General features: G+C 71.5%; 203 protein-coding genes, 3 tRNA genes and 7 pseudogenes (2 of these 213 only partly in view). 75 read left to right on the top strand and 138 right to left on the bottom strand.

Annotated elements, in window-relative coordinates; all coding sequences use genetic code 11:
- On the bottom strand, positions 1-583 hold the start of the coding sequence (gene dacB, locus S1361_RS22030) for a D-alanyl-D-alanine carboxypeptidase/D-alanyl-D-alanine endopeptidase (protein ID WP_208033524.1). It extends 974 nt beyond the left edge of the window; 583 of the gene's 1,557 nt are visible here — the first part of the coding sequence; the start codon lies at positions 581-583; its stop codon lies off the left edge, out of view.
- Between the two features lie 124 nt (positions 584-707).
- Here dacB and S1361_RS22025 point away from each other — a divergent pair, with 124 nt between their 5' ends.
- Positions 708-1,199: an inorganic diphosphatase gene (locus S1361_RS22025; protein WP_208036714.1), complete on the top strand. Its 492-nt coding sequence runs from the start codon at positions 708-710 to the stop codon at positions 1,197-1,199.
- A gap of 114 nt (positions 1,200-1,313) precedes the next feature.
- The gene (locus tag S1361_RS22020; RefSeq protein WP_208033523.1) at positions 1,314-2,966 is read left to right on the top strand and encodes a threonine/serine exporter family protein; all 1,653 of its coding nucleotides are present in this window, start codon (positions 1,314-1,316) and stop codon (positions 2,964-2,966) included.
- A gap of 26 nt (positions 2,967-2,992) precedes the next feature.
- Here the strand turns inward: S1361_RS22020 and S1361_RS22015 are convergent, their stop codons facing one another.
- Positions 2,993-4,012 carry a DedA family protein gene (locus tag S1361_RS22015; RefSeq protein ID WP_208033522.1) on the bottom strand — a complete coding sequence of 340 codons (1,020 nt, stop codon included), beginning with the start codon at positions 4,010-4,012 and terminating at the stop codon, positions 2,993-2,995.
- A gap of 149 nt (positions 4,013-4,161) precedes the next feature.
- On the bottom strand, positions 4,162-4,926 hold the full coding sequence (locus S1361_RS22010; protein WP_208033521.1) for a MerR family transcriptional regulator: 765 nt from the start codon (positions 4,924-4,926) through the stop codon (positions 4,162-4,164).
- A 112-nt stretch (positions 4,927-5,038) separates the two neighbouring features.
- On the opposite strand from S1361_RS22010, the gene S1361_RS22005 reads away from it, so the two are divergent.
- Together S1361_RS22005 and gad are read left to right on the top strand one after the other, a co-directional pair.
- A complete protein-coding gene (locus tag S1361_RS22005; protein ID WP_208033520.1) occupies positions 5,039-6,322 on the top strand; it encodes an ion channel protein in 1,284 nt (427 codons plus the stop codon).
- 25 nt (positions 6,323-6,347) lie between these two features.
- A complete protein-coding gene (gene gad / locus S1361_RS22000) occupies positions 6,348-7,754 on the top strand; it encodes a glutamate decarboxylase (protein WP_208033519.1) in 1,407 nt (468 codons plus the stop codon).
- Here gad and S1361_RS21995 read toward each other — a convergent pair.
- The 4 genes from S1361_RS21995 to S1361_RS21980 form a co-directional block, all read right to left on the bottom strand.
- Positions 7,748-8,353, bottom strand: coding sequence for a PadR family transcriptional regulator (locus S1361_RS21995; protein WP_208033518.1), 606 nt, complete (start codon positions 8,351-8,353; stop codon positions 7,748-7,750). The genes gad and S1361_RS21995 overlap by 7 nt on opposite strands.
- A gap of 80 nt (positions 8,354-8,433) precedes the next feature.
- Positions 8,434-8,985 (bottom strand): DinB family protein, encoded by a 552-nt coding sequence (locus S1361_RS21990; RefSeq protein ID WP_208033517.1) that lies wholly within the window; start codon positions 8,983-8,985, stop codon positions 8,434-8,436.
- A 133-nt stretch (positions 8,986-9,118) separates the two neighbouring features.
- Positions 9,119-10,579 (bottom strand): aldehyde dehydrogenase family protein, encoded by a 1,461-nt coding sequence (locus tag S1361_RS21985; protein WP_208033516.1) that lies wholly within the window; start codon positions 10,577-10,579, stop codon positions 9,119-9,121.
- Positions 10,580-10,666: 87 nt separating this feature from the next.
- The gene (locus S1361_RS21980) at positions 10,667-11,491 is read right to left on the bottom strand and encodes a helix-turn-helix domain-containing protein (RefSeq protein WP_208036713.1); all 825 of its coding nucleotides are present in this window, start codon (positions 11,489-11,491) and stop codon (positions 10,667-10,669) included.
- Between the two features lie 344 nt (positions 11,492-11,835).
- Between S1361_RS21980 and S1361_RS21975 the strand changes: the two genes are divergently transcribed.
- A complete protein-coding gene (locus S1361_RS21975; protein WP_243769258.1) occupies positions 11,836-12,333 on the top strand; it encodes an ATP-binding protein in 498 nt (165 codons plus the stop codon).
- A gap of 111 nt (positions 12,334-12,444) precedes the next feature.
- Here the strand turns inward: S1361_RS21975 and S1361_RS21970 are convergent, their stop codons facing one another.
- The 8 genes from S1361_RS21970 to rpmG form a co-directional block, all read right to left on the bottom strand.
- On the bottom strand, positions 12,445-12,714 hold the full coding sequence (locus S1361_RS21970; protein WP_208033515.1) for a DUF397 domain-containing protein: 270 nt from the start codon (positions 12,712-12,714) through the stop codon (positions 12,445-12,447).
- 146 nt (positions 12,715-12,860) lie between these two features.
- A complete protein-coding gene (locus S1361_RS21965; RefSeq protein WP_208033514.1) occupies positions 12,861-13,337 on the bottom strand; it encodes an SRPBCC family protein in 477 nt (158 codons plus the stop codon).
- On the bottom strand, positions 13,334-13,681 hold the full coding sequence (locus S1361_RS21960) for an ArsR/SmtB family transcription factor (protein WP_208033513.1): 348 nt from the start codon (positions 13,679-13,681) through the stop codon (positions 13,334-13,336). The genes S1361_RS21965 and S1361_RS21960 overlap by 4 nt, the downstream gene beginning before the upstream one ends.
- Before the next feature lie 7 nt (positions 13,682-13,688).
- On the bottom strand, positions 13,689-14,063 hold the full coding sequence (locus S1361_RS21955; RefSeq protein WP_208033512.1) for a VOC family protein: 375 nt from the start codon (positions 14,061-14,063) through the stop codon (positions 13,689-13,691).
- Between the two features lie 71 nt (positions 14,064-14,134).
- Complete coding sequence (gene rpsR / locus S1361_RS21950; RefSeq protein ID WP_208033511.1) at positions 14,135-14,368, bottom strand: 30S ribosomal protein S18; 234 nt, start codon at positions 14,366-14,368, stop codon at positions 14,135-14,137.
- The gene (locus S1361_RS21945; RefSeq protein ID WP_208033510.1) at positions 14,368-15,522 is read right to left on the bottom strand and encodes a CobW family GTP-binding protein; all 1,155 of its coding nucleotides are present in this window, start codon (positions 15,520-15,522) and stop codon (positions 14,368-14,370) included. The genes rpsR and S1361_RS21945 overlap by 1 nt, the downstream gene beginning before the upstream one ends.
- Entirely contained in the window at positions 15,519-15,782 is a 264-nt protein-coding gene (locus S1361_RS21940) for a type B 50S ribosomal protein L31 (protein ID WP_208033509.1), read from the bottom strand. Before S1361_RS21940 ends, S1361_RS21945 begins: the two co-directional genes overlap by 4 nt.
- Before the next feature lie 7 nt (positions 15,783-15,789).
- Complete coding sequence (gene rpmG / locus S1361_RS21935) at positions 15,790-15,954, bottom strand: 50S ribosomal protein L33 (RefSeq protein ID WP_030342652.1); 165 nt, start codon at positions 15,952-15,954, stop codon at positions 15,790-15,792.
- 61 nt (positions 15,955-16,015) lie between these two features.
- Between rpmG and rpmB the strand changes: the two genes are divergently transcribed.
- The 4 genes from rpmB (at position 16,016) to S1361_RS21915 (ending at position 18,122) form a co-directional block, all read left to right on the top strand.
- Positions 16,016-16,252, top strand: coding sequence for a 50S ribosomal protein L28 (gene rpmB / locus S1361_RS21930; protein ID WP_208033508.1), 237 nt, complete (start codon positions 16,016-16,018; stop codon positions 16,250-16,252).
- A complete protein-coding gene (rpsN, locus tag S1361_RS21925) occupies positions 16,252-16,557 on the top strand; it encodes a 30S ribosomal protein S14 (RefSeq protein WP_208033507.1) in 306 nt (101 codons plus the stop codon). Before rpmB ends, rpsN begins: the two co-directional genes overlap by 1 nt.
- Before the next feature lie 68 nt (positions 16,558-16,625).
- Entirely contained in the window at positions 16,626-17,117 is a 492-nt protein-coding gene (locus tag S1361_RS21920) for a hypothetical protein (RefSeq protein WP_243769257.1), read from the top strand.
- Positions 17,118-17,606: 489 nt separating this feature from the next.
- A complete protein-coding gene (locus S1361_RS21915; protein ID WP_208033506.1) occupies positions 17,607-18,122 on the top strand; it encodes a DUF4232 domain-containing protein in 516 nt (171 codons plus the stop codon).
- 4 nt (positions 18,123-18,126) lie between these two features.
- On the opposite strand, the gene S1361_RS21910 is transcribed toward S1361_RS21915, so the two are convergent.
- Positions 18,127-19,236 carry a DUF2786 domain-containing protein gene (locus tag S1361_RS21910; protein ID WP_208033505.1) on the bottom strand — a complete coding sequence of 370 codons (1,110 nt, stop codon included), beginning with the start codon at positions 19,234-19,236 and terminating at the stop codon, positions 18,127-18,129.
- Between the two features lie 136 nt (positions 19,237-19,372).
- On the opposite strand from S1361_RS21910, the gene S1361_RS21905 reads away from it, so the two are divergent.
- Entirely contained in the window at positions 19,373-20,119 is a 747-nt protein-coding gene (locus S1361_RS21905) for a Clp protease N-terminal domain-containing protein (protein WP_208033504.1), read from the top strand.
- A 48-nt stretch (positions 20,120-20,167) separates the two neighbouring features.
- Positions 20,168-21,856 carry a bifunctional 3'-5' exonuclease/DNA polymerase gene (locus tag S1361_RS21900; protein ID WP_208033503.1) on the top strand — a complete coding sequence of 563 codons (1,689 nt, stop codon included), beginning with the start codon at positions 20,168-20,170 and terminating at the stop codon, positions 21,854-21,856.
- A gap of 10 nt (positions 21,857-21,866) precedes the next feature.
- Here the strand turns inward: S1361_RS21900 and S1361_RS21895 are convergent, their stop codons facing one another.
- The 22 genes from S1361_RS21895 to bldG form a co-directional block, all read right to left on the bottom strand.
- Positions 21,867-25,334 (bottom strand): AfsR/SARP family transcriptional regulator, encoded by a 3,468-nt coding sequence (locus S1361_RS21895; protein WP_243769256.1) that lies wholly within the window; start codon positions 25,332-25,334, stop codon positions 21,867-21,869.
- Positions 25,335-25,852: 518 nt separating this feature from the next.
- Positions 25,853-26,746: a glycosyltransferase family 2 protein gene (locus S1361_RS21890; RefSeq protein WP_208033502.1), complete on the bottom strand. Its 894-nt coding sequence runs from the start codon at positions 26,744-26,746 to the stop codon at positions 25,853-25,855.
- 2,046 nt (positions 26,747-28,792) lie between these two features.
- Positions 28,793-29,590 carry a CRISPR system precrRNA processing endoribonuclease RAMP protein Cas6 gene (gene cas6 / locus S1361_RS21885; RefSeq protein ID WP_208033501.1) on the bottom strand — a complete coding sequence of 266 codons (798 nt, stop codon included), beginning with the start codon at positions 29,588-29,590 and terminating at the stop codon, positions 28,793-28,795.
- Between the two features lies 1 nt (position 29,591).
- Entirely contained in the window at positions 29,592-30,830 is a 1,239-nt protein-coding gene (gene cmr1 / locus S1361_RS21880) for a type III-B CRISPR module RAMP protein Cmr1 (RefSeq protein ID WP_208033500.1), read from the bottom strand.
- A gap of 2 nt (positions 30,831-30,832) precedes the next feature.
- Complete coding sequence (locus tag S1361_RS21875; protein WP_208033499.1) at positions 30,833-32,320, bottom strand: hypothetical protein; 1,488 nt, start codon at positions 32,318-32,320, stop codon at positions 30,833-30,835.
- A complete protein-coding gene (locus S1361_RS21870; RefSeq protein WP_208033498.1) occupies positions 32,317-33,267 on the bottom strand; it encodes a hypothetical protein in 951 nt (316 codons plus the stop codon). The genes S1361_RS21875 and S1361_RS21870 overlap by 4 nt, the downstream gene beginning before the upstream one ends.
- A gap of 7 nt (positions 33,268-33,274) precedes the next feature.
- Complete coding sequence (gene cmr6, locus S1361_RS39900; protein ID WP_208033497.1) at positions 33,275-34,246, bottom strand: type III-B CRISPR module RAMP protein Cmr6; 972 nt, start codon at positions 34,244-34,246, stop codon at positions 33,275-33,277.
- Positions 34,243-34,707: a type III-B CRISPR module-associated protein Cmr5 gene (cmr5, locus tag S1361_RS21860; RefSeq protein ID WP_208033496.1), complete on the bottom strand. Its 465-nt coding sequence runs from the start codon at positions 34,705-34,707 to the stop codon at positions 34,243-34,245. Before cmr5 ends, cmr6 begins: the two co-directional genes overlap by 4 nt.
- The gene (gene cmr4 / locus S1361_RS21855) at positions 34,704-35,657 is read right to left on the bottom strand and encodes a type III-B CRISPR module RAMP protein Cmr4 (RefSeq protein WP_208033495.1); all 954 of its coding nucleotides are present in this window, start codon (positions 35,655-35,657) and stop codon (positions 34,704-34,706) included. Before cmr4 ends, cmr5 begins: the two co-directional genes overlap by 4 nt.
- On the bottom strand, positions 35,654-36,739 hold the full coding sequence (locus S1361_RS21850) for a type III-B CRISPR module-associated Cmr3 family protein (RefSeq protein WP_208033494.1): 1,086 nt from the start codon (positions 36,737-36,739) through the stop codon (positions 35,654-35,656). The genes cmr4 and S1361_RS21850 overlap by 4 nt, the downstream gene beginning before the upstream one ends.
- Positions 36,736-38,601: a Cas10/Cmr2 second palm domain-containing protein gene (locus tag S1361_RS21845; protein WP_208033493.1), complete on the bottom strand. Its 1,866-nt coding sequence runs from the start codon at positions 38,599-38,601 to the stop codon at positions 36,736-36,738. Before S1361_RS21845 ends, S1361_RS21850 begins: the two co-directional genes overlap by 4 nt.
- Before the next feature lie 446 nt (positions 38,602-39,047).
- Positions 39,048-39,124, bottom strand: a tRNA-Thr gene (locus S1361_RS21840).
- A 106-nt stretch (positions 39,125-39,230) separates the two neighbouring features.
- Positions 39,231-40,832 (bottom strand): alpha/beta hydrolase, encoded by a 1,602-nt coding sequence (locus S1361_RS21835; RefSeq protein WP_208033492.1) that lies wholly within the window; start codon positions 40,830-40,832, stop codon positions 39,231-39,233.
- A gap of 152 nt (positions 40,833-40,984) precedes the next feature.
- On the bottom strand, positions 40,985-42,190 hold the full coding sequence (locus S1361_RS21830) for a DNA polymerase III subunit delta' (protein ID WP_208033491.1): 1,206 nt from the start codon (positions 42,188-42,190) through the stop codon (positions 40,985-40,987).
- Between the two features lie 480 nt (positions 42,191-42,670).
- A complete protein-coding gene (gene tmk, locus S1361_RS21825; protein WP_208033490.1) occupies positions 42,671-45,988 on the bottom strand; it encodes a dTMP kinase in 3,318 nt (1,105 codons plus the stop codon).
- Between the two features lie 435 nt (positions 45,989-46,423).
- A complete protein-coding gene (topA, locus tag S1361_RS21820) occupies positions 46,424-49,255 on the bottom strand; it encodes a type I DNA topoisomerase (RefSeq protein ID WP_208033489.1) in 2,832 nt (943 codons plus the stop codon).
- A 257-nt stretch (positions 49,256-49,512) separates the two neighbouring features.
- Positions 49,513-49,710 (bottom strand): hypothetical protein, encoded by a 198-nt coding sequence (locus tag S1361_RS21815; protein ID WP_208033488.1) that lies wholly within the window; start codon positions 49,708-49,710, stop codon positions 49,513-49,515.
- Between the two features lie 338 nt (positions 49,711-50,048).
- On the bottom strand, positions 50,049-51,569 hold the full coding sequence (locus tag S1361_RS21810; protein ID WP_208033487.1) for a N5-glutamine methyltransferase family protein: 1,521 nt from the start codon (positions 51,567-51,569) through the stop codon (positions 50,049-50,051).
- 57 nt (positions 51,570-51,626) lie between these two features.
- Positions 51,627-52,238, bottom strand: a complete 612-nt coding sequence (locus S1361_RS21805; RefSeq protein ID WP_243769255.1) for a small secreted protein — start codon at positions 52,236-52,238, stop codon at positions 51,627-51,629.
- Positions 52,239-52,451: 213 nt separating this feature from the next.
- On the bottom strand, positions 52,452-54,857 hold the full coding sequence (locus tag S1361_RS21800) for a sodium-translocating pyrophosphatase (RefSeq protein ID WP_208033485.1): 2,406 nt from the start codon (positions 54,855-54,857) through the stop codon (positions 52,452-52,454).
- A 297-nt stretch (positions 54,858-55,154) separates the two neighbouring features.
- On the bottom strand, positions 55,155-55,589 hold the full coding sequence (locus S1361_RS21795) for an ATP-binding protein (protein WP_208033484.1): 435 nt from the start codon (positions 55,587-55,589) through the stop codon (positions 55,155-55,157).
- A gap of 210 nt (positions 55,590-55,799) precedes the next feature.
- The gene (bldG, locus tag S1361_RS21790) at positions 55,800-56,141 is read right to left on the bottom strand and encodes an anti-sigma factor antagonist BldG (RefSeq protein ID WP_208033483.1); all 342 of its coding nucleotides are present in this window, start codon (positions 56,139-56,141) and stop codon (positions 55,800-55,802) included.
- A gap of 82 nt (positions 56,142-56,223) precedes the next feature.
- On the opposite strand from bldG, the gene S1361_RS21785 reads away from it, so the two are divergent.
- A complete protein-coding gene (locus S1361_RS21785) occupies positions 56,224-58,746 on the top strand; it encodes a DEAD/DEAH box helicase (protein WP_208033482.1) in 2,523 nt (840 codons plus the stop codon).
- 71 nt (positions 58,747-58,817) lie between these two features.
- Here the strand turns inward: S1361_RS21785 and S1361_RS21780 are convergent, their stop codons facing one another.
- From S1361_RS21780 to ssd, 7 genes are all read right to left on the bottom strand, one after another.
- Positions 58,818-59,237 (bottom strand): Rv3654c family TadE-like protein, encoded by a 420-nt coding sequence (locus tag S1361_RS21780; RefSeq protein ID WP_243769541.1) that lies wholly within the window; start codon positions 59,235-59,237, stop codon positions 58,818-58,820.
- A 173-nt stretch (positions 59,238-59,410) separates the two neighbouring features.
- Positions 59,411-59,761, bottom strand: coding sequence for a TadE family type IV pilus minor pilin (locus S1361_RS21775; protein WP_208033480.1), 351 nt, complete (start codon positions 59,759-59,761; stop codon positions 59,411-59,413).
- A gap of 22 nt (positions 59,762-59,783) precedes the next feature.
- Entirely contained in the window at positions 59,784-59,984 is a 201-nt protein-coding gene (locus S1361_RS21770) for a DUF4244 domain-containing protein (RefSeq protein WP_208033479.1), read from the bottom strand.
- 81 nt (positions 59,985-60,065) lie between these two features.
- Positions 60,066-60,845 (bottom strand): type II secretion system F family protein, encoded by a 780-nt coding sequence (locus tag S1361_RS21765; RefSeq protein WP_208033478.1) that lies wholly within the window; start codon positions 60,843-60,845, stop codon positions 60,066-60,068.
- Between the two features lie 310 nt (positions 60,846-61,155).
- Entirely contained in the window at positions 61,156-62,019 is an 864-nt protein-coding gene (locus S1361_RS21760) for a type II secretion system F family protein (protein WP_208033477.1), read from the bottom strand.
- A 148-nt stretch (positions 62,020-62,167) separates the two neighbouring features.
- Complete coding sequence (locus S1361_RS21755) at positions 62,168-63,358, bottom strand: TadA family conjugal transfer-associated ATPase (RefSeq protein ID WP_208033476.1); 1,191 nt, start codon at positions 63,356-63,358, stop codon at positions 62,168-62,170.
- Positions 63,355-64,461 (bottom strand): septum site-determining protein Ssd, encoded by a 1,107-nt coding sequence (gene ssd / locus S1361_RS21750; RefSeq protein WP_208033475.1) that lies wholly within the window; start codon positions 64,459-64,461, stop codon positions 63,355-63,357. Before ssd ends, S1361_RS21755 begins: the two co-directional genes overlap by 4 nt.
- A 592-nt stretch (positions 64,462-65,053) precedes the next feature.
- Here ssd and S1361_RS21745 point away from each other — a divergent pair.
- Positions 65,054-65,884, top strand: a complete 831-nt coding sequence (locus tag S1361_RS21745; RefSeq protein WP_208033474.1) for an HAD family hydrolase — start codon at positions 65,054-65,056, stop codon at positions 65,882-65,884.
- A gap of 338 nt (positions 65,885-66,222) precedes the next feature.
- Here S1361_RS21745 and S1361_RS21740 read toward each other — a convergent pair whose 3' ends face one another.
- Positions 66,223-67,047, bottom strand: a complete 825-nt coding sequence (locus tag S1361_RS21740) for a Fic family protein (RefSeq protein WP_208033473.1) — start codon at positions 67,045-67,047, stop codon at positions 66,223-66,225.
- Positions 67,048-67,148: 101 nt separating this feature from the next.
- Between S1361_RS21740 and S1361_RS21735 the strand changes: the two genes are divergently transcribed.
- Positions 67,149-68,129 carry an ATP-binding protein gene (locus S1361_RS21735; protein WP_208033472.1) on the top strand — a complete coding sequence of 327 codons (981 nt, stop codon included), beginning with the start codon at positions 67,149-67,151 and terminating at the stop codon, positions 68,127-68,129.
- Positions 68,130-68,132: 3 nt separating this feature from the next.
- Here S1361_RS21735 and S1361_RS21730 read toward each other — a convergent pair whose 3' ends face one another.
- The gene (locus S1361_RS21730; RefSeq protein WP_208033471.1) at positions 68,133-69,398 is read right to left on the bottom strand and encodes a polysaccharide deacetylase family protein; all 1,266 of its coding nucleotides are present in this window, start codon (positions 69,396-69,398) and stop codon (positions 68,133-68,135) included.
- 338 nt (positions 69,399-69,736) lie between these two features.
- On the opposite strand from S1361_RS21730, the gene S1361_RS21725 reads away from it, so the two are divergent.
- From S1361_RS21725 to S1361_RS39325, 6 genes are all read left to right on the top strand, one after another.
- Positions 69,737-72,094, top strand: a complete 2,358-nt coding sequence (locus S1361_RS21725; protein WP_208033470.1) for a bifunctional SulP family inorganic anion transporter/carbonic anhydrase — start codon at positions 69,737-69,739, stop codon at positions 72,092-72,094.
- Between the two features lie 91 nt (positions 72,095-72,185).
- The gene (gene acs / locus S1361_RS21720) at positions 72,186-74,141 is read left to right on the top strand and encodes an acetate--CoA ligase (RefSeq protein ID WP_208033469.1); all 1,956 of its coding nucleotides are present in this window, start codon (positions 72,186-72,188) and stop codon (positions 74,139-74,141) included.
- A gap of 189 nt (positions 74,142-74,330) precedes the next feature.
- Positions 74,331-75,767 carry a Na+/H+ antiporter NhaA gene (gene nhaA, locus S1361_RS21715; protein WP_208033468.1) on the top strand — a complete coding sequence of 479 codons (1,437 nt, stop codon included), beginning with the start codon at positions 74,331-74,333 and terminating at the stop codon, positions 75,765-75,767.
- A 67-nt stretch (positions 75,768-75,834) separates the two neighbouring features.
- A complete protein-coding gene (locus tag S1361_RS21710) occupies positions 75,835-76,326 on the top strand; it encodes a phage holin family protein (protein ID WP_208033467.1) in 492 nt (163 codons plus the stop codon).
- On the top strand, positions 76,323-77,246 hold the full coding sequence (locus S1361_RS21705; RefSeq protein WP_208033466.1) for an alpha/beta fold hydrolase: 924 nt from the start codon (positions 76,323-76,325) through the stop codon (positions 77,244-77,246). The genes S1361_RS21710 and S1361_RS21705 overlap by 4 nt, the downstream gene beginning before the upstream one ends.
- A gap of 138 nt (positions 77,247-77,384) precedes the next feature.
- A complete protein-coding gene (locus S1361_RS39325) occupies positions 77,385-77,564 on the top strand; it encodes a hypothetical protein (RefSeq protein ID WP_243769254.1) in 180 nt (59 codons plus the stop codon).
- A gap of 15 nt (positions 77,565-77,579) precedes the next feature.
- Here the strand turns inward: S1361_RS39325 and S1361_RS21700 are convergent, their stop codons facing one another.
- The 3 genes from S1361_RS21700 to nth are packed head-to-tail and all read right to left on the bottom strand — an operon-like array spanning position 77,580 to position 80,461.
- Complete coding sequence (locus S1361_RS21700; RefSeq protein ID WP_208033465.1) at positions 77,580-78,779, bottom strand: MarP family serine protease; 1,200 nt, start codon at positions 78,777-78,779, stop codon at positions 77,580-77,582.
- Between the two features lie 13 nt (positions 78,780-78,792).
- Complete coding sequence (locus S1361_RS21695; protein ID WP_208033464.1) at positions 78,793-79,488, bottom strand: NUDIX hydrolase; 696 nt, start codon at positions 79,486-79,488, stop codon at positions 78,793-78,795.
- Between the two features lie 55 nt (positions 79,489-79,543).
- Positions 79,544-80,461, bottom strand: coding sequence for an endonuclease III (gene nth, locus S1361_RS21690; RefSeq protein ID WP_208033463.1), 918 nt, complete (start codon positions 80,459-80,461; stop codon positions 79,544-79,546).
- Positions 80,462-80,735: 274 nt separating this feature from the next.
- Here nth and S1361_RS21685 point away from each other — a divergent pair, with 274 nt between their 5' ends.
- Both S1361_RS21685 and S1361_RS21680 read left to right on the top strand, forming a co-directional pair.
- Positions 80,736-81,410 (top strand): Crp/Fnr family transcriptional regulator, encoded by a 675-nt coding sequence (locus S1361_RS21685; protein ID WP_014674022.1) that lies wholly within the window; start codon positions 80,736-80,738, stop codon positions 81,408-81,410.
- A 114-nt stretch (positions 81,411-81,524) separates the two neighbouring features.
- Complete coding sequence (locus S1361_RS21680) at positions 81,525-82,346, top strand: nucleotidyltransferase domain-containing protein (protein ID WP_208033462.1); 822 nt, start codon at positions 81,525-81,527, stop codon at positions 82,344-82,346.
- A 76-nt stretch (positions 82,347-82,422) separates the two neighbouring features.
- Here the strand turns inward: S1361_RS21680 and S1361_RS21675 are convergent, their stop codons facing one another.
- From S1361_RS21675 to sp36, 4 genes are read right to left on the bottom strand one after another with little or no spacing between them, the layout of a single operon-like run.
- A complete protein-coding gene (locus S1361_RS21675; protein ID WP_208033461.1) occupies positions 82,423-83,253 on the bottom strand; it encodes an MBL fold metallo-hydrolase in 831 nt (276 codons plus the stop codon).
- Positions 83,250-84,143, bottom strand: a complete 894-nt coding sequence (locus S1361_RS21670; protein WP_208033460.1) for an NUDIX hydrolase — start codon at positions 84,141-84,143, stop codon at positions 83,250-83,252. Before S1361_RS21670 ends, S1361_RS21675 begins: the two co-directional genes overlap by 4 nt.
- 57 nt (positions 84,144-84,200) lie before the next feature.
- Positions 84,201-84,665, bottom strand: a complete 465-nt coding sequence (locus S1361_RS21665) for a RidA family protein (RefSeq protein WP_208033459.1) — start codon at positions 84,663-84,665, stop codon at positions 84,201-84,203.
- A complete protein-coding gene (sp36, locus tag S1361_RS21660) occupies positions 84,662-84,832 on the bottom strand; it encodes a Sp36 family protein (protein ID WP_189982103.1) in 171 nt (56 codons plus the stop codon). Before sp36 ends, S1361_RS21665 begins: the two co-directional genes overlap by 4 nt.
- A 107-nt stretch (positions 84,833-84,939) precedes the next feature.
- Between sp36 and bagA the strand changes: the two genes are divergently transcribed.
- Together bagA and bagB are read left to right on the top strand one after the other, a co-directional pair.
- Positions 84,940-85,917 carry an ATPase BagA gene (gene bagA / locus S1361_RS21655; protein WP_208033458.1) on the top strand — a complete coding sequence of 326 codons (978 nt, stop codon included), beginning with the start codon at positions 84,940-84,942 and terminating at the stop codon, positions 85,915-85,917.
- The gene (gene bagB / locus S1361_RS21650) at positions 85,914-87,248 is read left to right on the top strand and encodes an ATPase BagB (RefSeq protein WP_208033457.1); all 1,335 of its coding nucleotides are present in this window, start codon (positions 85,914-85,916) and stop codon (positions 87,246-87,248) included. Before bagA ends, bagB begins: the two co-directional genes overlap by 4 nt.
- 242 nt (positions 87,249-87,490) lie before the next feature.
- On the opposite strand, the gene wblA is transcribed toward bagB, so the two are convergent.
- A complete protein-coding gene (gene wblA, locus S1361_RS21645) occupies positions 87,491-87,829 on the bottom strand; it encodes a transcriptional regulator WblA (protein ID WP_201841212.1) in 339 nt (112 codons plus the stop codon).
- Positions 87,830-88,319: 490 nt separating this feature from the next.
- Between wblA and S1361_RS21640 the strand changes: the two genes are divergently transcribed.
- Positions 88,320-90,662: a transglycosylase domain-containing protein gene (locus S1361_RS21640; protein ID WP_208033456.1), complete on the top strand. Its 2,343-nt coding sequence runs from the start codon at positions 88,320-88,322 to the stop codon at positions 90,660-90,662.
- 293 nt (positions 90,663-90,955) lie between these two features.
- On the opposite strand, the gene S1361_RS21635 is transcribed toward S1361_RS21640, so the two are convergent.
- A complete protein-coding gene (locus S1361_RS21635) occupies positions 90,956-91,423 on the bottom strand; it encodes a GatB/YqeY domain-containing protein (protein WP_208033455.1) in 468 nt (155 codons plus the stop codon).
- Positions 91,424-91,517: 94 nt separating this feature from the next.
- Between S1361_RS21635 and S1361_RS21630 the strand changes: the two genes are divergently transcribed.
- The 3 genes from S1361_RS21630 (at position 91,518) to S1361_RS21620 (ending at position 93,670) form a co-directional block, all read left to right on the top strand.
- Positions 91,518-92,444: a metallophosphoesterase gene (locus tag S1361_RS21630; protein WP_208033454.1), complete on the top strand. Its 927-nt coding sequence runs from the start codon at positions 91,518-91,520 to the stop codon at positions 92,442-92,444.
- 326 nt (positions 92,445-92,770) lie between these two features.
- Positions 92,771-93,529, top strand: a complete 759-nt coding sequence (locus S1361_RS21625; protein ID WP_208033453.1) for a Pr6Pr family membrane protein — start codon at positions 92,771-92,773, stop codon at positions 93,527-93,529.
- 67 nt (positions 93,530-93,596) lie between these two features.
- Positions 93,597-93,670: transfer RNA gene (locus S1361_RS21620), tRNA-Pro, on the top strand.
- 97 nt (positions 93,671-93,767) lie between these two features.
- Here S1361_RS21620 and S1361_RS21615 read toward each other — a convergent pair.
- A pseudogene (locus S1361_RS21615) lies at positions 93,768-94,319 on the bottom strand (tyrosine-type recombinase/integrase); the annotation flags it as partial.
- 91 nt (positions 94,320-94,410) lie between these two features.
- Between S1361_RS21615 and S1361_RS21610 the strand changes: the two are divergent.
- Together S1361_RS21610 and S1361_RS21605 are read left to right on the top strand one after the other, a co-directional pair.
- Complete coding sequence (locus tag S1361_RS21610) at positions 94,411-94,944, top strand: SigE family RNA polymerase sigma factor (protein WP_208033452.1); 534 nt, start codon at positions 94,411-94,413, stop codon at positions 94,942-94,944.
- A 9-nt stretch (positions 94,945-94,953) separates the two neighbouring features.
- Positions 94,954-95,817 (top strand): hypothetical protein, encoded by an 864-nt coding sequence (locus S1361_RS21605; RefSeq protein ID WP_208033451.1) that lies wholly within the window; start codon positions 94,954-94,956, stop codon positions 95,815-95,817.
- 276 nt (positions 95,818-96,093) lie between these two features.
- Here the strand turns inward: S1361_RS21605 and S1361_RS21600 are convergent, their stop codons facing one another.
- The 3 genes from S1361_RS21600 to S1361_RS21590 all read right to left on the bottom strand — a co-directional run bounded on the left by S1361_RS21600 (position 96,094) and on the right by S1361_RS21590 (position 97,250).
- A complete protein-coding gene (locus tag S1361_RS21600) occupies positions 96,094-96,531 on the bottom strand; it encodes a hypothetical protein (protein WP_208033450.1) in 438 nt (145 codons plus the stop codon).
- A gap of 77 nt (positions 96,532-96,608) precedes the next feature.
- On the bottom strand, positions 96,609-96,821 hold the full coding sequence (locus S1361_RS21595) for a hypothetical protein (RefSeq protein ID WP_208033449.1): 213 nt from the start codon (positions 96,819-96,821) through the stop codon (positions 96,609-96,611).
- Between the two features lie 129 nt (positions 96,822-96,950).
- Positions 96,951-97,250 carry a hypothetical protein gene (locus S1361_RS21590; RefSeq protein ID WP_243769252.1) on the bottom strand — a complete coding sequence of 100 codons (300 nt, stop codon included), beginning with the start codon at positions 97,248-97,250 and terminating at the stop codon, positions 96,951-96,953.
- Positions 97,251-97,903: 653 nt separating this feature from the next.
- On the opposite strand from S1361_RS21590, the gene S1361_RS21585 reads away from it, so the two are divergent.
- The 3 genes from S1361_RS21585 (at position 97,904) to S1361_RS21575 (ending at position 100,844) form a co-directional block, all read left to right on the top strand.
- Entirely contained in the window at positions 97,904-99,259 is a 1,356-nt protein-coding gene (locus S1361_RS21585) for a phosphatase PAP2 family protein (RefSeq protein WP_208036709.1), read from the top strand.
- 135 nt (positions 99,260-99,394) lie between these two features.
- Positions 99,395-100,072, top strand: coding sequence for a hypothetical protein (locus S1361_RS21580; protein ID WP_208033448.1), 678 nt, complete (start codon positions 99,395-99,397; stop codon positions 100,070-100,072).
- A 55-nt stretch (positions 100,073-100,127) separates the two neighbouring features.
- Entirely contained in the window at positions 100,128-100,844 is a 717-nt protein-coding gene (locus S1361_RS21575) for a DUF1775 domain-containing protein (protein ID WP_208033447.1), read from the top strand.
- Positions 100,845-100,934: 90 nt separating this feature from the next.
- On the opposite strand, the gene S1361_RS21570 is transcribed toward S1361_RS21575, so the two are convergent.
- A complete protein-coding gene (locus tag S1361_RS21570) occupies positions 100,935-101,870 on the bottom strand; it encodes a nitroreductase/quinone reductase family protein (RefSeq protein WP_208033446.1) in 936 nt (311 codons plus the stop codon).
- 302 nt (positions 101,871-102,172) lie between these two features.
- Here S1361_RS21570 and S1361_RS39320 point away from each other — a divergent pair.
- Positions 102,173-102,440: pseudogene (locus tag S1361_RS39320) on the top strand (hypothetical protein); the annotation flags it as partial.
- Between the two features lie 53 nt (positions 102,441-102,493).
- Here S1361_RS39320 and S1361_RS21565 read toward each other — a convergent pair.
- Positions 102,494-102,898 (bottom strand): hypothetical protein, encoded by a 405-nt coding sequence (locus tag S1361_RS21565; RefSeq protein ID WP_208033445.1) that lies wholly within the window; start codon positions 102,896-102,898, stop codon positions 102,494-102,496.
- 96 nt (positions 102,899-102,994) lie between these two features.
- Here S1361_RS21565 and S1361_RS21560 point away from each other — a divergent pair, with 96 nt between their 5' ends.
- A complete protein-coding gene (locus S1361_RS21560; protein ID WP_208033444.1) occupies positions 102,995-105,067 on the top strand; it encodes an NAD(+) synthase in 2,073 nt (690 codons plus the stop codon).
- A gap of 14 nt (positions 105,068-105,081) precedes the next feature.
- Here the strand turns inward: S1361_RS21560 and S1361_RS21555 are convergent, their stop codons facing one another.
- Positions 105,082-105,795, bottom strand: a complete 714-nt coding sequence (locus tag S1361_RS21555; protein ID WP_208033443.1) for a TIGR03943 family putative permease subunit — start codon at positions 105,793-105,795, stop codon at positions 105,082-105,084.
- Entirely contained in the window at positions 105,792-106,802 is a 1,011-nt protein-coding gene (locus S1361_RS21550; protein WP_208033442.1) for a permease, read from the bottom strand. The genes S1361_RS21555 and S1361_RS21550 overlap by 4 nt, the downstream gene beginning before the upstream one ends.
- A 159-nt stretch (positions 106,803-106,961) precedes the next feature.
- On the opposite strand from S1361_RS21550, the gene S1361_RS21545 reads away from it, so the two are divergent.
- Positions 106,962-108,785: an NAD-binding protein gene (locus S1361_RS21545; RefSeq protein WP_208036708.1), complete on the top strand. Its 1,824-nt coding sequence runs from the start codon at positions 106,962-106,964 to the stop codon at positions 108,783-108,785.
- A gap of 2 nt (positions 108,786-108,787) precedes the next feature.
- Here S1361_RS21545 and S1361_RS21540 read toward each other — a convergent pair whose 3' ends face one another.
- Positions 108,788-110,593, bottom strand: a complete 1,806-nt coding sequence (locus S1361_RS21540; protein ID WP_208033441.1) for a S9 family peptidase — start codon at positions 110,591-110,593, stop codon at positions 108,788-108,790.
- A gap of 167 nt (positions 110,594-110,760) precedes the next feature.
- Between S1361_RS21540 and S1361_RS21535 the strand changes: the two genes are divergently transcribed.
- Both S1361_RS21535 and S1361_RS21530 read left to right on the top strand, forming a co-directional pair.
- A complete protein-coding gene (locus tag S1361_RS21535) occupies positions 110,761-111,543 on the top strand; it encodes a class I SAM-dependent methyltransferase (protein ID WP_208036707.1) in 783 nt (260 codons plus the stop codon).
- Positions 111,544-111,601: 58 nt separating this feature from the next.
- Entirely contained in the window at positions 111,602-112,387 is a 786-nt protein-coding gene (locus S1361_RS21530) for an SURF1 family protein (protein ID WP_208033440.1), read from the top strand.
- A gap of 222 nt (positions 112,388-112,609) precedes the next feature.
- Here S1361_RS21530 and S1361_RS21525 read toward each other — a convergent pair whose 3' ends face one another.
- From S1361_RS21525 to S1361_RS21495, 7 genes are all read right to left on the bottom strand, one after another.
- Positions 112,610-113,686 carry a hypothetical protein gene (locus S1361_RS21525; RefSeq protein ID WP_208033439.1) on the bottom strand — a complete coding sequence of 359 codons (1,077 nt, stop codon included), beginning with the start codon at positions 113,684-113,686 and terminating at the stop codon, positions 112,610-112,612.
- Positions 113,687-113,829: 143 nt separating this feature from the next.
- Positions 113,830-114,510 carry a SigE family RNA polymerase sigma factor gene (locus tag S1361_RS21520; RefSeq protein ID WP_208033438.1) on the bottom strand — a complete coding sequence of 227 codons (681 nt, stop codon included), beginning with the start codon at positions 114,508-114,510 and terminating at the stop codon, positions 113,830-113,832.
- Between the two features lie 311 nt (positions 114,511-114,821).
- Positions 114,822-115,895 carry an aspartate-semialdehyde dehydrogenase gene (locus S1361_RS21515; RefSeq protein ID WP_208033437.1) on the bottom strand — a complete coding sequence of 358 codons (1,074 nt, stop codon included), beginning with the start codon at positions 115,893-115,895 and terminating at the stop codon, positions 114,822-114,824.
- Positions 115,892-117,163 carry an aspartate kinase gene (locus tag S1361_RS21510; RefSeq protein ID WP_208033436.1) on the bottom strand — a complete coding sequence of 424 codons (1,272 nt, stop codon included), beginning with the start codon at positions 117,161-117,163 and terminating at the stop codon, positions 115,892-115,894. Before S1361_RS21510 ends, S1361_RS21515 begins: the two co-directional genes overlap by 4 nt.
- 171 nt (positions 117,164-117,334) lie before the next feature.
- Positions 117,335-117,997: a DUF5063 domain-containing protein gene (locus S1361_RS21505; RefSeq protein ID WP_208033435.1), complete on the bottom strand. Its 663-nt coding sequence runs from the start codon at positions 117,995-117,997 to the stop codon at positions 117,335-117,337.
- Positions 117,990-118,589 carry a recombination mediator RecR gene (gene recR, locus S1361_RS21500; RefSeq protein ID WP_030981981.1) on the bottom strand — a complete coding sequence of 200 codons (600 nt, stop codon included), beginning with the start codon at positions 118,587-118,589 and terminating at the stop codon, positions 117,990-117,992. The genes S1361_RS21505 and recR overlap by 8 nt, the downstream gene beginning before the upstream one ends.
- Before the next feature lie 73 nt (positions 118,590-118,662).
- Positions 118,663-119,007 (bottom strand): YbaB/EbfC family nucleoid-associated protein, encoded by a 345-nt coding sequence (locus tag S1361_RS21495; protein WP_208033434.1) that lies wholly within the window; start codon positions 119,005-119,007, stop codon positions 118,663-118,665.
- 250 nt (positions 119,008-119,257) lie between these two features.
- Between S1361_RS21495 and S1361_RS21490 the strand changes: the two genes are divergently transcribed.
- Positions 119,258-120,007 carry an SLATT domain-containing protein gene (locus S1361_RS21490; protein WP_208033433.1) on the top strand — a complete coding sequence of 250 codons (750 nt, stop codon included), beginning with the start codon at positions 119,258-119,260 and terminating at the stop codon, positions 120,005-120,007.
- 60 nt (positions 120,008-120,067) lie between these two features.
- On the opposite strand, the gene S1361_RS21485 is transcribed toward S1361_RS21490, so the two are convergent.
- Positions 120,068-121,969 (bottom strand): serine/threonine-protein kinase, encoded by a 1,902-nt coding sequence (locus tag S1361_RS21485; protein ID WP_208033432.1) that lies wholly within the window; start codon positions 121,967-121,969, stop codon positions 120,068-120,070.
- A 244-nt stretch (positions 121,970-122,213) separates the two neighbouring features.
- Between S1361_RS21485 and S1361_RS21480 the strand changes: the two genes are divergently transcribed.
- From S1361_RS21480 to S1361_RS21465, 4 genes are all read left to right on the top strand, one after another.
- Positions 122,214-123,569 carry an aspartate aminotransferase family protein gene (locus tag S1361_RS21480; protein ID WP_208033431.1) on the top strand — a complete coding sequence of 452 codons (1,356 nt, stop codon included), beginning with the start codon at positions 122,214-122,216 and terminating at the stop codon, positions 123,567-123,569.
- Positions 123,570-123,696: 127 nt separating this feature from the next.
- Positions 123,697-124,389, top strand: a complete 693-nt coding sequence (locus S1361_RS21475; protein ID WP_208033430.1) for a GntR family transcriptional regulator — start codon at positions 123,697-123,699, stop codon at positions 124,387-124,389.
- 121 nt (positions 124,390-124,510) lie between these two features.
- Entirely contained in the window at positions 124,511-125,161 is a 651-nt protein-coding gene (locus S1361_RS21470; protein ID WP_208033429.1) for a phospholipase D-like domain-containing protein, read from the top strand.
- 134 nt (positions 125,162-125,295) lie between these two features.
- The gene (locus tag S1361_RS21465; RefSeq protein WP_208033428.1) at positions 125,296-125,529 is read left to right on the top strand and encodes a hypothetical protein; all 234 of its coding nucleotides are present in this window, start codon (positions 125,296-125,298) and stop codon (positions 125,527-125,529) included.
- 239 nt (positions 125,530-125,768) lie between these two features.
- Here the strand turns inward: S1361_RS21465 and S1361_RS21460 are convergent, their stop codons facing one another.
- A complete protein-coding gene (locus S1361_RS21460; protein WP_208033427.1) occupies positions 125,769-127,052 on the bottom strand; it encodes an adenylosuccinate synthase in 1,284 nt (427 codons plus the stop codon).
- A gap of 197 nt (positions 127,053-127,249) precedes the next feature.
- On the opposite strand from S1361_RS21460, the gene S1361_RS21455 reads away from it, so the two are divergent.
- Together S1361_RS21455 and S1361_RS21450 are read left to right on the top strand one after the other, a co-directional pair.
- Positions 127,250-128,110, top strand: a complete 861-nt coding sequence (locus S1361_RS21455; protein WP_208033426.1) for a diacylglycerol kinase family protein — start codon at positions 127,250-127,252, stop codon at positions 128,108-128,110.
- A 118-nt stretch (positions 128,111-128,228) separates the two neighbouring features.
- Positions 128,229-129,740, top strand: a complete 1,512-nt coding sequence (locus S1361_RS21450; RefSeq protein WP_208033425.1) for an APC family permease — start codon at positions 128,229-128,231, stop codon at positions 129,738-129,740.
- Between the two features lie 104 nt (positions 129,741-129,844).
- Here the strand turns inward: S1361_RS21450 and S1361_RS21445 are convergent, their stop codons facing one another.
- The 21 genes from S1361_RS21445 to S1361_RS21345 form a co-directional block, all read right to left on the bottom strand.
- The gene (locus S1361_RS21445) at positions 129,845-131,065 is read right to left on the bottom strand and encodes a cytochrome P450 (RefSeq protein ID WP_208033424.1); all 1,221 of its coding nucleotides are present in this window, start codon (positions 131,063-131,065) and stop codon (positions 129,845-129,847) included.
- Between the two features lie 69 nt (positions 131,066-131,134).
- Positions 131,135-131,602, bottom strand: a complete 468-nt coding sequence (locus tag S1361_RS21440; protein ID WP_208033423.1) for a hypothetical protein — start codon at positions 131,600-131,602, stop codon at positions 131,135-131,137.
- 3 nt (positions 131,603-131,605) lie between these two features.
- Positions 131,606-132,082 carry a hypothetical protein gene (locus S1361_RS21435; protein ID WP_208033422.1) on the bottom strand — a complete coding sequence of 159 codons (477 nt, stop codon included), beginning with the start codon at positions 132,080-132,082 and terminating at the stop codon, positions 131,606-131,608.
- Positions 132,083-132,119: 37 nt separating this feature from the next.
- On the bottom strand, positions 132,120-136,817 hold the full coding sequence (locus S1361_RS21430; RefSeq protein ID WP_208033421.1) for an RHS repeat-associated core domain-containing protein: 4,698 nt from the start codon (positions 136,815-136,817) through the stop codon (positions 132,120-132,122).
- 111 nt (positions 136,818-136,928) lie between these two features.
- A complete protein-coding gene (locus tag S1361_RS21425; RefSeq protein ID WP_208033420.1) occupies positions 136,929-137,594 on the bottom strand; it encodes a response regulator in 666 nt (221 codons plus the stop codon).
- On the bottom strand, positions 137,591-138,961 hold the full coding sequence (locus S1361_RS21420) for a sensor histidine kinase (protein WP_208033419.1): 1,371 nt from the start codon (positions 138,959-138,961) through the stop codon (positions 137,591-137,593). Before S1361_RS21420 ends, S1361_RS21425 begins: the two co-directional genes overlap by 4 nt.
- 95 nt (positions 138,962-139,056) lie before the next feature.
- Entirely contained in the window at positions 139,057-139,743 is a 687-nt protein-coding gene (locus S1361_RS21415) for a response regulator (protein ID WP_208033418.1), read from the bottom strand.
- Positions 139,740-141,146 carry a sensor histidine kinase gene (locus S1361_RS21410; RefSeq protein ID WP_208033417.1) on the bottom strand — a complete coding sequence of 469 codons (1,407 nt, stop codon included), beginning with the start codon at positions 141,144-141,146 and terminating at the stop codon, positions 139,740-139,742. The genes S1361_RS21415 and S1361_RS21410 overlap by 4 nt, the downstream gene beginning before the upstream one ends.
- Entirely contained in the window at positions 141,139-142,365 is a 1,227-nt protein-coding gene (locus S1361_RS21405) for an acyltransferase family protein (RefSeq protein ID WP_243769250.1), read from the bottom strand. The genes S1361_RS21410 and S1361_RS21405 overlap by 8 nt, the downstream gene beginning before the upstream one ends.
- Complete coding sequence (locus S1361_RS39315) at positions 142,358-143,347, bottom strand: alpha/beta hydrolase (RefSeq protein ID WP_243769540.1); 990 nt, start codon at positions 143,345-143,347, stop codon at positions 142,358-142,360. The genes S1361_RS21405 and S1361_RS39315 overlap by 8 nt, the downstream gene beginning before the upstream one ends.
- Positions 143,348-144,107: 760 nt before the next feature.
- Complete coding sequence (locus S1361_RS21395; RefSeq protein ID WP_208033415.1) at positions 144,108-145,019, bottom strand: alpha/beta hydrolase; 912 nt, start codon at positions 145,017-145,019, stop codon at positions 144,108-144,110.
- Between the two features lie 187 nt (positions 145,020-145,206).
- Positions 145,207-146,418, bottom strand: a complete 1,212-nt coding sequence (gene kynU, locus S1361_RS21390; protein WP_208033414.1) for a kynureninase — start codon at positions 146,416-146,418, stop codon at positions 145,207-145,209.
- Positions 146,411-147,259, bottom strand: a complete 849-nt coding sequence (locus S1361_RS21385; protein ID WP_208033413.1) for a tryptophan 2,3-dioxygenase family protein — start codon at positions 147,257-147,259, stop codon at positions 146,411-146,413. Before S1361_RS21385 ends, kynU begins: the two co-directional genes overlap by 8 nt.
- Positions 147,260-147,410: 151 nt before the next feature.
- On the bottom strand, positions 147,411-147,824 hold the full coding sequence (locus S1361_RS21380) for a DUF3151 domain-containing protein (protein ID WP_208033412.1): 414 nt from the start codon (positions 147,822-147,824) through the stop codon (positions 147,411-147,413).
- A 153-nt stretch (positions 147,825-147,977) separates the two neighbouring features.
- Positions 147,978-149,444, bottom strand: coding sequence for an MFS transporter (locus tag S1361_RS21375; RefSeq protein WP_208033411.1), 1,467 nt, complete (start codon positions 149,442-149,444; stop codon positions 147,978-147,980).
- A 62-nt stretch (positions 149,445-149,506) separates the two neighbouring features.
- Positions 149,507-150,529 carry a class II fructose-bisphosphate aldolase gene (gene fbaA, locus S1361_RS21370; RefSeq protein ID WP_208033410.1) on the bottom strand — a complete coding sequence of 341 codons (1,023 nt, stop codon included), beginning with the start codon at positions 150,527-150,529 and terminating at the stop codon, positions 149,507-149,509.
- 143 nt (positions 150,530-150,672) lie between these two features.
- Positions 150,673-151,221, bottom strand: coding sequence for an orotate phosphoribosyltransferase (pyrE, locus tag S1361_RS21365; protein ID WP_208033409.1), 549 nt, complete (start codon positions 151,219-151,221; stop codon positions 150,673-150,675).
- A gap of 10 nt (positions 151,222-151,231) precedes the next feature.
- Entirely contained in the window at positions 151,232-152,020 is a 789-nt protein-coding gene (locus tag S1361_RS21360) for an aldose epimerase family protein (protein ID WP_208033408.1), read from the bottom strand.
- A gap of 46 nt (positions 152,021-152,066) precedes the next feature.
- Entirely contained in the window at positions 152,067-152,888 is an 822-nt protein-coding gene (locus S1361_RS21355; RefSeq protein WP_208033407.1) for an SRPBCC family protein, read from the bottom strand.
- Between the two features lie 196 nt (positions 152,889-153,084).
- On the bottom strand, positions 153,085-154,716 hold the full coding sequence (locus S1361_RS21350; protein ID WP_208033406.1) for a polyamine aminopropyltransferase: 1,632 nt from the start codon (positions 154,714-154,716) through the stop codon (positions 153,085-153,087).
- 471 nt (positions 154,717-155,187) lie between these two features.
- On the bottom strand, positions 155,188-155,712 hold the full coding sequence (locus S1361_RS21345) for a DUF2617 family protein (RefSeq protein ID WP_208033405.1): 525 nt from the start codon (positions 155,710-155,712) through the stop codon (positions 155,188-155,190).
- Positions 155,713-156,645: 933 nt separating this feature from the next.
- Here S1361_RS21345 and S1361_RS21340 point away from each other — a divergent pair.
- Positions 156,646-157,830 (top strand): pyridoxal phosphate-dependent aminotransferase, encoded by a 1,185-nt coding sequence (locus tag S1361_RS21340; protein WP_208033404.1) that lies wholly within the window; start codon positions 156,646-156,648, stop codon positions 157,828-157,830.
- A gap of 54 nt (positions 157,831-157,884) precedes the next feature.
- On the opposite strand, the gene S1361_RS21335 is transcribed toward S1361_RS21340, so the two are convergent.
- Positions 157,885-158,415, bottom strand: a complete 531-nt coding sequence (locus tag S1361_RS21335; RefSeq protein WP_208033403.1) for a YbjN domain-containing protein — start codon at positions 158,413-158,415, stop codon at positions 157,885-157,887.
- Between the two features lie 181 nt (positions 158,416-158,596).
- Here S1361_RS21335 and S1361_RS21330 point away from each other — a divergent pair, with 181 nt between their 5' ends.
- Complete coding sequence (locus S1361_RS21330; protein WP_243769249.1) at positions 158,597-158,995, top strand: hypothetical protein; 399 nt, start codon at positions 158,597-158,599, stop codon at positions 158,993-158,995.
- 3 nt (positions 158,996-158,998) lie between these two features.
- Here the strand turns inward: S1361_RS21330 and clpB are convergent, their stop codons facing one another.
- Positions 158,999-161,596 (bottom strand): ATP-dependent chaperone ClpB, encoded by a 2,598-nt coding sequence (gene clpB / locus S1361_RS21325; protein ID WP_208033401.1) that lies wholly within the window; start codon positions 161,594-161,596, stop codon positions 158,999-159,001.
- A gap of 113 nt (positions 161,597-161,709) precedes the next feature.
- Between clpB and S1361_RS21320 the strand changes: the two genes are divergently transcribed.
- Positions 161,710-162,123 (top strand): pyridoxamine 5'-phosphate oxidase family protein, encoded by a 414-nt coding sequence (locus S1361_RS21320; RefSeq protein WP_208033400.1) that lies wholly within the window; start codon positions 161,710-161,712, stop codon positions 162,121-162,123.
- A 145-nt stretch (positions 162,124-162,268) separates the two neighbouring features.
- Here S1361_RS21320 and S1361_RS21315 read toward each other — a convergent pair whose 3' ends face one another.
- Both S1361_RS21315 and S1361_RS21310 read right to left on the bottom strand, forming a co-directional pair.
- Positions 162,269-162,604 (bottom strand): Rieske (2Fe-2S) protein, encoded by a 336-nt coding sequence (locus S1361_RS21315; RefSeq protein ID WP_208033399.1) that lies wholly within the window; start codon positions 162,602-162,604, stop codon positions 162,269-162,271.
- A gap of 1 nt (position 162,605) precedes the next feature.
- The gene (locus S1361_RS21310) at positions 162,606-162,818 is read right to left on the bottom strand and encodes a hypothetical protein (protein WP_208033398.1); all 213 of its coding nucleotides are present in this window, start codon (positions 162,816-162,818) and stop codon (positions 162,606-162,608) included.
- A gap of 86 nt (positions 162,819-162,904) precedes the next feature.
- Here S1361_RS21310 and S1361_RS21305 point away from each other — a divergent pair, with 86 nt between their 5' ends.
- Positions 162,905-163,918 (top strand): helix-turn-helix domain-containing protein, encoded by a 1,014-nt coding sequence (locus tag S1361_RS21305; RefSeq protein WP_208033397.1) that lies wholly within the window; start codon positions 162,905-162,907, stop codon positions 163,916-163,918.
- Between the two features lie 72 nt (positions 163,919-163,990).
- Here S1361_RS21305 and S1361_RS21300 read toward each other — a convergent pair whose 3' ends face one another.
- A complete protein-coding gene (locus tag S1361_RS21300) occupies positions 163,991-165,031 on the bottom strand; it encodes a helix-turn-helix transcriptional regulator (protein ID WP_243769248.1) in 1,041 nt (346 codons plus the stop codon).
- A gap of 263 nt (positions 165,032-165,294) precedes the next feature.
- Complete coding sequence (locus S1361_RS21295) at positions 165,295-166,401, bottom strand: sugar ABC transporter substrate-binding protein (RefSeq protein ID WP_208033395.1); 1,107 nt, start codon at positions 166,399-166,401, stop codon at positions 165,295-165,297.
- A gap of 294 nt (positions 166,402-166,695) precedes the next feature.
- Between S1361_RS21295 and S1361_RS21290 the strand changes: the two genes are divergently transcribed.
- Positions 166,696-168,135, top strand: coding sequence for a PA14 domain-containing protein (locus S1361_RS21290; RefSeq protein WP_208033394.1), 1,440 nt, complete (start codon positions 166,696-166,698; stop codon positions 168,133-168,135).
- A 58-nt stretch (positions 168,136-168,193) separates the two neighbouring features.
- Here the strand turns inward: S1361_RS21290 and S1361_RS21285 are convergent, their stop codons facing one another.
- The 5 genes from S1361_RS21285 to S1361_RS21265 all read right to left on the bottom strand — a co-directional run bounded on the left by S1361_RS21285 (position 168,194) and on the right by S1361_RS21265 (position 173,484).
- Positions 168,194-168,643, bottom strand: coding sequence for a heat shock protein transcriptional repressor HspR (locus tag S1361_RS21285; RefSeq protein ID WP_208033393.1), 450 nt, complete (start codon positions 168,641-168,643; stop codon positions 168,194-168,196).
- A 5-nt stretch (positions 168,644-168,648) separates the two neighbouring features.
- Entirely contained in the window at positions 168,649-169,821 is a 1,173-nt protein-coding gene (gene dnaJ, locus S1361_RS21280) for a molecular chaperone DnaJ (RefSeq protein ID WP_208033392.1), read from the bottom strand.
- Positions 169,822-169,857: 36 nt separating this feature from the next.
- Entirely contained in the window at positions 169,858-170,520 is a 663-nt protein-coding gene (gene grpE, locus S1361_RS21275) for a nucleotide exchange factor GrpE (protein ID WP_208033391.1), read from the bottom strand.
- A complete protein-coding gene (dnaK, locus tag S1361_RS21270) occupies positions 170,520-172,370 on the bottom strand; it encodes a molecular chaperone DnaK (protein WP_208033390.1) in 1,851 nt (616 codons plus the stop codon). The genes grpE and dnaK overlap by 1 nt, the downstream gene beginning before the upstream one ends.
- Before the next feature lie 94 nt (positions 172,371-172,464).
- Positions 172,465-173,484, bottom strand: a complete 1,020-nt coding sequence (locus tag S1361_RS21265) for an MraY family glycosyltransferase (protein ID WP_208033389.1) — start codon at positions 173,482-173,484, stop codon at positions 172,465-172,467.
- Between the two features lie 213 nt (positions 173,485-173,697).
- Here S1361_RS21265 and S1361_RS21260 point away from each other — a divergent pair, with 213 nt between their 5' ends.
- Together S1361_RS21260 and S1361_RS21255 are read left to right on the top strand one after the other, a co-directional pair.
- Positions 173,698-175,980 carry a (Fe-S)-binding protein gene (locus S1361_RS21260; protein WP_208033388.1) on the top strand — a complete coding sequence of 761 codons (2,283 nt, stop codon included), beginning with the start codon at positions 173,698-173,700 and terminating at the stop codon, positions 175,978-175,980.
- A gap of 187 nt (positions 175,981-176,167) precedes the next feature.
- On the top strand, positions 176,168-177,661 hold the full coding sequence (locus tag S1361_RS21255; protein WP_208033387.1) for an alpha/beta hydrolase: 1,494 nt from the start codon (positions 176,168-176,170) through the stop codon (positions 177,659-177,661).
- Between the two features lie 130 nt (positions 177,662-177,791).
- Here S1361_RS21255 and S1361_RS21250 read toward each other — a convergent pair whose 3' ends face one another.
- On the bottom strand, positions 177,792-178,118 hold the full coding sequence (locus tag S1361_RS21250) for an antibiotic biosynthesis monooxygenase family protein (protein ID WP_208033386.1): 327 nt from the start codon (positions 178,116-178,118) through the stop codon (positions 177,792-177,794).
- A gap of 187 nt (positions 178,119-178,305) precedes the next feature.
- On the opposite strand from S1361_RS21250, the gene S1361_RS21245 reads away from it, so the two are divergent.
- Positions 178,306-179,787 (top strand): FG-GAP and VCBS repeat-containing protein, encoded by a 1,482-nt coding sequence (locus S1361_RS21245; protein ID WP_208033385.1) that lies wholly within the window; start codon positions 178,306-178,308, stop codon positions 179,785-179,787.
- 52 nt (positions 179,788-179,839) lie between these two features.
- Positions 179,840-180,886, top strand: coding sequence for a Yip1 family protein (locus tag S1361_RS21240; RefSeq protein ID WP_208033384.1), 1,047 nt, complete (start codon positions 179,840-179,842; stop codon positions 180,884-180,886).
- 205 nt (positions 180,887-181,091) lie between these two features.
- Here S1361_RS21240 and S1361_RS21235 read toward each other — a convergent pair whose 3' ends face one another.
- From S1361_RS21235 to S1361_RS21215, 6 genes are all read right to left on the bottom strand, one after another.
- The gene (locus tag S1361_RS21235) at positions 181,092-181,568 is read right to left on the bottom strand and encodes a hypothetical protein (RefSeq protein WP_208033383.1); all 477 of its coding nucleotides are present in this window, start codon (positions 181,566-181,568) and stop codon (positions 181,092-181,094) included.
- Positions 181,569-181,635: 67 nt separating this feature from the next.
- Positions 181,636-182,082 carry a hypothetical protein gene (locus tag S1361_RS21230; RefSeq protein ID WP_208033382.1) on the bottom strand — a complete coding sequence of 149 codons (447 nt, stop codon included), beginning with the start codon at positions 182,080-182,082 and terminating at the stop codon, positions 181,636-181,638.
- A gap of 505 nt (positions 182,083-182,587) precedes the next feature.
- Entirely contained in the window at positions 182,588-182,719 is a 132-nt protein-coding gene (locus S1361_RS39895; RefSeq protein ID WP_279577622.1) for a hypothetical protein, read from the bottom strand.
- A 220-nt stretch (positions 182,720-182,939) separates the two neighbouring features.
- Positions 182,940-183,455, bottom strand: coding sequence for a phosphoribosyltransferase (locus S1361_RS21225; RefSeq protein ID WP_208033381.1), 516 nt, complete (start codon positions 183,453-183,455; stop codon positions 182,940-182,942).
- A gap of 13 nt (positions 183,456-183,468) precedes the next feature.
- Positions 183,469-184,044 carry a dCTP deaminase gene (gene dcd / locus S1361_RS21220; protein WP_208033380.1) on the bottom strand — a complete coding sequence of 192 codons (576 nt, stop codon included), beginning with the start codon at positions 184,042-184,044 and terminating at the stop codon, positions 183,469-183,471.
- A gap of 99 nt (positions 184,045-184,143) precedes the next feature.
- Positions 184,144-184,302: a hypothetical protein gene (locus tag S1361_RS21215; RefSeq protein WP_202515129.1), complete on the bottom strand. Its 159-nt coding sequence runs from the start codon at positions 184,300-184,302 to the stop codon at positions 184,144-184,146.
- A gap of 271 nt (positions 184,303-184,573) precedes the next feature.
- Here S1361_RS21215 and S1361_RS21210 point away from each other — a divergent pair.
- Positions 184,574-184,644, top strand: a tRNA-Gly gene (locus S1361_RS21210).
- Between the two features lie 109 nt (positions 184,645-184,753).
- Here S1361_RS21210 and S1361_RS21205 read toward each other — a convergent pair.
- Positions 184,754-185,598, bottom strand: a pseudogene (locus S1361_RS21205) (IS5 family transposase).
- Positions 185,599-185,701: 103 nt separating this feature from the next.
- Here S1361_RS21205 and S1361_RS21195 point away from each other — a divergent pair.
- A complete protein-coding gene (locus tag S1361_RS21195; protein WP_341829342.1) occupies positions 185,702-188,122 on the top strand; it encodes a pentapeptide repeat-containing protein in 2,421 nt (806 codons plus the stop codon).
- 108 nt (positions 188,123-188,230) lie between these two features.
- On the opposite strand, the pseudogene S1361_RS21190 reads toward S1361_RS21195, so the two are convergent.
- Both S1361_RS21190 and S1361_RS21185 read right to left on the bottom strand, forming a co-directional pair.
- A pseudogene (locus S1361_RS21190) lies at positions 188,231-188,626 on the bottom strand (tyrosine-type recombinase/integrase); the annotation flags it as partial.
- 59 nt (positions 188,627-188,685) lie between these two features.
- A complete protein-coding gene (locus S1361_RS21185; RefSeq protein WP_208033379.1) occupies positions 188,686-189,972 on the bottom strand; it encodes an AlbA family DNA-binding domain-containing protein in 1,287 nt (428 codons plus the stop codon).
- Between the two features lie 697 nt (positions 189,973-190,669).
- Here S1361_RS21185 and S1361_RS21180 point away from each other — a divergent pair.
- Positions 190,670-191,494 (top strand): hypothetical protein, encoded by an 825-nt coding sequence (locus S1361_RS21180; protein WP_208033378.1) that lies wholly within the window; start codon positions 190,670-190,672, stop codon positions 191,492-191,494.
- Positions 191,495-192,680: 1,186 nt separating this feature from the next.
- Here S1361_RS21180 and S1361_RS21175 read toward each other — a convergent pair.
- From S1361_RS21175 to S1361_RS21165, 3 genes are all read right to left on the bottom strand, one after another.
- Positions 192,681-193,967, bottom strand: a complete 1,287-nt coding sequence (locus tag S1361_RS21175) for an N-6 DNA methylase (RefSeq protein ID WP_208033377.1) — start codon at positions 193,965-193,967, stop codon at positions 192,681-192,683.
- A 568-nt stretch (positions 193,968-194,535) separates the two neighbouring features.
- Positions 194,536-194,946 carry a PIN domain-containing protein gene (locus S1361_RS21170; protein WP_208033376.1) on the bottom strand — a complete coding sequence of 137 codons (411 nt, stop codon included), beginning with the start codon at positions 194,944-194,946 and terminating at the stop codon, positions 194,536-194,538.
- Positions 194,943-195,164: a type II toxin-antitoxin system VapB family antitoxin gene (locus S1361_RS21165; RefSeq protein WP_180989643.1), complete on the bottom strand. Its 222-nt coding sequence runs from the start codon at positions 195,162-195,164 to the stop codon at positions 194,943-194,945. The genes S1361_RS21170 and S1361_RS21165 overlap by 4 nt, the downstream gene beginning before the upstream one ends.
- 1,011 nt (positions 195,165-196,175) lie before the next feature.
- Between S1361_RS21165 and S1361_RS21160 the strand changes: the two are divergent.
- A pseudogene (locus tag S1361_RS21160) lies at positions 196,176-196,866 on the top strand (PP2C family protein-serine/threonine phosphatase); the annotation flags it as partial.
- 30 nt (positions 196,867-196,896) lie between these two features.
- On the opposite strand, the gene S1361_RS21155 reads toward S1361_RS21160, so the two are convergent.
- Positions 196,897-197,379, bottom strand: a complete 483-nt coding sequence (locus S1361_RS21155; RefSeq protein ID WP_243769247.1) for a DUF5994 family protein — start codon at positions 197,377-197,379, stop codon at positions 196,897-196,899.
- Between the two features lie 546 nt (positions 197,380-197,925).
- Here S1361_RS21155 and S1361_RS21150 point away from each other — a divergent pair.
- From S1361_RS21150 to S1361_RS21135, 5 genes are all read left to right on the top strand, one after another.
- Positions 197,926-198,129: a cold-shock protein gene (locus S1361_RS21150; RefSeq protein WP_048585022.1), complete on the top strand. Its 204-nt coding sequence runs from the start codon at positions 197,926-197,928 to the stop codon at positions 198,127-198,129.
- Positions 198,130-198,309: 180 nt separating this feature from the next.
- Positions 198,310-199,800, top strand: a complete 1,491-nt coding sequence (locus tag S1361_RS21145; protein WP_208033374.1) for a DEAD/DEAH box helicase — start codon at positions 198,310-198,312, stop codon at positions 199,798-199,800.
- A 104-nt stretch (positions 199,801-199,904) separates the two neighbouring features.
- Complete coding sequence (locus tag S1361_RS39310) at positions 199,905-200,252, top strand: CBS domain-containing protein (RefSeq protein ID WP_425086977.1); 348 nt, start codon at positions 199,905-199,907, stop codon at positions 200,250-200,252.
- Positions 200,253-200,313: 61 nt separating this feature from the next.
- A complete protein-coding gene (locus S1361_RS21140) occupies positions 200,314-200,634 on the top strand; it encodes an SCO5918 family protein (protein WP_208033373.1) in 321 nt (106 codons plus the stop codon).
- An 861-nt stretch (positions 200,635-201,495) separates the two neighbouring features.
- On the top strand, positions 201,496-201,840 hold the full coding sequence (locus S1361_RS21135; protein WP_208033372.1) for a helix-turn-helix domain-containing protein: 345 nt from the start codon (positions 201,496-201,498) through the stop codon (positions 201,838-201,840).
- A gap of 643 nt (positions 201,841-202,483) precedes the next feature.
- Here S1361_RS21135 and S1361_RS40355 read toward each other — a convergent pair.
- From S1361_RS40355 to S1361_RS21110, 6 genes and pseudogenes are all read right to left on the bottom strand, one after another.
- Positions 202,484-202,654: pseudogene (locus S1361_RS40355) on the bottom strand (excisionase family DNA-binding protein).
- A gap of 74 nt (positions 202,655-202,728) precedes the next feature.
- A complete protein-coding gene (locus S1361_RS21130; RefSeq protein WP_208033371.1) occupies positions 202,729-203,904 on the bottom strand; it encodes a zinc-dependent alcohol dehydrogenase in 1,176 nt (391 codons plus the stop codon).
- Complete coding sequence (locus tag S1361_RS21125) at positions 203,901-204,839, bottom strand: SRPBCC family protein (RefSeq protein ID WP_208033370.1); 939 nt, start codon at positions 204,837-204,839, stop codon at positions 203,901-203,903. The genes S1361_RS21130 and S1361_RS21125 overlap by 4 nt, the downstream gene beginning before the upstream one ends.
- A 291-nt stretch (positions 204,840-205,130) precedes the next feature.
- Complete coding sequence (locus S1361_RS21120; RefSeq protein ID WP_208033369.1) at positions 205,131-206,306, bottom strand: glutathione-independent formaldehyde dehydrogenase; 1,176 nt, start codon at positions 206,304-206,306, stop codon at positions 205,131-205,133.
- A gap of 309 nt (positions 206,307-206,615) precedes the next feature.
- Positions 206,616-207,734: a hypothetical protein gene (locus S1361_RS21115; protein ID WP_208033368.1), complete on the bottom strand. Its 1,119-nt coding sequence runs from the start codon at positions 207,732-207,734 to the stop codon at positions 206,616-206,618.
- Between the two features lie 367 nt (positions 207,735-208,101).
- On the bottom strand, positions 208,102-208,980 hold the full coding sequence (locus S1361_RS21110; protein ID WP_208033367.1) for a hypothetical protein: 879 nt from the start codon (positions 208,978-208,980) through the stop codon (positions 208,102-208,104).
- A gap of 92 nt (positions 208,981-209,072) precedes the next feature.
- On the opposite strand from S1361_RS21110, the gene S1361_RS21105 reads away from it, so the two are divergent.
- On the top strand, positions 209,073-209,384 hold the full coding sequence (locus S1361_RS21105; protein WP_208033366.1) for a hypothetical protein: 312 nt from the start codon (positions 209,073-209,075) through the stop codon (positions 209,382-209,384).
- 136 nt (positions 209,385-209,520) lie between these two features.
- Positions 209,521-212,643 carry an FG-GAP repeat domain-containing protein gene (locus S1361_RS21100; protein WP_208033365.1) on the top strand — a complete coding sequence of 1,041 codons (3,123 nt, stop codon included), beginning with the start codon at positions 209,521-209,523 and terminating at the stop codon, positions 212,641-212,643.
- A gap of 105 nt (positions 212,644-212,748) precedes the next feature.
- Here the strand turns inward: S1361_RS21100 and S1361_RS21095 are convergent, their stop codons facing one another.
- Both S1361_RS21095 and S1361_RS21090 read right to left on the bottom strand, forming a co-directional pair.
- Positions 212,749-214,995: a transglycosylase domain-containing protein gene (locus S1361_RS21095; RefSeq protein ID WP_208033364.1), complete on the bottom strand. Its 2,247-nt coding sequence runs from the start codon at positions 214,993-214,995 to the stop codon at positions 212,749-212,751.
- 796 nt (positions 214,996-215,791) lie between these two features.
- Positions 215,792-216,271, bottom strand: coding sequence for a DUF1877 family protein (locus tag S1361_RS21090; RefSeq protein ID WP_208033363.1), 480 nt, complete (start codon positions 216,269-216,271; stop codon positions 215,792-215,794).
- A gap of 358 nt (positions 216,272-216,629) precedes the next feature.
- Between S1361_RS21090 and S1361_RS21085 the strand changes: the two genes are divergently transcribed.
- Together S1361_RS21085 and S1361_RS21080 are read left to right on the top strand one after the other, a co-directional pair.
- On the top strand, positions 216,630-217,262 hold the full coding sequence (locus S1361_RS21085; RefSeq protein WP_208033362.1) for an RNA polymerase sigma factor: 633 nt from the start codon (positions 216,630-216,632) through the stop codon (positions 217,260-217,262).
- A gap of 88 nt (positions 217,263-217,350) precedes the next feature.
- Complete coding sequence (locus tag S1361_RS21080) at positions 217,351-218,190, top strand: hypothetical protein (protein WP_208033361.1); 840 nt, start codon at positions 217,351-217,353, stop codon at positions 218,188-218,190.
- Between the two features lie 104 nt (positions 218,191-218,294).
- On the opposite strand, the gene S1361_RS21075 is transcribed toward S1361_RS21080, so the two are convergent.
- The 4 genes and pseudogenes from S1361_RS21075 to S1361_RS40350 form a co-directional block, all read right to left on the bottom strand.
- The gene (locus S1361_RS21075) at positions 218,295-218,720 is read right to left on the bottom strand and encodes a PRC-barrel domain-containing protein (RefSeq protein WP_208033360.1); all 426 of its coding nucleotides are present in this window, start codon (positions 218,718-218,720) and stop codon (positions 218,295-218,297) included.
- A 35-nt stretch (positions 218,721-218,755) separates the two neighbouring features.
- Positions 218,756-219,322, bottom strand: coding sequence for a PRC-barrel domain-containing protein (locus S1361_RS21070; RefSeq protein WP_208033359.1), 567 nt, complete (start codon positions 219,320-219,322; stop codon positions 218,756-218,758).
- Positions 219,319-219,465, bottom strand: a complete 147-nt coding sequence (locus S1361_RS21065; RefSeq protein ID WP_208036979.1) for a hypothetical protein — start codon at positions 219,463-219,465, stop codon at positions 219,319-219,321. Before S1361_RS21065 ends, S1361_RS21070 begins: the two co-directional genes overlap by 4 nt.
- Before the next feature lie 158 nt (positions 219,466-219,623).
- Positions 219,624-219,779 (bottom strand): annotated as a pseudogene (locus S1361_RS40350) (SSI family serine proteinase inhibitor); the annotation flags it as partial.
- Between the two features lie 152 nt (positions 219,780-219,931).
- Here S1361_RS40350 and S1361_RS21055 point away from each other — a divergent pair.
- On the top strand, positions 219,932-220,540 hold the full coding sequence (locus tag S1361_RS21055; RefSeq protein WP_208033358.1) for an SUKH-4 family immunity protein: 609 nt from the start codon (positions 219,932-219,934) through the stop codon (positions 220,538-220,540).
- Between the two features lie 98 nt (positions 220,541-220,638).
- Here the strand turns inward: S1361_RS21055 and S1361_RS21050 are convergent, their stop codons facing one another.
- Entirely contained in the window at positions 220,639-221,013 is a 375-nt protein-coding gene (locus S1361_RS21050) for a hypothetical protein (RefSeq protein ID WP_208033357.1), read from the bottom strand.
- Positions 221,014-221,387: 374 nt separating this feature from the next.
- Here S1361_RS21050 and S1361_RS21045 point away from each other — a divergent pair, with 374 nt between their 5' ends.
- Positions 221,388-221,705: a hypothetical protein gene (locus S1361_RS21045; protein ID WP_208033356.1), complete on the top strand. Its 318-nt coding sequence runs from the start codon at positions 221,388-221,390 to the stop codon at positions 221,703-221,705.
- Between the two features lie 74 nt (positions 221,706-221,779).
- On the opposite strand, the gene S1361_RS21040 is transcribed toward S1361_RS21045, so the two are convergent.
- The 3 genes from S1361_RS21040 to S1361_RS21030 form a co-directional block, all read right to left on the bottom strand.
- On the bottom strand, positions 221,780-223,069 hold the full coding sequence (locus S1361_RS21040) for a hypothetical protein (protein ID WP_208033355.1): 1,290 nt from the start codon (positions 223,067-223,069) through the stop codon (positions 221,780-221,782).
- Positions 223,070-223,135: 66 nt separating this feature from the next.
- The gene (locus tag S1361_RS21035) at positions 223,136-223,633 is read right to left on the bottom strand and encodes a SigE family RNA polymerase sigma factor (RefSeq protein WP_208033354.1); all 498 of its coding nucleotides are present in this window, start codon (positions 223,631-223,633) and stop codon (positions 223,136-223,138) included.
- Positions 223,634-223,791: 158 nt separating this feature from the next.
- Positions 223,792-224,667 (bottom strand): hypothetical protein, encoded by an 876-nt coding sequence (locus tag S1361_RS21030; protein WP_208036703.1) that lies wholly within the window; start codon positions 224,665-224,667, stop codon positions 223,792-223,794.
- A gap of 226 nt (positions 224,668-224,893) precedes the next feature.
- On the opposite strand from S1361_RS21030, the gene S1361_RS21025 reads away from it, so the two are divergent.
- From S1361_RS21025 to S1361_RS21000, 6 genes are all read left to right on the top strand, one after another.
- The gene (locus S1361_RS21025; protein WP_208033353.1) at positions 224,894-225,547 is read left to right on the top strand and encodes a MerR family transcriptional regulator; all 654 of its coding nucleotides are present in this window, start codon (positions 224,894-224,896) and stop codon (positions 225,545-225,547) included.
- Between the two features lie 147 nt (positions 225,548-225,694).
- Positions 225,695-226,033, top strand: a complete 339-nt coding sequence (locus S1361_RS21020; protein WP_208033352.1) for a helix-turn-helix domain-containing protein — start codon at positions 225,695-225,697, stop codon at positions 226,031-226,033.
- Positions 226,034-226,264: 231 nt separating this feature from the next.
- Positions 226,265-226,468 carry a cold-shock protein gene (locus S1361_RS21015; protein ID WP_007383480.1) on the top strand — a complete coding sequence of 68 codons (204 nt, stop codon included), beginning with the start codon at positions 226,265-226,267 and terminating at the stop codon, positions 226,466-226,468.
- Between the two features lie 248 nt (positions 226,469-226,716).
- A complete protein-coding gene (locus tag S1361_RS21010; RefSeq protein ID WP_208033351.1) occupies positions 226,717-228,294 on the top strand; it encodes a DEAD/DEAH box helicase in 1,578 nt (525 codons plus the stop codon).
- An 80-nt stretch (positions 228,295-228,374) separates the two neighbouring features.
- Positions 228,375-228,782 (top strand): CBS domain-containing protein, encoded by a 408-nt coding sequence (locus S1361_RS21005; RefSeq protein WP_425086966.1) that lies wholly within the window; start codon positions 228,375-228,377, stop codon positions 228,780-228,782.
- Between the two features lie 31 nt (positions 228,783-228,813).
- Entirely contained in the window at positions 228,814-229,101 is a 288-nt protein-coding gene (locus S1361_RS21000) for an SCO5918 family protein (RefSeq protein WP_208033350.1), read from the top strand.
- Between the two features lie 53 nt (positions 229,102-229,154).
- Here the strand turns inward: S1361_RS21000 and S1361_RS20995 are convergent, their stop codons facing one another.
- Both S1361_RS20995 and S1361_RS20985 read right to left on the bottom strand, forming a co-directional pair.
- Positions 229,155-229,364, bottom strand: a complete 210-nt coding sequence (locus tag S1361_RS20995) for a hypothetical protein (RefSeq protein WP_208033349.1) — start codon at positions 229,362-229,364, stop codon at positions 229,155-229,157.
- A gap of 833 nt (positions 229,365-230,197) precedes the next feature.
- Positions 230,198-230,686: the final stretch of an MMPL family transporter gene (locus S1361_RS20985; RefSeq protein ID WP_208033348.1), read on the bottom strand. It continues 1,785 nt past the right edge of the window; 489 of the gene's 2,274 nt are visible here — the last part of the coding sequence; its start codon lies off the right edge, out of view; the stop codon is at positions 230,198-230,200.

The raw sequence follows: 230,686 nt of genomic DNA, 5'->3' as shown, positions 1-230,686 counted from the left end.
ACAGGGCGGCGACGGCGGTGGCGATTTTGGTGGTGGAGGCGGGGATGAGGGCCCTGCCGGCGTCGGCGCCGTACAGCCGGGCGCCGGTCGTGACGTCGACGACGGCCGCCGAACGCGGGCCGCCGAGCGCGGGAGCGTCCAGGAGCGGCCCCAGGACGCCGGAGAGGGCCTCGGGGTCCGGAGCGGCCTTCTTGGTGCCGACGGCGCTCGTGGTGCCGCCCAGGCCCGCCAGGACGGGCGCGGCGCTCGGCGCGGGCCGGGGCGCCCCGGCGTCCGTACCGGAGCGGCCGTGATCTGCGCCACCTGACCGCTCCAGGGCGGCGGCCCGGTCCCGCTCGGCCGTACGCTGACCACTGGCGTCCCAGGGACCGGCGACGGTCACCACGCCGGCGGCCAGCGCCAGGCCGGCGGTGGCGGCGCCCGCGGTGTACTGCCAGGTCCGGCCGGTCCGCGGACGGGGAAGACGGGGGAGGTGCCCAGGCCTGACGCGCACGGCGGCCCTCGCCAGCCCCGCGAGGCGCGGCCCGGCGGCCGTCACGGCGCTCGCCAGACGCGGTCGTACGGCGTTCGCGATCCGCTCCATCTGCGGTCTCGCGGCTCGCCAAGGCCTCAGCTCTGGCACGACCACCAGCCCCTTTCGCGATCACACACCTGCGTGAGGGACACTTAACCACCAGAACTATGTGCTGATCATGGAGGAGCCACCGGTGGAGTTCGACGTCACGATCGAGATCCCGAAGGGTTCGCGGAACAAGTACGAGGTGGACCACGAGACCGGTCGGATCCGCCTGGACCGTCGTCTCTTCACCTCGACCGCCTACCCGACCGACTACGGCTTCGTCGAGAACACCCTCGGCGAGGACGGCGACCCGCTGGACGCGCTGGTCATCCTGGACGAGCCGACCTTCCCGGGCTGCCTCATCCGCTGCCGCGCGATCGGCATGTTCCGGATGACCGACGAGGCCGGCGGCGACGACAAGCTGCTGTGTGTCCCGGCGACCGACCCGCGCGTGGAGCACCTGCGCGACATCCACCACGTGTCGGAGTTCGACCGCCTGGAGATCCAGCACTTCTTCGAGGTCTACAAGGACCTGGAGCCCGGCAAGTCCGTCGAGGGCGCCGACTGGGTCGGTCGCACCGAGGCCGAGGCCGAGATCGAGCGGTCCTACAAGCGTTTCAAGGACCAGGGCGGCCACTGACCGGCCGGTTTGCCTTCCGCGGGCCGCGGCACCCTGCGTGGGGTGGCGCGGCCCGTTTGCGTACCCATGCGCATACTGAGGCCTACGGAAGGTGTCGTTCAGGGAGCGGTGCAGGTGACGGAGGCGGAGGACCGGAAGCCCCGGTCCGACGAGGCGCGGTACGACCCGGAGATCACGTCCGAGTTCGCCATCCCCCGGGGTCTCGACGTTCCCAAGGGTGAGGACTCGGAGACGACGTCCGAGTTCGCCGTACCGGAGGGGCTGCTGACGCCGCAGCCGCCGAGTGCCGAGCCGGAGGGGTCGGCGTTCAGTCCGCCGAGCACCTACAGCGCGGAGCACGCCCCGGCCGCGTTCACGCCGGCCACCGGGGTGCCGCTGGTCAGCCTGGTCAAGGACGCGCCCTGGCAGGACCGGATGCGCACCATGCTGCGCATGCCGGTGGCCGAGCGGCCGGCGCCGGAGCCGGTGCAGCGGGTGGAGGAGGGCGGCCCGGCCGTCCCGCGCGTGCTGGACCTGACCCTGCGTATCGGAGAGCTGCTGCTGGCCGGCGGCGAGGGCGCGGAGGACGTGGAGGCCGCGATGTTCGCGGTGTGCCGGTCCTACGGCCTGGACCGGTGCGAGCCGAACGTCACCTTCACGCTGCTGTCGATCTCGCACCAGCCGTCCCTGGTGGAGGACCCGGTCACAGCGTCCCGGACGGTACGGCGGCGGGGCACGGACTACACGCGTCTGGCGGCCGTCTTCCGGCTGGTGGACGATCTGACCGACCCGGAGACCCATGTCTCGCTGGAGGAGGCCTACCGGCGGCTGGCGGAGATCCGCCGGAACCGGCACCCGTACCCCGGCTGGGCACTGACCCTGGCGAGCGGGCTGCTGGCCGGTGCGGCCTCCGTGCTGGTCGGCGGTGACGTCATCGTGTTCGTGGCGGCCGCGGTGGGCGCGATGCTCGGCGACCGGCTGGCGTGGCTGTGCGCGGGGCGCGGGCTGCCGGAGTTCTACCAGTTCACGGTGGCCGCGATGCCGCCCGCGGCGATCGGGGTGGCGCTGGCGCTGGCGCACGTGGACGTGAACGGCTCGGCGGTGATCACCGGTGGACTGTTCGCGCTGCTGCCCGGGCGGGCGCTGGTGGCGGGCGTGCAGGACGGCCTGACCGGCTTCTACATCACCGCCTCCGCCCGGCTGCTGGAGGTCATGTACTTCTTCGTCGGGATCGTCGTCGGCGTGCTGGTCGTCCTGTACTTCGGCGTGAAGATCGGCGGCAAGCTCAATCCGGACGCGGCGCCGACCATCTCCGAGCGGCCGCTGATCCAGATCGCGGCCTCGATGCTGCTCTCGCTGACCTTCGCGATCCTGCTCCAGCAGGAACGGTCCACCGTGCTCTGGGTGACCCTCAACGGGGGTGTCGCCTGGTCGGTGTACGGCGCGATGCACTACGTGGGCGACATCTCGCCGGTGGCCTCCACGGCCGTGGCGGCCGGCCTGGTGGGGCTGTTCGGGCAACTGCTGTCCCGGTACCGGTTCGCCTCCGCGCTGCCGTACACGACGGCGGCGATCGGGCCGCTGCTGCCCGGTTCCGCGACGTATTTCGGACTGCTGTCCATGGCCCAGAACGACGTGGACAAGGGGCTGGTGTCGCTGGCCAAGGCCGCGTCGCTGGCCATGGCCATCGCCATCGGGGTCCACCTCGGGTCGGAGATCTCCCGGTTGTTCCTGCGGGTCGGCTCCGCCGGGAAGCGGCGGGCCGCCAAGCGGACCAGGGGCTTCTAGGCGCCCCGGGCTCCCCCGGGCCCGCGCTACTGCCGGCGGTGGTCGTACGGGTACTGGTGGGGGTCGTACTGGTTCTGGCCGTACTGACCGGGGTCGGGCTGATCCTGGCCGGGCTGGCCCTGGCCGTACTGGCCCTGGCCGTACTGGTCCTGGCCGGGCTGGTTCGGGTCGTACTGCTGCTGCGGATACTGCTGCTGGGGGTACTGCTGCTGCGGGTACTGCTGCTGGTCGTAGTACTGGCCGTAGCCCTGCTGCTGGTTCCAGTCCTGCTGCTGCGGCTGCTGGTACGGGGGCTGCTCCGGCTCGATGCGGCGCAGGCGGGTCGTGGCGTCGTCCATGACCGGGGGCTGCTGGTACCGGGACTGCGGGTACTGCTGCTGGTGGGCGGGCTGCGGCTCGGGCTGGGGGCGGGTCTGCTCGGCCTTCTTGTTCTTGCCGCGGGCGCGGAGGAACTCGAAACCGATCGGGATCACGGAGACGAGGACGATCAGGATGAGCATCGCCTCGATGTTGTTCTTGACGACGGGGACGTTGCCGAGCCAGGAGCCGAGCAGGGTGACGCCCGCGCCCCACAGGACGCCACCGATGACGTTGAAGATCAGGAACGAGCGGTACTTCATGCCGCTGACGCCCGCGATGATCGGCGTGAAGGTGCGCACGATGGGCACGAAGCGGGCCAGGACCAGGGACTTCGGGCCGTACTTCTCGAAGAACTCGTGCGCCTTGGTGACGTTCTCCTGCTTGAACAGGCGGGAGTCCGGGCGGTTGAACAGGGACGGTCCGACCTTCTTGCCGAACATGTAGCCCGCCTGGTCGCCGAGGACCGCGGCGAGGCAGATCAGCGCGATGGCGGCCCACAGCGGGAAGTCGAGGTCCCCGGACGTGATCAGCAGGCCGCACGTGAACAGCAGCGAGTCACCCGGCAGGAAGAAGCCGATGAGCAGGCCGGACTCGGCGAAGACGATGAGCAGCAGGCCCCAGATGCTGTAGGTGTCGAGCAGATAGTTGGGATCCAGCCAGCTCGGGCCGAGGGCGAGTGTCATCACGGGTCCGGGCTCCTGAGGGGGTGAGGCGGCTTGGCCGGCACGGCATCCATGTACGGCCGCACAAAGCTATCAACGTGAGGTGACCGCCCCGGGTTCCACCGGTGATGCCGGGAGTGGTTCCGGCCCGGGCGCGAACCCGGGCCGGAACATCAGGATGCGGTGTGCCGGGCCGCGTTCGCGACGATGGCGTCCCGCAGGTATCCGGCCAGACCGGTCCGGATGGCCTCGTACGTGGCGGTGAAACGCGCGTCGGCGACGTACATCTCACCGAGGCACGCGTGCATCTCGTGCCCGCAGTCGTAGTACGCGCCCGTGATCCACAGGCGGTGCTCCTCGGCGACGTCCATGGCCGCCTCCGAGTCCGCGGGGACGCCCTCGGCGAGCAGGTCCGCCATCCGGCGGTGGATCGCGTCCATCTCCTCGTTGATCCGCTTCCAGTCCTCCTTGGTGTACGAGGCGGTCCGCCGCTGCGACTGGCGGTAGGCCTCGGTGTCGCCCCAGCGCTCCTGCACCTCGTCCGCGTACTGGTCGGGGTCGAAGTCGCCGAAGACCTCGAACTTCTCCTCCGGCGAGAGGTTGATGCCCATCGTGCGTGCCTCCATGGCGTGCTCCACGGCCGCGGCCATCTTCTGCAGCGTCTCGATCCGGGCGGTCAGCAGCCGGTGCTGGCGGCGCAGGTGCGTGCGCGGGTCCGCGTCCGGGTCGTCGAGCAGGGCCGCGACCTCGTCGAGCGGGAAGCCGAGCGCGCGGTAGAACAGGATCTGCTGGAGCCGGTCGAGGTCGGCGTCGCCGTAGCGCCGGTGTCCGGCGTACGTCCGCTCGCCGGGCACGAGCAGGCCGATCTCGTCGTAGTGGTGCAGGGTGCGCACCGTCACGCCGGCGAACCCCGCGACCTGTCCCACGGAGTAGCTCACTTTCCGCTCCTTGTCGTCGGTACGCCTCCACGCTGAGGCCTCACGCCACGTGAGGTGCAAGTCGGATCCGCTTCGGGATGTTGCATGCGTTTTGTCCGCTTATGGTGAGCCCGTGGCCCAGGAGACGACGCAGGCGCCCCCGAGCGCTCGGACCGCCCCCGCGCGGGCTCTGCTGCCGTTCATCCTGCCCGCCGTCGTCGTGGGCGTGGCCGCGAGCCTGCTCTTCGTCGGGGTGAGCACGGCGGCGGAGCAGCTCCAGCGAGTGCTGTGGGGGCCGCTGCCGGACGCGCTGGGCGTGGGCCGCTGGTCCGTGCTGTGGATGTTCGTCATGCTCACGGCCACCGGGATCGCCGTAGGACTGGTGGTCTGGAAGGTGCCCGGTCACGCCGGTCCCGACCCCGCCACCCTCGGGCTGAACGCCCCCGTCCTGCCGCCCGCCGTGCTGCCGAGCCTGCTGCTGGCCACCGGGCTCATGCTGGCCGGCGGTCCCAGCCTCGGCCCGGAGAACCCGATCATCGCCGCGAACGTGAGCCTCGCCGCCTGGCTCGGCGGACGCCTCATGCCCAGGACGCCGGGCACCCTGTGGCCCGTGCTGGCGGAGTCCGCGACGATCGGCGCGCTGTTCGGCACGCCGGTGGCGGCGGCGCTGGTCATCTCCGAGGCGCTGGCGGGGCAGCCCCTGCGGGGCCGGCTGTGGGACAACCTGTTCGCCCCGCTGACCGCCGGCGCGTGCGGGGCCATGACGACCACCCTGGTGTCCCACCCCACCTTCGACCTGGGTCTGCCGCCCATGGGCCATCCGCGCGGCACGGACCTGCTGGCCGCGCTGGTGATCGCCTCGGTGGCCGCGGTGCTCGGCATGTGCGCCGTCTACGCCTTCCCGTACGTCCACGCGGCCTTCCGGCGGCTGCGGCACCCGATGCTGATGCTCCCGGCCGGCGGGGTCCTGCTGGGCGGCCTCGCGGCCCTGGGCGGACATCTGACGCTGTTCAAGGGGCTGTCCGAGCTCGGGCAGCTGGCCCGTGACCCGGAGGGCTGGTCGGCGGGCGAGTTCGCCACCATGACGGTGGTGAAGCTGGCCGCGCTGCTCGTCGCCGCGTCCTGCGGATTCCGGGGCGGCCGGATCTTCCCCGCGGTCTTCGTCGGCACCGCCCTCGGCCTCACCGCCCACGCGCTCGTGCCGGCCGTGCACCCCTCGCTGGGCGTGGCCACGGGCGTCCTCGGCGTCCTCCTGGCGATCACCCGGCAGGGCTGGGTGAGCCTGTTCACCGCCGCCGTCCTGGTCGCCTCGCCCGCCATCCTCGCCCTCCTGTGCATCGCCTCGCTGCCGGCCTGGCTGCTGGTGACCGGCCGTCCGCAGATGCAGCTGCACGAGGACGGCACCCCGGTCCGCTGACACTCATCCCCCTGGAGGCGCCCCCATGGCCCTGCACAAAGGTTCCGAGCGGCACGACGTGCGGACGGTGTCGGTCAACCCGTTCTACGGGGAGGCCAACCCGGTCGGCGGCATGACCGAGGCACCGCCCACCCACCGGCTGCCGGACGCCCCGCTGCCCCCGTCCACGGCGTACCAGCTGGTCCACGACGAACTGATGCTGGACGGCAACGCCCGGCTGAACCTGGCCACATTCGTCACCACCTGGATGGAGCCGCAGGCCGGGGTGCTGATGACGGAGTGCCGGGACAAGAACATGATCGACAAGGACGAGTACCCGCGCACGGCCGAGCTGGAACGGCGCTGTGTGGCGATGCTCGCCGACCTGTGGAACGCGCCGGACCCGGCGGCCGCGGTGGGCTGTTCGACGACCGGGTCCAGCGAGGCGTGCATGCTCGCCGGGATGGCCCTGAAGCGGCGCTGGGCGAAGCGGAACGCCGACCGGTATCCGTCCGAGCGGCCCAATCTGGTGATGGGGATCAACGTCCAGGTCTGCTGGGAGAAGTTCTGCAACTTCTGGGAGGTGGACGCCCGGCTGGTCCCCATGGAGGGCGAGCGCTTCCACCTGGACCCGCAGGCCGCCGTCGAGCTCTGCGACGAGAACACCATCGGGGTCGTCGGCATCCTCGGCTCCACCTTCGACGGCTCCTACGAGCCGATCGCCGACCTGTGCGCGGCCCTGGACGCCCTCCAGGAGCGCACCGGGCTCGACATCCCGGTGCACGTGGACGGCGCGTCCGGCGGGATGGTGGCGCCCTTCCTGGACGAGGACCTGGTGTGGGACTTCCGGCTGCCGCGCGTGGCGTCGATCAACTGCTCCGGGCACAAGTACGGCCTCGTGTACCCGGGCGTCGGCTGGGCGCTGTGGCGGGACCGGGAGGCGCTGCCCGACGAGCTGGTGTTCCGGGTGAACTACCTGGGCGGCGAGATGCCGACCTTCGCGCTGAACTTCTCCCGGCCCGGCGCCCAGGTGGTCGCGCAGTACTACACGTTCCTGCGGCTGGGCCGGGAGGGCTTCCGCGCGGTGCAGCAGTCGACGCGGGACGTGGCGCGCTCGCTCGCCGACCGGATCGCCGCGCTCGGCGACTTCCGGCTGCTCACGCGCGGCGACGAGCTGCCTGTGTTCGCGCTGACCACGGCCGACGACATCACGTCGTACGACGTCTTCGACGTCTCCCGGCGGCTGCGCGAGGGCGGCTGGCTGGTGCCCGCCTACACCTTCCCGGCCCACCGGGAGGACCTGTCCGTGCTGCGGATCGTCTGCCGCAACGGCTTCTCGCACGACCTGGCCGACCTGTTCGTCGACGACCTGACCCGCCTGCTGCCGGAGCTACGGCGCCAGCCGCACCCGCTGACCCGGGACAAGGGCGCGGCCACCGGGTTCCATCACTGACTCCCCGCGTCCTCGGCGAGCAGGCCGGCGAACGGTTCGCCCTCGCCGGCGAAGGTGTAGGCGCCCTGCTCGATGCGGGCGACGAGGCCCCGGGTCCACTCGGCCTCGGAGTCGGCCGTGTGGATCCACATGTTCATGATCTCGCCGATGTGACCGAGCTGTCCGGGGCCGCCCTCGGGGATGTAGTGCTCGGTGACCGAGGACCGCCACTCCTCGATCCGCCGCATGCGTTCCTTCAGCAGCGCCACCGTCTCGGCCCTCGGCAGGTCCACCATGAAGCCGAGGGCGGCCGTCTTCACGTCGCCGCGCTGGTCGTAGGTGACCAGCGCCTCACGCAGCAGGGCGAAGTACTCCTCGGTGCCCTTGCCGGTGAGCTCGTACTCGACCCGCGGCGGCCCGCCCGCCGTGGACGGCGCGATCTCGTGCGCGTGCAGCAGCCCCTGCTTGGCCATCTGCTTCAGGGCGTGGTAGATCGAGCCCGGCTTGGCGTTGGACCACTCGTGCGCGCCCCAGTACTCCAGGTCGCCCCGGACCTGATAGCCGTGGGCCCGCCCGTGCTGGCGGACCGCGCCCAGCACGAGGAGTCGGATCGCTGACATGGGGTCCAGGTTAGGACCCCGCGATCAGCCCGCGATCACCCGCGCACGCCGGCCCCGCCCCGGCCCGGCCTCGGACCTGGCTACTGCCCCCAGGAGGTGCCCTGCTCCAGGGCCACCAGCTCGAACGCCGTCTTCCCGTCCAGCGACTCGCGGATGATGTCGGCGTGGCCGGCGTGCCGGGCCGTCTCGCGGATCAGGTGCAGGCACAGCCAGCGCAGCGAGACGCGGCCCTCCGGCGGGAACCAGGGGTCGGGCGGCAGCGGGAAGGTGTCGTCCAGGCTGGGCGCGGAGCGGATGAACTTCTCCGTCTCGGCGGCCACCTGCTCCCAGTACGCCAGCTGCGAGGCGACCGTCTCGTCGCCGACCAGCTGGAAGGTCTCGTGCCAGTTCGTCTCGTCGCGCCGCACTGCCGGCGGCTCCTGCTTCGCGCGGGCGATCCAGCTCTGCTCGACCTCGGCGACGTGCTTGAGCAGGCCGCCCAGGGACAGCTCGCTGGCGCTGGGCCGGGTACGGGCCTGCTCCTCGGTCAGTCCGAGCAGCGCCCGGCGGATCCCGCCGCGCTGCTCCTCGACGAACGCGAGCAGCGCCCCGCGCTCGTCGCCCTTCGCCTCCGCCGGAACGTGCGTGACCATGGCGTACCGCCTTTCGTGGGGCCGTTCGCCGGGGAGGTTTCCCCCGACACCGAAGACGCTACGGGGCATTGAGGACAGATCCTGTCCTCAATGCCCGGCCGCGTCGAAAAGGAGCGGGAAAGGCAGCGCGCGGTCAGAAGGGGAACCCGCTGCGGCCGTGCTGCACCGAGATCCACTTCACGGTCGTGAACGCCTCCAGCGTGGTCTCACCGTTGAGGCGGCCCAGGCCCGAGTGCTTCTCGCCGCCGAAGGGCACGATCGGCTCGTCGTGGACCGTGCCGTCGTTCACGTGGAACATGCCGGTCTCGATCCGCTTGGCGAAGGCCACGCCCCGCTCGACGTCGCCCGTGTGCACGGCGCCGCTCAGGCCGTACGGGGTGTCGTTGACGATCCGCACCGCCTCCTCCTCCCCGTCGAACGGGACGAGGAAGACGACCGGGCCGAAGACCTCCTGCTGGAGCAGCGCGGAGTCCGCGGGGACGCCGGTGAGCACGGTCGGCTCGACCAGGTTGTTGGTGGTGCTGCCGCGCACCAGGGCGGTGGCGCCCTCGGCGAGCGCCTGCTCCACGGTGCCCGAGACGGCGTTGGCCTGCGCGGAGTTGATCACCGGGCCGATCACGGTCTCCGGGTCGCGCGGGTCACCGACCTTGAGGGTCCTGACCTTGGCGACGAACTTCTCGGTGAACTCCTCGGCGACGGAGGCGTCCACGAGGACCCGGTTGGCGGCCATGCAGACCTGGCCCTGGTGCACGAACCGGCTGAAGACGGCAGCGTCCACCGCGTAGTCGACGTCGGCGTCGTCCAGCACCACCAGCGCGCTGTTGCCGCCCAGTTCCAGCACCGAGCGCTTGAAGTGCCTGGCGCAGACGGTGGCGACGTGCCGGCCGATCTTGTCGGAGCCGGTGAAGGAGATGACCTTGGGGACCGGGTGCTCCAGGAACGCGTCGCCGATCTCGGCGATGTCGGTGACGACGACGTTGAGCAGGCCGCCGGGCAGCCCGGCCTCCTCGAAGATCTTCGCGAGCAGGGTGCCGCCGGCGATCGGGGTGTTCTGGTGCGGCTTGAGCACCACCGCGTTGCCGAGCGCGAGGGCCGGCGCGACCGACTTCAGCGACAGCAGGAAGGGGAAGTTGAACGGGCTGATCACGCCGACGACGCCGACCGGGACCCGGTAGACGCGGTTCTCCTTGCCCTCGGTCGGGGAGGGCAGGATCCTGCCCTCGGGGCGCAGCGCGAGGTGGATCGACTCGCGCAGGAACTCCTTGGCGAGGTGCAGTTCGAAGCCGGCCTTCACGCGCGTGCCGCCGAGTTCGGCGATGATCAGCTCGGCTATCTCCTGCTCGCGGTCTTCTATCAGCCTCAGGGCCCGCTCGAACACCGCGCGCCGGGTGTAGGGGTTGGTCTCGGCCCACTTCTTCTGGGCGCGGGCGGCTGCCTGGTAGGCCTGGTCCACCTCGTCGACCGTGGCCACGGTGATCGACGCGAGCTTCTCGTCGTCGTAGGGGTTGAAGTCGATGACGTCCCAGGAACCGGTGCCCGGGCGCCACTCACCGTCGATGTACTGCTGGGCCAGGTCGGTGAAGTAGGACGACATGTGATCCCTCAATCGCTAGCGGACACCAGATCCGTGCATGCCTGAGCGGACGTCATCCTACTTGCAAGTAAAGGGAGTTGGGGCGGGTCAGGACAGTTGCAGCAGGCCGCGCAGCAGGTCCCGGCTTTCGTCGGGCCCGGGGCTGTCCTGCTGGAGTTCCTTCAGGGCCTGCTCGTACTGGGCGACGTCCTCGCGTTTGTCCAGGTAGAGGGCGCTGGTCAGCTGTTCGAGGTAGACCACGTCGGACAGGTCGGACTCGGGGAAGCTGAGGATGGTGAAGGCGCCGCTCTCGCCGGCGTGCCCGCCGAAGCTGAACGGCATCACCTGCAGGCGCACGTTGGGCCGCTCGGAGATGTCGATCAGGTGCTGGAGCTGGCCGCGCATCACCTCGCGGTCGCCGTAGGGGCGGCGCAGGGCGGCCTCGTCCAGGACGATGTGGAACTCGGGGGCGTTCTCGGCGAGCAGGTACTTCTGCCGCTCCAGGCGCAGGGCGACCCGGCGTTCGACGTCGGCGGTGCTCGCCCCCTTCATACCGCGCCGGACCACCGCGCGGGCGTACTCCTCGGTCTGCAGCAGGCCGTGCACGAACTGCACCTCGTAGGCGCGGATCAGCGCGGCGGCTCCCTCCAGGCCCACGTAGGTGGGGAACCAGCTGGGCAGGACGTCGGTGTAACTGTGCCACCAGCCCGCCACGTTGGCCTCCCGGGCGAGGGAGAGCAGCGACTCGCGCTCCGCCTCGTCGGTGATGCCGTAGAGGGTGAGCAGGTCTTCCACGTCTCTCGTCTTGAAGCTCACCCGGCCCAGCTCCATCCGGCTGATCTTCGACTCGGAGGCGCGGATCGAGTATCCCGCCTTCTCGCGCGTGATCCCCCGTGCTTCACGCAGTCGCCTGAGTTGCGAACCGAGCAGCATTCGCCGCACCACCGATCCGGGCTCTCCCGCGCTCACGTTCGTCAGCCTCCCCAACCGTCCTCAGGGGCCGAAGTCTGCCACTAAAACACTCCGAGCAGTACTCGCCCGGTTACGGAAACGGAAAGAGGTCGGCCGTTTCTGCCGGGGCTCGACCGGGAAGAGGTCCGGACCTCTGGCGGGACGCCCGGGAAGATGGCAGAAAAAATGACCAAGAAGTGGTACGGGCAGTGTCATTTCGGTCGCGTGCACGTGCATCTGCCCTTGCATCTGCTCTGCGCATCCGAAACCATGGTGGCGCGCCACCGCTGCATCGCAACGACCGCGAATTCCCGGGAGTGCCTCGCATGGGGACGAATGGATCGACCATGCTCAAGCCGTTACGGCAGGGCCTTCCGCCGCTGGATCCCGCGGCCGTGTCCGATGCCGCCTCCTGCGGCCTGCCCGCCCGTTACGAGGCGGTGCGCGAAGCCCGGCGCTTCACCCGCGACACCCTGGACCGGTGGGACGTCGGGGACCGTTTCGACGACATCTGTCTCGTCGTCTCCGAACTCGTCACCAACGCCCTCCGCCACGCGGTGCCGGCCGCTCCGTGCCGGGGCGACGCGCACCGTCCGCCCGTGCGGCTGCACCTGATGCGGTGGAGCGAGCGGCTGGTGTGCGGGGTGCGCGACCCCAGCCACGAGACCCCGGTCCCGCGCGACTCGGACGACTTCTCCGCCGAATCGGGCCGCGGGTTGTTCCTGGTCGAGTCCTTCGCCGACAGCTGGGGCTGGCACCCGCTCGCCGGCACGGCCGAGGGCAAGATCGTCTGGGCGATGTTCCGGCTGCCTACGGCGGGCTGATCCGTTCCACACGCGGTGGACGCGCTGTTTCTACGCGCGTCCACCCTCCATGTGCCTATGCGTTTACGCCGACATCGTTGCCACGGAGGCCACGCGGACTGATCGCCCGCGTCAGCTCGCCACGAGATGGTCGAACTCGCCGTCCTTGATACCGAGGAGCATGGCCTCGATCTCGGCGCGCGTGTAGACGAGCGCCGGCCCGTCCGGGAAGCGCGAGTTGCGCACGGCGACCTCGCCACCCGGCAACCGCGCGAACTCCACACAGGAACCCTGCGAGTTGCTGTGTCTGCTCTTCTGCCAGGCCACTCCGTTCAGCTGCGTGGCAGCCATGCCGTTGTACACGTCGTACCCCCCGTACACGCCGTCGACGTCGCGGTCCACAGGTCGCTCCCCGGTGGTGCACTGGCTGGTGAGGCCATAGATGCTGTGGTCAACTGACCCGGATCATAACTTGGTTCACGTGCGGATGCAGGAGCAAATGCACGTGCACGAGGAGTGGCCCTGCGGTTACAGCCTTGACGTGCGCTTTACCGAAGCTGTTCCAGCGTGCGCCCAAGAGCAGGCAGGACATGTCCCGTCCAGCCCCCACCCATGATCTTCCGGGCCATCAGCTGAGCCGGGTCGTCCGGGTCGAACCCCTCGTGCACTAGGAAGAGACGCGTACCGCGCCCCTCATGTTCCAGGGTCCAGGTGACGGTCCAGTCGGCGGGGTTGGCCGGATCGGCATCCGCCCAGCGGAGGGACAGCATCCGCTCGGTGTCGTAGGCCAGCACCTCGACCTCTACGACGCCCGAGAAGCGGGTGCCCGGACGCGGGACGGAGGTCATCCGGTACCGGTGGCCGACGCTGAGCCGGAAGTCCCCGGCACCGGGCATCTGCCAGCGGGCGAGCAGCTCGGGGTCGGTCAGGGCGCGCCAGACCTTGGCGGGTGGGTGCGGGAAGAACTGGTCGACGCGGATCGTGGTGAGGTCGTCGGCGTCGTCGGGTTCGGGTACCGGGCTCATGACGGCTCATCGTCGGGCATCTGGTCGAGCAGGTCGCCGAGGCCCTTCAGCCGCTCGCGCCAGAACCGCTCGTACGGATGGAGCCAGTCCTGCACCTCGGCGAGCGGGGCCGCCTCCAGGCGGTAGATGCGCTGCCGGCCGGAGCGGTGCTCGGAGACCAGGCCGGCCTCCCGGAGCACCTTGAGGTGTTCCGAGAGGCTCGGGCGGCGCATGTCGAAGTGGTCGGCCAGGGCCTGTACGGGCTGCGGTCCGCGCTCACGCAGCAGCCGCAGCACCTCGCGGCGGGTGGCGTTGGCCAACGCAGCGAAGACGCGGTCCTCGGCGGCGGTACCCGTACCGTTCATGGCGCCGTCAGAAGCCTTCCTTCTCGGTCAGCAGCATCAGACCGTTGCCGTCGGGGTCCGCGAAGGAGGCCATCCGCCCCCAGGGCAGTTCCTCCGGGCCCTGCACGGGGGTGCCGGCCGCGGTGAGCCGGGCGCAGTCCGCGTCGACATCAGTCGTGACCAACATGATCCCGCGCGCGGAGCCCGCCTCGAAACCGCCCATCCCCGGCCCGGAGAGCGTGAAGACGGTCTGCGCCCCCCTGGGCGCCACCTGCAGCCAGCGCCCCTGGGGCATCTCCCGGTCGGCGGTGACCTCGAAACCGAGGACGTCGCGGTAGAAGCGCAGGGCTCGGTCCTGGTCGGCGACGGGAAGCGTGACGAAGGAGGCGTGCGTGATGTTCATGGACAGCACATTAGGTAGGCATTTCCCTACCAGTCAAGCGTAGGGGAATGCCTACCCATCCGACCGCCGGCTCAGCGACCGCCGTACGGCAGCAACGCCATCTCCCGCGCGTTCTTCACGGCCCGCGCCAGCAACCGCTGCTGCCGGGCGGTGACCCCGGTGACCCGGCGGCTGCGGATCCTGCCGCGGTCCGAGAGGAACCTGCGCAGCAGGTCGGTGTCCTTGTAGTCGAGGCAGGTCACGCCCGCCCGGTCCAGGGGGTTGGGGCGCTTGCGGGGGGAACCGCGGTCGCTCTTGCGGGGCATTAGACCTCCAGCAGGGTGTCGAAGGCGGGCGGGAGCTTCCGCCAGGAGTCCCGCCCGGCGGCGTACTCGGCGTCGGTGAGCAGGCAGGACTCCAGCAGGTGCGCGAGCCCGTCGCGGTCGAGGCCGGGCGAGGTGAAGACCAGGTGGTTGCAGCAGTCGCCGTGCCGGGGATGCCAGTCCAGCGCGGCCGCGGCCCGGCGCACCGGCGGGACCATCTCCCAGGCCGCCTCCGGCAGCGCGGCCAGCCAGGGCCCCGCGCTCTCCACGCACAGCGCCCCGCCGGCCGCGTCCCAGTGCAGCAGCACATCGGGCTTGTCGGCGAGCCAGAACCGGCCCCGGCTGCGCGCCGCGGCGCAGGTCAGATCCTCCAGCGCCGCGTACAGCCGCTCCGGGTGGAAGGGCCGGCGGCGGTGCCAGACGAGGGTCGAGACGCCGTGACCGTCGGCCTCCTGAGGCAGCAGCGCGCAGGCCGGGTGCTGCGCGGCCGCCGCGGCCTCCACGTCGAACCCGGCGAGGGCGGCCCGGGCGAGCGGCCCCGGGGCGTGCGCGCCCGCCGGGCCCCCGTGGCCGATCGGGACCCGGCGGGCCGTCGGATGGAGCTGCGCGAGCAGCTCGCGGTCCTCGTCGTCGGCCTCCGGGGAGTCGGCGACGGCGAGCACGGGCGCGTACTCCAGCTGCCGGGCGAAGGTGTCGGCGACCGTGCGCCGGTCGGTCGCCGCCGCGGCGAGCCCGGCCTCGGCGAGATCGTCACCGTTGCCGAGGTACGGCAGCACCAGCGCCGGATCGACCGCGGTGATCACCGAGGTGACGGTCAGTCCGCCGGCCGCGATCACCTCGGCCATCGCCTTGGGCTCCACCGAGTCCCACAGTTCGACGACCGCCAGCCGGGTCGTGCCGGCATCGGCGAGCCGTCGCAGCTCGGGCACCAGGTCCTCGCGCAGCGCGCAGCACGCGCAGTCGTCGACCAGCGGCGTCTCCCCCGTCGACACGACACCGTGGCGGTCGCGGACCGTCCGCACGACCGTGCCGGCGGCGGCCGCCGCGAGGTCGTGGTGGAGTACGACGCTCCCGGGCACCTCGGCGAGCAGCCGGTCGACGGCCGCCGTGCGGGCGGCGGTGTGCAGCCCGGCCACGACGGCCACCGACAGGCTCACGCCCCGCCCCGCTTCCCGTACCGGCGCTCGAAGCGCTCCACGCGCCCGGCGGTGTCCAGCACGCGTGCGGTGCCGGTGTGGAAGGGGTGGCTGACGTCGGAGATCTCGACGTCCACGACCGGGTAGGTGTTGCCGTCCTCCCAGTCGATCGCCCTGCCGCCCAGCCTGTCGACGAGTGTCGAGCGGGTGAGGAAGGCGTGGTTCGCGGCGCGGTCGCGGAAGACGACCGGCCCGTAGGCGGGATGGATTGCCTTGCGCACGGCGGGGTCAGCGCTCCTCTCGGAAGTCGACGTGCCGGCCGGCGGCCGGGTCGTACTTGCGCAGCGTCATGCGGTCCGGGTCGTTGCGACGGTTCTTCCGGGTCACGTAGGTGTAGCCGGTTCCGGCGGTGGACCGGAGCTTCACGACGGGGCGGAGTTCGTTGCGTGCCATGCTGCTACCTTACTGAAAATGAAATCCATTAGCATCACCGTCTGAGGAGAGCTACGTCACCGTGTCCGCGCACTGCATGCTGACCGGGGCCCGGCCGGGCTTCGGCAACCGCATCTCGCACTCCCACCGGCGCACCTCCCGCCGCTTCGACCCCAACCTCCAGACCAAGCGCTACTGGCTGCCCGGCGAGGGCCGGTACGTCCGGCTGCGGCTGAGCGCGCGGGCCGTCAGGACGGTGGACGCGATCGGCGTCGAGGCGGCCGTCGCCCGCATCCGCGCCCGGGGAGTGCGGGTCTGATGGCGAAGAAGAGCAAGATCGCGAAGAACGAGCGGCGCAAGGAGACCGTCGCCCGGTACGCCGAGCGCCGCGCCGAGCTGAAGGAGATCGTCCGCCGGACCGACACCCCCGAGGCCGGACGGCTCGCCGCCCAGCGGGAACTGCGCAGGCAGCCCCGGGACGCCAGTGCCACGCGCGTCCGCAACCGCGACCAGGCCGACGGCCGTCCACGCGGCTATCTGCGCGCCTTCGGCCTGTCCCGGATCGGCCTGCGCGAACAGGCACATCGGGGATACCTGCCCGGGGTGCGCAAGTCCTCCTGGTAACTGCTGGTAGCTTGCGCTGCGGGCCGTCCGGCGAGGGCGGCCGGCCGCTACCGCGGAGGGAGCTTCCGGTGACTACTGCGAGTGCGAGGGTGCGGGGCGTGGCCCTGGCCGCGGGACTGGTGGGCGCGCTGGCGCTGACGGCGTGCAGCGGATCCGGCGGTTCCGGGGACAATGCCAGTTCGCCGGCCTCGGCCTCGTCGGGCGCGTCCGCGCGTACGGCCTCGCCGGGTGGGACCGGGGCTTCCGCCAGGCTCCAGGGCAGCTGGATCACCACCGCCGACGGCAAGATCGTGGCGCTCGTGGTCACCGGGAAGCAGGCCGGGGTCTTCGCGACCGGCGGGACCGTGTGCAGCGGGACCGCAGGGGCCGAGGACGGCATGCAGATGATCCACCTGACCTGCCCCGGCGGCGGCAAGGAGCGAACCACCGGCATGGTCGACTCCGTCGACGACACGACGCTGAAGGTGACCTGGTCGGGCAAGACCGGCCAGGAGACGTACACCAAGGCCGAGGGCGGCAAGCTGCCGTCGGGGCTGCCGACGGTGCCCGTGAAGCAGTGAAGGGCCGCCCGGGGAGCAGTGAAGACGCCCGGGGAAGGTGGTGACTGCGGCCGGGGAGCGGTGAAGGCTCCCGGGGCAGACAGCGTGAGCAGCCGCGAGCGGTGAAGGCTCCCGGGGCAGACAGCGTGAGCAGCCGCGAGCGGTGAAGGCTCCCGGGGCAGACAACGTGGGCAGCCGCGAGCGGTGAAGGCTCCCGGGGCAGACAACGTGGGCAGCCGCGAGCGGTGAAGGCTCCCGGGGCAGACAACGTGGGCAGCCGCGAGCGGTGAAGGCTCCCGGGGCAGACAGCGTGAGCAGCCGCGAGCGGCGAAGGCGCCGGGGCGACGGCGTGGGCCGGGAGCGGTGAAGGCGCCTGGCGGGGCCGCGACGGCGCGCGTCAAGCGGTGCGAGCACCCCGAAGCGGTGAATCGGGACGGGGCGCGTGATCGTGTTCCGGGCGCAGGCGCCATGATGCGGGGAGACCGTCCCTACCTCGATGGGAATCTGCTCATGCGCGCCATTCCGCTCACCGTCACCGCCCTCGCCGCCGCTCTGCTGCTGACCGCCTGCAACGACAGCGGCGGGGACAAGAACGGCAAGAGCGGCTCCGCCTGCGACACCGGCGGTGTCTCCGTGCAGATCGGCCCGGCGAGCGTGGCCCCGGCCGCCGGCGACACCGGCGAGGTCCCGGTGAGCATCACCAACCAGAGCGCGCCCTGCACCCTGGACCACTTCCCGGCCGTCGTGCTGGCCGCCGACGGTCACAAGGCCACCGTGCCGGCGCTCAAGGGCGCGAAGGCGCAGAAGCTGAAGCTGGCCAAGGGCGACTCCGCGTCCTTCTCCATCAGCTACGTACGCGGCAAGGACGGCGCCGGGAACGCCCTGGCGGCGAAGAGCGTGACGATCACCCTGCCCGGCTCGGACGCCGGCCGCAGCTTCCCCTGGAAGTACGGCCCGGTCGCCGCCAAGGCCGACGGGAGCGGGCCGGACGCCTCCGTGAGCGCTTTCCAGCAGGTCGGCGACTGAACCCTCACTCCAGCCGCGGGCGGGCTTCGACCTGTGCCCGGTCCGCCGCGCGGGCGCCCTCGGTCCAGCCCACCGCGTCGCTCACCCCGCGCAGCCGGGTCGTGGTGGTCTCCGGGAACATCCGCTCCAGCCGGCCGGTGACGGCAGTCTCGCGCGTGGCCAGCACCGGCAGCAGGTCCCGGGTCACCTGGCTCTCGGCGGCGGCCGCGAGCCGGTCGCCCACGCGGTGCGCGTAGGCCGCGAGGAACGACTGCCGAAAGGTCTTGGTCCGCTTGCGTCCGCCGGCCCGCTGGGCCGCCTCGGCCTTGGTCATCGCGTGCGTGGCCTGCACCAGCAGCGAGGTGTAGAGCATGTCGACCGCCTCCAGGTCGGCCTCGAAGCCGACGACGGTGGAGAAGCCGAGCGGTTCGTTCCACACCGCGCGGCAGTGGTTCGCCGTGGCCACCGCGTCCAGCAGGACCGCCTTGGCCTGTTCGTACGGCGGCTCGACCCCGATCCGGCAGGCGCCGGGCGCGTCCGGCGCGGGGGCCTCGGCGGCGAGCAGCGCCTCGTCGACGCTGTGCCGGGCCATCAGTTCCTGCGCCTTGGCGGTGAGCGCCTCGGCCTCCTCCGGGTAGCCGGTGGCCTCGGCCTTGGCGAGCAGCGCGCGGATGCGGCCGAGCATGCGGGAGGCGGCCGGGCCGTGGGCGCGGCGGGGCTCCTCCTCCAGGGGCTCCAGGGCGGGCAGCCGCAGCAGCAGGCGGTACAGCTCCAGGACGGCCGTGGCGTGCGAGAAGCGGTCGGCGGTGCGCTCGGGGCCGGCGGGCAGCGCCGCCAGCTGGCCGGCCCAGCGGCGCCCGCGCGGGCGGTCCCGCCCGGCCTGCGCGCGGATCAGTGCGGCGGCCAGGCGGACGTGCGCCTCGTCCAGCTCCCGCCGCACCAGCCGTACGACGTCGGCGGGCTGCCAGCCGCGCTGCCAGGCCGTCGCCACGAAGTCCTCGCCGCGCCGCGCGAGTTCGGCGTCGGCGGCCGGGTCGGCGGCGAGCAGGGAGGCGCCCGTGTCGAGGCCGGTGTCGGTGTCGTCGTAGAGGGCGGCCCGGAAGGCCCGCTCGACGGTGCTGGCGGTACTGGTCACGCCGTCGATCGTGCCACGGCGGACCGACAGCGGGCGGCGGCCGTCCACAGGCTGTGGACAGTGAACCGGGGGCGCAGCGAGCGAGACCGTCAACCATCGGTTGACAGCACCAGGGAGGCAACCTACGGTTGACACCATGGCGACCAACCCGAATCTCACGGCATCCGTACGCCTCGACGACCTCATCGAGGCGATCAAGAACGCCCACGACGAACCCCTTGAGCAGCTCCAGGACGCGGTGATCGCCGCCGATCACCTCGGTGACGTGGCCGACCACCTGATCGGGCACTTCGTCGACCAGGCCCGCCGCTCCGGCGCGTCCTGGACCGACATCGGGCGGAGCATGGGCGTGACCCGGCAGGCGGCGCAGAAGCGGTTCGTGCCCAAGGAGTCCGCCGACCTCGACCCCGGCCAGGGCTTCAGCCGCTACACCCCACGCGCGCGGAACGTGGTCATGGCCGCGCACAACGAGGCGCTGGCCGCCCGCAACGCCGAGGGCCGCCCCGAGCACCTGGTCCTCGGCCTGCTGGCCGAGCCGGACGGCCTGGCCGCGAAGGCGATCACCGCGCAGGGCGTCCTCCTGGACTCCGTACGCCAGGCCGCGACCGCCGCGCTGCCGCCCGCCGCGGACGACGTGCCCGACCTCGTCCCCTACGGCCCCCAGGCCAAGAAGGTCCTGGAACTGACCTTCCGCGAGGCCCTCCGGCTCGGCCACCCCTACATCGGCACCGAGCACCTGCTGCTCGCCCTGCTGGAGCACGAGAACGGCCAGGGTGTGCTGAGCGGCCTCGGCCTCACCAAACCGGCCGTCGAGGAGTACGTCGGCAGGATGCTGGCGCTGCTGCTGGACAAGAGGTCCGAAGCAGCCGACGAGCAGGGGTAGAACCGCAGGTCACGGGGATTGTCAGACCCCCCTGCCAGACTCACGGTCATGACCGACCGGTGGGCTCTCGCACCGGCCGAGGACTCGGGCGTGGACGTCGCCCCCCTCGGCCCGGACGGGCTGCCCGCCGGACCGGTGCGGCGGGAGAGCGATCTCGCCGAAGCGGTGCGGAGCCGCCCGGAGGTGACGCGCTGGGTGTGGCGGTCGACCCCCGAGGTCTACCCGCGACTGCTCGCCACGGGGGTGCGAGTGGAGCGGTGCTACGACATCGAGGACGCCGAAACACTCCTGCTGGGCCACGAGGGACGGTACGGCGAGCCACGCTCGGCCGCCGCCGCCCTGGCCCGCCTCCGCGGCGGCCCCGTACCGCCCGACCCGCCGCAGCGCGCTGCCGAACCGGGCGCCCAGTCCCCGCTGTTCGAGCCCGCCGGCACCCGGCTGCCCCTGCCCGACCTGCTCGCCGTCTACGCCGAGCAGCTGCGGCGGCACGAGAAGACCGCGCACCCCGACCGGATGCGGCTGCTGACCGCCGCCGAGTCGGCCGGGATGCTGGTGGCCGCCGAGATGAACCACGCGGGCCTGCCCTGGAGCGCCGAGGTCCACCGCGAGCTGCTGCACGGCCTGCTCGGCGAGCGGTACGCGGGCGGCGGCGAACCGCGCCGCCTCGCCGAGCTGGCCGACCAGGTGTCCGCGGCCTTCGGCCGCCGGGTGCGGCCCGATCTGCCCGCCGACGTGATCAAGGCCTTCGCACAGGCCGGGATCAAGGTGAAGTCCACCCGCCGCTGGGAGATCCGGTCCGTCGACCACCCGGCCGTCGAACCGCTGCTGGAGTACAAGAAGCTGTACCGCATCTGGGTGGCGCACGGCTGGTCCTGGCTGCAGGACTGGGTGCGCGACGGCCGGTTCCGCCCGGAGTTCCTCGCCGGCGGCACGGTCAGCGGGCGCTGGGTGACCAACGGCGGGGGTGCCCTGCAGATCCCCAAGGTGATCCGGCGGGCCGTGGTCGCCGACCCCGGCTGGCGGCTGGTGGTGGCGGACGCCGACCAGCTGGAGCCGCGCGTGCTCGCCGCCATCTCCCGCGACCCCGGCCTGATGGAGGTGGCCGGCCGCGACGGCGACCTCTACCAGTCCGTCTCCGACCGGGCCTTCGCCGGCGACCGGAACCAGGCCAAGCTCGCGGTGCTCGGCGCGGTGTACGGCCAGACCTCCGGCGACGGCCTGAAGAACCTCGCCGCGCTGCGCCGCCGCTTCCCGAAGGCCGTCGCCTACGTCGACGAGGCGGCCCGCGCGGGCGAGGAGGGCCGGCTGGTGCGCACCTGGCTGGGCCGCACCTGCCCGCCCGCCGCCGGGGCGGGCGAGGACGCGTCCGAGGAGGCGGGCATCCCGGCCGGCGACGAGGAACAGGACGGCCGGAGCGGCTGGTCCCCCGGACACGCCTCCGCCGACTCCCGTGCGCGGGGCCGCTTCACGCGCAACTTCGTCGTGCAGGGCAGCGCCGCCGACTGGGCCCTGCTGCTGCTCGCCGCGCTGCGCCGGACGCTGCGGGACATGGCGGCCGAGCTGGTCTTCTTCCAGCACGACGAGGTGATCGTGCACTGTCCCGCCGAGGAGGCCGAGGACGTCGTCCGGGCCATCCGCGAGTCCGCCGCCCTCGCCGGCCGGCTGACCTTCGGCGACACACCGGTGCGGTTCCCGTTCACGACGGCGGTGGTGGAGTGCTATGCCGACGCCAAGTAGGCCGCTGCCGTCAGTCGGCCGGACCGTCGTCCAGCAGTTCCCGCAGCTCCGCCAGGACCGCCTGCTCGTCCGTGCCGTCCAGCGCCGCGCGGGCCGCCCGCCAGGCGTCGTACGCCTCCGCCCGCCGCCCCTGCTCGCGCAGCAGCAGCCCGTGCTGGTGCAGGGCCAGCCCGCCCATGTAGCGGTCGGCGCGGGCGTCGGCCCGGTCCAGCAGCTCGGCGCACTCGCCGGCCGCCCGGCCGGTCTCCCCCAGCTGCCGCAGCGCGCGGACCAGGCCGAGCCGGGTCTGGGACTCGCCGTGCCAGTCGCCGTGGCCGCCGAGGATGCGCAGGCTCTCCTCGAAGTGCCGGGCGGCGGCGGCCGGTTCGCCGAGGGCGAGATGGGCGTAGCCCATGTTGCAGTGCGCCGAGTGCTGCACGATGACCGCGCCGATCGCGTCCCCGATCGCCAGCGAGCGCCGGTGCTGCTCGATGGCGGCGCGCGGGTCGGTGTGCTCGTAGAGGTTGCCGAGGTGGCTGCGGGTGACCGCCTCCCCGTAGGGGTCGTTCAGCAGCCGGGAGTAGGCGAGGCTCTGCCGCAGCGCCTCCCCCGACTCCTCGAACCGGCCGAGCCCTTCCAGCAGCAGCCCCCGGTTGTTCAGGCAGCGCCGGATCCGGGAGGCGGTGCCCAGCCGCTCCCAGATCTCCAGGGACTGGTCGGTGAGGGCCAGGGCGCGGTTGTGCCGGCCGGTCAGGAAGTGCAGGCCCGCCAGGTCACCGAGGGCGTACGCCTCGGCCGCCGCGTCCCCGAGCCGCCGCGCCGCACCCAGCGCGGCCCGGCCCAGCACCTCCATCTCGGCGACCCGGCCACTGCGCTGCACATAGGGGAAGAGCAGCCGTACGAGCGCGGAGAGGTGGGCGGCGGTGCGCGGATCGTCGGTGTCCGCGTTCCGTGCCACCAGCGCGACGACGTTCTCCAGCTCCACCTCGCCCCAGGCGAAGGCCTCCTCGGCCGACTCGAAGGGCGCCAGGCCGGCCACATCCGCGGCGTGCCCGGCCGGCTGCGCGGAGGTCGGCCGCCGCCGGTCGTCCTGATCGAGCCCCGGCTCCACGACCGCCGTCAGCACCCGCTCGGCCATGGCGGCGTACCAGCGGAGGGCGTTCAGGTCAGGGGTGTGCGAAGGGCCGCCGGGACCGGCGGACTCCCGGGAGGCGCCGCCGTCGTCCGGGCGTCCCGCGAAGCCCTCGGCCGGTGCCTGCTGTGGGCGGTCGGCGTCCGCCAGCTCGCGGGCGAAGTCGCGGACCAGGCCGTGGGGTGTGTAGCGGCCGTACGCCGTCTCCTCCAGGAGGGCGACGTCCACCAGGCGGTCCAGCGCGGCCTCGGCGCGGCGCTCGTCGGTACCGGTGAGGCGGGCGATCAGCGGCGCGCCGTAGGTCGGCAGGTCGAGTGCGCCGATGTGGCGCAGGGCGAGGGCCGCGTCCCGGTCGGCCTCCCGCTCGGCGGCGGCGAGCGCGTCGTGGGCGACGGCCAGGGAACGGCGGACGCTCAGGTCGTCGTACTCCAGGTGCCGCAACCGCCCGCCGGTCTCGGCGAGTTGCCCGGCCAGCACGTCCGGGGTGAGGGCGCTGCGCGCGGCGAGCCGGGCCGCGACCACGCGCAGGGCCAGCGGCAGCCGCCCGGTCAGCTCGACCAGCGCGTGGCCGGCGTCCAGCCCCTGGCGCCCGCTCACCGCGCGTAGCAGGGCCGCGCTGTCCTCGCCGGTCAGCGGGGTGAGCGGGAAACGCCGGGCACCGTCGAGCGCGGTGAGCGGCGAGCGGCTGGTGACGATCACCGCGCAGCCGGGCCCGGCCGGCAGCAGGGGCCGCACCTGGGCCGCGTTCGCCGCGTCGTCCAGGACCAGCAGGATGCGGGCGGGCGCGAGCAGTGAGCGGAGCAACGCGGCGGCGGCGTCGGGCTGTTCGGGGATGTTCCGGGGCTCGGCGCCGAGGTCGCGCAGCAGCGCGGCGAGCGCCTGCGCGGCGGTGAGCGGGGCCATGCCGGGGGTGGCGCCGTGCAGGTTGACGTAGAGCTGCCCGTCAGTGAAACGCTCCCTCAGCTCATGGGCGACGTACAGGGCCAGCGCGCTCTTGCCGACGCCGGCCATACCGCTGATCACCGCGACGGCAGGGGCCGGGGCGGGCGGCTCGGTCAGCGCCCGGCGCAGCTCCCGGCGCACGTCGGCTCGGCCCGTGAAGTGGGCCGGAGGAGCCGGCAGCTGGGCCGGGCGGGGGGTGTGCCGCGCGGCCGGTCCGGCACCGTCCCGTGCGGACGCGGACGCGGGCGTCGCGGGAGAAGCGGAGGGCGCGGGCGGCGTGCAGGCGGCCGGGTTCTCCGGGGAGGCGGCCGCCTCGGCGGTGGTGGCGTCGGCGGGCAACGCTCCGTCGCGGCGCGGCTGTCCGCCCTGGCCGGCCGGCCGCGGATCGCCGTACTCCTCGCCCCGCCGTCCCTCGCCGCTGCCCCGCAGCACCTCGACATGCGCCTCGCGGACCGCCGGGCCGGGTTCGATGCCGAGTTCCTCCACCAGGCGGGCGCGCAGATCCCGGTGGACGGCGAGCGCCTCGGCCTGACGGCCGGTGCGGTGCAGGGCGAGCATCAGCTGACGGTGGTACGCCTCGCGCAGCGGATGCTCGGCGACCAGCGCGGCCAGCTCCGGCACCAGCGCGGCCAAACGGGCTCCACCGAGGGCGAGTTCGGCGTCGTAGCGCCACTCCAGCAGGAGCCGGCGGGCCTCCTCCAGGCGCTGCACCAGCGCGTAGCCGCCGATGTCGACGGGGAGTCCGCTGAGCGGGGTGCCCCGCCAGAGCGCGAGCGCGCAGGCGCAGGCCCGTACGACGTCCGGCCAGTCCCGCCGGGCGTGTGCGGACCGCGCCTCGGCCACCCGGGCGTCGAAGACGTGCACGTCCAGCTCGCCGTGGTCGACCCGCAGCACGTAGCCCGGCGGTACGGCCCTGAGCCGTTCGGGGTCGTCCAGGAGCCGCCGCAGCCGGGTGACGTGGTTGTGCAGGGAGGCCTGCGCGGAGACGGGCGGCGCTCCGCCCCACAGGGCGTCCTTCAGCGCCTCGACCGACACGACCCGGCCGGACTCCAGCAGCAGAGTGGCGAGCAGGGCGCGGACCTTGGGGCTGCCGATGGCCCGGACACCGTTGCCGGGGTGGTCGTCGCCGCGGGCCGGGGCGGCCGGCGCGGGGGCACCGGCACCGGCCTTCCCGGTCGGGCTGCCGGCAGCGGCTCCGCCGGGGGTGGGGGTTCCGGGAGGGGGGTCGTCGGAGGTTCCGGAGGAAGGGTCGCCGGAGGTTCCGGAGGCGGGATCACCGGAGGTTCCGGAGGAAGGGTCGCCGGAGGTTCCGGAGGAAGGGTCGCCGGGGGTTCCCGCAGAGGGGTCGTACGAAATCCCGCACGACGGTCGGTCGTAGAGAACCGGCGGTCCCAGCAGTCCGAAGCGCAGCTCGCACCGCCGCATCACGCCGCTCCACTGCCTTCCCGCGCGGTCGGGGCCGACCGCACTCCGGGGCGGGCGTGTGCCCGCCGTTGCCTGGCGGAATTCCGCCCTGTCCACAACGGTTTCCCGCCACCTTCCGCTTGCCGGCCGACCGCCGGTCCGGAACCGGAATCCGCCGGACCGCCGGGCTTTTGGGGCTGCTGCCGGACGAGTTCCGGCCAACCGCTCCGCGACCCGCCGACGAACCGTTGGCCACATGTTAGCGATCCGTTGGCGAATCCTGATGTGATCATTCCATCGGATCCGGCCCGACGGCGCGCGCGTAGGACGCGTAACTCGGGGGAGTGTCGCCGCAGGTTGGGTCCGGGGACGACAAGGGCCCCGGCCGTCGGAGGTGAACGACCGGGGTCCCGTCCCGTTTTTCCCGTAACGGCGTTCCGCCGCTGCCCTTTCCCCGTGCCCCTTCGGCGGTCCCTTCCCCCGGCCTGCGCCGGCGGACCGGCGCCACCGGTTCAGATGAGCGGGTCGGCGCCACCGGCTCAGATGACGGGCGGACGCCCCAGCCGGGTCAGTCGCCAGACCGTCCGCCAGCGCATCGGCCGCCGCTCACCGGCCGGCTCCCGCAGCCCCTCCGCGAACCCGCCGAACCACGCCCTGAGCCCTGGCAGGGAGCGGGTGCGGGCGAGGGTCAGGAGCGTCCACAGCCCCAGGTGCACCGGGACGAGCGGCAGCGGCAGCCGGCGCCGGACGAGCCAGACGCGGTTACGGGCGTTGACCCGGTAGTAGATCGCATGCCGGGCCGGTGAGGTCTTGGGGTGCTGGAGGAGCAGTTCGGGGGCGTACAGGATCTTCCAGCCGGCGTCGGCGGCCCGCCAGGCGAGGTCGGTCTCCTCGTGCGCGAAGAAGAACTCGGCGGGCCAGTCCCCGGTCTCGGCGAGCATCGCCATGCGCAGGGCGTGTCCGCCGCCGAGGAACCCGGTGACGTAACCGCCGCGCATCGGGTCCGACCTGCCCACCCGGGGCACGTGCCGCTGCTGGGTCTCGCCGTGCTCGTCGGCGATGCGGAAGCCGACGATGCCGAGGCGGGGATCGGCGGCGTACAGGTCCCGTATCCGGCGCAGTACGTCGGCGTCGACGAGCAGCCCGTCGTCGTCCAGTTCCACGACGACGTCGACGTCCCCGAACTCCCGCAGCCGGGCGAGCGCGACGTTCCGGCCGCCCGGGCAGCCGAGGTTCTCCTCTACGTCGATGGTCGTGACCTCACCGGGCAGCGAGAGCCGGCGGGCGAACTCGGGCAGCCGGCAGCCGTTGCCGACGATCACGATGCGGGCGGGGGCGAGGTCCTGCTTGGCCACGGACTCCAGCAGGGCGTCGACCTCGGCGGGCCGGTTGCCCATCGTCACCACGGCGACGGCGATCCTCGGCTCCACCACGTCCCTCACCCCATCCGGCCGACGACGGCACCGCGCTCCGGCCGCGCGCTGCCCGCCGTTCACCAAGATGTTGCCTCAGGGGCGGGGGTTCACCCGGCACGGATTCACTTTGCCGCCTCTTTGATCCGGTTTTGTCGCCCCGTTTCCCTCCGGGGGCACCGCGGCAGGTTCCCTCCGCAACACGCGGCACCGGCGGACCAGTTCACCTGAGCGGCAGCCGGCCGTTCGGCCGAGGCGCGTCACCCCTCCTGCCCCTCGCGCGATGCGAAGGGGCCGCCCGCACCCGCCCCGGGAAGACGTCGGGCGCAGAACGAGTCCCGTCGTCGCGGCTCGTCTCCGAGACCACGGACCGAGGGGCACGAGGACCGAGCCCCTCCGGCCGACGGCACCCGGAAGATCGCACCCGTCGCAGGGCGCGATGCGCCGGGCGGGGGGCCACTTCCCGACCGCGCCCGCGAACCGACGATCGAGACCCGAGCGGAGACCACGGGCAGCAACGCGGCCCGCGATCCAGTTCAAAGTCGCGCTCGACGGCGGCAGACGGGCTGTGTACACAAGACCGTCAGGGTCCTCGCCGGGAGGGTCCCGTCAGGACGATTGTGCAGCCAGCCGCGGTCTGCGAGCTTCATCAACTTGGCTATTCAGCTCCAGCTTCCCGCGCACCGCCAGCTCAAGTCCCAGCTCCTCGCCCACCACCCTGACCCGCACCGGGCCATCGGCTGCCCGCACGATCGAGAGGGTCCTGTGGGCTTCGCGTCAGCGGAGATGGGGGTCCTCGGAGACCGGCCGACCACGCTCGACGTGGTTTCGATGCCCTGCCGGCTTCGCTCAGCGGATATTCGTGGCGAAGGAGCTGTTTCGGCTGGCTCTGGAGCTTTTCGGTTTCTATGCCCTGCGGGCACGTCAGCGGAAATTTCGCGTGTCCGTAGGTTCGCACTGTGGATCGCGATGGGTTTCTATGCCCTGCGGGCTTCACGTCAGCGGAAATAGTGGACCTGCGTGTTCGGCGTCGTGGTAAGTGGCCCGTTTCCATGCCCTGCGGGCTTCACGTCAGGGGAAATGCTTCCCGCTGTGTGGGGGTGCCGACCTGCATCGATCGTGCCCGATGCGCGAGGAGGGAGACGCCGGATCTCCTGAACTGTGAGGTATGCCACCCTGTGGCGGTGTCGTAGCTTCTGAGCTGTGGGAACGGGTCACGCGGGAATCGCCCTGGGAGGGGCTCCTGACCTGAAGGCGGTTATGGGGTGCCGGCCGCAGGGCGAAGGTCGCGTCACCGTCGCCATCCGTCACACGATCCAGAAGTCGGCGCGCTCCTCAAGGCGACGGTTGCCGAGGATGACGAGCTCGTTGAGAGCGGTGGCGGGCAGGAGGCAGAGGTCGGCCGTGGGGCGTCTCCCTTCGGTCAAAGCGATCGACGATCGGGCGCGGAGGCGTCCGCGTCGAGCATGCCCTGCGGGCTTCACGTCAGCGGAAATGATGCTGTCTGCAGGAAGACCGTGGCGCTGGGCGCACCGGTTTCTATGCCCTACAGGCTTCACGTACCGGAAATGCCAAGGACTCGCGGATCTCCCAGGTCTTCGACCGCGTCCGCGTTTCTATTCCCTACGGGCTTCGCATATTCGGAAATGGACCCGTCGCTTCGGGACCAGATCGACACGATGTGCTTTTCTATGCCCTACGGGCTTCGCGTGCGCGGAGATCTGGGACTACAGGTACTGCTGGCTGCGAGACGCCTTGTTGTTTCCATGCCCTACGGACTTCGCGTACGCGGAAATGCAGGTGGACGCCAACTCGGCGTACCGGCTGGAGAACCCGCTTCTATGCCCTACGAGCTTCACGTACCCGAAAATGCTCCCTGCCATGCGGGGGTGATGACCTGCGTCGATCGTGCCCGATGCACGCGGAGCGCGAAGCCGGCTCACGCAAACTGTGACGTACGCCACTTTGCAGTGCAATCGTTGCGGAAATGGCTCGCGCGACAATCGCATCGGGAGGGCCTGTCGGCGCTGGGCCGGTTACGGGCCGCTGGGCGTGGGCTGTCACGAGTCATTCGTGGGCCCCTTCGGTCCTGGAGCCCGTTCCGCGGATGCCTGCTGTCGCTTGCGGTGCGCCGTCGGTCCTCCGCCGGCCCGGCAGCCTGGTTGTCGTCGCTCCGAAGCCGTGGGTCGTGCTCGCGCCGGTGCCGGCGTACGGAGCGAAGCGGACGAGGGCCGCGAACAGGCGTTGGGTCTGCGGCGAGGCGTCGCGGGCCAGGCGGAGGGTGATGGCGCCGGTGAATCCTGGTCGGGGGTAGGCGTAGCCGGAGTCGCGTCGGGCGGTGGTGATGGTCACCTCCTGGATGCGTAGGGCGCGTTGGAGGTCGTGCCAGGTGTCGTCGGGGATGCGGAGGGGGGAGTCGTCGCCGACTGCCGAGTTCCAGCTGCGGCGGTGGCTGCCCAGGATGAGGGCGGGGTCGGGAGTGAGGTCGGGTTCGCCGCTGCGCGTGAAGTAGGTGGGAGAGTGGAAGGTCAGAGTGGCGCGGGTTGTGGGGGGTGCTGCGGCGAGGGTGGCGTAGGGCTCGGTGCGCTGGTGGGTTCGGGTCACGTGGCAGCGGGTGTTGCCAAGGCGCAGGACGCGGGATTCCACCGCGGTGGCGGGTATGTCGCCGGTGCCGTACCACGAGGTTCGCAGGTGCAGCGTGGTCGGCGCGTGGGCAGTGGGCTGCTGGACGGTGAAGGTCTTGACCGGTGAGGTGTGGTCGGAGCCGGGGCCTTCGAAGAGAGCGCAGGCCAGTCCGTGGAGTTGGCGGGTGTCCGGCTTCCACGCCCGGACCGTGCGCAGGCTCAGGGTGAGGGCGACGGGCACCTCAACGCTCCCGGTTGGCGGGGGTGAAGGTGCCTCCGGTGCGCATGGTCTCGAGCCAGGTCGAGGCGCGGTCGCGGAGGTCCTGGTCGGTGACGGTCAGGGTGCGCCGGCCCAGGCGGACGCTCAGCTCCTTGTCCTCTTGCGGGAGGAAGGCGCCGAGGAAGGCGAAGGAGAACAGTCGCATTCTGGGGCCGGTGCCGACGGGGCGGAACCACACGGGTGAGGCCCGGCGAAGGGACTCCGTGCCCTTGCGCACCTCGACGGTGTCCTTGTTCCGCGTGGCGGGGTCGTAGAAGGTGATGGGCAGTCCGAGGGCGCCGAGCGGGAAGTGGTCGCTGGTGCCCCGGATCGTTTGCCGGTACTCAGGTGTGTGAGGGCGGCCGCCGTCTTCGGGGTGTTCGCCGGCCCGGAAGTGCCGCCATTCCCGGCCCGCGTTGAGCAGGAGGGCCGGCCAAGTGGTCTGGGTGGGGTGCAGGGCCACGGCGGTGTGCCCGCCGAGGACCGGGTAGGTGGGGCGGGCGCCGTTCCAGGGGGCGGTTCGGGTGGTGACGTCGTCCGGTGCCGCCTCCAGGGCGGCGAGCCAGGCATGGTGTCGGGCGAGGGCGCCGTGGTCGGCGGTGAGCCGGTCGAGGTTCTCGTAGTAGGCCGGGCCGGGGGTGGTGAGGTCGTCCGGTGTCCAGTCGCCGGGCAGGGAGCCTGCGGTGACGCCGGTGATGCGTAGTCCGCCGAAGCCGCGGCGGGCGCGGGCGCCGAGGCCGCCGTAGGTGCACAGCAGCCACAGGGAGGCGAGGGCGAGGGAGGCGGCGGCCTCGGAGGTGCCGGGGGTGAAGCGGAGGTCCAGGTGGAATTCGGTGTCGGCGCGGACGAAGTCCCGGGTCAGGCCCTCGTGGGGGCGCTGCCGGGCGTCCTTGACCCTGGTGTAGAGGCCCTGTCCGAGGAGGTACTGGATGTGCTCGCCACCGGGCATGTTGAGGAACTTCGCCTCGGCGCGGTCGGCTGGTCCGGGTGGGTCGGGGATGCGCAGGACGACGGGGGACTGGCGGTCGGTGGAGCCGAAGACCTCGCGTTCGAGGGCGGCGAGCAGGCGCAGGTCGTCCCCTGCCGCGGTTCCGGCGAGTGCCCGGAACCAGTAGCGCATGGCGCCGCGCAGGGAAGGCACGCGGATGGTGGCGCCGTGCTGGTCGTGTTCGCCGTTGAACACCGGGGTGGTCGTCCGCAGGGCGAGGGTGATCCAGGGCACGGTCAGCCTCCGTCGTTCCAGGTGAGATGGGCCAGAGGTGCGGTGATGGGGCGGTCGTCCCACAGGATCTGCGAGAACACGCCGACGGCGAGGGACCAGGCGGTGGCCAGGGCGAGGACCTGCCAGGCCAGGCCGGTGGTGTGCCAGAGCCGAGGGAGGGGGATGCGCCCGGGGCCAGCGGGGACGGACTCCGTGTAGGTGGCGGCGACGACCACCAGGACGACCAGGGAGAGCAGGAAGGCGTGGGCGGCGCCCACGAGAAGGACGCCCGAGGCCCGGGCGAGCGCCCGCAGACCGTCAACGCCGTGGTTGCGCACCTCGATGACGAGGTATCCGTACGCACCCAGTACGAGGGCGATGGCGGCGAGGCCCCAGCGGGGATGCGGGTCGGACCACCAGTTCATCGGCAGGGCCAGCAGTGCGAAGAGACCGAAGGCGGAGGCGGCCGGGAAACGCAGCAGCCATTGGGCGGCCCACAGGGGGCCGCGTCGGACAGCACCGGTGACCAGGACGAAGTACGTGAGGGACGCGAGTATCGCTGCCGTGTGGAACCAGTAGGCGGCTGCGAAGCCGCCGACGACCGCGGCGCCCACGGCGGCCGTCGCCAGTGCGAGCACGGCGGTGCGCCAGTGGTCGTGTCCGGTGGCGGGAGCCAGACGTGCGGTGTGCAGGAGCCGGAAGCGGGGCAGGAGGTGGCGCTGGAGGATGTGGGCGAGCACGGCGTCGTCGCGCACGGTCGGTACCGCGGGCTTGTCCAGTGTGTGGTGGGTGCTGGAGAAGCGGCTGCCGTGTGACGGGGTGTCGGCGACGGTGTGGACCAGTTCCGCGTCGAGTTCCTCGGACCGGACTCCGGCGAGCAGTGGGCTGCTCTGGTAGGTGTTCAGGGTGGCCAGCCAGTCCCTGCGGGCCTCTTCGGCCCGCAGCGCGAGGAGCGGCCAGGTCCGGTGGCCGAAAGTGTTGCCGCAGGGGTCGGCGGACTCGGCGGGGCGCAGGCGGCCGGCTGCCCAGACAGGGTCTTCGCGATGCCGGAGGGGTTCGCTCAGGACGAGGAAGCGCAGGCGCAGTGCGAGGGGGCGCAGCAGGTAGGCGTCCGAGCCGGTGTCGTCGCGCAGGCGTCGGTGGGCCGCTTCGGTGAGCCAGCACATCCAGGACCAGACACGGTCGGGCCGCGGGTGGTGGCCGACGGATCTCATGGCGGCGGCGACGGTGACCAGGACGTGGTCGGGGCTCGACAGCAGGGTGATCAGCTGGTCGCGGCGCATGGCGACCTGGTCCAAGGCCGCGTCGACAGCGTCCGGACGAGCGTGCGTCCTGCCCTCCAGCGGCAGGAGCGGTCTGAGCAGCGGCACGATGGCGGCCGCGTCGAAGGCGTCGGTGTCGCGCCGCGTCCAGTCGTCGGGGCGGGTGAGGCGGGCGGAGGGGAGCACTCCACCGGTCAACCGGTCCCGGAAGGCATGCAGTTCGGCGGGCAGCTGGGCGAGGGTGCTCATAGCCCCAGCGGTTCCTCGGGGCGTCCGATGAGGGCGAGGAGTCCGGCGCCGAAGGCGGTGAGTTCGTAGTCGCCGCTGTCGGTGAGGTCGTAGGCGTAGCCCTCGAGGACGTCGTTCCCTGGGCTGCACGGGGTCTTCCCGGTCTCTCGGAACGGGTGAAGGACCTCATGGAGGACTTCGATCCTCATGCGGCGCAGTGGCAGCCGGATGGGTTTTCCCAAGGTGTCGCGGTGCAGCATGAACGCCTGCACGGTGCCCGTCCTCCGCAGGGACCGCAAGCCTTCGGCGAGGCCGATCAGATAGGGGACGGCCGCCTTGTAACCGCCGGAGAGGTGGAAGAGGAAGTCCTCGTCGCCTGAATCGGCGACCTTCGTGACCAGCGTGCGGCCGAGAGTGCCCAGCCCCTCCATGGCGCGGGTGAAGTCCCCTTCCGTGTGCGCGTCGAGGCCCGGCACGCGGACGACAAGGGCGCGCCCGCGCGGAGCACTGGGGAGTTCGGCGGGGCTGGGCAGGTACTCGACGCGGTCGAGGTCTCCCTCGGTGAGGGCGAGGGCGTTCCACAGCGCGGCGGTGAGGCCGTCGACGGTGTCCGTCGCGAGCAGGACGGCCACGTCGTTGGATGTGCTGCCGGCTGCCAGATGGCGGCGGCCTCCCGGGACGCGGGTGAGGGTGTCCAGTTCGGCGCTGATGCCGCTGGGCCACAGTCCGGGCTTGACCGCTTGGGTGAGCTGCGCGAGATACCGGTGCTGGTCGGTGCCGGGGCTGAGGCAGGCGCCGAGTTCCACGGCCGCGGCCTGGTTGTCGGAGCCGACCGTGTCCGACAGGACGCGGGCGGGGGACTCGTCGCGGATGGCGTCGGCGAGGTCGGGGTCGAGGCCGCTGATCCCGCTGGGTGCGCTCAGCGCGTCGACGAGATTGGAGCCGACGGAGACGAGGTGCAGGGTCATGGCCGGTTCAGTCCTTCGCGCAGGGAGCGGGATCGCGGCGCCAGTCGGGATCGGGTTCGATGTGCAGGTAGCCGTAGCCGGCCGAGGTCTTCGCCCCGGCGCCCAGCTCGTCGGCCGCGTTCGCCAGCCAGGCCGCCGCGTCGTGGACGGCCTTGGCGTCGCGGCCCGCGAGGTCGATGGTGAACGTGGCGTCCCGCACGGTCAGAAAGGTGACGGGGACGGGGTTGTGGTGTTCCGCGGGGGGCTCGGCCCGCACGGTCTCGCCGGTGCGGTTCGTCTCCGCCGTCCTGTAGTACGGCTGGACGTGGGGCGTGAGGACATCGCGCTCCACGGGCGCCACGCCGATCGGCAGTGCGTCGAGGAACAGCACGCCTCCGCGGGACGCCCGGGCTCGGCTGCCGTCCTCGGCACCTCGGGCGTCTTCGGAGGCGGAATCGGCGGGTGGTGTGCGGTCCTGCGTGCCCGTGGGGCGCGGTGTTCCGAAGACGTGGCCGATGGCGGCGGTGTCGGAGACGTACTGGGCGGCCCAGGCCGCCGTCATCCCCTTCAGCCCGCTGGCGAAAAGCACCGGCCAGCCGTACGTGCCGTGCAGGGCGATGCCGATCTCGTGGGCGTTGTCCTTGGCGCCCACGCCGGCCGCCAGGCGCCACTGCACACGAGCGTGCAACCGGACGACCGTGTGGCCGGCGTCCGCGAGGGCGCGCAGGCTGCGGGTGCGGCGGGCGAGGGCGCGGGCGATGAGCCTGGCGTCCTGGCCGAGGTTGGACTGGTCGGCCCAGTGCAGCAGGCGCCGGATCGCCCGGTCGTCGCTCTGGCAGCGGTCCTCGGTCCAGGTGGTGAAGGCCGTACGGCGGAGGACGACCAGCGGGTTGGCGCCCTGTTTGCCCTTGCCGCCGCCGTGCGTGCGCAGACCGCCACCGTCGTTCAGGGAGACGGCCTGCCCGAGGGGGCCGACGGGGATGCTCGCGGGGTCGCTCACGCGGTTCCCTCCCCGGTCGGTGAGACGGCGTCGGCCGTCGCGTCCGAGTCGGGCGTCGTGTCCGTATCGGCGGTGTCTTCGCGGAAGCGGGCCTCGGCGAGGCGGCTGAGCCATCCGGCCAGCGAGGAGATCTCCGCCGACGCGCGGGCGTACGCGGCCCGGTCCGCGGTCGCGAGCGCGTCGAGGAGATCGCGGTCGGTCGCCCAGTGGGTTCGCCGGTCGATGAGGGCGTGCTTGCCGATGTGCCGGCGGATCCCTTCGGCGACCTTCGCGTACGCGGGCCCTTCTCTGCTCCCGTGCTTCTTGGACAGGACGAACGCGTACGTGGCGGCGAGTCCCGCGGTGTGCAGCATCACCGGCAGCTGCTTGTAGCGGGTGCGCAGCGTCCTGTCGACGGTCTCGGGGAGCATGTCCATGGCAGCCAGGGCCATCGCCTGGTCCACCCTTCTGACCGGGCTCATGCCGTGCCCTCCCCCTCTTGCCGGTCGGCGCCGACGAGGCGGCACCACACCAGTCCCTTGCCGATCGTCTCGTCGCCTCCGACCTGGATCTGCCGCCCGTGCAGAAGGTCTCGCAACTCGTCGGCGTAGAGGTCGGACAGGTCGGACCCGCGCAGCGTGAGGGAGGCGGCGAGCAGCGTCTCGGCCGGAAGGTACTCGCTGTAGAACGGGCCCTGCTCCACGGTCTTGCCGCTGTTCAGCTGCACCCGCGCCACCAGCTCGGTGCAGTCACGGTTCAGGTCGGGCATCACACCGTCGTCGACGACCAGAAGGTCCTTGCGCAGCTTGTCGGCGAACGGCTTGAACTCCTCAGTGGCGCCGATCGCGTCCTCGGCGATCCGCCGCGCCCACGCGGCGACGTGCGGGTCGGGCTTCTGTGCGAGCGGCACGACGAGCGGCCCGAGGACCTCGTCGCGGCTGTCGCCGCACCACCTCTCGTCAGCGGCCAGGGCCACGCCGGTCTGCGTGCGCTCCGGCGGGACCAGCCGCGGGCGTACCCCCTCGGGCAGAGCCAGGTGCTTGCGGGCCAGACGGCTCAGGGCGATGTCCGAGGTGACCCAGGCGAAGGTTTCCTGGAGCGTGGGGACGGGCAACGCGACGAGCTGGGCGTCGCCGACGGAGAGCAGCCCTGCCGTCGACGTCCCCTGGTCCCGGCCGCTGTTGCCGTCGCCGCGCCCGAAAGAGGGGGGATCGGAGCCGAACACCGCCTCCACGACCTCGTGGTCCCAGCTGCCGTCACGTGCGGCCTGGCGCAGCGCGCCCTTCAGGCTCTGGCCCCACACCACGGGGTAACCGGTACCCGCCTCACGCTGAATGGGCAGGTCGATCACACCGGACGCGTCGGCCGCGCCCGCGTGCAGCGGGGATTCCGCGTACAGGTACAGCAGCCACTCGTGCTGGGCACGGCTCACGTCCACACTCCCGTCAACACCACTCCGAAGCCTGCCGTGCGCAGCCGGTCCGCCGGTTCCCGCCCGTACGCCGTGCCGTGCACACGCGGTCGGCCCGCGTCGCCAAGCGCCCAGGCGCTCGCCGCGGCGGCGTCCGCGAACTTCAGGCAGTACACCGATCCGGCGGGCACCGCCCAGCGCAGCATCCTGTCGGTCGGGCGCGCGCCACCCCGGCCCGGTTTGGCGGTGGCGACCGGTTCGGCGTCGGGCACGGCGGCTGCCACCAGCTTCGCCCCGTCGGGCAGCGGAGGCCGCCAGCCGTCGTGCCACAGCGCCGGCGTGGCCACATACAGCGCGATCCGTCCGTCAGGGAACGTGTGCGGGCCTGTGCGCTGCGGCGGTTGTGGCCATCGCACGGACCCGGCCACCTCGACCCAGGCGAGCCGCCCGCGGCCGCCGAACGGCACACTCTGCCGTGGCTCGACATCCCAGCCGTCGCTCACGACACACTCCGCGAGGAACCCCCACCCGTCCGCCATGCGCAGGTGCGCCGCCTGGTAGAGGAAGCCGGGGCGCGCCGTGTGCTCGTCCGTGCGGGCCAGACCGACGTGCGGCTCGCTCTGCACGGGAGTCTCCCGCAGACACTCGACGTCGCCGGCGCGCGCCACCGGGGCCACGAGCTCTCCCGCCAGGTAACGCCGCAACTCCTCACCGGGCAGCCACCCGCCCCAGCTCTGCCCCGTCCCGGCCTTACCCGCGGCGTCCAGCCAGCACGGCACCGCGTCCCCCAGGTCGGTGGCGGAGCCTTCCGGGGCCTTGCCCGGCCTCAGCCGCGCCACCTCGCCGGAGTCCGGGACGGCCACGATGTCCGCCGGCACGGGGAAGTACGGCGTCCATCGGCCCCCGCGCGAGCGGCGGGCCAGCACCGGTCCGCGCACCTCGTCAGGCTCCCCGCCGAGGGCGGCACCGACCGCGCCTGCCAGCGTGCTCGGGTTCGGCCACACCGCCCGGGCCGCGTTGTCCGCGCCCGCGTCGAACGCCCGTCCGTCACGGATGAACAGCGAGTCGCGGGGCGTGAACGCCAGCCACACCGAACGGGTCACGGCATGCCTCCCGCGCACTCCTGCCGCAGGAAAGCGGCGACCTTCACCGGCTGGGCGAGCCTCGGGCGCCGCCGCTCCGACCCCGGACGGCCCGCCGCGCCGCCGCCCGACTCCGCCACGGCCAGACGCACCAAGGCGTCCGCCTGTGCCGGCGTACCGCCGTGGCGGACCACCAAACGCCGTATCTCCGCTGAGAAGAGGTCCCTCGGCAGACTGACCAGCTCCGCCTCGTCACGCAGGCAGTCCTGTACGAGCCGCAGCGACAGCCCCCTGCTGGTGCCGCCGTCACCCGACGACACGGACGATCCACCGGACAGGAACTCTGTGAAGTCCTTGACCGGCCCGCCAACCCCCGCCGTACGCGCCCAAGCCTGGACGGACTGCTCGCGCACCCCCGAACGGCGCAGATATCCCACAGCGAGCCCGTTCTTCCCCTCGACGTCCTCCTTCGCCGCCTCCAGCAGATGCTGGGCCTCCCTCACCGCCCGCTGCAGTGGCGAGCGGTGGTGGAAGAACAGGACGGCCGTACTCGCCGTGGGCAGCGTGTCCGGCCGTACGGCGCTGCGGCATGCCGCGGCAGCGGCCAGGGCGTGCGCGGCGGGGAAGAAGGCCAGAAGGTCGTCACCACCGGCATAGACCGGAACTCCGAAGAACTCCTCGCCCCCCAGCTTTTCACATGTGTCCCGGGCGAGAGTGGAAAGCTGTGCGGAGACCTCCCGATGCCATCCCTCCGTCACCAAGAACCGCTGTCGGCTCCCCGCGACCTCTCCGCCGAGGAACCGCCCCATTCCGTCCAGGTCCTGCGCGACGATCGCGAGATGGGACCCTGGAGGTGCCACACCCTGATCCGCCATCGCCCTGTGCAGCGCCCGCACCGCACGCGCGCCCTCAGCGACGACCTTTGCCCGCTCCCCGGCGTCCACCACCGGGAACTCCCTGGCCAGGACATCCTCCTGCCAGGAGTCGGGATAGACCCAGCGGCCCGCCGAACCGGCCAGCCACCTCTCGACAGCAGTCGCTCCGGAACCGGCCTCCAAAGCGGGCAGGGGCTGCTCCCGGCTCTTGTCCAGGACCCGTGCAGCCCCGTACAGCGCGGACACGGCGCCGCACACCGCGGGGTCGTCCACAGCGGCCAGCACCAGGTAGCGGAAGGGCGCCGAGGCGATCGCGCTGGTCGACGGAAACCCCCTCGGCACCGCACCGGGACCGGTCCCCTCCCCCGCACCGCCGATATACCGGTAACGGCGCTTCACCCAGTTCGCGGCGGCCAGCCGGTCCTGCTCGTGTGCCGGCACGCCGGAGGGCCGGCCGGGTTCGGCGGACCAGCGGGGGCTGAGCGAGCACAGCTCCACGTCGGCCTGTTCCAGAGTCCCGAAGGACCGTAGACGCTTACGGGCCATCAGCAACCGCTGCGCAGCCGCCCACTGCTCCCCGTAACCCCCGGCCGTGGCCGGAACGCTGACCCACTGGACACTCGGCATGCCCGGTGTCGCGACTGGCCGTCCCATCACCTTGCGCACCAACTCGTCCCACGCTCGCCGCACGGCATCGGCGGCAGCCGCGGCCACGCTGCTGCCCGACCCTCGGGGCGCGAGCGCGACGATACGGTTGGGCACCACCGCAACACCGAGCCCCCCGGACTGCCCGTCAGTGCCGGCGAGGTGGTCCGCCGCACCGGCCACCGAGTCCGCCGCACCGACGGCCTGCCGCAGGGCTGATGGGAACACCAGGCGCGCGCCGAGCCGTACGCACTCCCGCGCCGCGCGGACGGACAGCCGCTCGACGATCGCACTGCCCGCGCTCAGATCGGACGTGGTCCGCGACTCGCTGATGAACGCCTGAACGCCTGAAACGGCGATCACGACCAGGTCATCGCGTAAGGAGCCGGTGCTTCCCGGCTCGCCCCCCGCTGTGCCCATTCCCCCGTGCGCCTTCCTGTGCCCGCCCCCGCCATCCCGCGCGCGCCGCACAGCCGACGCCTGCACCATGACGTAGGTCCATCACATGGTGACCATTAGTAGCATCTTGTGTGGGATGCGTCGCAGCGGTTCGCGAGAAACCCCATCCCTCCAAGCGACTGTGCGCAGTCCGATTCCGCTCGGAGGGGGGCGGTTGTTCCCCGTCGGCTCGATGAGGAGGCGATCGAGGCGGGGACGATGCAGGTAGGGCCGCGCGTACAAGGACTGCGGCCCACCAGGGCGCCATGCGTAAGACCTTCCCGGCCCCACCCTGGACCCGTTCAGCCCTCGTACGGGCCTCACAGAGAATGCGAGAAAGCCAGGTCAGACAGTGCCCGACCTGGCTTTCATGGAGCCGCTTTCGGGATTCGAACCCGAGACCTACGCATTACGAGTGCGTTGCTCTGGCCATCTGAGCTAAAGCGGCGCGCTGCCCGCACCATGGTGCGATCGGCAACGTCGGTAAGTCTACACAGTTTCCGGGGGTGCTTCGTACCCGCCCCGGAGGGGTGGTTCCGGGGCGGGTGGGAGGGTTACGAGCAGCGCTTCCCGGCCGGTGGCGGGGTGCCGCGGAGGAGGTAGGTGTCGATCGCCGTGTCGATGCAGGTGCTGCCGCGGCCGTACGCCGTGTGACCGTCGCCGTCGTAGGTCAGGAGGCGGGCCGAGGAGAGCTGGGCGGCCAGGGACCGGGCCCAGCGGTACGGCGTCGCCGGGTCACGGACCGTACCGACCACCACGATCGGGGCCGCCCCCTTCGCCTCGATGCGGTGCGGCTCGCCCGTCGCCCGCACCGGCCAGTACGTGCAGTTCAGCGTGGCCCAGGCCAGGCCGGGCCCGAAGACCGGGGAGGCCTTCTCGAACGCGGGCAGCGCCTTCTGGACGTCCTCGGGGCCGCTGAAGGCCGGCGGCAGGTCCAGGCAGTTCACGGCGGCGTTGGCCATCATCAGGTTGCTGTAGCCGCCGTCGGCGTCCCGCTCGTAGTAGCTGTCGGAGAGGGACAGCAGGCCTGCGCCGTCCTTCTTCTTCATCGCCGAGGTCAGCGCCTCGCGCAGCTGCTCCCAGGACCCCTCGTCGTACATGGACGCGATCACTCCGGTGGTGGCCAGCGCCTCCCCCAGCCTGCGGCCGTCCGCCGGGATCGGGTGGGCGTCCAGCTTGCGGAAGAACGCGTGCAGGCGGTCGCCGGCCTGCGCGGGTGTCGTGCCCCTGCCGCCGAGCGGGCAGTCGGAGTGCCGGACGCAGTCCTTCACGAAGGCCCGGAACGCCGTCTCGAAGCCGGCCGCCTGGTCCAGGTTCAGCCTGCGGGCGTCCAGGGACGGGTCCATCGCCCCGTCCAGCACCATCCGGCCGACCCTCGCGGGGAACAGTCCGGCGTACGTCGCCCCGAGGAACGTGCCGTACGACGCCCCGACGTAGTTCAGCCTCCGGTCGCCGAGCACCGCCCGCAGGATGTCCATGTCGCGTGCGGCCTCGACGGTGGAGACGTGCCGCAGCAGCCGCGCCGAGCGCGCCCCGCAGCTCTCCGCGAACTTCCGGTCGGCCGCGACGAGGGCGTTGCGTTCCTTCGCGTCGTCGGGGGTCGTGTCCGTCTGCGTGTACGCGTCCATCTGCCGGCCGTCGAGGCATTCGACGGGCTCGCTGCGGGCGACGCCCCGCGGGTCCACCGCCACCATGTCGTAGCGGGCCCGGACCTGTGCCGGGTAGGCGACACCGGCGTACTGCTGGAGGTACCCGATCGCCGAACCGCCCGGGCCGCCCGGGTTGACCAGCAGGGAGCCGAGCGGCTTGCCCTTGCCGGTGGCCTTCTTGCGGGCGACGGCGAGCCGGACGTCACCCGCGTCGGGCCGGTCGTAGTCCAGCGGGGCCCGCATCGTCGCGCACTGGAACCCGGGGACGCCGCAGTCGCGCCACCGCAGCCGCTGGGTGTAGTACGGCGCCAGCCCCGACGGCGTCGAACGCGGCAGTTCGGCGAGCGCCGCCTCCACCCGCCCGCCCGCCGACGTGGTCGAGTTCCCGGACGAGCAGGCGGACACGAGCAGGGCGGCGGCCGCGAGGAAGCCGGCCGTCAGGCGGATCGCCGACCGGGGGCGGGTGCGCCGGTGCCGACGGGAGCGGGGGGATGGCCTGGTACGCATCGGACGAGCGTAACCGTGAGCGACGAGGTGAGCGCGGTGCGTGGGACGTGGTGGCTCGTACGAGGGACAGAGCCGGGTCGGCGCGTACGCGGCGCGGGCCCGGGGTCGCCCCTACGAGTGACATCCCCACGAGTGACATGGTGCGCAGCGCCTCACCCCGCTCGCAACGCCATCGTCATCGCCTCCACTGCCAGCAGCGGAGCCACATTGCGGTCCAGGGCCTCGCGGCACGCGGCGATCGCCTCGATGCGGCGGAGCGTGGACTCCGGGGTGCCGGCACGGGCCAGCCGCTCCAGGGCGTCCCCGGCGTCGGCGTTGGCGATCGCCACGCGGGTGCCGAGCTGCAGGGCGAGGACGTCGCGGTAGAAGGCCGTGAGGTCGCCGAGCGCGACGTCCAGGCTGTCGCGCTGCGTACGCGTTCTACGGCGCTTCTGCATGTCCTCCAGGTCCTTCATCACCCCCGCCGTGCCGCGCGGCAGCCGGCCGCCCTGGGCCGCGCCGAGCGCCGCCTTCAGCTCTTCGGTCTCCTTGCCGTCCATCTCCTCGGCGAGCTGCTTGGCGTCCTCGGCAGCCGCGTCCACCAGCTCCTGGGCGGCTCTGAGGCAGGCACCCACCTCGTCCAGCCGCAGCGGCAGTTTCAGCACGGCGGCACGGCGCTCGCGGGCCGCCGGGTCGGTGGCCAGGCGCCGGGCTCGGTCGACATGGCCCTGGGTGGCGCGGCCGGCCGAGGCGGCCACCTCCGGCTCGATGCCGTCACGCCGGACGAGCATGTCGGCGACCGCCTCGACGGACGGGGTGCGCAGGTTCAGGTGGCGGCAGCGGGAGCGGATGGTCGGCAGGACGTCCTCGACGGACGGGGCGCACAGCAGCCAGACCGTGCGGGGGGCGGGCTCCTCGACGGCCTTGAGGACGGCGTTGGCCGACTTCTCGTTCAGCCGCTCGGCGTCCTCGACCAGGATGATCTGCCAGCGGCCGTTCGCCGGGGAGGTGAACGACTTGCGGACCGTGTCCCGCATGTCCTTGACCAGGATCTCGGCGCCGACCGCGGCGACCGTCGTGACGTCCGCGTGGGTGCCGAGCAGCGCGGTGTGGCAGCCGTCGCAGAAGCCGCAGCCGGGGGAGCCGCCGAGGGCGCGGTCGGGGCTCACGCACTGCAGGGCGGCGGCGAACGCCCGCGCCGCCTGGTTCCGGCCCGCGCCGGGCGGTCCCGTGAACAGCCAGGCATGCGTCATCTTCGACGCCTCGGGCAGCGGTTCGTCCGCTGCGGCGGCCGTGACGAGGGCGTCGGCGTCCCGCGCGGCCGCGTCGAGCACCGCGCTCACCTTCTCCTGCCCGACGAGGTCGTCCCACACGGTCATGGGTCACGCCGCCCTTCCGTCACATTCCGCGTTCCGGAGTCCATTGTGCGGGTGGGCACTGACAACGGGGGCGGGCGGAGGGGGTGGGGTGGTGGCCGGTGGCCGAAGTGGCAGGGCGGTGGTGGAAGTGGTGGGGCTGGTGGTGGACATACGTCTGCCCGGTGGCGCAGGGACGTCTGTCTGGCTGGGGAGGACGTCCGGCCCGTGCGGGACTGTGCCTGGCACGGCGCCCCCTGTTCCAGGCGCCTGCCACCGGACGGCACCGACGGGCCCGGCCGGTCGCGGGGGCGCTGCGGGCCGCAGCGTGGGTGTCCGGGACCGTCGCCGGGGGCCGGGGCTGGTCGGCGCCCGGCCCCGGCCAGGGGCTGGTCGGCGCCCGGCCGGCGGCGGGAGGCTACGGCTGGCGCCCGCGCCGAGTGGCACCGTCCCGCCGATGTCCCGGACGCTCGCCGCCGCCCGCGTCCGAAGGACTCGTGCCGGTCAGCTACGGCGGCCGCGGCCCTTGCGGTCCTGCTCGTCGCCGGCGCCCTGGTCGCCGTACTCCCCCTCGTCGTAGGAACCCAGCAGCTCGTCGGCCAGCGTCGGCAGGTCGTCCAGCGGGGTCTCCTCCGCCCAGTCGGAGCGCGGTCGGCCGCGGGGCGTGCCGTCGGCGTCGATCTGGGGCATCTCGCGCGTGCGCGGCTCCGAGCCGTCGGGGCTCACGGCCGACCGCTCGTCCCGGAAGAAACCGGGCGGCACCCGGTCCGCCGGGGCGTCGCTCCGTACGGGCGGCAGCACCGCGGTCTCGTCCGCCGCGCCCGGAGCCACCGACGGCAGCTCGGCCGTCTGGTCGGCGGACACCGGCGGCAGCACGGCCGTCTCGTCCGCCGCGCCCGACGGCACCCGCGGGAGCACCGTGGTCTCGTCGGCCGGTCCGGTGGCCGCCGGCGGCTGCGGCAGTTCGGTGGTCACCTCGGAGTCGGGTCGGGCACCCCGGGCGTCACCGGCGGCGCGCTCCTCGCGCACCGGACGCAGCACCGTCGTCTCGTCGTCCGTGCGCCGCGTGTCCGTCGCACGCGCGGCCGCTTCCGGCGACACCACCGGCGTGGGGACCGTCGCCGCGTCCGGGACCACGGTGGGTGCCTTGGGCAGGGGCGCGCTGGGCTTGCGGGCCGCCGCGTCGGCGGCCGCCGCGGCCTCGGCGGCCTGCCTGCGGGCCTCCTCGGCACGCAGCAGCGCCTCCTCGGCCTTGCGCTGCGCCTCCAGGCGCCGGGCCTCCTCCTCGGCACGCAGCCGAGCCTGCCGGGCCTCTTCTTCGGCGCGCAGCCGGGCCTCCTCCTCGGCCTGCTTGCGACGCCGCTCCTCCTCGGCCCTGCGGCGGGCCTCCTCCTCGGCGCGTGCCTTCTCCTCGGCGAGCAGCCGCTGCCGCTCCTCCTCCGCGCGGCGGCGCGCCTCCTCGGCCCGCTGCCGGGCCTCCTCCGCCTGCCGTTCGGCCTCGCGCCGCTGCGCCTCCTCCAGCTCGCGGCGCTTGCGCTCCTCCTCCTCGGCGCGCAAGCGGGCGAGCTGCTCCTGGCGCTCGCGCTCCAGGCGCTCCTCCTCGGCCTTGCGGGCGGCCTCTTCCTCGGCCTTGCGGCGGGCTTCCTCCTCGGCCTTTCTGCGGGCTTCCTCCTGGGCCTTGATCTCGGCCTCGGACAGCGGCAGCACGGCGTCCAGGCGGTGCCGGATCACGGTGGTGACGGCCTCGGGCTCCTGTCCGGCGTCCACGACCAGGTAGCGGCCGGGGTCGGAGGCGGCCAGCGTCAGGAAACCGGCCCGCACGCGCGCGTGGAACTCCGCCGGCTCCGACTCCAGCCGGTCCGGCGCCTCGGTGAACCGCTCGCGGGCAGCCTCCGGGGAGACGTCCAGCAGGACGGTGAGGTGCGGGACGAGCCCGTTGGTGGCCCAGCGGTTGATGCGGGCGATCTCGGTCGGGGACAGGTCGCGGCCGGCGCCCTGGTAGGCGACGGACGAGTCGATGTAGCGGTCCGAGATGACCACCGCGCCGCGCTCCAGGGCGGGCCGTACGACCGTGTCGACGTGCTCGGCGCGGTCGGCGGCGTACAGCAGTGCCTCCGCGCGGTGGGACAGGCCCGCCGACGACACGTCCAGCAGGATCGAGCGCAGCCGCTTGCCCACCGGGGTGGCGCCGGGCTCCCGGGTGAGCACGACCTCGTGGCCCTTGGCGCGGATCCACTCGGCGAGGGCCTCGGCCTGGGTGGACTTGCCGGCGCCGTCGCCGCCCTCCAGGGCGATGAAGAAGCCGTTCCCCGCCGGTGCCGTGACCGGGTCGTCGCCGCCGAGCAGGGCGTCCTTGAGGTCCTGGCGCAGCGGCACGCCGGACCGGTCGTCGACCTTGGCGAGCACCAGCGCGGCCACCGGCAGCAGCAGCGCACCGACCAGCATCAGCGTGAAGGCGGCACCGCCGTGCGCGAAGACGAACTTGCCGTTCTCCAGCCGGTGCGGCCCGATCAGCGCTGCGACCAGCGGCGCGATCAAGGCACCGAGCGCTATGAAGACGCGGACCACGGCGTGCAGGTGCTCGGTGATGCGCGCCCGGCGGTGGTCCTCGGTCTCCTGGTCGAGCAGGGTGTGCCCGGTGTGGGCCGCCACGCCCGCGGCGACGCCTGCCAGCGTGACGATCAGCAGGACGGTGGTGACGTCCGGGACCAGCCCGGCGGCCAGCAGCGCGATGCCGGTGACGGCGATCGCCAGGGCCAGCAGGCGGCGGCGGGAGAGCGACGGCAGCAGCGCGGGGGCGGTACGGACACCGAGGGCGACACCGCCGGTCAGGCCCAGCACCAGCAGGCCGTAGAGCACCGGGCCGCCGCCGAGGTCCTTGGCGTGCAGCACGCACACCGCGACGGCCGCCGCGATCGCGCCGGCGACGCCGGCACAGGCCGGGACGAGCAGCGGGATGGCGCCCGTACGGCCCTTGTCGACGCCGGTGCCGGTGCGCGGGCGGCGCAGGCCCTCCAGCGGGGACCGCGCGCGCGGGGTGCGCGTGTCGGGCAGCTGCAGGTAGGTCAGCACGGAGAGCGAGGCGGCGAACAGGCCTGCCGCCACATACGACCCGAGGGCCGCGTGGTGCTGGTCGAACCAGGCCACGCCGGTGCCGAGCAGGTTGTTCAGCAGGGCGGCGACGACCAGGGCGGCGGCGGCCAGAGGGATCGCCAGGAAGGTCGTACGCAGCGACAGGCGGCGCAGCGCGTCCATGTGGTCCGGCAGCGGCCGTACCGTCGCGCCCTCGGGGGGTGGGCCCGGCAGCAGGGCGGGGGCGGCGCTCTCCCGGCACACGGTCCACAGCCGCTCGGCTACGCCGGTGACGAAGGCGGTGACGAGCAGGACCGCGAGCGCGTTGTCCGGGGTCCAGTCGATCCACAGCGGGGCGACGATCAGCAGGGCGGCGCGCAGGCCGTCGGCGCCGACCATGGTCCAGCGGCGGTCGAGCGGGCCCTCCTGGGCGGTGAGCGAGGTCAGCGGGCCGAGGAGGACGGCGCCGAAGAGGAGCGCGGCGAGGATGCGGGCCGCGAAGACCGTCGCCACTGCGAACGCCGCGCCTCGGTAGCCACCGCCGAAGGCTCCCTCCGCTATGGCCGCCTGGAGGACGACCAGGACGAAGAGGGAGAGGGCGTCGCCGACTCCGCTCACCAGCTGCGCGCTCCACAGGCGCCTCAACTGCGGTCGGCGCAGCAGGGAACGGACGGCGCGTTCGCGGGAGTCCGCGACCAGGGCGTCGTCCGGTGCTGTGGTGTGGGCCGTTGGCTGCTCGGCTCGCGTCATGCGTTCAGCCTATCCGCAGCCACTGACACCACACCTCGCGTGTCCGCACGAGTGCGCCCCGGCACCGGGACGGCTCCGGGACGTCCGCTTCGCGAACCCGACCGGAAAGCGGCCGACGGCCCGAAGCCGCCGCCCCGACGAGAAACCCGACAGCCCATCGGACCGGCCACCACACCGGTGAGGCGTTCGCCGGCCCACCGAGAAAAGCGCCGAACAGGCGGGCAGGCCACCAGACAGGCGACGCGTTCGCCGGCCCAGCGAGAACTCCGCCGGCCTGGAGCCGACCCGGCGGACAGACCACCGTCCCGGCCGACGAGCCCCGAGCGAGCGGGCCGGCCACCACCCCGGCGAGGCAGTCACCGGCCCAGCGGACCCGGCCACCCCGCCACGAGGCGTTCGCCGGTCCGGCGAGGGAGCCGTCGGACCGGCGCGGGGTCAGTCCTCCGTGCCCGAAGCCGTCGCCTTGGAAGCCGTCGCCTTCTTCACGGCGGTCTTCTTGGCGGTCGTCTTCTTCGCGGCAGCCGTCGTCTTCTTGGCAGCCGTCTTCTTCGCGGCGGTCTTCTTCGCCGGCGCGGTCTTCTTGGCCGCCGCCTTCTTCGCGGTCTTCTTGGCGGGAGCCTTCGCCCGCTTCTCCGCGAGCAGCTCGAAGCCACGCTCCGGAGTGATCGTTTCGACGCTGTCGCCGGAGCGGAGGGTCGCGTTCGTCTCGCCGTCGGTGACGTACGGGCCGAAGCGGCCGTCCTTGACCACGACCGGCTTGCCGGAGACCGGGTCATCGCCCAGCTCCTTCAGCGGCGGCTTGGCGGCGGCCCGGCCACGCTGCTTCGGCTGGGCGTAGATCGCCTGCGCCTCCTCCAGCGTGATCGTGAAGATCTGGTCCTCGGACTGCAGCGAGCGCGAGTCCGTGCCCTTCTTCAGGTAGGGGCCGTAGCGGCCGTTCTGCGCGGTGATCTCCTGACCGTCGGCGTCGGTGCCGACGACGCGCGGCAGCGACATCAGCTTCAGCGCGTCCTCGAGCGTCACCGTGTCGAGTGACATGGACTTGAAGAGCGAGGCCGTCCGCGGCTTGACCGCGTTCTTGCCCGTCTTCGGGGTGCCCTCGGGGAGGATCTCCGTGACGTACGGGCCGTAGCGGCCGTCCTTGGCGACGATCGTGTGGCCGGTGGCCGGGTCGGTGCCCAGCTCGAAGTCGCCGCTGGGCTTGGCCAGCAGTTCCTCGGCCAGCTCGACGGTCAGCTCGTCCGGCGCCAGATCGGCCGGGATGTCGGCGCGCTGGTGCTGCTCGGTGTCCTTCTCGCCGCGCTCGATGTACGGGCCGTAGCGGCCGACGCGGAGCACGATGTCGTTGCCCACCGGGAACGACGACACCTCGCGCGCGTCGATCGCGCCCAGGTCGGTCACCAGCTCCTTGAGGCCGCCGAGGTGGTCCCCGTCGCCGTTGCCGGCTTCGGCCGCGCCGCCCGTGGCGGTGCCCTCGCCGAAGTAGAAGCGCTTCAGCCACGGCACTGCCTTGGCCTCACCGGCCGCGATGCGGTCGAGGTCGTCCTCCATCCTGGCCGTGAAGTCGTAGTCCACGAGCCGCCCGAAGTGCTTCTCGAGCAGGTTCACCACGGCGAAGGACAGGAAGGACGGGACGAGTGCCGTGCCCTTCTTGAAGACGTAGCCGCGGTCGAGGATGGTGCCGATGATCGACGCGTACGTCGACGGGCGGCCGATCTCGCGCTCTTCCAGCTCCTTGACCAGGCTGGCCTCGGTGTAGCGGGCCGGGGGCTTGGTGGCGTGGCCGTCGACCGTGATCTCCTCGGCGGACAGCGCGTCCCCCTCGGAGACCTGCGGCAGCCGGCGCTCGCGGTCGTCCAGCTCGGCGTTCGGGTCGTCGGCACCCTCGACGTAGGCCTTCAGGAAGCCGTGGAAGGTGATCGTCTTGCCGGAGGCGCTGAACTCGACGTCGCGGCCGTCGGCGGCCGTACCGCCGATCTTCACCGTGACGCTGTTGCCGGTCGCGTCCTTCATCTGGGAGGCGACGGTCCGCTTCCAGATCAGCTCGTACAGCTTGAACTGGTCGCCGGTCAGGCCGGTCTCCGCGGGCGTGCGGAAACGATCACCCGAGGGACGGATCGCCTCGTGGGCCTCCTGCGCGTTCTTGACCTTGGCGGCGTAGACGCGCGGGGTGGCCGGGAGGTACTCGGCGCCGTACAGCTGCGTGACCTGGGCGCGGGCCGCGGTCACCGCGGTGTCGCTCAGGGTCGTGGAGTCCGTACGCATGTACGTGATGTAGCCGTTCTCGTACAGCTTCTGGGCGATCTGCATGGTCGCCTTCGCGCCGAAGCCGAGCTTGCGGCTGGCCTCCTGCTGCAGCGTCGTCGTACGGAACGGGGCGTACGGCGAGCGGCGGTACGGCTTGGACTCGACGGACCGCACGGAGAAGCGGGTGTTCTCCAGGGCGGCGGCGAGGGCGCGGGCGGTCGCCTCGTCGAGGTGGAGGGTGTTCGCGCTCTTGAGTTGTCCCACCGAGTCGAAGTCGCGGCCCTGCGCGACCCGCCTGCCGTCGACGGTCTGGAGCCGGGCGACCAGCGACGACGGGTCCGACGAATCTCCCGCGCGGCCGGTCGCGAAGGTGCCCGTCAGGTCCCAGTACTCGGCAGAACGAAACGCGATGCGCTCGCGTTCCCGCTCGACGACGAGTCGCGTGGCGACCGACTGGACACGGCCGGCCGACAGCCGGGGCATGACCTTCTTCCACAGGACCGGCGAGACCTCGTAGCCGTAGAGGCGGTCGAGGATGCGGCGGGTCTCCTGGGCGTCGACCAGCTTCTGGTTGAGCTGGCGCGGGTTGGCGACGGCCTCGCGGATGGCGTCCTTGGTGATCTCGTGGAACACCATGCGCTTGACCGGGATCTTCGGCTTCAGGACCTCCTGGAGGTGCCAGGCGATCGCCTCGCCCTCCCGGTCCTCATCGGTGGCGAGGAAGAGCTCGTCGGAGTCCTTCAGCAGGTCCTTGAGCTTCTTGACCTGCGCCTTCTTGTCCGCGTTGATGACATAGATCGGCTGGAAGTCATGGTCGACGTCCACACCGAGGCGACGCACCTCGCCGGTGTACTTCTCCGGCACCTCCGCGGCGCCGTTGGGAAGGTCGCGGATGTGCCCGACGCTCGCCTCGACGATGTAGCCGGGGCCGAGGTAGCCCTTGATCGTCTTCGCCTTGGCAGGCGACTCGACGATGACGAGTCGGCGACCGCCCTGTGCGGTCTCGCTGGTCGGGGACAACTTCGCTCTTCTCTCCGGTCGACGCTGGGGCCTCCCCAGGCCTTGCTCCCGGGGTCGCGGCGTACTGCTGGCTCGTGTGACGCTGCGGAGTGTGACGCTACATCCCGCCCCCGTGTCAAACGGGAAAAGCCCACAACGGCCACTCGAACGGTAACCCGACTACCGCCATTCCTGCCGCCCGGACTGCCCGGTCACCCCCGCTTCCCTGTCCGGAGCGTGATGCTCCCCTTACCCGGTGAACACGGCGCGCGCCCGCCTCAGAGCCGGGTCAGGCAGTACACGGCGAGGGCCAGCGCGGCCGTGCCGGCCACGCTCGCGACGGTGGCCGATGCGACGCGGTTCACACCGGCGGCCACCGGCTCCCGGCGCCGCAGACGAGTGCCGGTCCAGGCCAGCAGACCGGCCCCGAACAGGGCGAACACCACTCCCGCGAAGATCGCTGGACCGCTCTCCATCGTCCGCCCGCCCCCTGTCCGCCGTAGGCTCCGCCCAGCGCGGCGAGGGTGGCACGCGCAGGCGACCGGCAGGCGACATCGGGGTGAACGGAAGACCCCCATCAATTCGAACACAGGTCCGAGCAGAGATGTGCGGGATCCCGCACCCATATTTTTCCGGCCGTTTTCCGGAGGCGGGTCCGGTTCGACCGCGGTGGGCATGATCCAGGGACGCATGCCCCCGGCATACGACGATGCTCACGTCCCGATCAGAAGATGATCGGACCGGCTCTACGACGGCAGGGGCACCCGGGGCTACGGCAGCTGCGCGGCCCCGCCCACGGCACCCCCGCCCGCCTTCAGCGCACCGGCTCCAGGAAGCCCTGCTCCACCAGCAGCCGGATCTGCGCGGGCGTGCGGTCGCGGAGCAGCACCGGGTCCTCGCCGACGAGCTGCGCGATGGCGTCCAGGATCCGGCCCGCGCTCAGCGTGCCGTCGCACACCCCCGCGAACCCGGCACCGACCGTGTCCACCTTCGTCGCCCGGCGCATCCCACGGTGCTGGCGCAGCACCACGTGCTCCGGGTCCTCGGCGCCGGGCAGCCCGACCTGCTCCTGGACCACCTCGGCGACGAGCTTGAAGTGGCTGTCCAGCAGCGCCGCGTCGTCGTGCGACCGGAGGTAGTCGAGCCGGTCGAAGTGCGCCCGGATCGTCTCCCCGAGCGGCTGTTCGACCGGGTGCGGCCACTCCTCCACGGTGACGACGGGTTCGGCGGACCCGGTCCTGCGCAGGGTGATCCAGCCGAAGCCGACCGCCCTCACCTTGCGTGCCTCGAACTCGTCGAGCCAGGCGTCGTACCGCGCCTGGTACTCCGCCGGGTCCCCACGGTGGTCACCGGCGTCCCTCAGCCACAGCTCGGCGTACTGCGTGACGTCCTGTACCTCGCGCTGCACGATCCAGGCATCGCACCCGCGCGGCACCCACGACCTGAGTCTGTCCTGCCAGTCCTCCCCTGCCACGTGCTGCCAGTTCGCGAGGAACTGCGCGAACCCGCCCTCGTTCAGCCGTTCCCCCGCCTCCTGAACGAGCGAGCGGCACAGATCGTCCCCGCCCATGCCACCGTCCCGGTACGTCAGCCGGGCACGCGGGGAGATCACGAAGGGCGGGTTGGAGACGATCAGGTCGAACGTCTCGTCGCGGCGGACCGGCTCGAACAGCGACCCCTCGCGCAGGTCGGCGGCGGGCGCGCCGGACAGCGCCAGGGTGAGCGCCGTGATGTGCAGCGCGCGCGGGTTGAGGTCGGTCGCCGTCACGCGCGTGGCGTGCTGCGCGGCGTGCAGGGCCTGGATGCCGGAGCCGGTGCCGAGGTCCAGGGCGGAGGTGACGGGCGTGCGGACGGTGATGCCGGCGAGGGTCGTGGAGGCGCCGCCGACGCCCAGGACGACCCGCTCGTCGCGCCGGCCGATGCCGCCGGCCCCGCCGACCGCGCAGCCGAGGTCGGAGACGATGAACCAGTCCTCGCCGCCGGGACCGCCGTAGGGCCGTACGTCCACCGTCGCGGCCACCTCGTCGCCGCCCACGCGCGTGAGCCAGCCGGTCTCCAGCGCCTCCTCCACCGGCAGAACGGCCGCCACGCGCGCGCGGGGCACCGGCTGCTGGAGCAGGAACAGCCGTACGAGCGTCTCCAGCGGCGTGTCGCCACGGGTCGCCCGGAGCGCGGGCACGGTCTCGCTGCGGGCCAGCGCCGCGTACGCGGCGGGGCCGAGCAGGTCGAGCAGCCCGTCAGCGGTGAAGGAGGCGGCCAGCAGCGCCTCCCTCAGACGCGCGGCGCTGTCGGGCCGGTCGGGAGCGGGCAGGGGAGCGAGTCCGGAGTCAGTCACGCCCCCATTGTGGCCCGCGACGGCTGCCCGGGGCCGACTACGCGCGGCGCCCCGACGTCAGCCCGCGGTGGCCGGCGCCGTCGGGGATCCGGAGGAGGAAGCGGCGACCTTGCAGCTGGGCTGCTTGGCCATCGCCTTCTTGACGTCCTCCTGTTCGAGCCGCTTCAGCGCCTGGGTGCCGCTGTCGCTCTGCTTGCCGATCTCCTTCGACTGGCTGGCGACGTCCTTGAGGCCTCGGGCGAACTTGCCCTGGTCCTTGGTGTCGAGCCCGTCGACCTTCTTCTTCAGCTCGGCGTACGACGAGGAGAGGCCGGCGAGGTTCTTGGCGGCGTCCCGCTGCAGCTTGGCGCCGCCGTCGACGCCGGGGGGCGCTCCGGCGGTGTCGAGGGCGTCGGCGAGCGCCTTGTAACCGTCGGCCATGTCCTGGAAGGCCTCCGCGTACGTCTTCTGGGCGCTCTTGGGCGGGAGGTTGCTGTCCGTGGCGATGGCCGCTATCGCGGCGTTGGCCGACCTGATCTTGGCGTTCGGCGCGGGCACCGCGTCGCACACCGTCTTGGCCCAGGACACCAGCTTGGGATCGGGCCCCTTCTCACCGCTGTCGCTGCACCCCGACACCGCCACTACCAGTACCGCACCGCCGGACAGCGCGGCCGCGAGCTTCTTGTTCACCGGATTGGTCCCTTCCATGGCTCTCGGCCCCCGGAATCTACACGGCGAACCCACCCCCTCCCCCTGCCGGAGGACTCGTAAGTCAGCTTTTGTGACCTTTCGCACCTCGGGAGAGAAGGCTCACGACGGGGACGATCACACACGGAAAGCGGGCGGCCGGCGCGTCACCACGCGCCGGCCGCCCGCCCCGTGACCAGGACTTGGCGACCGCTCCTACGAAACCACCGCGGCGTCCGGCGAGTTGGCGACCCGCTGGGCGCCGTCGTCGTCACCGACGGAGATACCGCGCCGCTTCGAGACGTACACGGCCACGACGATCACCAGCAGCGCGAGGACCGCGATCCCGATCCGCACGCCGAGGTTCTTGTCGTCGCCGTAGGAGAACTTGATCACCGCCGGCGCGATGAGGAGCGAGACCAGGTTCATGACCTTCAGCAGCGGGTTGATCGCGGGGCCGGCGGTGTCCTTGAAGGGATCCCCGACCGTGTCCCCGATCACCGTGGCCGCGTGTGCCTCGCTGCCCTTGCCGCCGTGGTGGCCGTCCTCCACCAGCTTCTTGGCGTTGTCCCAGGCACCGCCGGAGTTGGCGAGGAACACCGCCATCAGCGTGCCCGCGCCGATCGCGCCGGCGAGGTAGGAGCCGAGCGCGCCGACGCCGAGCGTGAACCCGATGAAGATCGGCGCCATGACGGCGAGCAGACCCGGCGTGGCCAGCTCCCGCAGGGCGTCCTTGGTACAGATGTCGACGACGCGCCCGTACTCGGGTTTCTCGGTGTAGTCCATGATCCCCGGGTGCTCGCGGAACTGCCGCCGCACCTCGAAGACCACCGAACCCGCCGAGCGCGACACCGCGTTGATGGCCAGTCCGGAGAAGAGGAAGACGACCGCGGCGCCGGCGATCAGGCCGACGAGGTTGTTGGGCTGCGAGATGTCCAGCGACAGGCTGAGCGGCGAGCCCGGCCCGGTCAGCTTCGCGCCGACGTCCTGCACGTTGGTGGTGATCGCGTCGCGGTACGACCCGAACAGCGCCGACGCGGCGAGGACGGCGGTGGCGATGGCGATGCCCTTGGTGATGGCCTTGGTGGTGTTGCCGACCGCGTCCAGGTTGGTGAGCACCTGGGCGCCCGCACCCTCGACGTCGCCGGACATCTCGGCGATGCCCTGGGCGTTGTCGGAGACCGGCCCGAAGGTGTCCATGGCGACGATCACGCCGACCGTGGTGAGCAGGCCGGTGCCGGCCAGCGCCACCGCGAACAGCGCCAGCATGATCGACGTGCCGCCGAGCAGGAACGCGCCGTACACGCCGAGCCCGATGAGCAGCGCGGTGTAGACGGCCGACTCCAGGCCCACCGAGATGCCGGAGAGCACGACGGTGGCGGGTCCGGTGAGGGAGGTCTTGCCGATGTCCCGCACCGGGCGGCGGTTGGTCTCGGTGAAGTAGCCGGTCAGCTGCTGGATGACGGCGGCGAGCAGGATACCGATGGCCACCGCGACCAGCGCGAGGATGCGCGGATCGCCGTCCTTGCCCTTGATCGCCGCGTCGGTGACGCCGTTGAGGTCGGCGTACTTCGACGGCAGGTAGACGAAGACCGCGATCGCCACCAGCGCGAGGGAGATCACCGCGGAGACGAAGAAGCCGCGGTTGATCGCGGTCATGCCGCTGCGGTCGGCGCGGCGCGGGGCGACCGCGAAGATGCCGATCATCGCGGTGAGCACGCCGATCGCGGGCACCAGCAGCGGGAAGGCCAGCCCGGAGTCGCCGAAGGCGGCCTTGCCGAGGATCAACGCGGCCACCAGGGTCACGGCGTACGACTCGAAGAGGTCCGCCGCCATGCCCGCGCAGTCGCCGACGTTGTCGCCCACGTTGTCGGCGATGGTCGCGGCATTGCGCGGATCGTCCTCCGGAATGCCCTGTTCGACCTTGCCGACCAGGTCGGCGCCGACGTCGGCGGCCTTGGTGAAGATGCCGCCGCCCACCCGCATGAACATCGCGATCAGGGCGGCGCCGAGGCCGAAGCCCTCCAGCACCTTCGGAGCGTCGGCGGCGTACACCAGCACCACACAGGAGGCGCCCAGCAGGCCGAGCCCCACTGTGAACATGCCGACGACGCCGCCCGTGCGAAATGCGATCTTCATCGCGGTGTGCGAGACGGTGGTGAGATCCTTTTCGGGTTCGCCTTCCGCCGGGGTTGCTTCCCGGGCCGCCGCGGCGACCCGCACATTGCTGCGCACGGCGAGCCACATGCCGATATAGCCGGTGGCCGCCGAGAACGCCGCTCCGATCAGGAAGAACACCGAGCGACCGGCCCGCTGATTCCAGTCGTCCGCGGGCAGCAGCATGAGCAGGAAGAAGACGACGACGGCGAAAACGCCGAGCGTGCGCAACTGCCGGGCGAGATACGCCTTGGCACCTTCCTGGACCGCCTCGGCGATCCGTTTCATGCTGTCGGTGCCCTCGCCGGCCGCCAGCACTTGGCGGACCAGGATCCCCGCGACCACCAGCGCGGCCACGGCGACCGCCGCGATGACGGCCACGATGATCCGGTTGTCGTCGGTCAGGACCGCGGCTGCGAGGGAAGAGGGGTGACCCAACTGACGTGGGGTAGAAAGCCCCGCCATTCGTCCTCCTTGACGCTTGGGCTGAGCTCAAGATGTGGACGGATTGTAGGTACCACCGGGTGATCTAAACAGGGGACGGTAAACGGAATTGGCCTGCATGCTGCTACAGCGAACCCGAAAGAAGTAATGCCCCTGAGCCATTGACGACCAGTTGGACACTTGATCAAATTATCGGGATTTTTGATCGTGAATTCCTTCACGAATTCCGGGGGACCCGAAAAACCAGACAGGGGCCCTGCTCAGCAGGGCCCCTGGGGGATTGCTCGGTGGTACGGCCGGCGCGGTCGGCCGGCCCGGTCAGGCGAGCGCGACGGCCGGCGGTGTGGTCGGCCAGGTCATGCGGATCAGACCGCCGTTCTGTCCGGTGCTGACCTCCACGTCGTCGACGAGGCCGCTGATGACCGCGAGGCCCATCTCGTCCTCCTCGACCTCCGCGTCGCCGTCCTGGCCGGCGCCCGGCGTGTCACCGCCCGGAGCGGCATGCGGAGCCTCGTCGCCGACCTCGATGGAGAACTGTTTCTCCTCTTCGATCAGCGCCACCTTCACGGGTGCCGTGACTCCGCTGTTCCGGTGCAGTCCGACGGCGCGGGAGCAGGCCTCGCCCACGGCGAGCCGCACCTCGTCCAGGGCGGCCTCGTCCACTCCGGCCCTGCGCGCCACCGCTGCCGCCACCAGCCGGGCGGTCCGGACGTGCTCGGGCAGCGCGCTGAATCGGAGTTCGACGGTGGCCATGCATCCCCCTCACGACTACGGGCGTGCGGTCGGGGGCGGGGCGCCGGGCGCCCGCGCCCCTGGTGTACTTCTGTACCCGGCCCGCCGCCTGCGCATCCTCTGCGTCGGTCCGGGACGCGACCGGCCGGGACCGGCCGACGTCCGGGCCCCTGGGAGCCAGACGCCGGCAAGCGGTCCGGATCGGTCGGTGACCGATCAGTCGATGACCGATCAGTCGGTGGCCGCCACCGCTTCCTCGACCGAGGTGTGGATCAGGAACACCTTGGTGAGGCCGGTGATCCGGAAGATCTTGAGAATGCGCTCCTGGTTGCAGACCAGGCGCAGCGAGCCCTCATGGGCGCGAACCCGCTTCAGGCCGCCGACCAGCACGCCGAGCCCGGTGGAGTCGAGGAAGTCCACGCCCTCCATGTCGACGACGAGGTGGAAATTCCCGTCGTTCACCAGCTCGACCAGCTGCTCGCGCAGCTTGGGCGCGGTATATACGTCGATTTCGCCACCGACCTCGACGACCGTACGATCGCCGACGGTACGGGTCGACAGGGACAGGTCCACGGATCCTCCAGCACCTTGCTATCGAGCGGTTCGCCCCTCGGGCACCTCGCCTTGCGGCCCCCGGGACGCTACGCCAGCCGCGATGGCATTCAATCACTTACCGGCAGGCGTGCACGACGCCTTGACTCCATTGTCCGTCACGCCAGTGACACACTCGGTGCCGATGGCCAAGAATCACCGATCCGATCGATCCCAGTCCCAGGCGGCCTCCCGCCCGTCTCCGGGCACGGTCCTGGACCGGCTCGCCTCCGGGCCGAGCCGGGCTGCGCGCATCACTCATACGGAGCACTTGCCCCCGCGCGCGGGCCGCCATGCCGTCTGGCCTGAGCGGATTCGGTCCGAGGTGATCGCGGCCGTCCAGGCGTGCGGCATCGAGCACCCGTGGGCGCACCAGGCGCTGGCCGCGGAGCACGCCCTGGACGGCGACTCGGTGGTCGTCGCCACCGGCACCGCCTCCGGCAAGTCCCTCGCCTACCTCGTGCCCGTACTGTCCACCCTTCTGGGCGGCGCCGAGGCTCCGAACGGCCGCGGCGCCACGGCCCTCTACCTGTCCCCCACCAAGGCGCTAGCGGCGGACCAGTGCCGGTCGGTGAAGGAACTTTCACAACCTCTCGGCACATCGGTGCGCCCGGCCGTCTACGACGGCGACACACCGTTCGAGGAACGGGAGTGGATCCGCCAGTACGCCAACTACGTCCTGACCAACCCGGACATGCTGCACCGTGGGATACTCCCCTCCCACCCGCGCTGGTCCTCCTTCCTGAAGGCGCTCAGGTACGTCGTCATCGACGAGTGCCACACCTACCGGGGCGTCTTCGGCTCGCACGTCGCCCAGGTGCTGCGCCGGCTGCGCCGCCTGTGCGCCCGCTACGGCTCCTTCCCCGTGTTCCTGCTGGCCTCGGCGACCGCCGCCGAGCCCGCCGTCGCCGCCCGGCGGCTGACCGGCCTGCCCGTCGTGGAGGTCGCCGACGACGCCTCCCCGCGCGGGGAACTGGTCTTCGCCCTCTGGGAGCCCCCGCTGACCGAACTGCAGGGCGAACGTGGTGCACCCGTACGGCGTACCGCCACCGCCGAGACGGCCGATCTGCTGACCGACCTGACCGTGCAGGGGGTGCGCTCGGTCGCCTTCGTACGCTCCCGGCGCGGCGCCGAGCTGATCTCGGTAATCGCCCAGGAGCGGCTCGCCGAGGTCGACCGCTCCCTGGTCCGGCGTGTCGCGGCCTACCGCGGCGGCTACCTCCCCGAGGAGCGCCGCGCCCTGGAACGTGCCCTGCACTCCGGCGAGCTCCTCGGCCTCGCCGCCACGACGGCCCTGGAGCTGGGCGTGGACGTCTCGGGCCTGGACGCGGTGGTGATCGCCGGTTACCCGGGTACACGAGCCTCCCTGTGGCAGCAGGCGGGCCGCGCGGGCCGCTCCGGCCAGGGCGCCCTCGCGGTCCTCGTCGCCCGCGACGACCCGCTGGACACCTTCCTGGTCCACCACCCCGAGGCCCTGTTCGACCGACCGGTGGAATCGACGGTCCTGGACCCCGACAACCCCTACGTCGTCGCCCCGCACCTGTGCGCCGCCGCCGCGGAGCTGCCGCTGACCGAGGAGGACCTGGACCTCTTCGGGCCCGCCTGCGCGGACGTGCTGCCGCAGCTGGAGGCCGCGAAGCTGCTCCGCCGCCGGACCAAGGCCTGGCACTGGACCCGGCGGGAGCGGGCCGCCGACCTCACCGACATCCGCGGCGCCGGCGGCCGGCCTGTGCAGGTCGTCGAGTCCGGCACGGGCCGCCTGCTGGGCACGGTCGACGCGGGCGCCGCGCACTCCACGGTCCACGAGGGTGCCGTCCACCTGCACCAGGGCCGCACCTACCTGGTGCGTTCCCTGGACCTTGAGGACTCCGTCGCCCTGGTCGAGCAGGCCGACCCGCCGTACTCCACGGTCGCCCGCGACACCACGTCCATCTCCATCCTGGAGACGGACACCGAGATCCCGTGGGGCGCCGGCCGCCTCTGCTTCGGCTCGGTGGAGGTCACCAACCAGGTGGTCTCCTACCTCCGCAGACGCCTGATCACCGGCGAAGTGCTGGGTGAGACGAAACTCGACCTCCCTCCTCGTACGCTGCGCACGCGCGCGGTGTGGTGGACGGTCACCGAGGACCAGCTGGACGAGGCCCGGATCACCCCGGAGATCCTCGGCGGCTCCCTGCACGCCGCCGAGCACGCCTCCATCGGCATGCTGCCCCTCTTCGCGACCTGCGACCGCTGGGACATCGGCGGCGTCTCCGTCCCGCTGCATCCCGACACGCTGCTGCCCACGGTGTTCGTCTACGACGGCCACCCCGGCGGCGCGGGCTTCGCCGAGCGCGCCTTCCACACCGCCCGCGCCTGGCTCACCGCCACCCGAGAGGCCATCGCCTCCTGCGAGTGCGAGGCCGGCTGCCCCTCCTGCATCCAGTCCCCCAAGTGCGGCAACGGCAACGACCCCCTGCACAAGAGGGGCGCGGTACGCCTGCTCACGGCGTTGCTGCGGGACGCGCCGGAGGAGAAGCCGACGGGGGACAGGGAGGGGGTCAGGGGCTGGGAGCAGACGGCCGGGGGCCGGCCTGAGCGAGCCTGACCGCCGGCCGCTGACCGGTCACGGCCGGGGCTGACTGGTGACGGCTGACGGTTGACGGCTCCGAGCTGGAGCTAGCGGCTGGCTGCTCGCGGCTCGCGGCGTTCGGGCTGCTCGACGCCTCCCGGCACCGAGGGGGCAGGCGCGCGCGGAACGGCGGGCGGCGCGGGTCGGGGCCCGTCCGGTGCGCCGAGCGGTACGGGACCCGGCGGTCCCGCTCTCGCCCTGACCTCCGCCGTGAACGGCCCTCGCCCCGCGGCCGCCGTCACGTCCGAGGTGTCCCCCACGATCGCGCACCGCACCAACCGCACCCCCTGGGCCGCCGCCAGCCGCTCGGCCCGGGTGCAGGCCGCCGCGCCGCCCTCGGCCCAGTGGTCCGCCGCCGCGAGCGCGGCCAGGTCGGCACCGCCGGCCGCCCGGTGCCGTACGACGACGGCCTGCCCGAGCGCGAGCACGGCACCGAACACCACGCAGAGCACGGCGATCGCTCCCAGGCTCCAGACGGTGGCGGACCCCCGGTCCGGGTCCTGTCCCCGCCCCGGACCCCCAGGCCCCCTGTCCGGCGCCTCACCGCCGCCCTGCCGGTCGTTCCACCGCCGGCGCAGGCATCCGCCCCACCGTCCGCCGTCGGCGGAGCCCTGCCGCCGGCCCACGTCACGCCCACGCATCACGGCCCCGCCTCCGCAGACCCCGGAGGCGCCCCCACCGTGTCCTCGGCGAGCGCCACGGCCTCCTCCCGTACCTCGAACGGCAGCCCGCTCAGCACCGGCGGCTTGGCCACCACCGTCACACGGACCCGGTCGCCCTCGCGGGCCACGGTCACCCGTGCTCCCCGCGGCGCCGCTTCCCGGGTCACCGTCACCACCGTGCCGGCCGGGTCCTGACGGGCGGCGGCCCGGGCCCCCGCGCGGGCCGCGTCCACGCACTCGATCTGCGCCGCCACCATGAGCAGTCCCCAGACCAGCGCCATCGTGAACGCCACCAGCACGGACAGCACCACGGCCGCCTCCGCGGTCACGAACCCCCGGTCACCGCCTCCCTCACATCCGCGCACTGAGCGCCTTCTTCACGATGTCCTGCAGCTCCGCCTGGACCTGGCCGCTGCTGACGACCTTGTAGAGCACCAACGCGAACGCGACGGCCGCGATGATGCCCATGGCGTACTCGGACGTCACCATTCCGGCGTCCTGGCGGCACGCCCCGCGCAACCGAACCGCCGCTTTCCTGATCTTCCTGAACATTTCAACCCCCGTGAGGTTCTGATCCGTTGCCGTCTTCCGGCGCTTGTCCGATGTCCGCCTGCTGGTCTCCTCTCGTCCCCCTCACCCCCCTCCCGTCACGCTGCCCGCCAGGCCGATCACGACCGGCAGGACCCCGACCGCGATGAACGCGGGCAGGAAGCACAGGCCGACCGGCGCGGAGATCAGTACGGCCGCCCGGCGAGCCCGGGCCGTCGCCGTGCGGGCCCACTCCGCGCGCGCGTCCGACGCGAGACGGGCGACCGGGCCGGCCGCGGGCAGCCCGGACTCGTCGGCCCGCTCCAGCAGCCGCGCCAGCAACCCCGCGCCGGGCAGCGCCGCCAAGCTCCGCCAGGCGGTCGCCGGTTCACCGCCGAGCCGGACCTCCGCCGCGCCGCGTGCCAGCGCCTGGCCGACGGGGCCGCCGAGGGCCTCGCCCACCGCCTGGGCGGCCACCACCGGACCGGCACCGGCCGCGATGCACGCGGCCAGCAGGTCGGCCGCGAGCGGAAGCTGGCGCGCCGCCCCCGCCGCGTCGATCACTTCCTGTGCAGGGGCGGAGGTCTGCCGCCCCCACCACCGCCAAAGCACCGCACCGACACCCAGTCCCAGAACGCTCCCCGTGACCCCGCCGACCAGCACCCACACACCACACGCCGCACCGGTCGCCGACAGCCACCGCCGTACCGCGCCGGGGATCACCAACGATGATCCGGCCGTAGGCGCTTCGACCCCCAGCAGCTCGGCCACCCGGCGCCGCGCCCGGCGCCGCCGCCGTGCCGACCACAGCCGCCGGGCAGCCCAGCCGAGGGCGAGCACCACGGCCGCGGTCATCCCCAGCCTGTGGACGACTTCCGCGCTCATACCGCCCGCCCCTTCCCCGCCATCCGGACAACCGGACCGCGCACCGCATTGCCCGCCAGCTGACTCCCGCTGCCGTCACCCGCCGCCTCGCGCACCGCCGGCCTCATACCGCCCATCCCTCTCTTCGCCGTTCGGACGACCACGCCACTCGACGCCTCCCGCACCACCGTGCTCACTCCACCGTCCGCCACCTCACGAGCCACCGGCCTCACGCGGCCTCCGCAGCCGGCGCGAACCGCCGCACACACCCCACGCCCTGGCCCCTGACGCACCGCCGGCCCCACAGCCCAGCGCCTCGAACGCCACCCGCTCACACCGCCTCCGCCCGCCGCACGATCCGCACCGCCCACCACATCCCGGCCACCTCGAACACCGCCCCGGCCGTCAGGCAGCCCAGGCCGGCACCGCTGTGCAGCAGGACCCGCAGCGGGTCCGCGCCCATGGCCGTACCGAGGAGCAGGCCGAGGGCGGGCAGCGCGGCGAGCAGTACCGCGGTGGCCCGGGGGCCCGACAACTGGGCGTGCAGGTCGGCGCGTTGGTCGCGCTCGGCCCGCAGGGCCCCGTCCAGCCGGTCCAGGCCGGCGGCGAGCCCGGCGCCCTGGTCCACGGCCACCCGCCAGCACGCGGCGAGTCCGAGCAGGCCCTCGGCGCCCGGCTGCCGCGCCGCCGTGGCCAGCGCGCCGGGCACGTCTCCGCCGAACCGCGCCGCCGCCACCACGGCGGCCTGTGCGTCACCGAGTCCGCCGGAGTCCCGCGCGGCCCGCAGCAGCGCCTCCCCCGGCTGCCGGCCCGCCCGCACCTCGCCGGCGAGCGCCCCGCACAGGGCGATCACCGCGTCGGCCCGCCGCTCCCGCGTGCGCCGGGCCCGCCGGGCCAGCCGCATCCGACGGAGCACCGGCACCCCGGCCGCCCCCGCGACGACCGGAATCACCGAGGCACCCAGCAGGGCGATCACGATCCCGGCGACGAGCGCCCACCACTCGGCGCCCCACCGGCCGCACCGGCGCCGCACTTCCGCGACCGCCTGCTCCCAGGCGGGCGGCCCGGTCGCCACCACCCCGCCGCCGGCCAGCAGCAGCCGTGCCCGCCGCATCCCGTAGTGCCGCCCGCCCAGCAGCCAGACCAACGCGCCGAAGCAGACCAACGCGGCCCCCATGGACGTCTCACCGATCATTCCGGTCACCACTCCTCCACTCCCGAACCTCATCCGCCGTCCCGAAAGGACCACCGGCCACTCCCGAACCCCATCCGCCGTCCCGAAGACCACCGACCACCCCGGAACCCCGTCCGCCATCCCGAAGACCACCGACCACCCCCGAACCTCACGCGCTCCCGAACTCCGCCGAGACCCCCAGCAGTTGCCGCAGCCGCTCCCACCCCCGCTCCCGCGCGAACGCCCGCTCGTCCCAGCGCAGCGCCGGTACCGTCCGCACCAGTCCGGTGCCGTCCCGCTCCAGCACGTGCACCTCGGCGATCCGGCGCCTCCCGGACCGGTCCCGTACGAGATGCACCACCACCGAGAGGGCGGCCGCCAACTGGCTGTGGAGGGCGGCCCGGTCCAGCCCGGCGGCCGTGGCCAGAGCCTCCAGCCGGACCGGCACATCCGCGGCCGCGTTGGCATGAACCGTGCAGCAGCCCCCCTCGTGGCCGGTGTTGAGGGCCGCGAGCAGATGGACGACCTCCGGTCCGCGCACCTCGCCGACGACCAGCCGGTCCGGCCGCATCCGCAGTGCCTGCCGCACCAGGTCCTCCAGGCTGACCAGACCGGCGCCCTCCTGGTTGGCGGGCCGGGTCTCCAGCCGGACGACGTGGGGGTGGTCCGGCCTCAGCTCGGCCGAGTCCTCGGCGAGCACGATCCGCTCACCCGGTCCGACGAGCCCGAGCAGGGCGCTCAGCAAGGTCGTCTTGCCGCATCCGGTGCCGCCGCTGACCAGGAAGGACAGCCGCGCCTCGATCAGCGCGCGCAGGATGAGGTCGCCGCCGGGCGGCACCGTGCCGGCCGCGACGAGTTCCTCGACGGTGAAGGCCCGGGGCCGCACCACCCGCAGGGCCAGGCAGGTGCAGCTGACGGCCACCGGGGGCAGCACCGCGTGCAGCCGGGTGCCGTCGGGCAGCCGGGCGTCGGCCCAGGGCCGGGCGTCGTCCAGCCGGCGTCCGGCCACGGCGGCCAGCCGCTGGGCGAGACGTCGTACGGCCGCGGCGTCCGGGAAGGTCACCGCCGTCAGCTCAAGGCCGCCGCCACGGTCCACCCACACCCGGTCGGGGGCGGAGACCAGGACGTCGGTGACGTCGGGGTCGGCGAGCAGCGGCTCCAGGGGACCGGTGCCGACGAGTTCGGAGCGCAGGTGTTCGGCCGCGCCGAGCACCTCCGCGTCGCCGAGCACACGACCCTGTTCGCGCAGCGCCTGGGCCACGCGCGCGGGGGTGGGTTCGGCGCCGCTCGCGGCGAGCCAGCGGCGGACGCCGTCGAGCAGGGCCGCGCCGTCGGTCCGGTCGAGTCCCGGCAGGGTCATCGGGCGCCTCCCGCCTCGACCAGCGCGCGCTCCCAGAAGTGCGCGCAGAAGCGGGCCAGCGGGCCGCGGCCGGTCGCGGCCGGCGGTTTCGGGCCGCCCTGCGGGCGCAGCAGCGAGGGTTCGACGGGCACCTCACCGGCCAGCGGCAGGGCGAGCAGCCGGGCCACCTCGTGGTCGTCCAGGCCCGGTGCGTAGGGCCCGCGGACCGCCACGCGCAGGTCGCGCACGACCATGCCCACGGCGGAGGCGACGCGGCCGGCCGCCGCGACCGCCCGCAGTTCGGCCGGGACGACGAGCAGGGCGAGGTCGAGCTGGGCGAGGACCTCGGCGACCCCGTCGTCGAGACGGCGGGGCAGGTCGACCACGACCGTGCCGCCGCGCCGACGGGCGGCTGCCAGCACCGCGCGGACCGCGGGCGGCGGAACGGCGACGCAGTCGCCGCGGTCCCAGCTGAGCACGCGCAGGGAGTGCAGTTCGGGCAGCGACTCCTCCAGGGCACCGCCGCCGACCCGGCCGCGGGAGGCGGCGAAGGCGGGCCAGCGCAGTCCTTCGGCGCTCTCGCCGCCGAGGAGTACGTCGAGTCCGCCGCCGAGCGGATCGGCGTCCACCAGGAGTGTGCGCAGTCCCTCGCGCGCGGAGGTGACGGCGAGCGCGCACGCGAGCGTGGACGCGCCGGCCCCGCCGCGGCCGCCGATCACCCCGACGGTGAGGGCCGGACGGCCGATGCCCTCGGCGACGTCGGCGATACGGTCGACCAGCCAGGGCTCGCCGTCGGGAAGCATCAGGACATGGTCGGCACCGATCTGGACGGCTCGTTTCCACACCCCCGAGTCGTCCTGGTCGTGGCCCACCAGCACCACACCGGGCCGGCGCACGGCCCCCCGCACCCGGCGCGCGGCGTCGTCGCCGACCAGCACGAGGGGCGCGGCCGCCCAGCGGTCGCCGGATTCCGCTACGCCGTGGTGGACCTCGGGTGTGGCGCCCGCCGCCGCGCACAGGCGCAGCAGATCGTCCAGGAGAGCGGCGTCCTCGGTGACGATGAGCGGGCGTCCGGGCCTGCCCGCGGGGCCGGGCGGCGGGTCGTGCGTGACGGTTCCGGTCATGGGTGTTCCCCCTTCGCTGCGTGGGCCACATGGCCTCTGCGACCACGCGATTCCCAAAGGTGTGAAGAACCGGCAGGCGGCCTCCATATGAACGGCCGACAGAAACCGGCCATACGCGCTCCGGCAATCGGAACCGGCCATGAACTCGCCGCGGCCGGAGTGCGCTGGAATCACGGTGCAGCGACCCGCGAAATGATGTGGATCTTGGTCAAAAACTGTGGACAAGCCAGGGCCTGTGAATATCTCCGTCACCCATACCAGTGACCCCTGTACTGATCCGTGTGCGACTTCCAGAGTGCAGTCTTTTGATTACGGACGGTAATCAATCATGGGCATGACGAAGGCGCGGGCGCAGGGGCGCAGTGCCGGCCGTGCAGCCGCGGGAAGAAAGGAGGGGAGCGTGAAAACGCGTCCGGACATGCGACGACCCCCGCCGGGGGGGAGAGCGGGGGTCGTCCCCACGGCCGACTCGGGGGGGGAGGAGTCGGACCGGGTTAGCACGGTCGCGAACGATCCGTGACTTCCATGGTGTACCCGAGAGCCCTCTCAGGCAAACCCACGCGCCCCACCTTACGCCGAATGGTGGGCGCCTATGCTCAGGGACGTGGAAAACCACTCCTTGCCCCGCGCAGCGGCCTTCTTTGACCTGGACAAGACGGTCATTGCGAAGTCGAGCACGCTCACCTTCAGCAAGTCCTTCTACCAAGGCGGGCTGATCAACCGCAGGGCCGCGCTGCGTACCGCATATGCCCAGTTCGTCTTCCTCGCCGGCGGCCTGGACCACGACCAGATGGAGCGCATGCGCGAGTACCTCTCCGCACTGTGCCGCGGCTGGAACGTCCAGCAGGTGCGGGAGATCGTCGCCGAGACCCTGCACGATCTGATCGACCCGATCATCTACGACGAGGCCGCCTCCCTCATCGAGGAGCACCACGCGGCCGGCCGGGACGTGGTGATCGTGTCCACCTCGGGCGCCGAGGTGGTGGAACCGATCGGCGAGCTGCTGGGCGCCGACCGCGTGGTCGCCACCCGCATGGTCGTCGGCGAGGACGGCTGCTTCACCGGGGAGGTGGAGTACTACGCCTACGGCCCGACCAAGGCCGAGGCCGTCAGGGAGCTGGCCGCCTCCGAGGGCTACGACCTCGACCGCTGCTACGCGTACAGCGACTCGGCGACCGACCTGCCGATGCTCCGGACGGTCGGACACCCGCACGCCGTGAACCCCGACCGCGCGCTGCGCCGCGAGGCACTGGCGCGCGGATGGCCGGTTCTGGAGTTCCGCCACCCGGTCCCGCTCAAGAAGCGGCTGCCCGGGTTCTCCGTCCCGCCCCGCCCGGCACTGGTGGCGGCGGCGGCCATAGGCGCGGCGGCGGCGACCGCCGGCCTCGTCTGGTACGCCAACCGACGCCGCGGCACCACGTGAACGGGCGCCCGTTCCGTCCTGTTTGAACCCGAAAGTAAAGAAGTGCAGGCCCGGGTTCCGCTTCCCGCCGTCCCGCGGTACAAAGAAGGTAGGCCCGCGAGACCAAAGGACATCCGAGAGGATCCCCTACTACTACGCACTTGGCCCCACGGACCCCGCATGAACACCGGGCACCCACGCGACGTCGACCCGTCGATTACGGGCCAGCCGCACCAGGTACGGGCAAAGACCCCGACCTGATGGGCGACATATCGAGGACGCTTGGTAACCCGGTGCGCATGCCAGCGGCGGTACGAGAACTCGTACCGCCGCAACCCTTGTCCGGGCCCCCGGCTTCCTCAGGCCGCGCCGCGCTGCAGCGCCTCGCACACCGCGGTCGACTCGCGCACACCCAGCTCGACCGCCCGGCCGCAGTGGGCGATCCAGGCCGCCATACCCTCGGGGGTGCCGGAGGCGTAGCCGTCCAGAGCGGCCAGGTAGGAAGCGCGGCCCAGTTCGGCGTGGCCGACCTCGGCCGGGCAGACAGCCTTCGGATCCAGGCCGCTGCCGATCAGCACGATCCGCTCGGCCGCGCGCGCGACCAGGCCGTTGTGGGACGTGAAGGGGCGCAGTGCGAGCAGTTCGCCGTGGACCACGGCGGCCGTCACCAGCGCGGGCGCGGAGGTGCCGGCGATGATCAGGTCCGCCAGCCCCTCCAGGCGGCCCGCGACCTCCTCGGCGTCCGGCAGCGGCAGTTCGACCAGCGGCTCGTCCACCGACTCACCGGCCTGGCGCGGCCTGCCGACCTGGTCGTCCCCGCTCGCCGCGGCCACCAGGTGCAGCCGGGCCAGCACCCGCAGGGGCGACTGGCGCCAGATGGACAGCAGCTGCCCCGCCTCCGCGGTGAGCCGCAGGGCCGCGCCCATGACGCGGGCCTCGGGATCGACGCCGAAGTCGGTGCGCCGGCGCACCTCTTCCAGGGCCCAGTCCGCACCGGAGAGCGCCGCCGAGCCGCGGGCACCCCGCAGGGCCGCCTCGGAAGTGATCTCGTTGCTGCGGCGCCGCATGACCCGGTGCCCGTAGACCCGGTCCACGGCCTTGCGCACGGACTCCACGGACTCGGCCACACCGGGCAGCGAGCCCAGGGCCGCGAGCGGGTCGGCGGTCGCGCCTGTCGTACTCATGAGTACGACACTACGCACCCCACCGGCCGACCCCACGAAGGAGTGGTCTTCTTCACTTTCACCTGACACGTACAGCTATCGTCCGGCTACTCTTCGTGAACATGAAAATTGCTTTCGTCGGGAAGGGCGGCAGCGGCAAGACCACGCTCTCCTCCCTCTTCATCCGCCATCTCGCCGCCGCGGGCGCCCCCGTGGTCGCCATCGACGCGGACATCAACCAGCACCTCGGCCCCGCGCTCGGCCTCGGCGAGCAGGAGGCGGCCGCGCTGCCCGCCATGGGCGAACAGCTGCCGTTGATCAAGAGCTACCTGCGCGGCAACAACCCGCGCATCGCCTCAGCCGCCACGATGATCAAGACGACCCCGCCCGGCCAGGGCTCACGCCTGGTCCGGGTGCGCGAGCCCAACCCGGTCTACGACGCCTGTGCGCGCCCGGTGGAACTCGACGGCGGCGCCGTCCGTTTGATGGTCACGGGCTCCTTCACGGACGCCGACCTGGGGGTCGCCTGCTACCACTCCAAGACGGGAGCGGTGGAGCTGTTCCTGAACCACCTCGTCGACGGCCCCGACGAGTACGTCGTCGTCGACATGACGGCAGGTTCGGACTCCTTCGCCTCCGGTATGTTCACCCGCTTCGACATGACGTTCCTCGTCGCCGAACCGACTCGGAAGGGGGTCTCCGTCTACCGCCAGTACAGGGAGTACGCCCGCGACTTCGACGTCGCCCTGAAGGTCGTCGGCAACAAGATCCAGGAGCCGGACGACATCGACTTCCTGCGCGCCGAGGTCGGTGACGACCTGCTGGCGACCGTGGGGCGCTCGGACTGGGTTCGCGCCATGGAGAAGGGCCGGCCGCCCCGGTTCGACCTCCTGGAGGAGGCCAACGCCCGCGCCCTGGAGACGCTCCGAAGCGCCGTCGACGCCACCTACGAGCGGCGGGACTGGGAGCGCTACACCCGCCAGATGGTGCACTTCCATCTGAAGAACGCCGAATCCTGGGGCAACGAGCGCACCGGGGCCGACCTGGCGGCGCAGGTCGACCCCCACTTCGTGCTCGGCGAGAGCCTGGCGACGCCGGTCTGACGTCTACGTCCGGTCCGCCGGCGCCCCGGGTACACCCCTGGGTGCCGGGGCCGGGCGGCCGGACAGGAAGGACGCCCAGCCCTGCCGGGGCGACTCGCCGACCTCCAGGGTGCGCAGCTTCGCCAGGGTCTGCGGGTCCTGGGCGTCCAGCCAGTCGACCAGCTGGCGGAAGGAGACGCAGCGCACCTCGGGCTTGGTGCACACCTCCTTCACCACGTCCTCGACGGCGCGCATGTAGGTGCCGCCGTTCCAGGACTCGAAGTGGTTGCCGATGATCAGAGGCGCACGGTTGCCGTCGTAGGCGCGGTAGAAGCCCTTGAGGAGGCCGTCGCGCATCTGGTCGCCCCAGTAGTCGAACTTGTCGGGGTCGCCCTGGGTCTCGGTGCCGGACTGGTTGACCATGAAGTTGTAGTCCATGGTCAGCTGCTCGTAGGTGTGGCCCGGGAAGGGCACCAGCTGCATGGACAGGTCCCACAGGCCCTGCTTCTTCTTGGGCCACACCTGGTCGTTCACTCCGCTGGAGTCGTAGCGGAAGCCCAGCTGGCGGGCGGCCTTCATGAAGTTCTTCTGCCCTTCCAGGCAGGGGGTGCGGGCGCCGATCAGCTCCTTGTCGTAGTCGAAGGGGAGCGGGGCCGCCTGCTTCATGCCGGTGTTGGTCCTCCAGGACTTCACGAACTTCTTGGCCTGGGCGATCTCGCTCTTCCACTCGTCCACCGACCAGGTGCCGACCCCGCCGTCGGGCCCGCAGAAGTGGCCGTTGAAGTGGGTGCCGATCTCGTTGCCCTCCAGCCAGGCCAGTCGTACCTGCTCCAGGGTGTCGGCGATGCCCTGCTCGTCGTTGAAACCGATGTCGGAGCTGCCCGGCGCATGCTGGGGCGGCTTGTACAGCTCCCGCTTCTCCTTGGGCAGCATGTACACACCGCTCAGGAAGTAGGTCATCGTCGCGTTGTTCTCCTTGGAGACCTCGCGGAAGTGCGAGAACAGTTTCTGGCTGTCCTCGCCCGCGCCGTCCCACGAGAACACGACGAACTGCGGGGGCTTCTGACCGGGACTCAGGCGCTCGGCCCGGGGCAGATGCGGCTGGGATCCGGTGTACGCGGTGGATCCGTCGCCGATCGGCCGCAGGACGCTGCCCGGTGCCGGTGCCCCCTGCTCCGGACCGGGCGCCCCTTCCTTCGTGCCGCTGGAGTCGGTCGCGCAACCGGCGAACGACGCCGCACAGGCCGCGGCGACCATGGCGCCGACGGCGATCCTCTGGGTGGCGGCCATCTTCCGCCCACCTTCTTCCTTCTCTCAGGCACACGCTGACGAGGGCCGTTTTCTGGGGATGTGCCGGGGTTTCACCGACAGCGCCGCCAAGGTCGCACGGGACCGAGAAGGAATTAGTACGACAAGCCGATCATCTGCTCACTTCACCCAAGCGAGGGATCATCTGCCCCATTTGCACCGGAAAGCTATGCTCTGGCTTTACGTGGCATTACGGTTCTTTTACCGAACGTTGGTCCATCCCGCCGCTGCACGCCGTGACCCACGGCCGCGACCGAGCCCGCCCATCGCCGCGGGTCCCACCCAGTCCGCGACCGCGCCGCCCCGGAGGAGACGGGAACATGTCAGCCTGCGCACCCCCTCACGCCCAGCACCCCCGCCCACCCCACAGTCCCGCACCCGCACCCCGCCGCTTTCCCGTGGCGGGCGCCGACCTGTCCGCGGCCGTCGCGGTCTTCCTCATCGCCCTGCCGCTCTCCCTCGGCATCGCGCTGGCCACCGGCGCCCCGCTCCAGGCCGGCCTCGTGGCCGCCGCGGTCGGCGGGATCGTCGCCGGCCGGCTGGGCGGCTGCCCCCTGCAGGTCAGCGGACCCGCCGCCGGACTCACCGTGGTCACCGCCGACTTGATCCACCGTTACGGCTGGCGGACGACCTGCGGCATCACCGTCCTCGCCGGCGTGGCCCAACTGGGCCTCGGCTGCCTGCGGGTGGCGCGCGGCGCGCTCGCGGTCAGCCCGGCCGTGGTGCACGGCATGCTCGCCGGTATCGGCATCACCATCGCCGTCGCCCAGCTGCACATCGTCCTCGGCGGCAGCCCGGACAGCTCCGTCCTCGCCAACCTGCGGGAGCTGCCCGCCCAGTTGGCGCGGCTGGACCCGGCCGCCGTGTCGATGAGCGCGCTGACCCTGGCCCTGCTGACGGCCTGGCCGCGCCTGCCCGGCCGGACGGGCCGGCTGCTGCGCCGGGTGCCGGCCCCCCTCGTCGCCGTCACCGGGGCCGCCGCGACCGCCGCCCTCGCCGGCCTGGCGCTGCCCCGGGTCGAGCTGCCGTCCTGGCACAGTCACGCCCTGGCCGGACTGCCCGAGGGCCCGGTGCTCGGCCTCGCGGCCGCCGTGCTCACCACCACCCTGGTGTGCAGCGTGCAGTCGCTGCTCGGTGCCGTGGCCGTGGACAAGCTGGTCGCCGCCCGGCCGGGCCCACAGCCCCACGTCGGCCGCTCCGACCTGGACCGCGAGCTGCTCGGCCAAGGCGCCGCAAACATCGTCTCCGGGTCCCTCGGCGGACTGCCGATCGCGGGCGTGGCCGTGCGCAGTACCGCGAATGTGAAATCCGGTGCGGTGAGCCGGAACTCCACGATGCTGCACGGCGTTCTCGTAGTAGTCGCCGCGCTGCTGATGGTCCCGGTCCTGGAGGAGATCCCGCTCGCCTCCCTCGCCGCCCTGGTGATGGCCGTCGGCATCCAGATGGTGTCCCTGCACCACATCCGCACGGTGACGCGCCACCGCGAAGTGCCGGTCTACGCCGCGACCACACTCGGCGTGGTGGCCCTCGGCGTCCTGCAGGGCGTGCTCCTCGGGGTCGCCGTGGCGGTCGCCCTCGCCCTGCACCGCCTCGCCCACACCCGTATCACCCACGAAGAGAAGGAAGGAGTCCATCACGTACAGGTCCGAGGTCAGCTGACCTTCCTCGCGGTGCCCCGGCTCAGCAGAGCTCTGCATCTCGTACCCCAGGGCGCCCACGCCGTCGTGGAGTTGGACGGTTCGTTCATGGACCACGCGGCGTACGAGTCACTGCAGGACTGGCGCAGTGCCCACACCGCCCGGGGAGGCACGGCCGACCTGGCGGGCCGGCGCGGCGGAATCCGGACCGCCGAGCGGGCCCCGGCCGCCGAGTGCCGGTGCCGCCCCTGGACGCCCTGGCGCAACCACCAGTCCTGCTTCGCCGAGGCCCCCGCCGCCCCGGCGGGCCAGGAGGCCGGCCGGGAACTGGCCCGTGGCATCAGCTCGTTCCAGCGGAACACCGCCCCGCTGGTACGGGAGGAGCTGGCGCGGCTGGCCCGGGAGGGCCAGCGGCCGTCACAGCTCTTCCTCACCTGCGCCGACTCCCGCCTCGTCACGTCGATGATCACCGCCAGTGGTCCCGGCGATCTGTTCGTCGTCCGCAACGTCGGCAACCTGGTGCCGCCGCCGGGCGAGGAGCACGGCGACGACTCGGTGGCCGCCGCCATCGAGTACGCGGTGGAGGTGCTCGGGGTGCGCTCCATCACGGTGTGCGGGCACTCGGGGTGCGGAGCGATGCAGGCACTGCTGGCCGGCGGGGCCGGCCCGGGGGACACCCCACTGCGGCGGTGGCTGCGGCACGGGCTGCCGAGCCTGGCGCGGACGGCCGGCGACCACCGCGACCGGCCCCGGCTGGCCGGGCGGGCCCCCGCGGACGCGGTGGAGCTGCTGTGCCTGACCAACGTGGTCCAGCAGTTGGCGCATCTGCGGGCGCACGCGTCGGTCGCCCGTGCGCTGGCCAAGGGGGAACTGGAACTGCACGGCATGTATTTCCATGTGGGCGAGGCACAGGCGTACCTGCTCGCGCGAACGGAAGGAGGAACGGAGGGAGGAACAGTGTTCGAGGACGTCGCGGAAGGCGTCGGCAAAGGTGAGGGGGCAGGCGGACGGGTGTGGGCCACCACCCCCGGACAGGTCTAAACCAATTTTCCGCCGACCCTTGTCATCCGCCCCCCGCGTCTGATGAGCTGTGGCCTGGGACACAACGGACACCCTTCGAAAGGGAGATGTCGTGAGCAACGAGAGCCTGGCCAACCTGCTCAAGGAAGAACGCAGGTTCGCGCCGCCCGCCGACCTGGCAGAGCACGCCAACGTCACCGCGGAGGCGTATGAACAGGCCAAGGCTGACAGGCTCGGCTTCTGGGCCGAGCAGGCCCGCCGGCTGACCTGGGCCAAGGAACCGACCGAGACGCTGGACTGGTCGAACCCGCCGTTCGCGAAGTGGTTCAAGGACGGCGAGCTGAACGTCGCGTACAACTGCGTGGACCGGCATGTGGAGGCCGGGCACGGGGACCGCGTCGCCATCCACTTCGAGGGCGAGCCAGGCGACAGCCGCGCGATCACCTACGCGGAGCTGAAGGACGAGGTCTCCAGGGCCGCCAACGCCCTGCTGGAGCTGGGCGTACGCAAGGGCGACCGGGTCGCCATCTACATGCCGATGATCCCGGAGACCGCGATCGCGATGCTGGCCTCGGCCCGGATCGGCGCGGCCCACTCGGTCGTCTTCGGCGGCTTCTCGGCGGACGCGCTCGCGACCCGGATCCAGGACGCGGACGCCAAGGTCGTCATCACGGCCGACGGCGGCTACCGGCGCGGCAAGCCCTCCGCGCTCAAGCCGGCCGTGGACGAGGCGATCGCCAAGGTCGACAACGTCGAGCACGTGCTGGTGGTGCGCCGTACCGGCCAGGAGGTCGCCTGGGACGGCGAGCGGGACGTGTGGTGGCACGAGCTGGTGGGCCGGCAGTCCGCCGAGCACACCCCGGAGGCGTTCGAGGCGGAGCACCCGCTGTTCATCCTCTACACCTCGGGTACGACGGGGAAGCCGAAGGGCATCCTGCACACCTCGGGCGGCTACCTCACCCAGGCGGCCTACACCCACTGGGCGGTCTTCGACCTCAAGCCGGAGACGGACGTGTACTGGTGCACGGCCGACGTCGGCTGGGTGACCGGCCACTCGTACATCGTGTACGGCCCGCTGGCCAACGGCGCGACCCAGGTGATGTACGAGGGCACGCCGGACACCCCGCACCAGGGCCGGTTCTGGGAGATCGTGCAGAAGTACAAGGTCACGATCCTCTACACCGCGCCGACCGCGATCCGGACGTTCATGAAGTGGGGCGACGACATCCCCGCCAAGTTCGACCTGTCCTCCCTGCGCGTCCTGGGCTCGGTGGGCGAGCCCATCAACCCCGAGGCGTGGATCTGGTACCGCAAGCACATCGGCGCCGACCGGACGCCGGTCGTGGACACCTGGTGGCAGACCGAGACCGGCGCCATGATGATCTCGCCGCTGCCCGGCGTGACCGAGGCCAAGCCTGGCTCCGCGCAGCGTCCGCTGCCCGGCATCAGCGCCACGGTCGTCGACGACGAGGCGAACGAGGTGCCGAACGGCGGCGGTGGCTATCTGGTGCTGACCGAGCCGTGGCCGTCGATGCTGCGCACCATCTGGGGCGACGACCAGCGGTTCATCGACACCTACTGGTCCCGCTTCGAGGGCAGGTACTTCGCCGGGGACGGGGCGAAGAAGGACGACGACGGCGACATCTGGCTGCTGGGCCGGGTGGACGACGTGATGCTCGTCTCCGGGCACAACATCTCCACCACCGAGGTGGAGTCGGCCCTCGTCTCGCACCCGTCGGTCGCCGAGGCCGCCGTCGTGGGTGCCGCGGACGAGACCACCGGCCAGGCCATCGTCGCGTTCGTGATCCTGCGCGGGACGGCTTCGGAGACCGAGGCGCTCGTCGGCGAGCTGCGCGACCACGTCGGCGCCACGCTCGGCCCGATCGCCAAGCCCAAGCGGATCCTGCCGGTGGCGGAGCTGCCGAAGACCCGCTCCGGCAAGATCATGCGCCGGCTGCTGCGGGACGTCGCCGAGAACCGCCAGCTCGGTGACGTGACCACGCTGACGGACTCCACGGTCATGGATCTCATCCAGACCAAGCTGCCCGCGGCACCCAGCGAGGACTGAGCGGCACCCCGGGGGGCACCCGGCCGGCGAACGTGCCGGGTGCCTCCCGGGCGACTACGGTGAAGATCACCGGCCCCGGCGCAGCGGCACTTTAGGTAAACTAAACAAAGTGCCGCACGACGCGGCACGCCAGGTGCGCCGGGAAGTCTGGTCGGCATGTGAGTCACGCCTGCCCCCGGAGGTCTCCCCGTGTCCGCCCCCAGCACCAGCCCCCGCAAGGTCCTCGGCCGGCTGTCCCTGCCCGAGCGGACCTTCGTCGCGGACGCGCTGCGCACCGAGACCGTCGGCGGTGTCCTGCTCCTCCTCGCCGCAGTGGCCGCGCTGCTCTGGGCGAACATCCCCGGCCTCCACCACAGCTACGAGACGGTCAGCCAGTTCCACCTCGGCCCCGGCACCCTCGGCCTGAACCTCTCGATCACCCACTGGGCCGCCGACGGCCTGCTCGCCGTGTTCTTCTTCGTCGCCGGCATCGAGCTGAAACGCGAGCTGGTCGCCGGGGACCTGCGCGACGCCAAGGCGGCCGTGCTGCCCGTGGTGGCCGCGCTGTGCGGGATGGCCGTACCCGCGCTCGTCTACACGGTCAGCACCCTCGCCGGGGGCGGCTCCACGCAGGGCTGGGCCGTGCCCACCGCAACCGACATCGCCTTCGCGCTCGCCGTCCTCGCGGTCATCGGCACCTCCCTGCCCAGCGCCCTGCGCGCCTTCCTGCTCACCCTGGCGGTCGTCGACGACCTCTTCGCGATCCTGATCATCGCGGTGTTCTTCACCGACCGGCTGAACTTCGCCGCGCTCGGCGGGGCCGCCGCAGGCCTCGTGGTCTTCTGGCTGCTGCTGCGCAAGGGCGTACGCGGCTGGTACGTGTACGTGCCGCTCGGGGTCGTCGTCTGGGCGCTGATGTACAACAGCGGCGTACACGCCACCATCGCCGGTGTGGCGATGGGCCTGATGCTGCGCTGCACCACCCGGGAAGGTGAGGAGCACTCGCCGGGCGAGCACATCGAACACCTGGTGCGGCCCCTGTCGGCCGGGCTCGCCGTACCGCTGTTCGCGCTGTTCAGCGCCGGTGTGCCGATATCCGGCGGGGCGCTCGCGGACGTGTTCACCAAGCCCGAGACGCTCGGCGTCGTCCTCGGCCTGGTCGTGGGCAAGACCGTCGGCATCTTCGGCGGCACCTGGCTGACCGCCCGCTTCACCCGGGCGGAGCTGAGCGAGGACCTGGAATGGGCCGACCTGTTCGCGGTGGCCTCCCTCGCCGGGATCGGGTTCACCGTCTCGCTGCTCATCGGCGAGCTGGCCTTCGAGGGCGACGCCGTACTGACCGACGAGGTGAAGGCGGCCGTCCTGGCCGGCTCGCTGATCGCGGCCGCCTGCGCCACCGTGCTGCTGAAGCTGCGCAACGCCAAGTACCGCAGACTGTGCGAGGACGAGGAACGCGACGAGGACGACGACGGCATCCCGGACGTGTACGAGCAGGACGACCCGGCGTACCACCTGCGCATGGCCGAGATCCACGAGCGCAAGGCCGCCGAACACCGGCGTCTGGCCGCCGAGCGGGCGGCCGAGGCGCGCCACGGTCTTGCGGAAGTGCCGGGCGGGGCAGGCGATGAGGACGACCGTCCGGCATGATCTGACGAGACGGTACAAATCAAGACGGTACGCAAGACGGTACGAGAGACCTCAGAGGGAGAACGCGATGAGCGCACCCGACGGCAGCCCGGTCGGCGCCGAACGCAGCATCGGCCAGCTGTTCGCCTCGGCGACGACCGAATTGTCGGCGCTGGTGCACGACGAGATCGCGCTGGCCAAGGCCCAGCTCAAGCAGGACGTGAAGCGCGGCGCGGCGAGCGGCGGGGCGTTCTCCGTCGCCGGCGCGGTGCTGCTGTTCTCCCTGCCGATGCTCAACTTCGCCCTGGCGTACGGAATTCGGACCTGGAGCGGCTGGAACCTGGCCGTCTGCTTCCTGCTGTCCTTCGCGGCCAACGTGCTCGTCGCCGGACTCCTGGCGCTGGTCGGCGTGGTGTTCGCCAAGAAGGCCAAGAAGAGCCAGGGCCCGCAGAAGGTGGCCGCCTCGATGAAGCAGACCGCGGGCGTGCTGCAGAACGCCAAGCCGCACCCGCGGCGCCCGGAGCTGCCCGAGGAGCCGGCTCCCGCGGCCATCGAGGCTGTGGCACGCTCGTCGTCATGACGGAACCCGCCGCCCCCTCGGCCGTACGGATCGAAGGTCCCTGGAGTCACAGGGACGTCGCCGCGAACGGCGCGCGTTTCCACATCGCCGAACTCGGCGACGGCCCCCTGGTGCTGCTCCTGCACGGCTTCCCGCAGTTCTGGTGGACGTGGCGGCACCAGCTGACCGCGCTCGCCGACGCGGGCTACCGGGCGGTGGCGATGGACCTGCGGGGCGTCGGCGGCAGCGACCGCACACCCCGCGGGTACGACCCCGCCAACCTCGCGCTGGACGTCACCGGCGTCATCCGCTCGCTCGGCGAGCCGGACGCCGCGCTCGTCGGCCACGACCTCGGTGGCTATCTGGCGTGGACGGCGGCGGCCATGCGGCCCAAGCTGGTCCGGCGCCTGGCCGTGGTGTCCATGCCCCATCCGCGGCGCTGGCGCGCGGCGATGCTGCGTGACGCCCGGCAGACGGCCGCCAGCTCCTACATCTGGGGGTTCCAGCGGCCGTGGCTCCCCGAGCGCCAACTGACCGCCGACGACGGCGCGCTGGCGGGCCGGCTGATCCGGGACTGGTCCGGGCCGCGGCTGCCGGAGGACGCGGCCGTGGAGACGTACCGGCGGGCGATGTGCATCCCCTCCACCGCGCACTGCGCGATCGAGCCGTACCGCTGGCTGGTGCGCTCCCTGGCCCGCCCGGACGGCGTGCAGTTCTACCGCCGGATGAAGCGGCCCGTGCGGGTGCCGACGCTGCACCTGCACGGCTCGCTGGACCCGGTGACCCGCACGCGCAGCGCGGCCGGTTCGGGCGAGTACGTCGAAGCGCCGTACCGCTGGCGGCTGTTCGACGGCCTGGGCCACTTCCCGCACGAGGAGGACCCGGTGGCGTTCTCCACCGAGCTGATCAACTGGCTGAAGGACCCCGAGCCCGACCGGTGACGGTCCGGTGACGATCCGGTGCGCGGAGTATCCGGTTCCTGAACACTTGTTCCCCGAACGGCCACATGCCCGCCGCATAGGCCAATTGGGGGGCGCGCGGGCGGTTATCGACCTTGGGGCGGGGGCACACGTCGGGGTATGGGCTGGACGCACGACTACAGTGACGCACCCCGCAACCGCCGCTCGGCCACGGGCCTGAGCACGCCTCAGCGAGGCACCCCGCAACTCGCGGTAGCGGACCCGAGGGTGGGGATCCCGCGCATTCTGCGCCGCCGGGCCCGCTGGGTCTCGGTGCGCCTGCGTCACCCGCGGGGCTGAACGCCGCCGCGTCGCCTACAGGGCGCAGCTGTCCGTACCCACCTGCTCGTTCGCCGTACGGCCCCGCTCCACGTCGGGCTGGATCTCGTCCGCCGTCAGGGCGTAGCCGGTGTCCTCGTCGTCGAGGGACTTGGCGAACACCACGCCGTACACCTTGCCGTCCGGGGTGAGCAGGGGCCCGCCGGAGTTGCCCTGGCGGACGGTGGCGTACAGCGAGTAGACGTCGCGGCGGACTGTGCCGCGGTGGTAGATGTCCGGGCCGTTGGCCGTGATGCGCCCGCGCACGCGCGCGGCGCGCACGTCGTACGAGCCGTTCTCGGGGAAGCCCGCGACGATCGCGCCGTCGCCGCCGGCCGCGTCCTGGCCGGTGAACCGCAGCGCGGTGGCCTTCAGGTCGGGTACGTCGAGTACGGCGATGTCGCGCTTCCAGTCGTACAGCACGACCTTCGCGTCGTACTTGCGGCCTTCTCCGCCGATCTGCACCCGCGGGGCGTCGACGCCGCCGACGACGTGCGCGTTGGTCATGACCCGGCGGTCGGCGAAGACGAAGCCGGTGCCCTCCAGGACCTTGCCGCAGCTCTGGGCGGTGCCGGTGACCTTGACGATGGAGCGCTGGGCGCGGAAGGCCACCGAGCTGTTGGCGAGGGCCGGGTCGGGCGGCTGTACGTCCTTGATCGGCTCGTTGGAGAACGGGCTGAAGACCTGCGGGAAGCCGTTCTGCGCGAGGACGGCGGAGAAGTCCGCGAACCAGGTGTCGGCCTGCGCGGGCAGCGCCCGGGAGACGCCGAGGAGCACCTTGGAGCCGCGGACCTCCTTGCCGAGCGTGGGCAGCGTCGTACCGGCCAGGGCGGAGCCGATCAGCCAGGCGACCAGGAGCATCGCGACGACGTTGACCAGCGCGCCCCCGGTGGCGTCCAGGGCGCGGGCCGGGGACCAGGTGATGTACCGGCGCAGTTTGTTGCCGAGGTGGGTGGTCAGGGCCTGGCCGATGGAGGCGCAGACGATGACCACGACGACGGCCACGACGGCGGCGGTGGTGCCGACCTCCGCCTGACCGGTCACGGCGTCCCAGATGACGGGCAGCGTGTACACGGCGACGAGACCGCCGCCCAGGAACCCGATCACCGACAGGATGCCGACGACGAAGCCCTGGCGGTACCCCACCACCGCGAACCACACGGCCGCGAGCAGCAACAGGATGTCCAGCACGTTCACGTACGACACCCTGTCATGCGTGCCAGTCGAGCGGGACCTGCTTCCCGCGGTCCCAGGGCCGCTCCCAGCCCGCGTAGTGCAACAGGCGGTCGATCACTCCGGCCGTGAAGCCCCACACCAGGGCCGATTCGACCAGGAATGCCGGGCCGCTGTGGCCTCTGGGGTGGACGGCGGTGGCGCGGTTGGCGGGATCCGTGAGATCCGCCACGGGCACGGTGAAGACCCGCGCCGTCTCGTTCGGGTCGACGACGCCGACCGGGCTGGGCTTGCGCCACCAGCCGAGCACGGGCGTGACGACGAAGCCGCTGACCGGGATGTACAGCCTGGGCAGCACGCCGAAGAGCTGCACGCCGGACGGGTCGAGCCCGGTCTCCTCCTCCGCCTCGCGCAACGCGGCCCGCAGCGGCCCCTCGCCCTGCGGATCGCCGTCCTCCGGGTCCAGCGCGCCGCCCGGGAAGGACGGCTGGCCGGCGTGCGAGCGCAGCGAGCCCGCGCGCTCCATGAGCAGCAGCTCCGGGCCGCGCTCGCCCTCGCCGAACAGGATCAGCACGGCCGACTGCCGTCCCGAGCCGTTCTCCGGCGGCAGGAAGCGGCTCAGCTGCAGCGGCTGGACCGTCTCGGCGGCGCGCACGACGGGCTCCAGCCAGTCCGGCAGCCCTTCTCTGCTGAACGTCACCGGACCGCCCTGTGTGTCGCTTGCCCTCGTCATCGCCACCCCCGTCGCTCTGCCCTGTCCAACGCCCGAGGTCCTCGAGATCGTTCCGTCACGCGGCGCCCAGCGGCGGCGCCGGTTTGCCGCCCGCGTCGAGGTAGGCCTGCGGGGGCTTGAGCCGCTGTCCGGGGAAGCCGCCCTTCTCGTACTTCAGGAGCTTCCTGGCCTTCTCCGGGTCGGTCTCGCCCTCGCCGTAGGCCGGGCAGAGCGGGGCGATGGGGCAGGCGCCGCAGGCGGGTTTGCGGGCGTGGCAGATGCGGCGGCCGTGCCAGATCACGTGGTGCGACAGGTCGGTCCAGTCGCTCTTCGGGAAGAGCGCGCCGACGGCGGCCTCGATCTTGTCGGGGTCGGTCTCGTCGGTCCACTGCCAGCGCCGGACCAGCCGCTGGAAGTGGGTGTCCACGGTGATCCCGGGCCGGCCGAAGGCGTTGCCGAGGACGACGAAGGCGGTCTTGCGGCCGACGCCGGGCAGCGTGACCAGCGCCTCCAGCTTTCCGGGCACCTCGCCGCCGAAGTTCTCGACGAGTGCCTTGGAGAGGCCTATGACCGACCTGGTCTTGGCCCGGAAGAAGCCGCAGGGGCGCAGGATCTCCTCGACCTCCTCCGGGTTGGCGGCGGCGAGGTCCTCGGGAGTGGGGTACCTGGCGAAGAGCGCCGGGGTGGTCTGGTTGACGCGCAGGTCGGTGGTCTGGGCCGACAGCACGGTGGCGACCAGGAGCTGGAAGGGGTTCTCGAAGTCCAGTTCGGGGTGGGCGTACGGGTAGACCTCGGCCAGCTCGCGGTTGACGCGGCGGGCGCGGCGGACCAGCGCGGTGGGGGACTCGCCGGCCGGCGGCCTGACGGCGATCTTCTTGACGGGCGCGGCCTTCCCGGCGGACTTCTCGACGGCCGCGGCCTTCTTCACGACGACAGGTGCCTTTTTGGCTGATTTGCCTTTTTTATTACTTCCCCCGGGGCTCTGTTCGCCCACAGCGGAATCGCGACGTGCAACCACCCGCCCAGCCCCCTTGTCCCGTGCTCTCACCGGCGATTTGGACACCCGGCCAGCCTAAAGCCCGGCGCCGACATCCGCCCCGGACCCCGCGTAGCGGCCCCCGATCGGACCCCTGACGCTTACCCCGGGACACCTGTGCGGCATCCTTGTGACAGATCACACTGTTTGGACCGTCCGGCAAAATGGGGAACACGGTCCCCTGGCACGCGGGGAGCAAGATCCCCTGAGCAGGTCGACAAGGAGAGAACTCGTGGACGACGTTCTGCGGCGCAACCCGCTCTTCGCGGCTCTCGACGACGAGCAGGCCGCGGAGCTTCGCGCCTCCATGAGTGAGGTGACCCTCGCACGCGGCGACTCCCTGTTCCACGAGGGAGACCCCGGAGACCGGCTGTACGTCGTCACCGAGGGCAAGGTCAAGCTGCACCGCACCTCCCCCGACGGCCGCGAGAACATGCTCGCCGTCGTCGGCCCCGGCGAGCTGATCGGTGAGCTGTCGCTGTTCGACCCGGGCCCCCGTACGGCCACCGCGACCGCGCTGACCGAGGTCAAGCTGCTCGGTCTCGGCCACGGTGACCTCCAGCCCTGGCTGAACGCCCGTCCCGAGGTGGCCGGCGCCCTGCTGCGCGCCGTCGCCCGCCGCCTGCGCAAGACCAACGACGCCATGTCCGACCTGGTCTTCTCCGACGTCCCCGGCCGCGTGGCACGCGCCCTGCTGGACCTCTCCCGCCGCTTCGGCGTGCAGTCCGAGGAGGGCATCCACGTCGTCCACGACCTCACCCAGGAGGAGCTGGCCCAGCTGGTCGGCGCCTCCCGCGAGACCGTGAACAAGGCGCTGGCGGACTTCGCCCAGCGCGGCTGGCTCCGCCTGGAGGCGCGGGCCGTGATCCTGCTGGACGTGGAGCGGCTCGCCAAGCGCTCGCGCTGACGCCGCCGCCCGCCGTGCGCCCCGGGAGCCGGCTGCGGCTGCCCTGACCGGCGCCGGGCCCGCCCGCGCCGAAAACCGGCTGCCCAGGCCCGCTGCGGACGGCAGAGTGGGCCCATGACCGTGCTCCCCGCCCCCAGAGGCGTCGACGCCCAGGGCCGGCTGGCCCGCGAAGGCTCCCTCGCGCGCGTGCCGCCCGCCTTCCGCCCGGTCGTGGCCGCCGTCCGCGACCGGCTGCCGGCCGTCTTCGGCACGCGCCTGCACAGCGCCTACCTCTACGGGTCGGTCCCGCGCGGCACCGCGCGCGTGGGGCGCAGCGACCTGGACCTGCTGGTCGCCCTGCACGGGGAACCGGCCGACGCCGACCGGGCCGCCGCACGCGCCCTCGGCCAGGCACTCGACCAGGAGTTCCGGCAGATCGACGGCGTCGGCACCCTGCTCTACGGCCGGGAGCGGCTGCTGAGCGACCTGGAGCGGTACGACCTCGGCTGGTTCGTCGCCTGCCTGTGCACCCCGCTGCTCGGTGACGACCTGGCCGAGCACCTGCCCCGCTACCGCCCCGACTCCCTGCTGGCCCGCGAGACCAACGGCGACCTCGGGCGGTGGCTGCCCCACTGGCGGGAGCGGATCGCGGGGGCGGAGGACACCGAGGAGGCCCGCCGGCCGCTCGTCCGGTTCATGTCCCGCCACCTCGTCCGCACGGGGTTCACCCTCGTCATGCCCCGCTGGCAGGGCTGGACCAGCGACCTGCGGGAGATGGCCGAGGTGTTCGGCGCCTACTACCCCCAGCGGGCCGCCGAGCTGCGCAGGGCGGCCGAGTACGGCTACGAGCCCGTCGGCGACCCGGAGGTGCTGCGCTCGTACGTCGACGAACTGGGCCCCTGGCTCGCCGCCGAGTACGCGCGCGTGCACGGCGTCAAGGCGCCCCGGCCGGACTAGGGGCCGCCGCTCGGAACACGCCGGGCCCGCGGGGTCCTGCAGCGCGCCCCGATCCGCCCGGTCCAGAGGTGAGGCGCTAGATCAGCCCGTGCTCGCTCAGGTAGTCCATCTGCGCGCGGACCGACAGCTCCGCCGCCGGCCACAGCGAGCGGTCCACGTCGGCGTACACATGGGCGACGACCTGGGCCGCCGTGCGGTAGCCGTCCTCGACCGCGGTCTCCACCTGGGCGAGCCGGTGGGCGCGGTGGGCGAGGTAGAACTCGACGGCACCCTGCGCGTCCTCCAGGACCGGCCCGTGGCCCGGCAGGACGGTGTGCACGCCGTCGTCCACCGTCAGCGACCTCAGCCGCCGCAGCGAGTCCAGATAGTCGCCGAGCCGGCCGTCAGGGTGCGCCACGACCGTCGTACCGCGCCCCAGGATCGTGTCGCCGGTCAGCACCGCCCGGTCGGCCGGGAGATGGAACGACAGCGAGTCCGCGGTGTGCCCGGGGGTCGGTACGACCCTCAGCTCCAGGCCGCCGACGGTGATCACGTCCCCGGCGGCCAGGCCCTCGTCGCCGAGCCGCAGCGCCGGGTCGAGGGCACGCACGCGCGTGGCGGTCAGCTCGGCGAACCGGGCGGCACCCTCGGCGTGGTCGGGGTGGCCGTGGGTGAGCAGGGTCAGTGCTATGCGCTTGCCGGCCCGCTCGGCCGTGTCCACGACGTTGCGCAGATGGCCGTCGTCCAGCGGGCCGGGGTCGATCACCACCGCCAGGTCGGAGTCTGGCTCGGCGACGATCCAGGTGTTGGTGCCGTCCAGGGTCATCGCGGAGGCGTTGGGCGCGAGGACGTTGACCGCGCGTTCGGTGGCCGGGCCCGAGGAGACGCCGCCCCGTGGCTGGCCCGGCAGCACGCTTGCGTCGGTCATGCGGGGCCTCCACCGGTGGTCTCGGCGGTCGTCGGGGCGGTCGGGACGTGCTTGGTGAACTCGTCGTGCCCGGGCCAGGACAGGACGATCTCGCCGTCCTCCAGGCGGGCGCGGGCCAGCACCGGGGTCAGGTCGCGCGCGGGCGCGGCGGCCAGCGCCTCGGCGGCGCTGCCGTAGGGCAGCAGCTGGCGCAGGGTGGCGACGGTGGGCGGCATCATCAGCAGCTCGCCCTTGTCGTAGCCGGCAGCGGCCTCCTCGGGGCGGATCCACACCGTGCGGTCGGCCTCCGTGGAGGCGTTCCGGGTGCGCTGCCCCTCGGGGAGAGCGGCCACGAAGAACCAGGTGTCGTAGCGGCGGGCCTCGAACTCCGGGGTGATCCACCGGGTCCAGGCACCCAGCAGGTCCGAGCGCAGCACCAGGCCGCGCCGGTCGAGGAACTCGGCGAAGGACAGCTCGCGCGCGACCAGGGCGGCGCGGTCGGCCTCCCAGTCGTCGCCGGTGGTGTCGCCGACGACCGAGTCCGGGTCGGGGCCGGCGAGCAGGACGCCTGCCTCCTCGTAGGTCTCCCGTACGGCAGCGCAGACGATCGCCTGGGCGCCCGCCGCGTCGACGCCGAGCCGCTCGGCCCACCACGCGCGCGGGGGGCCCGCCCAGCGGATCTGACGGTCGTCGTCACGCGGGTCGACACCGCCACCCGGATACGCGTACGCGCCTCCGGCGAAGGCCATGGAGGCGCGTCTGCGCAGCATGTGGACGGCCGGTCCGGCCGGGGTGTCCTTCAGCAGCAGCACCGTGGCCGCGCGCTTGGGGGCCACCGGGGTGAGCGTGCCGGCCGCGAGCGCACGGATGCGGTCGGGCCACTCCGGGGGATACCACTGACCGTTCGCCATGGCCGGAGGCTATCCCGTATAGGGCGAATGTTCGAGAGGTACCCGAGGTCAGAGGGGTTACTGAGCGAGTTCCACCTGGATCTCGACCTCGACCGGCGCGTCCAGCGGCAGCACCGCGACGCCGACCGCGCTGCGGGCGTGCACGCCCTTCTCGCCCAGGACCTCGCCGAGCAGTTCGCTGGCTCCGTTGACGACACCCGGCTGACCGGTGAAGTCGGACGCCGAGGCGACGAAGCCGACGACCTTCACCACGCGCGCGATGCGGTCCAGGTCACCGACGACGGACTTCACGGCGGCCAGCGCGTTCAGCGCGCAGGTGCGGGCCAGCTCCTTGGCCTCCTCCGGCGTGACCTCGGCGCCCACCTTGCCGGTGACCGGCAGCTTGCCCTCCACCATCGGCAGCTGGCCGGCGGTGTAGACGTACCCGCCGGACTGCACGGCCGGCTGGTAGGCGGCCAGCGGCGGCACGACGGCCGGCAGGGTCAGGCCCAGTTCGGCCAGCTTGGTCTCGACCGCGCTCACGCCGGGTTCTCCTGCTTCTCGCGCTTGAGGTAGGCCACGAGCGACTCCGGGTTCGGCCCCGGCACGACCTGCACGAGCTCATAGCCCTGATCGCCCCAGCTGTCCAGGATCTGCTTGGTGGCGTGGATGAGCAGCGGCACGGTCTGGTATTCCCACTTCTTGGTCATGGGGGCGACTGTAGCCGCTGCGGCCCGGGGGTCAGGCGGCCCACCACGGCCCTCGTTATCCACAGCCTCCCGCGTGCGTGTCGGCCGGACTGGTTAGTCTCGAAGACGTGAGCAGGCTCCAGGTCGTCAGCGGCAAGGGCGGGACCGGAAAGACGACGGTCGCCGCCGCACTCGCGCTGGCCCTCGCTACCGAGGGGAAGCGGACGCTTCTCGTGGAGGTCGAGGGCCGGCAGGGCATCGCACAACTCTTCGAGACGGAAGCACTTCCCTACGAGGAGCGGAAGATCGCGGTCGCTCCGGGCGGAGGCGAGGTGTACGCCCTCGCGATCGACCCCGAACTGGCCCTTCTGGACTATCTCCAGATGTTCTACAAGCTCGGCGGCGCGGGCCGGGCCCTGAAGAAGCTCGGCGCGATCGACTTCGCCACCACCATCGCGCCCGGGCTCAGAGACGTCCTGCTGACCGGCAAGGCGTGCGAGGCCGTGCGCCGCAAGGACAGGTCCGGGCGGTTCGCCTACGACCACGTCGTCATGGACGCCCCGCCGACCGGCCGCATCACCCGCTTCCTGAACGTCAACGACGAGGTGGCGGGCCTCGCGAAGATCGGCCCTATACACAATCAGGCGCAGGCCGTGATGCGGGTGCTGAAGTCGTCGGAGACGGAGGTGCACCTGGTGACGCTGCTGGAGGAGATGCCGGTCCAGGAGACCGCCGACGGCATCGCCGAACTCCGCGCGGCCCGGCTTCCGGTGGGCCGGGTCATCGTGAACATGGTCCGGCCGGAGGTGTTGGACGCGGCGGACCTGGAACTCGTACGGACCGTGGAGCGTTCATCGGTCGCACAGGCGCTCTCGGCGGCCGGACTGGGCGGGGCCCGGCGCGGCGGAAACGCCGAGAAGCTGGTGGACCCGCTGCTGGTCCAGGCCGCGGAGTACGCCGAGCGGTACACGCTGGAGCAGGAGCAGCGTGCGGTCCTGGGCGAGCTGGGCCTGCCGCTGCACGAACTGCCGCTGCTCGCGGAGGGCATGGACCTCGCGGGCCTGTACGAACTCGCCACCGAGCTGCGGAAGCAGGGGTTGTCATGAGTCCGGATCCGGCCGAGGAATCCGAGACGGCGGCGGGGCCCGAGCAGGGCCGTCGCCTCTCCCCCGCGCGCGTGCTGGACGTGGACCCGCTGCTGGACGACCCGAAGACCCGGATCGTCGTGTGCTGCGGCGCGGGCGGCGTCGGCAAGACGACCACCGCGGCGGCCCTCGGCCTGAGGGCGGCCGAGCGGGGCCGCAAGGTGGTCGTGCTGACCATCGACCCGGCCAAGCGGCTGGCCCAGTCGATGGGCATCGACTCCCTCGACAACGTGCCGCGCCGGGTGAAGGGCACCGATGGCGACGGCGAGCTGCACGCCATGATGCTCGACATGAAGCGCACCTTCGACGAGGTCGTGGAGGCGCACGCGGATCCCGACCGGGCCGCCGCGATCCTGGCGAACCCCTTCTACCAGTCGCTCTCGGCGGGCTTCGCGGGCACGCAGGAGTACATGGCGATGGAGAAGCTGGGCCAGCTGCGGGCGAAGGACGAGTGGGACCTGATCGTGGTCGACACCCCGCCGTCCCGCTCCGCGCTGGACTTCCTGGACGCGCCCAAGCGGCTCGGTTCCTTCCTGGACGGCCGGCTCATCCGCCTGCTGACCGCTCCGGCGAAGCTCGGTGGCCGCGCGGGGATGGCGTTCCTCAACGTCGGCATGTCGATGATGACCGGAACGCTGGGCAAGCTGCTGGGCGGTCAGCTGCTGAAGGACGTCCAGACGTTCGTGGCCGCGATGGACACCACCTTCGGCGGTTTCCGTACGCGCGCGGACGCCACCTACAAGCTCCTCCAGGCGCCCGGTACGGCGTTCCTGGTGGTGGCGGCGCCGGAGCGGGACGCGCTGCGCGAGGCGGCGTACTTCGTGGAGCGGCTGGCCGCGGAGGACATGCCGCTGGTGGGCCTGGTGCTCAACCGCGTCCACGGCAGCGGTGCCGGCCGGCTGTCGGCCGAGCGGGCGCTCGCCGCCGCGGAAAATCTTGAGGACCGCCGCATTGTCGATCAGGGGGGCGGGAAAGCTGGACTTCGTAACTCTCCCGACACGTACGGCAGTTCACAACCTCCCGCACCCGAGACCGCAGTCACCGCTTCCGAGGAAGGCTCCCCCGCCGACGCGGAACGCTCCGTCGACCGGCTCACCGCGGGTCTGCTCAGGCTGCATGCCGACCGCATGCAGCTGCTCTCGCGTGAGCAGCGCACGCGGGACCGTTTCACCGCCCGCCACCCCGAGGTGGCGGTGGTCGAAGTACCCGCGCTGCCCGGCGACGTCCACGACCTCGCGGGCCTGCGCGACATCGGGGACCGGCTGGCAGCCGGACACCCGGAGGACCTGTAGACCGCAGTCGGCTACGGCGGCGGTCGCGGGCGCGCACGGCCTGCGACGGAGGAAGCTCCGTACAGCACGGCCGTCGCGGACGCGTCGTGAGCGAGGGGCGCAGCTTCCCGCACGGCGGGCGCACGTGCGCGCACGCGGGCGGTGATGGCTTCCGCATCGCACGCGGGTGTCGGTTGCGGGAAGCGGGCTCGCCCGGACCATGGGCCCGGGATACGCCCCGGGTGGATGCCCGCGGGGGTGCCTCAGCTCACCGCCGCGTAGTTCTCGTACACCTCGTCGCTGTCGAGGGGGACGATCCCGACGCCCCGTTCGTACTCCGAGCGGGCGGTTTCCAGCAGCCTGCGCCACGAGGTGACGGTGGGCCGCCGGCGCAGCAGCGCGCGGCGCTCCCGCTCCGTCATGCCTCCCCACACGCCGAACTCGACGCGATTGTCCAGCGCGTCCGCCAGGCACTCGGTGCGTACCGGGCATCCGGTGCACACCGCCTTGGCCCTGTTCTGCGCTGCTCCCTGAACGAACAGTTCATCCGGATCGGTAGTGCGGCAGGCAGCCTGCGCACTCCAGTCGGTTACCCAGCCCATACCGGCGCCGTCCTCTCCCGAATCGAGGCTCCCCCACGGCGGCAGCGGCATATTCACCGCCGCCAGTTGAGGACGTTACGGAAGGTGGGGACAGCGCAACACCCCCTGCGGGCCCAATCTTGAATGGCCCGAACGGACTATGGGTAAGCGGCAGATCACCCGCGGGAGTGAGCTGGCGACATGCGTGATCATCCCGGCAAACCGGGACAGTCTTGGTACGTCACACCGGGGCGCCGGGCGACACACGCGGCGAAATCGGGCTGGTCCCCGAAGGAAGCGGGACGTTCCCTGCGGATCTCCGGCTGGGTCCGGAACGATTCGGGGTCGCCGGACGTACAGCTACATGACCGCACTGCTGTGACAGTTGAGAGCAGCTTAGGCCAAGGCCTGGGCGCGTGTCCGGCGAATGGGAACGCAGACCCCCCGCTTTGCCGTGCCGTGATGCGGTCGCTCCTTCGGAACGCTCAACAGTACGGATTAGGCTGCCCCCATGCCAAAGAAGCGCCCGGGCGGCGGTCTGTCGCCCATGCAGCAGGCCGCCAAGTTCCTCGGTGCCAGTGTGCTCGCCGGAGCCGTGATGGCCGGCATCGCGCTGCCCGCGGCCGGCGCACTGGGCCTCGCGGCCAAGGGCTCGGTCAAGAGCTTCGACGAGATCCCGGCCAACCTGAAGAGCCCCCGGCTGAGCCAGCGCACCACGATCCTGGACAACCAGGGCAAACAGATCGCGACCGTCTACTCCCGCGACCGTACGGTGGTCGACCTCAAGGACATCTCGCCGTACATGCAGAAGGCGATCGTCGCGATCGAGGACTCACGCTTCTACAAGCACGGCGCCGTCGACCTCAAGGGCGTACTGCGCGCCCTGAACAAGAACGCGCGGGAGGGCGGGGTCGCCCAGGGCGCCTCCACGCTCACCCAGCAGCTGGTGAAGAACTACTTCATCGAGGAGGCCGGCGACGACCCGACCAAGGTCGCCGAGGCCACCCAGCAGACCCTGGGCCGCAAGATCCGCGAGCTGAAGTACGCGATCCAGATCGAGGACAAGCTCGGCAAGAAGAAGATCCTCGAGAACTACCTGAACATCACCTTCTTCGGCGAGCAGGCCTACGGTGTCGAGGCCGCCTCCCAGCGGTACTTCTCCAAGCACGCCAAGGACCTGAACCTGCAGGAATCCGCGCTGCTGGCCGGCATCGTCCAGTCCCCGAGCCGGTACGACCCGGTGAACGACGAGGCGGAGGCCACCAAGCGGCGCAACATCGTCCTGCAGCGCATGGCGGAGCTGGGCGACATCTCCCAGAAGGAGGCCGACCAGGCCAAGGAGAAGCCGCTCGGCCTGCACACCAGCCGCGCCAAGAACGGCTGCATCACCGCGGTGAAGGGCGCCGGCTTCTTCTGTGACTACGTCCGCCAGGTCGTCCTCACCGACCCGGTCTTCGGCAAGACCAGGGAGCAGCGGGCCAGGCTCTGGGACCAGGGCGGCCTGACGATCCGTACCACGCTCGACCCGCAGGCCCAGAAGTCCGCGCAGGCGTCCATCAAGGACCACGTCTACAAGAGCGACGCCGTGGCCACCGCCGCGACCATCGTCGAGCCCGGCACCGGCAAGATCCTCGCGATGGGCCAGTCCCGCCCGTACGGCGTCAACGTCAAGAACGACGAGACGACGATCAACCTGTCCGTCAACTCGGACATGGGCGGCGGCGCCGGGTACCAGCCCGGTTCCACGTTCAAGCCGATCGTGGCCGCGGCGGCCGTCGAGGGCGGCAAGCCCCCGACACAGGAGTACTCCTCGCCGTACGAGATGCCGTACCCGAGCCCGGTGTCCGCCTGCAACGGCAAGCTGTGGCGCGACGACCCGAACAAGCCGACCAAGCTCACCAACGAGAACGAGTCGGAGCGCGGCCCGTACGCCATGAAGGAGGCGACCGCCAAGTCGGTCAACACCTACTACGTGCAGCTGATCAGCGACATCGGCATCTGCCCGGTCGTCGACCTGGCCAAGAAGATGGGCGTGCAGCGCGCGGACGGCCGCAAGATCCAGCAGGCGCCGTCCATCGCGCTCGGCACCCAGGAGGTGTCCCCGCTGACCATGGCGAACGCGTACGCCACCTTCGCCGCGCGCGGGATGTACTGCACCCCGGTCGCCATCGAGTCGATCACCCAGAAGGTCGGCAGCGACCAGAAGTCCCTGGAGGTGCCGAAGTCGACCTGCTCGCGGGCGATGTCGGAGAACACCGCGGACACGGTCAGCACGCTCCTCAAGGGCGTGGTCGAGGACGGCACGGGCCAGGAGGCCGGTCTCGGCAGCCGCCCGAGCGCGGGCAAGACGGGTACGACGGACGAGCGCTTCGCGGCCTGGTTCGTCGGCTACACCCCGAACATGGCGGGCGCGGTCTGGGTCGGCGACCCGCAGCACAAGCGCAAGATGACCAACATCACCATCGGCGGCGTCCCGCACGACAAGGTCTACGGCGGTGAGGTCCCCGGCCCGATCTGGCGCGACATGATGAGCGGCGCCCTCGAGGGCAAGCCGGTGGAGGAATTCCACCTGATCGACATCCCCGACCCCGTCCACGAGGGTGATGACCGGGGAAAAGGCCGAAGGGGGACGGACGACGGCAACAACGGGGACACGGCGGGACAACTGATCGGCGGACTGATCGGCGGACCGACGGACGGGGGAGCGACGGGCACGGCAGCCACGGGTGACACCACCGCCGGCGCGCTCGGCGGCACCTTCCCGACTCCGACGTTCTCCATCCCCGAGAACTTCATCCAGGGCCAGGGGAACGGCGGGAACAACGGAAACGGGAACGGGGGCGGCCCGGGCTGACCGGCGCACGGTACGACGGCGGGGCCGCACCCTTGGGTTGGGGTGCGGCCCCGTCGTCGTGGTCGTGGAGGTCCGGCCCCGCCGTCGTGGTCGTGGAGGTCCGGCTTCGCCGTGGTGGTCGTAGGCGGCCGTGCGGGTGTGGTCGTGGAGGGGGCGGCCGGGCCGGTCGTAGATCCGATACTCGGCCACCCTGCGACCCGGCGCCCAGCCCTCGACCCGGCGTCCAGCCCTCGACCTGGCGCTCAGCCCTGGACCCGGCGCTACGACCCGGCGCCCAGCCCTGGACCCGGTGCTCAGCCCTGGAGGAGCTTCTTCACCGCGGCGGCGACCCGGCCGCCCTCGGCCTGGCCGGCCACCTTCGGGTTCACGATCTTCATGACGGCGCCCATGGCCCGCGGCCCCTCGGCGCCGGCCGCCTTGGCCTCCTCCACGGCCTGGGCGACGATCGCGTTCAGCTCCTCGTCGGACAGCTGCTTGGGCAGGTACTCGGCGAGCAGCTCGCCCTCCGCCTTCTCCCGCTCGGCCTGCTCGGCCCGGCCGCCCTGCGCGAAGGCCTCGGCCGCCTCGCGGCGCTTCTTCGCCTCACGGGTGATCACCTTGAGGACCTCGTCGTCGGACAGCTCCCGCTTCTCCTTGCCCGCGACCTCCTCCTTGGTGATCGCGGTGAGCGTCAGCCGGAGCGTCGAGGAGCGGAGCTCGTCGCGCTCCTTGATCGCAGCGTTGAGGTCGTCCTGCAGCTTCGACTTGAGCGTGGTGGTCATGGCCCGATTGTCGCAGGTGCACGACCGTTCACGCCCGCGCATTTAACCGGGCGGGCGGTCTCGCCACACCCAACCGGTCTGACACGATGGGCACATGCGCGCGCGATACGGAATCCCCCTTGGCATCGTGGCGGCCGGCGCCGCCGGCCTGGTGTACGCGGCGGGCTTCGAGGCCCGTTCCTTCCGACTCCGGCGGGTCACCGTCCCCGTCCTGCCCCCGGGCATGCGCCCGCTGCGTGTGCTGCAGGTCTCCGACATCCACATGGTGAGCGGCCAGCGCAAGAAGCAGCGCTGGCTGCAGTCACTGGCCGGACTGCGCCCCGACTTCGTGATCAACACGGGCGACAACCTGTCGGACCCCGAGGGCGTCCCCGAGGTCATGGACGCGCTCGGCCCGCTGATGGAATTCCCGGGTGCGTACGTCTTCGGCTCCAACGACTACTACGGTCCCAGGCTCCGCAACCCGGCCCGCTACCTGCTGGAGAAGACGAGCGGACGGCACGGCCTGAACGGCAACCCGCCGGTGGTCGGCGCGGTCCACAACCCGTGGGAGGACCTGCGGGACGGCTTCGACGCGGCGGGCTGGCTGAACCTGACGAACACCCGGGGGGTCCTCAAGATCGAGGGCGCCTCCATCGAGCTGACCGGCCTGGACGACCCGCACATCAAGCGGGACCGCTACGCCCAGGTGGCCGGCGGCCCGTCCGGTACGTACGACTTCTCGCTCGGCGTGGTCCACGCGCCGTACCTGCGCGTACTGGACGCGTTCACGGCGGACGGCTACCCCCTGGTCCTGGCCGGCCACACCCACGGCGGCCAGCTGTGCATCCCCTTCTACGGCGCCCTGGTCACCAACTGCGACCTGGACACGGACCGCGTGAAGGGCCTCTCCACGCACACGGCGGAGGGCCACACCTCCTACCTCCACGTCTCAGCAGGCTGCGGCACCAGCCGCTACACCCCGGTCCGCTTCGCCTGCCCACCGGAGGCGACGTTGCTGACGTTGGTGGGGCGGGAGTAGCTGACGCTGGTGGGGCGGGAGTAAGGGAGACGCCGGGAGCCGCACGGGAGCCGGGGAGGGCCTGCTCGTGCGGCGGGCTGGCTCGGGTGGGTAGCCGGGTGGCTGGGCAACTGGGCGAAGGGGACGGCCGGAGGCCGGGCGAGACAGCTGGAACGCCAGGCGCGGCAGCCGGAGGAACAGCCAGAAAACCGGACGAGAGAGCGGGACGGCCAGGCTGACCCGGACGGCCGTACCTCCCCCGGACGAGCCAGGTCAGGCCGGACAGCCGTAACCCACCTGGACGAGTCCACCTGGCCGCACCACTCCCCCGCTCCTAGCGTGAGGGCATGACCGCCCCGATACCCAGGGAGATCCCGGAGCTGCCCGCGGTCCCGGGTCCGCCCCTGCTGCTGCCCGCCCCGGTCCCGGCCACGGCGGTGGTGGCCCCGGTCCGCCGCCCCCTGGCCGCGGTGTTCCGCCTCCTGACCGCCGTGGCGGCGGCAGCCGGCGTCGCCCTGGAATGCCTGCTGGGCCCCACGGCCCGGATCCTGAGCCACTTCAGCGTCCAGGCCGGCGTCCTGCTGGCCGTGGTCATGTTCCTGTCGGCGAGACGGGCCTGGCAGGCCCGCCGCCCGCTCCCGTCGGCAGTGACAGGCGCCACACTCCTGTACGCCCTGACCGCCGCGCTGGTCTACCACCTGCTCCTGGGCCACACGACGCCCCCGTTCTCCATGACCGGCGCGACGACGGTCCCGGAACGCTGGCACGCCCAGTGGGCGGCCCTCCAGATCCTCCACACGCTGGTACCGGCGGCAGCCCTGCTGGACTGGCTCCTGCTCACGCCCGCGGCCCGCCTGCACCTCCGCCAGACGGCGGCCTGGCTCCTCTACCCCCTGGCGTACCTGACCTTCTCCCTCACCAGGGCTGCCTTCCTCCCACCCACCAGCCCGTCCCGCTACCTCTATCCCTTCCTGGACGCGGCCGCCCACGGCTACCGCGGCACCCTGGCCAACGCCCTCCTCCTGGGCCTCGCGATCTACGCCCTGGCCGTCCTCCTGGTAGCCCTCGACCACACCCGCCCGACCCCGGTCCGCCACCGCGCCTGAAACCGGATTTCGTCCAGAGCCACCGGTGGGCTAAAGTAAACGACGTCGCCGCGACAAGCAGCGACACCGGGGTGTAGCGCAGCTTGGCAGCGCGCTTCGTTCGGGACGAAGAGGTCGTGGGTTCAAATCCCGCCACCCCGACAGCCGAAATAGCAGATCAGCCACCTCCCAACGTTGGGAGGTGGCTGATCTGTTTCTGCGTGCGTGTCTGTCTGCGTGACTAACGCTTTCCGCGTGTCTACGACCTCCGCTCCCTCATACCGAAGATCCCGTCCATGATCACGACACCGGTCTGGATCACGGGCCGGATCTGCTTCCGGTAGACCTCCTCGGTCACGGCGGTCCCGGAATGACCGACGAGCCGCGAGATCTCCTCCAGTGGGACACCCCGGTCGGAGAGCAGGGACACGAAGCTGTGCCGCAGCTCCCTCGGCGTCCACTCGTCCGGGTTGATCCCGTCGATGCCCTTGAGCGCCTGGCGGAAGGCACGGCGGACGTTGGCGGCATCGAGAGGCTTGCCCACGGCCGAGGAGAAGACGAGGCCGTGTTCCTCCCAGGCGTCATCAGCGGCGAGCCGGTCCGGCCCCTGGTCCTCGAACTGCTGCCAGAGAGCGTCCACGCAGCGCGCCGGCAGGGCGAGCGTGCGCCGGGACTTCCGGGTCTTCGTGTCCCCGCTCCTCCGGACCGACCGCCGGACGGCGATGTGCAGAGGCTGCGGCGGGTCGAGGTCCGGCCGGCCGTTCAGGAAGACGTGGTCCCAGGCGAGGGCCCGCAGTTCCTCGGACCAGGCGAAAATTCGGTTTCAACCTTTACTGTGCGGCAGCGCTCTGAAGAGGGGTGACAGGACACGGCCCCTTGACGGGGTCTGGAGAGGAGAGCAGATGCCGGAGAACGGCCGAGGCTCCGAAGCGTCGCAGGGATCCCAGGCGCCCGAGAGCTTTGAGGCCTTCGCCCAGGCGAGCCAGAGACGGTTGTACAGGACCGCGTACCTGCTGTGCGGGGACCCGGACACGGCCCGGGACCTGACGCAGACCACGCTCGCCAAGCTGTTCCAGCACTGGCGGAGGGCGAGTGCCGCCGACCACATCGAGGCCTACGCCAGGACCGTGCTGACCCGCACCTACCTGGCCGAGCGGCGGCGGCGCCTGCGGGACCTGCTGGCGCACTCCCGCCCCGACACCCGGTCCGCGCCCGACCACACCGATCTGCGCGTGACGCTGATGTCGGCACTCGCTGGGCTGCCGCCCAGGGCGCGAGCCATGGTCGTGCTGCGGTACTGGGAGGACCAGAGCGTCGAGTCCGTCGCCGAGCTCTTGAAGTGCAGCGAATCCACAGTCAAGAGCCAGTGTTCACGCTCCCTGGCAAAGCTGCGCGCCCAACTGGGCGAGGCCCACGTCTACGCCACGGGGAGCTGAGGAACCGCCATGAACGACAACATCACCGAGGAAGACCGCCGCAGCGCCCTGCTGGTCAGGAACGCGATGGACAGTGCAGTGGCGGAACTGCCCGCGCCACACGACCTGGTTCCCGCCGCCGTTACCCAGGGCCGGCGCCGCAAGACGCGTGCCCGTCTCGCCACCGCCGCCGGGATCACCTGCGTGGCCGGGGCCGTGCTCTTCGGCTCCCTGACACTTACCGCCGGGGGCGACGCCGACAGGACGGTCCGTCCTGCCACGAGCAGCACCCCCTCGCCACACCAGTCCGTCCAGCCGGAGCCCTACCGCACGCCGATCCACATCGACCCCACGAGCGACGACGAACGGGCCATGACCAACCTGCCCCCCACAGAGCGGAAACGGCGAGCGCAGTTCCAGCAAAAGGCGGCTGTCCTCCTCGACAAACTGCTGCCGGACGCTGTCGGCCTGATCCGGCCGGTCGACCTCGACGTGTCGCGCTACCAGGGCGAGATCACAGACGGGAAGGTGTTCACCATCATCTTCTCCGTACGGCCCTCCGGCGACGGCCCGGACTCGAAGCACTGCCCCTCCGCTGCTCTTGCCGCCAAGGGCGGAAGCTGTAAGCAGGCCACGCTGCCAGGCGGCATCAAGGCCACATCGCTCCGCGTGATCACCGACTCGTCCGAGACCATGTCCACCGACGTCCACTTCCGCTACGGACGCAGCGATGTCTACGTCTCCATCGAACCGGACGTGAACGCCAAGGCCTCCGCCCCCGTCACCAGCGAGGAACTGCTCGCGGCTGTGGGTGACTCCCGCTTCCTCGACCTGGTGCGGTACGCCGACGAACACCCGATGCAGAAGAAGCAGACCACCATCGCGGGCGGCTGAAAGCGGGTGGCGGTGTTGAGGCCAGGACCGATGCAGCAGTGAAGTACAGCAACCACAGCAACCGCCCCCGTTCGACAGCGTCCTTACAACCCCGAAGCTCGACCGGTACGACCCTCACCGACCGCTCCACAGAGAGCTACGGATCAGAAGGCGGACGGGCTGGTCCTGTGCCAGCCCGTCTCAATCGTGATGCCGCGGACGCAGACGTCCCGCAGTGCTCCGTCTGCGAGGAAGTGTTCCGGCCGGTACCCGAGTTCATCATCCCAGCGCCGGCCCTCACGCCTTGTGGCCCGGTACGAGGGGACGGAATGCGGCGAGGGCGGCTTCCCAGTCAGATGCGACCGGGTCTTCCGGAGGGAGGGCGGGACCTAGGTCCTCTGCCGCGCGTAGCACAGTGGAGGCGAACTCCGGCGCCGTCGTCCGTGCGACGACTCCGTCCTTACCGGCGACCGACAGGCCGTCTTTGGTCCGTCGCACGGCAAGGCCGAAGGAGGTGCCGGCACCGGTGAAGCTCAGCATGCGGGCGTTGTCCCGGAGAAAGGCACCCAGGCTGTCCAGCAACTGGACGACCGAAAGGTAGATCATCATGCCCTGATCGGGGACATGGCCGGCCGAGTCGGCCGTGCCGAGATCCCCGGTGACGGCCATGTCACCCAGATCGAACCCGCCGGCGTCGCCTTGGCCGGATCGTACGGTGAACCGCACAGTGATCACGGGGTCTACCTCTTTGCCTATCGGAAAGAAGACAGTGATCCGGTTTCGGCCTCCGGGCCGACACACCGTCGGCCTTCTCAGCCGCACGGAGTGATGATCTCCCAGTCCTTTGCGGAGTCCCCAGTCAGCAGGTACTCGCTCAGATACATGTCTGTGTCCTCCTGGAGGTCGTCCTCCAGTTCCCAGACGGACTCGCACTCGGGGCAGAGGAAGAACCTCTGACCCGTGTCCTTGCGCTCGTAACAGCGCACCCAGTCCTGGCCGCAGTGCGCACAGGCGACCTTGTCCATCAGTTCCAGCTCCTCGGGAAGGCCGTGATCACTTCGTTGCCGTGTTCGACGGTGATCGAAACGTACAGACCCGGGGGTCCGACCAGGTGCCGGGATGGCGGACGTATGCCGAGGGGTTGGGGGACGGCTTCAGGCCCAGGGGGTCCTGGCTGAGGTAACAAGCTGTCTCGGGGTCGTAGTGCTCGTCAGACCGAGCACCAGGATGCCCGCCGCACTCTCGATCTTCTTCTGCTGCGGCTTGTAGGCACCGCCGAACTTGTCGCCCTGCTCGTCGTGGCCCCAGGGCTCACCCAGGCCGTCCAGTGTCTGGATCAGCGTGGTCAGCGCCTTGCTCAGATCGATGGCCCCCTGATGGAAGGCCGGAGCCGCCGCCTTGATGTCGGCGGTCTTGATGTCCAGGACCTTGCCGGGCACCTTGCCGTCGCCCACCGGTGAACCCCCGTTCGCAGTCGCGGTATCCGACCATAGGGCAGACGGGTAAAGGAAGTGTCATGCGGTCCTGCGCCTCCGCCAGGACTCGGGTCGAAACGGGTGGCGCGTAGGCGTGCAGAGCCCTTCGGGCGCACGCGCTGGGAGCCATCCGGGAGCCAACCTGCTCCCCGAGCCCCTTCCAGGCCACGCAACACCAGTCGAAAACACCCCACTGAGCTGCGGAAACGCCGTCGAAGCCGACAGCCTCACCAACCGAACCTCATGCGGGACGTAGCGGTTCCTGCACTCCGCTGCCGCACATACATCAGAGGCCCATTCACGAGCGGCGTGCGGTCAGCTGTTGAGCTTGGCCGCCTGCATGTCGGTCAGCCGGCGGACGTAGAGGGCGGCGCCGTAGCCGCGGGCCATCGTCGCCCGAATTGATGCAATTCGGGCAAGTTGCTTAGTTGCAGGGCTACTTCACACTACTACTGCGTCCATCAAGGGAAAATCAGCGTCACAAGCATTCCCACCGCCACCCCGTTAGCATGTTCGAGCCAACGCCGACTGCCCCTCCGTCCGACATCCGAATCCACGCCACCCGGCCCGAAAATGGCCTGGTCAACCACACAACAAATCGGGCCAGACAGTTGACAAATAGAGCATCGCGGATGTTTTCGCGAATAAACGGGAGAACCGCACCCACCGTATGGCGTCGACCACGCGCGATACTGTGGGCCACGGCTGGTGTGGGGGTACTCGGCTTCCTCATCGCGCTGGAGATCGTCGCGCGTCGCGGCGCCGGCATACCGGGGCCGTTGACCGAGCAGGCGAAAGAGACGGTATTCGCCCCGAAGCCGGGGCCGCTGTACGCCGGTCTGGCATTGACGATGGTGGTGCTCACCTGGCGGCAACGGTTCATCGCGGCTGGTGCCGCGATCGGCATCGACGTCGTCTTCGTACTGGTGCGATGGGCGATCGGCGCCAAGGTGACCGACGGTCATTCCTTCGGCAACGGCGCCTTGTGGGTGATGCTGGGTTACGCGGTCGTCGCCGTCACACGCCGCAGCGGCCGCGAACGTGTCCTGCTGCTGAAGGGCGTCGGGCTGGGCCTGCTCCTGGCGGCCGGCCGCAAGACGGGTGACACCTGGCTGCTCATCACATCGAAGACCCGCCCGGCCGTGCTCGACCAGTACGTGGCAACCGCCGACCAAGCGCTGGGCAATCCCTCCTGGCTGGCGGGCCGGATCGTCAACGCCACCGGCCCGATCGGCACCCACCTCCTCGGCCTGGTCTACGCGCAGCTCGCGGTGGCCGCGGTCGTCGTCGCGCTGTACCAGCTGCGCAACGTGCGGGCCGAAGGCCGCTTCCCGCGCCATCATCTGGTGCGCACCTTCCTGGTGATCGGCCTCCTCGGGCCGGGCATCTACATGCTCTTCCCGGTGGTCGGGCCGGTCTTCGCCTACGGCCCGGGCGCCTCCGGCACCGGCGGCGTGGAGTGGGCCGTGGCCAACCTGTGGCCGCACACGCCACCGCCCCTCAGTGCCCCGCACCCGATGCTCTACGACGGGATCACGCCTCGTAACTGCATGCCCAGCCTGCACACGGCGTGGGCCACCGCGATCTTCATCCATACCCGCCAGGGCCCACGGATCTTGCGGTACGCGGGCACGTTCTGGCTGACCGCCACGCTCGCCGCAACACTCGGCTTCGGTTACCACTACGGCACGGATCTCATCGCCGGCGTGGTGTTCGCGCTCACCATCGAGGCAGCTCTGCGCTCTTTCGACCGCGGCTGGCATCGGTCGGGGATCCAGTTCGTCACGTACGGGACGATGGTCTTCGCCACGCTCCTGGTGTCCTATCGCTATCTGCCGGTGCAGATGGCCGAACACGCGTGGGTGTGCGGACCACTTCTCGTTCTGGCGATGGCCTCGGTGATCCACGGCTACGTACGCGTCACCGCACTCTGGGAACCGAAGGCCGCGCCGGCACGACGATCCGAACGGCAACCCGAGCTGGTGTGAGACGTCCCGGCAGGTGTCACCATGGTGGCCCGCCGCCTCCCCGCTGGGAGAATGCGGGCGAATCGCCTTTTACCCATTCGACTTTCACCGGATCCCGCCCCCCGTGCTCGGGTGATGCCCGATGATGGGCGGGTCATGACCGCACTTCGTACGGCACCGCCCCGAGCGCCGCTCCCCGTCGTACGGGCCGTCGTGTTCGCGGTCGTCGGGACGGTGCTGGGGGTGAGCGCACACCACCTCGTCACCGACGGGCCGGTGCCGTGGCGGCAGAGCGGGGCCGCGGCTGCGGTGCTGTTCGCCCTGGGGCTCCTGGGCGCTCAGCGTCCGCGTTCCCTGACCGCCGTGGTGACGACGTGCGGGGCGACGCAGGCGGGACTGCATCTGTGGCTCATGACGCAGCGCCCCGGCGGTACGGCACCCGTGGTCATGCCGGGTCATACGCATCGTGTTGCCGGCGCACCCGGAGCCCGGCACGAGCGGTTGCACGACTCCCTCGCGATGACAGCGGCACACGCGTCCCTGGCGATGACAGCCCTGCACGCGCTCGCGGCCGTCCTGGTCGCCGTGCTGCTGCACCGAGCGGACGCCGCCTGCTGGGCGCTGGCACGTGGCCTGACGACCGCGATCGACGTCGTACGACGGCACATCGGCACGGCCTGGGAACTGCTCACCCTGCGGGCCGCTTGGGCGGCGGAGGCCGGGTTGCCCCTGCTGCGCACCTGGGAGGAACGCCTCTCCTGGCAGGGAACTGCGCTCGCGGACGTGGTGGTGCGAAGGGGCCCTCCCCGCGCGGGACTCTCTCGCCCCTTCTGACCATGCCGGGACGGCCGTTCGACCGTCCCGCAGTACCCCACGCCTGGAGACATCCATGCTTCGTGCCATCACCAAGCACCGCACCGCCCGCCGCGTGGCCGTACCGGCCGCCGTGGCCGCGACGGCGGTTCTGCTCACCGCGGGCCCGGCTGCCGCCCACGTCGAGGTCAAGTCCGAGCAGGCGCAGGCCCTGGCCGAGAACGTGAAGATCGAATTCGATGCGGAGTCGGAGTCCGCCACCGCTGGAATCACCAAGATCCGCGTGGCTCTCCCGAAGGGCATCGCACCCGCCGACGTCACCTACGGTGAGGGGCCCAAGGGCTGGAAGTTCACCGCTGACAAGGACGGCTACACCGTCGGGGGCCCGGCGGTGAAGGTCGGCGAGAACGCCGAGTACTCCATCGTCGTCAAGCAGCTCCCCGACGCCGAGGAGCTGGCGTTCAAGACGCTGCAGACCTACGGCGACGGCCGCACCGACCGCTGGATCGAGCTGGACGACAACGGCGAGAACCCCGCACCGGTCCTCAAGCTGAAGGCCGCGGCGCCGGGCGCCAAGCCGGCCCACCCGTCTCCCAGCCGGACCGCGCCGGCCTCCCCCTCGGCGTCCGCGCAGGCGACGACGCCCACGGCCTCCCCCGTCTCGCAGGAGAAGGGGGACGACGACGGCGGGCTGTCGACCGGTGCGTGGGTCGGCATCGGCATCGTGGCGGTCGTCGTAGCGGGCGGCGCCGTGTATCTCGTGCGGCGCCGGGGCGGCACGTCCGCAGGGTGACGTCGGCGGCCGGCTCGTAGCGGGTACGGGCCGGCGCCATCGGCTACCTGACGTGCTCGGTGCGCCGCAGCTCGGGCCGGCCGTGCCGGATCAGGCGAACGGCGGTGCCTCGGCCGTGGCGTTCAGCGCCGTCACCACGGTCTGCTCCTCGAAGTCGAAGTGGGACTCCAGGCGGCCGGCCAGCTCCTCCAGTTCGGCGCGCAGCCGGACCGGGTCGGACTGGCCGGGCACGAAGCCCTCGACGAGCGCCTGGATGGAGTCCTGGAGCCGGGCCACCACCTCGTGCTGCTCGCTCAGCTGGGCCAGTGCCGGAGCGAGCGCGGGGAACTGCGCGGCCAGCGAGGGGAAGACGGCCATGTCCTCGCCGGTGTGGTGCCGGCGCAGCGCGCCGCAGAAGCCGAGGCAGTGGGTGCGCATCTGCTGGGCGAGGTCCTGCGGGGTGGCCTCGACGGTCTCCGCCGTGCCGTCGATCACCCGGTCCGCCTGCTCGCGCAGCGTCCTCAGCTCGCCGCGCAGCCAGTCGTGCACCTCGACGATCCAGTCCCCCATGCCCTTCACCCGCTCCTCGCCGGGCCGGGGCTCGATCCGGTGCAGCACGACGACCGGGATCTCACGGGTGGTCCTGGCCTGGTGGTCGCCGTACCCGGGGGCCTCGGCCACCACCCGTTCGAAGAGCCGGTCGCGTTCGGCGCCCTGCGGGACGGCGGCGATGGCCCGGTAGGTCTCCTCGCCGGTCTCGACCGTCACGATGGGGTTCCTGCGGACGTTGTGGTACCAGCCGGGATGCCGGTCCGATCCGTTCGCTGATGCGACGACGACGCCCTTGCCGTCGAGGACGAGGTAGCCGAGGGGGGTCTCCCGGGGCAGTCCGGTCCTGGCCCCGGTCGTGGTCAGCACGGTCAGCGACCAGCCCTCGAACATGCCGGTCATCCTGCCGTTGTTCGCGCGGAACTCGGCGATGATCCGCCGCTGGAAGTCGTCGACGTCGAAGCCGGACCCGTTGTTCTCGGCCTGTTCCTTGCTCATGCGCTTCCTTTCGGATTCCATCCGGAAAGGAGGGCGGCTGCACAGGAGGACAACACAAAAAAACCCGCATGCCTACGCAGTGGAGTGGGCGCAGTGAACCCCCGCTTCAGGGGTTGACGAAACTGCGAGAGACGGACGTGCCGGTCCCTGTGCTGGCTGAGTAGCCGCTACCTCCATACGTAGGCCCATACGGGGCTCACCCAGACTGTAACGTTGATCATCAGCGGGTCGCAAGGCCGGCCGCCGGGCACCCGGCGCGGTCGGCCGGTCCTCAAGTCGCCCTCCGTCGCGGGGCTTTGCTCAGGCAATCCAGCGATCTGATAGCCCTCGCCTGCCACCGCACGCACGGCCTGGACGTCCGGGTGACCCGCTGCTCCGAACAACCACGGTCACCACCAGTTCCCCGAGAGGACCGCAGGGGGCACGAGCGCCGGTACACGGTCGGCTGGACCGAGATCCGCACGGAGTCGGGGTCCATCCCGCGAGTGCGGTTCGCGGAGGGTGGCCACGACCGTGCGCTGGTACCGCGAGCACCGCGCCTGGTGGGAACCGCTGACGGCCCGGGTCTGACCGCTCCGGGCGGCGACCGGAGCGAGCGGCGCGGCCCCGCGCGGGCACGCCGGTCAGGACGCGGTGCGGCCCCGGCCCCGCCTGGCCAGGGTGATCACACCGGAGACGGCGGCGGTCCCGGCGAGGCTGCCGGTCAGGACCAGACCCACGCCGATCGCGAAGAGGCCGCTGGCGTCGTCCGACCAGTCGTACCAGGCCGCTGCCGTCAGCCCGGCCGTGGTGCCGAGGACCGCGCTCACCGTGCGGCCACGGGACACGGCCCAGTACACCGGCGCCGGCAGCGTCAGCACCAGCCCGATCACCTGCCAGGCCTCGTACGGGCCGGTCGTCGAGCCGTCCGGGTGCACGTCCGGCTGCTGGTCCCAGCCCAGCCAGGCGGCCCAGGCCGCCACGGCGACCAGGACCGGCACCAGGGCCGGCAGGGCGCGGGAGGCGGATGTCAGCAGTCGTCGGCGCATGCCACCAGCCTCTCGTCCCGCACCGGCACCCGCCAGAGCGAAGGTACTCAGGTGTGGCCGAGTACCCTCGCGCGACCGGGATCTAGGCTTCCAGACATGAAGGAAGCCCCGTTGAACTTCTGGTCGCTCTACAGCCACGGCTTCGCGCGCATCGCCGCGTGCACGGGCCACACCGTCATCGCCGACCCGCACGCCAACGCCGAAGCGGTGCTGCGCCAGGCCCGCGGCTGCGCGGACGAGGGCGTCGCCGTCGCCGTCTTCCCCGAGCTGGGCCTCACCGGCTACTCGATCGAGGACCTGCTGCTCCAGGACGCCCTCCTCGACCAGGTCGAGGCGGCCCTCGGCACCGTCGTCGCCGGATCGGCCGAACTGCTGCCGGTACTGGTCGTCGGCGCCCCGTTGCGCCACCGCAACCGGATCTACAACTGCGCGGTGGTGGTGCACCGGGGCCGGATCCTCGGTGTCGTACCGAAGTCGTACCCGCCGAACTACCGGGAGTTCTACGAGCGCCGGCAGATCGCCGACGGCCACGACGAGCGGGGCGGCACCATCCGGGTCGCCGGCGCCGAGGTGCCGTTCGGCGTGGACCTGCTGTTCGCCGCCCAGGACGTGCCCGGCCTGGTGCTGCACACGGAGATCTGCGAGGACATGTGGGTGCCGGTGCCGCCGAGCGCCGAGGCCGCCCTCGCCGGGGCGACCGTGCTGGTCAACCTCTCCGGCAGCCCGATCACCGTCGGCCGGGCCGAGGACCGCAAGCTGCTGTGCCGCTCGGCGTCCTCCCGCTGCCTCGCCGCCTACGTCTACGCGGCGGCCGGCCTCGGCGAGTCGACCACCGACCTGTCCTGGGACGGGCAGACCATGATCTACGAGAACGGGGTGCTGCTCGCCGAGTCCGACCGCTTCCCGGTCGGCGACCAGTACGCGGTCGCCGACGTCGACCTCGACCTGCTGCGGCAGGAGCGGCAGCGGATGGGCACCTTCGACGACAACCGCCGGGCCCACGCCGCCCGCACCGGGGACTTCCGGACCGTCTCCTTCGAGCTGGACCCGCCGCGCACCGACCTCGGGCTGCGCCGCCGCGTCGAGCGGTTCCCGTTCGTGCCCGCCGACCCCGAGCGGCTCGCCCTGGACTGCTACGAGGCGTACAACATCCAGGTCGCCGGCCTCCAGCAGCGGCTCGCGGCGATCGGCGGACCGAAGGTCGTCATCGGCGTGTCCGGCGGGCTCGACTCCACCCACGCGCTGATCGTCGCCGCCCGGGCGATGGACCGCGCCGGCCGGCCGCGCAGCGACATCCTCGCCTTCACCCTGCCCGGCTTCGCCACCAGCGACCACACCAAGGACAACGCCCACAAGCTGATGCGCGCGCTCGGCGTCACCGCCGCCGAGCTGGACATCACGCCGACCGCGCGGCTGATGCTCCAGGAGATCGGCCACCCCTTCGCCTCCGGCGAGCCGGTGTACGACGTCACCTTCGAGAACGTCCAGGCCGGCCTGCGCACCGACTACCTCTTCCGGCTGGCCAACCAGCGCGGCGGCATCGTCCTCGGCACCGGCGACCTCTCGGAGCTGGCGCTCGGCTGGTCGACGTACGGCGTCGGCGACCAGATGAGCCACTACAACGTCAACTCCGGGGTGCCGAAGACCCTGATCCAGCACCTGATCCGCTGGGTCATCAGCAGCGAGCAGTTCGACGACGAGACCGGCAAGATCCTCGCCGCGATCCTGGACACCGAGATCAGTCCGGAGCTGGTGCCGGGCGAGGAGATGCAGTCCACCGAGTCGAAGATCGGCCCGTACGCGCTGCACGACTTCACCCTCTTCCAGGTGCTGCGCTACGGCTTCCGCCCGTCGAAGATCGCCTTCCTGGCCTGGCACGCCTGGCACGACCCGGAGACCGGCGCCTGGCCGCCCGGCTTCCCGGAGGCCAAGCGGGTCGCGTACGACCTGGCCGAGATCCGGCACTGGCTGGAGGTCTTCTGCCGCCGCTTCTTCGCGTTCTCCCAGTTCAAGCGCTCGGCGATGCCGAACGGCCCGAAGGTCTCGGCCGGCGGCTCCCTCTCCCCGCGCGGCGACTGGCGCGCCCCGTCCGACGGCAACGCCAGGGCGTGGCTGGGCGACCTGGCCCGCTTCGACTTCGACGCCGCCGGAGCCGCAGCCGGGCGGTAGCCGGCGGCACCGGCTCAGGTGTTCCAGGTCTCGTCGTACGGATCGGGCGGGGCCTGGACCGGCCGGGTCGAGGTGACCTTCAGATAGGGGATGGGGCCGTCGTTGACCGGGTCGCGGGTCAGGCGGGGGGTGTAGGTGCCCGTGACCTCCAGCCAGGCGTCCGGGCGCAGGACCGGCGGCAGCTCGCCGGTCAGCGCGATCTTCACCGGCTGGGCGTCCGCGGCGCAGCAGTTGAGGGCCATGCGGACCAGGTAGGGCCGGCCCGCCCGGTCCAGGGCGAGGAAGCCGGTGACCCTTACCGGGCGGCCGTGCAGGGAGCGGCCGTGGCCGTAGGCCGCGCGGGAGGCGTAGTCCACGACCGACAGCGGCACCGGGTCGCCGGCCGGCAACGGGCCGTAGGCGTACGGCTTCTGCAGCGCCGTACCCGAGCGCAGGGCGCTGTACGAGCCGAGGGCCGGCGGGGCGATCAGGATCAGCGCGAGGAGGGGCAGCAGGAGGAGCCAGGACACGCGCGGCTCGGGGTGCGCGTGTCCCGGCCCGGACCGGCCGGCGCGGCGGCGCTCGTACCAGGCCGTCGCCACGGCCGCCGCGATCAGGACCACGCCGGAGGCCAGCAGGAGGGGGCGCAGGCCGGCCTTGACGTAGCGCAGGTACAGGTCGGTGGCGCCGGCGTGCAGCAGGGCGGCGCCGAGCAGGAACAGGACGGCCGCCTGGGCCTGGCGGTTCACAGCAGCACCGCCCCGGTCAGCACGGCGCCCGTGACGGCCAGCGCGAAGGTGGCGGGCGCGAACCGGAGCGCGAAGGCACGGCCGAAGGTGCCGGCCTGCATCGCGAACAGCTTGAGGTCGATCATCGGGCCCACCACCAGGAACACCAGCTTGGCCGTCGGGGAGAACTGGGTGAGGGAGGCCGCGACGAACGCGTCCGCCTCCGAGCAGATGGACAGCAGGACGGCCAGGACGGCCAGGGCGAGCACCGAGACCAGCGGGGTCCCGGCCGCCGCGCGCAGCCAGTCCGCCGGGACCGCCGCCTTGAGCGTGGCCGCGGCCGTCGCGCCGAGCACCAGGAAACCGCCGGCGTGCATGACGTCGTGCCGGACCGCGTCCCAGAACGCCTCCCCCTTGCCCGCGCCCTCGTGCGCGCCGTGAGCCGGGGGGCGGAGCCAGTCCGTGCGGCCCAGCCGCTGCCACAGCCAGCCCATCGCGCAGGCCACCAGCAGGCTCGCCGCGAACCGGGCCAGGACCATCTCCGGGTGCCCGGGAAAGGCGACGGCGGTGGCGGTCAGCACCACCGGGTTGATCGCGGGCGCGGACAGCAGGAAGGCGAGGGCGGCGGCGGGGGTCACGCCCCGGCGCACCAGGGCGCCCGCCACCGGCACCGACGCGCACTCGCAGCCCGGCAGCACCGCGCCCGCGACCCCCGCCACGGGCACGGCCAGGGCGGGCCGGCGCGGCAGGGCGCGCGCGAAGAAGGACGCCGGCACGAACACCGCGATCGCCGCCGACAGCAGTACGCCGAGCACCAGGAAGGGCAGCGCCTGCACGGTCACCGCGACGAACACCGTCATCCAGCTCTGCATCGCCGGCGTGCCGAGCAGGCCGCGGATCGGGGACTGGGCGAGCACGGCCAGCAGGAGCGTCAGCACCAGCACCAGCGGGGAGCTGAGCCGCCGGCCCCGCGGGGGCACGGGCCGGCCCAGGTCCGCGCCGGGCGGGGCGTCTTCGGTGATGGCCACGGGTGGTTACCTCCGGCTGCTGGACTGCCTCCCCTTGCGTACGCGAGCCGTCGCACTGCCGTTCAGGACGTTGCTGGAACCACGCAACTCCTTGGGGCACTCTTTTCCCTTGTGGCGAGCGTTCCGTATCAAGGAGGCCCGGGGGCCCGGCCGGCGCACATGGTGGTGTGCGGTGACGACGGGCTCGCGCACCGGCTGGCCGCCGAGCTGCGCGGGGTCCACGGCGAACAGGTCACGCTCGTCGTACCGCCGAACGAGCGCACCGCCCGGCCCCCCGTGGTCGGCCGGGCCCGTGCCGCGTCGGTGGCGCTGTTCGACCGCGTGGTGAGCGCCGCCGTGGGCACGGTCGGCCGGACCGGCGGCACCGGACAGCCCCCCGCCGGCACCGGAACCCAACCCCCGGAGACCGACGGCGTGCTGGAGGCGGCCGAGCTGACCGAGGCGGTGCTCGCCGAGGCCGGGGTGGGCCGGGCCGCCGCGCTGGCCCTGGTGTACGACGACGACGAGATCAACATCCGGGCCGCGCTGACCGCTCGCCGGCTCAACCCCCGGCTGCGGCTCGTCCTGCGCCTGTACAACCGGCGGCTGGGCCAGCACATCGAGGAACTCCTCGACCAGGCCGCCGCGTTGGCCGCCGGCGGCGACGAGGGCCCGGACACCAGCGCCGAGGCCTTCACGACCGTGCTGTCCGACGCCGACACCGCCGCGCCCGCGCTGGCCGCCACCGCCGTCGCCGGCACCAGCCGGGTCGTCCAGACCGAGGGCCTGCTGCTGCGGGCCGTCGAACGGCCGCTCACCGGGGACGACGGGTCCGGCAGCGGTCCGGGGCTGTGCACCCTCGCCCTGCTGTCGGGCGGCGACCCGGACGACGGCGCCGAACACCGGCCGCGGCTGCTGCCCGACGACGAGGAGGTGCGGCAGGCGGCCGGGCGCCAGGCCGTGGTGCTGGAACACGTCTCCGCCCCCGCCGGTACGGAGTCCGCCGCGCCCACCCGCCGGATGACCGGCGTCATGCCGCTCGCCTCCCTCTTCTCCCGCCGGCTGCGCTGGTCCCTGGCCGGCCTGGTCGGCTGCGTGGTCGGGCTCGCCGTCGCCCTGTGGCTGGTCACCGGCATCCACCCGGTGCGCGCCTTCTACGTCACCCTGCTCGACCTCTTCGCGATCGACGACCCGGCCCTCAAGGAGCCCCTCGGCCGCCAGCTCCTCCAACTCCTCTCCGCCCTGGTCGGGTTGCTGCTCCTGCCGCTCCTGCTGGCCGCCGCGCTGGAGGCGTTCGGCACCTTCCGCACCGCCTCCGCCCTGCGCAGACCCCCGCGCGGCCTGAGCGGGCATGTGGTGCTCCTCGGCCTCGGCAAGATCGGCACCCGGGTACTGACCCGGCTGCGGGAACTGAACATCCCCGTGGTGTGCGTCGAGTCCGACCCGGAGGCCCGCGGCCTGGCCACCGCCCGCCGGCTGCGGGTGCCGGTGGTCCTCGGCGACGTCACCCAGGAAGGCGTCCTGGAGGGCGCCCAGATCCACCGGGCCCAGGCCCTGCTCGCGGTGACCAGCTCCGACACCACCAACCTGGAGGCCGTGCTCTACGCCCGGACGGTGCGCCCCGATCTGCGCGTGGTCCTGCGCCTCTACGACGACGACTTCGCCACCGCCGTCTACCGCACCCTGCGCACCGCCTACCCCCAGGCCCTCACCCGCAGCCGCAGCGTCACCCACCTGGCCGCCCCCGCGTTCGCCGGGGCGATGCTGGGCCGCCAGGTCCTGGGCGCCGTCGCCGTGGAGCGCCGGGTGCTCCTGTTCGCCGCGATCGACGTGGACGGCCACCCCCGGCTGGAGGGCCGCACCGTACGGGAGGCCTTCCAGTCCGGCTCCTGGCGCGTCCTGGCCCTGCTGGGCCACACCGCCACCTCCGCCGACCACGTCCTGACGAAGGGCGACCGGGTGGTGGTGGCGGCCACCCGGAGGGGGCTGGCGGAGCTGCGCTGACGCTATGCGGGCAAGTGGCGCTCGGCGAACTCCAGTTCCAGTCTCACCTGCTTGATCCGCTCCTCCACGACCAGGGAGCCGTGCCCCGCGTCGTACCGGTACACCTCGTGGACCGCGCCGCGGGCCTCCAGTCTCTTGACGTAGTTGTCGATCTGGCGGATCGGGCAGCGGGGGTCGTTGACGCCGGCCGAGATGTAGACCGGGGCCTTGACCTGGTCGACGTAGGTGAGCGGGGAGGACGCGGCGAAGCGGTCCGGGACCTCCTCGGGGGTGCCGCCCAGCAGGGTGCGGTCCATGGCCTTCAGGGCCTCCATCTCGTCGTGGTACGCGGTGACGTAGTCCGCGACCGGCACGACGGCGATGCCCAGCGTCCAGGCGTCCGGCTGGGTGCCGAGGCCGAGCAGGGTGAGGTAGCCGCCCCAGGAGGCGCCGGTGAGGACGAGACGGCCGGGGTCGGCGAGGCCGGAGGAGACCGCCCACTCGCGCACCGCGGCCACGTCCTCCAGCTCGATCAGGCCGACCCGGTGCTTGAGGGCGTCGGTCCAGGCGCGGCCGTAGCCGGTGGAGCCGCGGTAGTTGATGCGGATGACCGCGTACCCGTGGTCCACCCAGGCGGCCGGGCCGGCGGCGAAGGAGTCGCTGTCGTGCCAGGTCGGTCCGCCGTGCAGGTCGAACACGGTGGGCAGGGGGCCGGTGGCGCCCGCCGGCTTCTGGACCAGGGCGTGGATACGGCCGCCGGGGCCCTCCACCCACACGTCCTCCACCGGCACCGACGGCGGACAGGTCATGCCCGGGGGGTCCAGCACCACTCCGCCGGCCGTGGAGCGCACCGCCGGGGGCTCGGCGGCCGACGACCACAGGAACTCCACGCTGCCGTCGGGGCGGGCCGTCGCACCGGAGACCGTGCCGGGCGGGGTGGGGATGCGGGTCAGCTCGCGGGTCTCCAGCTCGTACCGGAACAGCTCGCTGCGCGCCTCGAAGCCGTGGGCGATGAGCAGGGCCGAGCCGTCCGGATACCACTCGGCGCTGACGTCACCCGGCAGGTCCAGGGCCAGGTCCGTCTCCTCGCCCGTCGCGACATCCCAGACCAGCGGCTCCCAGCGGCCCCGGCGCTGGTGGCCGATGAGCAGCCGGGTGTCGCCGTCGACCGGGGCGAAGCCCAGCACCTCCAGGCCCAGCTCCTCGGTGCCGCCCTTGGTGTCGTCCAGTTCGGCGACCGTCGTGCCGTCCGGGCGGAGCACCCGCAGCGCGGAGTGCATGGCGTCGCCGTGCTCGGTGTGCTCCACGGCGATCAGGGAGCCGTCGTGCGAGAGGTCGCCGACGCCCGCCGACTCGCGGTGCCGGTAGATCTCCACCGGGTCCGCGCCCTCGCGCGCCAGGTGGATCGTCGTACCGTCCTCGTCCGTGGAGCGGCCGACGACCGCCGTGCGGCCGTCGCGGGACAGGGCAAGACCGGCCGGGTACGACGGATCGAGACCGGGCACGGCCGGCTCGTCCGGGCCGCCCGCGAAGGGCTGGCGGCGCCAGACGCCGAACTCGTCGCCGTCCTTGTCGTCGAACCACCAGATCCACGCGCCGTCCGGGGAGAGCACGCCGTCCGTCGTGCCGTTCGGCCGGTCCGTCGCCTGCCGCTGCTCACCCGTCGCCCTGTCCCAGGCGTACAGCTCGTACGTCCCGGTCGCGTTCGACACGAACAGGGAACGGTCCGGCGCGTCCTCCGCCCAGTCGGGCAGGGAGACGCGCGGTGCGCGGAACCGCTTCTCCCAGTCCGGCATGTCCGGTGTGTCCGGTGTCCTGCTCTCACTCATGGCCCCAGTCATGCGCCCATATTGCCTGGCCGCGCCGACAATTGGGTGGCGGGTATGCGCAGCCTGTGGATAACTTCCGGCGCATGAGCGTTTCCGTGCCTTCCACGTCCGTCACCGAAGGGTCCGACTCGTCCGTTCCCGACGGCTGGCGCGAGGACAACCGGGCCATGTGGGACGAGCGGGTCCCCGTCCACGTCGCCGGTTCCTTCTACGACCTCGACGGCTTCCGCACCCGCCGGGACGACCTGCGGGACTTCGAGAGGACGGAGGTCGGGGACGTCACCGGGAAGTCGCTGCTGCACCTGCAGTGCCACATCGGCACCGACACCCTCTCCTGGGCCCACCGCGGCGCCGCCCGCGTCGTCGGCCTGGACTTCTCGGCACCGGCGGTGGAGGCGGCCCGCGCCCTCGCGGCCGACCTCGGCTACGGCCCCGACCGGGCGGCCTTCGTCACCAGCGACGTCTACGACGCGGCCACCGCCGTACCCGAGCCGTCGTACGACATCGTCTACACCGGTCTGGGCGCCCTGTGCTGGCTGCCGGACATCCGGCGCTGGGCGGAGACGGCCGCCTCGCTCGTCGCGCCCGGCGGCTTCCTCTACCTCGCCGAGTTCCACCCGGTCGCCGAGACCCTGGACGACGAGACCGGCACCCGGGTCGTGCGCGACTACTTCACCCGGGACCCACAGGTGTGGAACGAACCGGGCACCTACGCCGACCTGGACGCCGTCACCGTCCACAACCGCAGCGTGGAGTGGCAGCACACACTCGGGGACGTGGTCTCCGCGCTCGCCGCGACGGGGCTGCGCATCGAGTTCCTGCACGAGCACGACGTGTCGCTCTTCCCGCGGTTCGCGAACTTCGAGGTGCGCGACGGTTACCACCGCTTCCCCGCGGACCATCCGCGCATCCCGCTGATCTACTCGCTCAGGGCGAGCCGGGTGAGCTGAGCGGGCAAGGGACGACCCGCGGCCCGGGCGCCGGCGCGGGAGCCGTACCGTGGAGGTCGTGTACCGGTTTCTGCTGACACCCCGCTGGTGGGGCATCAACGTCTTCGTGCTGCTCGCCATCCCCTTCTGCGTCTTCATGGGGTCGTGGCAGCTGGGCCGGTTCGAGGACCGGGTGCAGGACCACCGCGCCGTGACCGAACAGGTCGCGTCCGGCCGGGACGAGGCCGCGCGCCCGCTGGACTCGATGCTGCCCGTCGACAAGAGCACGGCGGGCCGGCGGGTCACGGCGAGCGGGCGGTACGGCAAGCAGCTGCTGGTGCCCGGGCGGGAGCTGGACGGCAAGCGCGGGTTCTACGTGCTGACGCTGCTGCGCACCGACTCCGGGAAGGCGCTGCCGGTGGTGCGGGGCTGGCTGCCCGGCACGGCGGACGCGGCCGAGGCGCCCGCGCCGCCCGCCGGCGAGGTCACCGTCACCGGCGCGCTGCAGGCGTCCGAGACGCCCGGAGACAACGGGGTGAGCGCGCAGGGCGGGCTGCCGGCCGGGCAGACCGCGGTGATCAGCTCGGCGTCGCTGGTGAACCTGGTGCCGTACCGGCTGTACGACGCGTGGGTCACCCTCGACAAGGGGGACGCCGGGATGAAGGCCGTGCCCGCGAGCGCGCCGAGCGGCAGCGGGCTGGACCTGAAGGCGTTCCAGAACCTGGGCTACACCGGGGAGTGGTTCGTGTTCGCCGGCTTCGTGGTGTTCATGTGGTTCCGGTTGCTGCGGCGGGAGATCGAGTTCCAGCGGGACGCTGCGCTGGGCCTGGTGCCCGAGGACCGGACAGCGGTGCCCAGCGCGTGACCGGCGGCGGCACCGGCCGGGCGTGAGGACGTTTCCCGGCGCCGGCAGGCCGCCGCTTCCGTGGGACGGGCGCCGCCCGCCGCGGTTCCGCAGGCACGCGGGGGAACTGCGCGGCCGGCCGCCACGGATCCGCGGCGGCCACATCGCACCCGCAGCACTCCCACGGCGATCACCCCGTCGGCCCGCGGAGGCCGCCGGAGGCCCCTCAAGGCCCGCGGAGCGTCACGCGCCCGGCAGCACTCCGGTGTAGTACACCGTCCCCGCGCACGCCCCCGGCACCACCGCGGTGGCCGAAGCGGCGCCGCCCTGGGCCGTGTGGGTGACCGCGATGCTGCCGTCGGCGGGGCCGTCCTCGGCGGCCAGCTGGGTGGTGGTGCCCGCCGAGCCACCGGTGTCGGTCGTACCGCCGGAGGCACTCGCCTCCTGGGTCGGCGAGGGGTCCGGCGACGGCTCGCTCGGGTCGGGGCCGCCGGTGCCGCTGCCGCCGGTGGTGGGACAGGTCTCCGAGGGGACGAAGGCGAACTTCTCCTCGTAGGCCGCTCCGGGCTGCAGGACGAGGGAGGAGACCTCCAGGGACGGGTCGGGCAGGGAGGCCGCCGCGTCCCCGGCGACATGCCGGGCGCCGAAGACCTTGGCCGGGTCGGCGGCACCCTGCGCGGTCGGCGTGACGACGCCCGGGCCGCCGAGGGTGCACGCGCTGCCGGAGATGTTGGTGACGCGGAAGGTGCCGTAGACGACGCCCGCGGTGTCGGGGGCGTTCACCGTGCCGGTGGCGGAGCCCAGCTGGGTCGGCGTGCACAGCGGGACGCCCGAGGCGCGCGTGGCGGAGGGGTTGGCGCCGCCGGCGGAACCGCCGTCGTGGCCGCCCTTGTCGCTCTTCTCGTCGCTCTTGCCGGGTTCCTTGTCCGGCTTGACCGTCGTGCCGGGGCCGTCCTTCTTGCCGCCCTTGTCGCCGCCCACGTCCTTGCCGTGGCCGGTGCCGCCCTGCTCCTGGGAGCTCTGGCCGGCCATGGCGGTGTTGGGGTCGGTGCCGCCGGACCGGGAGACGTGCACGAGGGCGGGGACGGCGGTGCCGATGAACAGGGCCGCCGCGGCCATGCCGACGACCGCCTGCCGCTTGCGGGCGCGGCGCGCGGGGACGGCGCGGCGCAGATGATCCAGGGTGCCGGTGCGCGGTTCGATGTCGTCGACCGCCGAGTGCAGCAGCCGGCGCAGGGCCAGTTCGTCGTTGTCGAGCCCGTCGAGGCTGTGGACTCCGTCGAGCCCTTCGGGGCCCTTGTCGTCGGGGCCGTGGTTCACAGTTGCGTTCCCAGCGTGCGATGGCGTGTGCGGTTGCCCGTTGCGCTCCGTCGGCTCGTGCCAGGCGTAGGGCTCGTGTCGTTCATGGGAGTGACGCTCATGGGAGTGGCCGTCATGGGAGCCGCTCCCTTCGGCGTGGTCGCTCATGCCGGTGCCTCCATGGCCACCCGCAGCGCGGCGATGCCCCGCGAGCCGTACGCCTTCACCGAGCCCAGCGATATGCCGAGGGTCTCGGCGACCTGGGCCTCGGTCATGTCGGCGAAGTAGCGCAGCACGAGCACCTCGCGCTGGCGGCGCTGCAGGCCCTTCATCGCCTTGATGAGGTCGCGGCGCTCCAGCTGGTCGTAGGCGCCCTCTTCCGCGCTCGCCATGTCGGGCATCGGCTTGGAGAGCAGCTTCAGACCGAGGATGCGCCGGCGCAGCGTGGACCGGGAGAGGTTGACGACGGTCTGCCGCAGGTAGGCGAGGGTCTTCTCGGGGTCACGGACGCGCTTGCGGGCCGAGTGGACGCGGATGAAGGCCTCCTGGACGACGTCCTCGCAGGAGGCGGTGTCGTCGAGGAGGAGTGCGGCGAGGCCGAGCAGCGAGCGGTAGTGCGCCCGGTAGGTCTCGGTGAGGTGGTCGACGGTCGTCCCGGCGGCCTCGGTCGCCACGGCACCCGCGGTCTCCTCGGCGCCGTCACGCTGACTGGGTATGCGGGCGGGCCGCGCTGCGGGCATGGGCGCGATCACCGGCATGCCGCCGGGCGTGCGGGGCCGGAGCGCCGCGCGGGGCCGCAGGGCCGTAGCGCCGCGGGCCGCAGTGAGTTCGAGTACCTCTGCCACGCCTGTTGGACACGTTTCCCCCCTCGGGGGTTGTACGTGCCGGGCGTCACATGTGCGACAGCCGGCCGTGCCTGAAGTGCCGTCATGCGTCCCGCTCTTCCCTTATGTCCCATTTGAACGGGCGTCCCCACGCCCCGACCACGGCGTCCCCACGCCAGGATCATCGCGTCCCCAGGTCCCTGAAGGGTGACCGCAAAGACGCTCCCCGCCTCCGTACGGTTGCGGAAGGCGGGGAGAGAAATCCTCTGTCGCCGAGGGGGACGGTTCAAGTGGATTGGACCATGCCCCTGGCCACACTTCTTACAAGGATCCTACAAAGCGGGCGGAACGCCGGCGGACGTCTCCGCCGCGATCAGCTCCGCGATCTGGGCGCAGTTCAGTGCGGCGCCCTTGCGCAGGTTGTCGCCGCACACGAACAGCTCCAGCGCGGTCGGGTCGTCCAGCGCCCGCCGCACCCGGCCCACCCAGGTGGGATCGGTGCCCACCACGTCGGCGGGGGTGGGGAACTCGCCGGCGGCCGGATCGTCGCACAGCACCACGCCCGGCGCGGTGGCCAGGATCTCCCGGGCGCCCTCGACGCCGACCTCCCGCTGGAAACGGGCGTGGACGGTCAGCGAGTGCGTCGTGATCACCGGCACCCGGACACAGGTCACGGCGACCGGCAGCCTCGGCAGGCCGAGGATCTTCCGGGACTCGTCGCGGACCTTCATCTCCTCCGACGACCAGCCGTCCTCGCGCAGCGATCCGGCCCACGGTACGACGTTCAGCGCGACCGGCTCCGGGAACGGCCCGGTGTCCTCCCCGACGGCCCGGCGCACGTCCCCGGGACTGGTGCCCAGTTCGGTCCCTGCCACCAGGGAGAGCTGGGCCCGCAGCGCCTCCACGCCGGCCCGCCCGGCCCCGCTCACCGCCTGGTACGACGACACCACCAGCTCGCGCAGCCCGAACTCGGCGTGCAGCGCGCCCAGGGCGACGATCATCGTCAGGGTGGTGCAGTTGGGGTTCGCGACGATCCCGCGCGGGCGGGACCGCACCGTGTGCGGATTGACCTCGGGCACGACGAGCGGCACGTCGGGGTCCATCCGGAAGGCGCCGGAGTTGTCGACGACGACCGCGCCGCGCGCGGCGGCGACCGGCGCCCACTCGGCGGCGACCTCGTCGGGCACGTCGAACAGCGCGATGTCGACCCCGGCGAAGGCGTCCTCCGTCAGGGCCGCCACCTCGACCTCCGCCCCGCGCACGGTCAGCTTGCGGCCGGCCGAGCGCGGGGAGGCGATCAGGCGGATCTCGCCCCAGATGTCCGCCCGCTGGGAGAGGATCTGGAGCATGACCGTGCCGACGGCCCCGGTCGCTCCCACGACCGCGAGCGTCGGCCTGCCGGTCATCGGCCGGTGCCTCCGTAGACGACGGCCTCGTCGCTGTCGGAGTCCAGTCCGAAGGCGGTGTGCACGGCGCGGACGGCCTCCGCGACGTCGTCGGCGCGGGTGACCACCGAGATCCGGATCTCGGAGGTCGAGATCAGCTCGATGTTCACACCGGCGTCGCTAAGCGCCTCGAAGAACGCGGCGGTGACGCCCGGGTTGGTCTTCATACCGGCGCCGACCAGGGAGATCTTGCCGATCTGGTCGTCGTAGCGCAGCGAGTCGAAACCGATGCCGGAGCGGTTCTTCTCCAGCGCGTCGATGGCCTTGCGGCCCTCCGTCTTCGGCAGCGTGAAGGAGATGTCCGTCAGACCGGTGGAGGCTGCGGACACGTTCTGCACGACCATGTCGATGTTGATCTCGGCATCGGCGATGGTCCGGAAGATCGCGGCGGCCTCACCCGGCTTGTCCGGCACACCGACGACCGTGATCTTGGCCTCGGAGGTGTCGTGCGCGACACCGGAGATGATGGCCTGCTCCACCTTCTTGTCCCCAATCGGCTCACTGCTGACCCACGTGCCCTGCAGTCCGCTGAAGGACGACCGGACGTGGATCGGGATGTTGTAGCGGCGGGCGTACTCCACACAGCGGTGGAGCAGCACCTTGGAGCCGGAGGCCGCGAGCTCCAGCATGTCCTCGAAGGAGATCCAGTCGATCTTCTTCGCCTTCTTCACCACGCGCGGGTCGGCGGTGAACACGCCGTCGACGTCGGTGTAGATCTCGCAGACCTCGGCGTCGAGCGCGGCGGCCAGCGCGACGGCGGTGGTGTCGGACCCACCGCGCCCCAGCGTGGTGATGTCCTTCTTGTCCTGCGAGACGCCCTGGAAACCGGCGACGATGGCGATGTTGCCCTCGTCCAGCGCGGTCCTGATGCGGCCCGGCGTGACGTCGATGATCCGGGCTTTGTTGTGGACCGAGTCGGTGATCACGCCTGCCTGGCTGCCGGTGAAGGACTGGGCCTCGTGACCCAGGTTTTTGATCGCCATCGCCAGCAGGGCCATGGAGATCCGCTCTCCGGCGGTCAGCAGCATGTCGAATTCCCGCCCGGCAGGCATGGGAGAAACCTGCTCGGCGAGATCGATCAGCTCGTCCGTCGTGTCGCCCATCGCGGAAACGACGACGACAACCTGGTTGCCGTTCTTCTTCGCTTCCACGATCCGCTTGGCGACGCGCTTGATGCCCTCGGCATCGGCTACGGAGGAGCCTCCGTACTTCTGCACGACAAGGCCCACGTGCGCTCCTCGCTCGGTTCGTTTGTGTCGGCTCAGTCTAACGAGTGTCCGAATTCCACCACCCTGCTCCCGCATGGTGAGACATCCGGACGCTCGCCACGGGCACCTGCCCAGCGGACCGCCGGGCACTCGGAACGTGCCCGGGGTCACAGCCGCCGCGGGACGGGCGGCCTACTTCCCCGGCCGGATCCCGAGCGGCGCGCCGATCTCCTGGGCCATCACCCGGCCCGCCTCGAACTCCAGGGTCTCGTCGCCCATGGCCGGCTGGTCGGTGTCGAGGCCGTCCAGCTCCTCCAGGGGCTGGTTGAGACGGACGTGGATCAGGACGGACTGGAGGGCGCGCAGCACGGCGGAGGCCGTCGGACCCCAGTTGGAGAAGTACGAGAACTGCCACCACCACAGGGCCTCGGTGGTGCGGCCCGCACGGTAGTGGACCATGCCGTGCCGCAGGTCTGTGATGATGTCGGCGAGGTCGTCGGAGATCCGGGCCGGCACCGGCGCCTTGCGGGGCTCGTACGGGTCGAAGACCTCGGAGTAGACGTCGACCGGGTCCAGGAGCCGGGCGAAGTTCTCGCGCAGCTCGTCCAGGTCCGGCTCGGGGCCCGGGTCGGGCTCGTAGCGCTCGTCGGGGACGATGTCCTCGTGGGCGCCCAGCCGGCCGCCGGCCAGCAGGAGCTGGGAGACCTCAAGGAGGAGGAAGGGGACGGCCGATTCGGGTTCGTCGCCCCTCGCCACCTCCGTGACGGCCACCAGGAAGCTCTCGACCTGGTCCGCGATCTGGACGACGAAGTCGTCCGGGTTCTGTGTCGAGGCGTGCAGCGTGGCGTCAGACATCTAGGAGTCGTCTCCCCTCGAAGGCGCGGCCGAGGGTGACCTCGTCCGCGTATTCCAGGTCGCCACCCACCGGGAGGCCGCTGGCCAGGCGGGTGACCTTCAGGCCCATGGGCTTGATCATGCGGGCGAGGTACGTCGCCGTGGCCTCGCCTTCCAGATTGGGATCCGTGGCAAGGATCAGTTCCGTGACCGTCCCGTCGGCCAACCGCGCGAGAAGTTCTCGTATACGCAGGTCGTCGGGTCCGACGCCCTCGATCGGGCTGATGGCGCCGCCGAGCACGTGGTAACGGCCCCGGAACTCACGGGTGCGCTCGATCGCGACGACGTCCTTGGGCTCCTCCACCACACAGACGACGGAGGGGTCGCGGCGCGGGTCGCGGCAGATGCCGCACAGCTCCTCCTGCGCCACGTTGCCGCACGTGGCGCAGAAGCGGACCTTCGCCTTCACCTCCAGGAGGGCCTGCGCGAGCCGCTTCACGTCCGTCGGCTCGGCCTGCAGGATGTGGAAGGCGATCCGCTGCGCGCTCTTGGGACCGACGCCGGGCAGCCGCCCCAGCTCGTCGATGAGGTCCTGGACCACGCCTTCGTACAACGGACTGCCCTTCCTGGAGACCTTTCGGTACGTACGGTAGTTGGCTCCCGCCTCCGCTCGGAAGGCGGAGGCGTCAGAACGGCAGGCCCGGGATGCCGCTGCCGCCCCCCAGGCCCTGGGCGAGCGGGCCCAGCTTCTGCTGCTGGAGCGCCTGCGCGTTCTCGTTGGCCGCCTGTACGGCCGCCACGATCAGGTCGGCGAGGGTCTCGGTGTCCTCCGGGTCCACCGCCTTCGGGTCGATCCTGAGGGCGCGCAGCTCACCGGCGCCGGTGACGGTGGCCTGCACCAGCCCGCCGCCCGCCTGCCCGTCGACCTCCGTGTTCGCCAGTTCCTCCTGGGCCCGCTGCAGATCCTGCTGCATCTTCTGGGCCTGCTGGAGCAACTGCTGCATATTGGCCTGGCCACCACCGGGAAACACGATCAGCTCCTCTGCGTCTTCTCCTAGAGCACGAGCCTACGTGGTCCACGCTTCCATCGCCCCGCCACTCTTTCGAGTGAGAAGTTCGGCAGTCGTATACCTGATCAAGGCCCTCTTCCGGGCGGAAAAGCTGGGAAACCGCCCTCTCCGCCACCCGTTGGGCGGTAGGAAGGGGGCCGCGCACCGACATGGAATGTCACGCAAAGTGACCGGTGGTGAGCAGCGATCAGTGATCAGTAGGGAGTGCCGGGTGGGTCAGCCGGAGATGCAGCCCGAGGGTCCCCCTCAGGACGGGCGGGGCGAGGGTGCGGCCGGGCTGCGGCCGGGCGATCTGACCGGGCGGGCCTTCCCGCTCGGGGACTGGGGGGAGCCCGCCGCACGGCTGGACGAGCTGTACCGGTGGGTGGAGCGGCGGGCGCTGGAGACGGCGGCCTGGTACCTGCGGGACCGGGTCTGGAAGCGGCGCGGGGCGCGCGTGCTGCGGGTCGGGGCGGCGGCCGGTGCGGTGGCCGGGGCGGCGCTGCCCCTGCTGGACCTGACCGGGCTGGCCGACGGGGTGGCGCCCTGGGGTTGTCTGGCGCTGCTGCTCACGGCCGCCTGCGTCGCCGTCGACCGGTTCTTCGGCGTCACGTCCGGATGGATAAGGGACGTGGCCACCGCGCAGGCGGTGCAGCGGCGGCTCCAGGCGTTCCAGTTCGACTGGGCCTCGGAGAGCGTGCGGGAGGTGCTGGGGCCGGCGGAGGGCACGGCGAGCGAGGCGGCCGAGCGGTGCCTGTCGGTGCTGCGGCGCTTCTCGGAGGACATCACGGAGCTGGTGCGCACGGAGACCACCGACTGGATGGTGGAGTTCCGCACGGGGGCGGCACCGCTGGGCATCCAGACGGCGGTGGCGGCGGTGCCGCGGCAGGAGGCCGGGGGCGGCGGGAGCCGGCTTCCCCTGCCACCGGCGAACGGCAGCCGCCCGAACATGCCCCGGCAACGGCCGCCCGAGCCCCGCTAGGGCCTGTCTGACAATTCGCGTCGGCAGACGGGAATTGTCAGACAGGCCCTGGACGCCGGGCTACTCCTTGTCGTAGGTCAGGCTCTCCCCGCCGCTCGCCTTCGCCCGCTTCAGCCGGCCGTCCGGCAGCAGGGTGACCTCGGTGGCCTCGCCCGGGGTGCAGGAGGAGGCGGGTTCACCGGTGGTGACGGTGGACGGCCCGATCTCCAGCGGTCCGTCCCCGCCGGGCTCTTCGGCGAGCTTCGCCGCGAACACGCAGTGGTACGACCCCCCGCCCTCGGTCGGCCCGTCCGCGACCAGCGTCAGCACGGTGTCGCCCACCTCGCCCTGCCGGATGGTCAGTTCGCGGGTGTTGGAGCCGCTCGCGTTGTCGATGGTCGTCCGCCAGGTGCCCAGATAGGCCTCCGGGACCGCCCCGGCGGTCGAGGCGGACGGTGACGGCGTCGAGTCGGCCGGCGTGGCCGAGCCGGAGCCGCCCGGCGACGCGGAGCCGGCGGTGGGCGCCGGACTCACCCTGCCGTCGCCCTTGTCGTCCGTCCCGCCCCCGTTCCTCATCAGCGCGTACACCGAGCCGCCCGCACCCAGCGCGACGACCAGCGCGATCACGACGAGCAGCGCGGTGGACCGCCCGTTGCGCCGCTCCGGCTCCGCCGGGACCCCGGCGGCCGACGGCCCGTACGGCGGGGTGGCGCCGAGTCCGCCGCCCGGTCCCGCGTAGGGGTTGTACGAGGGCTGTGCCCCGCCCCAGCTCCCGGGCTGGGGCGGATACCCGTAGGCGGCGGACTGCGGGTGCTGCGGATGCGGCTGCGGAGCCCCGTAGGCCGCCCCGAACGCGGGCGGCGCCTGCGGCACACCGGGCGGCGGCACGGTTCCGGGCGAGACGACGGTCGGCAGACGGTCGACGGGGGCGGCCGGGCCGCCGTCGGACACGGGGGCGTGCTCGGGCGACGCACCGGCACCGCCGGCGTCGGGCGGCGCCTGCGGTGCCGGCGGCGCGGTCGGGAGACCCTGGCCCGGGGAGGCCGCCCCGCCCCGCTCCGGGTTCTCCACCTCCAGCAGCTGCACCGCGTGCCGCCCGAGCTGCGCGACCAGCGAACCGGGCAGCCAGGGATCCCGCGACCGGCCCCCGGCCACGGTGTCCTCCACCCCGGTCCGCTCCAGGATCGCGTCAAGCGACGGCCGGCTCCCCGGGTCCTTGCGCAGGCAGTCCCGTACCAGGTCGGCGATCCCCTCCGGGACCCCCGTCAGGTCCGGCTCCTCCTGGGCGATGCGGAACATCAGGGCGTGCACCCCGCTGTTGGCGCCGCCGAAGGGCAGCGCCCCGGTCGCCGCGTACGCCAGCACGGACCCGAGGCAGAACACGTCGCAGGCCGGCGTGATCCGGTCCCCGCGCACCTGCTCGGGCGCCATGAACCCGGGCGAGCCGACGAGCGCCCCGGTCCGGGTGAGCCCCTCCCCGCCGGCGGTCGCCGTCTCCCGGGCCCGCGCGATGCCGAAGTCGATCACGCGCGGGCCGTCGATGGTCACCAGCACGTTCGACGGCTTGAGGTCCCGGTGCACGATCCCGGCCGCGTGGATGTCCTTCAGCGCGTGCGCGAGCCCCGCCGCCAGGATCCGTACCGACCGCTCGGGCAGGGCCCCGTGGTCGTGCCCGACGACCTGCTGCAGGCTGGGCCCGGCCACGTACCCGGTCGCCACCCACGGCACGGCCGCCTCGGTGTCCGCGTCCAGCACGGGCGCGGTCCAGTAGCCGCCGACCCGGCGCGCGGCCTGCACCTCCTGCCGGAACCGGGCGCGGAACTCCTCCTGTGCGGCCAGCTCCTGGCGGACGAGCTTGACGGCGACCGTCCGCCCCCGGTCCGACCGGGCCAGATACACGTGCCCCATGCCGCCCGCGCCGAGCCGTGCCAGCAGCCGGTACGCCCCGATCTGCGGGGGATCCCCCGGTCCCAGCTTCTCCATCCCCGCGCCGCCTTCCCCCCCATAGGTCTGCAACGACCGAGAATAGTGCGGCGGTACGGCAGCGGACCGTGACCTGTGTCTACGGTTCCGTAACAGGCCGAGCCGGGTCCGGCCGGCGCACGACGGGCGGCGCCCTGCCCGGTCCGTCCGCGACCGCCCTTCGACAATCTGTCGCGGATTCCCGCCGTGCACGGAACAGGACGCCGATATCCCTTCCGCATCGCGGACATCTACCCTCACCGCCATGACCCCTCAGCCCAGCCCCGAAGCCGGCGCCGCGGTGAAGGCCGCGGACCGTGCGCACGTCTTCCACTCCTGGTCCGCCCAGGACCTCATCGACCCCCTCGCCGTCGCCGGCGCCGAGGGGTCGTACTTCTGGGACTACGACGGCACGCGGTACCTCGACTTCACCAGCGGACTCGTCTTCACCAACATCGGCTACCAGCACCCCAGGGTGGTCGCGGCGATCCAGGAGCAGGCCGCGAAGCTGACCACCTTCGCGCCCGCGTTCGCCGTCGAGGCCCGCTCGGAGGCGGCCCGGCTGATCGCCGAGCGGACCCCCGGCGACCTGGACAAGATCTTCTTCACCAACGGCGGGGCGGACGCCGTCGAGCACGCGGTGCGCATGGCCCGGCTGCACACGGGCCGCCCGAAGGTGCTCTCGGCGTACCGCTCGTACCACGGCGGCACCCAGCAGGCCGTCAACATCACCGGCGACCCGCGCCGCTGGGCCTCCGACGGCGCCGCCGCCGGCGTCGTCCACTTCTGGGCGCCGTTCCTCTACCGCTCCCGCTTCTACGCCGAGACCGAGGAGCAGGAGTGCGCCCGGGCGCTGGAGCACCTGGAGACGACGATCGCCTTCGAGGGCCCCGGGACGATCGCCGCGATCATCCTGGAGACCATCCCGGGCACCGCCGGGATCATGGTCCCGCCGCCCGGCTACCTGGCCGGCGTGCGCGAACTGTGCGACAAGTACGGCATCGTCTTCATCCTGGACGAGGTCATGGCCGGGTTCGGCCGCACCGGCGAGTGGTTCGCGGCCGGCCTGTTCGGTGTCACCCCCGACCTGATGACCTTCGCCAAGGGCGTGAACTCGGGTTACGTGCCCCTCGGTGGCGTGGCCATCTCCCAGAAGATCGCCGAGACCTTCGGCAAGCGGCCCTACCCGGGCGGGCTCACCTACTCCGGGCACCCGCTGGCCTGCGCGGCCGCCGTCGCCACGATCAACGTGATGGCGGAGGAGGGCGTGGTCGAGAACGCCAGGCTGCTCGGCGAGACCGTCGTCGGCCCCGGCCTCGCCGCACTGGCCGAACGCCACCCGAGCGTCGGCGAGGTGCGCGGCGTCGGCATGTTCTGGGCGCTGGAACTGGTGCGGAACCGGGAGACCCGCGAGCCGCTGGTGCCGTACAACGCGGCCGGCGAGGCGGCCGCCCCCATGGCCGCGTTCACCGCCGCCGCCAAGCGGAACGGCCTGTGGCCCTTCGTGAACATGAACCGCACCCACGTGGTCCCGCCGTGCAACGCCACCGAGGCCGAGCTGAAGGCGGGCCTGGCCGCGCTGGACGCCGCGCTGAGCGTCGCCGACGAACACACCGTGTGACCGGACCGAGGCTGCCGCCGGGCCGGTCCGAACGCGTAAGGTGACGTGCTCGTAAGCAAATAGGACACGCGTAAATCGCGCGTTTCCACGAGTACGTCACCCGGACGTGTGAGGAGAGGCCCGGATCATGCCCGGCAACGCCGTGACGCGCAGTACCCTGCGCCAGCAGATCGCGGACGCGCTCCGTGACGAGGTGCTGGCGGGGCGGCTGCGCCCGGGCCGGGCGTTCACTGTCAAGGAGATAGCCGACCAGTACGGCGTCTCCGCCACACCCGTCCGCGAGGCGCTGGTCGACCTGTCCGCGCAGGGCATCCTGGAGGCCGACCAGCACCGCGGGTTCCGGGTGCCGGAGTACTCGCTCACCGACTACCGGAACATGATCGAGGCGCGCAGCCTGGTCACCGACGGCATGTTCCAGGCCCTCGCCGCCGGCCACCCCGCCTTCCGCACCCCGCCCGAGGACCCGTGCACGGCCGCGGCCCTGGCCACCGTGCGCCGCCGCGGCGAGGAGGCCCGGCGCGCCGCGACCGCCGGCGACGTCACCGTCCTCGTCGGCTACGACCTGCGGTTCTGGCGCGAGCTGAGCGCCCTGTTCGGCAACCCCTACCTCGGTGACTTCCTGCACCGCCTGCGCGTGCAGTCGTGGGTGTGCGCGGTGCAGCACCTGCTCCGGCTGCCCGACCTGCGCGGCCGGCTCTGGGCCGGGCACACCGGACTGGTCGACGCGCTGGCCCGGCGCGAGGCCGAGACCGCCCGCGCGATCGTCGCCGCCGCCAACGCCCATTCCCTGGCGCTGCTGGAACAGCTGAGCAACGGGTAGGTGACCGATACGGTCCCCCCGAGCCGTCCGAGGGGAGCCGCCCGGGGACCGTACCGACTACCCTTCCCTGACCACCTGCTGCCGTGCGTGATCACGCGCCTGCCGATGCGAGGAGCCCTCTTTGGCCTGTGACCTGTGGCTGGTACCGCTCGTGGACGTGTTGTGCCACACCCCGGACAACCCCTTCGCCGAGGAACTCGCGCAGTACAACAAGGCGCTGGCCGAGGCCGGTCTGCCGCCGGTGCCGGTGTACCAGTACATGCCGGGGCTGTCCGGCGACGTCGCCCCGGTCGCCGGTTTCGACTACGACGCCCTGCACTTCCTGCGCCGGGTGTACCTGCTCCAGGTCTGCGGGCTGCCGGTGACGCCGGTGGACGAACTGGGCGGCGACTACGAGCAGTTGCTGGAGATGTTCGAGTCGACGGCCCAGCAGTCCCATCTGGTCTGGCACTACGACCACGCGGGCGCGTACGTCCCCGTGGACTTCCCGCACCCGCTGTCCAACGAGGAACTCCTCGCGGGCGGCGGCCCCTTGGGCTCCAGCCAGACGCTGCTGCGCGAACTCCAGTACGTCGCCCCGTCCATCGGCATCGACCCGGCCAACCCCCCGGCGGCGCCCGCCCCGCCGACCGCCCCGACCGACCTGGAGGAACCGGCCGTCCCGGCGCCGTACGACCCCAGCCCCTTCGCCCGCGAACGCCACGTCTGGCTGGGCCTGCACGCGGCGGCGACCCGCTCCCTGGCACAGGGCTCGATGATCGTGTTCAGCTGACGACGGCGCGTTCCTTGGCCAGAGCATCACTCACTCTTGAACAAGGGCGAGGCGATCAGCGCCTTCGGCGACCCGTTCAAGTGGCAGAGCAAGGTGCCGCTGAACAAGCGCGAAGACTTCGAAGGTGAGTGGTGATGGCGTCCCTCGTCTGCTTCAAGAAGGAGTCCGAGGACGGGGTGGTCGTCCGCTACGCCTTCGGGGAGGACCCGGCGACGATGACGCGGCTCCTGACCATGAACACGTACACGCGGACGGCCCAGCCGGACGACGGCGAGCTCGACCACACCTTCCTCAAGGCGTCCCGGAAGATCAACGCCGTGTACGACGAGCGGGCACAGTGGCCGGAACGAGGGATGAGCGCGAGCTGAGCCGGGGAGGCACGGACTCCGCGGCCCCGAGCAGCGGCACGGGGCCGTGAGGGCCGCCCGATGAGGCGGACGGCCGGGGGCCACAGCACTCCGGCCGCCGGCAGCGGGGACGGGCCTCCCGTGGACGCCCGTACGTGGGGCGCCTCCCCTGCCCGGCCGGCACCGCGGAGGGCGGGACGGCCGGGCGGGTTCTCCGCGCCGGCCGTCCCTTCGGATCCCCGAGCCCCGGGAAGGTGCGATCAGAGGAAGGAGTTGATCTCGATCGTCTCGTCGCGGCCCGGGCCCACGCCGATCGCGGAGATCGGTGCGCCGGACATCTCCTCCAGCGCCTTGACGTAGTTCTGGGCGTTCTTCGGCAGGTCGGAGAAGGACTTCGCCTTGGTGATGTCCTCGGACCAGCCCGGCAGGGTCTCGTAGACCGGCTTGGCGTGGTGGAAGTCGGTCTGCGAGTAGGGCAGCTCCTCGACCCGCTTGCCGTCGATCTCGTAGGCGACGCAGACCGGGATCTGCTCCCAGCCGGTGAGCACGTCCAGCTTGGTGAGGAAGAAGTCGGTCAGGCCGTTGACGCGGGTGGCGTACCGGGCGATGACCGCGTCGAACCAGCCGCAGCGGCGGTCACGGCCGGTGGTGACCCCCCGCTCGCCGCCGATGCGGCGCAGCGCCTCGCCGTCCTCGTCGAACAGCTCGGTCGGGAACGGGCCCGCGCCGACGCGGGTCGTGTAGGCCTTGAGGATGCCGATGACCCGGCTGATCTTCGTGGGGCCCACGCCGGCGCCGGTGCAGGCACCGCCCGCGGTCGGGTTGCTGGACGTCACGAACGGGTACGTGCCGTGGTCGATGTCCAGCAGGGTGCCCTGGCCGCCCTCGAAGAGCACGACCTTGTCGTCCTCCAGGGCCTGGTTCAGGACCAGCACCGTGTCGGCGACGTACGGCTTGATCTGCTCGGCGTAGCCCAGCAGCTCCTCGACCACCTGCTCGGCGGCGATCGCGCGCCGGTTGTAGAGCTTGGTGAGGATCTGGTTCTTGACGTCGAGGGCGGCCTCCACCTTCTGCTGGAGGATCGACTCGTCGTAGAGGTCCTGGACCCGGATGCCCACGCGGTTGATCTTGTCCGCGTAGGTCGGGCCGATGCCGCGGCCGGTCGTACCGATCTTGCGCTTGCCGAGGAAGCGTTCCGTCACCTTGTCGACGGTCACGTTGTACGGCGTGATGATGTGCGCGTTACCGCTGATCAGGAGCTTGGACGTGTCGACGCCACGCTCGTTCAGACCGCTCAGCTCGGAGAGCAGGACCGACGGGTCGACGACGACGCCGTTGCCGATGACCGGGACACAAGAAGGCGAGAGGATTCCGGAAGGGAGCAGGTGGAGCGCGTACTTCTGGTCGCCGACGACCACCGTGTGGCCGGCGTTGTTGCCGCCCTGGTAACGCACCACATAGTCGACGGAACCACCGAGCAGGTCCGTCGCCTTTCCCTTGCCTTCGTCACCCCACTGAGCACCGAGCAGCACAAGTGCGGGCACGCGCGTACACCCCTTCCGGGCGGGGCATGTCCAAGGTCGGGGGCGTGGGCGTAAGGTTCACCGCCGCGTACCACCGCGACCGCCGTTGGTCGCACAACCGTCGGACCGGATGCCCCGGAATAGACGAAGCCCCTGGCGCAATAGCGCAAGGGGCTCTTGCACAAAGATGCTACCCGAGGAAGGCAGGCAGGACCGAGGTGGCGACTTTCGCGACGTCCGATCAGCTGCTGGTGATCGTCGATCCGGCCGCACGGCAGACGGACGGAGAGTCCGTACGCATCGCGAAAGACGTGCTCAGCGCGGGTGCGGCGACCAAGGTGTGTCTCCCCGAGGGGCCGGAGGAATTCGCCCGGGCACTGGGCCGAAGGGGGTCCAGGCGGCCGGTCCTGGTCGGCGACGACCGGACGCTGGTGCGGGCCGTCACGCTGCTGCACCGGCAGCGGGAGCTGGCCGGGTGCGCGCTGGCGGTGGTGCCGGTGGGCGACACCGCGCTCGCCGAGTCGCTCGGGGTGCCGGGCGGCGCGGTGGCGGCGGCGCGGGCGGTGCTGGACGGCGCCGAGCGGCGGCTGGATCTGCTGGTCGACGACAGCGACGGGGTGGTCCTGGGTGCCCTGGGCATTCCGCCGGCGCCGGTCAGGGAGCCGGCGGCCCCGGTGCCGGTCTCCTCGGGCCGGCCCTGGTACCGCTCCCTGGTCCGTCTGGGCGCCCGCCCCGCCCGGCTGCCCGCCGTCCCCTCCCCCGGGACCCGGCTGCGGGTCGAGGTCGACGGGGAGCCGGTGGTCGACCTGGACCAGCCGGTGGAGGCGGTGTCGGTGGCCCCGGGCCCGGGCGGAGTGGCCTCGGTGGAGGTACGCCCCCTGTCGGTGGGCGCGGAGGCGACCCCGCTGCTGGCCTCCGGCCGCACGGTGACGGTCACGGGCGCCGACTTCCGCTACCGGGCCGACGCGACGGTCTCCGGACCGGTACGGCGGCGGACGTGGCGGGTGATGGAGGGGGCCTGGGGCCTCACCCTGCCCGCCGGCCCCGGCACCCGGCCGACTCCCGAGGACGCACCCTGAAGGCCCCTAAAGGTCTGGTGACAAATATTTAACCGCGCCGACCCCTTCCCGAGCCCCTGTCCCGTCCACCATCCTGCTCCATCAGGACCCACGGACAGAACAGGGAAGGGGCCACCCGATGGCTGTGGACGAGGGTGTTGCGAGGGAGACGGGCGCGGGCGACGGCGGGCCGGTTCACCGGCTGAAACCCAATGCCGTGGGGCTGCTCGGGGTGGTGTTCATGGCCGTCGCCACCGCCGCGCCGATCACCGCGATGACCGGCAACGTGCCCTTCATGGTGTCGTCCGGCAACGGCGTCGGGGCGCCCGCGAGTTATCTCGTCGCAATGGTCGTCCTGGCAATCTTTTCCGTCGGGTTCACCTCGATGGCGAAGCACATCACGTCGACCGGCGCCTTCTACGGCTTCATCTCCTACGGCCTGGGACGGACCGTCGGGCTGGCCTCGGGGCTGCTCGCCACCTTCGCCTACATGGTCTTCGAACCCGCGCTGATCGGGATCTTCTCCACCTTCGCCACCACCACGCTGTCGGACCAGACCGGGCTGCACGTGCCGTGGTGGGCCTTCGCCGTGCTGATGCTCGCCGTCAACGCCACCGGCACCTGGTTCGGGGTCAGCGTCGCCGAGAAACTGCTGGTGGTGCTGCTGGCGACCGAGGTGACCGTGCTGGCGGCCATGGCGGTGTCCGTCGCCCTCCACGGCGGCGGGCCGCACGGGTTCACCTTCGCGCCGGTCGACCCCGTCAACGCCTTCAAGGGCACCTCGGCCGGGCTCGGGCTCTTCTTCGCCTTCTGGTCCTGGGTCGGTTTCGAGTCCACGGCGATGTACGGCGAGGAGTCCCGCGACCCCAAGAAGATCATCCCCAAGGCCACGATGATCAGCGTGCTCGGCGTCGGGGTCTTCTACGTCCTCGTCTCCTGGATGGCCATCACCGGCAACGGCGAGGCGGAGGCCGTACGCGCCGCCTCCTCCGCCAACCCGCTCGCCATGTTCTTCGACCCCACCGAGCGCTACGTCGGCCACTGGGCGGTCGACGTCATGCAGTGGCTGATGATCACAGGCTCGCTGGCCTGCGGCATGGCCTTCCACAACTGCGCCGCCCGCTATCTGTACGCCCTGGGCCGGGAGGGCGTGCTGCCCTCGCTGCGCGACACCATCGGCCGGACCCACGCCCGGCACGGCTCCCCGCACCTCGCCGGGCTGGTGCAGACCGCGGTCAGCGCGGTGCTGATCGGCGCGTTCTGGGCCGCGGGCAAGGACCCGTACACCGGCACCTACGTCCTGCTCGCCATCCTCGGCACCATGGCGATCCTCGTCGTCCAGGCCGTGTGCTCCTTCGCGGTGCTGGTGTACTTCCGCTCCCACCACCCCGAGAGCCGGCACTGGTTCCGCACCTTCACGGCGCCCCTGCTGGGCGGCGTCGCGATGCTCGCCGTCGTCGTGCTGCTGGTGTCCAACATGGGCGTGGCCGCCGGGCCGGAGTCCGGCTCACTGGTGCTGAAGGCGACCCCGTGGCTGGTGGCCCTGGTCGCGGCGCTGGGCCTCGGCTACGCCCAGTACCTCAAGCGCCGCTCCCCCGAGCGGTACGCGCTCCTCGGGCGGACGGTGCTGGAGGAGACCAAGGAGCGGTGACGCTCCGCTTTGCGGTAAGCACCGATGCACCGGACGCCCGTCGGTCGCCTGCGGCGCCGTCGTGGCCGGTCGCGCAGTTCCCCGCGCCCCTGACGGGGCTCGGATCACCGCACCTCCACGCTCAGTTCCTTCAGGCCCCGGATCACGAAGTTCGGCCTGCGCTCCGGCTCGGCCGCCGGAGCCAGGGTCGGGGCCTGCCGGAGGAGGGCCGTCATGGAGGCCGCCAGCTCCATGCGGGCCAGGGGCGCGCCGATGCAGTAGTGGATGCCGGCGCTGAAGGAGATGTGCGGATTGTCCCCGCGGGTGAGGTCCAGGCGCTCGGGGTCGGCGAAGACCGCCGGGTCGTGGTTGGCGGAGCCGAAGAGCAGGGCGACCTCCGCGCCCCTCGGGATCGTCGTGCCGTCGATCTCGATGTCGTCCAGGACCCAGCGTTCGAAGAGCTGGAGCGGGGTGTCGTAGCGCATCAGCTCCTCGGTCGCGGACGGGACCAGGGAGTGGTCGGCGCGCAGGGCGGCCAGCTGGTCCGGGTTGCGGAACAGCGCCCACCAGCCGTTCACCGTGGCGTTGACCGTGGCCTCGTGGCCCGCGTTGAGCAGCAGGACGGCCGTGGAGATCATCTCCTGCTCGGTGAGGCGGTCGCCCTCGTCGTGGGCGGCGATCAGGCCGGAGACCAGGTCGTCGCCGGGGTCCTTGCGGCGGGCCGCGATCAGCTCCCGGAGGTAGCCGGAGAACTCCACCGACGCCCGGACCGCCTTCGCCGCCGTCTCCCGCGACGGGTTCAGCTCGTACATCCCGCAGATGTCCGCCGACCAGGGCCGCAACTGCGCCCGGTCCGCCTCGGGAATGCCGAGCATCTCGGCGATCACCGCCACCGGCAGCGGTTCCGCCACGTCCGTCAGCAGGTCGCCGCCGCCGTCGCGGACCAGGGCGGCCACCAGCTCGCTCGCCAGCCCGTCGACGTACGGCCTCAGCCGCTCCACCGTGCGGGGGGTGAACGCCTTCGACACCAGGCGCCGGATCCGGGTGTGGTCCGGCGGCTCCAGGTCGAGCATCCCGTGGTCGTTGAGGGTGTGGAACGGCTCGTCCTGCGGCGGGGGCGGGGTCCGGCCGAACTCCTCGTGCGTGAAGCGGTGCTGGTAGGTGCGGCCGAGCCGGCGGTCCCGCAGCAGCGCCGAGACGTCCGCGTGGTGCGGGACCAGCCACTGGTCGGTCGGTTCGTACCGGATCACCCGGCCGCGGGCCCGCAGTTCGGCGTAGGCCGGGTAGGGGTCCGCGACGAACGCCGGGTCCCAGGGATCGAACGCGAGGTCGGTGGGGCCTGCCATGCGGGGACGCTAGCGCGCCGGGCGACGTCTGACCAGGGGCGCCTGCCCGCACGTTCCGACCTTCATGGCTCACACGACGGGCTCGGCGCTGACCAGGACGTAGTCGTAGTGGAGGGGGTCGCCCTCCTCGTCCACCGGGTACTCGTGGCTGCTCTGGTTCGCGAGGATCACCTTCAGCTCGGGCAGGGCGTCGAAGCCGAGGTCGTTCTCCTCGATGGTGTGGCCCCGTTCCGCCAGCTGTTCGCAGAGGTCCTGGCTCGGGGTGCGGAAGACGTCGAGCCCGTCGAGCAGCACCCGGACATCGGCAGCCTCGTTCCGGAAGCGGATCAGCTCCACTCCGCTCAGCGCGCCTTTGCTGAAGCCGAGCACGATGTCCATCCGGGAGTCGTCGTGCGTGAGGACGATCTGCCCCGGCTCCTCGTCGGCGGCGACGGTCCGGAAAAGACCCCGTTCCTCCACCGCGGCGCGCGCTTCCCCGGCCGGCATGCCGAGCCTGAACGGCCCGGCACCGGTCCGCGGACGGATCTCGACGTCCATGGTTCAGACGACGGGGTCCGTACTGACCAGGACGTAGTCGAAGTAGAGGGGGTCGCCCTCCTCGTCCACCGGGTACTCGAACGAGCTGTTGTTGGCGAAGGACATCTTCAGCTCGGGCAGGGCGTGGATGCCCAGATCGTCGTCGTAGGAGACGGCGTGGCCATGCTCCTCCAGCTGCTCGACCAACTCCTCGCTGGGAGTGCGGAAGACGTCCAGCTTGTCGAAGGTGACGGTGATGTCGGCCGCCTCGTCACGGAAGCGCCACAGCTCGATGCCGGTGAGCGTGCCGCCCTCGGGGAAGGACAGGACGTACTGGAAGGCGGAGTCGTCGAAGTTCACGACGTACTTGCCCGGCGGCCGTTCGGCTCCCGGCCGATGGCTGACGCGGCCCAGCGTCGGGGCGATCTCCATCGCCTCGTCGAACGGCATGCCGAACCGGAACGGCCCGACGCCGACGTGCGGCCGGATCTCGACCTCCATGTGTGCTCCTTTCCCGTCGAGGGTCAGTACTACCGGATCACCGTAGTAGCTCGGTCACATCGACGGTCCATCCCCGCTTCGTGAGCATGTCCTGGAAGGGTTTGTTGTCCTTCAGGCTGTTCACCATGTCCTCGATGTGCTGGTCGTACTTGCCCGGGAACCTGCGCTTGATGTCGTCGATGTCCATCCGCATCGCCTCGGTGATGCGCCCCTGGTCCACCAGTTCGCGCTGCCACGTCCGCCATGCCTGTGCCTGGAGATCGCTGCCCGTGCTGTACAGGTCGCGATGGTCGTCGTACTCCATCCGGATCGCCGGGCCGTTGTTGACCTTCTGCTTCTTGTGCGGCTTTCCCGCCCGGTAGAAGCCCGGGTCCGTGATGTTGCGCCAAGCGTCCTTGGGCGGGATGTGGTTGACCTCCATGGCCCCCGGATACTGCGTTCCGTCCGCCTTCCGGTTCGCCGGCAGCAGGCCGCCGTACCAGCCGCCGATCTGCGTGCACCCCTTGGCGACCAGACCCTCCGGGTCCATCCACGTGTAGGGGTTGACGACGTACGCGGCCGGGTTCGGGGCGGGTACGAGGCCCAGCGGGTCCGCCGAGACATAGCGGGCCGTCTCGGGGTCGTAGTGCCGGTTCAGGTTGTAGTGCAGGCCCGTCTCCGGGTCGGCGTACTGGCCGGGGAAGCGCAGCGGCGTGTGGGCCCGCGCGTCGCGGTTGCGGGCGGTGATCCCCCAGACCGTTGAGCGCTTGTACCAGGCGATGTCGCCCTTCTCGTCCACGAGTTCGGTCGGGGTGCCGATGACGTCGGTGACGATGGCGAAGAAGCGGCTGTCCACCTCGCTCTGACCGGCGTCGGCCGGAAGGCGGCGCTCCAGCTGGGCCATCGGCTGCGGCCCCTCGTACTCCCAGGTCAGCGTCACGCCGGTGGCCGTGTCGGTCTCCTCGGCCAGTTGCGTTCCGTCCCAGGCGAAGCGGACCGTGGCCGCGATGCCCTGCCCGTCGGGGCGCATGCGGTGCTTGGCGGTGCGGCGGCCCAGCACGTCGTAGGTGTAGCGCCACACGGTGCCGTCGGGAGTGGTGCAGGAGACCAGGCGGTCCTCCGCGTCCCAGGAGTAGCGCCAGATGTCGGGCTTGCGGGACAGGCGCCGCTTCCGGCGCAGCACGACGCGTCCCGCGGCGTCGTACTCGTACCGCACACCGTCCCCGCCGCGCAGCCGGGTTCCGTCATAGGTCCGCGCGCCGCGGCTCTCGGGATGCCGTGCCCGGTCGGGCCAGTGGGCGTCCGTCTGGTTGCCGACGGCGTCGTAGGCGTAGCGCTCCGACCAGTCGCTGGCGGTGACGCCGAGCGGACGCCCCACCGGGTCGAGGTCGATGTGCCAGGCCGACCCGTCCCGCCGGTCGGTGATGTCCGTCAGGAAACCGTCGGCCCGGTAGCCGTAGGAGCGGTCCCGGAGCGTGCCGCGGGGCGTGGTCAGCGACCGGGCGGCGAGGCGGCCCATCACGTCCCAGTGGGAAGTGAGCGTCACGGACGCCGGCCCGGGGCCGACCGTGCGCCGGGTCTCGCGGCCCAGCAGGTCGTGGGTGAAGCCGAGCGTGTGCCCGGCGAGGTCCACGCGCACCCGGTCGCCCGCGCTGTCGTAGGTGTACGACGTCGTGGCCCCCGTCGGTGTCGTGCGCGAGATCAGTTCGCCGTGCCGGTCGTAGCCGAACCGCATGCTGCGCCCGTCGACGGTCTCCGCCAGCAGGCGGCCCAGGGCGTCGCGTTCCAGGGTGAGCGAGGAGGTCGGGGAGACGGCGGAGACGAGCCGGTCGGCGTCGTCGTAGGTGTAGCGGGTGACCACGCCGTCGGCGTCCTTCGCCAGCACGTTGCCCACCGCGTCGAAGGTGAAGGCGATGCGCTGGCCGAGCGGCGTCGTCCGGGCGACGAGACGGCCCACGGCGTCGTACTCGCAGCGGGTGACGCGTCCGTCGAAGTCGGTCTCGGATTCGGTCAACCCCGACGGGCCGTACCGGTACGTCCACGTCTTCCCCTGCGGGTTGCCGACCGTGCTGATCCGCAGCTCGGTGTCGTACGTGAACTCGTACCGCGCCCCGTCCCTGCCCGTGCGGGCGGCGAGCAGGTCGAACCACGTGTACTCGAAGCGGGTCACGCCGCCGAGCGGATCGGTGTGGGTGAGGCAGTTGCCCTCTTCGTCGTACGTCCACGACTCCGTGGACCCGTCCGGTGCGGTCCGCCGGGTCAGCCAGCCGTCCGCCGTCCATTCCAGGCGGGTGGCGGAGCCCGCCGGGTCGACCGACTCGTACGGCCGGCCGAAGGCGTCCCGGCGCACCGTGTAGGTGGCACCCCGCGGGTCGGTGACCGAGAGGGTCAGGCCCGCCTCGTCGTGGGTACGGGTCTCCGTCTCGCCGGTCGGGAACGTGACCGTGGCCACGGCGCCCGTCGCGTCGTGGGTGAACGTGGTCGCGGTGCCGTCCGGTGCGACGACCGCGGTGCGGTTGCCCCGCTCGTCGAAGACGTTGCGCCACACGGTGCCGTCCGGGCCGGTCGTCGTCTCGGGCAGGTGCAGCGCGTTGTACGTGGTCGAGGCCTGGCGACCGTCCGGGTAGTGGACGGTGAGGAGGTTGCCGGCGTCGTCGTACGTGAACCGGGAGGTGTGCCCCTGCTCGTCGGTGCGGGACAGCAGGTTGTCGTAACGGTCCCACTCGAAGTGCACGGTGTTGCCGAGCGGGTCGGTCTCGCTGATCGTCTGGCGGAGGTGGTTGAAGCGGGTGACGGTGACCGCGCCGGTGGAGTCGGTGAAGCGGGTCTCGCGGGCGGCGGTGTCGTAGGCGAAGCGCGAGGAGAGCGCGCCGTCGGGGCCGATCGTCTCCACGACCCGGCCGGCCGCGTCGTACACATAGCCGTAGGTGTGGCCGTTGCGGTCGGTCCACGAGGTGACGCGGTGCTCGTCGTCGTAGGTGAACCGCAGGGGCACGCCCCGGGAACCCGACACGCCCACCAGGTCGTGGTGCTCGTCGTACGTGAACGAGGCGACCCGGACCGGGCCCTCGGGCGTCTCCAGCTCCAAGGCCGTGACCCGGGCGAGATCCGTGTCCCGGGTGACGCGCACGCGGTAACCGCCCTCGTGGACGAGCGCCGTGGGCAGGCCTTCGTCGTCGCGGACGAACCGCACGCCGTTGCCGTTGCGGTCCTCGATGTCGTTCAGCCAGTACAGGCCGCCCGAGGAGTACGGGCTGCCGGTGAAACGGCGGGTCAGGCCGGAGCGGACGTCGACCGTGGCGTAGGTGACCTCGCCGAGGTCTGATCGCTCCACGAAGGTGAGGGCGATCCGCTCGCCCTCCGCAGGCAGCACCTCCTCGCCCGCCTCGCGCGGCAGGTGCGGATAGACGAGCAGGGACCCGTCGGGGCGGGCCCAGACCGCGCCGGAGCCGGTCGGCTCCAGCCGCTCGTCCAGGGTGGAGGCCCAGCTGGGGCCGAAGCAGTGCCCGTACCCGTATCCGGATATGTGGGTGCGCCGCACCTCCAACGGCAGCACGCCGGGCAGCGCGAGGTCCCTCTGGGAGAGCACCATCTCGCCGCTCGCGATGTCGACCGGGTCGGTCCTGCAGCGACGCTGTCTCAGCACGATCGCCTTCTCGCGGACGCTGTCCAGCACCGTGCGCAGCGACGCGGGGCGCTTGCGGCCCGGTCCGCCGGCCCGCCCGTGGCCGCCGACGTCGTGGCCGCCCTTCTTGCCGCCGTCGATGGCGTTGACCCGGTCGCGGACGCCGAGGTCGATGCCTTTGTGCAGGCGGGAGGTGGCCTTCACCCGGTCCGGGATGGTCTCGGTGACATGCTTGGTGATCTTGGCCAGTGCTTTCTCCGTGCCCTTCAGGGCACCTTCCAGGACGGAGTCGAAGGCCTTGGTGAAGGAGTCCCTGCCGTGAGTACGGCCGAAGGCGCCCCTGGCCTTCACCAGCGAGCCCGAGCCGGCCCGGTGCAGTTCGCCGCCGTGGAAGGAGACCTTGCCCGCGCCGTCCTCGAACTCGACGTGGTCGATTACGGTCCGCTTGCCGGCCCCGGACCCGGCCCCGCCGCCGTCACCGCCGCCGGCGGAGGCCAGCTGCATGCCGCCGCCGTGCTTGCCGCCCGGGCTCCCGTCGCCCGGCACGGGAGGCAGCGAGAAGGCGTCGTCCACCAGGTCGAAGACCATGTCCTCGACCATGGCCTCCAGCTTGGCGTTGACCGGCTCGGTCACCCGCGCCATCAGTTCGTCCACGATCCGGTCGGCGGCCTCGTCGATGATCCGTTTGATCGCCTGGCGCATCGCCACGGTCTCGGCCGCGCCGATGACCGCCGACAGACCACCGGTGAACACGGCGAGCCCCACCGAGATACCCAACGAGGCGGCCATCGCACCGAGTTCGATCTCGGCCTTGGTCTTCATCCCGAAGATGATGTCGGCGACCACGTCACACGCGTCCGCGAACAACCTGGCAATCTCCGGGATCTTCTCCAAGTGCCCCGTCTTGACGTGCGACCAGTGCTTCTCCATCGCATCGACGGCCCAGCCCTGCGAGGAGGACAGGATCCGGGACACCGCCTGGTGGGCGTCACCGCCATGGCCCTCGAACCTGTCCGCGAAGTCCCGCATGGCGTCAGCCATGTCGCGGTAGTCGTCCTCGTCGACGTTCGGCCAGTTGATCCCGATGAAGTCCAGGATCTCGTCGGCCCATCCCGGCAGAACGTAGCCCATCCCCCGTGTGCCTTCCCGTCACCTCGAAGCCGTTCGCGCATGCGAGCCGCACGCATGCACCATCGAACACTAGTTGGTAACAGGAACGGCCGTGCACGACTTGATGGCCGGTCAGCCCGGTGTGACCAGCCTCGCCTCGTAGGCGAACACCGCGGCCTGGGTTCGGTCGCGCAGGCCCAGCTTCACCAGGATGCGGCTCACATGGGTCTTGATCGTCGACTCCGCCACCACCAGCCGTCCGGCGATCTCCGCGTTCGACAGGCCCTGCGCGATCAGGACCAGCACCTCCGTCTCACGTTCCGTCAGTTCCCCGTACGCCGCCTGGGCCCCCGGCATCAGGCGGGGGGTGTCCGCCAGCCGGGAGAACTCCGTGATCAGCCGTTTGGTGACCGAGGGCGCCAGGAGCGCCTCGCCGTCCGCCACCACCCGCACCCCGTCGGCCAGTTGGCGCGCCGAGGCGTCCTTGAGCAGGAAGCCGGAGGCGCCCGCGCGCAGCGCCTGGTACACGTACTCGTCCAGGTCGAACGTGGTCAGCACCAGCACCTTCGCCGTCCCGTCGGCGGCGACGATCTCCCGGGTCGCCTCGATGCCGTTCAGCTCCGGCATGCGGATGTCCATCAGGACGACGTCCGGGGACAGTTCCCGCACCCGCTCGACCGCCTCCCGGCCGTTGACCGCCTCGCCGACGACCTCGATGCCCGGCATCGCGTTCAGCAGCACGGAGAAACCCTCGCGGACCATCATCTGGTCGTCCGCGATCAGTACGCGGATCGTCATGCCCCGTCCTCGGTCGCAGGGGCCGCCGCCGGCACCGGCAGGAAGACCGTCACCTCGTAGCCGCCCTCGGCCGTGGGGGCCGCCGTCATCTCGCCGCCGAGCATCGAGACACGCTCCCGCATGCCCGTGATCCCGTGCCCGGCACCGGGAGAGGGCTTCACCAGGTGCGGGGCGGGCGGCGGGCCGTTGACCACGCGCAGGCCCAGGCCGCCGAGGACATAGCCGATCTCGACCCGGGCGGTGGCGCCCGGAGCGTGGCGCAGCGTGTTGCTCAGCGCCTCCTGCACGATCCGGTACGCCGACAGCTCCACACCCTGCGGGAGTTCGCGCACCGCGCCGGTCACCGCCTTCTCCACCGCCAGGCCGGCCTCGCGCACGTTGGCCAGCAGGCCGTCCAGATCGGCCAGGGTGGGCTGCGGGGCGTCCGGGGCCTCGTAGTCCTCCGCGCGGACCACGCCGAGGACCCGGCGCAGCTCGGTCAGGGCCGCCACCGCGTTCTCCCGGATGGTGGCGAACGCCTTCTCCAGCTCCGGCGGCGGGTTCTCCACCCGGTAGGGCGCGGCCTCCGCCTGGATGGCGACCACCGACATGTGGTGGGCGACCACGTCGTGCAGTTCACGGGCGATCGTGGTGCGCTCCTCCAGCAGGGTGCGCCGCGAACGCTCGTGCTCGGTCACCGTCTGCTGGGCGGTCACCTCCTGCTCGGCCTGCCGGCGTATGTGCCCGACCGTGACGACCAGCAGCGCCAGCGCGGACACGACCAGCATGGGGGCGGTGTCGGTGTCGTAGTGCGCGTAGCCGAAGACGGTCTCGGCCCAGAAGCCGTACAGCGCGGTCAGCAGCCACATCCAGGCCGCCGTGCGCGGGCGGGTGCGGATCGCGACGATCGTGAGCACCAGCAGATGGGAGACGAGGCTGCCGGGCAGCCAGGGCCAGCTGCCCCAGGTGCTGCCGAGGACCGCGGTGGCCGCCGTCGCGGCGAACGACAGCCAGAACGCGCCGACCGGGCGCACCAGGGTGAGCAGCACCGGGGCCAGGGCGAGCAGCCCGCACAGCACGGTCCCGCCGCCGGCGTCCGAGCCCGCCACGCCCACGAGCATCGCCACGACTCCGCCGCACACCACCACGGCGTGCGGGGTCCAGGCCGCGTAGCGCTTCATCCGCTCGGAGAGATGGCGGGTCACGGGGCCGTCCACCGCCATGCGGGGCAGCGGCCGGTAGGCGAAGGCCTGGTGGAACAGGTCCTGCCGCAGCCCGCGCAGGGCGTCCGCCGCCGCGCGGAACTCGGGGCTGCGCGGCTTGTACGGCTCGAACGCGCCGTCCGGCGGATCCGGCGGCGTCGACTGCGTCTGGGTCGTCTCGATCACGTGGGAAACGGTAGGCGCGGACCGGGTGCGCGGTCGTCCCCTTGGAGGAGGGTCCTGGGAGGTCCCTCTCAGGTACTACGGGCCACCCGTGAAGGTCAGCGGCTCCCGGGCCGGACCACGCCCGACTCGTAGGCGAACACCGCCGCCTGGGTGCGGTCGCGCAGGCCCAGCTTGACCAGGATGCGGCCGACGTGGGTCTTCACGGTCTGCTCGGCCACGACCAGCCGCTCGGCGATCTCCGCGTTCGACAGGCCCTGCGCGATCAGCGCCAGCACCTCCGTCTCCCGCTCCGTGAGGTCGCCGACGCGCCGCCTGAGCGGGGCGCGGCCGCTGCCGTTGCCGTCCAGGCGGGAGAACTCGGCGATGAGCCGGCGGGTGATGCCGGGGGCCAGGAGGGCGTCGCCCGCGGCCACGACCCGCACCGCCTCGGCCAGCTTGTCCGCGGAGGCGTCCTTGAGCAGGAAGCCGGACGCCCCCGCCCGCAGCGCGTCGTACACGTACTCGTCCAGGTCGAACGTGGTCAGCACCAGCACTCTGACGGCGGGATGGTCCTCGGTGATCCGGCGGGTCGCCTCGATGCCGCCCAGCTCCGGCATCCGGACGTCCATCAGCACCACGTCCGGTGCCAGTTCGGCGGTCCGGGCGATCGCGTCCCGGCCGTGCACCGCCTGCCCGACCACCTCGATGTCGGGCTGGGCGTCGAGCAGCACGGTGAAGCCCTGCCGCACCATCTCCTGGTCGTCGGCGATGAGGACCCGGATGCTGCCGGTACCGCTGGTCATGGGGTCTGGTCTCCTGTCGGTGGCTGGTCGGGCGGGGTCGGGGCGCTGTCCCCGGGGAGGAAGGCCGTGACGCTGAAGCCGCCGCCCGAGGTGCTCTCCGCGATGACGTGGCCGCCGAGCATCGCCGCCCGCTCCCGCATGCCGAGCAGTCCGTGCCCGGCGCCCGGGGACGGCGGGGCGGGGTGCCGGGGCGGGGAGTTGGTCACCTTCAGGTGCAGGCCCTTCGGCAGGTGCCCGACCTCGACGCCGACCCGGGCCCCCGGCGCGTGCCGCAGGGCGTTGCTCAGCGCCTCCTGCACGATCCGGTACGCCGACAGCTCCACCCCCGGAGCGTACGGCCGGACCTCGCCGACGACCTCCGCGGTCACGTCCAGCCCGGCCGCGCGGGTGTTCTCGATCAGCACGTCGAGCCGGTCCAGCGTGGGCTGGGGGGCGTCCGGGGCCGCTCCGGTGCCGGGGCCGCCCAGGCCGTAGGGGTCCTCGGGGTTCTCGGAGCGCAGCACGCCGAGCACCCGGCGCAGTTCGGTGAGTGCCTCCAGGGCGTTGCCGCGGATGCCGGCGAGGTTCTCCAGCAGCTCCTCGGAGGGCTCCTTCACCAGGTGGGGGGCCACCTGGGCCTGGATCGAGATCACCGACATGTGGTGGGCGACCACGTCGTGCAGCTCGCGGGCGATCCGGTTGCGCTCCTCCAGCAGGGTGCGGCGGGCCCGCTCCTCGGCGGTGATCGTCGTCTGCTGGACCAGTGCGCGACGGGCCTCCTGGCGGCTGCGCAGGGTGCCGCCGATGGCGACGGCGATGCCGAACAGGCCGACGGCGACCGTGCCGGTACCGGAGTAGTGCCCGGTCGCCAGGCCGGCCTGCAGGACGTAGGTCACCGCGGTGGTCACGAGGAGCACGGTCAGCGTGCCGCTCAGCCGCACGCGCAGCGCGAAGAGGAGCAGCACGGCCATGTGGGCCAGCAACGTCGGCGTGGACCAAGGCCAGTTGGGGCCGGACGACGCGACGGACTCCAGATGGGGACGGGCCAGCAGGGCGACAGCGGTGGCGGCGGTCAGGGACACCGCCCAGGCGGGCACGGGACGCCGGACGGCCAGCACGACAGCGGCGGCCTGGGCGGACGTGGTGAGGAGGGCGACGGGGTAGGCGAGGCCGTACGACTCGGAGACGTCGACGCCGCCGGCGAGGGCGATGGCCAGGGCCGCCCAGGCCAGGAAGAGGTAGGTGAGGAGGCGGACCCAGCGGTACCTGGAGAAGGGCGGCGAGTGGCGGGTGGGGGCCTCGCCCAGCCAGGCGCGCAGGCGCCGGCCGAAGCGGGCGGTGTCGCCGGACGGGAGCCGCGGGCCCTCGGCGGGGGCGGGTCTGGGGCTCGGGTCCGCGGGCTTCACGAGGTCAACCTTAGGCATGGTGGGGGGACTTCGTCGGCGGGAGATGGCGGTGGACCGTCCGGGACGGGCGGTTGCGGGGGCGGCGCGGTCCCTGTTCGTGGTGGCGGAAGGCGGCCCGGCACACGGTCAGCGCCAGGAGGAACAGGGGCAGCCAGGCGAGGCGGTACGCCACCCAGGCCGGGGAGTCGGGAGCGGTGTGCAGGCCGGGCAGGCGGCCGGCCAGGAGACCCGTGGCCGTCACGGCCATCATGGCCGTCTGGTGCCACAGGAATATCGTCATCACCGAGAGGTTGACGAGCGCCACGGCCGCCCACGCGAGCGGGCGGGCCAGCGCACGGCGCAGCCGGTCGCGCAGCAGCAGCGCCAGGCCGCACTGGGCCAGGCCGAACGTGACGGCCGCCAGGGTCGGGGGGTTCAGGTTGGAGACCGCGCTGCCCGGGACGCCGACCATGGACGCCGGGTAGCCCGCGCACCCGACGAGGACCGCGGTGGCCGCGGCGCCGCCGAGGAGGAGGGCCCACGCCGAGCGCCGGCTGTGCAGCTCGCCCCGGGCCCAGGCCGCGCCGAGGGTGTAGGGGACCAGCCAGCCGGCGGCCAGGTTCACCCAGCCGAGCCAGGACGGGCCGAGGTGCAGGCCGAAGCGGAGCAGGTCCACGTGCAGGACCACGGCGAGCGGCCAGAGCGGGTTCAGGCGGGTGACGAGCGGGGTGAGGGCCGTCAGCGCGGCGAAGACCAGCAGGAACCACAGGGGGGACAGCGCCAGGTTCAGCAGGGTGTGGAGGGTGGCCGGGGAGGCGCCGGTGAGCAGCAGGGTGGTGGCCGCCACCGTCCACAGGGTGAGGAGGGCGGCGACCGGGCGGAGCAGGCGGGTCAGGCGGGCCCGCAGCCAGTCGGCGCAGGAGTCGCCCCTCGCGCGGGCCGAGGCCAGGCCGCGGGCCGCCACCTGGCCGCCGACCAGGAAGAACACGGCCAGGGTCTGGAACAGCCAGGAGACCGGGGCCAGCCGGGGCATGTGCTGCAACGGGCTCGCCGTGTGCAGCGCGCCGTCCTGCGCGACCAGGGCGGTGACCAGCCAGTGGCCGAGGACGACGCCGAGGATCGCCACGGCGCGCAGGGCGTCGACCGCGCGGTCGCGGGAGGCGGGGGTGGCGGCGTCCACGCGGTGGGCGCCCTGGCGGATCGCGTGCAGTGCGCGGTGCGGGGCGTGGGGGCGGGCGCTCGGGGCCGGCTCAGCCACGGGTTACCTCCGAGGGGGCGTCGAGGGTGATCCGGGCGAGGTTGGCGAGGGAGGCCGAGCCCGGGGTGAAGTAGCCGCTGTGGTCGGCACCGGCCGCGTCGAAGACGCGGGCGCCGAAGGCGGGGGAGACGGGGTCGGTGCCGAAGCCGACGGTGGTGCCGAAGAGGTCGGCACGGATGTGCGGGACGTCTGCCACCCAGTCGCCGGTGCCGCGGGCCGCCCAGATCCGGGCGCGGGTGTGCAGGGCGGCGGCGGAGTCCGCGGTGGTGCCGGGGCTGCCGACGAGGGCGATGTCGTCCGCGTCGAGGCCGGGGGCGGCCCGGCCGCAGACCACCGAGCCGTAGGAGTGGCACAGGAGGGAGACGTGCGCGCCGGCGGGGGTCACGGTGTGCAGCCGGTGGACGAAGGCGCGCAGGCGCGGGGCGGCTTCGTCGGCTCGGGTGGTGGTGGCCACGGTGGTGCCGACCGTGGCCGGGGTCTCGTAGCCGAGCCAGGCGACGACGGCGACGTGGGTGTGGTGGCGGGTGAGTTCCTCGTACAGGGACGCGGCGGCTCGGTGGAAGCGGGCGTAGGTGTCCAGGGAGGTGTCCGAGCCGGGGACCAGGACGGCGATGTGCTGTGCGTGCGTGAGGTCGCCGAGGACCTCGGTGGCCTGGCCTTCTCCCCGGCCGTCGAAGGTGAGGAGGTGGCGGGACGGGGAGGCGAGGGCCTGGTCCGCCGCGGCGCGGTGGGGGTCTCCGTGGGCGGCGGCCATGCGGGCGGCCTCGGCGGCGTTCTCCCGGTTCGCCTCGTAGGTGGCGTGCAGGGTGGAGGGGGTGAGGGTGGTGAGGGGTGCGGGGGGTGGGGCGGGGATGCCCGGGCGGGCCGCGCCGGCGAGGGGGACGACCACGGCGGCGGTGAGCAGTGCCGGGAGGAGGGTTCGGCGGACGGCTCGGAGGGGGTGGGGGCGGTGGGTTTTCGGGCGCGGGGCGGTGTTGCCCACCGGCACCGCCCGTGCGGCTCCCGCCGTCGGCTGCGGGTGGCTCCCTTGGGACGAACTCACCGTCGCCGGCCGTGGGTTGTCGGGACGCGGAGAAGGCCCGGAGCCGCCGGACCGTACAGCACGGCCGGTACCGCCTGCCGGCCCGCGCCGAACCGCACCCACGCAAGCCGAAAACGCCGCCGGACCGCGCGAGGGCGCACCGGGGTGGGACGGGAGGACCGCCGGACCACCCAACCAGTCACCGGACGCAGGCGAAAAGGACCCCGGGCCGCCCCACCGGTCGCCAGGTGCAGGCGGAAAGAGCGCCGGACCACCCAACCAGTCACCGGACGCAGGCCGAAAGGACCCCGGGCCACCCAACCGGTCGCCGGGTGCAGGCGGGAGGACCGCCGGACCACCCAACCAGTCACCGGACGCAGGCGAAAAGGACCCCGGGCCGCCCCACCGGTCGCCAGGTGCAGGCGGAAAGAGCGCCGGACCACCCAACCGGTCACCGGACGCAGGCGGAAAGAGCGCCGGGCCGCCCCACCGGTCGCCGGGTGCAGGCGGAAAGGACGCCTGGGTGGGGTGGGTTGGGTCGGGATGGGGGTGCCCCATGGGTGGCTTCCTTTCCGGGGGCCCGGGTGGTGGGCCTGGGTGGGAAGGAAGTTACGGAGTGGGGGCAGTCGCCGGCGTCCCGCCGGGGAGCTGTCCTGGGGGGTAGCTCTCAGGTATTACGGGTAGCACCGGGGCCGGCCCACAAGGGGGCTGACCCCGTTGTCTACCAAGCCAGTTGGGCGATCTCCTCCGCCACCACCGCGCACGCGTCGGCCGCGGGGTCGATCAGCGGGAAGTGGCCCACGTCCGCCAGCAGCGTCACCCCGACCATCTCTCCCGCCTTCGCCGCCGCCTCCGCGTACGACTCGGCCACCTGCTGCGGCACCACCAGGTCGCTACGGCCCTGGACAAGGGTCGTGGCGATGCCCGTCGGCAGGAGCAGCACCGGGTCCGCGTACGGGCGGCGCAGGGCGAACCCGTCCTGCCCGCCGAGGAGTTGCAGGGACGCGTGCTCACAGACGCCCAGCTTCTCCGCCACCTCGAAGTCCGCGATCGGGGCGAGCGCGACGACACCGCGCAGCGGCGCCGGGCGGTCCGTGCGCCAGGCGGCGTCCGCGGGGAGGACATGACGGGCCGCCGCCCACAGCGCCAGATGACCGCCCGCCGAGTGGCCGGTCAGCACCGTACGGCGGGGATCCGCCTGCGGCAGCGCCTCGCGGACCAGCGCGGGCAGGGCGTCCAGGGCCGCCGCGACGTCGTCGAAGGTGTCGGGCCAGCGACCGGCCGGCGGCGTGCCGTCGGCCGGAACACCCCCGGCACCACCGGCACCCCCCGCATCGCCCGCACCACCCCGTCGGTACTCCACGTTGGCCACCGCGAAGCCCCTGCGAGCCAGGTGGTCCGCGAAGGGCGTGATGTGGCGACGGTCGTAGCGGGCGCGCCAGGCGCCGCCGTGCAGGACCACCACCAGCGGGGCGAGCGAGGCGGGGTCCGGGCCGGGGCGGGGAGCGTAGAAGTCGATCACCTGGTCGGGGTGGTCACCGTACGCGGCCGTGACGTCGGGATCGACCGGGGAGTGCGAGAAGGCCGACTCCTCTTCGGCGGCGGCACGGGCTGCTGCGGCGTCGTCCGGCATGCTCCAACCTCTCAGCGACAGGACAAGTTCGGCGGACCAGGTGGGAAATCGGCCGTCGGCCGGGACGGTATCAGCACGGTGACGTGCGGCGATACGGGGATGTCACGCACGGTGAGGTGCATCGGTTCGTCGGGCGGGACACCCGGGGCCGCGCGCCGCCCGGCGCGGGGCCCCGGTACCGCCGGTGCTAGGCCAGCTCCTCCCCCAGCACCCGGGCCGCCCGCTCCACGTCCCGGAAGCCCACGTACAGCGGGGTGAAGCCGAAGCGGAGGACGTCGGGGTGGCGGAAGTCGCCCACCACTCCCCGGGCGATCAGGCGCTTCATCACCGCACCCGCGTCCGGGCAGCGCAGGGCGATCTGGCTGCCGCGCTCCACGTGCCGCCGGGGGGTCACGCACTCCACCCGGCCCGGCTCGGTGTACTCGTCCACGCACCGCAGGAAGAAGTCCGTCAGCGCCAGGGACTTGGCGCGGACGGCGTCGACCGACACCCCGTCCCAGACGTCGAGGGCGGCCTCCAGCGCCAGCAGGGAGAGGATGTCCGGGGTGCCCACCCGGCCGCGGAGCGCGCCCGCCGCCGGGGCGTAGGACGGGCTCATGCCGAAGGGCTCGGCGTGCGAGTTCCAGCCGGGCAGCGGGGAGTCGAAGCGGTCCTGCAGTTCCCGCCGCACGTACAGGTACGCCGGTGAACCCGGGCCGCCGTTCAGGTACTTGTAGGTGCAGCCGACCGCGAGATCGACACCGTGCTCGTCCAGGCCCACCGGCAGCGCGCCCGCGCTGTGGCACAGGTCCCAGACCACGAGGGCGCCGGCGGCGTGGACCGCGGCGGTGAGCGCCGGGAGGTCGTGCAGCCGGCCGGTGCGGTAGTCGACGTGGTTGAGCAGCACCGCGGCGGTGCGCTCGCCCAGCGCCGCCGGTACCTCGTCCGGGGTCACCGGGCGCAGCGTACGGCCGGTCAGCCGGGCCGCCGACTCGGCGATGTAGCCGTCCGTGGGGAAGGTCGTGGCGTCCACCAGGAGTTCGTCCCGGCCGTCGGCCGCCATGCGGATCGCGGCGACCACCGCCTTGAAGACGTTGACGCTGGTGGAGTCGCCGACGACGATCTGGCCGGGTGCCGCGCCGACCAGCGGGGCGATCCGGTCGCCGATCCGCTCGGGCGCCGTCCACCAGCCGCTCTCCTCCCAGGAGCGGATGCGCAGTTCACCCCACTGGCGGCGGACGACGTCCGCGACCCGGTCGGGGACGTGCGCGGGCAGCGCGCCCAGGGAGTTGCCGTCCAGGTAGACCCCCGCTGCGCCGGCCGCGTCATCGGAGGCGGTGTCGAGGACGAAACGGTCCCGCAGGGAGGCGAGTTCGTCGGCCTCGTCCAGTTTCTGCGCGAGCAGGGGCAGCTCAGACATGGGACCTCGCCGTCCACAGCTCGGGGAAGACGTTCTTCCGGGCGCGCTTCTCCAGCCACGCCACGCCCGCGGAGCCGCCGGTGCCGGCCTTGGCGCCCATCGCGCGCCGGGTGGCGACCAGGTGGTCGTTGCGCCAGCGCCAGACCAGTTCGGCGACGTCGGTCAGCGCCTCGCCGAGGCGGGCCAGCTCGTCGCTCTCGTCACCCGCGTAGACGGCGGTCCAGGCGGCCTCGACGGCCTCCGAGGGCTCGTACCGCTCGGAGACGTCCCGGTGCAGCACGGAGTCGGGGACGGCGTGGCCGCGGCGGGCGAGGAGCCGTACCACCTCGTCGTACAGGCTCGGCTCGTGCAGGGCCTTCTCCAGTTCCGCGTGGACGCGGGGGGCGCCGCGGTGCGGTACGAGCATGGAGGCGGACTTCTCGCCGAGCAGGAACTCCAGGCGCCGGTACATCGCCGACTGGAAGCCGGAGCCCTCGCCGAGCGCGCTGCGGTAGGAGTTGAACTGGGCCGGGGTCAGCTGGCCGAGCGGCTTCCAGGAGGCGTTCAGGGCCTCCAGTTCCCGCACGGAGCGCTTCAGCGCGGCGATCGCGGTGGGCACGTCGTCCGAGCGGAGCGCCTGTGCGGCGGTCTCCCACTCGTGCACGATGACGGTGAACCACAGCTCCATGACCTGGGTGGTCACCAGGAAGACCATCTCTCCGGGGTCGTCGGAGAGGGTGTGCTGGAGGTGGGTGAGGACGTCTGCCCTGACGTAGTCCTCGTACGGCGTCGTCCCCGCGAAATCCAGGTTCGGGGTCTCGGGCTCAGCGGCCTCGTAAGGGGGGTGAGCCTTTTGGGACATCGCTGTCTCCTGTTGTTACTCCGGGTAGCGGTCCGCCCCTGCCGATGCCGGCACGGGGGCCCCGGTCCCCACCCCGCATCCTCCGCAATGACCCCGGCCACGGCAAGGCCCGTCTGCTGCCAGACGGGCCACACCGAATGTCCCGCCGCCGTCAGCCCAGGGTCTGGGCCGCCGTCGGCGAGGAGTCCTTCAGGAACTGTGTGCAGCGCTCGTACTCGTCCTGCTCTCCGATCGCCTGCGCGGCGCGGGCGAGGGCGTGCAGGGCGCGCAGGAAGCCGCGGTTCGGCTCGTGCTCCCAGGGGACCGGGCCGTGGCCCTTCCAGCCGCTGCGGCGCAGGGCGTCAAGGCCGCGGTGGTAGCCGGTGCGGGCGTAGGCGTACGACTCCACGACCGCGCCCCGCTCGAACGCCTCGTCGGCCAGCTGGGCCCAGGCGAGGGAGGAGGTCGGGTGCTGGGCGGCGACGTCCGCGGGGGCGGTGCCGGCCGCCAGGGCCTGGCGGGGCTCCGGGTCGTCGGGGAGGTGGGTGGGGGGCGGACCGCCAAGGAGGTTCTCGTGAATCGTCATGGGTTCAGTCTGGCGTACGGGTACGGGGAGCGGCTCGGCATGGGGGTGCGGCAGGCGCCCCGGAGGGGCGCGGGGAACTGCGCGACCAGCCACAACGAACCCGCAGCCGGACACCACGCCCGGACACCACGGCCGCAGCACACCTCGGCACCGTCACGCCCGTCGCCACCCCCGGCCCCCCGCCTCCAGCGGCGGAGCCGTCACGTTGCCGTGGGTCCGGCATTCGGGGCGGCGGCAGCCGGGGGCCGGGCGGCGGACCAGGGCGAACGCCACGGCCGAGCCCAGCACCAGCACCCCCGCGCAGATCGGCATCGCCCGGTCGAACGCCGCGTCGAAGGCGGCCGGGGAGCGGTACGCCTCCGGGCCCATCCCGGCGAGCAGCGGGAGCGCCGCCACCGCCACCAGGCCCGCCGCGCGCGCCGCCGCGTTGTTGATGCCGCTGGCCAGGCCCGCCCGCGCGGGGTCGACGGAGGCGAGGACCGTGGCGGTCAGCGGGGCCACCAGGGTGACCATGCCGGCGCCCATGACCAGGAGGGCCGGGAGCACGTCGGTGAGGTAGTCCGCGTCCGTCCCCACCCGCAGCATCAGCAGCATCGCCGCCGCACAGAGCAGGGGGCCGACCGTCAGCGGCAGGCGGGGACCCGTGCGGTCGGCGAGGGCGCCGGAGCGGGAGGAGAACAGGAGCATCAGGGCCGTGGTGGGGAGCAGGGCCGTACCGGCGGCCAGCGGGGAGTAGCCGGCCACCACCTGGAGCTGGAGGGCGGTGAGGAAGAAGAACCCGCCGAAGGCCGCGTACACGCACAGGGTGACGAGGTTGACCGCCGTGAACTGGCGGGAGGCGAAGACGTCCGGCGGGAGCATCGGGTCCGGGCGGTGCCGCTCGACGTGCACGAAGGCCACGGCCGCCGCCAGGCCCGCCACCGCGGACACCGCCACCGCCGCCGAGCCGGCGCGGGCCTCGATGAGCGCGTACGTCAGCAGGGCGAGCGCGAGGGCGCCGAGGGCCGCGCCGAGGACGTCGAAGCGGCCGTGGGCGCGGTGGTCTGCGGATTCCGGTACGTGCCGGCGGGCGACCGGTACGCACAGCAGCGCCAGCGGCACGTTGAGCAGGAACACCCAGCGCCAGCCGGGGCCGGCCACCAGCCAGCCGCCGAGGAAGGGGCCGACGGCGGCGCCGATGCCGCCGAAGCCGGACCACAGGCCGACCGCGCGGCTGCGGTCGTCGGGGTGGAAGGACGCCTGGATCAGCGCGAGCGAGCCGGGGGTGAGGAGGGCGCCGCCGATGCCCTGCAACGCGCGCGCGGCGATCAGTACGGCGGTGCTCGGCGCCAGACCGCACAGCAGGGAGGCGGCGGCGAACCACACCACGCCCAGGACGAAGATCTTCCGCCGGCCGTAGCGGTCGCCGAGCGAGCCGCCCAGCAGGATCAGCCCGGCCAGCGTGACCATGTACGCGTTGACCGTCCACTGCAGGGCGGCGAGGTCGGCGTCGAGGTCGTGGCCGATGCGCGGCAGGGCGACGTTGACGACGGTGGAGTCCAGCATCGCCATGCTGGAGCCGAGGACCGTGGTGAGCAGGATCCACTTGCCCTGGGGCGAGGCCAGCCGGACGTCGGGCATGCCCCCAGGTATACAGCGGGCCCGACGGCATGGACAGCCGCCGGACCCGCCGCACCCACCGCTTACTTGATCTTGTTGCCCGCCGAGCGCAGGTTCTGCGTGGCCTGCACGACGCGCGCGGCCATGCTCGCCTCGGCCAGCTTGCCCCACGTCCGCGGGTCGTAGGCCTTCTTGTTGCCGACCTCGCCGTCGACCTTCAGGACGCCGTCGTAGTTCTGGAACATGTGGCCGGCGACCGGACGGGTGAAGGCGTACTGGGTGTCCGTGTCGATGTTCATCTTCACGACGCCGTTCTCCAGCGCGGTGAGGATCTCCTGCTCGGTGGAGCCGGAGCCGCCGTGGAAGACGAAGTCGAACGGCGAGGCCTTGCCGAACTTGGCGGCGACGCCGTCGTTCAGCTCCTTCAGCAGCTCCGGGCGGAGGACGACGTTGCCCGGCTTGTACACGCCGTGCACGTTGCCGAAGGAGGCGGCCAGCAGGTAGCGGCCCTTCTCGCCCAGGCCCAGCGCCTCGGCGGTGCGGATCGCGTCGTCGACGGTGGTGTACAGCTCGTCGTTGATCTCGTGCGAGACGCCGTCCTCCTCGCCGCCGGTGGGGGTGATCTCCACCTCAAGGATGATCTTGGCGGCGCGGGCCTGCTCCAGCAGCTCCTGGGCGATCTCCAGGTTGTCGGCGAGGGTCTCGGCCGAGCCGTCCCACATGTGGGACTGGAACAGCGGGGTGAGGCCGGCGTCGACGCGCTTCTTGGAGAGCGCCAGCAGCGGACGCACGTACCCGTCGAGCTTGTCCTTCGGGCAGTGGTCGGTGTGCAGCGCGATGTTGACCGGGTACTTCTCGGCGATGATGTGCGCGTACTCGGCCAGCGCGACCGCGCCGGTGACCATGTCCTTGCTGTACTGACCGCCGAGGAACTCGGCACCGCCGGTCGAGATCTGGACGATGCCGTCGCTCTCCGCCTCCGCGAAGCCGCGCAGCGCCGCGTTCAGGGTCTGCGAGGAGGTCACGTTGATGGCCGGGTAGGCGAACTTGCCTGCCTTCGCCCGGTCGAGCATCTCGTTGTAGACCTCGGGGGTTGCGATGGGCATCTGTCCGCTCCTCGTGTTGCGGGTTGGGTTCTGCGTTACGGCCCTGACCTAGACCTGGGGTGGTGACGTCGTCGTCGGCCCCATCTTTCCAGACGAGGGGCGCGACGCGGCGCCCCCGGTCCAGTGCAGATCACACCGCGTCGTCAGTCCAGACCCAGTTCATCCTTCGAGAAGGCGAACAGGTAGGGCACACCGGCCTGCTCGGCGATCGCCTCGGCCGCGCCGGTGGCCCGGTCCACGATCGTGGCGACGGCGACGACCTCCGCGCCGGCCTCGCGCAGCGCCTCCACGGCCGTCAGCACGGAGCCGCCGGTGGTGGAGGTGTCCTCGACGGCCAGCACCCGGCGGCCCTTGACCTCGGCTCCCTCGATACGGCGCTGCAGACCGTGCGCCTTGCCCTGCTTGCGGACCACGAAGGCGTCCAGCGTCCTGCCGCGCGCGGCGGAGGCGTGCAGCATCGCGGTGGCCACCGGGTCGGCGCCCAGGGTGAGTCCGCCGACGGCCTCGTAGTCCAGGTCGGCGGTCAGGTCGAGCATGACCTGACCGACCAGCGGCGCTGCCTCGCCGTCGAGCGTGATGCGGCGGAGGTCGATGTAGTAGTCGGCTTCCTTGCCCGACGACAGGGTCACCTTGCCGTGCACCACGGCCTTGTCCTTGATCTGCTGCAGCAGCGCGCCGCGTACATCCGTCATGCCGACCAGCTTAGAGGCGCCGCCAGCTCCAGGTGGTGGTGGCCTCCAGCGGGTCCAGCGGGGTGACCAGGCGCGGAAGGGTGTTCAGCCCGTTCGGCGGACCGGTCTGCGGCTCGACGCAGACGGCCTCGGCCTGTTCGTCGTAGATCACCACCCACTCCTCGCGGCTGGTCACCTTCAGCTCCAGCTGCTCCGGCCAGGTGAGGGTGACGTCGACGCCACCGGGCATGCCGAAGCAGTCGTCCCAGGGGCCCGGCCGCGGGTCGATGCGGTTGCCGGTGGGCAGGTGGTCGGCGCCGCGCTCCTCCTGCCAGGCCGGTTTGAACTCCAGCTGCACGTCCCGGCCGCCGAGGTTGCGGTGGAACCAGGGGTGCCAGCCGAGCTGCGCCGGGAAGGAGTCGTCGTACGTCTCCACGGCCAGCGTCAGCGTCAGGCCGTCCTCGGCGAGCGCGACGACCTGCGTGACGCGGCCGGGGTGCGGCCAGGGGTCGGTCAGCTCGTACGTGATCACCGCCTCGTTCTCCGTGACGCGCGCGGTGCGCCAGGCGCCGTCGCGCGCGGTGCCGTGGATGGCGTGCGGCGGGGCGTTCAGCGGCATCTGGCGGACGGTTCCGCCGTCCAGGAAGCGGCCCTCCCGGGTCCGGCCGCACCAGGGCACCATCGGGAAGCAGCCGTAGCGCTCACCCTGCCGCAGCAGCTCCACACCGCCGATCCGGAGCCCGCCGATCCGGCCGCCGTTGCCGGGCCGCACGGTCACTTCCGCGTCGCCCGCGGTCAGCGTGATGTCTTCGTCACTCACGGAACCGACCCTACTGGGGCGATCAAGAGATCGTGCGCCGGAGAGGTCAGCGGCGTTTGCGCAGGGCGCGGGTGACCACGATCGCGGAGGCCAGGGCCAGCGCCGCGGCGGGGGCCGCCCAGCGCAGGGCCGGGCTGCCGGTGACGGTCTGGGGGGCCGGTACGGGGGCGTAGCGGCCGCGCGGCGGGGCGTGGTCGACCTCCTCGGCGCTGCGGCCGATCATGGTGCGGCGGGCGTGCGCCGCCTCGGCGGGCGGTTCGCCCGTGTCGGCGAAGTCGCCGGAGAGCCGGTCGGGGTGCACGGCGCGGGCGGCGGTGCCGGCGCTTCCGGACTCCTCCTCGTGTGCGCCCCCGCCACCGGTCTCCTCCCCGGGCCGCGCCGCGTCCCCACCCGCGCTTTCGGGCTGGTCCGCGTCCGCGGCTCCGCCGGCCGGTTCCGGCTGCTCGCCGGCATCCGTCGCCAGGGTTTCCAGGAAGCGGGTCAGCAGCCTGGTCGCCGCCGCGGTCACCGTCTCCGCCGGCAGTTCCGTGATCCGGCCGGACGCGTCCGCGGTGCCCTCGGCCGTGACCGTGCAGCCGCCCTCGGTGTCCGTGAGGGTCAGCGTCAGGGCGAGCTTGACCGCGCCGGTGCCGCGGGACTCGCTGGCGTCGCCGTCCACCGCGTACGTGCCGTCCTCCCGGGGGGTGACGCGGGCGGTGCCCCGGTAGGTGATGGAATGTCCGGCGACGCGGAGTTTCAGCCGGCCGGTGAGCGGTTCGGCACCGGCCTCCTGTTGCAGGCCGGGGACGGCCCGGGCCACGTGGGCCTTGTCGGCCAGCGCGGCGCGGAGCCGCTCTGCGGGGACCGGGACGAAGACCTGGTGCTCCATGGTCGGGGAGCCTACCCAGTTGTGGCCGGAACTCACCCGGGCCTGCCGGAGCTCCGCCCCCGGGCCCCCTCCGCCCGCACGTCGCTCACTCACTCGCTCGCTCACTCGGCGCGGCGCGGCGCGGCACCACCCGGGCGACGCCCGGATGCGCCCGCCCTCACCCCGCCTGTCCCCCGCCCCCGCGCCCCCGCACCTCTCAGTACCTCGGATGCACCAGCGTCGACGCCCGCAGTCCCCCGACCCTGGTCCGCTCCGCCGCCCGGGCGTCCGCCGCCAGGTCGGCCTGGGTGAAGGTGGCCGCGTGCCCGGTCATCCGCAGGGGCGGCGCCGTGAGCCCGGGTGCCGCAAGGAGGAAGCCCCAGTCGCGCGGGGCCCGGGACGTACCGGTCGAGCGGTCGGGGCCGGGGGCGAAGCCGGTGTCGTGGCCGAGGACCCGGTAGGGGGAGACCGCGAAGCCGGCGGTGCGCAGGGTCGCGGCGACGGTCCAGAAGGCGCGGGGACGGGCGGTGACGGGGCCCGCGTGCACCACCAGGCGGCCGTCCGGGGCCAGGACGCGGCGGGCGAGGCCGTAGAACTCCTGGGAGTACAGCTTGGTACTGGCGGTGATCCCCGGGTCGGGGAGGTCGGCGACGACGACGTCGTACACCGGCCCGCGCGCCCGCCGCAGCCAGCCGAGCGCGTCGGCGGTGGTGACGTGCAGGCGCCGGTCGGCGAAGGCGTGCCCGTTGGCGGCGGACAGGCCGGGGTCGCGGCGGGCCAGGTCCACCAGGCCCGGGTCGCGTTCGACGACGTCGACACGGTGCACGCCGTGCCGGCGCAGCACCTCGCGGGCGGCCAGGCCGTCGCCGCCGCCGAGGATCAGGACGCGCGTGTGCGGGCCGGCCAGAGCGGGCCCGACCAGGGCCTCGCGGTAGCGGCGGGCGTCCCGGCCGCCGACGCGCAGGCGGCCGTCGAGGAACAGGTCGAGGGGCCGGCCCCCGGTGCCGCCGGCCAGCACGACCTCCTGGACGCCGGTCCGTACGGCCACCCGGACGTCGGTGCCGTACACGGCGCGCCGGGCGGCCCGTTCGAAGTCACCGGCGAGGGCGGCGGCCGAGGCGAGGACGCCGAGCACGAGGAGGCCGGTGAGCAGCAGGGTCCAGCGGGCGCGGCGGGTGAGGTCGCGGCGGAAGAGGCCGAGGACCAGGGCACCGCCCGCGACCACGTTGACCGTGCCGGTCAGCAGCGCGCCGGTCAACTGGCCCAGGAACGGCAGGAGAAGGAAGGGGAAGGCGAGGCCGCCGACGAGGGCGCCGACGTAGTCCGCGGCGAACAGGTCGGCCACCGCGCCGCCCGCGTCCTGCCGGCGGATGCGCTGGATCAGCTCCATCAGCAGCGGGACCTCGGCACCGATGAGCAGGCCGATGGCGAGGGAGAAGGCGACCAGGAGGCAGCGCGGTCCGGCGGCCCATATACCGCCCCAGCCGGCGGTCCAGGCGAAGACGGCGTACAGGGCCATGGCGCTGCAGCCGCCGATCAGCGCGAGGGCCGACTCGACGGCGCCGAATCCGGCCGCCGCGTGCCAGCGCAGCCGTTTGGCGGCGAGGGAGCCGATGCCCATCGCGAACACCATCACGGACAGCACCACGGAGGCCTGGGTGACCGAGTCCCCGATCAGGTAGGAGGCGAAGGCGACGAGTTCCAGTTCGTACACGAGTCCGCAGGCCGCGCAGACGAAGACGCACACGAGGACCAGGAACCGCCCGGTGCCGGGCCGGACGGGCAGCCGTGCGGGGCATGTCCGGGAGGGCGGGGCGCCCGGGGGCGCGGGGGCGGGCCGTTCGATCACGCTGCGACGTTACGTCACGTACTCGGGACGCTTCGTCACCCACACGTGTGGATCTGCGGGCGGTTGACGCAGTGCGGGTTTATGCCGACGACGCACCGGGACGAGCCGTACGGCCGGGCGGTCGCCTCGGGCGCGATCCCGTTCCCTCGGCCCCGCCATCGTGCCCTCGACCGCGCCGCCACCACGCCGCACCGCCGTCACTCGACCGTGCCGTCACTCGACCGCACAGCCGTCACCCCGGCCGCACCGCCACCATGGCGCGCCACCGTCACTGGACTGCGCCACCGTCACGTCAACTGCACCGCCGTCACCCCGGCCGCACAGCCGCCACCACACCGCGCCGCCGTCACCGGCCGCGCAGCCGTCACCCCCGCCGCACCGCCACCACGCCGCGCCACCGTCACTCGACCGTGCCGTCACTCGACCGTGCCGTCACTTGACCGCACAGCCGTCACCCCGGCCGCGCCGCCGTCACTTCGGCCGCACCGCTCTCCCCCGTGGCCCGACCCGGGTCCGGGTGGCGACCAACTGCCCGTCCTGCGGGTAGGCGTGCCAGGTGCGCCAGTGCACCTGGCCCTCGTGCCACTGGGCCAGCATCGCGGTGAAGGCGTGCGGGCTGCCGGGGAAGACACCGGCGAGGCCGTGCGGATGGTCGGAGACGAGGGCCAGCAACTCCTGGGCGCGGCCCGCGAACGAGCCGGGGGTGAGCACCTCCACGCGGGCGGCGAACTCGTACTCCCAGTCGCCGATCCGCTTGGCGACGCCCAGCGGCAGCGGGGTGCTGGAGCCGGGGATGCACGCGACCGTCTCCGAACAGCTCCCCCGCTCCTCCTCCAGGAGTACCTGATGGGACGCGCCGAGCAGCCGCAACTGCATTTTGGCGCCGGTGAGTTCGAGGTCGAGCGTGGCCAGGGCGGGCAGCGGCTCGCGTCCCAGGGCCCAGGCGAGGTCGGCAGCGCGCGTATCGGTGTAGGAGGTGTTCAGGGTCGTGAGCATGGATCGGCTCCGCTAACACGCAAACAAAGAAGGGGGAGATCGGCCATGTCAGCCCAGCCGGCCCGGCCGGGGTGGGGGAGTCTGAGGACGTCCGAGGGGGCTGCGTTGGCGGTTTAGAGGGAATCATGAACGGTGGCCCCGCCACAGCGTTTTTACCCAACTTCGTGGGGTTTCCATCCCTCAGAGGGCTCCACAGTTCAACTGTTCAACCACGGCGTGCGCCGGGCGCGGGGACGGACAGGCCGAGCGCCCGCCGGATGGTCCCTCCGACGGGCGCTCGGTGGTGCGCGGCCCGGATACGGTTCCCCCTGTTCCGGAAGCTCAGCTGCCCCGTGTCAGCTGCCTCCCCCGCATCCGCCCCCGCCGCACGAGGATCCCCCGCCGCACGACGAACCTCCACCGCAGGAGTGGCCCCCACAGGAGTGGCCCCCGTGGCCCCCGCCGTGTCCACCGTGCCCGCCGTGCCCGCCCGACGAGCCGGAGTCACCGCCACCGCCGACCCACCAGCTGTTCGACCCGCTGTCCGCATAGGTCGAGGACGACGAGGACGACGAAGACGAGCCCGACGAGCGGTACGACCGGTTCCGCCCGCCCTTGTGCAGCGACAGCCGGGCGTTCCGGCTCCGGCGGGCCCGGCCCGCCGCGAGGAGCACGACCACGACCACCGCCAGGATGATGCCTGCGAACATGGCGCCACCCTCCTTCCGTTCCCCCGAAGCGGCCCCCCGTGGGCGCCTCGCGTGTTGCCGCGTCTCGCGCGGTGCCGGGGGGATGCCCGCCCGCTTCCCACCCCAAAGCAGAGTTGAGCAAGTTCTGAGGGTCCGTCCGGGAAAACCCCCTCTGACCTGCACCGGAAGGTGTTTCGGAGGTCGGCGGGACGGAAGTTGGCCGTTGCCTGAAGGTGAGTTGAGGAAACCCCGGCTTGAGCGCAGGATGGCCGGCATGACCTCCAGCGCACGTCCTCACCTCAACCGCCGGCTCGCCGAGTTCGGGACGACGATCTTCGCCGAGATGTCGGCGCTCGCCGTGGCGACCGGGGCGATCAACCTCGGCCAGGGCTTCCCCGACACCGACGGCCCCGAGGAGATCCGGGAGGCCGCCGTCCGGGCGCTCCGCGACGGCCGCGGCAACCAGTACCCGCCCGGCCCCGGCATCCCCGAGCTGCGCACCGCGATCACCGCGCACCAGCAGCGCCGCTACGGCCTGTCCTACGACCCCGACACCGAGGTGCTGGTCACCGCGGGCGCGACGGAGGCGATCGCGGCCTCGCTGCTGGCGCTGGTCGAGCCGGGCGACGAGGTGGTGGCGCTGGAGCCGTACTACGACTCGTACGCGGCGAGCATCGCGATGGCCGGCGGCACCCGGGTGCCGGTGACGCTTCGGCCGCACGAGGGAAGCTTCCGGCTGGACCTCGACGAGCTGCGGGCCGCCGTCACCGACCGCACCCGGCTGCTGCTGGTCAACACGCCGCACAACCCGACCGGCACGGTCCTCACCCGCGCCGAGCTGGCCGCGATCGCCGAGCTGGCGGTGGAGCGTGACCTGCTGGTGGTGACCGACGAGGTCTACGAGCACCTGGTCTTCGACGGTGCCGGGCACCTGCCGCTGGCCACGTTCCCCGGGATGCGCGAGCGGACGGTGAGCATCGGCTCGGCCGGCAAGACCTTCTCGTTCACCGGCTGGAAGGTCGGCTGGGTGACGGCCGCGCCGGCGCTGGTGAGCGCGGTCCGCGCCGTGAAGCAGTTCCTGACGTACGTGGCCTCGGGCCCGTTCCAGTACGCGGTGGCCGAGGCGCTCGCCCTGCCCGACTCCTACTTCGAGGAGTTCCGCAGCGGCATGCTGGCCCGCCGGGACATCCTGGCGGAGGGGCTCACGGCGGCGGGCTTCGAGGTGTTCCGGCCGGCCGGAACCTACTTCATCACCACCGACATCCGTCCCCTCGGCGAGAAGGACGGCTTCGCGTTCTGCCGGGCGCTGCCGGAGCGGGCGGGCGTGGTGGCCATCCCGAACGCGGTGTTCTACGACGACCGGGAGGCGGGGGCGCCGTTCGTGCGGTTCGCCTTCTGCAAGCGCGAGGAGGTCCTCCAGGAGGCGGCGGAGCGACTGCGCCGCATGTGAGCGCGGGTGGGTACGGTCCGGGGGCGGGAGCCCCCGGACCGGCCCGGGGGGCTGTTACTCCCCGTCGTCCTCGGGCTGCTCGGACTCGTTGACCTCCTGCTCCAGGCCCAGCTGCTCCACCAGCCACTTGTCGAACTCGATCGCGGCCCGCACCCAGCTGACCGTGGAGGAGACGAAGTGGTTGATGTCGACGCCCGTGCCGATCAGCATCTGGGCCTCGCCGATCAGGCGGACGGTGCCGTCGTCGTGGGTGTGGGTGTACACCTTCGGCCACAGGGTGCGGCGGTTCCAGTCGTCGATGGACTCGAGCAGCTGCGGCTTCTCGTCGATCTTGTGCGGCCGGTCGTAGAAGGTCCGCACCGAGAAGATCGCCTGTTCGGCCTCTCCGCGGAACATGAAGTAGGTGCGGAACTGCTCCCACGGCGCGGCGAGGTCACCCTCCTCGTCGACGACGTACTTCAGCTCCATCTGGTCGAGAAGCTGCTTCACCAGGTCCTGATCCGGGAGGACGGGGCCCGCCGGTCCTTGGGGCTGCGGTTCGGGCTGGCCCCCGAAATTCGGAATCGAGGACGGGTCGATGCTCACCGTGTTTTTCCCTTCATGCGGATGCCGCCATCCTCCCCCATGCGGGGAGGGGGGTGGCAAGCCCCGACGGGGCCCTGTCAGCCGTGGGCTGACAGGATCCGGCTGGTCGGGTGGCGGGTGTACTGCGCGTGGGGGCGGAGTGACACGAGGACGGACCAGGTGGGGGCTTGTCGCGGCCATCGTGGCGCTGCCCGGACTGATGCCGATCCGGATGATCGTGGCGGTGGTGAAGTTCTCGACCTCGGACCATCCCCTGGGCGGGGCCCCCGAGGAGGTGCCGTGCGCCGAGGCGCCGGCCTTCGGCGGGGCGAAACTGCGGGGGTTCCGTATGCCGCGCAAGGACGTCCGCGACTGGCTGGCCACCACCTGTCCGGTCGGCCCCGAGCCGAAGACGCAGTACTGCTCTCCGGATTTCGTCGGCCTCTGTCTGCACCTGGAGTTCCAGGAGGGGTCCGCGTCCTACGCCCGCCTGGTCCCGGGCGCGGCCGGCCCGGGCTTCGGCGCGCACGCCGCGGACGTCACCGTGACGTACGAGGGCCCGGAGCGGGCCCTCGTACGCTTCTCGGCGTTCACCACCTGAGCGTCACAGCGTCTTGCCCGTGGCCGGGCCGACCAGCAGGCCCTCTGCGAAGCGGTCCACGCGGACCGTGTCGCCGTCCTTGACCTCGCCCGACAGGATCTCCTTGGCGAGCCGGTCGCCGATGGCGGTCTGCACCAGGCGGCGCAGCGGCCGGGCGCCGTACGCCGGGTCCAGGCCCTCCTCCGCCAGCCAGGCCAGTGCCTCGGGGGTGATCTCCAGCGCGAGCCGCCGCTCGGCCAGCCGCCTGGCGAGCCGGTCGATCTGGAGCTGGGCGATCCGCTCCAGCTCGGGCTTGGTCAGCGCCGAGAAGACCACCAGGTCGTCCAGCCGGTTGAGGAACTCCGGCTTGAAGGAGGACCGGACGACCTCCAGGACCTGCTCCTTCTTCTGCTCCTCGGAGGTGAGCGGGTCCATCAGGAACTGGCTGCCCAGGTTGGAGGTGAGCACCAGGATGGTGTTGCGGAAGTCGACCGTGCGGCCCTGGCCGTCCGTGAGCCGGCCGTCGTCCAGCACCTGGAGCAGGATGTCGAAGACCTCGGGGTGGGCCTTCTCCACCTCGTCCAGCAGCACCACGCTGTACGGGCGCCGGCGCACGGCCTCGGTCAGCTGGCCGCCCTCCTCGTAGCCGACGTATCCGGGGGGCGCGCCGACCAGGCGGGCCACGCTGTGCTTCTCGCCGTACTCCGACATGTCGATGCGGACCATGGCCCGCTCGTCGTCGAAGAGGAAGTCGGCGAGCGCCTTGGCGAGTTCGGTCTTGCCGACGCCGGTCGGGCCGAGGAAGAGGAAGGAACCGGTGGGCCGGTCGGGGTCGGCGATCCCGGCCCGCGACCGCCGTACGGCGTCACTGACGGCCCGCACGGCCTCGCTCTGCCCGATGAGCCGCTTGCCGATCTCCTCCTCCATGCGCAGCAGCTTCTGGGTCTCGCCCTCCATGAGCCGCCCGGCGGGGATACCGGTCCAGGCGGCGACGACGTCGGCGATGTCGTCGGCGCCGACCTCCTCCTTGACCATGGTGTCCCTGGCGACCTCCTCCTCGGCCTCGGAGGCGGCCTCCAACTCCTTCTCCAGCTGGGGGATCTCGCCGTAGAGCAGCTTGGCCGCGGTGTCGAAGTCGCCGTCGCGCTGGGCTCGTTCGGCCTGGCCGCGCAGGTCGTCCAGCTTCTCCTTCAGCTCACCGACCCGGTTGAGGGACTGCTTCTCCTTCTCCCAGCGGGCGGTGAGGCCCCGCAGCTCCTCCTCCTTGTCGGCGAGGTCGCGGCGCAGCTTCTCCAGGCGGGCGAGGGAGGCCGGATCGGTCTCCTTGCCGATCGCCAGCTCCTCCATCTTCAGCCGGTCGACGGCACGCTGGAGTTCGTCGATCTCCACGGGGGAGGAGTCGATCTCCATCCGCAGCCGGGAGGCGGCCTCGTCGACGAGGTCGATGGCCTTGTCCGGCAGGAAGCGGGAGGTGATGTACCGGTCGGACAGGGTGGCGGCGGCCACCAGCGCGCTGTCCGCGATCTGCACCTTGTGGTGGGCCTCGTACCGGCCCTTGAGCCCGCGCAGGATCGCGATGGTGTCCTCGACCGTGGGCTCGGCGACGAGCACCTGCTGGAAGCGCCGCTCCAGGGCGGGGTCCTTCTCGATCCGCTCCCGGTACTCGTCCAGCGTCGTGGCGCCCACCATCCGCAGCTCACCGCGGGCGAGCATGGGCTTGAGCATGTTGCCCGCGTCCATGGCGGAGTCGCCGCCGGCACCGGCGCCCACGACGGTGTGCAGCTCGTCGATGAAGGTGATGATCTGCCCGTCGGAGTCCTTGATCTCGGCGAGGACGGCCTTCAGCCGCTCCTCGAACTCACCGCGGTACTTGGCACCGGCCACCATCGCCCCGAGGTCCAGCGCGACCAGCCGCTTGTCCTTCAGCGACTCGGGCACGTCCCCCTTGACGATCCGCTGCGCGAGCCCTTCCACGACGGCGGTCTTGCCGACGCCGGGCTCACCGATGAGGACGGGGTTGTTCTTGGTACGGCGGCTCAGCACCTGCACGACCCGCCGGATCTCCTGGTCCCGCCCGATGACCGGATCGAGCCGGCCCTCGCGGGCGGCGGCGGTGAAGTCGGTGCCGAACTTCTCCAGGGCCTTGTACTGGCCCTCGGGGTCGGCGGTGGTCACGCGGCGTCCTCCCCTGGCCTTCTTGAAGGCCTCCAGCAGCTTCTTCGCCTCGGCGCCCTGCCGCGCGAGCAGCTCACCGGCGGCGCCGCCCTTCGCGGCGACACCGATCAGCAGGTGCTCGGTGGACAGGTACTCGTCGCCCAGTTCCTTCGCGCGCTCACCGGCGTCGGCGATCACGGCCAGCAGATCCCGGTTGGGCTGTGGCGGCGCGACGGTGGACCCGGTCACGCTGGGCAGGCCGGCCAGGATCCGCTCCGCGCCGGAGCGTACGGCGGCCTGGTCGGCGTCCACGGCCGCGAGCAGGTCGGTGATGTTCTCGTTGTCCTGCCCCTGGAGCAGAGCCAGCAGCAGGTGGGCGGGGGTGAGGTCCGGGTGCCCCTCGGTCACGGCACGACTGCTCGCCGCGTTGATCGCGTCCCGGCTCCTGTTGGTCAGCTCGGCGTCCACGGTGTCCGTTCTCCTCCTCGACCTCGCACTGCTGACTTAACCAGCGTACACAAAGTTGAGTCTATTCCGCTCAAGGTTCGGGCGGGAGGGGCCCGCGGGTTTAGGTTGCCCGCATGACCAGGCACTCCGTAGACCCTGCTTCCCCCGGCGAGCCGTACCTCGCCTTCTGGCGCGAACGGCATCTGTGCACGCTGACCACGCTGCGACCCGACGGCAGTCCGCACGTCGTACCGGTGGGCGTGACCTACGACGCCGGGGCGCGGCTGGCAAGGGTGATCACGAACGGGGCGAGCACCAAGGTGTCCCATGTGCGCGCGGCCGGACCCGAGGGGGCGCGGGTGGCGGTGTGCCAGGTGGACGGCCGGCGCTGGGCGACGCTGGAGGGGCGGGCGTACGTGCGCACGGAGCCGGAACGGATCGCGGAGGCGGAGCGGCGCTACGCGCAACGGTACGAGCGGACGCCGTCGCCGAACCCCTCCCGCGTGGTGATCGAGATCGAGGTGGAGCGGGCGCTGGGACACGGCTGAGGTTCGGCGGTTTTCAGCCACCGTGGAGGTACGCCGATACCCGGAAATATCCCCGGAAACTGCAGCGGCGTCACCGTGTTCAGGTCACGGTGACGCCGCTGCGGGGGGAAGCGCCTGAGCGATCTGTTACGACGGGGGAATCGCGTCAGGCACTGCGGGGGGTGGCCGAGATGGTCCTCAGGTCGGACTCCGCCGGCTCGGTCAGCCGGTGGTCCCGCTGGTCCAGGTTCACAAAGATCATTCCGTACCGGATGGCACATCGCACCGGCTGCGGCGCCCCACGCGGTTTGCGCAGGCACCGGAACGCCCGTACGTCCCCGTCGTCGTCCCGCGTGACGACGACCGGCTCCCCGAACACGGTCACCATCAGCGAGTCACCGCTGTGGGGGATGGCGGTGACCAGATCGATGAAGTGCCAGCCGGAACGGTAGGCGGTGGCCATTTCGCGACGGAAGGAGCGGTCGTCGGGTGGAGTCGTCACGTCAGCTCCCAGCTCCGTCGGTCTCCATGCCTGCTTCGCTCACGTCACCACTGGCCACGGTGTTCACTGCCACCACCGGCCAGTGCGTGTCCGCTCGGACGTCACTCCTGTCGCCGGCATGACCGCACAGGATCGCGACGGCCGTGGCGGCGGAGAGGGCGGCAACAAGCACCGAGCGAAGCGTTCTGTCGCGCATGATCGGCTTCGTCCTCACTTGAAAGTCTCCTCTGCCCCCGTCAGGTAAAACGATGGCTCATTCAGGCACGTCATGACCACACAATCGGTGCATCATGTTCCTGCATGTTCAGGACCCTGGGGGGTGGAGATTTCGTGGCAAATCAGACTAAGGCGACGCATCCCCATGCGGTGACCGAACTATGTGACGAGGGAGCCCGGCTTTACGCGAACGCCCTGCGCATGGGACGGATCGCCCGCAAGGAAGTGGAGTGCGCTCCCTGCCTGGTGGAATTCGCCCTTCTCCATCCGGACCCGGACGACCTGGACTGGTTGCAGCCTGTACCGCCGTCGGTGGCACTGGCCGAACGCCTGCTTCCCATCGAGCGGGACATCACCGAGCGTCGACGCTTGTCCATCAGACTCGCAGACACTTTCGAGCCGTTCATGGCGCTCAGCGCTCAGTCGGTGACGACCGATCACTCGCTCACCGTGCTGGAGGGCAGTGAGCGGATCAATGCGGCGCTCAACCTGGCCACGTCCCAGTGCCAGACCGAGGTTCTCACCATCCAACCGAGCGACGACCGCTTCTCCGAGCGAAGCCTGGCCCAGGGGCTCGAGCGGGACAGGCCACTGATCGAGCGGGGCGTGCGCATCCGCACCCTGTATCAGCACACCGCGCGGTACAGCCCGGAGAAACTGGCCTACGTGGGACAGCTGTCGAACGGCAAGGTGGAGTACCGCACCATCGACGAGGTGGTGGACCGCCTCATCGTCTGTGACGAGAGCGTCGCCTTCATCCCGACCCGGGACGACCAGCAGGTGGCTCTCGAACTCCGGCACCCGGGCCTCGTCCGCTACCTGATCAAGGTCTTCGAGTTCATGTGGGCCCGCTCCGTTCCGCTGAGCGCCGGCGCCCCCTACGAAGCGGCGCCCGACGGCATCACCGAGATCCAGCACTCCATAGCCAAGCTCCTGGTCGAAGGCCACGTGGACGAGGCCATCGCCCGCCGCCTCGGCATGAACGTCCGCACCTGCCGGGCCCACATCGCCAAACTCGCCCAGGCCCTCGGCAGCGGCAGCCGCGCCCAACTCGGCTATCTCATCGCCCAGTCCGGCATCCTGGACCGCGACCACTGAGGTGACGGCCGGGCCCGGACCGGCGTGGCACCCGGAGCCCGGCGCGGCGGAGCCGGGCGTGGCCCGGGTGTCTCATCGCGCGGCCGGGGGTTCCTGATCCGGACCGGTGAGGGCGGTGGCCGGCAGCGGCGGGCGGTGGCCGTCCAGGCCGACCTGGGCGATGCGCACGCCGAGTTGGGTGCGGCTGGCGGCGCCCAGGGTCTCCGACAGCCGGGCGATGTGGGCCCGGCAGGTGCGCACGCTGATACCGAGCCGCTCGGCGATGACGGCGTCCTGGTGCCCCTCGGCGAGCAGCGCGGCGATGGACTGCTCACGGTGGGAGATGCCCTCGATGCCGGTGTCGGGGAGGGGCGCGGTGAGCGGGATCGCCAGCCGCCAGAGGCGTTCGAAGACCGTGACCAGGTACTCCACCAGCGCCGGGTGGCGCAGCTCCAGCGCCATCGTGCGGTCGGCGTTGGCGGGGATGAACGCCACCGTGCGGTCGAAGAGGATGAGCCGGTCGATGACCTCGTCCAGGGTGCGGGCCTCCACCGTGTCGCCCATCAGCTCCAGGTAGTTGAGCAGGCCCTGGCCGTGCCGGGCCACGTGCGTGTAGAGGTCACGCATGCGCACGCCCCGGCCGCGCAGCGCCAGCGCCCGGTGCAGGCCCTCGGTGAGTTCGGCCTCCCGCCGGATGCCGCCGGGCTGCACGGTGAGCACCTCGGTGGTGCACGCCTCGGTCGCCTCGTCCATCGCGGCCTGGATGCGGGAGAGCCCGTCCAGGACCCGGATGGCGCTGCCCTCGGCCGTTGCCGGCGTGTTCAGCTGCCGGCCCAGGCCCGCGTACCACTCGAAGGCGGCCACCGCCGAGCCCACCCGTCGCTGGCTCGCGCTGACCTCGTCGTAGACCCCGCGCAGCAGCCGGGTCATGACCTCCTGCGGGGAGGTGGGCACCAGCCAGTCCATGTCGTCGGGGTCGGGGTGCAGCAGGGCCAGTTCCAGCAGGCAGGGAACCGGTTCGGCGTCCGTGCGCGGCACCCGTCCCCGGCGCACGGCACGGGAGTACACCCGATCCCCGGCCTCACACAGCCGGTCGGCACCGTGAGGATGCCCCTCCGCCCCGCGCCCGGCCATCGCCCATTCCACCCCCGGTGTGCTGCCACTTCCGCAGCGCAACTATGCGCGGCGCCGAAGGGGGTCCGCAACACGGCTCCCCCCACGGTGCCCACCGGAAAATCCCGCTGTGCCCGCTTTCGGTGCCGCGCCGCCCCCGTGTCGCCACAAGACGGCGGTGGCGGCACGGACGCCGCTGCGGAGCCGCGGGGCCGCTTCCCGGCGGGTGCCGCCGGCAGCCGGAGCGCTCCCGGCCGGGCCGCTCCGGGGAAGCGGGGCCGGGCCTACTTGAGGCCGATCGCCGCGCAGGCCGCCTTGTACTTGGCGGTGCAGATGTCATCGATGCCGTAGATGCCGTCGGCGACGACCGTGTCCTTGACGGTGTGCTTGGTGAGCGCGCTCACCTGCACCAGCTTGGACGGGATGTCCTTGAGGGTGGGGCTGTCCACCCGGTCCTGGGTGAGGGCGTCGAACTGGATGCCCTTGCCCTGGATCTTGGTGACGGCCATCTGCGCGGCGGCCTCGGCCTCGTCCGGGTATGACTTGTAGACGCTCATGTACTGCTCGCCGCTCACCACCCGCTGCACGGCGTCCAGTTCGGCGTCCTGGCCGGTGATCGGGGGCAGCTCGGTGACACCGGCCGCCTTCAGCGCCTTGAGGACACCGCCCGCCATGCCGTCGTTGGCGGCGTAGACGCCGGCGATGTTGCTCTTGCCGATCTGCGCGATGGCCTTGGCCATGAAGGCCTCGGCGTTCTCCGGCTTCCAGTCCGGGGTGTCGAAGCTGTCCGCGATGTCCACCTTGCCGTTCAGCTCGGAGAGCGCACCCTCCTTGAACTGCTTGGCGTTGGGGTCGGTGGGCGAGCCGTTCACCATGACGACCTTGTCGGAGGTGTCGACGTTCGGTCCGAGCGCCTCCAGCAGGCTGCGGCCCTGCACCTCGCCGACGAGTTCGTTGTCGAAGGAGATGTAGGCGTCGATCGGGCCCTCGGCGAGCCGGTCGTAGGCGATGACCGGAATGCCCGCGTCCTTGGCCTTCTTCACCTCGTCGGCGATGGCGTGCGAGTCCACCGCGTCGACCAGGATGACGTCGGCCTTGGCGTCGATCATGTTCTGCATCTGCTCGGACTGCCGGGCGGCGCTCGCGTCGGCGTTGGCGTACTGCACCTTGCCCTGCTTCTTGGTGAGTTCGGCCACCTTGTCCCGAATGATGGGGTAGTCGAACTTGTCGTAGCGGGTGTTGGCCTTCTCCGGCAGGAGCAGGCCCACGGTGATGTCGTTGCCCTTGGTCGGGCTCGCGCTCGCGCCGTCCCCCGTCGCGTTCAGCACGCCACAGCCGGCGAGCGAGAGGGTCATCGTGGACGCGGCCACGGATATGGCGATTCGACGCATTCGAGAGCTCACTTCAGGTGCGTTCCGGACGTGGGTGCAGCTATACGACCCAGGTGTCTGAAAAGACAACTTGGCGGCCGCACCCGGCGTCAAGAAGAATCACTTAACGAGTCCGCAACACCACGCTCAGCTCTCCCTGTGGAGGCCATGCGAAACCCTCTTCAAATGCCCTTTACGGGCCGTACATCCAAAGGCAGTTCACGGGTCTGCAAAGATCCGTACAACCAACCCGGTCCATCACGAGTCGTGATCATGACGGCCCCGAGCCGCACTACGACTCGATCAGAGGACCGAATGAACTCAGCCAGACGTACGACCGCCACGGCGGTCGTACTCGCCGCCTCCGGTGCCCTGCTGGGCGCGTTCGCCCCGAGCGCGTCCGCCGCGACCGGCTGCGCCTCGCCGGTCTACACCCGGCAGTTCTTCGCGAACACCACCTTCTCCGGCACCCCGAAGAAGACCGACTGCGACAGCGCGGTCGCCGAGCAGTGGGGCACCGGGGCCCCGGCCTCGGGCCTGCCCAGTAACAACTTCGGCGTCCGCTGGACCGTCACCCGCGACTTCGGTTCCGGCGGGCCCTTCGCCCTCACGGTCGCCGCGCAGGACGGGATCCGGGTCTACCTGGACGGCACCCGCAAGGTCGACCTGTGGAAGAACGTCTCCACCACCCAGAAGAAGACCGTCAACGTCACCGTGCCGTCCGGCAGGCACACGCTCCGCGTGGACTTCGTGAACTGGACCGGCGCCGCGAACGTCTCCTTCGCCTACACGCCCCGCACCTCGCCCGACGTCGACACGGTCAAGCCGCTGGTGCCCGCCGGCGCTTCGGTGACGTACGACTCGGCGACCGGCAGGGCGAAGCTCAGCTGGTCGAAGAACAAGGAGATGGACCTCGCCGGCTACCGCGTCTACCGGCGGCTGCAGGGCTACCCGTACGAGGCCGCGCCGCTGGCGACGACCACCGCCACCACGTACACCGACACCACCCTCCCGGTGACCGGCGACACGTACTACTACGAGGTGCGCGCCTACGACCGGGCCGGCAACGAGTCCGCGGGCACCGCGGACAAGCCCGTCACCACCGCCGACCGCACCGCGCCCGGCGCGCCGGCCGGGCTGGAGGTCACCGACGCCTCCGAGCAGGACGGCCTGCGCATCGGCTGGAGCACCGAGCCCGGCGCGGTCTCCTACCGGATGTACCGGGCGGCGACCGCGACCGGCACCTACACCCTCCTGGGCAGCACGCAGGAGACGTCCTACCGGGACGCCTCGGCCGCGGTGGGCACCACGTACTACTACCGGGTGACCGCGGTGGACGCGGCCGGCAACGAGTCGGCCCGGTCCGCCGCCCTCGCCGGCAAGCGCCGGGACGACACCCCGCCGCCCCTGGTCACCGGGCTGCAGGTCACCCCGACCGACTACGGCTTCGAGCTGACCTGGGACCAGAACCCGGCGCCCGACCTGCACCGGTACTCCGTCTACGCGGGCCGGATCCTGAGCGACGGCGAGGACCGGGTCTGCTCCGCGTCCCAGGACGCCTGGCTGATGCCCGACGTCACCTCCTACCGGTACCAGACGACCCCGGACGGCGAGGAGCGCTGCTTCTTCGTGGACGCCGTGGACACGAACTGGAACTCCCGCTACCAGCTGACCCACGAGGCGAACGTGGTCGTCGCCACCGAGCTGGGCACACCGCCGGCCGAGGACGGCACCGAGCCGGCGCCCGCCGGCTGACCGGGCACGACGAGAGGGGCCCGGTACCCGGGCCCCTCTTCGTACGCGCCTGGGCGCGTCAGTCCTGCTGCTGCCGCTTCGGCCGCCACACCACCAGCGCGCTGGTCTGCTGGACCTCCTGGTACGGCACCAGGTCGCGCCGGTAGGAGGCGTGCACGGCGGCCTCGCGCTGCTGCATCGCGGCCGCGGCGCCGTCCAGGGCCGCTTCCAGCTCCGCGACCCGGGACTGGAGCGCGACGACCTGGTTCTCCAGTTCGATGATGCGCTTGATGCCGGCCAGGTTGATGCCCTCGTCCTGCGACAACTGCTGCACCTGGCGGAGCAGTTCGATGTCGCGGGCCGAGTAGCGGCGGCCCCGGCCCGCGGTGCGGTCGGGGGAGACCAGGCCCAGGCGGTCGTACTGGCGCAGCGTCTGCGGGTGGAGTCCGGAGAGCTGGGCCGCCACCGAGATGACGTAGACCGGGGTCTCCTCGGTCAGTTCATACGGGTTACGTCGACGGCCGTCCATCACTCTCAAGCTCCCTTCGCGGCCTCGAACAGCTCCGCCCGCGGGTCCTCGCCCGCGGTCGCCTCGCGATACGCCTCCAGCGCGTCACGAGCCTTCCCCGACAGGTCCTTCGGGACACTCACCTCGACGGTGACCAGCAGATCGCCGCGGGTGCCGTCCTTGCGGACCGCGCCCTTGCCCCGCGCCCGCATGGTCCGGCCGTTCGGGGTGCCCGGCGGCAGCTTCAGGGTGACGGCCGGGCCGCCGAGGGTCGGCACCCGCACCTCGCCGCCCAGGGCCGCCTCGGCGAACGTCACCGGCACGGTGACGGTGAGGTTGTCGCCCTTGCGCCCGAACACCGGGTGCTCGCCGACATGGACGACCACGTACAGGTCGCCGGCCGGACCGCCCCGCTCGCCGGGCGCGCCCTTGCCGCGCAGCCGGATCCGCTGCCCGTCGGTGACGCCCGCCGGGATGCGGACCTGCATGGTCCGCGACGACTTGGCGCGCCCGCTGCCCTTGCACTCCAGGCAGGGGTGCTCGGCGATCAGGCCGCGGCCCTTGCAGTCGGGGCAGGGGTCGGTGAGCGAGAAGCCGCCACCGGAGCCCCGCGCGACCTGACCGGTGCCGACGCAGGTCGGGCACACGCGCGGTGTGCCGTTCTTGTCGCCGGTGCCCGAGCAGGCCTTGCAGGGTGACTGGGAGGACATCCGCAGCGGCACCGTGGCGCCCTCGATGGCCTCCGTGAAGCTCAGCGTGACCTCGGTGTCGATGTCCTGGCCGCGCCGGGGCTGGGTACGGCTCGTACCCGCGCCGCCGCGGTTGAACAGGCCCCCGAAGACGTCACCGAGTCCGCCGCCGAAGCCTCCGCCCTGGGCACCGCCCGCGCCTCCGAAGAGGTCGCCCAGGTCGAAGTTGAAGGAGCCGCCGCCGGCGCCCGGCCCGGGGCGGAAGCCGCCGTTGCCGAACAGGGCGCGTGCCTCGTCGTACTCCTTGCGCTTCTTGGGGTCGCCGAGGACGTCGTTCGCCTCGGAGATCTCCTTGAAGCGCTCCTCGGCCCTGGCGTTGCCCTTGTTGGCGTCCGGGTGGAACTCGCGGGCGAGCTTCCGGTACGCCTTCTTGATCTCGGCCTCGGTGGCGTCCTTGGGGACGCCGAGGACCTTGTAGTAGTCCTTCTCGATGAAGTCCTTGGTGCTCATCCCCGACGTCCCTCCTTCCCCTCAGTGGTCCTCACGTCAGCCCTCGTCCGGGCCACCGCTCTCCTTGTCGTCGGCCGCCGGGGTGTTCTCCTCGGCGCCCTCGGCCTTGACGGTCTGGGCGCCGGGCTGCGGCTCGGCGACGGCCACCCGCGCGGGGCGGATGGTGCGCTCGCCGATGCGGTACCCCGGCTGCAGGATCGCCACGCAGGTCGTCTCGGTGACGTCCGGCGCGTAGCTGTGCATCAGGGCCTCGTGGATCGTCGGGTCGAAGGGCTCGCCCTCCTTGCCGAACTGCTGCAGGCCCATCTTGGCCGCGACGGTCTCCAGCGACTCGGCCACCGACTTGAAGCCGCCGACCAGTTCGCCGTGTTCCCGCGCCCGGCCGATGTCGTCGAGCACGGGCAGGAGTTCGGTCAGGAGGTTCGCGATGGCGATCTCCTTGACCGCGATCCGGTCCCGCTCGACCCGGCGGCGGTAGTTCTGGTACTCGGCCTGGAGCCGCTGGAGGTCCGCCGTGCGCTCGCCGAGCGCCGTGCGCACCTGGTCCAGTTGGGCGACCAGACCGGCGTTCTCTGCGTTCGCGTCCCCGGCCGGGGCCGCCGCCTCCTCGGAGGAGGCGGCCTTCGGCTCGGCGTCGTCAGGGGTGGCGCCGGAGGGGACGTCGGGCTTCTCCTCGAAACCCGGGGTCTCCTCCGTCATTACGCGGCACCGTCCTTGCGCTCGTCGTCCACGATCTCGGCGTCCACCACGTCGTCGTCGGCGGCCTTGGCACCGCCGGCGGCCGCGCCCTCGGCACCGCCCGCGGCCTGCGCGCCCTGGGCGTCGGCGTACAGGGCCTGGCCCAGCTTCTGCGAGACGGCGGCGACCTTCTCGGTGGCGGTGCGGATCTCGGCGGTGTCCTCGCCCTTGAGGGCGTCCTTCAGCTCGCCGACCGCGGCCTCGACCTCGGTCCTGATCTCACCGGGGACCTTGTCCTCGTTGTCCTTGAGGAACTTCTCGGTCTGGTAGACCAGCTGCTCGCCCTGGTTGCGGGCCTCGGCGGCCTCGCGGCGCTTGTGGTCCTCCTCCGCGTAGCGCTCGGCCTCCTCGCGCATGCGGTCGACCTCTTCCTTCGGGAGCGAGGAGCCGCCGGTGACGGTCATCTTCTGCTCCTTGCCGGTGCCGAGGTCCTTCGCCGTGACGTGCATGATGCCGTTGGCGTCGATGTCGAAGGAGACCTCGATCTGCGGGACGCCGCGGGGCGCCGGCGGCAGACCGGTCAGCTCGAACATGCCGAGCTTCTTGTTGTACGCCGCGATCTCGCGCTCGCCCTGGTAGACCTGGATCTGCACGGACGGCTGGTTGTCCTCGGCCGTGGTGAAGATCTCCGAGCGCTTGGTCGGGATCGTGGTGTTGCGCTCGATCAGCTTGGTCATGATGCCGCCCTTGGTCTCGATGCCGAGGGACAGCGGGGTGACGTCGAGCAGCAGGACGTCCTTGACCTCGCCCTTGAGGACACCGGCCTGGAGCGAGGCGCCGATGGCGACGACCTCGTCCGGGTTCACACCCTTGTTGGCCTCCTTGCCGCCGGTCAGCTCCTTGACGAGCTCGGCGACGGCGGGCATACGGGTGGAGCCACCGACGAGGACGACGTGGTCGATCTCGTTGATGGAGATGCCGGCGTCCTTGATGACGTTGTGGAACGGCGTCTTGCAGCGCTCCAGCAGGTCGGCCGTCAGCTGCTGGAACTGAGCCCGGGTGAGCTTCTCGTCCAGGTGCAGCGGGCCCTCGGCGGACGCGGTGATGTACGGCAGGTTGATCGAGGTCTCCGTGGAGGAGGACAGCTCGATCTTGGCCTTCTCGGCGGCCTCACGCAGGCGCTGGAGGGCCATCTTGTCCTTGGACAGGTCCACGCCGTGACCGGACTGGAACTGCTTGACCAGGTAGTCGACGACGCGCTGGTCCCAGTCGTCACCACCGAGGTGGTTGTCACCGTTGGTGGCCTTCACCTCGACGACGCCGTCGCCGATCTCCAGCAGGGACACATCGAAGGTGCCGCCACCGAGGTCGAAGACGAGGATCGTCTGGTCGTCCTTGTCGAGGCCGTAGGCGAGCGCGGCCGCGGTCGGCTCGTTGACGATACGGAGGACGTTCAGACCGGCGATCTCGCCGGCCTCCTTCGTCGCCTGGCGCTCGGAGTCGTTGAAGTAGGCCGGGACGGTGATGACCGCGTCCGTGACCTTCTCGCCCAGGTAGGCCTCCGCGTCCCGCTTCAGCTTCTGCAGGATGAACGCGGAGATCTGCTGCGGGTTGAAGTCCTTGCCGTCGAGCTGGATCTTCCAGTCGGTGCCCATGTGGCGCTTCACCGAGCGGATGGTCCGGTCCACGTTCGTGACCGCCTGGCGCTTGGCGACCTCGCCGACGAGCACCTCGCCGTTCTTGGCGAAGGCGACGACGGACGGCGTGGTCCTGGCACCCTCGGCGTTGGTGATGACGGTGGGCTCGCCGCCCTCCAGAACGCTGACGACGGAGTTAGTCGTGCCCAGGTCGATGCCGACCGCACGTGCCATGGTTGATTCCTCCAGCTGACTTGAGTGGAACAGGCTCAAGTGTGCATGAGCAGAACCGCCGGGTCAACAGACCTGAGTCAGCCAGACTCAACTCTTATCCGCTCCTTACACGCAAGTGCCCGCTGACCTGGGTCGATGACGGGCGGCGCCCCCGCGGAACGGGAATCAAAAGGAGTACGACGACGACCAGAACCACCCCGCCGGCCACCCAGAGCACGGCCCCGTGGCCGGTCCACCCGAGGTGCACGAGCACCCCCACGAGCACCGAGGAGAAGGAGCCCGCCCCGAGCAGTACGACCGATCCCTGGGGGGTGAGCCCGAGCCGCCGCAGCCGGTGCCCGAGGTGGTCCGGCCCGCGCCTGAGCAGCGGCCGCCGGGCCGCCCTCCGGGCGAGGACCACGAGCAGGGCGTCGGTGACGGCCACGGCAGCGAGGCAGAACACCACCGCCGCGCTCGGCCCGATGTCGTAGCCCGCGCGCGTGAAGACGGCCGCCGACGACAGCAGGAACCCGGTGAACAGCGAGCCGCAGGCGCCGAGGCCGATCCGCGCGGGATGCCAGTTGTGCATCAGGAAGCCGGTGAGGGCCGCGGCGACCACGCTCAGCAGCACGGCGAGTCCGTCCATCACCTCGGCGGCGGCGCAGACCCCCGCACCGAAGGCGGTGACCACGCCGACCGTCCCGGCCAGCCCCTCGGCGTGGTCGAGCCCCTTGAAGGCGAGGGTGGCGAGGACGATCCAGCCGACGGCCAGCATTCCGCCCGGCAGGCCCGTCTCGTCGTACGGCACCACGCAGACCGCCGCCACGGCCGTACCGGTGACGAGCACGCGCGCGCGGAGGCGCCACACATCGGCCACCAGACCGAGGCCGGCGACCGCGGCGGCGGCCATGAGCAGCTCGGCGACCCCGTCCCCGAGCGGGGCGACCCGGGTCCACTCCCCCGCTGCGGCGACCAGGCAGGTGACGACCGCCACGGCGAGGCCGCCGAGGAGCGGCAGCGGCCGCTGGCGGCGCCGGTCGAGGATTCCGGCCCTGAGCGCGGGTGACCGGAGCAGCGCCGCGAGCACGGCGGTGCAGAGCAGAGCGGCGGTGGCGGCGGCGATCCCGTAGAGCACGGCTCTAAGGTAGGGGCGAAAGTATCAATTCGGTACGAATAACACGATCTGATTGCCCGGCGGCGACCCAGATCACCCCGCGCTCTGCTGCATCGCGACGGAAGATGGGGGTAGTCTCAGACGAACTACATAAGTTACCGCTTAGTAATGTCGATCAGCTCGGGCGTCGGCTCACGACAGCCCGTTCAGACCGAGGCCGCCTCAGGAGCCCCAATGCAACTCGCCGCGATCATCGTGTCGCTGGTCCTGATCGTGGTCGGCGTGGCACTGTTCGGCCGCGCCCTCCTCCAGATCTTCAACCATCTGCGGCTGGGCCAGCCGGTGCCGGCCGGCACGCGGACCAACGATCCCACACAGCGCACCCTCACCGTGGTCCGGGAGTTCCTCGGCCACACCCGGATGAACCGCTGGGGCATCGTCGGTGTGGCGCACTGGTTCGTCGCCGTGGGCTTCTTCACGCTGCTGCTGACGATCGTCAACGCCATCGGGCAGCTGTTCGAGGCCGACTGGATCCTGCCGGTCCTCGGCGACTGGGCGCCGTACAACATCTACGTCGAGTTCATCGGCACGATGACGATCGTCGGCATCCTCGTTCTGATCGCGATCCGCCAGCTGAGCCACCCGCGCCGGCCGGGCCGCAAGTCCCGGTTCGCCGGCTCCAACTTCGGCCAGGCGTACTTCGTCGAGACCGTCATCCTCGTCGTCGGCGTCTGCATCTTCATGCTGCACGCCCTGGAGGGCGCCCAGCACCACGTGGACGGCTACGAGGCCTCCTTCTTCATCTCGTACCCGGTCGTGTCGTGGCTGGAGGGCATGGACGTCTCCACCCTCCAGAACCTCACCTACTTCTTCGCCGGCCTGAAGATCGCGACCTCCTTCATCTGGATGATCACGGTCGCCCTGAAGACCGACATGGGTGTGGCCTGGCACCGCTTCCTGGCCTTCCCGAACATCTGGTTCAAGCGCAACGCCACCGGTGAGACCTCCCTCGGCGCGCTGCTGCCGATGACCTCGGGCGGCAAGCCGATCAACTTCGAGGACCCGGGCGAGGACGACGTCTTCGGCGTCTCCCAGGTCGAGCAGTTCTCCTGGAAGGGCCTGCTGGACTTCTCCACCTGCACCGAGTGCGGCCGCTGCCAGTCGCAGTGCCCCGCCTGGAACACCGGAAAGCCGCTCTCCCCGAAGCTGCTGATCATGTCCCTGCGGGACCACGCCCACGCCAAGGCGCCGTACCTGCTGGCCGGCGGCGGCAAGACGATGGAGGGCGAGGAGAAGGCCTCCGAGGAGGCCCTGAAGGACGTCCCGGCCGCCGCGCTGGCGGAGGCCGAGCGCCCGCTGATCGGCACCGCCGAGGAGAACGGCGTCATCGACCCCGACGTCCTGTGGTCCTGCACCACCTGCGGCGCCTGCGTCGAGCAGTGCCCGGTGGACATCGAGCACGTCGACCACATCGTCGACATGCGCCGCTACCAGGTCATGATCGAGTCGGCCTTCCCGTCCGAGGCGGGCACGATGCTCAAGAACCTGGAGAAGAAGGGCAACCCCTGGGGCCTGGCGAAGAAGCAGCGCCTGGAGTGGACCAAGGAGGTCGACTTCGAGGTCCCGGTCGTCGGCAAGGACATCGAGGACCTCACCGAGGTCGAGTACCTGTACTGGGTCGGCTGCGCCGGCGCCCTGGAGGACCGCGCCAAGAAGACCACCAAGGCCTTCGCCGAGCTGCTGCACATCGCGGGCGTGAAGTTCGCGATCATGGGCGGCGACGAGAAGTGCACCGGTGACTCCGCCCGCCGCCTCGGCAACGAGCCCCTGTTCCAGGAGCTCGGCATGGAGAACGTGATGGCCCTGAACACGGCGTTCGGCGAGGAGCTGGACGACGAGGGCAAGGTCACCGCGGAGTCGAGGAAGCCGAAGTCCGCCAAGAAGATCGTCGCCACCTGCCCGCACTGCCTCAACACGCTCGGCAACGAGTACCCGCAGCTCGGCGGCGACTACGAGGTCATCCACCACACCCAGCTGCTCCAGCACCTGGTGGACGAGGGCAAGCTGATCCCGGTCACCCCGGTCGAGGGCATCATCACGTACCACGACCCGTGCTACCTGGGCCGCCACAACAAGATCTACACGCCCCCGCGCGAGATCATCGGCAAGGTCCCGGGCCTGCGCAACGAGGAGATGCACCGCCACAAGGAGCGCGGCTTCTGCTGCGGCGCCGGCGGCGCCCGGATGTGGATGGAAGAGCGCATCGGCAAGCGCATCAACAACGAGCGCGTCGACGAGGCGCTGTCGCTGAACCCGGACATCGTCTCCACCGCCTGCCCGTTCTGCCTCGTCATGCTGACCGACTCGGTCAACGGCAAGAAGAACGACGGCAAGGCCAAGGAGTCCATCCAGGTCGTGGACGTCGCCCAGCTGCTCCTCGACTCCGTCAAGACCCCGGTCGACCCGGCGGGCGAGACGGAGACGGAGAGCGAGCCGGAGCCGGAGCCGGTGAAGTAACCGCCCTGTTCGCCACGGCCGACGCCCCGCACCTTTCCGGTGCGGGGCGTCGGCCGTGCAGGGCAGCCGGCACGTCCCGGCCTCGGCGAACCCCACCGAGTAGGGGAACCCGGTGAGGCAAACCCCCGTGCGCACAGGCCGGTTGGCAGGATTTCGGTGAGGGACGGCGCAGGCGAAGCTCGTACGCATGACGAAGATCAAGCGAAACGCAGCCCTGTTGGCCGCCTCCGCCGCCGTCCTGAGCCTCGCCGTGCCCGCCACCACGGCGACCGCCTCGGCCGCCGACGACGCCAGGCCGTCGCACCTCCGCTGGACGAAGTGCGAGGGCACAGGTCTCGATCCGCGGCAGCGGTGCACGACCATCGAGGTGCCGATGGACTACGCCGATCCGCACGGCGAGAAGATCACCGTCGCGTTCTCCCGCATCCCCGCCGAGAACCCGAAGGCCCGCCGGGGCGCGCTGTTCCTGATCCCCGGCGGACCCGGCGGCGGCAGCCTCGACCAGCCCTCGGACAAGGGGCAGAAGCTGCCGAAGGAAGTACGGGACAGCTACGACCTGATCGGGTTCGATCCCCGGGGGTACGGCCGCTCGACCCCGGTCAGCTGCGGCATGGAACGAGGTGACCTCGCTCGGACGAAGCTCCTTCCCTGGCCCGCCCCTGACGGCTCCGTCAAGGAGAACATGGCCACCGCGCGGCGGATGTCGGAAGCGTGCGCGCACCACGGCGGCCGGCTGATACGGCACATCAGCACCGCCAACGAGGCCCGCGACCTCGACCGCATCCGGGCGGCGCTCGGCGAGCGGAGGATCTCCGCGTGGGGTGACTCGTACGGGACGTACGTCAGCGTCGTCTACAACGAACTGTTCCCGGACCGCACCGACCGTTTCGTGCTGGACAGCAACGACAACCCCGACCCCGTGCGGGCAGAGCGGGCCTGGTTCGCCGCGTTCGAGGTGGGCGCCGAGGACAACTTCGCCGAGTTCGCCGAGTGGGCGTCACGGCCGGGCAACCCCGATCGAGTGGCCGGGACCGCGGCCGAGGTACGCCGCCTCTTCCTCCGCCTCGCCGCACGTCTCGACCGTGACCCCCTCCCCTGGCCGGGCGCCAACCCGCAGGAGCTCAACGGCAACGTGTTCCGCCAGATGATGCTGGACAGCCTCTACGACCCCGACGACTACCCCGCCCTGGCCAAGCTGATCCTGGCCGCCCGCAAGGGCACCGTGCCGCCCGCGCCCGAGGCGCCGCCCGAGCCGGCCCTCCAGAACGTCACGGCGGTCAGCGCCGCCACCATCTGCAACGACGTCGTCTGGCCCAGGTCCGCGGCCGGGTACGAGAAGGAGGTCGCCGCGAGCCGCGCCGAGTTCCCGCTGACCGCGGGCATGCCGAGGAACGCGACGGTGTGCGCCGCCTGGCCGTACACACCGAAGGAGCCCCCGGTTCGCATCACCGACCGCGGCCCCTCCACCGTCCTCATGATCCAGAACCGGCACGACGTGGCCACCCCTCTCAGCGGCGCCCTCAAGCTCCGCCAGGCCCTCGGCCGACGCGCCGTCATGGTGACCGTGAACTCCACGGGCCACGGCGCCTACCTCGACAACGGCAACGCATGCGGCGACCGGACGGTCTCCCGCTTCCTCGCGACGGGTGAGCGGCCGAGGCGGGACATCGTCTGCGACTAGGCGTTGCCCGGCAGCGCCCGGCTCCTGTCAGGGGGAAGCGCCGCTCATGTACATCGTGGCGACACGACCGACGCCCCCACGGCCCTCCCGGGCGGCGGCGGGGGCGTCACCGTTTCCCTGTTCCTCCGGCCTAAACAGCCTTGGGCCCGGCCTGCTGCACCACCTCGAAGGACCACAGGGTCGAACCGGAGGCCGCGGGCTTCGGACGCTCGCCGCCCTCGCCGCCGCCCTGGTGCGCGGACTTCATCGGCCCCTCCATCCAGGCCTGGAACGACTCCTCGTCCCGCCAGCGGGTGTAGACGAGGTAGGTGTCGGTGCCCTCGACGGGGCGCAGCAGCTCGAACCACTCGAAGCCGTCGGAGTTCTCCACCGCGTGGGCCCGCGAGGCGAACCGCTGCTCCAGCACCTCCCGCTGCTCGGCGGGCACGGTCAGCACGTTGATCTTCACTACGCTCATGGATCCATCCTGGACCATGCCCCGGCGGCCACAGCGCTCTCCCACCGCTTCCGAACGCGCGTACAACCCTTGCGCACCACCGCGGGTCTCCTGATCGCCGGCCGCCCCGCCACGCAGGCGAGCGGCCCGCCCCCATCGTCTGCGGACGCCCCATCCGGGGCGTCCCCCGCATGCAGCAGGAGACCGCATGCACGCGTACTCCCGACTCGCCCTCGCGACGGCCGCGGCCGCCGCTCTGACGGGCGGTCTGCTCACCTTCGCCGCGTCCCCGGCCACGGCCGCCGACTCCTTCAAGGTCGCGAAGGCCGATTTCAACGGCGACGGCATCGGCGACATCGCCACCTCGGCCGCCACCGCCTACGTCAGCGGCCACAAGGACGCCGGCCAGGTCGTCGTCCTGTACGGCACCACCACCGGCGTCTCCTCGGCCAGGCGCACCACCCTCAGCCAGAACTCCACGGGCGTCCCCGGCACCGCCGAGACCGGCGACCAGTTCGGCTACGACCTGGCGTACGCCGACTTCAACCACGACGGCTACGACGACCTCGCCGTCGGCACCCCGCACGAGAAGGTCGGCACCGACACCAACGGCGGCGCCGTCACCCTCCTGTGGGGCTCCGCGAGCGGCCTGACCGGCAAGGGCGTGGAGATCCCCGATCCGGCCGCCGGTTCCCACGACTACTGGGGCCAGAACCTGGCCGCCGGCGACTTCGACGGCGACGGCAAGGCCGACCTCGTCGTCGGCAGCTCCGCCGCCACCCTCTACCTCTACAAGGGCGGCTTCGGCGCAACCGGCACCCCGGGCAGCCGCACCACCGTCAAGCCGCCCATCGAGTCGGGCACCAACGACTACCCGTACGGGCCGATGAACCTCACCGCCGGTGACGTCAACGGCGACGGCCGCACCGACCTCGTCGTCGACGGCTACGAGACGCGGACGTCGTCCCACTGGAACACCAACTACTGGCTGCCCGGCACCGCGAACGGCCTGAGCACCGCCTCCGCCAAGGCCCTCAAGTCCGGCATCGTCACCGGCATCGGCGACATCGACCACGACGGCTTCGGCGACATCGTCACCGGCGCCTCCTGGGACACCAAGACCGGCGACGGCCGGACCATTCCGGACTCCGCCAAGGGCGGCCGGATCAGCGTCACCTACGGCTCCGCCTCCGGCCCGGCCACCACCAGGGCCATCAACCAGGACACCGGCAACGTGCCCGGCAGCTCCGAGACGGGCGACGGCTTCGGCTGGGACCTCGACCTCGGCGACGTCAACGGCGACGGCTGCCAGGACCTCGTCGTCAGCTCCCCGAACGAGGACATCGGCGGCGTCACCAACACCGGCCAGGTCACCGTCCTGTACGGCTCCCGCACCGGCGTGAACACCACCTCCGGCGCCCAGGCCTTCGCCCAGTCCACCACGGGCGTCCCGGGCACCGACGAGAAGGCCGACCTCTTCGGCGCCGACGTCAAGCTCGACGACGTCACCGGCGACGGGAAGGCCGACCTGGTGATCGGCTCGTACGAGAACGGCGGCGACGGCGCGATCACCTACCTGCCGTCCAACGGCAAGAAGATCACCACGTCCGGCTCGCGCACCTTCGGCGCGAGCACCGTGGGCGTCTCGACGTCGGGCAGCCCGCAGTGGGGGGCCGTCTTCGCGGACTGAGCGCCCGGGACCCCGACGAACCCCGACGGAACTGCTGACGGTCCCTTAGGGGATGTCACAGGTCTGCCGCAAAGCCGGGCCCGGACCGCCGGGCCCGGCACATCGGTCCTCGGGACCAGGTACGTTCGATGACGTGGCTGGATTCAGGATCGGACGCGGGGGCCGGGACAACCGCACCCCCCAAGGACAACAGGCGCCGCAGGGACCGTCGCACGGGCACGGGCACCGCCCGGCTCAGCCCGGAGGACCGTCGTACGGTCAACCACCGTACGGCCGCCCGGGCCCCTCGGGCGCCCCGGGGCCCTCGTACGGCTACCCGTCGGCACCGCAGCCGCCGTACCCGCAGCAGGGACAGTCGTACGGACACCCCGGGCCGGCCGACGACGGACCGGAGTACTTCGGCGACGGCGGCTACCCGGGCCCCGGGCAGGGCGGGCACGACCCGTACGCGGCCAACAACCCGGGCCACACCCAGGCCTTCTCCGTCGACGAGGCCGCCGGCTACACCCAGGGCTCCACCTACCATGCAGGCGCCGCCGCGCCCGCCGCGCCGCTCGGGCCGCCCCTGCACTGGAAGGAACTGCTCAAGGGGATCGTCCTGTCCCCGAACGAGACCTTCCTGCGCATGCGGGACTACACGATGTGGACACCCGCCCTCGTCGTGACCTTCCTCTACGGCCTGCTCGCGGTCTTCGGCTTCGACGGCGCCCGCCAGGACGCGATCAGCGCGACGCTGTCCAACGCGGTGCCGATCGTGCTGGTCACGGCCGTGGTGATGGTGCTCGGCCTGTTCGTGCTGGGCGTCGTCACCCACACCCTGGCCCGCCAGCTCGGCGGTGACGGGGCCTGGCAGCCCACGGTGGGCCTGTCCATGCTGATCACGGCCCTCACGGACGCGCCCCGCCTGGTCGTCGCCATGTTCTTCGGCGGCGACGCCGGCTTCGTCCAGCTCCTCGGCTGGGCCACCTGGATCGGCGCGGGCGCCCTGCTGACGCTCATGGTGTCCCGCTCCCACGACCTGCCCTGGCCGAAGGCCCTGGGCGCGTCGGCGATCCAGCTGGTCGCACTGCTGTCGATCGTGAAGCTTGGCACCTTCTGATCATCAACGCCCACGAAGAAGGGCCCCCGGCACGACAGCCGGGGGTCTTTCCGTATGCGGTCCTGTATGCGGTCCTGTATGCGGTCCGCCGGAACCCAGGCGTCGAGAACCTGCCCGGCCCGCTCCACGACGGGCTCGGCACTTGAGCTGACTGCTGGGGTGCGCGGTGGGCCAGGAAGCCGGGAACGGGTTGCTCCCGGTCTCATCAGTCCCATGCGTTGAAGATGACCCCGCCCAGCGTGGTGATGCCGTAGGCCCTGATCTGGCGCCACTCGCCCTGCGTGAGTATCGAGGTGTTCACGTCGGACAGAGGTGTGGTGAGCTGCTCGCGGTCGAACACCTCGAACCCGGCTTGGGTGAAGGTGCCGGCCCAAGGCGGCGGTGCGACGAACTCCTCGCTGTACCACTCCCTACGTTCCTGGGCGAACGCGATCCAGGGGTGACAGGCGTGACACAGAACGATGCCCTCGCCTTCCCGATCGACGACCGACGCGATGTGAAACGTGCGAGGGTACGCCTGCTCCTCCACCTCGCCCACCTCGCCTCCGGCGGAGCGGGCAGCCGCATACAGAGCGCCCCGGAAGGCCCGCAGGTCGGTTTCGGGAGGAGGAGCGTCCTTCGACTGGTAGAAGCCTGTCGCTCCCTGCGGCAGGATGAAGCCCACCTTCTCGTCGTCCACCATGTGGTCATCTTGCCGCGTGTGTGCGAGGGGCGTTCTAGTGCCTCTGCCGTGTACGGACCGACGCTCCCTAAGCGTCGAGTGCGCCCACGGCCGCGTGGATATGAGCCGGGCCGCGACGCAACCGTTCTCCCGCGCACCACCAGAACAGTCGCTCCTGTGCGTCCTCCCTTGGATGCATGCCCAGGCCATGCTCCGGGCACAGGGGCCACGCCTGCCACAGAAGCTCCATGACGGTCTCCTGCGCGGCATCGGCGACGCTCGCCAGTGCAGAGGCAAGGCTGTCCTGTGAGTTCGGGTCCAGGCAGTTGCCGTGCCACTCGCCGTTGGCCATGGCGACGTAGACGTCCTCCGGCTCATCCGCAGCGTAGGACGGAAGGGCCAGCAGTTGCAGGGGTTCCAGCTGGGGAAGCGTCACCGCCAGGTCCCGGTTCAGAAGGGCGAGAGCCTGGTCCCACACCAGGTACTCGCCCGGCGGGACGCGGCGAGGCTCGGGGGGTTCGAAAAGAGCGCACATGAGCACCATCCTCCGCCACATCAGCCGAGGCGCAGGCCAGGCCGACCGATGTCGACAGACCCCTGTGATCGACCTGATGAGGATGAGCACCCGCCGCCAGGCGTAGGCCACAGACGCCACCAGCACCCATTACAAGGCTGCTCAGTACGTGCTCCATGGCCAGCTGGACCACTCGGCCGAGGCACGAAGCGCGCCTGCACAGGCACACGAACAATCATGGCTGGCCAGAGCTCCACGTGAGCACTCGCCCAGTTGTGTGCGCATAGTGACCTGAGAAGACCTGAGAAGACCTGGGAGCTATAGTCAAAGGGGTTCACCGGCAGCTCGTGTTCCCGTTGCCACGAACCCCATGGATGTGGCTCTACGCAGAGGAGCCCGGCCCTGGTTGCAGCCAGGGTCCGGGCTCATACGTGGAGTCGTTAAGCGGGTCCGGCCGACTAGACAACGGCCGGGCTCGCTTTGCTTTGCCCTGCCTTCGTCCGGTGCACCACTCAACGTCGGCGCGCTAGCGCGCCAGCTGCTCCACACAGCCTGCGAGCGCCGTGATCGCCGTGAGGACCGCTATCAGGATCTCGGCCTTCGTCGGGCTCGGTCGCTGATCGCGGTTCGGCTCTTCCGGCTTTCGCAGTTCTGCCATGTCACACTTCCAGTCCGGTCGTGCCAACCCCTGGCGGGCGGGGGTCTTCGGCTCTTAGGTCCGAAGCTCGGTATGGACCGGAAGTGGACAGCAGAAGCATATCGGTCGGCACTGGCACTCGGAGGGCTCACCTAGCGCACTCTGCATGACACTTGGCCCACCTGCGGCATCTGGCACTCCTGTTGGAAGTGTTCGGCGCAGCGCCCTTGACAAGGCAGATCTACAGCGCCTCCTTGTTCGGCTTGACCGCTTCTCCCGACCTACTTACTGGAGGCAGGACACTCCACGGGAAGTTGATCCAGTCGTCGGTACGCTTCCAGACGTACTCGCACTTCACGAGGGAGTGGGACTTCTCGTAGACCACCGCGGAGCGCACCTCGGCGACGGTGTCGAGGCAGAAGTCGCGTACGAGCTTGAGCGTCTTGCCGGTGTCGGCGACGTCGTCGGTGATCAGCACCTTCTTGTCGGAGAAGTCGATCACGTTGGGGACGGGGGCGAGCATGACCGGCATTTCGAGGGTCGTCCCCACACCGGTGTAGAACTCGACGTTCACGAGGTGGATGTTCTTGCAGTCGAGGGCGTAGGCGAGCCCACCCGCGACGAAGACACCGCCCCGGGCGATGCTCAGCACGATGTCGGGCTCGTACCCGTCGTCGGCGATGGTCTGCGCCAGCTCGCGGATGGCGGTCCCGAACCGCTCGTAGGTCAGGTTCTCCCGCACGTCTGCGCTGCTCATGCCGTCGTCGCCCTCACACCTGGGTCCGGTGGAAATTGAGGAAGGACCGCGAGGCGGTCGGTCCGCGCTGCCCCTGGTACCGGGAGCCGTAGCGCTCACTGCCGTACGGCGACTCGGCGGGCGAGGTCAGCCGGAACATGCACAGCTGCCCGATCTTCATCCCCGGCCACAGCTTGATCGGGAGCGTGGCGAGGTTGGACAGCTCCAGGGTGACGTGCCCGCTGAAACCGGGGTCGATGAACCCGGCGGTGGAGTGGGTGACCAGCCCCAGCCGGCCGAGCGAACTCTTCCCCTCCAGGCGGGAGGCGAGATCGTCGGGAAGCGTGATCACCTCGTAGGTGGAGGCGAGCACGAACTCCCCGGGGTGCAGGATGAACGGCTCGTCGCCCTCGGGCTCGACCAGCCTGGTCAGGTCGGCCTGCTCGATGGAGGGGTCGATGTGCGGGTACCGGTGGTTCTCGAACACCCGGAAGTACCGGTCCAGCCGTACGTCGATGCTCGACGGCTGCACCATGGTTTCGTCGTAGGGATCGATCCGTACCCGCCCGGCGTCGATCTCGGCCCGGATGTCCTTGTCTGAGAGAAGCACGTAGCGAGGATACGCAAGGCGCGCGGAGCCGTGGCAATCACGACAACTCCGCGCGCCCACTGTGACGGCCCGGCTACAGCCGGTCGCCGTGCCCTCCGGTCACCGCTTCTCCATGACGACAGGGACGGCGCTGCGGAGCCGGGCGCAGCGCGGGCACCGGACCAGCCGGCCGGGGCCGAGCCGCTCGGCCTGCTGCATCGGGAACGAAGTGGTGCTGAAGACGTGCCCGTCCGCACATCGGACGACGGTGCGTTCCATCAAGTCCCTCAAGTCCCTTCCCCAAGAGCCGCGTCCGGCGTTGCTGCCCGGACGACAAAAGCCACATTACGGGATCAACGAGACGACTCTCCACGCGGCACTCCGGCCCTCCCCGAGGCCTCCACGGTACGCCCCAACTCCGGCCACCCGCAGCCGGATCCCACCTCTGAAACCGACTCAGGCCCCCGGGTTCCGAACACCGGGGGCCTGCGATGATGTAGAGTGAGCACCGTCCGGACACCGGCCCCTCCGGGACCTCGTCCGTACTTACGCGGGTGTAGTTTAATGGTAGAACATCAGCTTCCCAAGCTGAGAGCGCGAGTTCGATTCTCGTCACCCGCTCTTTGAGAAACCCCCAGGTCGGAGACCCGGGGGTTCTTTGTTGTCTGGACCAGTGGGCGGGCGCACCACATCCGCACCATAAGGGCGCGACTAGGGACTGTCGTTTGGATCATCGGGCAGACCAGAGGAAGATGCCGGCGAGATGGAGTCCGGCCAGGTAAATAGTCGCGGTCTTCTCGTAGCGGGTGGCGATGCCTCGCCATTGCTTCAGGCGGTTGATGCATCGCTCGACGGTGTTGCGCTGCTTGTAAGCCTTGCGGTCAAAGGCTGGTAGCCGACCGCCCCGGCTACCGCGCCGGAGCCGGTGCCCGCGCTGGTCCGCTGGGACCGGAATCACCGCCCGGATGCCGCGGCTCCGTAGATGATCACGGATCGCGCGGGACGAGTAAGCCTTGTCGGCCAGCACCACGTCCGGCCTCGTGCGCGGACGACCGCGGCGGCGGGGAACACGCAGGCGAGCCATGACGTCGGTGAAGGTAGGCGCGTCACCGGCCTGCCCCGCGGTAAGGACGAAGGCCAGGGGGCGGCACCGTGCATCGGCAGCGAGGTGGATCTTCGTGGTCAGCCCGCCACGGGACCGTCCGATGGCGTGGTCGTCGGGTTCGTCGGCCAGGGGCCCCTGTAGGCCGGCTCAGGAGGCGTGCTGGTGAGCGCGCACGATCGTGGAGTCCACCGAGACGGCCCAGTTCAGGTCTTCGTCTGCGTCGGCCTGAGCCATCAGTGTGGTGAATACCCGTTCCCACGTGCCGTCGATAGCCCACATCCGCAGCCGGCTGTAGACGCCTCGCCAATTGCCGTACTTCTCGGGCAGGTGGGCCCACTGGTTCCGGTCTGGAGCTTGAACGCGATCGCGTCGATCACCTCCCGGTGATCACGCCACCGGCCACCCCGTTTCGGCGCCCGGTCTGGGAGTAACGGCTCGATCCGCGCCCACTGCGCGTCAGTCAACGGCACACACGAAGCATTGGTCGGTCAGGCTGAACGAAACAACCCATGCCTCAGGCAGGGCTCTGCACAGCAAGTTCTATGCTGCTGCATCCTGTTGAGACACTGTGTCATGTTCACTCACCGCCACCCGATAAGGGAGGCCAGCCCGGTGCATCGTGACGGGCAGTCGGCGAACGGTCGGACCATCTCACCAGAACGGCTCGCTGAGATTGAAGAGATCACTGACAGCGTCACGCGCTGGGCCGCGGAACACCACGACATTGTGGGCGTGCTCCTCGTGGGCTCCTGCGCCCGAAATGCCGCCCGACCTGACTCCGACATCGACCTGGTCCTCCTCACCACGGACGAGAGCAGATACGCGGACGGTGTATGGGCCGACGGGCTCGCCCTCGGCACCTTGATAAGGACTCAGGCATGGGGAGCGGTCGTGGAACGACGCTTCGCCACTACCTCGGGCCTGGAAGTAGAGCTGAACTTCGCTGGCCTCAGCTGGGCAAGCACCGACCCTGTCGATCCCGGCACAGAGCACGTAGTCGTCGATGGAGCCCGCATTCTGCACGACCCCGCCGGAGTCTTGAGCAGTCTTCTGCAGACCTGCCAGACGACGTCCGCACAGCCTCCGGCGTCCACACCTTCTTGGCCCTGCTGCGGACACGGTGCGACTGCCCCTGCCTTCGCCGGCTGCCGGGGCATCCGTGTCCCCCACCACACCTTCTGTCTGGCCCATATGGCCGATGCCGACCGCACCACGCACCTTGCAGGGCTGGCCCCGGGAGTCGACGTCGACTATCGCGGCACTCCGTTCACCGAACCCCTGCTGCGCAACCTTCTCCGGGCCCTGCACGACCCTGCCACCGGCAAACCACGATTCGGCAATGCGCGTTTCGACGGGGCGACATTCTCCGGCGTCGCGGGGTTCGATGGAGCCACCTTCTCCGGTATCGCCGGGTTCGCTGGCGCACAGTTCATGGACCACGCTGAATTCAGTCTGGTGATCTTCGCCGGCCCCGCTGGCTTCGCCCGTGCGGGATTCCGGGGACCTGCCGGGTTCTCCGGTACGACGTTCAAGGGGGTCGGCGGGTTCACAGGGGCGACATTCAGCACCCTTGCCGGGTTCGCCGGCGCGACGTTCTCCGGGCCTGCCGAGTTCGACGAGGTTGCGTTCACCGGCGCCGCCAGGTTCGGCCGGGTGTCCTTCACCGGCCCGGCGGGCTTCGTCGGCGCGAGGTTCTTGGGGCCTGCCGAGTTCGACAGGGCGGCGTTCACCGGCGCCGCCAAATTCGACAGGGCGACCTTCACCGGTCCTGCAGGCTTCTGCCAGGTCGAATTCTCCAGTGACGTCCGGTTCGGTGATGCGACATTCGCCTTGGACGCCGCGTTCCGCGAGGCGAACTTCCCGTCTCCCTCGACGTTGGGGCCAATGACATGCGCTGGCCGGGTCGACCTGTCGGACAGCGCCTTCGGCGCACCCGCGATATTGGAGATCGCGGCAGCTGAGGTCCAGTGCGTTCGGACTCGGTGGGATTCCACAGCAACCCTGCGCCTGCGGTACGCCTCCGTGAACCTCAGCCAAGCGGTACTGGCCGCACCTGTGGCCCTGACCACCTCACCACGGCTTACCGCCACCAGGCACATAGCGGAAGAAACACTTCTGGGCGACCGCGAGCCGAGTGTGAAGGTCACTTCAGTGCAGGGCGTGGACGCCGCCCATCTGGTCCTGACAGACACCGACCTGAGCGACTGCCTCTTCATCGGCGCCTTCCATCTCGACCAACTCCGCCTCGAAGGCAGCACCACCTTCGCCCCCGTGCCCACAGGCACCCACCTACGCCATCACTTCTGGCCCTACCGATGGACCCAGCGACGCTGCCTGGCCGAAGAACACCACTGGCGTGCTCACACAGCCGGCCAATCCGCCACGCTCCCCGCTCAGTCACCATCGCCCCACCAATGGCGCACCGCCCCACACGACCATGCTCACACTCCCGCTCCCCAGCACGTCGTTCCCGTGTACCGGCAGTTGCGCAAGGCGTTCGAGGACAACAAGAACGAACCTGGCGCGGCCGACTTCTACTACGGCGAAATGGAGATGCGCCGCCACGACCGCAACACCCCCCGCGCCGAACGCGGCCTCCTCTTTGCGTACTGGCTGCTGTCCGGCTACGGCCTACGCGCCTCCCGCGCTCTGAGCTGGCTCCTCGCAGCGATGACTACGACCGTGTTGCTCCTCATGCTGTGGGGCCTGCCCGACCAAACCCCCACTCCGGCCACCACCGGCACCCTCGCGCACGGTCGGCTCACGCTGCGCACGACCACTTCAGATCCGGCCTTGACCAGGCCCTGGCAAAAACGGCTCACCGCCGACCGCGCGGAGCAAGCTACCCGCGTCGTACTCAACTCGGTGATCTTCCGCACCTCCGACCAGAACCTCACTACTGCAGGCACGTACATCGAGATGGCCTCGCGCCTCCTGGAACCCATCCTCCTGGCCCTTGCCGCACTCGCCGCACGCGGCCGCATCAAACGCTGACTGAGTGCCCAGCCACCACTTGCGGGCTCCGACCGTCGACGTGCCCCCGCTCAATGTCACAGGTATCTCAGCGGGGCCCGCCCAGTGCAATGATCCAAAAGAAGCGCCCTAGCTGCCGGTGGCCTTCCCCTTGTGATGCGCGCTCTCGTCCGTGTGGTGCTTCGCACGCTTGGCGCGGACCATGCCGTCCAGGCCGGCGGCGACGTCGCGCTGCCTCTCCTCGTCGGAGTGCTGGTAGATCAGCGCGGCTTTCTCGGAGGACTGGCCGGCGCGGACCATCGTGTCTTTGAGGGTGGCGCCGGATCGAGTCGAGAGCGTGTGCCCGGTGTGGCGAAGGTCGTAGAAGCGGAAATCGTCGGGGAGGCCGGCGGCGGCTCGGGCGCGGCGCCACTTCCAGCCGAAGGACGTGCGGCGGAAGGGCGCCCCCTTCTCACCGACGAAGACCAGGCCGTCAGGGCCTTTCTCGGCGAACCAGGCAAGGTGCTGCCTCAGCTCCTTAGTGAGGCCCCTCTGCGCCACTCCTATCCACCGCCGCCCTTTATGCGCCGTAGTCCGGTTGCTGGTCAGTCGTGCAGGACCGGGAAGTTGGGATGGAGGTAGCGCCAATCCAGGGCCATGTTGCGCAGGGCTTGGATGACCGCGTTGGGCAGGTCGCCAGCGGCCACGAGTTCCTCGTTCAGGTGCTCGCTGCCGCCGCGGAGGCGTCCTGCGCCGGTCGGCTCGCCGAGAAGGTCGGTGCTGAGCGTGTTCTCTAGCCACGGATCCCCCTGCACGCCGGAAGCAATGTGCAGTTCGATGGGTGGCGTGGGAATCGACGCAGTGCCGAGCAGCTCCAGGGTGAGGGTGGGCAGGGCGTGCCGGATCAGCGCGCGTACGGCCTCGTAGCACGCTTGCACCCACAAGTCGTTTGCGATCTTCTTGCCACCGGTCCAGAGAAGCAGGTCGAAGAGCACGTCCAGGCTGCTGCCGCCGTTGGGCAGCGTGGCACTGCACTCCAGGCGTATGCCCGCCTGATGCGGACCGGGAATGGGATGGCCGGCCGCGAGCCGGACGTGACGACCGTTCCCGTGCTCGGGATCGATCGTCCATGGTTGCTGGTCCTGGTGTGTCCCTACCCGCTGCACAAGCGCGTGCAGCCGCTCCGGCAGCTCGTACGCGCCTGTGAGACTGGGCGCGCTTAGCGACCGCATGAGGGCGTCGACCGTTGTGCCGTGCAGCCGAAGACGGGCGGCGTCCCTTCGCAGTGGCCGGGAAACCGCGGCACGGATGACTAGGTCGGGCGGGGCCGCAGCCCTCTGAAAGCGTGTGGCCGAGCGGTGGTCAGGCAGGAAGCGCGGGTCACCGGTGTAGGCAAGCACCGGATCGGCGGCCTGCTGGAAGAGTGCGTACACGAGGCGACGGTCAGCAGGAATGTTGCGGCCGTCCAGACGGACTCGGACGACTCCCTGGTGGAACAGCGGTCGGGGCACGCTGTCCGGGTCAATCCGCACTACGAGAAGGAGCCGGTCGTCCACAGTGACCGGGATGACGTCCGGCGTCCAGCCAGGCGGGTCGAAGGTGGTCGCCATCTTGCTGACCAGCCGGTCTTTGTCGATCGCCTTGACCCCGACCAGTTCCCCGGGCAGGTTCTTGTCCTTGGGGTGGGCGTCAACGCCGATGAGGACGATACCGCCGTAACTGTTGGCCATGGCTGCGACGGTGTCGGACACTGCATCGACATTACGTTTGTAGTCGAGGGTGAAACTCTCCTCCAGCTCCAGCGCCAGGAAGCCGCGGACCATCTCGCTGTCGATCAACTCGACGGGGGCGCTAAACAGGGGATGTGCGAGGTTCGGCATGGTCATCAGCATGGCGTTCCTGCATCCTTCGGCGCACACGGTTTCATTACATCGGCGACCGAGAATGGAACGTCCTCCAGCGCTTCAGTGCCGGCCTCTGTTCGCGCGTGCGACTCTCTGCCCCACCGCTTGCGGCCGACTGCCAGATCGGAACTGAGCTGACGCCCGCTGATCCCCCCCCACCGGAGCCGCACCCAGGTGAGTGTCTAACTGCGTGACAACGCCGACGAACATCGGCGGACGAGCACGAACGCGTGCGGGCCGTCAACAAAGGCCGGAGGTACGGCCGCCCAAGGTAGAAGCCCCACGCAAGTTGCTTCGGAACGAAGAGGTCCTCAGCCAAGCCCCCGCCGCCACGCTTCTACCGACGGGGCTTGCTCTGGTCGACGACATGGCAGCGTGGCTGACTGTCGTCGGCTGAGGCTCAGACACTCCGGGGCTCCCAGCTCCGCCAAGGGACCTTCGAGGCGAAGGGACCGTGCCATACACGTGCCAGATCACGCGGGGAACCACGGGGAACAGCGGGAAGCTCTCCCGGGTGCGACCAGGGCTCCAACACGACTCCACCGCAGGTCAGCACAGCAACCGCTGTCAAAGAACCCGGGCTTCCCAAGCTGAGGTCTGTAGGACCCGCTGCCCGCAAAACTGCTAGGTGCAGCCCTAGGGACGACAGTAAGGTAGCGCCAGGTAACGGGAGTTAGGTCATAAAGTGGACTTCAGCGATCAAGTTAGCCGCCTGGCGCGCGCCCATCAGCTTGGAGCAGCACTGTCGGCCGACATGCAGGCGTGGGGCGTTAGCACCCCTTATGGCGTCCGGGCCAGCATCGCGGAAGATCGACTCAGCTGGGAGCTGCGGCTCCAGGTATCTCAATCTCCACCACTTGCCGATTGGGGCTTCCGATTCGGTGAGGCCGTCAATCACCTGCGGGCGGCCCTCGACAACCTGATCGTGGCCATCGCGCGGCAGACTGGCGTGACGGACGAAAAGCAGCTCAAGGTACTCATGTTCCCCATCTGCGGCACCCTCAGAGAGTGGAAGAGCCGCCAGAAGGCGCTGTCTTGCTTGCCCGACTGGTGCCGCCAAGCTCTGGAGCAGGTTCAGCCGTTCCAGCGTCCCGAGCACGGCGGCAGCCTTGATCAGGACCTTCTGTTGGTCCTACGCGACCTAGACAACACCACCAAGCACCACCTTCAGGTCAAGCCCGATCTGGCACCACAGAGCATCCGGCACACACCAGCGGTCGAGTTCGAAACCGAGGAAGGGGCGGCCGCTAGCGTGCCACCTGACGTGGAGGTGGTAGTTGACTCGTTTGAAGATGGCGCTGTGCTACTCCGGTATCGGACCAAGGGCCGCATCAAGTCAGTCGAGGGACAATACAACATCACGGCTCAGGTTCAGGCCGTCACTCCTGATGGTCGGCCTCACGGCGTAACGGACTTGCTGGAGGCCCTGTGGGAGTACACGCGGATCGTCATGGGGCACGTGATGGGTGCGGCCGAACAGGCTGAGGAAGGTCCGGAGCCTAGCTGCTAGCCGGCCCGTCTCAGTTTCCGTCTCATTCAGCCCCGTACACGGCCGGCCGTTCAGGCGAGCCCCGGAAACGTCTCGGCTTCGGCAGACGGTCGCCTATGAACCCAGGTGAACGTCCTCAAACGACGTCTGCCACCCCACCACCACAGTTGGAAAGCGTGTTGGTGGGTCTGCGGAATGCCAGACACGACGACCAGCAGTCCGCCGCTTGACGCTCTGGAGAGCTGCCGCCAACGTCGGCGAAGAAGCCCGCTAGAGCCGCTTGCTCTGCTAGAAGTCTTCCGTGCGCAGACTCCTGCAAAGGCTCGTCGAGAACCGCGCGTGGCGGGTCGCTCGGGTGGTGGCCTACTCCGTGGCCGGCCTTATCGGCGTAGGGATCTTCGTCGTCCTCCCGATCACAGCCCAACTCAGTGGATGGAACGATGACGACGAGGATCCGCCGGTCAGCTCTGGAGTTCCATCCGCCACGCACACGCCAGTTCGCTGGACGTATCAGGGCTACGAGTGCTCAGACGGGTGGCCGTCAGACTCCATCGGCCGCCCAGGAGCCTGTAGCCATCACGGAGGCGTTGTCTCCGTATTTGAGGGAGACGACGGAACAGTCCTCAGGTGTGGAGACAACGAGCACGCACCTCGTCCCGACGAACAACAGCAGCAGATCGAAGACTATGGGCGCGTCGTCTGCGTGTTCAGGTGAGCATCGGGTTTCAACGCGGATGATCCCAGCCGCACCACATGCGCACCAGATCGAGCGGGGAACAACGGGGAACCACGGTGAACGCAGCCCAGGCCGACAGGCAGCTCTCAGACCGTTCGCCAAGGTCAGCAGTCGAATGGACCGCTAGTGCTTGCAGCTTCCCAAGCTGAGAGCGCGAGTTCGATTCTCGTCACCCGCTCCAGAGAGAAACCCCAGGTCAGTGGCCTGGGGTTTGTTTTTTGTCAAGAGCGGGTCGAGTGCCGCTCTTCACCATCCATGGGCGAGCCACCGGCCCAGCCCACCATCAGCCAGAACCAGTAGGCCGGTTCGTGTCGGCCGATGCACACGGCAGGTTCCGGTGGTCGTCCGTCGTGGTCCAGTTCCGCAGCGTCGTAACTGCTTCCACCGCGGCGAAGCACAGCCCTGCCGTCGTACCGAACGCGCCCCCCGCGTACAGGATCAAGTCAGCGAGGCCCACGCCGGTCGCGTATTTCAGAGCGGCAACACACACGGCGACCAGCATGGAGAAGAGCACGATGACCAGAAGCCAGAGCGCCCAGGCGACGGACCGGGACAGGCGCGTGGGGTCTGTGGTGGTCGTGATCGGGATTTCCTTTCGCTGTCTCGAGAGGAGGGCGAGGCGCTCGTCAGTTGGTCGAGAAGCAGCCCTCGTGCGTGGGTGATGGCTGCCGCCAGTTCCCGGTGGGCGTCGGACCGCTCCCCGAGGAGCATCAGCAGTTCGGCGATCTCCTGCTGCACGTCGAGGGGAGGGAGCAGGACTTCCTGGCGTCCCAGTGCGTCCTTGGTGATGAACGGAGCCGCAGTGGCGGCCGCTCGATCCCTGATCCAGTTCACGGCGTCCGGACGGCTCAGCACGGCGAGCAGGTAGTGGGGCAGGACCCCGGCGTCCTGGCGGCAGCGGAGCCTGATCACGTTGGAGCTCATGAGCCACCCCGTCTGGTCCCCCCGCACCATGGCCGGCGGCCCCATGGCGCCCGAGCGGATACAGACGATGTCACCTGGCGCGAGTCGGTAGCGCGTCAGCCGTTCTGCGAGCTCCGGCGAGACGCGCTCGTCGACGCTGTCGGTCACCCGCCCGTCCCGCAGGTGCCTTGGGAAGACGACCGGCACCACGCCGTAAGGAGTCCGGTCCTGCGGCGCCGGCAACGCGTGCGACGGACCGGTCTGGATCTCGCACAACGCCGCGAGCGTGGCCCTGCGCCGAGGCGCCTGACGCCCTCGGTCGGTCTCCAGCTCGGCGCGCAGGCCGACGGTGCGCTCGTCCAGGTCGGCGCATCTCTCCCTCAGCCACGACACCTCGGCCCAGGCTTCCGCCTCCGCGGTACCGGCCGCACCAGAGTCCGGGGCCGACGAACGGCCGATGTGGTCGATGGGATTGAGCGAGTAGTCGTTGCGGCGCAGCGCCTCCCTGTCGACACGCGCGCTGGGTACGGTCGCCGGAGGGGAGTCGTCCGGTCGGGCGGGTCCTTCCCACGGACTGAGAGCCAGGTACGAGTCGAGGACGGCTTGGACGTCGTCGTAGGCAAGCACCCTCCGCCCGCCGCGCCGCATGACGCCCAGGTCACGCGCGTCCAGGAACAGGACATGGTTCCCGGCGTCGGCCGGGTGCCGCAGCAGCCACACGCACACGGGTACCGAGGTTCCGGAGAAGAGTCTGTCGGGCAGCGCCACAACGCACTCCACGACACCCTGCTCCACCAGTGCCCGACGGATCGCCCGCTCCGCCGCGTTCCCGGAGTTGCCCGCCTTGTTCGGCATGACCACCGCCGCGCGCCCGCCCTCGTTCTGGACCTCACCGACCCGGCGTCGATCACGCGGGCCGCCGAGGCGGTTCGGGCCTCGACGCGGTCTCCCTGCCGGTCGCCGAGAACCATGTCACCGTCAACCTGCTGGGCACGATCCGTATGACGTGCGCCTTCCTGCCGCTGCTGGTCGGCAGGGCGGACGCGGTGGTCATGAACGTCTCCTCGGCGCCGGCGTTCGTATCCCTGCCGGCCACCCCGACGGCGGAGGAGTGCCTCGACGACCCTGGCTCTCCTGTCCGCGGACCCCGATGGCAAGGAACTCGTCGTGGAGCGAGCGAAGTTCGTCCGCGACGCGGCAAGCGGCACCTACGACGACGTTCCGGCCCTGCTGTCCGTGTCCGATCCAAGGGCTTGGGCGGCGTGGACGGCGGCGCCGTCATCAGCGCCGTCTACGAGGAGGAACTGCGGTGCATCGATGACGGCTGGCGCATGGCCAGGCACGCCATACACGTCAAGTGACGCTTCAGGCCCGATGGCCGACGTTCGCAAGTTCCCGTCCACAACCTGTGGGGGAAAGCGCCTCAGGTGATGTCGTGGACATTGTGCTCGAGCAGATCGGTTGCGTGCTGGGCGATGGCCCGGTAGTCGGCATCGTCGTGGAGGACAGCCAGGCCGTGGTGGGCGGCGGTGGCGGCTATGACGAGGTCCACCGCCGAGGCGCTGCGATGCTCCCCGGCCTGGGCCATACGGTTTTGCACCGCGCTGATCCAACGCCCCGCGTTCTTCGGCACCGACACGTCGGGATAGAGGTCGGTGAACATCTCCGCGATCTCGTCGTACTCACGGCCGTTCCGGGCGCTGTACAGGAACTCGGTTCGCTGCACGTAGCAGGATGCGATGGCACCGGCGTCGATCGCGTCGTACCAGGCCGACTGCAGCTTTGGTTCGCGGATCAGCCGGACCAGGCCGGAGGTGTCGAGCAAGTAGATCACCGGCTGTGCTTCTCCGCCCGGTGCAGGCGCTCGGCGTCCTCGACGGCACCCCACTCACGCGCCCGCTCGAAGTGACGGCTGATGCGCGCCGCACGCTCCTGCTGTTCGGCGTAGAAGTGCAGAGCCAGGTTGACCGCTTCCTTCTTGGTCCTGACCTTGGCCAGAGCCATGGCACGCTCCAGAGCGTCATCATCGATGTCGATCTGGGTCACAGACATACGAACACCTCCTACGCAATGTTGGTGATGTACATAGAAGAGTATGTCACCAACATTGGTGATGCCACCTCCGTACGTCAGATGTGCAATGGCAACGGAAACTCCAGATCAGTCCGTCAGGCCATGCCCGCCGGTCGGCGCGAAGCGCCGCGCGCCGTACAGCTCGACAGATGGTGGCCCCCGTGCCCAGAGCGTGCCGGTAGGAACGGACAGCGGCCATTCGCCCACCCAAGCGCCGTCGCTTCCCAAGCTGAGAGCGCGAGTTCGATTCTCGTCACCCGCTCCATGCGAAACCCCCAGGCCGGCGGCCCGGGGGTTTTTGTTGTCTAGTCCAACTTGAGGGCAGCGTGCCCTCTGCGTGCCCCAAGTGCAGGCCAGCGGCCCCTGTCGGGGGTTTCGCGTGCCACTTCGAAGGTTGGTGCTCGCGCCGCGGGGGGCGAACGCCCACGTTCTGCGGTCTTCTCGGTGCTCAACAGCCGAACGGGAGCCCGCGATCCCAGAAGGAGAAAGCGTCGACCCCGGGGCGGTCGCGGGACAGCGAGAAGACTCGTACGCCAGCGCCTCAAGAAGATGCACGACGTTCGGGATCGGCGCATTGCCGAGGCCCCAGCGAGCCCTCACCAGCATCGCGGCTTCCTCCGCCGGCACATCGGCACCCGCCGCCTCGCCGGGGTGGGGAATCCGCTCTTCGCCCAAGCCGAGGCAGGCTGAAGGAAGTGAGCGACGGGATGTCGGGAGCGGGCAGACGGAAGTGCCCGCCGATCCAGTCCTGGAGAACGCGCGCCAACCGTCCAGAGCTGAGGGCGATGTCCCGCTGTGAGGCGGTCATGGGCAGGATGTCGGCCAGGTCTCCCGTCGCGAGGACCGACTGAGCCTGTGGTGTGGCCCAGTGCCACTGGGCGTGCCGGGCCGAGGGCCGGGGAAGCGGGAGCCGGTCCTCACCCGCGCTTGCAGCGATCTCGCCCCCAGCCATGCCGACTGCATCCGCTCGTAGTCGTCCAGGGCCACGCCGCCGCGGAAATCCAGTGGTTCCTGCTGCCACCGCTGGCGATGATCAGGCCCAGGGTCGCCGTGGCCGGAATCCTGGAACCCGCCTATGACGTGGGGGGACAGCTTCGATTACGCCCTCAACGGGGACGTCCTCCACGCGGTCGTGATCGACGCGATGGGGCACGGCCTGGACGCGGCCACGATGGCCACCGTGGCCATCGGCGCCTACCGCCACGCCCGCCGCGCCGGCATCGGGCTGTCGGAGATCTACGACTTCACGGACCGCGCGGTGGCGGAGCAGTTCGGTCCCGAGCACTTCGCCACCGCGCAGATGATGCAGCTGGACACGACGACAGGTCGGGTCCAGTGGGTCAATGCCGGGCACCCGCCGCCGGTCCTCGCCCGCAACCACCGCGTCGCGGGCCGCCTGGCGGCCCCGACGACCCTCCCGGTCGGCCTGGGTGGTGCGGAGCCACGGATCAGCGAGCTGGGGCTGGAACGCGGGGACCGCGTCCTCTGCTTCACCGATGGACCGGTCGAGGAGCACAGGACCGGCGGGGAGGAGTTCGGGGAGGACCAGCTGATCGACTGTGTGAACCATCTGGAAAGGACCGGCCGCGGGGTCCGGGCGGTGACGCACACGCTCAAGCGGGCGCGGGGCGGACGCACCACGGAGGACGCGACGCTGCTCATGGTGGAGTGGCGCGGCTGACCTCACCGGCCTCGGTCGAGCCGCGGCGCGTCAGTCCGGCGGCTCCTGCCCGCTCCCGGTATCGATGAGGATCTGTTCCGCCTTGCTGACGTTGTCTGCCCGGACCGCCTGGGCCATCGCGGCGCGGGCGGCCTCGGGTGTCGCGTTCGGCGGAACCACCAGCAGCGAGAAGAGGTCCCGGTCGCCCCGGGTGATCAGGACGGTGTCGTCGCCCACGGGGAAGGAGTCGATGTGCACCACCCGGTCGTCGACGACGATCCGCGTCAGGAGCCCTTGCCAGGCCGCGGTGTCCAGCCCGACGCGGGTGACCGGCCCGAGGTGGCTGGTGAGGGCGCTCAGCAGCTCGGGCAGCTCGGCAGCGATGTCGCGCGACCGCGGCCACCACGCACCATCCAGCACACCTTCCCGCGACTCCGTCGTCTCCAGCCGGAGGAGCGCGCACCCCGGCCGTACGGCCTCGTGAACGCCGCTCGGCAGATGCGGGGAATCAGGGGGTGAATCAGAGCCGGTCATGAGGACCACCCGTCTTCGGGAGCCGGTGCGAACACGCGACTCGCCTCGCTCCTCCCACGCTACTCCCCATGCTCCCTCCAATCTCTGGGCCTACCTGACCGACGTGGGCCTGATCACCATCGACTGGACTTCGCACAAGACGCCCGCCACCGCGGGGCGAGGTCTCACGGAAGATGTGACCTTTGTCGCGGTACAGGAGTCTCAGACGCGTTCGCCGTTGTACCGACCGCTGATGACGGTGCAGCGGCACATGTCCCGTCGAGGGAGGTCACAGGGCTGTGGGTGGACGTACACGACAGGAAGGCCGCGCCCACGGAGAGCAATATCTGTGCCCGTGAAATGAGATATAGGTGCGGGGTACGACGAGTATTCCTCGGCTGCCCGGCGGAGCGGAATTATCCACCACGCAAGGCCGATCGCACCGTGCTACTGTCGATCTCAGTTGCAGGTGTGGTTGCCAGAAGGTTTTTCCGACGGCTGATCATCACGGCGACACGGAATGCGCACAGGGCGTATTCCTGACACCGCCTCCGAAGGAGAAACAACATGACTACTGGCACCGTGAAGTGGTTCAACGCCGAAAAGGGCTTCGGCTTCATCGAGCAGGACGGCGGCGGCCCCGACGTCTTCGCCCACTACTCGAACATCGCCGCCCAGGGCTTCCGCGAGCTGCAGGAAGGCCAGAAGGTGTCGTTCGACATCGCCCAGGGCCAGAAGGGCCCGACGGCCGAGAACATCGTTCCCGCCTGACGCACCGGCACCGCCGCGCACTTCGCAGCTGGGGCCCGCACCTTGGAGTGCGAGCCCCAGCTCGCTTCATTTCCAGGGTGATTCGACCCTGTCGTTTTCGGCCCGTTCTCGCGATTCTCTGCGCCGCTCATTCTGCTGCGGAAATTCCTTGATACGTGCCCGCATCGAGGAAGGTTCCGCATGAACCGCACCCGCTCCACAGGCGCACGCACCAATCGCACATACGACCGTTTCGGAGGAAGCGCCGCCGCGAACCGCTCCGGCGTTCCGCGCCGTTCCGCCGGTTACGGAAACCGACAGCCCGCGGGGAGCGAGTTCGCGCCGCCGAAGACGGTCACGCCCGCGTTGCCCGCTGTCGAGGCGTTCGCCGATCTCGCCATGCCGGCGCCGTTGCTGACCACGCTCGGCCACGAAGGCGTGACCGTACCGTTCCCGATCCAGGCGGCCACCCTGCCGAACTCCCTGGCCGGCCGTGACGTGCTCGGCCGCGGTCGCACCGGGTCGGGCAAGACTCTCGCCTTCGGCCTTGCGGTCCTCGCCCGTACGGCGGGCCGGCGCGCCGAGCCGCGCCGGCCACTGGCTCTGATCCTCGTCCCCACCCGTGAGCTGGCCCAGCAGGTCACCGACGCGCTCGGTCCCTATGCCCGCTCGGTGAGCCTGCGGCTCGCCACCGTCGTCGGCGGAATGTCCATCGGCAGGCAGGCCGGTGCGCTGCGTGCCGGCGCCGAGGTGGTCGTCGCCACGCCCGGTCGGCTCAAGGACCTCATCGACCGGCGCGACTGCCGGCTCGACGACGTCGGCATCACGGTGCTCGACGAGGCCGACCAGATGACCGACATGGGCTTCATGCCCCAGGTCACCGCCCTGCTCGACCAGGTGCGTCCCGGGGGTCAGCGGATGCTGTTCTCGGCCACCCTGGACCGCAACGTCGACCTGCTGGTCCGCCGCTACCTGACCGACCCGGTGGTCCACTCCGTCGACCCGTCGGCCGGTGCCGTCAGCACGATGGAGCACCACGTACTCCACGTGCACGACGCGGACAAGCACCGCACGACCACCGAGATCGCGGCCCGGGACGGCCGGGTCATCATGTTCCTGGACACCAAGCACGCCGTGGACCGGCTGACCAGGCACCTGCTGGACAGTGGTGTCCGCGCCGCGGCCCTGCACGGTGGCCGGTCCCAGCCGCAGCGCACCCGGACCCTGGCGCAGTTCAAGGACGGTCACGTCACCGTCCTGGTGGCCACCAACGTCGCGGCCCGCGGTATCCACATCGACAGCCTCGACCTGGTCGTCAACGTGGATCCGCCCAGCGACCACAAGGACTACCTGCACCGTGGCGGCCGTACGGCCCGCGCCGGGGAGTCCGGCAGCGTCGTCACCCTGGTGACCCCCGGCCAACGCCGCGGAATGACCCGGCTGATGGCCTCGGCCGGCATCACCCCGCGCGTCACCCCGGTCCGCTCGGGCGAGGCGGAGCTGAGCCGCATCACAGGCGCCCAGGCGCCCTCCGGGGTCCCTGTGGTCATCACCGCGCCCGTCGTGGAACGCACCCGCCGCGCGCCTTCGCCGTCCAGGGACCGCCGGGGCCGCACCGGCCAGGGCCGACCCGCCGACGCGGGGGCGCGCCGCAGGGCACAGCGGCGGCCCGGGAACGACTCGGCTGCTTAGGCCGGCGCAGTCCCCGGAGCCTCCTCGGCCTCCCGGAAGCCGCCGTGCTCTCCCGGGGCCGCAAGCGCCGCCAAGCCGACCATCCCCTACCGAAGGAGACAGCCTTGACCCCAGCGCGGACGCAGTACCGCAGGCCGGACCCCACCCCCGTTCCCGTGGTCGACGACCGCGAAGGGCACGGGCCTCGGGTATGTGACGACATGACCGTCGAGGTGGCTTTGTCCGTCATGGCGAGTGCCCGGGTCGAGTACCTGACCGTGTGCGACGGGGACGACGAGAGCACGGGCTTGGTCACCCGGCTCCGGCTCGCCGTTCTCCGCGATAGTTCCGCGTACACGGACCGGATCCGTCTGCGGGACGTCCTCGACGTACCACTGCCCTCACCCGGCGGCCGCTCGGGCGGCGTCGGTGAGTGCGGCCGGGTTCCGGGCGTACTCGCCCTCTCGTGCTGATCGGTCTCGCCCCGGGCGGCCCGTTCTCCTTCCCCCTGCGACTTCTCCCCTGTGAGGCATCATGCGCTGTGTCATCGCCCGGTACCCGTTCGACCTGACCAGGACCGGGGTTCTGGCCTCGATGAAGGGCGTCAGGCCCGAGCTCGTCACGGGGGCGTCCGTGACCATCGGCCGCCGCCGCTACTCCGTCAAACAGGTGGGCCAGGTCAGCACGCGACAGGACCCCCGTGACTTCACCGCCGGCGAGGTCGTGCGGGCCATGACGCGTCTCGGCTTCACCTGCCACGACCGACCCGAGGGCGCGCCCGTCGGCGAGGGTGGACCCACTCTCCTCCGAACCGCTTCCGCACTGCTCGGCGGCACCGGCCCCGTGGCCGTGTGAGGACGGGCGCGAGACCGCCCTCAGAATCCCGGTGGGGGCCCTGCCGACGCACGTCGGCAGGGCCCCCACCGCTGTGTCGCCGTCCGCTCGGAAAGCGCCGGCCGGGCAACGGCGCCCGTTCTCCGGAATACCGAGGCTGCCCTGCAGGATCCGAGCGAGATGAAAGTGCAGATGCGTGGGCGCCTCGCCGCGATCGGGCCGGTCCCTCGCGGACCGCGCGCGCTCGGACTCCACCGCGGCGGAGATGACGGCGAGCAGCTCATCAGGGTTCGGCATGAGCAGTTGCGCGCTCGGCAGGAGGCGGCTTCCGCCAACCGGTGAGCCGCGATCGTGGCAGGCTTCTTCCTTCCCGAGAAGGGGGAAATCTACTGTGGTACGAGTAGATTTTCGTTCCTGACATGGGTACGGTTCTTCTCGTAGACACGGTCGAGCGAGACCCGCCAGACACGAACTGGCGGTGGCTGAATACGAAGTACGCAGGTCAGTGCGGCTCTCGAGCCTCGAAGCCAGAGTGTTCCCAGAACGGTGACGGGACCGAGAGCCGCACTGGGCGGCTCGCACGCCCGGGAGCTGCCAAAGCAGTACCGGTTCACTCAGTGGTTGGTTCGAAGAGGAACGGAGGAGCAGACGCCATCAGGATCGCCCGGCCCGAGACACTCGGCCCGGGTACCGCAAGACCCCGGAATGGATGGTGGTCCCCGGTCAAGCAGCTGCGATCCCCCGCACCCCCCTCTGCCGGGCCGGGTAGCGGAAACAGAAGGTCGGCACAGCAGTAGGGCCGACAGATGGTGTTCAATTTCCTTCGGGGCCCTGGTGCCGTACGGCACCAGGGCCCCTCGACGCGTTGCACAGCGAGGTGACATGACATCGGACAACCCTCTGAATGATCGTCTGGACGACGACGACTATCCCGCGTACACGATGGGCCGGGCGGCCGAGATGCTCGGCACCACCCCGGCCTTCCTCCGGGCCATCGGTGAGGCTCGTCTGATCACTCCGCTCCGCTCGGAGGGAGGACATCGCCGGTACTCCCGCTACCAACTGCGGATCGCCGCGCGCGCCCGCGAGCTCGTCGACAAGGGGACTCCGATCGAGGCCGCGTGCCGCATCGTCATCCTCGAGGACCAGCTCGAGGAAGCGCAGCGCATCAACGCCGAGTACCGCCGTGCCGCCAGCGAATCGGCGGGCAGTACCGGCTCCGGCTGAACACGTGGGCTCGGGCCGTATCCGGAACGCCGTCTGGCCGAAGGAGACCACGGCCCGGAAAGTCGCCCGCCGGCATCGACCACTCGCCCGCGCGGAACGCGACGAAGAGACCCGCATCGGCTCCTCCGACCCAACCGGCGGGCTGTGCACTCGCCGAGTGTCCCCGGGTTGGTCGACGGAGACAGCGGCACCAAGCGCGGAGCCCGTTCACGCAAGCACCTCGGGCGGCGTCCTTCGACGCCGTGCCCAGTGTGGCGCGCTCCAGACCAGGCCGTCAGGTTCCTTCTCGGTGAACCATGCGAGGTACGACGACTCGGACGTCCGCGCCGGACTTGGTGGGGCGGGAGCGCGCTTGCCATTGGTCCGCTCGGGCTCGGCGAGGCGGACGCGGATCACGAGGTTGTCGGCGTGGACGTCCCGGCGGCGGAGGCCGGCCGGCTCTTCCGGGCGCAATCGGGCCGTAGGCGCCGAGGTAGACCACGAGCCGCCAGCGGATACCGCTCGCGTCGGCAAGGGCGTCGACCTGGGCGACGGTGGCGATACGCCGCGCAGTAGGTGTCCGTACAGATCCTCGGTTCGGACGGCCGGCTCCCGTTCCTCGACCCACTTCTCGGCGTGGACGCGGAAGTCGACCGCCCCCGCATCAGGAGCGCGCCAGTCCCGTGAACTCCTCGACCCCGTTCTCCGCAATTGCGCACATGCCGGCCGGCCTTCACGTACCGGATGCGCCGTTCTACGATCAGCCGCCGGGGAAATCGGCGGGCGCGCCGAGCAGTCCGGCGACCCGGTCGACGGACAGGTAGCGGTCCTTCAGGCTCTCCTTCCGTTCCCGGGGCAGGTTCGAGTGAGGCGGCGAGCCAGGCTTCCCCGGTGCTGCGGCCGGTGCCCTCACGGCTTGAGGACGACCTTCTCGCAGTGGTCCTTCTTGTTCTTGAACAGGTCGTAGCCGGTCGGTGCCTCGGTCAGGGGCAGTCGGTGGGTGATGATCCGGGTGGGGTCGATCCTGCCCTGCTCGATCATGTCCAGCAGCGGCTTCATGTACTTGTGCACGTGGCACTGCCCGGTGCGCAGGGTCAGGGACCTGTTCATCCAGGCACCCGCCGGGAACTTGTCGATCAGTCCGCCGTAGACGCCGATGACCGACACCACGCCGCCGCTCCGGCAGGACAGGATGGCCTGGCGCAGGGCGTGCGGCCGGTCGGTCTCGGAGCGGACCGCCTGCTTGGCGCGGTCGTAGAGGTGGACGTGGGAGGCACCGTGGGTGGCCTCCATGCCGACCGCGTCGATGCACTTGTCGGGGCCCCGGCCGCCGGTGAGTTCGAGCAGGGCGGACCGGACGTCGGTGTCCTCGAAGTTGATGGTGGTGTAGCCCTGGGCGGCGGCCATGTCGAGCCGGTAGGTCTCCTTGTCGATCGCGATGACCTTCTCCGCGCCGAGGACCCGGGCGCTGTCCATGGCGAACTGGCCTACCGGACCGGCGCCCCAGACGGCGACGACGTCGCCTTCCTGGATGTCGCACATGTCGGCGCCCATGTACCCGGTCGGCAGGATGTCGGACAGGAACAGCACCTGCTCGTCGGTGAGGTCCGACTCGATCTTGAGGGCGTTGGCGTCGGCGAGCACCACGCGGGCGTACTCGGCCTGACCGCCGGCGAAGCCACCGGTGAGATGGGAGTAGCCGTAGATACCGGCGGTGGGATGGCCGAAGAACTTCTCCGAGATGCCCGCGTTGGGGTTGGTGTTCTCGCAGCAGGAGTACAGCTCCGCGCGGCAGGACGCGCAGGCGCCGCATGCGATGGGGAAGGGCACGACGACGCGGTCGCCGACGCGCAGTTTGCCGTCGGTGATGCCGGGGCCGACCTCGACGACCTCTCCCATGAACTCGTGGCCCATGATGTCGCCCTTTTGCATGGTGGGGACGTAGCCGTCGAGCAGGTGGAGGTCGGAGCCGCAGATCGCCGTCGAGGTGATCTTCACGATGGCGTCGCGGCTGTTCATGATCGAGGGGTCGGGGACGTCCTGCACCTCGACCGAGTTGCGTCCCGTCCAGCAGTTCGCCTTCATGCCAGGGTCTCCTTCAGTTCGTCCTCGGTCAGCGGCCGGGCCGGGTGCTGCGGGAACTCTCCGCGGGCCCGCTTGCCGCCGGGTGCGCCCTCGGAGCGGACGACCTCGCCTGTCTCCGCGATCTGCTTGAAGCGGCGCAGGTCGTCGTCCAGCTGCTGGTGCGGTTCCTCGCCGAAGTAGCGCGCCGCGGCCTGGCCCAGCGCCCCGCCGGGCAGGTCGTAGCGCAGGGTCACCCGGATCTCCGTGCCCCGGCCGCCGGGGGCGGGCTCGAAGCGGACCTCGCCGGAGTTGTCGATGTCGGCGCCGTCCACCGACCGCCAGGCGATCAGCCGGCCGGCGACTTCCTCCGTGGTTTCGGCGTCCCATTCGACCGTCTTGCCGAACGGCGCGCCGGCCCGCCAGTGACTGGTGCGCGGGCCGGTGACGCGCACCTCCTCCAGGTGTGCCATGAAGTCCGGCAGCCGCTCCAGGTCCCTCCAGAGGGCGTAGACCTCGTCCGGGGGCCGGCTGACGGTGGTGGTCGCGGTCAGGTCCATGGGGGTGCTCCTACGGGTGCGGGTCACGGCCGCGTAGACGTCCGTGACCGTGAGGGCGGTGACCGCGGCGGTCGCGGCGACGGTGCGGCCCAGGCCGCGGCCGTTGTGGTTCCGCAGGGCCCGGGTCAGCATCGTCAGGTCCATGAGGTCGCCGCCGACGCGGCCCCAGAGCCAGGCGGGATGCGGTCGCCCCAGCAGCCCCGTCGCCGCCGCCAGCTCGCGCACACCGACGGCGGTCGTCGCCGAGCGGTGCCGGAAGGCGTCGCCGACGCCCAAGGCCCGGGCGAAGCCCGCCGGGGCGACGACCTGGGGCACGCCCAGGAGCGCGCTGGCCCAGCCGAGGCCGCGGACGAGCGGATCGTGCTGGAGGCGGGAGGTGGAACGGGTGTCTGTCTTCATGAGTGCTCCCCACGTGCGGTGAGGTGAACGGAAGGCCGGCCACTTGAGCGAGAAGGTGAAAGGCGCAGAGTGGACAACGGCGGAGTTTCCGCGTGGACCACTGCCAATCCTCGGCTTCTGTCACCCGCCGGCAGCGCAGTGGTGAGCCGGACACGGTTGGTCCCCACTGCCGGATACGACAGGAGCGCAGGCGACGGTTGCCCGTCCGGCCCCGGCCGGAGCCGGGGTCGGACGCCGCTCGTCGGCCGGCCCGGTGTCGGGGGGAGCAGGCGGGCGGCGGCCCTGTGCTCCCTACTGCTTGTGGCCGTTGCCGTGTCCGTCGGGGTGCAGGACGACCTTGGTCCAGCCGTCGTCACGGGCGTCGAAGTGCTCGTAGGCGGTGGGGGCCTCGTCGAGGCTGAGTTCGTGGGAGACGACGAAGCTCGGCTCCGCCTTCCCGCCGGCGATCAGGTCCCGCAGGGCGCGGTTGTACTTCTTCACCGGCGCCTGCCCGGTCCCCATGTGCTGGCCCTTGAACCACATCATGCCGAAGTCGATCGGGACCTTGCCCTGGGCCTCCATCTCTCCCTGGGCCTCCGCGCCACCGGGGTCCTGGGGCAGGAACACGCCCACCACGCCGATGTCACCGGTGAACCTGACCGAGTCGATCAGGCCGTTGAGCGTGAGGCTGGCGTCCTCGTGCCCCTCGGGGTCGTGCGCCTGGTAGCCGACGCATTCGCAGCCGTTGTCGGCGCCCAGACCGAGGGTGGCCTCCTTGACGACCTCCGCCGGGTTCTGCTCGGCGGTGTTGATCGGGATGGCTCCGATCTCCTCCGCCTTGCGCAGCCGGTCGGGCTGGTGGTCGGCCGTCCAGACGCGGCCGGCGCCCTTGAGGAGGGCGGAGTAGGTCGCCATCAGCCCGACGGGACCGGCACCGAAGACGATGGTCTGGTCGCCCGGCTTGACGTGGGCCATCTCGGTGGCGTGATAGCCGGTGGGGAAGATGTCGGCGAGCATCACGTAGTCGGTCTGCCGCTCGGCGGCGTCCTCGCCCAGACGCAGCGCGTTGAAGTCGCCGTAGGGCACGCGCAGCAGCTCCGCCTGGCCGCCCTGGTAGGGGCCCATGTCGGCGAATCCGTAGGCGGCTCCCGCGAGGTCCGGTTCCGGCTGCATGGTCAGGCAGTAGTTGGTCAGCCCCTGCTCGCACTGCTTGCAGAACCCGCAGGCGATGTTGAAGGGCAGGACCACGTACTCGCCTACCTGGACCTTGCGGACGGCCGAGCCGACCTCCACGACCTGGCCCATGTTCTCGTGTCCCAGGGTGCGGCCGGACTCGAACGAGGTGCGGCCCTCGTACATGTGCAGGTCCGAACCGCAGATGTTGGTGGTGGTGATCTTGACGATGATGTCGCAGGGGTGTTCGATCTTCGCGTCCGGTACGTCCTTCACTGTGACCGTTCGCGGTCCTTCATATACCGCTGCCTTCATGATGACTTCCCTCGATGTCGCGGCATGACCGCGGCACGGCGATGACGAGACGGCGCAAAGAGCCTGACTCTCGGAAGTTGCCATGACGGGGTACGTGGCTCCGGCACGCCTCTGCGGGCCGTTCACCCGGATCAGGTGGAACGGTGGTTCCGCCGCCGGCCTGCTCGGCGGAGCTTCGGCACTCCGACGGCGTGCGGTGCGGGTCCCCGTCGACATTCGACGTGAAACGACCCTTCGTCGAACGATCAGCAGATTTTTCGTACTCGGCCGGCCACCGGCCAAGAACACCTCTTCGACTCAGGTCACCAGCTATTCACCGTGGTCGTCCGCCAGCATGCGGCGACGTTCCTGTTCGCGCTTGGAATAGGCGGCTGCCCGGATCGCCTCGTCGCTCTCCAGACCGGATCCCAGCGCGCCGCCCACCGTGGCGATCGAAGCGACGAACCAGGACAGCGTCCAGTACTCCGTGGCTTGCAGCGGGGTCCGTGTCATCTCGGCGAAGACTTCGTCGTTGAGGATGAAGAGCGCCCACGCCAAGTTGATGACCAACAGACCCGCGTAACAGACGGCCACGCCGATGCCCACGGTCACGACCGTGGACGCGTTGTAGAGAGCCGTCCTCTTCCTCTCCTCCGGCGAGGCCTCCGTCGATCGATGCCACAGGTGAGCATCCACGATCAGCCAGCCGATCATGAGCGCGACGGACCCGACCATGGCGATCACGAGACGCGGCGTGCTCAGGGCCTCGGACAGGCCCCAGACGGTGGAGTTCACGGTGGCGACCGCTCCCGTGGCGAGTGCGGCCGCCAGGGCTTTCGACAGACCCGGCACCAACCGCCACGGCTGGTTGGCGCGGACCATGCCGCCGAGCACCCTCAGGTAACCGCGCGGCCCGCTGACGACGTACCGCAGATCGGTGGTCTCCTCCTCACCGATCGGGCCCGGGTGAACAGGCGCAAGACGACTGACGAAGCGTCCCAGCGGCTGGCGCTGCGGAGGTTCCCCGGCTCCAGTGGCTTGCCGACTCGCCAAGCTGAGCACGGTCTCCTCCACCGCCCGCAGGGCCCTTCCGCGAAACCGCAGACCTCCCAGCGCGGGAAGGGACAGCAGTGCCAAGCCGAGCTCATGACTCAGATCCACCACGAGCTTGCGCCCGTGCGAGTGCAGCGGAAGGTCGGTGAGGGCGACGACGATGTCCCAATGCTCCGCACGCCTGCGGTCCATGATCCGGCGCGTCAACGTTGACAGGTCCTCGGTCCCCACGGTGAACGGCTCACTGACCACCTCGACGTCGAACCGCCGCCCTTGGCCCGGCTTGTCGGCGAGTCGAGCAGGAAGCACCTGGGCCAAGCGCTGCGCGATCTCCGTCGGCGCGTCCGGATCCGCCAGGAGAGCCACGACCGTAACGCCCTGCGACGACTCCCGCATGACCGGACCCTTCTCGTCGGCTGCCCCCGCCGCTCACCAGTGCTCCCAGGATGCCTCTGGGACAACGACGGCGCCCCCTGACACGCTGCCCTCCGTCGGCGGGCGAACCGGGACGGTGACAACTGCCCCAGTGCAAGGAACACAAGGGTCGGCCGAGACGGGCCTTATCAGTTTTCGTCTCGTTCAGCACCGGAACGCTGGACAAGACACTGAGCGGGTTCTTCATGCCCGACCACGCCAAGCGCACCTCCACAGCTTCCCGAGCTGAGAGCGCGAGTTCGCTTCTCGTCACCCGTTCCACAGTACGCAGCGCGTCTCAGGCAGGGGCCGGCCAAGCCGGAGTACAGCGGGGTGCCGGCCCGCCGTATCACCAGGGCAGGGGCTCAGGGCGGCGGTTCCACCACCATCCGTGGGGCGAGGCGGTGCCCTCCGCCGGAAGCAGCTCCTTGCGGAGGAGACCGTCGGTGTCGTCGGCTGTCAGCCCGGCGAAGAGGGCGTCCAAGGACTCAAGGGCGTTGTGCATCAGTGCGGAGACCGTCCCGGGGAGTTGTTCGCTCACCCGCTCGAGTTCGTCCCTCGCCTCAAGTCGTTCAAGGTACAGATCAGGTGGACACCAGCCGGACGGGGCCCATGCGGATTCCATGTGCCGGACGAGTTTCTCCCAGGCCCCCAGGGAACTCCTCGCTTCCCAGAACGCTGTTCCCGGCGTGTTGGTCTCCTCCGGGAACATGCGGTGCAGATGCCCGGCGAAAACGTCCAGGACCGGGGTGGCGATCCTCAGTTCGCGGACCACTTCGGGGATGCGGGCGACGGTGACACGCGGAAGTCGGCTGACGGGGGCCTCGACCCTGTCCATCACGTAGTGGGCTTCCTCGTCGCCCGAGTCGTACAGGCGTGCTCTTGTGATCAGCCCGTCTTCCGTGGCCAGCCAGTACGCGCTCGGCGGCACTTCCTCGGCGGGAAAGAGGACGACGGTACCTGCCACCCGGGCGAAGGCCGATGCCAGCCGGCGCTCGCTGGGCTGTGGCTGCACGGACTCCTGGACGTAGATGTCCAGGGACGTGGACACGTCCCCCAGCACCGTTGCCATTTCGCAGAACACCAAGGCGTCCCAGTTGCGCAGCTCCTGGTCGGTGTCCTCGTCGGCGACGTCCACCTCCTGCTCGCGCACGTTCAGACACCGCGCGAGTGCCGCTGTGACGGTGCCGAGGCTCAGGGACTCCACGGTGAGGAGGTTGTACGTCATGGCTGGCAGGTCCCCTTGTAGATGGCCAACGCCCGAGCCCACGGACGAGGATTCATGAGCCACCTGGACGACGCAAGGAGCGCACCGCGCCGATGAACAGCCCTTCCCCCGTGGACGACGACCGCGGCTGCCTCCGCCTGGTCTTCGCCGTGCCACTCTTCCTGCTCACCGTCATCGCTGCCTGCTTCTGCTGGGCGGCGCTCACCATCCGCCCGTCCGGGCCCTGGGATGACGACGCGTACGCAGCCATCGTCCTGGCGTGCGTCCTCACCATAGGGGCGGCCGGTGCCGCGGCGGTGTTGTGGGTGCTGCCGCCCGTACGGAGGGTCATGCGGTGGTGGTGCACAGGGCCGGCCCTGTTGCTCGCGGTGGTCGCGTCGGTGCGGTGGTGGATGGGCGGCTGATCACTTACCGGCCTGGGGTTCGTTGTTGTGAACGTGATCAAGCGGTCCCCCTGCCGTCACCACCCGTCTGGTAAGAGTCGGGTAAGATCCGGCCACTTGTGCGAGGGCGCGGATCCTCGCGGGGAGGGAACATCACGTGGGCAGACACGCCCTGAGACGGGGCGGTCCGGCCGCCGCCGTCTCCTCGCTCGCGGTCGCCGTCGTGGCCGCGTCCGTCGTCGTCCTGTCGGAGGGCGGCGGCTCCGCGGAAGCGACCGAGGCCGACACCACCGCGATCACGCTGGTCGACCCCAGCTCCACCACACCACGCACCGACCGCCCGTACGTCGCGGGCGACACCGGCTTCCTGCACCGGCAGACCGGCAGGACCGGACTGTTGTGGACCGACTACTCGACCGGCAGGACCGTCGCCGTCGAGAACGCCGACGGCGTCTACACCCCCGGCACCGGCTGCACGTACATCGGCTCCGCGTGCCGTGATGCCTGGTACGGCTCGGACAGCGACCTGGTCGCGCTGCCGGCCACGGCCAACGACGCGTACGCCACCCTGTGGGACCCTGCGACGGCCACCTCCAGGAAGGTGAGCTGGAACGGCTCCGTCCAATACGGCCAGGGCTACTACCGGGCCCTCGCCGGCGACACGATCGTCACCACCAACTCCCTGATCGACAAGGTCGACGGCGAGTGGCGCACCCGCAAGGTCACCGGTGACGCGACGAGCGTGGGGAGCGAGGACGTCCTCGCGGCGGACTCCGCCGGTGTGTTCGTGGCGGAGCGCACCTTCGGCACGCTCCGCTACATCGACATCGCGTCGGCCGTGAACACCACCGTGTTCACCAACGCCACGTACGCCTCGCACTACGTCATGAGCGAGGACCGCATCGGCTGGTACCAGGCCGGCACCGCCGAGCTGCACCTGAAGTCCCGCACCGACCTCACCGCTGCCGAGCAGGTCGTCACGCTGCCCGCCGACCCGGGCACGCTCGACGGTGACCCGGTCCTGGTCGGCGACTGGCTGCTGCTGCCGCTGTCCTCCAGCGCACTCGGCTCCAGGCTGCTCGCGGTCGATGTCGACGACCCCTCGGTGCAGCAGACCCTGCTGGCGAGCGCCGGCGCGTACACGCTGGCGGCGGGTGACGGCAGTGCGCTGGTCAGCGGCGGCACCGACGCCACCGACTGGTGGGTGCGGCGGGTGAGCGAGGCCGAGGACGGCACGCTGAAGCTGCAGAAGGTCCAGCAGGCCCCGGCGGTGGAGAACGCCAAGACCGGCATCGCGCTCAGCCGCGGCAGCCTGCGTGTCGCCGAGGACGACCCGAACGCCACCGCGGACACCACGTCCGTGCGCACCCTCACCACCGACGGCTCCGCCACGCTCACGGCGTCCGAGGCCACGGCGAGCGGCTCGATCCACGCCGCCCTCTGCCCGTACGAGGGCACCACGTGCTCGGCGCTGTGGGGGAACCTCGACGCCCGGGACGTCTACCTCGACGCGAACGGCGGCACCGACGAGGGCGAGAGCCTCGGCGATGACCGGCTGGTGGAAATCGGCGGCCACTACCTGGACTTCGGCGGCCAGGGCGGCCGGATCGTCGACGTCTCCGACGACTACGCCGTCTTCGACTCCGGCGGCACCACCCCGGCGCAGTACGTCGGCGAGTTCGGCCAGGGCCAGAAGCTGAAGCGGTCCGTGCGCGCCGCGGCCCTGAACGGCTCCACCCTGTGGAGCGCCACCACCACCGCCGGCCGGCTCACCTCGTACAGCATCCCGTTGGCGAAGACGCTCACCACGGTGACCGTCCCGGGTCTGGCCTGTGTGCCGAGCGAACTCCAGGCGGCGGGACGCTGGGTGTACTGGGCCTGTGGAACGGACTCGGCGGGCGTGTACGACACCAGGGCCGGTACGTCGACGGCGGTCAGCCCCGGCGACGTGCTTCTCGGTGACGGCTTCACCGTCCGCCACGACCATGGCGCGGGCACGCTGGTGCTCACCGAGGCGGCCACCGGCACCACTCGCACGATCGCCTCCGACCTGGCCGGCAAGGGCCCGAGCACGGACCGCCGTTACCGCTGGACGGTCGACGAGTACACCGGTCTGGTGGCCTGGTTCGACGACTACGAGCGCACCCACGTCACCACCACGGGCATCGCCCCGTCCGCCGTGACGGCCTTCGAGACGTCGGTCGGCGACTACGTGGCCCCGGGAGTGTCCTTCCAGGGCACCTGGGTGCTGTCCCGCCCGGTCACCTCCTGGTCGCTCACCTTCACCTCGGTCCAGAGCGGTGCGAACGGCAAGGCCACTCGTACTCTCACCGGAGGCGCGACCCCGGACCGGGTGACGGCGACCTGGAACGGCAGAACGGCGAGCGGGGGTTACTTCCCCAACGGCCACTTCACCTGGACCCTGAAGGCGACCGGCCTCGGCACCGCCACGCCGGGCACGGTGACCAGCGGCAAGGGCTACCTGCAGCGCGGGGCCGCGGTGCGCCGCGACTTCGTCAGCCCCGAGGGCCCGGACGGCCGCGGCGACCTGCTCACCCTGAACTCCTCGGGCGGGCTGACCTTCCACAGCGGCACCGGGACGGGCAGGTTCGGGGACAGGTACACGGGCACCGGCTGGCCCACGACCATCACGGCGATCCCCTTCGGCGACCTCAGCGGCGACCGCTGCAACGACGTCCTCGTCCGCTACAGCAGCGGCGCGCTGCGGCTGTACAAGCCGGGCTGCGGGGCGGCGGTCAAGCCGTCGACGTCGTACACCACCCTCGCGACCAGCGGCTGGACGCAGTACAACGCGCTCACCTCGCCCGGCGACGTGAGCGGTGACGGACGCCCGGACCTGCTCGCGAGGAACTCGTCCACCGGAGCGGTCTACCTCTACAAGGGGACGAGCGACGGCAAGCTCGCCTCCCGCGTCAAGCTCTACGACAACTGGAAGGGCTACAAGAAGATCGTCGGCACCGGTGACATCACCGGCGACGGCAGGGCCGACCTCCTGGCCCAGGACACGTCCAACAACCTCTACCGCTACGACGGCAAGGGCGACGGCACGTTCGCGGCCCGCGTCAAGGTGCTGTCGAACTGGGGCGGCTCGTACAACGCGGTCGTCGGGGTCGGCGACATCACGGACGACGGCAGGCCGGACCTGGTCTCGCGCGACTCCGGTGGCGACGTGTGGCGCAACAGCGGTGACGGAAAGGGCTCGTTCGGTCCGCGGACGCGGATCGCGAGCGGCTGGAGCGGCTACAAGCTCCTTTCGTAAGGGGTGAGTTCGTTCCTCCGAAGGCGCCCGGCGACTTGGTCTCGCCGGGCGCCTTCGCCCGTCCCGCGCCAGGCCGGCGTCGGTCCCGAGGCCGTCGGCATGCGCTCACCGGCACTTGTGGGGGCGGCACTTGGTGCGGTGGGTGGGCGCGCCGGGTGCGGGGGTGGTGGTGGTCGTCCCCTTGCCGGTCCTGCCGGTCTTGCCGGGGCGCTTGTCGGGTGTCGCCGAGGAGGAGGGGGAAGGGGAGGGGGACGGAGCGCCGGGCTGGTCGGTGCCGTGGCCGAGGGGGGCGGGTGCCGGGAAGGGGGCGACGGGCAGGGAGGCGAGGGCGTCGCGCATGTACCGGGTCCAGATCTCGGTGGGGATGTCGCCGCCGAACACCTTCTGCAGGCCGCCGACGCCTGCCATGGACTGCAGCTGTGGGTGTTGGGAGTCCTCTCGGAAGAGGACGACGGAGGTGGAGAGCTGCGGGGTGTAGCCGATGAACCAGGCCGAGCGGTAGTCGTCGGTGGTTCCCGTCTTGCCCGCGGCGGGCCTGCCGAGGGCCTGGGCCTTGGTGCCGGTGCCCCGCGCTGTGACGCCGCGCAGTACGTCGGTCACGTTGTCGGCGACCGTCGCCGGCAGGGCCCGTACGGGGGCGGGGGCGGTGAAGCCCGGCAGCGTCGAGCCGTTGTGGACCACCTTGGTCACCGAGTACGGACCGGCCTGCACACCGGAGGCGGCGAAGGTGGCGTAGACGCCTGCCATGCGGATGGCGCTCGGTGTCGAGGTGCCGATGTAGAAGCCGGCGCTGGGGGCGGCCAGGCTGTCGGGGCGCAGGCCCAGGGCTTGCGCCGTCCTCGCCACGTTCCGGTACCCGACGTCCTCTCCCAGCTGCACGTACGGCGTGTTGACGGACTGCTCCATCGCCTTGCGCAGGGAGATGTACCCCCAGCGCTGCGTGGTGTCGTTGCGCTGGTGGAGGAGACCGGTGGGGTCCTTGTCGTCCGTGACGTAGTTGCCCTGCTGGTCCTTGATCCTGATGCCGTCGTCGCCGTTGAACTTGCTGGCCGGGGTGATCGGCGCCGGGGGCTTGCCGGGTTGCAGTACGGCCCCGTGCCGGAGCGCGGCGGCGAGGACGACGGGTTTGAACGTCGAGCCCACCGGGACGCCGGAGGTGTCGGCGTTGTCGGAGTAGTGGGCCCGGTCGAAGCCGGGGCCGCCGTAGACGGCCAGGATCCTGCCGGTCCCGGGGTCCACCGAGGCGGCTCCGACCTGGACGTTCCGGTCGACGGGCCGATGGGCGGGGTCGAGTCGGCGCTTGCGTACCGCCTCGACGGCGCGGGCCAGTTCCGTCGTCCTCTTCCTGTCGAAGGTGGTGTGGATCTGGTACCCGCCCCGGCTCAGGCTGCTGTCGGTGATGGTGCGGTCGTGCGTCTGGGCGTACGACCTGGCCAGTTGGACCAGGTAGCCGGTCTGGCCGGTGAGCCCCGAGCCGGGGGCCCACTTCCTGGGGGCCGGGAAACCCGCGGCCGCGTACCGGGCGCGCTGCTGCGGCGACAGCCTGCCGGTCTCCACCATCCGGTCCAGCACCCAGGACCAGCGTGCCTCGGCCCGCTTCCTGGCCGTGGGGTCGGAGTCGGCGTACTGGAAGAGGCTCGGCTCGTTGACCGCGGCGGCGAGAAAGGCTCCCTGGCCGGCATCGAGCTTCTCCACCGGCAGGTCGTAGTACACGCGTGCGGCGGCCTGGACGCCGTTGGCCTGGCGGCCGAAGTAGCAGGTGTTCAGATAGCCCTGGAGGATCTCCTGCTTGCTCATGGAGGCGCCGATCTTGGACGAGATCAGCAGTTCCTTGAACTTGCGGGAGAGGGTCTGGGACTGGTCCAGGTAGGTGTTCTTGACGAACTGCTGGGTGATCGTCGAGCCGGACTGGACGGAGTCGCCCCGGGCCATGTGGACGACGGCGCGGAGGATGCCTTGCGGGTCGACGCCCGGGTCGGTGTAGAAGGAGGCGTTCTCCGCGGCGATGAAGGCTCCCTGTACGTCCGCGGGCACCTGCGCCAGGCTGACGTTCTGGCGGTTGACGCTGCCGTCGGTCGCCAGGACCGTGCCGTCCGACCAGTAGTAGACGTTGTTCTGCAACAGCGTCGTGGGGTTCGGGTCGGGGATGGTGACCGTGGCGTAGGCGTAGCCGACGGCGGCTGCCGTGCCGCCGAGGAAGAGCAGGAGGAGTGCCAGCAACTGGCGGATGGACGGCAGCCAGCGGCGCGGTCCGGTCCGGCCTCGGCGCGGGTAGTCGATCCAACGTTTCTGCTGGGTCGCCCGCTTCCTCCGTCCGGAACGCTGCGGCGGTCGGCGACGGTGTCCGCTCATGGTCTCGGATCCCTGTCTCTCAGTACCACTGCGTGGTTTCGTGCGGTGCCGGCTGCTGAAGGGGGGCGGAACCCGCGGGCGCACCCCACCGCCTCCGCGGCCTCGGCCGGCACGGCGGCGTGGACGCCCCCGGGGATCATCAGCAGCCGCGCCGCGCGGAGCGCCTGGCGCTGGCGCCGGCCCGAGGAAGCGACGAAGACGGCCCGCACCGGTCCGCTCGCCCCTGGCTGCGGTCCTGGGCCGGGAGGCCCGGGCGTGCCCGGCTCCGAAGACGGCTCCGGGAACGGCACGGTGAGCACGTCCCCGTGGGGGGAGCCCCACGGGGACGCGGCGGGGCTCGGCCCGGCTGGGTGGAGGGGTGTGCCGGGGCGGTGGGGATCCGTGGCGACGAGGGGATCCACGGTGGCGTGAGGGCGCGGGACGACGAAGGGGTCGGTGACGACGAGGGGATCCGCGGTGACGCGGGGGCCCGGCCCCGTCGCCGGGGGGTGGGCCGTGGGATGCGTCCACTGCGCGGGGGGCACCGGGTCCCAGGCAGGCGCGGGCGTGCCGGTCGTGAGGCCGCTGCCGTACTCATCGCCGTAGGCACCGGCATACGCGTACCCGGCGCCGGCGTACGGGTCCTCGCCGTACGCCTCGCCTCTTCCGTCCGTCCCCTGCACGCGCTGTGTCCCCTGTCCTGGCCGACCGACGCGGTCGTCCCCATGGAAAGAGCGCACGGGGCCGGAAGTGTTACACCCGAGCCCGGTGGGGCCGGGGGGAGCACGCGGACGGGGGCTTGCGCGCGCTCCGTGCCTCAGGCTGCCGGCACCTTCACCACCGCGTCCCCGGACTCGGCCGTCTGTGCGTAGAACGCCCGCAGCTCCTGGTGTGCCGCCGCGAACGCACTCCACGTCTCGCGTTCCGCGGCGGGGCCGCCGTAGCGCGGCAGCAGCTCGTCACGGGCGAACGCCCACAGCGCGTCGAAGTCGGCCGTCGTCAGGAACTCGGCCACCCGGCGCGCCTGGGCCGCCGTCAGCACGAGGAACGGCGGCTTGTGCCGGTCGGGCCGGAACAGCGGCCGGCCACCGAGCACCACCTGGCTCTGGGGCCGGTCCCCGGCACCCTGCGCGGGAGCGCCGGCGTAGATGCGTTCCTGGTCCGGGTAGCGCTTGTCCAGCACCTCCTCCCGGTGCCGGGAGGCGTCCGCCTCGTTCTCGAACAACCGCTCCAGCCAGGTCGCGCTGTTGCGCAGTGCCGGGGGCGGCACCGCTCGCAGGCGGAGATTCGCACTCATGCCAGAAGGAGCGCACGAGGATGCCGGAGCATCACAGGTCCGGCGGACCCGTCCCTCTCCGTGCCGTTCACGGGGGGAGTGGGCGACGGCACGGAGAGGGATCCGGGATGGGTCACGGAGCCGACGGGCGGTCGCCTCGCGCGGTGTGTTGCCGCAACCCGTATCAGCCAGCGCACGGGTGGCGGGAAACGTCACCCGGCCGGACCGCGAGCCGGTCCCGGCGCCGACGTGAGGGGCCGGTGGTGCGTTGTGACACTTCTGTGAGGACGGACGCTGGTCACCATGGGGGCCGTCGCTGCGACCGGAGCACGGCGGGCAGCACGGACTCGCTGTGAACCAGGTACGAACGAGGACGGTCTTGGGCCAGGTACGGCAATCCCGGCGCGTACAGGCGTACGACGGGGAATTGGGCGCGGCGGTCGCGCGGGCCCAGGGCGGCGACGAGACGGCTTTCGCGGTCGCCTACCGGATCGTGCAGCCGGGTCTGCTCGGCTACCTGCGCGGACTCGTCGGCGACGACGCGGAGGACGTGGCCTCAGACGCCTGGCTGGAGATAGCCCGTGACCTCGGACGTTTCCGGGGGGACGGGGCCGGGTTCCGCGGCTGGACCGCGACCATCGCCCGGCACCGGGCACTGGACCATGTCCGTCGCCAGCGCGTGCGCCCCCGGGCCGGCGGGACCGAGCAGGACATACTGCACCTGGCCGGCCGCCACGACACCCATGACCAGGCTCTGGAGTCCCTCTCCACCGGGCGGGCCCTGGAACTGGTCCGCGGGCTGCCGCCCGACCAGGCCGAGGCCGTGCTCCTGCGGGTCGTCATCGGCCTGGACGGTCCCGCCGCCGCACGCGTCCTCGGCAAGCGCCCGGGAGCGGTGCGTACGGCCGCCCACCGCGGTCTGAAACGCCTGGCCCGGCAGCTGGGCGTCAGCGGCGAGCCGGGCGAGGGTGTGACGGATGAGGCCTCCCGAGCGCTGGGGGAGTCGAAATGAACGGCAACGGCGACATCGGGCGGGCGCAAAGGCACCAGACGCAGTACGCCGACCGGACCAGGGCTGTCGGACAAGAACGGAATCGGACATGGGTGAACGGCTGAGCGGCAACGGGGTTCGGGGCCGCAGACGTGTGCACCCTGGTGACGACGCCGGGTCCGGACCGTGGGACGCACCCGACCTCGCCGCCCTGGAAAGGGTGCTGGCCTCCGTCATACGCGACGGCCATCTCGACCCCGAGGCCGAGCGGCGGGCCCTGGCCACCTTCCGGGACGCCCACGCCGCGGGCGTACCCGCGGCGCGTACCCGACGCCGGGACGACTGGCGCCCGGCCGCGCAACGGCGTGCCCGCCGGTCCGTGAAGCTGACGTTCGGCGCGGTCTTCGCCAGCCTCGCCCTGGGCGGGGTCGCGGTCGCGGCCATCGGTTCCGCCGGCTCGTCCACGGACGACGACGGTGCCGGCCGGCCGAGCGCGCGCCCGTCGGCGGTGGTCCCGGACCGGCCCGGCGGAGGGGATTCGTCGGCGCCCTCCGCCGGCTCCGGCGCGACGGACCGCCCGGCCCCCGCCCACGACACCGAAGCCCACTGCCGGGCCTACGAACAGGTCGAGGACCGCGGCAAGGCGCTCGACGCGGCTGCCTGGCGGCGGCTCGTCGCAGCCGCCGGCGGGAAGGACAAGGTCCCCGCGTACTGCTCCGAGCAACTGGCGCGGGCCACGGCCGAGCCGAGCAGGTCCGCCGGCGCGGACAGGTCCGGCAAGGGCGGCGCGGCCGGCGGCAACGGTACGGCGGGGAATGCCGGTGCCTCCGGCAACGACAGGTCCGGCAACGGCTCCGGTGGCACGGACAACGCGGGGAACGGCCAGGTGAGCGGCGGCGGAAACGGCGGCAGTGACGGAAGCGGCGGAAACGGCGGGAAACACAAGTAGCTCCCGCTCCCGGCCGCCGGGGCCGTGCCCGGACCCCGCCCGCACTTCTCGTCAACCGCTCCTCGGAGAAACCCCTGAACGGCAGGCTGGGGCTTGTTCCGGCCTCAGGCAGGGTCGGCGCGCACCACCATGGCGTAGGAGCCGAGTCCCATCAAGCGCGCGCCGGCGATCTCGCCGAGGGCGGTGTACAGCGTGAGGATGCGACCGGAAACAGGGTCGAAGGCGATGTCCCTCACTGTTCCGTGCTCGACACCGTGCTCGGTCAGTACCCGGCTCCCGAGTGCCCGGTGATGGGCAGGGACACGGTCCTGTCCCTGCTCGGCAGTGACGCGCGAGCGGACGATCACCGCGTCCGGGCCCACTGCCTCCACGGCGCTCCAAGCCAGCTCGGCGCGGTCGGCCGCCCCGGACAACCGCACCGCCGCCACCGTGGCGTCGTGTGCGTCGACGGTCAGGTCGGCCACCTTGCCCACGCTGGTCGCGTCGTCGGCTGTGATCACCGGCAGGCCGAAGGCCTGGGAGAAGAGCATCGCGAGTCTCCTTCGTCGGGCGGAGCGGCGCCGGGTCAGCGTTGCCGCGTGTGAGTGAGGAAGGCTTCGACCTGGGCGGCGAAGCTGGGCAGGTCGTCGGCGATGAAGCGCTGTGCCTGCGCCGGTACGACGAGGGCCTCGCCGGAGACGGCCAGTGACTGGCCGCGCGGCACGAACACCTTGCGGTGCCGTCGGTCGAGGTTGTCGTTGGCGGCGACCTCGAAGCCGACCACCCGACCGCTCGTCCCCGTCTCGATCACCACGTCCGCCACGGTGCCGATGTCGGTGCCCTCCTCGGTGAGGACCGGCGCACCCAGGACTCGGCCACGATCGGCTTCGCCGCGTCCGACGACCGCGTCCCGGTCTTCGAGGAGGGCCTGGCTGACGATCATCACCGCCGACGGGCCGACCGCGTGCACATCGGAGAAGCGAAGGCTTTGTTTCAGCGGTCCGGCCAGCAGGCCGCGCCCACTGAGGGTGAAGCCGGTGATCCGGCCCGCCGGCCCGTCGAAGACGACGTCCTTGATCTGCGCGACCGCTTCCCCGCCGAGTGTCACCACCACTCGTCCGGACAGTTCGGAGGCGAGTACGAGCGTGTTCACCGTCCGCCTCCCCGGCCGACGCGCCCGCGGTTGACCGCGATCACCGTCCCCGACCGGCGTCGTGCCTGAACGAGGACCACCGCCCCGGCGAGCAATGCCACCGCCGCGACGAGGGCGACCAGCCAGATCCACCACATCGTCATCCACCTCCCTGCCGTCGGTCATCCGTCGTGACCGAAGATGCGCTCAGCGACCTCTCCGTGGTCTCCGGTTGCCCTCTGTGCCGGCGGACACGCCTGACTTCGGAACGGGATGCCGGCCGTCCCGGGCCGCAACGCCGCCCGCACACCGAGCACTTGGTCTACTCGGACGCCCGCAGGCAGGAATCGGCGTACGTGTGCCCGTAGTTCGCGCGCTTGCCACGCCGTACGCCCTGTGCGGTGACCGCGACCGGGCGGTACTCCTTCGTGCAGTACGGCGGCCCCGCCTGTGTGCCGAGCGCGGACAGACGGTCGAAGTCCCCGCCCGCGGTTTACGTCATGAGGGCACGGCGGGCGGGGCGGAGCCGGAGTCGCCGGAAGCGCCTCGGTCCGCGAAGCTGTTGTCACCGCTTCCGTCCACCAAGAGTCCCACGGCGCCCGTGCCGCCGCGGAGTCCGGAGTCCTGGCAGTGCTTTTCGACGTCACCCGCAGCGAACTCGTCGACATCTTCGGCGAGGACCGGCTCGCGACCATCCCCGCCGGCGCCTTCCCGCCCGCCGCCGCGGACACCGAGGGCGCCCGCCTCCTGCAGCACGTCGGCGTCCCCACCGGGACGCTCCTGCTGCGTCAGCCCGACGCGGACGACGGCCTGTTGCCCCTCGTCCAGGACGTCGTCCACCTTGAGGAGTCGGAGGACGTCCCCGAGGGTGCGGGTGACTGGCCCGTCATCGGCTGGCTGCTCGACGCGCACCTCGCCCTCGATCCCGTATCCGGCACGGTGCACGCCTTCGGCCCCGACGAGGAGACCGTGCGGGAACTCCACACGGACGTCTCCTCCCTCGTCCAGGTCACCCTCCGGCTCCAGCGCCTGCTCGAAGAGTTCACCTTCGGCGGCGACGAGGAGGCCGAGTTCGAGCGCCTGGACGGCGAGGTCGACCGGATCCGTGCGGAGACGAGCAGCATCGACCCGCTTCCCTTCCAGGACGACGAGAGCGTCTGGTCGGTGGTGGCCGATGAGATCGCCATGGGTCAGCGCTTCAAGGGCGACAGGCCGGGAGCCCGCTCGCTCCACGGGTGATCGTCGGCCGGTGCGCCCGCGAAGCGGACGACCATGGTCCCCAGGGGTGCCTCCAGGCCCTCATGCCGAGCGGCCGGTCTGGTGGCCAAGACGGCGTCTCACTGGTCGAAGTAGCTGAGATCGCCTACGGTCCATGCGCTGACGTCCTTGATCGCGACGCGGTACATGCCGCCCGTCTCCGGGATACCGAGGCTGCCCTGCAGGATCCGGGCGAGGTGAAAGTGCAGATGCGTGGGCGGCTCGCCGCGACCCGGTCCGCTCCCCCGCGGACCGCGGGCGAAGACGTCCGAGAACGGGCGGAGCCGGTCCGAGTCCTTCAGGACCTCCGCCACCCGCTCCCGCCACACGGCCTCGGGAGCCAGCCGACCGGTGATCACGGCACCGCCGACGACAACGGTCAGGGACATCTGATTGCTCCGCTCGGACTCCACCGCGGCGGAGATGGCGACCAGCAGCTCATCAGGGTTCGACATGACAGCAGAGCTTATGCGGCCCGCGCGCGCCCGGACCCCCCGCGGGGCGGGAAGCGGTCGCGCGGGCGACGGGAGGCGGCGTCTCCCCGCTCCTCCGAGAGCCGATCGCGGCCGAATTCCTCCCCGGCTCCGGCTGAACAGGCGGACGCGGGCCGGGGCCGGAACGCCGTCCGGCGGCCGAAGGAGTCCCTGGCCACCAGCGGTGGCGGCAGACCCGTGCAACCGCGCAGACCTTCCTCTCTCCCCTCTTCGCCCGGCCGGCCCGAGGCGTCGCGTCGTCGCCCGTCTGGAGGATGCCGGGATGCAGTGCGCGTGCGGTTCCGTACGGTCGGTTACAGGGTCGGGATGTGCCTGGCCGCACGTCAGGAGGGTCCATGCGTCGCATCGGCTCGTCACTCGCCACACTCGGCGCCGCCGGGGTGCTGGCTTTCGCCGTTCCGTCCTCGGGGTTCGCCGCGAACGGGTTCCTCGTGATCGACGGGGTACGTCACGACAACCCGACGGGCTGCTTCGAGATACCCCGCCTGTCGACCGTCTTCAACGTCACGGACAAACCCGCCCTGGTCCACGACGTCCCGGGCTGCGCCGGCACGTTCGTCCGGGTCGTCCCTCCCGGACTGGCGGTGCAGGTGCCCGGGACGCACAGCGTCTTCGTGGGTGAACCGGCGGTGGACCTGCTGCCTCCCGCGTGACGGCCCGAGCGTGACGCCGATCGGTGGCCGCGCCGCTCCGCCGAGCCGTTCCCGGTGTCCGGGCCCGCCGTCGCTCAGCCCGTGAAGTACTGCTGGTCGCGGGCGATCGTCAGCAGCTCGGCCATGCCGAGCGCCGGCCGCGGGCGGGTCACCGGGCCGCTTTCCGCGTAGGAGTTGACCTCCCGCACCGCCACCCGGCGGCCGTCCGGATACAGGATGTCGACCAGCCACACCACGGCCGAACCACCCTTCTCCGACGGACCCTTGACCTTCTTCACCTTGGTGCCGTCGGCCGACGTCGTGGCCTCGCAGTCGCCGTCGGTTCCGGCGCAGCCCATGTGCCCGGCCAGGAAGGCGGTCATGCCGTACTGCGCGTCGACCTCCACCATGTTCTTGCCCAGGCCGTCGTCGTAGACGAGCTGGACCAGACCGTCGCCGGCGTTCACGTCGGTGACGGTTCCGCGGTGCGGCAGGTGCGACTTCAGTACCTCGGTCATCCGGGCCCCCGGCACCCGGTGCCCGGCGGCGGAGGGGCCGGGGGACGGGGAGTCCTCCGGGGCCGGCAGCGCGGCGATCGCCTCGTCCCAGGCGGGGCTGCGCACGATGGAGGCCAGCTGGGCGGTCGACAGCAGGGGGTCGGCTCCGCCGGACGAGTTCTTCTCACCGCCCCCGCCGAACTCCTGCACGGTCAGCTGGGCGCCGTCGGCGGTGGTGAACACGACGTACCAGCGCTTCTGCCCGGTGTGGCTGTTGGGGTAGGTGAACGACTTGGTGGTGCTGAGCACCGCGCCGCCGGGCAGCTTCTCGGTCGTGCACGTGTCGTACGGGCGTACCTCCACCGGGAGGCAGCCGCCCTCGCCCTGCTGGTCCGCGGGGGTTTCGGGGTCCAGCCGCGTGATGTCGAGGCTGATGCCGGAGGACCCCTTCGCCGTGGAGTAGGTGAGCTGGGCGGTGGGCCGGACGAGGGGACCGTCCGTCCGGGAACCCCTGCCCGAGGCGTCGGAGACGGTGCCGCCGGGCGGCAGCAGGCTCTTGAGCGTGCGGACCATCTCCTGCCCGCTGACGGACGACACCCGCCGGGAGGACTGCTCGGTGGAGTGCCCGGAGGCGGGGGGCCTCGACTGCCCCGCCGAACCGTCACCGCCCCGGCCGCCGAGGGCGTGCGTGGCCAGCAGGGTGCCGCCCGCGGTGACCAGCGCGCAGGCCGCCGTCGCGGCGGCGACCCGGGTGGCTCGGATCAGCCGCATCCGCCGGCCCCGCGCGACGGAACGCCGCACCAGGTCGGCGGAGTGGGGCGGGAACTCGCCGGCCGCACTGCTCATCGCGCGGGCCAGCCGTTCCCCGAGGTCCTCGTGGGATGACATGGTGGATCTCCGTTCGTCTGGGCGTCGGTCGGACCCGGGGCGGGCAGCGCCGCCGGGCCGTGCTCGTCATGCGGCCAGGTCGGCCAGCTCATCGCCGAGCAGAGCGCGCAGCCGCTCCAGGGCGCGCATGCTCCGGGTCCGAACGGCTCCCGGCGACAGTCGCAGGACCTGTGAGGTCTCCTCCACCGAGCGGTCCTCCCAGTAGCGGAGCACCAGCACGGCACGGTCCTTGGCCGTCATCCGGGCCAGGCCGTCCAGCAGGGCGATCCGCAGCTCGGCGTCCCGTGTGGGACCGGCCGTCTCCGGCAGCCGGTCGCTGGGGCGCTCGGTGGAGCTGCGGCGGCGGCGCTGGGACAGGAAGCTGCGCACGAGCACGGTGTCGGCGTAGGCCACCGGCGATTCCACGCGGCTGATCCGCCGCCAGGACCGGTACATCTTGGCGAGCGTCTCCTGCACGAGGTCCTCGGCGAGGTGCCAGTCGCCTGTGAGCAGGCAGGCGGTCCGGAACAGCGGCCCGCTGCGGGCGGCTGCGAACTCCAGGTAGTCCGCGGGTGCTTCCCCCACCGTGTGTCCTTTCGTGGTCGGACGTCACCTCTTACACGCGGTGGGGGTGCCTCCGCGTCACGCGCCTGCCGGAATCCGTCGCACCGGGAGGAGGATCCGGACCGATCAGGCCGGCGACCGTGCCGCCGGGCAGGTGGTGACCTACGCGCCGGAGCCGGTCACGCCCCGGGCTCCCGGGGTGCGGCGGTCCGCAGGGAGCCGTACGTGCCGACGACGGCGGCCAGCAGGATCAGACCGGCCGCCCCCAGCGTCGTCGCGTCCGGGTGGACCAGCGGCCGGCCCCGCAACGCCTGCCAGAGGACCAGCGCGAAGACCGCCGCGTACGTCGCCGACGCGAGCAGCACCAGGCGCAGCCGTACCCGGTCGTGGGCGAGGCGGGTGAAACGGGGTGCGAGCACGGTCAGCGCCATGACCAGCGCCGGCAGGAGTTGCAGCGCGTGCATGCCGACGAAGTGCGGGATCCGCAGGTCGCCGCCGGTCGTGGACCAGCCGGTCAGCGGCATCGAGGGGCCGCCGTCCGGCACGCCCACGCTGTGCGCGCCGATCACCTTGGAGACCCCGCGCCGCTGCCCCGGGGCGGGCCGGGTCATCAGGAAGCCGACGGCGGCGCCGGCCAGGGCCAGGACGATGCCGGAGCGGATCGCCCAGGCGGAGGCGCGGTCGGCGATCCGGGTGCGCAGCAGCAGCACGGCGATGACGAGCGTGGCGGCCCACAGGATGACGACCGTGACGGCCATCGCCTGGAACAGGGCGGAGTCGAAGGGGGTCGCCTGGTTGAAGTGGCTGCGCCTGCCGCGTGCGGCCTGCCCCGTGATGATCAGCATCTCGACCAGGCTCGCCAGTGCGACGACGGTCCCCGCCCACCAGGCCAGGCGCCGGCCGCGGGGGAGCAGGGACAGCATCCAGGCGAGGGAGAGGCTGTACGCCACGAAGGAGACCGAGAACTTCAGCGGCTTGGCCCAGACCGGCGCGCCCACCAGGACGCGGTCGTCCACCACGAGTCCCACCGCGCACAGCACCGCCGTGACCGCCATGACCGCCGAGAACAGCACCAGCGGGCGGTGCCAGGACCGCCACGACTGCGCGGGCGACCCCGACGGCGCGGGGCGCGAGGACGTGAGTAAGGCAGGCATGACTACCCCCGTGAGTGAGAGGACCAGCAGAGTGGATAGTGGCACTATCCGCTATCCGATAGCCCCACTATCTATCATGGAGGTCCTGCCGGCAAGGGCAGGGCGGAGGCCGAGGAGTGAACCGGCAGTGCGTATCGGGGAGTTGAGCCGGCGGACCGGTGTGCCGGTGCCGACGATCAAGTACTACGTCCGGGAGGGGCTGCTGCCCGCGGGCGAGCTGACGAGCCGTAACCAGGCGAGCTACGACGAGACGCACGAGCGCCGGCTGCGGCTGATCCGTGCCCTGCTCGACGTGGGGGGCATGAAGGTGGCCGAGATCGCGGACGTGCTCGCGGTGGTCGACGACCCCCAGCGCCCGCTGCACAAGGTGCTCGGCGCGGCGGCGGGCCGGGTCGGCGGCGGGGACGCCGAGGAGGAGGACGCCGAGTCGGCGGCCGCCCGGGACGTCGTCGACCGCCTGATCTCCCGGCGCGGCTGGCGGACGAACACGGCGAACCCCGCCGCCGCCGACCTGGCCAGGGCCCTGGCCGCCATGGCCCGGCTGGGCCACGGGGCGTTCGCCGACCTGCTGGACGCGTACGCCGACGCAGCCGAGGAGGTGGCCCGCGCCGACCTCGCGTACGTGGACCGGCAGCTGGCGGTCGAGGACATGCTGGAGGGCGTGGTGATCGGGACCGTGCTGGGCGAGGCGGTGTTCAGCGCGCTCCGGCGGCTGGCCCATGTGGACGCCTCTGCGAAGCTCTACGGCGACAGCGGGCCGCACGAGCGCGGGACGAGCTGAACCGCGCGGAAATCTGTCACGGCGGGACCAGGTCTTCACGCCCGGCGGCGTTAGGGTTGCGGCAGGAGGCAGATGGCGCCCAGTCTGCCGAGCGCGGGTGCCCCGGACGCCCGGGCATCCCGCCGCATCCCCCGAAACGAAGGTGCCATGCCCGCCGAGAACGCCCCTGCCGCCGGCAACCTCGACGACGACGACTACCCCGCCTACACCATGGGCCGGGCCGCGGCCGTTCTCGGCACCACCCCCGCCTTCCTGCGGGCCGTCGGCGAGGCGGGGCTGATCACTCCCCTGCGCTCGGAGGGCGGCCACCGCCGGTACTCCCGCCGGCAGCTGCGGGTGGCCGCCCGCGCCCGCGAACTGGTCGACCAGGGCACGCCCGTCGAGGCCGCGTGCCGCATCGTCTCGCTGGAGGACCAGCTGGACGACGCCCTCCGCAAGAACCGGGACATGCGCCGGAAGCTGGGCGAGCGCGGCGCGGATACCTAGTCCCGCCGATACAGAATTACGGTCCGCGGCGGCACGAGAATTGCCGGACGCCACGCAAAACAGCCGGGCGTCGCCAACCGACCTGTGTTAGCGTGATAGCAGTTGCAGTTTTGGTTGCCAGAGATTTTTTTCTTTGCAGAGCTTTCCGGATCCTTCCGGAGGGGTGATCATCGCGGCGACTCGGCTCCGTAAAGTGCGGAGTCCGGCACTGCCCTCCGAGGGAGATTCAATATGGCATCTGGCACCGTGAAGTGGTTCAACGCGGAAAAGGGCTTCGGCTTCATCGAGCAGGACGGCGGCGGCGCCGACGTGTTCGCGCACTACTCGAACATCGCCACCTCCGGCTTCCGCGAGCTTCAGGAAGGCCAGAAGGTGACCTTCGACGTCACGCAGGGCCAGAAGGGCCCGCAGGCCGAGAACATCGTTCCCGCCTGACGCTGACGCGAAATCGTCGCGAACCGGTGGTTCGCGCATCATGTGGCTGGGGCCCGCGCTCTTGGGGTGCGGGCCCCCGCTCATTGTCTGAGCCCCTTTTCCGGATTTCCCGGACCACGGACACCTCCGGCTGTCACGCCGCGAGGTCCGGCTCTTCACATTTTCTTCGGCTCATTCTTGCGAATCCTCGTGCGGTCCTCACCGCTGGACGGAATTCCTCGATACGCCGCATCGAGGAAGGTTCCCTCATGAACCGCACCCCCCGTCGCTCCGGCGGCGCGTCCAGTGGCTTCCGCGCGGACCGGAGGTCCGCCCGCTCGGCGGGAGCCGCGCACGGCGGCCGCTTCCGTACCCAGGAGCCGGGCCGTCAGGGCCCCCGCACAGGCACCGGACGCAAGAACGGCCCGGCCGCGCACTCCACCCCGCGCCGGCAGGAGTTCGCCCTGCCCACCACCTTCACCGAACCGCTGCCGGCGGTCGAGTCGTTCGCCGAACTGGACATGCCCGCACGGCTGTTGGCCGCGCTCGGCGCAGAGGGCGTCACCGTGCCCTTCCCGATCCAGGCGGCCACCCTGCCGAACGCGCTGGCCGGCCGGGACGTCCTGGGCCGGGGCCGTACCGGCTCGGGCAAGACCCTCGCCTTCGGCCTGCCGCTGCTGGCCCGGCTGGACGGACAGCGGGCCCAGCCCCGGCAGCCGCTCGCCCTGGTCCTCGTCCCCACCCGGGAACTGGCCCAGCAGGTGACCGACGCGCTCACCCCCTACGCCCGCGCCCTGCGGCTACGGCTCGCCACCGTGGTCGGCGGCATGTCGATCGGCCGGCAGGCCAGCGCCCTGCGCGGCGGCGCCGAGGTCGTCGTCGCGACTCCCGGGCGCCTGAAGGACCTCATCGAGCGGCGGGACTGCCGGCTCGACGAGGTCTGCGTCACCGTCCTGGACGAAGCCGACCAGATGGCCGACATGGGCTTCATGCCGCAGGTGACCGCGCTGCTCGACCAGGTGCCCGCCGGCGGCCAGCGGTTGCTGTTCTCCGCCACCCTGGACCGCAACATCGACCTCCTGGTACGCCGCTACCTCCACGACCCCGTGGTGCACTCGGTCGACCCGTCCGCGGGCGCCGTCACCACCATGGACCACCACCTGCTGCACGTGCGCGACGACGACAAGCAGACTGCCGCGACCGAGATCGCCGCGCGCGACGGCCGGGTGATCATGTTCCTGGACACCAAGCACTCGGTGGACCGGCTCACCAAGCACCTGCTCTCCGTCGGGGTGCGCGCCTCGGCCCTGCACGGCGGCAAGTCCCAGTCCCAGCGCAACCGGACGCTCGCCCAGTTCAAGGACGGTCACGTCACGGTGCTGGTGGCCACCAACGTCGCCGCCCGCGGCATCCACGTCGACGGCCTCGACCTGGTCGTGAACGTCGACCCGCCCGGCGACCACAAGGACTACCTCCACCGCGGCGGCCGTACCGCGCGCGCCGGCGAGTCCGGCACCGTCGTCACCCTCGTCCTGCCGCACCAACGGCGCGCGGTGGACCGTCTCATGACGGACGCCGGCATCGCGGCGAACGCCGCCCGGGTCCGCCCGGGCGAGCCCGAGCTGCAGCGGATCACCGGCGCCCGGACGCCTTCCGGCGTGCCCGTCGTCCTCACCGCGCCGGCCGAGGACCGCCGTGAGGGCAAGGGATCGTCCGCCGGTCGGCGCCGCAGGGGCGGCGCGGGCCGTGGCAGGAGCGCGGGCACCGGCCGCGGGGAGGGCGGCCAGGGCGCCGGCCGCGGCGGGGAGGCCCGTGGCCGTCGGCCCGCTCCGCGGAACAACGCATAGCCCGAGCACGGGGACGCACTCCCGGCGGACGGGACGGGCCCGTGGCCCGTCCGGTCCGCCCCGACGAAGAGGAGAAGCCCTTGACCCCGTTTCCGTCCCGGACCCAGCAAGCCGGCAGCCCCGCCGGCACGGGTCTGACCGCCCGCGACGCCATGCACGCCCCCGGGCCGCAGGTCGACGACCACATGGCGGTCGACGTGGCCCTGTCCGTGCTCATCGGCGCGCGGGTCGCGCACCTGCTCCTGCGGGACGAGGACGGGCGATGCGCGGGCCTGGTCACCCGGGCCCAGCTCACCGCGCACCGCGGCGGCTCGTGGTACAGCGACCGGACGCGGCTGCGGGACCTCCCGCTCGACCGCGGACCGTTCACCTCGTCCCGGGCCGCGCTCGGCGAGGCGGAAGCCGCCATGCGGGTGCGGACCCTGGACGTGTCCCCCGTGATCGACGAGCACGGATACGCCCTGGGCGTCCTGGCCCTCACGCCCTGACCGCCGTCTTCCCCACCTCGTGGAGGCATCCATGCGCTGTGTCATCGCCCGTTTCCCCTTCGACCTGGTCAAGAGCGAGGTCGAACAGGCCATGAGCGGCATCACGCCGGAATCCGTCACCGGCGTGTCCGTGACGATCGGCCGCCGCGTCTACCCCGTGATGCAGGTCGGTGAAGTGATCACCCGGCAGAACCGCCGCGACTTCACGGTGGCCGAGATGCGCCGGGCCCTGACCCGCCTCGGCTTCACCTGCCACGAGCCGCGCCCGGTCGTCCCGGCCCTGGAGACACGGGCCGACGAGGAGGCGCTCGGCTGGTGACGCACGCGGAGCGGGCTGCACCCCGGGGGGTGCAGCCCGCTCCGTCTTGTGCGTCAGAGGGAGACGCTGACGCTGACCTGGTCGTACTGGGCGGCGGTGGCCAGGACCTGGTTCTGGACGGTGCCGAGCGCGGCCAGGACGTCCGCGTCGCCGACCGTCGTGGGGCCGGCGGTCAGGCCGGCGTGCGGGCTCAGGCCGCCGGAGACGTTGTCCAGCTCGGCGTCGGAGATCTCGGCGGTCTCGACCTGGGGAGCGGAGTTCATGAGGAGACTTCCCTTCGTATGGATGAGCCACAAGGGGGGGGCGGCCCCGCTGGGGACGGATCGCGGGTCTCGCGGCGCTGGGGATCAAAGCACGGACCACGCCCGTCATCCAGCCGACCGGCGCGCCCGCGGGGGAAGCCGGGCGTTTCGCGGTCGCATCCGTGCAGGCCCGCACACGGCACCAGGACAGCCTCTCCATATTCCCCACGGCTCCGTCGCCGTTTCCCACGGCTCCCTCGCCCGGCGCCGCGGACGTCCCCGTCGGCGGAACGGGACACTCCGCGCGAACGGGGAATCCTGCGGCGGGCCCGCGCGCCGATTCCCGGCGCACGAGCGGGGATTGCGCACGCGCTGTGCAGATTCACCGAAACCGGCGGGCAGCCGGCGCCGGCGCGGCTCAGCCGGTGTGCAGCCGAGGGTGGCGTCGACGAGGGCGGCCACCTCGGTGAGCCGCTCCTCCACGTAGAAGTGGCCGCCGCGGAACTCGGTCACGCCGGCCCCGGGCAGCGCCTCGACCCGCTCGGACTCCAGCGCGTCCAGGACCACCAGCTGCTGCCGCTCGCCGAAGGACCGATCCCGGTCCGGCCGGAATCGGTGGTCGTGCCGGACTGGGCTGCCGTGTGCGTCAGTGCGTGGCTTCCTGCTCCGAGCGCTTTCCCTGCTTTCCCTCGGCACGCCATCCGGCGGGCCGTTCGGGGTCCGCCCACCAGATCGAGTACCGGGGTCATGCGCGACAGCACTCTGCAGGGCCCGGTACTCCGTCTGGATCGGCGCGGCTCCGGCCGGAACCCGGGAGTATCGGGTTGCGGCCGGAGCGGGGGACGGGGGCTGGTTCAGCTGCGTCGTACGCCCTCGGCTGGGCGGCTCACGGCGCCGGTGGGGCCGGCGGGCGCGGACCCGGACGTGCCGCCCGGCAGGCGGCGCAGACCGCGCGGCAGTTCCCAGGCGCGCCGGCCCAGCAGGGCCAGGGCCGCCGGCAGCAGGATGCCGCGCACCAGGGTGGCGTCGATGAGGATGGCCACGGCCATGCCGACGCCCATCATCTTGTTCTCGATCGCGGACAGGGTGATGAAGATCGTGAACACCGCGGTCATGATGACCGCCGCGCTCGTGACCACGCCGGCGCTGGCGGCGGCGCCGCCGACCACCGCGTCCCGTGGCTCGGCGCCGGCCTGCCGGCGCTCCCGGATCCGGCTCAGGACGAAGATGTGGTAGTCCATGCTGAGCCCGAACAGCACCACGAACATGAACAGCGGCAGCCATTCCGCGACCCCGCCGTACGAGGTGAAGCCGAGCGGCGAGCTGAGGTTCCCGTACTGGAA

It is taken from the genome of Streptomyces cyanogenus, assembly GCF_017526105.1.
In the GTDB taxonomy this organism is placed as follows: Bacteria; Actinomycetota; Actinomycetes; order Streptomycetales; family Streptomycetaceae; genus Streptomyces; species Streptomyces cyanogenus.
This window is presented reverse-complemented; position numbering and strand designations above follow the sequence as displayed.

Bases quoted from the DNA above. Each gene is read 5' to 3' on its own strand.
- gad (WP_208033519.1), top strand. From the start codon at position 6,348: ATGGCCCTGCACAAAGGTTCCGAGCGGCACGACGTGCGGACGGTGTCG.
- S1361_RS21995 (WP_208033518.1), bottom strand. From the start codon at position 8,353: ATGTCAGCGATCCGACTCCTCGTGCTGGGCGCGGTCCGCCAGCACGGG.
- S1361_RS21990 (WP_208033517.1), bottom strand. From the start codon at position 8,985: ATGGTCACGCACGTTCCGGCGGAGGCGAAGGGCGACGAGCGCGGGGCG.
- S1361_RS21985 (WP_208033516.1), bottom strand. From the start codon at position 10,579: ATGTCGTCCTACTTCACCGACCTGGCCCAGCAGTACATCGACGGTGAG.
- S1361_RS21980 (WP_208036713.1), bottom strand. From the start codon at position 11,491: ATGCTGCTCGGTTCGCAACTCAGGCGACTGCGTGAAGCACGGGGGATC.
- S1361_RS21975 (WP_243769258.1), top strand. From the start codon at position 11,836: ATGGGGACGAATGGATCGACCATGCTCAAGCCGTTACGGCAGGGCCTT.
- S1361_RS21965 (WP_208033514.1), bottom strand. From the start codon at position 13,337: ATGAGCCCGGTACCCGAACCCGACGACGCCGACGACCTCACCACGATC.
- S1361_RS21960 (WP_208033513.1), bottom strand. From the start codon at position 13,681: ATGAACGGTACGGGTACCGCCGCCGAGGACCGCGTCTTCGCTGCGTTG.
- S1361_RS21955 (WP_208033512.1), bottom strand. From the start codon at position 14,063: ATGAACATCACGCACGCCTCCTTCGTCACGCTTCCCGTCGCCGACCAG.
- rpsR (WP_208033511.1), bottom strand. From the start codon at position 14,368: ATGCCCCGCAAGAGCGACCGCGGTTCCCCCCGCAAGCGCCCCAACCCC.
- rpmG (WP_030342652.1), bottom strand. From the start codon at position 15,954: ATGGCACGCAACGAACTCCGCCCCGTCGTGAAGCTCCGGTCCACCGCC.
- rpsN (WP_208033507.1), top strand. From the start codon at position 16,252: ATGGCGAAGAAGAGCAAGATCGCGAAGAACGAGCGGCGCAAGGAGACC.
- S1361_RS21915 (WP_208033506.1), top strand. From the start codon at position 17,607: ATGCGCGCCATTCCGCTCACCGTCACCGCCCTCGCCGCCGCTCTGCTG.
- S1361_RS21905 (WP_208033504.1), top strand. From the start codon at position 19,373: ATGGCGACCAACCCGAATCTCACGGCATCCGTACGCCTCGACGACCTC.
- S1361_RS21900 (WP_208033503.1), top strand. From the start codon at position 20,168: ATGACCGACCGGTGGGCTCTCGCACCGGCCGAGGACTCGGGCGTGGAC.
- S1361_RS21895 (WP_243769256.1), bottom strand. From the start codon at position 25,334: ATGCGGCGGTGCGAGCTGCGCTTCGGACTGCTGGGACCGCCGGTTCTC.
- S1361_RS21875 (WP_208033499.1), bottom strand. From the start codon at position 32,320: ATGAGCACCCTCGCCCAGCTGCCCGCCGAACTGCATGCCTTCCGGGAC.
- S1361_RS21870 (WP_208033498.1), bottom strand. From the start codon at position 33,267: ATGACCCTGCACCTCGTCTCCGTCGGCTCCAATCTCGTCGACGCGCTG.
- cmr5 (WP_208033496.1), bottom strand. From the start codon at position 34,707: ATGAGCCCGGTCAGAAGGGTGGACCAGGCGATGGCCCTGGCTGCCATG.
- S1361_RS21835 (WP_208033492.1), bottom strand. From the start codon at position 40,832: ATGCGTACCAGGCCATCCCCCCGCTCCCGTCGGCACCGGCGCACCCGC.
- S1361_RS21830 (WP_208033491.1), bottom strand. From the start codon at position 42,190: ATGACCGTGTGGGACGACCTCGTCGGGCAGGAGAAGGTGAGCGCGGTG.
- tmk (WP_208033490.1), bottom strand. From the start codon at position 45,988: ATGACGCGAGCCGAGCAGCCAACGGCCCACACCACAGCACCGGACGAC.
- S1361_RS21815 (WP_208033488.1), bottom strand. From the start codon at position 49,710: ATGGAGAGCGGTCCAGCGATCTTCGCGGGAGTGGTGTTCGCCCTGTTC.
- S1361_RS21800 (WP_208033485.1), bottom strand. From the start codon at position 54,857: ATGGCGGGGCTTTCTACCCCACGTCAGTTGGGTCACCCCTCTTCCCTC.
- S1361_RS21795 (WP_208033484.1), bottom strand. From the start codon at position 55,589: ATGGCCACCGTCGAACTCCGATTCAGCGCGCTGCCCGAGCACGTCCGG.
- S1361_RS21785 (WP_208033482.1), top strand. From the start codon at position 56,224: ATGGCATTCAATCACTTACCGGCAGGCGTGCACGACGCCTTGACTCCA.
- S1361_RS21770 (WP_208033479.1), bottom strand. From the start codon at position 59,984: ATGTTCAGGAAGATCAGGAAAGCGGCGGTTCGGTTGCGCGGGGCGTGC.
- S1361_RS21765 (WP_208033478.1), bottom strand. From the start codon at position 60,845: ATGAGCGCGGAAGTCGTCCACAGGCTGGGGATGACCGCGGCCGTGGTG.
- S1361_RS21760 (WP_208033477.1), bottom strand. From the start codon at position 62,019: ATGATCGGTGAGACGTCCATGGGGGCCGCGTTGGTCTGCTTCGGCGCG.
- S1361_RS21755 (WP_208033476.1), bottom strand. From the start codon at position 63,358: ATGACCCTGCCGGGACTCGACCGGACCGACGGCGCGGCCCTGCTCGAC.
- ssd (WP_208033475.1), bottom strand. From the start codon at position 64,461: ATGACCGGAACCGTCACGCACGACCCGCCGCCCGGCCCCGCGGGCAGG.
- S1361_RS21745 (WP_208033474.1), top strand. From the start codon at position 65,054: ATGCTCAGGGACGTGGAAAACCACTCCTTGCCCCGCGCAGCGGCCTTC.
- S1361_RS21740 (WP_208033473.1), bottom strand. From the start codon at position 67,047: ATGAGTACGACAGGCGCGACCGCCGACCCGCTCGCGGCCCTGGGCTCG.
- S1361_RS21735 (WP_208033472.1), top strand. From the start codon at position 67,149: ATGAAAATTGCTTTCGTCGGGAAGGGCGGCAGCGGCAAGACCACGCTC.
- S1361_RS21730 (WP_208033471.1), bottom strand. From the start codon at position 69,398: ATGGCCGCCACCCAGAGGATCGCCGTCGGCGCCATGGTCGCCGCGGCC.
- S1361_RS21725 (WP_208033470.1), top strand. From the start codon at position 69,737: ATGTCAGCCTGCGCACCCCCTCACGCCCAGCACCCCCGCCCACCCCAC.
- S1361_RS21710 (WP_208033467.1), top strand. From the start codon at position 75,835: ATGAGCGCACCCGACGGCAGCCCGGTCGGCGCCGAACGCAGCATCGGC.
- S1361_RS21705 (WP_208033466.1), top strand. From the start codon at position 76,323: ATGACGGAACCCGCCGCCCCCTCGGCCGTACGGATCGAAGGTCCCTGG.
- S1361_RS39325 (WP_243769254.1), top strand. From the start codon at position 77,385: ATGGGCTGGACGCACGACTACAGTGACGCACCCCGCAACCGCCGCTCG.
- S1361_RS21695 (WP_208033464.1), bottom strand. From the start codon at position 79,488: ATGACGAGGGCAAGCGACACACAGGGCGGTCCGGTGACGTTCAGCAGA.
- S1361_RS21680 (WP_208033462.1), top strand. From the start codon at position 81,525: ATGACCGTGCTCCCCGCCCCCAGAGGCGTCGACGCCCAGGGCCGGCTG.
- S1361_RS21675 (WP_208033461.1), bottom strand. From the start codon at position 83,253: ATGACCGACGCAAGCGTGCTGCCGGGCCAGCCACGGGGCGGCGTCTCC.
- S1361_RS21670 (WP_208033460.1), bottom strand. From the start codon at position 84,143: ATGGCGAACGGTCAGTGGTATCCCCCGGAGTGGCCCGACCGCATCCGT.
- sp36 (WP_189982103.1), bottom strand. From the start codon at position 84,832: ATGACCAAGAAGTGGGAATACCAGACCGTGCCGCTGCTCATCCACGCC.
- bagB (WP_208033457.1), top strand. From the start codon at position 85,914: ATGAGTCCGGATCCGGCCGAGGAATCCGAGACGGCGGCGGGGCCCGAG.
- wblA (WP_201841212.1), bottom strand. From the start codon at position 87,829: ATGGGCTGGGTAACCGACTGGAGTGCGCAGGCTGCCTGCCGCACTACC.
- S1361_RS21640 (WP_208033456.1), top strand. From the start codon at position 88,320: ATGCCAAAGAAGCGCCCGGGCGGCGGTCTGTCGCCCATGCAGCAGGCC.
- S1361_RS21635 (WP_208033455.1), bottom strand. From the start codon at position 91,423: ATGACCACCACGCTCAAGTCGAAGCTGCAGGACGACCTCAACGCTGCG.
- S1361_RS21630 (WP_208033454.1), top strand. From the start codon at position 91,518: ATGCGCGCGCGATACGGAATCCCCCTTGGCATCGTGGCGGCCGGCGCC.
- S1361_RS21625 (WP_208033453.1), top strand. From the start codon at position 92,771: ATGACCGCCCCGATACCCAGGGAGATCCCGGAGCTGCCCGCGGTCCCG.
- S1361_RS21610 (WP_208033452.1), top strand. From the start codon at position 94,411: ATGCCGGAGAACGGCCGAGGCTCCGAAGCGTCGCAGGGATCCCAGGCG.
- S1361_RS21605 (WP_208033451.1), top strand. From the start codon at position 94,954: ATGAACGACAACATCACCGAGGAAGACCGCCGCAGCGCCCTGCTGGTC.
- S1361_RS21595 (WP_208033449.1), bottom strand. From the start codon at position 96,821: ATGGACAAGGTCGCCTGTGCGCACTGCGGCCAGGACTGGGTGCGCTGT.
- S1361_RS21585 (WP_208036709.1), top strand. From the start codon at position 97,904: ATGTTTTCGCGAATAAACGGGAGAACCGCACCCACCGTATGGCGTCGA.
- S1361_RS21580 (WP_208033448.1), top strand. From the start codon at position 99,395: ATGACCGCACTTCGTACGGCACCGCCCCGAGCGCCGCTCCCCGTCGTA.
- S1361_RS21575 (WP_208033447.1), top strand. From the start codon at position 100,128: ATGCTTCGTGCCATCACCAAGCACCGCACCGCCCGCCGCGTGGCCGTA.
- S1361_RS21570 (WP_208033446.1), bottom strand. From the start codon at position 101,870: ATGAGCAAGGAACAGGCCGAGAACAACGGGTCCGGCTTCGACGTCGAC.
- S1361_RS21565 (WP_208033445.1), bottom strand. From the start codon at position 102,898: ATGCGCCGACGACTGCTGACATCCGCCTCCCGCGCCCTGCCGGCCCTG.
- S1361_RS21560 (WP_208033444.1), top strand. From the start codon at position 102,995: ATGAAGGAAGCCCCGTTGAACTTCTGGTCGCTCTACAGCCACGGCTTC.
- S1361_RS21545 (WP_208036708.1), top strand. From the start codon at position 106,962: ATGGTGGTGTGCGGTGACGACGGGCTCGCGCACCGGCTGGCCGCCGAG.
- S1361_RS21540 (WP_208033441.1), bottom strand. From the start codon at position 110,593: ATGAGTGAGAGCAGGACACCGGACACACCGGACATGCCGGACTGGGAG.
- S1361_RS21535 (WP_208036707.1), top strand. From the start codon at position 110,761: ATGTGGGACGAGCGGGTCCCCGTCCACGTCGCCGGTTCCTTCTACGAC.
- S1361_RS21515 (WP_208033437.1), bottom strand. From the start codon at position 115,895: ATGACCGGCAGGCCGACGCTCGCGGTCGTGGGAGCGACCGGGGCCGTC.
- S1361_RS21505 (WP_208033435.1), bottom strand. From the start codon at position 117,997: ATGTCTGACGCCACGCTGCACGCCTCGACACAGAACCCGGACGACTTC.
- S1361_RS21485 (WP_208033432.1), bottom strand. From the start codon at position 121,969: ATGGAGAAGCTGGGACCGGGGGATCCCCCGCAGATCGGGGCGTACCGG.
- S1361_RS21480 (WP_208033431.1), top strand. From the start codon at position 122,214: ATGACCCCTCAGCCCAGCCCCGAAGCCGGCGCCGCGGTGAAGGCCGCG.
- S1361_RS21475 (WP_208033430.1), top strand. From the start codon at position 123,697: ATGCCCGGCAACGCCGTGACGCGCAGTACCCTGCGCCAGCAGATCGCG.
- S1361_RS21465 (WP_208033428.1), top strand. From the start codon at position 125,296: ATGGCGTCCCTCGTCTGCTTCAAGAAGGAGTCCGAGGACGGGGTGGTC.
- S1361_RS21450 (WP_208033425.1), top strand. From the start codon at position 128,229: ATGGCTGTGGACGAGGGTGTTGCGAGGGAGACGGGCGCGGGCGACGGC.
- S1361_RS21445 (WP_208033424.1), bottom strand. From the start codon at position 131,065: ATGGCAGGCCCCACCGACCTCGCGTTCGATCCCTGGGACCCGGCGTTC.
- S1361_RS21440 (WP_208033423.1), bottom strand. From the start codon at position 131,602: ATGGACGTCGAGATCCGTCCGCGGACCGGTGCCGGGCCGTTCAGGCTC.
- S1361_RS21435 (WP_208033422.1), bottom strand. From the start codon at position 132,082: ATGGAGGTCGAGATCCGGCCGCACGTCGGCGTCGGGCCGTTCCGGTTC.
- S1361_RS21430 (WP_208033421.1), bottom strand. From the start codon at position 136,817: ATGGGCTACGTTCTGCCGGGATGGGCCGACGAGATCCTGGACTTCATC.
- S1361_RS21425 (WP_208033420.1), bottom strand. From the start codon at position 137,594: ATGACGATCCGCGTACTGATCGCGGACGACCAGATGATGGTCCGCGAG.
- S1361_RS21415 (WP_208033418.1), bottom strand. From the start codon at position 139,743: ATGACCAGCGGTACCGGCAGCATCCGGGTCCTCATCGCCGACGACCAG.
- S1361_RS21410 (WP_208033417.1), bottom strand. From the start codon at position 141,146: ATGCCTAAGGTTGACCTCGTGAAGCCCGCGGACCCGAGCCCCAGACCC.
- S1361_RS21395 (WP_208033415.1), bottom strand. From the start codon at position 145,019: ATGCCGGACGACGCCGCAGCAGCCCGTGCCGCCGCCGAAGAGGAGTCG.
- kynU (WP_208033414.1), bottom strand. From the start codon at position 146,418: ATGTCTGAGCTGCCCCTGCTCGCGCAGAAACTGGACGAGGCCGACGAA.
- S1361_RS21385 (WP_208033413.1), bottom strand. From the start codon at position 147,259: ATGTCCCAAAAGGCTCACCCCCCTTACGAGGCCGCTGAGCCCGAGACC.
- S1361_RS21380 (WP_208033412.1), bottom strand. From the start codon at position 147,824: ATGACGATTCACGAGAACCTCCTTGGCGGTCCGCCCCCCACCCACCTC.
- S1361_RS21375 (WP_208033411.1), bottom strand. From the start codon at position 149,444: ATGCCCGACGTCCGGCTGGCCTCGCCCCAGGGCAAGTGGATCCTGCTC.
- fbaA (WP_208033410.1), bottom strand. From the start codon at position 150,529: ATGCCCATCGCAACCCCCGAGGTCTACAACGAGATGCTCGACCGGGCG.
- pyrE (WP_208033409.1), bottom strand. From the start codon at position 151,221: ATGACGGATGTACGCGGCGCGCTGCTGCAGCAGATCAAGGACAAGGCC.
- S1361_RS21355 (WP_208033407.1), bottom strand. From the start codon at position 152,888: ATGGAGCACCAGGTCTTCGTCCCGGTCCCCGCAGAGCGGCTCCGCGCC.
- S1361_RS21345 (WP_208033405.1), bottom strand. From the start codon at position 155,712: ATGCTCACGACCCTGAACACCTCCTACACCGATACGCGCGCTGCCGAC.
- S1361_RS21340 (WP_208033404.1), top strand. From the start codon at position 156,646: ATGGCCGGCATGACCTCCAGCGCACGTCCTCACCTCAACCGCCGGCTC.
- S1361_RS21320 (WP_208033400.1), top strand. From the start codon at position 161,710: ATGACCAGGCACTCCGTAGACCCTGCTTCCCCCGGCGAGCCGTACCTC.
- S1361_RS21305 (WP_208033397.1), top strand. From the start codon at position 162,905: ATGTTCAGGACCCTGGGGGGTGGAGATTTCGTGGCAAATCAGACTAAG.
- S1361_RS21300 (WP_243769248.1), bottom strand. From the start codon at position 165,031: ATGGCCGGGCGCGGGGCGGAGGGGCATCCTCACGGTGCCGACCGGCTG.
- S1361_RS21295 (WP_208033395.1), bottom strand. From the start codon at position 166,401: ATGCGTCGAATCGCCATATCCGTGGCCGCGTCCACGATGACCCTCTCG.
- S1361_RS21290 (WP_208033394.1), top strand. From the start codon at position 166,696: ATGAACTCAGCCAGACGTACGACCGCCACGGCGGTCGTACTCGCCGCC.
- S1361_RS21285 (WP_208033393.1), bottom strand. From the start codon at position 168,643: ATGGACGGCCGTCGACGTAACCCGTATGAACTGACCGAGGAGACCCCG.
- dnaJ (WP_208033392.1), bottom strand. From the start codon at position 169,821: ATGAGCACCAAGGACTTCATCGAGAAGGACTACTACAAGGTCCTCGGC.
- grpE (WP_208033391.1), bottom strand. From the start codon at position 170,520: ATGACGGAGGAGACCCCGGGTTTCGAGGAGAAGCCCGACGTCCCCTCC.
- dnaK (WP_208033390.1), bottom strand. From the start codon at position 172,370: ATGGCACGTGCGGTCGGCATCGACCTGGGCACGACTAACTCCGTCGTC.
- S1361_RS21260 (WP_208033388.1), top strand. From the start codon at position 173,698: ATGCAACTCGCCGCGATCATCGTGTCGCTGGTCCTGATCGTGGTCGGC.
- S1361_RS21255 (WP_208033387.1), top strand. From the start codon at position 176,168: ATGACGAAGATCAAGCGAAACGCAGCCCTGTTGGCCGCCTCCGCCGCC.
- S1361_RS21250 (WP_208033386.1), bottom strand. From the start codon at position 178,118: ATGAGCGTAGTGAAGATCAACGTGCTGACCGTGCCCGCCGAGCAGCGG.
- S1361_RS21245 (WP_208033385.1), top strand. From the start codon at position 178,306: ATGCACGCGTACTCCCGACTCGCCCTCGCGACGGCCGCGGCCGCCGCT.
- S1361_RS21240 (WP_208033384.1), top strand. From the start codon at position 179,840: ATGTCACAGGTCTGCCGCAAAGCCGGGCCCGGACCGCCGGGCCCGGCA.
- S1361_RS21235 (WP_208033383.1), bottom strand. From the start codon at position 181,568: ATGGTGGACGACGAGAAGGTGGGCTTCATCCTGCCGCAGGGAGCGACA.
- S1361_RS21230 (WP_208033382.1), bottom strand. From the start codon at position 182,082: ATGTGCGCTCTTTTCGAACCCCCCGAGCCTCGCCGCGTCCCGCCGGGC.
- S1361_RS39895 (WP_279577622.1), bottom strand. From the start codon at position 182,719: ATGGCAGAACTGCGAAAGCCGGAAGAGCCGAACCGCGATCAGCGACCG.
- S1361_RS21225 (WP_208033381.1), bottom strand. From the start codon at position 183,455: ATGAGCAGCGCAGACGTGCGGGAGAACCTGACCTACGAGCGGTTCGGG.
- S1361_RS21215 (WP_202515129.1), bottom strand. From the start codon at position 184,302: ATGGAACGCACCGTCGTCCGATGTGCGGACGGGCACGTCTTCAGCACC.
- S1361_RS21195 (WP_341829342.1), top strand. From the start codon at position 185,702: ATGTTCACTCACCGCCACCCGATAAGGGAGGCCAGCCCGGTGCATCGT.
- S1361_RS21185 (WP_208033379.1), bottom strand. From the start codon at position 189,972: ATGCTGATGACCATGCCGAACCTCGCACATCCCCTGTTTAGCGCCCCC.
- S1361_RS21175 (WP_208033377.1), bottom strand. From the start codon at position 193,967: ATGCCGAACAAGGCGGGCAACTCCGGGAACGCGGCGGAGCGGGCGATC.
- S1361_RS21165 (WP_180989643.1), bottom strand. From the start codon at position 195,164: ATGTCTGTGACCCAGATCGACATCGATGATGACGCTCTGGAGCGTGCC.
- S1361_RS21155 (WP_243769247.1), bottom strand. From the start codon at position 197,379: ATGACCGGCTCTGATTCACCCCCTGATTCCCCGCATCTGCCGAGCGGC.
- S1361_RS21150 (WP_048585022.1), top strand. From the start codon at position 197,926: ATGACTACTGGCACCGTGAAGTGGTTCAACGCCGAAAAGGGCTTCGGC.
- S1361_RS21145 (WP_208033374.1), top strand. From the start codon at position 198,310: ATGAACCGCACCCGCTCCACAGGCGCACGCACCAATCGCACATACGAC.
- S1361_RS21140 (WP_208033373.1), top strand. From the start codon at position 200,314: ATGCGCTGTGTCATCGCCCGGTACCCGTTCGACCTGACCAGGACCGGG.
- S1361_RS21135 (WP_208033372.1), top strand. From the start codon at position 201,496: ATGACATCGGACAACCCTCTGAATGATCGTCTGGACGACGACGACTAT.
- S1361_RS21130 (WP_208033371.1), bottom strand. From the start codon at position 203,904: ATGAAGGCGAACTGCTGGACGGGACGCAACTCGGTCGAGGTGCAGGAC.
- S1361_RS21125 (WP_208033370.1), bottom strand. From the start codon at position 204,839: ATGAAGACAGACACCCGTTCCACCTCCCGCCTCCAGCACGATCCGCTC.
- S1361_RS21120 (WP_208033369.1), bottom strand. From the start codon at position 206,306: ATGAAGGCAGCGGTATATGAAGGACCGCGAACGGTCACAGTGAAGGAC.
- S1361_RS21115 (WP_208033368.1), bottom strand. From the start codon at position 207,734: ATGCGGGAGTCGTCGCAGGGCGTTACGGTCGTGGCTCTCCTGGCGGAT.
- S1361_RS21110 (WP_208033367.1), bottom strand. From the start codon at position 208,980: ATGACGTACAACCTCCTCACCGTGGAGTCCCTGAGCCTCGGCACCGTC.
- S1361_RS21105 (WP_208033366.1), top strand. From the start codon at position 209,073: ATGAACAGCCCTTCCCCCGTGGACGACGACCGCGGCTGCCTCCGCCTG.
- S1361_RS21095 (WP_208033364.1), bottom strand. From the start codon at position 214,995: ATGAGCGGACACCGTCGCCGACCGCCGCAGCGTTCCGGACGGAGGAAG.
- S1361_RS21090 (WP_208033363.1), bottom strand. From the start codon at position 216,271: ATGAGTGCGAATCTCCGCCTGCGAGCGGTGCCGCCCCCGGCACTGCGC.
- S1361_RS21080 (WP_208033361.1), top strand. From the start codon at position 217,351: ATGGGTGAACGGCTGAGCGGCAACGGGGTTCGGGGCCGCAGACGTGTG.
- S1361_RS21075 (WP_208033360.1), bottom strand. From the start codon at position 218,720: ATGCTCTTCTCCCAGGCCTTCGGCCTGCCGGTGATCACAGCCGACGAC.
- S1361_RS21065 (WP_208036979.1), bottom strand. From the start codon at position 219,465: ATGACGATGTGGTGGATCTGGCTGGTCGCCCTCGTCGCGGCGGTGGCA.
- S1361_RS21050 (WP_208033357.1), bottom strand. From the start codon at position 221,013: ATGTCGAACCCTGATGAGCTGCTGGTCGCCATCTCCGCCGCGGTGGAG.
- S1361_RS21045 (WP_208033356.1), top strand. From the start codon at position 221,388: ATGCGTCGCATCGGCTCGTCACTCGCCACACTCGGCGCCGCCGGGGTG.
- S1361_RS21040 (WP_208033355.1), bottom strand. From the start codon at position 223,069: ATGTCATCCCACGAGGACCTCGGGGAACGGCTGGCCCGCGCGATGAGC.
- S1361_RS21030 (WP_208036703.1), bottom strand. From the start codon at position 224,667: ATGGCGGTCACGGCGGTGCTGTGCGCGGTGGGACTCGTGGTGGACGAC.
- S1361_RS21020 (WP_208033352.1), top strand. From the start codon at position 225,695: ATGCCCGCCGAGAACGCCCCTGCCGCCGGCAACCTCGACGACGACGAC.
- S1361_RS21015 (WP_007383480.1), top strand. From the start codon at position 226,265: ATGGCATCTGGCACCGTGAAGTGGTTCAACGCGGAAAAGGGCTTCGGC.
- S1361_RS21010 (WP_208033351.1), top strand. From the start codon at position 226,717: ATGAACCGCACCCCCCGTCGCTCCGGCGGCGCGTCCAGTGGCTTCCGC.
- S1361_RS21000 (WP_208033350.1), top strand. From the start codon at position 228,814: ATGCGCTGTGTCATCGCCCGTTTCCCCTTCGACCTGGTCAAGAGCGAG.
- S1361_RS20995 (WP_208033349.1), bottom strand. From the start codon at position 229,364: ATGAACTCCGCTCCCCAGGTCGAGACCGCCGAGATCTCCGACGCCGAG.